Below are 228,933 nucleotides of genomic sequence, written 5' to 3' on the forward strand. Positions count from 1 at the left end.
TAAAGGCATACTCTCCAGGAATACCCTGATTTGTAATCTTGTTGCCCACCTGATTCTTTACTTTTTGTGCCACATCGCCCCAGCGTCGCAGGTCGTTCCAGCGCAGTGCCTCGAAGCACAGCTCATAGCGGCGCTCCTTTTTCAGGGCATCAAGACTGTAAGTCACATCATTCAATCCAGCACGCTGGCGAACGGCATTCAAACCACTCTTTCCATTGTAAACAGCCTTGCCATCAGTCAGCTCTGAGTGCATGAGCAGCACATCGGCAAAACGCAACCAAACGAGCGACTGTGTAAGACCCGACTGACGGTTGTTTTCCGAACCATAGAAATAGCCATAGCTCAACATGCGCTGCCCTGTCTCTGGGTCATACGCCTCGCAACCTATATACTTCTTAGCCAGCAGGTTAGTGTTCTCCACCTCCTTGGCAGGATCACCCTTATACTTAGGTATCTCAACAGCACGATCGCAGATAGAACCCTCGCGACGATAGTCGCCTGCATAGTCAGGATCTTCAGCCCAGTCGGTCCACAGTTTCAAGCACACAGGTCCATTAGAATAGCCCTGTACTGAGAATGGGAAGGCGTCAGCCGTGGTCTTGCGCAAGCTATAGAACTCCACGATACGGTTATGCCTCAACTGCGAGTCGGCACTCCATCCTGGTTTGTTACTCATCTTGACAGCAAACATATTCTCCATATTCTCGTCGGTAACCCAGTTCAAGCCATTGGTAGAGGCATACGGATAATCCTTAGCAGTATAAGGATTGGTGTAAGGCCAGAGGTTACGCTGGTCGGCCACCAGTCCAAAGCCACTGTTCTGTATGCAGTCTTCCAGCCATGCAACCACCTGTGCCTTCGACACGCTACCACCTTCTGCCAGAGGCAGTTCGCTCTTACCATAGAAGCCAGTATAGAACAGCCACACGCGTGCCATCATACCTTCAGCAGCCCACTTGCTCACGCGTCCGTCTCCAAAGCTAGGATACTTGGTCGAGGGACCGTTCTCGATAGCCGTTTTCAGGTCGCTAGCTATCTGTGCATACACCTCGTCGGGAGTAGCTCGAGGCAGGTTCTGAGGCTCAGTAGAGAGAACCAGCGGCACGCCGTTGAACACCTGCACCAGATTGAAATAGTACCATGCACGCAGGAAATAAATCTCGCAGAGCAACTGTTTCTTCTTGTCAGGCGAGCTCCATTCCGTCACGTTGTCGATGGTTTCAAGCGCATTGTTCGCACGGTTGATACCCGCATAGCGCTGCTGCCATAGTGGCTTCATCCAGTCCACATAGGCATTCATCAAGCGATCCACGCCCTGCGCACCGATATTACTCTGAGAGCCACCACCCAGTCGGTCATCGCTGGCGATATCAAACACGAAGAAGGGGTCTTCCTCCGGGTCAGCCAGGTTGCGGTTCATCACAGAGTAGATACCATTCACCATCTGTATGGCATCTGTCTCGTTGACAGGGAAGTTGGATGTATCCTTCATCTTGAGGTTCTTCGTATCCAGGAAGTCGTCGCAGCCTGCCACCATCAGCATGGCCGATACTGCAATGCAAAAATTAAATAATTTAAGCATGAAAGAATTATAGTGTTTCATAATCGAATCTTTAGAAGTTAATGTTCAGGCCCACCTGCCATGATCTGGCAGAAGGATAGTAACCACAGTCGATACCCGAAGCCCAGCTGGCGCCATTGCCGAAGCCTACCTCTGGGTCCATACCCGAGTAGCCGGTGAAGGTAAAGAAATTGCTGAGGGCCACATAGAGTCTGCACTTCTGCAGTGGCAACTTTTTATAGAGCCGTTTGAAGTCATAGCCAAATGCGATACGCGAGATTTTGAAGAAGTCGGCATCCTCTACCCACACCTTCGATATCTCACTCATGTTCACATTCTTACCATCCGAGAAGCGTGGATACTTGTTGGTGCTTCCCTCACCTGTCCAGTATTTGGTATATACATCCGTACAGTAGTTATCATCAGGATGGTCAGAGAACTGTCGATAGCTCTTAGCCACCTGCTGTCCGAACGAGCCATAGCCATTCAGTGCCAGGTCGAATCCCTTATAAGCCAGGTTGATGTTCAAGCCCACGGTATAGTCGGGGTTAGGATCACCAATCATGGTCTTGTCAGCATCCCCCGTATCCACCTTTCCATTGCCGTTCACATCCACAAACTTCACATCTCCAGGCTGCAACGACTCTCCCTGCAGCGAGTTTTTCTTGTCGCCGCCACAGTTGCGGTTGATATAATCCTGCAGGTCAGCCTCGTTCTGGATGATACCCTCCATGGCATAGCCCCAGAAGTAGCCGATAGGATAGCCCACCTGCAAGCGGTAGAGCTCAGCCGTGTTCTGAGCGATGGCATTCGATCCACCATGGATGATACCCTCAGAGTTGGCCAGACGTGTCACCTCGTTCTTGTTATGTGAGAAGTTGAAGGTGACGCCATACACGAAGTCCTTTCCTATCTTATCGTTCCAGGTGAGCTGCACCTCGTAACCCTTGTTCTGGATGTCACCACCATTCACATAGGGGGCACCTGTACCATACGACAGCAGCATAGGCGCACGCACCAGCCAGTCCTTCGTGGTCTTGTTATACCAGTCGAAAGCCACGCCCAGTCGGTTGTTCAGGAATCGGGCATCAAATCCCAGGTCAAGCTGTTCCGATGTCTCCCACTTCACATCCTTGTTTGGCAGGATGTTCGGATAGGCGCCAATGCCAGGATTATCCTTGCTGTCGAAGTAGTAAGGATCGTCGAAAGCGATGGTACCCACATACTGGAAGTTAGAGATATTACAGTTACCGTTCTGTCCCCAGCTGGCACGAATCTTCAGGAAGTCGAGCCACGACTTGGTCTTCTCCATAAACGTCTCGTTGGTGATCACCCAACCAGCACTCACTGATGGGAAGTAACCCCATCGCTTGCCACGTGCAAAGTTTGAAGAGCCATCAGCACGCAACACAAGCGATAGCAGATAGGTCTCATCATAGTTGTAGTTGACACGACCGAAGAACGACGACAGGGCACCCTGATCCTCAGGCTGACCATTGATAGAGGTGTAGGCAGGGTCCACCACGTTGGCATTCACAATATAGGCATGGTCGAACGAGCCTGGGAAGAGCGAGTTGGAGTTGGTCACGCTCACGCTGTTACCATAGCCCCATTTCTCGATACTCTGCCCCACCAGCATATCGAGATTGTGCAGCCCGAACGACTTCACGTAGTTGATGGTGTTCTCCAGCGACCAACGGATGTTATACGACTGATTCTGACTCACGTCGTCGTTAGGGTTCGACTTTTTCGAACTGAGCTCATACACAGGCTTGTAGCTTCGACCTTCGCGATGACGATACAACCATCCTGCACTGGCACGATAGGTGAGCTCCTTGATAGGTGCAAACTCCAGGAAGAAGTTGCTCTGCAGTCGCCAGCCCTTGGTATAGCCATAACCCTCGTCATACTTCATCTGTGCCAGGGGGTTAGCCATCTCAGCACTGAAGTCCCACTCATCTGCCTGAATATCCTTGTATTCATAGAAGCTACCATCCTCATTATAGGCAGGCAGCAGCGGACTCATAGCCAGCAGGTTGCGGATGCTGTTACCATAGATACCTCCGATGCTTACACCTTTCTTATTAGTAGAAGAGAAGGTGATGTTCTCGCCAAACTTCAGCACGTCGCGTCCTTTTTTGCGCAGGAGCGAATAGTCAGAGTTCAGTCTCACGGTATATCTGTCATACTTCGGGTCGGCAGGATAGCCGATGGTACCCGTCTGGTGATACTTACTGAATCCCAGTGAGAAGCGCGACACGTCGCTACCACCAGTGATGTTGAGCGAGGCGTTATGCATAGGCGCATCATGTATGGTGGTCTCCTCCAGCCAGTTGGTACCATTCCAGGTGCCATTCATGATCTGTGCATACTGTTTTGGTATCAGCTTCTGCCAGTCGTAGGTAGCCACACCCTGTATCTGATAAGCCTTATCGTTGATTTCCATATACTGTTTGGCGTTGAGCGGCTTCACACCATTGGTATTAGGATTCTGCCATCCCATATAGCCGTCGAAGGTCACCTGCACCTTACCACTCTTACCCTTCTTGGTAGTAACGAGAATCACACCGTTTGAAGCACGTGCACCATAGATGGCACTCGAGGCAGCATCCTTCAGCACGTCGATACTCTCGATATCATTAGGCGAAAGGTCGGTGATAGAACCACCAGGCACACCATCAATGACATATAGCGGTGTGTTAGAACCGGCAGTACCCATACCACGAATCACCACCTTGTAGCTCTCACCAGGCTGACCAGAGTTCATCACGATGTTCATACCAGCTGCCTGACTCTGCAGAGCACCAAAGGCATCCACCGCATTGATAGCCGCGATATTGTCAGATGTCACGTGAACGGTAGATCCTGTCACCAGCTTCTTGCGCTGCGTACCATACCCCACTACCACCACATCATTCAGCACCTCAGAATCCTCTTCGATGGTGACGTTCACATTCTTGCCTGCTTGAGGCTTCACAGTTACATTCTTGTAACCCACAAAAGAGATACGGATACTGGCCCCCTTTGTAATGGTGAAGCTGAACGAACCATCAGCTCCAGTAAGTGTTCCATTACTTGGTGTGCCCAACTCGATGACACTGGCTCCGATAACAGGTTCGCCACTTGTGTCGAGGACAACGCCTTTCACCTGCATGGTAGACTTAGTTTGGGAGATGCTTTGGCTGGCACGAGCCGTGGCCACAGGCATGGTAGCCCCCAACACCAACATTCCCGCACAGACTGCGGAAAGGACTTTTCGTAAGTTGTACATAATAGAAATAAATTAGTTAGAAAAAAATAACCTTATCAATAGGTTTTTAGCAAGTTCCTCAGGTTTTATAGTGGCGCAAATATACGATATATATATGATAATTGCAAGTGGCATGGTTGTTTTTTAACCTATATTAAACAATACAGCCCCGCTGCGAGGCGAGGCTGTATTTTGTTGGTATTTTTATTCCCACTCGATGGTTGCGGGTGGTTTCGACGAGATGTCGTAGCAAACGCGATTCACGCCACGCACCTTGTTGATAATCTCATTACTTACCTTGGCCATAAACTCGTAAGGCAGATGCGCCCAGTCGGCCGTCATGGCATCTGTACTGGTCACAGCGCGCAGTGCCACTGGATGCTCGTAGGTACGCTCATCCCCCATCACACCTACACTGCGAACAGTAGAGAGTAGGATGGCACCAGCCTGCCAGATCTGATCGTAAAGTGAAACCTCAATCTCACCATCCTTCATATCTGCAGGAATACCTGCTGCCAGCACCTTACGTGCATCTTCGCCAGAGAGTTTCACCTTGTAGTCACGCAATCCGCGGATATAGATATCATCTGCATCCTGCAGGATACGCACCTTCTCTGGGGTGATGTCACCCAGAATACGAACAGCCAGTCCAGGACCGGGGAAAGGATGACGGGTAATCAGGTGCTCGGGCATGCCCAACTGGCGCCCTACTCGACGCACCTCGTCCTTAAACAGCCACTGCAGAGGCTCACAAAGCTGCAGATGCATCTCCTTGGGCAGACCACCTACGTTATGATGACTTTTAATCACCTTACCTGTAATATTCAAGCTCTCGATACGGTCGGGATAGATAGTACCCTGAGCCAACCACTTGGCATCAGTGATCTTCTTAGCCTCGGCATTAAACACCTCCACAAAGTCGCGACCAATAATCTTACGCTTCTGCTCAGGATCGGTCACGCCAGCCAGGTCGGCAAAAAACTTCTCGCTGGCATCCACGCCAATCACGTTCAGTCCCAGCACCTTGTAGTCGTCCATCACCTGCTGGAACTCGTTCTTGCGCAGCATACCGTGATCCACAAAGATACAGGTGAGGCGGTTGCCGATAGCCTTGTTGAGCAGTACAGCAGCAACTGATGAGTCAACACCACCTGAGAGACCCAGGATGACGCGGTCGTTGCCCAACTGCTGCTTCAGTTCAGCCACTGTTGAATCCACAAACGAGGCTGCACTCCACTCCTGCTTTGAGCCGCAGATGTCAACCACGAAGTTCTTCAGCAGCTGTGTGCCCTGCAGACTGTGGAACACCTCTGGGTGGAACTGCACAGCCCATACATCCTTCTGATTCCAGAAGGCGGCGTTCGTTACATCCTTGGTCGAACCAATCACCTTGAAATTCTCAGGGATGGCGGTGATGGTGTCACCATGACTCATCCACACCTGCGAGTGCTGCTCAAAACCTTTGAACAGGGGGTTCGTGGTGTCAACAGTTTCAAGATTGGCACGTCCATACTCGCGAGAGTCGGCTTTTTCAACCTTTCCTCCCAGTGTGTGACTGATAAACTGAGCACCATAGCAGATACCCAGCACAGGCACACGTCCAACAAATTGCGACAGATCAACCTTGAAAGCCTCAGGATCGTGCACTGAGTAGGGTGACCCACTCAGAATAACACCAATCACCGATGGGTCGTCATTGGGGAATTTGTTGTAGGGCATAATCTCGCAGAAGGTGTCCAGCTCGCGCACACGACGGCCGATAAGCTGTGTGGTCTGCGAACCGAAATCTAGAATAATAATCTTCTGTGTCATACTTATATTTAAAATTGAATATTGATCATTAAAAATTGAAGATTAGAGGCTTTCTATGAAGGCTTCGGCATCGTGAAGGGTATTCAGTTTGCCTACGTCCATCAGTCTGAGGTTCTTAGCCTCGTAGCCACGAATCAGATGATCGCCACAGGCCTTCAAGTAGAAGTCCATGATAGGGAAGCGCTCTGGCCAGTCGGCCAATAGGGGTACCAATGATGGATGGAACACGTGAATGCCGGAAAAAGCGAGGTTTCGCAATTGACCATTAGAAATGGGGCCTTTTTGTTCGCCGGTTTCGATGTTGATCCAGCCTTGCAGACGCATGGTGTCGTCGAACTGCAGATAGCGCTTGGTCTTTCGCTCACTCACCACCAGCAGAGGTGCATCCATAGGCAGCGCCTCCAGGTCGAGATTGCTCAGGATATCCACATTATGAATCAGGATGGGCTCAGCAGGGTCGAACAGAGGCATGGCTTTCTTGATGCCGCCACCTGTCTCCAGGAGCTCACTCGTCTCATCGCTGATGCGTATGTCGATATCAAAATAATTGTTTGCTTTGAGATAATCCACTATCTGCTCTGCAAAATGGTGCACATTCACCACGATTCGCTCATATCCAGATAGTTTCAGTTTCTGTATCACGTGCCAAAGAAGCGGCTGCCCCCCTACCCTCACCAGTGCTTTTGGCATGGTGTCGGTCAGCGGCTTGAGCCTTGTGCCAAGCCCGGCGGCAAATATCATCGCTTGCTTCATTGGTGCACTATGCTTTATTTGGGTTGCAAAGGTAGCAAAATTTTCGGAGATAAAAGAAAGATTGCCCCAAAATATTTCATTTGGAGCAATCTTTCTCTTTTTTAATATTATTTTCAGATTAGAACATGCGTGGACCGCCGAAGCCACCGCCACGTGGGCGTCCGCCACCGAAGCCACCGCCAAAGCCTCCACGTCCGCGACCAGGACCACCAGGACCGCCAAAGCCACCTTGGCGTCCAGCCTTACCTCCAAACAGGTTCAGACGATAGATCACATGAACCATGCCATAGCTGGTGATGGCGTTATATTCTGTATCGCTACGCATCATGGCTGATACAGTGCTTGAGATGGTCGACTGGTTGTGCAGGATATCATAGAGCTGCAGTGAGATGGTGAGTGGTTTGCCGCGCAGGAAGCTCTGTGAGAGCTGGGCATTCCAGATCAGCTCGTTGGTGTTCATCGAGGCATCATAGTAACCACGACGACTCTGCATATTCATGTTGGTGGTGAGCGATGTGCCCCAAGGAGCCGTCACGCCAATCATACCGCCATAAGAGAACTGCCAGGTGTCCAGGTTGTTGTTGGTCTGCAGCTCACTGCGGTTGCGGTTGTAGTTCACCGATCCGTTGAGCTCAATCTCCAACCAGTCGTTACGATAGCTGGCAGCCAGTCGCTCCATCACTGTGGTAGTCTTGGTCACCGACTTCGCATCACTCTTACCATCGTTCACAAAACCTACGTTGTGCACATAACCGAAGTTGGTAAAGGTGTTCACGTTGAAGTAGCCAGCCGAGTCGATGGCAGTGTTAAACATAAAGCCCACGTTGGCATTCCAGTTACCGTTCACGTTCTCAGGGCGCGACATACGACCACCACCTTCCAGCAGGGTTATCTTGTTGGCAATAGAGTTTGAGGTCGTTGTGAAGTTTACAAACGTCATCACCGCACGCTGATGCTTCTGGAAATAGTCATTATAGAAGAGGTTGAAATTCTGACGGAACGAAGGCTTCAGTCCGGGGTTACCTCGTGTAATGTTCAGGGGGTCGGTGTTGTCTTCAATATCCAGCAGATCACTCATCGATGGCTGCGAGGTGTTGGCACGATAGGTGAAGCGCAACTGACCAGTCTGCGACTTCTTCCAGCGGAAGTCCATCGTAGGTGCAAAGTTGGTCACTGTGCGGGTGGTATCAGCATGGATACCCTTGAAATTCTGAATGAAGTGCGACTTCTGAGGCACCATCTGCACACCCACGTTGAAGGTGTATGAGTTGCGAACGATGCGCAGCATCAACTCAGCAGTATGGATATAGTTCTGGTATTCCGAATAGCGGCTCTGGCTATCATCGCGATAAGGATCGAGCGAAGTGATACGGCCGAACTGGTTCAGATACTCATCCCATGAGCGATAACCGCCATACCAGTCTGCCACTGGGTCGATCATGCTGAAATCATAAGTGCCGCGATCGCTCTTCTGGAAGCGATACTGATACTGGTAGCTGAACTGCAGATAGGTGCGAGGCAGAATAGGCTCGCTATAAGTGATGCGTGCGCTATAGTTCCAGTTCTTGGTAGGCGTGATAGAATAGCGACGGGTGGTAGAATCGTTTGAGAGAACACCCAGAGTATAATACTGGATCAAGCTGTTAGATATCTGCTTGCTGGTGCCATCACTCCAACCGGCATTCAACTGCACAGTGATGTTACGACCATTGTTACTGAGACGACGGTTGAACTGCAACATACCATTCAGATTCTTTGAGTCGCTATACGACACATTGGTCTGACTGCGGTCGTTCAACAGGATATTGGTGAGTTCGTCCAACTGATCCAGTGGGTTCACAATCGCTTTGTTATCATAAGGATTGGCATTGAACGAAGCCTCCGTGCTGCCGTTATCGCCATCGTTGCTATTGAAGCGCAGGTTCGGTCGGAACATGATGTTAGTCATCGAGTCGGGTGTCCACTCCAGTCGCATCTGTGCATTCCAGTTGTTAGAACGTGTGAAGTTCTGCGAGATGCTATTACCAAACTGCGAGTTTGTAGCACTGAACATGGTTTCACTGGTACGCTTTGAGAAGGCATCGCCATCGCTGTGGTTCCAGCGCACGCTTCCATCCAGCTTCAGCTTACCAGTATTTTCATAGTTCAGGTTCACACCTGTCATCTTATTGGCAGTCAGTCCCTGGCGTCCACCGCCCCAACGGCCACCACCGCCACCACCGGGGAATCCCATGTCGTTGGTGTTGTTGGCATTGGTCATCAGGAACACCTTGAAGTCGTTCTGCATCACACCACCGAAGATACGTCCGGCATAGCGGTTCTTAGTACCAGCAGCCAGGTCGGCATTCACCATGACGCCCTTGTTCATACCTGCCTTGATACCAAAGTCGAGCACAGTCTCCTCCTCACCATCGTCGATACCACTCACGCGAGCCAGATCACTCTTCTGGTCGTATGCCTTAATGCGGTCGATGATGTTGGTAGGCAGGTTCTTCATGGCAGTTTTGGTGTCGCCCACCATAAACTCCTTACCATCCACCAGGATCTTCTTCACCTCCTTACCATTGATTTTGATGGTACCATCGTCGCTCACCTCAGCACCGGGCAGTCGCTTCACCAGCTCCTCTACTACCGATCCCTCAGGTGTGCGAAAGGCAGTGGCATTATATACAAAGGTGTCGGCCTTCAGCGTCACCTTCGAGGCGCGTGCTGTCACTGTGGCCCCCTTCAGCATGATGGCATCCGGAGCCAGCGAGATGGTGCCGGCATTATAGCCCTTACCATCCTTCAGCGTAAACTTCTTGGTATAGGTTTTAAAACCCACGTATGTAATCTTCAGGGTGAAAGAGCCATCATTAGGCACAGAGATACGGAAAGCACCATCTGTATTGGTGACAGCGTTGGCCACTACTTTCTCTCCAGCGAGAATAGAGGCTGTAGCCTGAATCACGGCATCCTGCGTATCCTGCTCAATCACTTTACCTGAAACCACGCGCTGCGCGTGTACTGACAAAACCGTTAACATCACGGTGATTACGATTAGCAATAATCTTCTCATTGTTACTTTTTTCTATGTTTTTTTGAATGTTTGACGCGGTTTTAGAAAAAAAGTTTAACCTAGTGAGTTAATTTTTCACGATTATTGTAACGTTTTTAAAAAAAAGTGTTATCTTTGCATCCGAAATAAAAAAATTAAAGGTCAACTTTGGCACCAACAATGAATCTACAGAAAGTGATCATATCCGAACACTTGGACCGCGCACTCACCGAGTCCATCTCAGAGTGCGAGCCTGACAAGGTATTTGTCTTAGCCGACGATACCACCGCGCGTTGCTGTCTGCCAGTAGTAGAGCGTTTTGAGTGCTTGCGCGATGCTCATCGCATTGTGATAATGCCCACTGATAGCCACAAGGACCTTACATCACTGAGCCACGTATGGCAGTCGCTGAGCGAAGGCGGCGCCACCCGTCACACCTTACTTATTAATATAGGCGGTGGCATGGTCACCGATCTGGGTGGTTTTGCAGCCTCAACCTTCAAGCGTGGCATCAACTACATCAATATCCCCACCACCCTGCTGTCGATGGTCGATGCATCGGTAGGTGGCAAGACAGGCATCAATTTCTTAGGTCTGAAAAACGAGATTGGCGTGTTCAACAATGCCAAGAGCGTGATTCTCGACACAGAATTTCTAAAAACCCTCGACACTGAGAATTTGCTATCCGGCTATGCCGAAATGCTGAAGCATGGCCTTATCTCCGACGAGCACATGCTGGGCCAACTGCTGTCGTTCGACATCGAGCAGCCCAACCTGGAGCTGTTGAAGCAGATGGTAGCCGACTCAGTAGCTGTCAAGCAGCGCATCGTGACCGACGACCCTACCGAGAAGGGCATCCGCAAGGCACTTAACCTGGGGCACACCGCAGGTCACGCTTTCGAATCCTTTGCGCTGAAGCATCAACCTGTGCTGCATGGCTATGCAGTGGCATGGGGTCTGATTGTAGAGCTCTATCTGAGCGTCATCAAGACAGGCTTCCCCACCAGTAAGATGCGCCAAACCGTCAGATTCATTCTCGACCACTATGGTAAAATGAATATCACGTGCGATGACTATCCAATCCTATTGGAATTCATGACGCACGACAAAAAGAATATAGCCGGCATCATCAATTTCACGCTGCTGGAAAGTGTAGGAGGTATCCGCATCGACCAGACGGCTACAAGAGATGAGATCTATGAAGCATTCGACTTCTATAGAGAGAGCTAGCTGTAATATGTGTTATCCAAGAACCAATTCAACTTAATAGACCTAATCGTATTACTAACTAATCAGGGTGGGGCCGCTCGAGAGAGTAGCCCCATCTACTTTTATCTATACTATGTCTTTAATAATACTATGTCTTGAGCTTTTTGGCGGGCAGGCTTGCCGGTCTCTGTCAGTGGAATCTGTGCCACATGCACATAGTCCTTGGGTTGATGGTATTTCTGCAGATGGGCCTCGCAGATGGCTTTGGCCTCAGCTGTGCTGCCCTCAGTCAGCAGCACCACCACCTCGCCAAACTTCTCATCCCGTCGCTTCGTAATTATATAAGGTACGCGCATGTGAGGTTTCAACTGTCGCTCCACCTCCTCTATCTGTATTTTGATGCCCCCCGAACAAATCACGTTGTCCTTTCTGCCCACGATACGGAACTGTCCTGTAGGCGAGAAGGTCACGATATCATTGGTGATGAGCGTCTGCGCACATACCTCAGGAGCATCAATCACCAGACAGCCCTCGGCCGTCTGACTCAACTTCACTGTCGGGAAAGGCGTGTACCACTCCGAGGCCTCAGGTCCGCTGATGCGCCGTAGTGCGATATGCGATAAAGTCTCTGTCATGCCATAGGTGCTCCACACTGCATGGGGAAATGTGCGCAACTCTTTTTCCATAGCTTCGTCGATGGCGCCACCACCGATAATCAGATGACGTATCTGCTTCAGGCGCTCCTTCTCCTCAGGCACCTGCAGTGAGTTATACACCTGCATGGGCACCATGGCGGCGAAAGAGAGTGGAGAGTGGAGAGTGGAGAGTTGGGAGTTATTTAGTGGATGACCCGTGGGGGGTACTTCGATGAGTTTCAGTCCACGCTCTATGGCGCGCACCACCATCATCTTTCCAGCGATATAGTCTGTGCTCATGCAGAGCAAGGCCGTGTCGCCCGGCTTCAGTCCCAGGAAGTCACAGGTGATACGGGCAGAGTTCAGCATCCTGCGTTTCTCCACCAGCATCCGTTTCGGTTCCCCCGTACTCCCCGACGTCTTCACCTCCACATACGCCGACTCATTATTCCACTCGTCTAAAAAATTACTCATCTTCTTTTTATTTTGATAATAAGAACAAAAGAACATATTTTTCGCACCATATGCAGCGCAGCCTTATTATGTCCTTATGTTCTTTTTATCTAAGAATATCTTATGTTCTTTTTATCTAAGAAACATTTTATCTAAGAAACAACATGTCGCCTTGGATAGTGAGGGGCATGGGGATGTTATCCGTGAAGAGTTGTCCTGTGCCCAGGCCCTGCGGCATGGTGATGTTATCGCCATACACATCCGACGCAAACTGTGCGATAGCATTCAGTCCGATGTTACTCTCAAGCGCCGATGTGATCCACGAGCCGATGCCCATCTCACGCGCCGTGTCTATCCACTCCCTGCATCCGCTCATACCACCATGCAGCGATGGCTTCAGGATGATATAGCGTGGTTTGATCATAGACAGCATGTGCTGTTTCATCTCAGGGTTGTTCACCCCTATCAGCTCCTCGTCGAGGGCGATAGGCAGTGGCGACTCTCTGCAGAGGTCAGCCATATAGGCCCATTGTCCCTGTTTGATAGGTTGTTCGATAGAATGGATATTATATTGCGACAGCAGTTCAAGCTTATACAGCGCCTCGTCATACGTGAATCCGCCATTAGCATCCAGTCGCAGCTCCACCTCATGATGCGAGAAGCGATCGCGGATACGCTTCACCAAGTCGAGTTCCTTGTCAAAGTCGATAGCACCAATCTTCAGTTTCACACAACGGAAGCCCAGCTTCAGTTTCTCCTCCATGCGCTGCAGCATCTCCTCGTAGTTGCCCATCCACACCAGTCCGTTGATGGGGATACCCACCTCGCCACGTGCAAAAGCGGTATCAAAGAGTATATCACCCTTACCACCCTGTTTGGCAGCTTGTAGCGAAAGCGCAGCCGACTCCAATCCAAACAACATCGAAGGATAGTCGCGCATGGCATCGATATCTATCTCACCTTTGGTGCAGAATGCCTCGCAGAACGCATTCAGTTTAGCCTCATACTGCTCATCAGGCATGGCATCGCAACTCAAATCAGGCAGTGGAGCACACTCCCCCACGCCATGCCAATCACCATCCGAAAGATGAATGAGCCAAATCTTACGTGTTAAATACACCCCACGCGAAGTCCCCGCCGGCTGTTTAAAATGGAGCACTTTCGCAGACACATTAACTTTTATAGACATAATATCTTTAACATGTTAATTTGTTACTCTGTCTTTAAAATAATACTATGTCTTTTCCTATGGCAGTTTCGGGTACTTTTTAAAGTTGGGTTTACGCTTTTCCAGGAACGCTTTGCCACCCTCTTGTGCTTCGTCTAGGAAGTAATAGAGCATCGTGCAGTCGCCTGCCAACTCCTGGATACCAGCCTGACCATCCAACTCTGCGTTGAGACCAGCCTTGATCATGCGCAGTGCCAGTGGCGAGCGTTCCATCATGGTCTCAGCCCATTCCACACACTCATCCTCCAGTCGTTCGATAGGCACCACCTTGTTCACCATCCCCATATCCTCAGCCTCCTTGGCCGAATACTGGCGACACATGAACCATATCTCTCGCGCCTTTTTCTGTCCCACGATACGCGCCAGATACGACGATCCGAAGCCCGCATCAAACGAGCCCACCTTAGGCCCAGTCTGTCCGAAGATAGCATTCTCCGAAGCAATGGTCAGGTCGCACACCAGGTGCAACACATGTCCACCACCGATGGCATAACCATTCACCATGGCAATCACCGGTTTGGGCAGACGTCTTATCTGCATCTGCACGTCGAGCACGCTCAGTCGCGGCACACCTGCTTCATCCACATAGCCGCCACGCCCTTTCACGTGCATGTCGCCTCCCGAGCAGAAGGCATGCTTCACGTCGGCCAGCGTCTTTCCTTCGGGCACCTCACTCATGGCACCCGTCAGCAGCACCACGCTGATGTTCTGCATCTCGCGCGCCATAGCAAAAGCCTGACTCAGCTCCCAAGTGGTCTTGGGGGTGAAAGCGTTGCGATAACGCGGACGGTTGATGGTTATCTTAGCGATACCATTATACTCTTCGAATAAAATCTCCTCAAACTTTCTTATCGTTTGCCAATTTCTCATTTTTCAACAGATTATAATATGATTTGATAACACGCTCGTCCTCCTCAGAGTCGGTAAACACCTCCAGCAGCACTGGGCGTGTTGATTTCTTGTTCAGCAGAGAGTCGATACCCTTTTTCATCTCCTCCATATTCGTAGCCTTCATATAGCGGATATTGTTTTCCTTGCAGATACCCTGTGCCGTGGTCTGATGCTGAGCTGCCACAAACTTATCGCGCGCCGGACTCTTCTCCAGTCCCTTCAGCATGTTGAAGATAGCTCCCTTGCCATTATTCAGCAGCACGATATGCAGGTTACCATTCAGGTTCTGGTTCCACAGCGCGTTCTGGTCGTAGAAGAAACTCAGGTCGCCCAGCACGCACAGCACCTTCTCGTCGCCAGTCACCACCGAACATCCAGCCGCTGTAGAGAGCGAGCCGTCGATACCGTTCACACCACGGTTGCAGAACACATAGTGATGTGCAAAGATGTTAGCCATTCGGATAGGACTGCTGTTACCATAGTGGATATAGCGATAGATAGCCTTGCCCAGTTTCTCCTCCAGGTATTTCACGGTAGCCATCTGCGAGTATTCAGGTTGGAATTTCATGGCCCGATAGGCAGCCAGACGTGTGGCCTGATCCCAGCGCGCCTTGAAGGTAGCTGTAGAGCTGATGGCCTTATAGCGCACTGCGTCCACCAGGTCGTCGATCACATCCGCCGGACTACCCTCAATCACGCCATACAGCTGCATCGAGGTGTCGTGGATGCTACCATCCTCAGTAATCGCCCACACATGCACATCCTTCAATCCGCGCAACCATTGCTTGAAACGTTTGCTCACCAGCGTGTCGCCCACGTAGAGCACAAAGTCAGGCTGATAGGCAGGGTTATCCCCCAGCACATGTATCACCTCATCAAAGTTGGTACTGCCGTTACCCACGCTCAGTGCCTCGTGCACCACCACCGCACACTGCGATAGCATGAACAGTTCCTGCGGAATCAGCTCACCTGTTGACAGCTGTCCTATCACCACCATCGGCTTCTTGGCCACCGCAAACTGCCCGGCACACTCCAGTGCTATCAGCGACTGGTTGCTGCGTGGTGGCAGCAACTGTATCACGCGCTCCTTAGGCAACTCCTTGACATTATATTCAAACAATGGCTCAGAGATGGGCACATTGATATGCACAGGTCCGTTTCCATGATGACTTGTCTCGTTCAGCGCCTCGTTCACCAGTCGATTGCAATACCAGTGCATCTCGTCGTTGTTATCTACCTCAGGCAGCGACACGGCTTTTTTCACAAATCGTCCCAGTGCATCCCGCTGTGGCAGCGTCTGCCCATCCAACTGGTCGATCCACTGTTCAGGTCTGTCGCCAGATATCACCACCAGCGGCATGTGCTGATAGTAAGCCTCAGCCACCGCCGGTGCCAGATTCAGCAGCGCCGTACCACTGGTGACGCACACCACCACCGGGCGATGCACCACCTGCGCGATACCCAAGGCATAAAAGCCAGCACTACGCTCATCCGTCACGGGATAGCATGTGATGTCAGGGCACTCATTCAGGTTATGAACTATAGCCGAGTTACGACTACCGGGACATACCACGGCATATCTCACGCCATGCGCTACCAACAAGCTTGTCAGTATGTTTACGTTTTCTTTACTACTATACATATAAAAGTTTTTTCATTGTTTCCATTTTTGCTTCCGTTTCCTGCCACTCCTGCAGCTCCACACTGTCCTTCAACAGTCCTCCGCCCGCATAGAGATGACACGTGCCGCCCTCGATGTTCATGCATCTCAGCGACACATAGAGATGAGTTTCCTCCTGTCCCAGAGGTCCCATAAACCCGCTGTAATATCTGCGCGGCGTATGCTCGTTTTTCACGATAAAGCTAAACGTCTCGCGCTTAGGCAGTCCGCACACAGCAGGTGTGGGATGCAGCACCTGTAGCACGTCGCCCACCCGTGTATTCTGATTAAGTTTGAATGTGAAGTCGCTCCTCAGGTGCACCAGGTTGGCAGCCCTCACTGTGCGGGGCCCCTCCTCCTTAAAGTCACCTGTAAACTGCTCCAGGCATTCCGTGATATATGTAGCCACGATGCGCTGTTCCTGAATATTCTTGGTACTCCAAGTCAGCGTTTCTCCTTCCCCGTTCAGCTGTTCGCCCTCCAGTTTCATGGTACCAGCCAGTGCGATGGTTCTCCAGTCGTTGCCATGTCCATCCAGCAGAATCTCAGGCGTAGCTGTCAGCCAGCATCCACTCTGTGGTGTGTCCACCAGTGCGATAAACAAGCGTGGGTAGCGCTGGCAAGCCCTATAAAACAGGTCCATAGGCGTCACGCCGCCCGGCATCTTCTCGTCTGCGCATCGTGCCAGCACGATCTTGCGGAACTTATCAGCCTCCAGCTGGGAGTGATAGTTAGCAAAATCCACCCGATAATAATCAGCCCCCTTATTTTTGTTTCTTATGTTCTTATTATCAAAAAAAACGTTCTTATTATCTAAAGAAACCTTATCATCTAAAGAAACCTGCTCCGGCTCACCCTGTATCAAAACCACAGGCTGATCAGCCTTTATCTCGAACGGAGCCACCACAAATCCCTGCTTGCCGTTCAGCTCAGCCAGCGACTGCAGTTCTATGGGGTCTCCTTCCGATTGTTTAATCAGAGTAGCGTGATCTTCATGGGGTAATCGGTATATTGCGTATGCGCTCATTATTTCTTCTGCTTTATTACGTAGTTAGTCACTCGCACGCTCGATATCAGTTCACCTGCAGTGTCTTTGATATCCACATTCCACACGTGCAATGTTTTTCCTTTGTGCAACATTTTAGCGTAGGCAGTCACGGTATCCCCCTCTGCCACCGCTTTCACATGGCTTCCACTCACCTCAATACCCACACAGGCACATCCAGGGCAGAGTGCCGACGATGCCACCCCAGCCAGATTCTCAGCCAGAGCCAGCGACGCGCCCCCACTCAAAAAACCAAAAGGTTGGCGATTTCGCTCGTCAACTTTCATTTTTGCCAAACAAGTATCAGCCTCGGGAGTAGAAATAAATTCCATCCCGAGGGCCGTACTTAAATTTGGTTTCTCATTAATTATTTCCTTAATCTTATCTATATTCAATTTTTTATTCTTTTATTTTTTTATTTTTACTTAAACAGCGAGTACTCCGCCACGCTCCATGCCAAAGCACTTGCGCCCAGCACGTCTCTCTCTCTGTTATCAAGTTTCGAAATAAGAATCTTCACCTTACCTCTCAGATTGCCAAACACATGTTTCTCAAACGCTTCGCAGGTGGGGTCCAGCAGCCATTTGCCAGCTCGCGAGATACCCCCCGTCAGGATGATAGCCTCAGGGTCCACTATCGAGGCATAGTTAGCCAGCGCCAGTCCCAATATCTCACCCGTACGTTTATACACCTCTATAGCCATCTCGTCGCCCACATCGCAGCACTCTTTGATGGTGCGTGGCGACAACTTTTCCAGCGATCTCATCATCGAAGGCGCATCACTCTCAGCCATCAGCTCCTTAGCGGTATTAATGATACCTGCTGCACCAGCATACGCCTCCAGACATCCCTCTTGTCCACAGCCACATTTGCGTCCGTGACTCACCACACAGGTATGTCCAAACTCACCTGCATAGCCGTTATGCCCCTGGTGGTCGCTGCCAGCCGAGAAGAAGCAGCTACCCAGCCCCACGCCCATACTCAGGATGATAAAGTTCTTCATACCATGCGCACATCCGAAGGTAAATTCACCCAGGGCCGACACATGCGCATCGTTCGACAATCCCACAGCCAGTCCGATACGATCTCTCAGCATGGCCGACAGGGGGACGATGCCTTTCCAAGGCAGGTTAGCAGCATTCTCGATACAGCCCGACACCGGACTCGCACTTGGCGAGCTCACGCCGATAGAGCGGATGGTTTCGTATCCCCCGTTAGCCTCCACCAGCTTCACGATCTTATCGCTCAGGGCTGTCACATAGTTGTTCACATCTTGATAGTCCGAAGTCAGAAACGACTCCTCAGCAAGAATATTACCACGAATATCCACGATGGCATAAGTAGTCATCTCATTGCTGATGTCAACACCTACCACTTTTGTTTTAATCTGATACTCCTCCATATTTCAGTTCTTGATTGTTTCTTGTTCCATCCAAGTGTTCTCAGTTATCAGCCACAAATATATACTTTTTTCTGAGACTGAGCAAATCTTTCCCACTTTTTTTGCAAATATTTACCCTAATCTTGCATTTTTCGCGAGAAATTTGTAACTTTGCACCCATAAAATTGAAATATTCGAATATTAAAGATGAACATTTTAGAGTTAAGCGAACAAGAAATCGGAAGGCGTCAGAGCCTTCAGGAGTTGCGTGCTATGGGCATCAACCCATATCCCGCCGCCGAATATCCTGTCAATGCGTGGAGTACAGATATCATTGAAAACTTTGAAGACCTGCCCGAGGAAGTGGCAGCCACACCCGAGAACAGCCGCATGGTGAGCATCGCCGGTCGTATCATGAGCAAGAGCATCATGGGTAAGGCCGCATTTGCCAAGCTGCAGGATTCTAAAGGCCGCATTCAGGTTTACGTACAGCGCGATTCTATTTGCCCCGACGAGAATAAGGACTTATATAATATAGTATTTAAGAAGCTGTTGGACCTTGGCGACTTCATTGGCGTGAAGGGTTACGTGTTCCGCACCAAGACTGGTGAGATCAGTGTTCACGTGATGGAGCTTACTGTGCTCAGCAAGAGTCTGAAGCCCCTGCCAGTGGTTAAGACCGATGCCGACGGCAAGGTATATGATGCCTTCGACGACCCCGAGCTGCGCTATCGTCAGCGCTATGTCGACCTTATCGTCAACGCCGGCGTCAAGGACACCTTCCTCAAGCGTGCCACCATCATCCGCACCCTGCGCAGCATTCTCGACAATGCTGGCTATACTGAGGTTGACACCCCTATCCTGCAGAACATTGCCGGTGGTGCTTCGGCCCGTCCGTTCATTACCCACTTCAATGCCCTCAATCAGGACATGTACATGCGTATCGCCACCGAGCTTTACCTGAAGCGCCTTATCGTAGGTGGTTTCGAGGGTGTGTATGAGATGGGTAAGAACTTCCGCAACGAGGGTATGGACAAGACCCACAACCCCGAGTTCACCTGCATGGAGCTCTACGTGAGCTATAAGGACCTGCTGTGGGGTATGACCTTCACTGAGAACATGCTCGAGCAGATCTGTACCGCTGTGAATGGCAAGCCCGAGGTAGAGATTGATGGCAATGTCATCTCTTTCCGCGCCCCATTCCGCCGCCTGCCTATCCTTGATGCTATTAAGGAGAAGACCGGTTTCGACTGCGATGGCAAGAGCGAGGATGAGATTCGCGCCTTCTGCCTCTCTAAGGGTATGGATGTAGATGAGACCATGGGTAAGGGTAAGCTGATCGACGAGCTCTTCGGTGAGTTCTGCGAGGGCACCTTCATCCAGCCCACCTTCATCACCGACTATCCCGTTGAGATGAGCCCCCTCACCAAGATGCACCGTTCTAAGCCCGGCCTTACCGAGCGTTTCGAGCTGATGGTGAATGGTAAGGAGCTGGCCAACGCCTACTCAGAGCTCAACGATCCTATCGATCAGGAGGAGCGTTTCATCGAGCAGATGAAGCTTGCCGACAAGGGCGACGACGAGGCGATGATTATCGACCAGGACTTCCTGCGCGCTCTGCAATATGGTATGCCACCAACCTTTGGTATCGGTATCGGTATCGACCGTCTGGTGATGCTGCTCACTGGTAAGTTTGCCATTGGCGAGGTGATGCTGTTCCCTCAGATGAAGCCCGAGAAGAAGATGCCTCAGTCGTCAGTAGCCGAGTGGGCCGAGATTGGTGTTCCCGAGGATATTGTGCCAGTACTCCGCAAGGCCGGTTTCAATCTGGTTCAGAACATCAAGGACGAGAAGCCCCAGGGCCTGCAGCAGAAGATAGGCGAAATCTTCAAGAAGTACAAGCTCGAGTTCCAGAAGCCTTCGGTAGATGAAGTAGCCGCCTGGATCGAAAAAGCAAACGTATAGTATTTAGATAAAATGTACGACTGCGGTAAGATAGCGATTATCGGAGGAGGCAGCTGGGCAACAGCCATTGCCAAGATTGTGGTGAGCCACACTCATCACATAGGTTGGTATATGCGTCGCGACGACCGTATCGAAGATTTCCGTCGCATGGGTCACAACCCCGCCTACCTCACCAGTGTCCATTTCAACATCGATGAGATCTATTTCGATAGCGATCTCAACCGTATTGCGCAGCAGTACGACACACTGGTGTTCGTCACCCCCTCTCCTTACCTCAAGAGTCACCTTAAGAAACTCAAGACGCGCATTCGCGACAAGTTTATATTGACAGCTATCAAAGGTATCGTACCTGATGAGAATCTCGTATGTAGCGAGTATTTTCATCAGGTTTACGACGTACCTTACGAGAATCTCGCTTGCATTGGCGGTCCTTCTCATGCCGAGGAGGTAGCCCTCGAGCGCCTCAGCTACCTCACTGTGGGCTGTGCCGACCGTGAGAAAGCCCAGGCCTTCTGTGATGTTTTGTCCAGCGAGTATATCAAGACCAAGACCTCTACCGATGTTGTCGGCATCGAATATTCTTCCGTTCTGAAGAATGTCTATGCCATCGCCGCAGGTATCTGCAGCGGTTTGAAGTATGGTGATAACTTCCAGGCCGTGTTGATGGCCAACGCCGTGCAGGAGATGAACCGCTTCCTTACAGCCGTTTATCCCCTCGACCGCAACGCTTACGACAGTGTTTATCTAGGCGATTTGTTGGTTACGGGTTACAGTAATTTCTCCCGCAACCGCACGTTTGGTACGATGATTGGTAAGGGTTATAGTGTCAAGTCAGCTCAGATAGAGATGGAGATGATAGCCGAGGGCTATTTCGGCACCAAGTGCATGAAAGAGATCAATCGCCATTGCCACGTCAACATGCCCATCCTCGATGCCGTATATAACATCCTCTACGAGCGCATCGCCCCCCAGATCGAAATCAAGCTCCTCACCGACTCCTTCCGCTAGGAATGATCACTCAAACGGACCACCTAACGCTCATAACGCTTCTCAATAACGCCCCAATCCACTATCTGCCACAAGGCAGCGAGATGATCGGGCCGACGGTTCTGATAATCGAGATAGTAGGCATGCTCCCAGACATCAAAAGTTAGCAACGGTTTCAAGCCCTTCTGCACAGGGTTGGCCGCATTCGTTTCCTGCGTGACAACCAACTTACCGTCTTTGTCAGCAGAGAGCCACACCCATCCAGAACCAAACAACGTAGCCCCAGCTTTCTGGAATGTCTCCTTGAAAGCCTCAAACGAACCAAAGTCACGCACGATTGCCTCTGCCACCTTTCCGACAGGCTGATTGTCAGCCTTTGGCGCAGCAAACTGTCCGAAGTACAACTCATGATTCAGGATCTGCCCAGCATTGTTAAGGATACCCCCCGTTGCCTGACAAACGATTTCTTCTAATGCCAGGTCGGCCATCGGATTTCCTTCCAGCAAACCATTCAGGTTATTCACATAAGCCGCCAAGTGCTTCCCGTGATGAAAAGCAATCGTTTCGCGACTAATCACTGGCTCCAATGCATCTGGAGCATACGGCAATGCCATCAATTCAAACTTTCCCATATCGTTTCCATTTATTGGTTTCGGTTGCAAATATACGAATTAATTTCTATCCACCAAGAGATTTAAGAAAACTTATAAAAAAAAATGAGCCGTAAGCATTTCTGCCTGCAGCTCAATTCCTTTTTCCGCGAAACAGGAACCCGTCCCGGTGTTTCTGTCCCGGTGTTTCACTCATTTTCGCATTTCTATATTGCTTTCAGCGAGAAGGCCATTTCAAAACTGATAAGTCTGTCACTGTTTAGGTATTTCTTCCAAGCCTCCTCATGATGGCTTGTTTCCGAGATTTTCGCCGGTGTTTCCTTCTTGAATCTCTGGTAAACATATTCCAGCATCTCCTTTTCATCCTCACTGAAATAAGTCATGTCTGGAGACAGATTTGAAACCAACTTAGTACCAGCTCTTCCATCAGAATATTGCACTATCTCCTGGTTAATATCGTTATAGAAACTATATACACGATCCCAATGCAAGGGCACAGGGCCATGAGTAATGGCTTTGTAGCACAAGCCGGTCATTCCTTTGCCCGTCAAGCGGTATGCTAAGAAGTCCGTATAGAACAGGAGCTTGTTCATTTTAGTAAAGAAAACGCCATCACCCCTCTCTATGTAATATAATAGGATGTTCTTCAACTTATCTATCGACTGTGCAGCAAAACCATTATAGATAGTTCTACGACAGATGTTAAACACATGTTCTATCTCAAACTCCGAATGCTTCGCGCTCTTCCACGACCTGGTTTTCTCCATCAATTTGGAAAAATCGTCTTCAGAGAACTGTTCACGAGAATTAAGCACAAAAGCAAGGAAGAAGTCAGGATTCATGATCGACATCAGCACCTTTCCGTTTGCCTCACTGGGCATGTCACCATTCTCATACAAGCGATACTGGTTCTCGCCAAACCCAAGGATTGCCGACATTTTTGTAGCCGAAAGACCATAATGCTGGCGAATGCGCTTGATTTCCTCTGGGAACGGGATGCCATATTTTGCACGATATTTGTTATACACCTGAGCTAAATTTGCCTCGTCCAGTTCCGTTGTAGTAAATCGCTCATGAGTATTCTGGCACTCGTAAAACTGGTGAACATAACAGAATTGTTCCTTGCGGAAAGTCAACACAGAGGACTCATGGCATAGTTTCGCATCACCTCCAGCGAAAGGGCTCTTCATTGTCTGCTTAATCATAATCATCAGTTTTTAAATGGATATTTCATCGGATGTTCAGCTATATGGAAAGAAATGCAGATGGTGCTGTTGTTCGGTTGCCCAAACGTGATTTTGATATACACCTCATGACCTTTCATTTGCAATGCAAAGATAGTGCATTTTCAACGAAAAAGTTCTTTATTCACAGTTTTCAACCCAAATATCTAACTAAAAAGTTGCCATCATATCAGAAAAGAAGCAGAAAAAGAAAGAAATGCGAAAAAAGGGCGTTAGACCCTCATTTCCACTGATTCTTCCTCCTATATTGCTCCATCATCTCCATCAGCCTCTTAAAAGCCTCCACCCGCTCCAGCTTCAGCCTCCCTGCATTAAGCGCCTTTCTATTCGCTTTCAACCAATTCAGCATATCATGCTCCTCTATCCTATGCTTTGAAGGATTCCGCTTATTCTCGAGAATAAACATCCTCACCTCCTCGTATCTTAATTTCCAGCGAGACTCTTGATCCATCATTCTTTAGCCATCAACCATCTCACACCTTTCAAGCTATACGAACACTTTTGATGGGTTTCAGAAAAGAGGCAGAATCGATATACAATCCGTCGAGGATTGGCTTCAGGTCGATGTACTCTTCCTCTGGCTCAGCATTATGTCTGTATTTAGCCAACACCACCAGATAGCCATCATCCCACCTCACAACATCCACATACCGCTCCAAGCTATATGGCGCTTTGAAACGGATATGACGCCCACCAAAACTAAAAGTAGTAAAGCCATCCAAACTACTAAGTACTGCTTCATTACTACTATCGGTAGAGTTCTTTGACATATCTTGTATGTTTAGATAACGAATAATATCTATATTTCTTTCGATATTTAAGTAATATCTAGTTTTTTATATTCGGGAAATTCTTCCACCGAACCACCGGGACGGGTTCCTGTTTCATCACATGCGATAAATCATGCTTTTACTGATTCCTGTCAATCTCTCCATGTTCTGGTGATTTATACCACGCATCATCACATGATATATACCAGTTCCCGATGATTTTCTGGATTGCCTTGGCATAGCTTATTATTGATTATTGATGACACACATTATTCGTGAAACAGGAACCCGTCCCGGTGTTTCTTCACTCACCGACTCCTTCCGCTAGGAATGTCCCGGTGTTTCTCGCCTAACACGAGGGCTTCCAAAGGTGCCTCTGCATATCCACATGGCCGTTACTTTTGAAGACAACGCCCTCTGCTTCTAACAGCGCGCGTTGCTGACTCCACCCTGGAGCCGTACGACCGTCTTTGTTCACGACCCGATAACAAGGCAGTTTCTCCGCCCCAGGTGTATATCTCAGCGTTCTCCCCACCATCCTTGAATGACTCGGCCATCCAGCCAATGCGGCAATATTTCCGTACGTCGTCACCTGGCCATGAGGAATCTGCGCAACGATGTTCAGCACATTCTCACCAAACACCCTCGCCTCTTCCGCTGTCATCCTATCTGGGTAGTCCTTCATCACACTTAATTTCGTGAAACAGGAACCCGTCCCGGTGTTTCTCCATCCTTGAATGACTCGGCCATCCAGCCAATGCGGCAATATTTCCGTACGTCGTCACCTGGCCATGAGGAATCTGCGCAACGATGTTCAGCACATTCTCACCAAACACCCTCGCCTCTTCCGCTGTCATCCTATCTGGGTAGTCCTTCATCACACTTAATTTCGTGAAACAGGAACCCGTCCCGGTGTTTCTGGAACCTGTCCCGGTGTTTCTCGTTTCTTTGGATGAACATCACAGTTTCTCTATAAGCTGGGTAGCGTGGTTTTTGGTGTCTATTTGTCTGCCAGCGAAGATCTGTTCGATGATACCCTCCTCGTTGATTACAAAAGTCGTACGGATGGTCCCCATCGTTTTCTTCCCATACATCGTCTTCTCACCCCAAGCCCCCATCGCTTCCAGCAACGTATGATCCACATCAGCAATCAGCGGAAACGGCAATTGGTTCTTCTCCTTAAACTTAACGTGCGAGGCCGCAGAGTCCTTGCTCACGCCAACCACCTCATAGCCCATACCCTGCAGTTCGCTGTAGTGGTCACGCAGACTGCATGCCTCAGCCGTACAACCGCTGGTATGGTCTTTCGGATAGAAATACAACACCAACTTTCGGCCCTTAAAATCACTCAAACAGATTTCCCGTCCCAGTTCGTCCTTGCCCAATACCTCAGGCGCTCTATCTCCAATTTTCATATCATTCCATATTAAATTTCAACCACCTAGCGCTCATAACGCTTCTCAATAATACATAATTATCTACAATTATTTCAACAACATGCTTGCCCAGGCGGGAATATCATCCACATACTGTTTAAACAGCCGTCCATCATAATTTAGCACTCTTTTTCCATGCCTCGGCCTCGTTGGCTACAGCTTGTAAGCGACGCATTTTTTCTGCCTCAGCCTTGGCACTCGACTCCCTGGCAGCCTTCGCTACCCCCTCCATCAGTTCCTGCAGCATTTCGTCTGTAGGTTCCTCCATCGAAGTCAACCTGTATTTTTTGTTTACTTCAGTCATAACAGCATCATTTTATATTCTAGCGTTGCAAAGATAGTATTTTTTTAGTGATTAAACCCCAAAAGATGAAAATATCTTCATCTTCTATGAAAGATTTCCTCCAACAGCCCATATCAAGTACACCCAACTTAGTCCCAACTTGATCTTTCTTCGCTTCAAAGAACCACCGAAGAACCACCGGGACGGGTTCCTGTTTCATCACATGCGATAAATCATGCTTTTACTGATTCCTGTCAATCTCTCCAACTGACGCAATGATGCTCTTTTACCCTTCAATTCTATTAATACAGACTTCTTTATATCTGCAGGCAATTGTTGAAAAGCGCTGCTATTCGTTGCGCCAGTCTTTTCTTTTATCAGCATCATAACCTGATCATCCGAAGGACGTCCTTTCGAGGCATCCTCTATATCAAGACACGCAACTTCATCAGAAATAGGCTCATTTACAAGCTCACTCAACTCATTTAATGGTAATCTGTTCAAAACAGTGCGAGTATCACACAACGGGAACAAAGTACTATTCTTATCCATGTATTCACCCCAACTACTGAACTCATAATCCTTAACCTCACTAACCATCTCTGCCTTCACTGGGTTTTGGTGTATATACCTCAAAAGTGTCACGAAATAAGCCATATCGTTCACAGGCTCACTTTTAAAACGCTCACGGAACAGATGACCGTCTCTTGAATACTTGTGATTATAATAGTACACATATGAGGAAGCAATCCTTTTTATAGCCATTCCAATTGTGTTCTCGCGTTCACGAATGAGAAGATGAATATGATTAGACATCAGGCAATAAGCATATAGGATATAGTTTCTTCCAGAGGGGGTACCATCAGGCTCGTACGACTGAGCCATCATGTCCAAGGTATTGAGAAACTGGTAATAGTCCTCCTGCTCCTCAAAAATGTTCTGGTGATTTATACCACGCATCATCACGTGATATATACCAGTTCCCGATGATTTTCTGGATTGCCTTGGCATAGCTTATTATTGATTATTGATGACACACATTATTCGTGAAACAGGAACCCGTCCCGGTGTTTCACGGTGGTTCGTTAGTCCTTTGACATATAAAAGGATGCGTACCACTCTGCAAACTTCCTCAATCCTTCTCTCAACGTTATCTTTGGTGTAAACCCGAAGTCACGTTCAAGGGCTGTGGCATCGGCGTAGGTGGTGGGAACATCACCTGGCTGCATGGGGACGAGCTTCTTATGGGCCTCGAAGTCGAAGTCTGCGGGAAGGACACCGGCACGAACCAACTCCTCTTGCAGGATGTTCACGAAGTCGAGTAGGTTCTCTGGCTGACCACCACCGATGTTGTAAACAGCGTATGGAGGGATGGGCAGGCCATCTTCACCCTTCTTGCGCTCGGGAGCGCCTTGCATCACACGATACACGCCCTCTACGATATCATCGACGTAAGTAAAGTCACGACGGCAGTTGCCATAGTTGAATATCTGGATGGTCTCGCCTTTCAGCAGTTTGTTGGTAAAACCAAAGTATGCCATATCTGGACGACCAGCAGGACCATAAACGGTAAAGAAGCGCAAGCCTGTTGTAGGGATGTCATACAGTTTTGAATAACAGTGGGCAAACAACTCATTGCTCTTCTTGGTAGCTGCATACAGGCTCACAGGATTATCCACTCTGTCATCCGTCGAGAATGGCACCTTCTTATTACCACCATATACAGAGCTTGAAGAAGCATATACCAGATGCTCCACGGGGTTGTGACGACATGCTTCAAGGATGTTATAGAAACCTATCATGTTACTCATGATATAGGCATCAGGATTGGTGATGCTATAGCGCACACCTGCCTGTGCTGCAAGGTTTACCACCACCTGCGGCTTATACTCCTCAAAGATGCTGTCAATGGTCTGCTTGTCTGCGATATCACCCTTGACAAACTTCCATGTAGTGCCTTCAGTAACTGCAGTGTTCAGCTCGTTCAAGCGATACTCCTTCAGTGCCACATCATAGTAGTCGTTCATATTGTCGATACCAATGATGGTAGCACCCTTCACGTCCTTAAACAGTCGCTTCACCAGGTTCGATCCAATAAACCCAGCAGCCCCTGTTACAAATATCGTCTTATTATTCAGTTCAATTTTCTCCATATCAATTATATATTATAAAAAAATCTGCCAGGTTCTCATATTTTGCCTGTTCTAGCTAGCTCGACGGCTTCGTAATAGGTATCTAACGAACCTATATCGAATCGTCCGGCACTCATAGGCCAAGCATGCATAGTGGTATGCTCTACCATATAGTGCGCCAAATTACCTGGCGCATCCTTACCACACCCATTCTCAACTGAATGTCGTACCAAGTCCAGGTCTTTCTTCAGATAGATATAGAAAGGTGGTACAGCCCAATGGCTCTTCGGCACCTGTGGCTTCTCCTCCATGCCTAGCACACGATGGTTCTCATCCAGTTCCACGACACCCGTACGCTGCAGTTTCTCTATCGATGGCTGCTCATGGCACATGATACAACTCGTTCCCTTCTCACGAGCAAAGTCCACAAACTCCTGAAATGAGAAGAACAGCAGATTATCTGCTGCCACTACCAACAAATCATCATCTATGTGCAGCTTATCCATCGCAAACAGCAAGTCGCACACAGCACCAAGACGAGTCTCGTTTGTCTCTGTTCCATCATCCACAATGGTAACCGGCTTGCTATAGTGCAAATCCTTCTTCCATTCTTCGAAGATGCCTGCAAACTTATGGTTCGTGATGATAATGTGTTCATCCACATCATCTATCTTATCGATGTCATCTAACATACGACCAAGTATCGTACTATTCCCTATTTTAAGCAGGGGTTTGGGGAAATTCTTGGTCAGTTCCCCAAGTCTGGTAGCATACCCAGCAGCTATAACAATATTCTTCATACTTCAACGAATCTAGCTCCATCATCCGGTTTTACCCAGAACACTTGGAATGTCTTTTCATATTCAGGAAACTGCTCCAGATATTTCTCTGTGAGCACTTTCTGAATCTCTTCCTTATATGCAGGATCAACAAGCGCGATACAAGCACCCTTAAAGCCTGCTCCACTGAACCTACCACCATACACCCCTGGCAGACGCCGCATAATCTCATAGATAGCTATCAACTCTGGCGAGCCACACTCATAGTTGTGGATACTACTCTCGCAGGAGTCAAACGACAACTTGCCGAATAATTTCATATTGCCTGTTTCCCAAGCGGTCACACCCTGACGCACACGGCGATACTCACTATAGAAGTGTTCTGCACGCCTGGCAAACCTTGCAGGCATCGCAATGCGCGTCTTTTCAAACGTCGCCTTCGGAATATCACGCAGGAAAGTTTTATCAAACGTCTTCAGTGGCTGATCCATATAAGCCAACATATTCCACGCTGCTGTCTTACACTCATACACACGGAGGTTGTAATCTGAATTCACCAGCGAGCGAGTCAGGCCCGAAAAGAAAATACCAATCTCAAACTCTGGCATCTCAGGATTACGCTTGATGATGCGCCAATCATTACTGTCGCAGTCCAGAAACAGCAGTCCATCCTTCTTACCCAGAGCGATACATGCTTGGTCAAGCAGTCCGTTGTTCAGTCCTATGTACTCACGTTCTGCCTCCGATGCTATCTTCACCACCTCAAACGGTTGAAGTGTAATATCGTTCGCCTTAGCAAACGCCATCACATACGCTATCAGCACAGCAGCCGACGACGACAAGCCACCCACAGGCAACGAACCCTGTATCACACCAGTGATACCCCTCCGGAGTTCAAACCGCTTCTGCAAGGCATACTTCGCACCCCGGGCATAGTCTCCCCAGTGGTGCTCTCTCACCTGTGTAGGCGCATCAATATCAAAGTCCACCGTACCTTCAAACGTCCTCGACTCCAGATGCACATGATTCTCCGGCCACGACCTTTGACCTTCGACCTTTGACTTTTGACTGTCATTTACATCGAAGTAAAGGTCCACCCCCTTATCTATCGCAAACCCCGTCACCAGTCCATGCTGATGATCCACATGCGCCCCAAGAGGGCAAACCCTATACGGGCTAAAAATATGATATTGGTATTCCATAATATCTATTATTTATACATCGATTATGTTATTCTTTACGGCTTTTCACATAACATTATACACCTCGCTTCCATCCTCGCCGTATTTGCCATCCTTACCTTCGTAGATAACCGATGGCTCCAGCACTTCTACAGTATGCCACACACCTTTGGGCACTTGGCAGCCGTAAGCGCCCTCCTCTGGGCACAGATGTATGCGCTCAGCCTCTTTTAGTATTACCCCACCATCAGCAGAAGGCAACTCCTCATACAGCACCTCGTCCATACGTCCTTTTAACAGAATCACATTCTCAGTGCTCATAGGATGCCGATGGATAGCCACTTGCGTACCTGGGAGCATGGCGTTCAACATACGCTGCGAGCCATCCTCTGCAGATGTCCTCAAGTCCAAGTTTGTTCTCAGACGAGGATTCACCTTTGCATCTTCAAACAGTTTATCCAGTAATTCTTGATTAATTTTCATAACTTTAATGAGGCGGTATCTATACCTCCGTCCACAATAATTTTCCGCGCCTCAACCATAAATAATTAGGAATCAGCGCTTTACAAAACAATTAACTTTTATTATATCGAGTACTCGGGATAATTTAGTTCTTTATACACCCCTTTCCGTTGGCAAATATAGTAAAATAGTTTTATCCAGCCAAATTAAAAAGAAAAAACTTACAAAAAAACGCCAGTCGGCTCATCACCTCCCAGCGTTCTTTATCCCTTCATTCATATTGGTTTTTGCGTCTATATAGCTCCATCAAAGCTAATAGTTTCTTAAATGGCTCCACCCTTTCCGGCTTCATCTTCCCAGCATTCAGTGCTTTTCGATTCGCCTTCAGCCATCAACCATCTCACACCTTTCAAGCTATACGAACACTTTTGATGGGTTTCAGAAAAGAGGCAGAATCGATATACAATCCGTCGAGGATTGGCTTCAGGTCGATGTACTCTTCCTCTGGCTCAGCATTATGTCTGTATTTAGCCAACACCACCAGATAGCCATCATCCCACCTCACAACATCCACATACCGCTCCAAGCTATATGGTGCTTTGAAACGGATATGACGCCCACCAAAACTAAAAGTAGTAAAGCCATCCGAACTACTAAGTACCGCTTCATTACTACTATCGGTAGAGTTATTTGACATATCTTGTATGTTTAGATAACGAATAATATCTATATTTCTTTCAATATTTAAGTAATATCTAGTTTTTTAGGAACCACCGGGACAGAAGAACCACCGGGACGGGTTCCTGTTTCATCACATGCGATAAATCATGCTTTTACTGATTCCTGTCAATCTCTCTAACTGACGCAATGATGCTCTTTTACCCTTCAATTCTATTAATACAGACTTCTTTATATCTGCAGGCAATTGTTGTAAAGGGAACAACGTACTATTCTTATCAATGTACTCATCCCTTGGTGCCACTTGTATTATTTTTGCATCACCAACTGCGCCCCGTATGTCTGGTATGATATTCACATCGGCAATGCCCGTCGTCAAATAGTTTTCTATAACATATAACCAGTCATAGCCATCTATCTGGGGTAACACCACATTCTTTATTTTATATTTCCTGGAAAGCAGTTTCAACCCATTGACATGGTCGGCATGAAAGTGCGAAATGAACATGATGTCTATTGTGGAGCCATCTGGAAGAAAGTTCTTTATCTCCTCTTCCAGTCTGCTGCTATAAGGCAACACCCCACAATCATAAACTATATGCTTGTCATCGTTTATTCCTGGCCTATGAAGAGTTTCAGAATAAAACGCCCCTTGCCCAACTGGATGTATAGTCCTTACTACTTGTAATTCTTTTCGCAAATTCATACCTATCTATCCTCTAATCATCAGTTCCGATTGTATCTTCAACAGCACGCATACCAGCACTATCAGAAGGTAGTTATATGCTGCTTCGTGTGCCTCTTCTGCAACGTTGGGGGTGTCCCCATGCGCGTATGCATTTCTAATCGCTGGCCCATTGGTAAACTGCTTGTCGTTAAGCAAGAAGTTCAAGTATTCTTGCTCTGGCTTGCTAAAGAGTTTGTCCTCGGTATAGAGCAGACCTTGCCCCAACATTACATCAATCTCATCCTGAACCACTTTTGGATGAGTCCAGTATGAAATTGCTCTGTCATGGTGTATGTCGTAGAGTACAGCCACCCTTGCCTCGTTTACCAATTTCAATACGTCGTTTACATCTTTGCCTATCAGTCCTTGGTCAATCAAATAATCTAAGTTCTCCCGTTGCCACTCACGGTAGTCATCATATTTCACCCTACAATGGCGAATGGTATTAAACAGATTGCGTTCTCCGTCAAATCCGTCTGGAAGTCTGTCCATAACTGCACCAGGTTGGAACAATAATCTGATTGGCAAGAATACATCGCGGCTTCCATCTACACCATAGGCATACTTTTTTGCTAATACGCTCTTTGTCTCTGTGAAATGCACTCCCTTATAGTAGTCAAGCAGCCCCTCATCAACCCTACCTTTATTGGCATACAGGTCATATCGTTTAAGCACGGCTTCTATCTCCGGTATCAATGTTCTTATTTTCTCCACTACTGTCACCCCTTCAGCCGCCAGTCTCATCTTACCTGATGGATACCCATACTTGTTTTTCAGGCTTTCTTCATAAAACCATACCAGTAAATTCTCCAATCGCTTTCCCCGGCCTTTCAAGTACTGCCTGTGAAACGACATCTGCATCACTGCCATCTGTTGCTTGAAATTAAAAGCAGAAGTAATCGGATAATCTCTTTTACCATGATAACCAGACAAGAACTCTAGCAATACCATATCCGTGACATAGTTGAACGGCATAGTAAGTTGCATTGTCTTATCTATATACTCATAGTGGTCTGCAAACATAGTTATCAGCCGCTCGTCATCATATTCTTTCAATAGTCGCTCATTATAGCATAGCTTATAGTCATTGTTGACTCCAGTCATGAGCCTCACAGCCCAGTCTTTTGGCGAGTTCTGCAATTCTATGGATATAAAGTATGGAAATCTTATGGCCTTTTCCATCATCTGCCCATACTGGTTCTCAGCTTTCCGTTTTGCCTTAAGTCTGTTCTCTGCTGATATTTGCAGGTCATTGCTGTCCTTTGCCTGCTCTATGATTCTCAACAGGCTGATATTCGGCGTGCTACTATCCACAAATGCCGTTATCAGTTCATCTCGGTCTTTCAGCGTCAGACTTGATGGTACGTAGGGCTTTTTATCGGGGTTGTCAAGTTGCAACAAGAAGGCAGACAATAGAAGTTCTATACAGTCTCTGTTACCACGCATATAATCTCCAAGCACCTTGTCATAGGCTTTAACGATTACCTGATGTTCCAAGAGCATATCAATCACTCCGCTTTCCTTTTTCAATACATATTCTATCTGTTCTGGAGAAACTCTTTCATATGCTCTATACATTGCAAACACCTTCCAAAAAGATGACTTCAGTGCTTCCTCCACCTGTTCATATTCAGCAGTGAAGTTATCATCGTTCAGACCGTTTACATAAGCTACGATGAAAGGTTTAAACGTCTTAACAGTTTCCTTGAAGGTATTCTTATCATCATCCGTCCACGTCCTGAGTGCACATCCTACTTCAAAATATAGCTGGATATTGTACATCTCCAATACCTCATTAACCTCATCATGTGGCTTCCCTGTGTCAAATCCTCTCAGAATTGGCTCTGCATCCTGCAAATGGCCTGTAGTCGAAAGGTCACTGGCGGTATAGAACACCACGCGTCCCATGATTCTGTTCATTTTTTCTTTCCTTCCGTAATAATGGCTTTCAGTTTTTCTTGCATCATTTTGGCTGTTGCCTGCACACTCTCCAGTTTGCAGATTTCTCCTATTCCTTGCGTATCGCAATGTCTGTAAATCAGCGTCCACAGATAGATATAGGCGAATTCTAATAAATAATACGAGAAGGCGTAAGTGTCCAACGTAGCCCTGTCGCTCTTGAATGGCGAGAAATAGTCGCCATGAAATCGTTCACACCGGTTCGCATACAGCACACAACTCAAAACATATTCCATCCGGTTTTCAAATGCCATTTGATATCTGTGTCCGTTCACTTCTACCTCTTCTCCCCTCAGTATTTTTTGCAGTAGCAAGGATGATCTGCGCAGCACATCAGCTGTTGGCTTAACATTTTCCTCAAACACATACTTTTTCTTGATGTCATCATACAATGCCTTGGTTAGTGTCTTCTCCGCTCTTTCAGACACCCTCTCCAATTGCTCGTTGATGGCAAGGTCGTGCTCAATATAACTCCGCATAATGGCATAACGTAGTGTTGACAAGGGAATGTCAGCCAGGAAATCCTCCCACATATCCTTCACTCCTGCTTCAACATCGATAAGAGGCATCACCATATCATTGATGGTGCGTTTTATCAGGTGGGGTGTCTTATCACTATCATTTTTCCATGCAATGTTCCGTTGGTGGTTCATAAATATCTCCAACGAACGCCATGCTATATCAAAACCTTGGTCTGGCCTATAGGGCAACTCATCGTATATATCCACGACTCCTGATAACAGCTTATTAAGTTTTGGTTGACGGAATAAGATTTCTTGGGCTTCATCAGTCAGTTTGACGGTCTCAAACAGCTGTGACACGCCTTGGTTCTTCAACCAATCATCCAACACTTGCTGATTATCACTATTCCATTCCCCCTGAGTAGGCCACGAATTGTTGTAGTCAATACGTTTCTTCGTCCACGCAAGTTCCCTCTTATTAGCTTCTTCTATCAAGCGTTCTTCCTGCTCTTTAGTCATACTCAAAAGATATTTTCCACTGCCCAAATACTATTTACGATTTCTTCCAGTCTCCGCTGCCTCGTTGTCAAAAATTCAAAGGGAGAACCATTCCAATCTGTATCTTCCATTTCTGGCAAAGGAACCACCGGGGAACCACCGGGACGGGTTCCTGTTTCATCACAGGAACCACCGGTGTCCCGGTGTTTCCCGGTGTTTCCTCGAGGCTTAAAGCATTGACTGAAGAATATTATTCTCCGCCTGCTGTTCAACCTCTAAACTATCCTCTTTAAGATGTTTCATTATTTCATTAAGTTTATCCTTTTCAAAATCATCACCAGAATATACTCTCTCTGTTTCAACAAACGTCAGATTATTACGAGCCATCAATTCCCTCAGGCCAATCCCTGCATTTCTGAAGTTATTACGAATCTGCTGATCAGCGTAATTATCATATGTAAAAATAGTGATAGTCTTTCTTTTAAAACCTTCCATGGGCTGAGACTGCTTTATAAAGAAATCCTTAAAATACGGAAAATCCATACCATTAATAGAATGTCCGAAAAAGATAATCTCATCTGATTTTTCCATGCTCTCTATCAAATTATTGTATCTGTAATACCTACTATTAGTCTTAAACATAAACTGGCAAGACGGATGGATTGCTTTATCCGTCTCAATTCCTAACACAATGTTGTCATGTTCTTTTAAAGAACCATGCATATACGTAATAGGTATAGAACAATTGACACCTGCTTGCGCTAGCGTCCTATTAATATCGGTATAGTTAAAGGTAAATATCTCATCAAAGAAGCCATTTTCAACAACTGCCCTCATCACTCTCACGGCAACAGGGTCCTGATTCAACTTATAGTTTTCCTGTTCTTGTCTAAGATACCTCTTTAAATAATATAACAGAATATCAAAACCCATCCTATCATCTTCTTGCGGAGAACGATAGGTCCCTTCTGTTATCTCCAGAGCATAGTTAAGTAATTCAGATTCAAGATCAAACCATGCCTCTTTATTCTTTTTCTCTTCGAGATAATATATTAGATTACAGAAAGTAAATGCAGCACCGTCCTTAGCCTTTGTCCAAGTTTTGCTTGACATAAAGTCGCTATATTTTGTCTTCATGCCAAGATCCAAATCAAAGCCATTACCTAATATCAGTATTTTCTTTCCCATAAATAAACCTTTTCGACGATTATAATACTCCCTGATTGTTTTTATACACTTCAACGCATCCATTTACGGCATTATATACCATCTCAGGAAGTTTACTCATTAATGTACTGATAAGTTCACTACGATTCATCCGAGTATTAAATTTGTTTGTCTCGCAACGGCATATCGCCCCAGCACTTCTCCGAAATTGCACCTGCCTGTCCATAGCACTCTTCCACGCCATAATCTTCCGCAAACGGTTACTTCCTATATAATAGAGATTATGGATAACTAGCAGATGATTGTCTGCCAGCCTTTGCAGGAACCGTTCTAATTCAACTTCTTCAGGTAACCGTTCAGAAGCAATATCTGATAAACTATAAAATTTCAAACCACCTGCTTGATGCTTTTTCTTATAGCTTTCTGCATATTCTGCCTGATATTCTAGGAATTTTTCCACATCTTTTTTGGCATCTTCATATTGCTCTATGAAAAGATTTCCGAGTTGCTCATCATCATTCCAATAGATTTGATCTTCCCATTGTCCCACCAAATTATCTACTTTATCCATACATTCCTCCATGTAGTCATGTAGTATTCTTATGTCAAGACGTTTTGATTTTGTTTCTAGAGCATTGCCTTTCATATCTATAGGATAGCGCATTCTCATCGAACTTTCATCATAACGTTGAAACTCGCTAACATAATGCCCAAAAGCTTTAATATCAAACTTATTTTCCAATCTATTAGATAGTTCAAACAATATCGGATTCAACCTTTGCCATATTCTATGCAGATTATGACCAGTGTCCTTAATAAAGCGAACAATTTCCTCTTCGCTTAACCGCCGTCCATAAACATAAGGCCAAAATTTCATATAAAGAAACTTAGTCGTCAGCTCCATATAATGGCGATACATAAACACCAGTGTAATACCCATCGGGTCTTTTATGGCATAATCACCATTATGCCTTTTGAATTGTTCATAGAGAGCTTCGGCTGCTTGCCTGTAAGCAAAGCAATAATTCGAGAAATTGAACACAGAATCCTCTGACCACATAATATATGCTATATCGTCTAGGTTCTCAGGCGACTCACCTTGTTCATAGATTTTGAAAAGTTTATCTTTTGGTTTCATATTGAACGTTTATCATACTACAGACCTGCCCCGATGGCATCTTTGCAATGGGTATGCACCTGTCCGCTGTATGTTGTGTAGTAAAACATAACCAAGAACTTTCAAGCACTTCCTAATTTTGCGAAGCACTGCCCTTCTATAGCCTTATAGCAACTAATTGAAACACACGCCATTAATTATCAAGTTTCTCAAAATACAATCGTTTTACCCTCATCACGCACTTTGCATTTCAACTTTTCCAATCCAAGTTCGCATAAGTCGTTCTTGACAGGTTTAATAGGTTCAGCAATTAGCACATACTCGTTCCCATTTGCATCTTCTCGTCTTGCAAAGGATCGGAACCCTCTCCGCGCCTTTTCCACAAAAGTAGAGGCAAATAGTCTAATAGGAAGAGGATGTTCCTTAAGGTATTCCAAACCCGGATGATGCCTGTTTGCCTCCTCTATAGCATTACTTATCATTTGATCGGCAAGGTATTCGTATCCATTTTCCGTAATGCTATCAATTAGCTTCATATTCAGTTTAATCTCAGCAGACGGAAGCAAATGTGCCACTAAGTCTTGATGTCTCCTTAACTTCACCCTATCACGAAACTTGGCAGGAATCAATCCACCCATTGATGCGATATGGGTAGGTGCACCTTTAACAAGGCAATACCAGTCAATATCCATCTCCTTCACCTGTCGTTCAGATAATTCAGCCATAATCAGTCAAACATTGTACGACAATTAGCACACCACTCTCTATTCTTCCATGTTCTGGGTTGGAATGCTTTTGTAAATGCCATATCACTTAACACGTGATTATCTTGATTTTTCTCCTGTGGATCTATTCTTTTCAGAGCAATTGAAGCTGCATAGTTCTCTGCACAATGCCCCACGCAATTCGGACATGCAGGATTGGTATCACTTTGCTTGTTAAGATCCCCAAGCCGCTCTAACAGTTCATGTAAAATCAGAGGATGGAAATCCTTTTCGTTAGAGTAGTCATGATGATGTCCTACTCCTGTTGCGTCATCAATCTCGGCGCCCACAGAAACGGCAGGAAAATCTTTCCGTTTCCCTCTCCGTCCTTGATAGTCGTTCAGATGCTTCCTATAAGACACCTCATCATGCATCCGAGCAATCTGCATGAACAACTCGTCGTATAAATCTCTATTATGTGAAAGATTCATTGTTATCTCATTAAAACACGAACAGATAACTCTCTTCGTGCGTCATTTAACCTAACATATTTGTTACACTTAGAAAACTGTATCATAAACTCAGGTCGGATTGGGAAATGCCTGCTGTCTAAATTACTAATTTTGCAAGGAATTTAATTTAAACATACTTTACAGACGAAGGCTATCTTCTGAAGTGGAAGTTCAAAAACCTTTATGTACTTAACAATGAAGTTAATATTTAGATGAATACAGAGTATGACAAAGAAGCAATTCTTCGGGAAAGCTCTCAGGATACTGAGAATTCTCAATACGGTAATGGCTCTTATCAATTGGTTTTTCTAATTCTAAGAAAAGACCTTGGCTTAACCAAGATTAGTGTAAATTGAGTATTGCTCTTTGCGAGCCTTATAACGCTCCTTGATGGTCTTTCTATCAAGGAGCATTTTCTAAAGCCCAAAAGTGGCCACGTCACTATCGGATTCTTGGACGAATCAAAGCTTCAGTATATCCTCCTCCCTTGCAGGCACATATTTCCCATTCTTCATTTCCAGAATCACGGTGCCTGATTCTAATGCCTGCACTGTGTGCCATTGGCCGGCGGGGATATTGAGAGCCATAACAGGGCCGTTGGGTGACAGTTCTATGCGGTCGGTGCAAATTCGTTCTCGCTCATCATAATATTCTTCCACCAATCTGCCTCGCAGGCATACCACTGTTTCCGAAGTCGTCTGATGTCTGTGAATAGGCAATGGCGAACCTGGTTCTATGGCGTTCAGCATTCTCTGAGATGTATCCTCAGCAGAGTCACGCAAATCCAGATTCATGCGAAGCCTTGGCGATGCCTTTGCCTTAGCAGTAAGGTCATCCAATATTTCTTGATTAATTTTCATATTCTTAATGAGACGGTATCTATACCTCCGTCCACAATAAATTTCCGCGCCTCAACCATAAATAATTAGGAATCAGCGCTTTACACAACAATTAACTTTTATTATATCGAGTACTCGGGATAATTTAGTTCTTTATACACCCCTTTCCGTTGGCAAATATAGTAAAATAGTTTTTACCAACCAAATCAAAATGTAAAAACTTACAAAAAAAACATTTCAATCCTCCCCACTCCACCCCTATTTTCGGTTAATCCGCCCCGGATAAACCAAAGCAACTTACTCATTTCGTATTTGTCGAGTGCAGCCGAGGCAGTGCTTGTTGAAGGTCATTGACGAGATAAAGGAGAAAATTAACTCAAATGTATTCAGTGAGATGGTTGAGGTAACTGAAAGGGTGTTTGAGAGGAAAAAGAGAGAAAATCGAGAAAAATCAGGGTTCCAAACTGTTCTAAGAAAATCCGAGAGAAGTTGAAAAGACTCTTGTTTGACTAGAAGACAAAAATCCACAATAATAAACCTTCTTTAACAAAAGCAATGGTAAAATGACAGGAGCTTGGCTTCTGGCTAATGACTTGAAACAAATATCTGATTGCACAGGTGGTCGCATAGGTGATGCAGTTCGATACTGCCAGTCAGAACAAATAATCAGTTTTCACAGAGTCAACAGGCTTTTACGCGCAACCTGTAGCTCTTAACGAAGGCAGGAAGGTGAGGGTATCCGCACGACTGTACCACCTGATAGTTTGGCCGCAAGAACAGAATACAATATTGCTATCATAGCTTTTATGCGCTAAAAAGTTAGACAATAATTATAATGCAAGATAGTACTGTAAACCACAAAAGAATTGCAAAGAACACAGTTTTCCTTTACATAAGGATGATTGTCGTGATGGGTATCGGACTGTATACAGTTCGTGCCATTCTAGATTTGTTAGGAGTAGTTGACTATGGTATATATAATGTTGTGGGCGGTGTTGTTGCTATGTTCTCGTTTGTTAATGGAACGTTGGCAACCTCTTCTCAAAGGTATTTCTCTATAGAATTAGCAAAGGGGGATTTAAATAGGTTAAATAAATGGTTTTGCCTTAACATTACTGTCTTTTCTGTTTTTATCTTAATATTTGTCGTCATTGCTGAGTCTATTGGCCTGTGGTTCGTAAATACTCAGATGACAATACCACCAGAGAGGATGTCTGCTGCAAATTGTGTTTATCAATTTTCAATACTCTCTTTTTGTATAAGTTTTATCTCAATACCCTATAATGCTTTGATTATAGCTCATGAACGTATGAGCGCTTTTGCCTATATAAGCATAATTGAAGCGTTAATGAAATTAGGTATTGTTTTTGTCTTAATGTATATATCATGGGATAAGTTAATAACGTATAGCATTCTTATGCTCATTACATCGATAAGTATAACTCTTTCATATGTTGTTTACTGCCATAGGAAATTTATAGAGTCCAAATTTGCTCTTTATTGGGACAAAAGTGAAATAAGGGAGCTACTAAGTTTCTCTGGATGGCATTTGTTCGGTACTTTTTCTGTTGTGGTGAGAAGCCAGGGGATTAATATATTAATCAATATGTTTTTTAATCCGGCAATTAATGCAGCAAGAGCAATTGCATATCAAATCTATGGTGCTGTAACACAATTTTCTGAAAACTTTCTTGTAGCAGTCAAACCTCAAATTTACAAAGGATATGCTCAAAATGATTACATTGCCTTAAATAAACTTATTATTCGTAGCACTTATTTATGCACTTTTCTGATGGCCATATTGGTCTTTCCTATTCTTGCGAACAGTTCATTTGTTTTAGAATTATGGCTCAAAGAAGTACCAAATTATGCTATAGCTTTTACACAGTTGGTTTTAATTAATGGGATTATTGATTCTGCGAGTGGTCCACTTACTGTATCAATATTAGCAACAGGGAGGATCAGAAAATACGAGTTGACTGTAGCAACTCTATTTATATTGAACCTACCTCTTTCATATATATTTCTAAAATTAGGCGCTGAACCAACTACAACAATGTTGGTTTCCATTTTTATTTCGCTTGTGGTATTTTTTGCAAGAGCGTACATTTTAAGTAAAAAACTAAACCTTCCGCTTAGTAAGTATTTTATAATATTTTTAAGGATAACCTTTGGTTTAATAGTTATTTGGGTGAGTATTTATTATACCATATATGATACTGCTTATAGTTTTTTGACATTGGTTTATCAATCAATAATTGTAGTTATTTTAACGACATTAGTATATACAATGTTCGTTTTTGATAAAAACGATGTGAAGTACATTTTTTCTCTCATTAAAAGTAAGATAAAAAAATGAACATCTATACAGTTACATATCTTCACAGAAATTATGGTTCTGCTTTACAAGCATTTGCGTTACAAACCATTTTAAAAGAAATGGGTGTAACCCCTGTTGTAATACAGAAAATACCAACAAAGAAGCATTCGATCTTTTACCAGTGGTTACTCAAAATATGGTACATATTGCTTCCTCAGAAAGATTATAGTCTCGCAAAAAGGATACAATTAGCAATAGAAGATAGAAAATCAAGGATTAAGTATAAAAAAATAGATTCTTTTATTTTGGATAGAATACAAACTCTCAATATCATAGATGAAAAAGAGTTTTTAAGAACAGTTGATGGTAATGATATCTTTTTAGCAGGAAGCGACCAAATATGGGGGACGGCTGATAAAAAGTTGTCCTCATGGTATACGTTTCAATGGCTCGAGGATTCTCATATACGGTATAGTTATGCGGCCAGCATAGGACAGTCTGTTTTAACGGATAATCAAATAGAGAACTACGTAAAGGGGTTAGCCTTATTTAAAACAATTTCTTTAAGGGAAAAACAAGCAGTAGAATTATTGACCCCTCTCTTTAAAGACTCGATTCGTCAAGATTTGGATCCAACTCTATTATGTGATGGTGCCTTTTGGAAAAGTATAGCCTCACCTCGTTTAGTACGTGAACCGTATATATTTGTTTATAGACTAAGACCAAATGAAGATGTTATTGATATTTCGCGTAAGTTGGCAAAAGAGAAGGGGTTTAAAATTGTCTATGTCGGGTTGTACTCAAGCTCCGAAGAAGATGTAGAATGTGTTTATGATGCAGGAGTAGAGGATTTTCTTTCCTATATTTTGTATGCAGAAGCAGTTGTAACTAATTCTTTTCATGGTACAGTTTTTTCTATTTTGATGGAAAAACCTTTTTTGTCGGTTAAAATTGATACAACTGGTTCACGGGTTGAAAGTCTTTTAGAATTGTTGGGGTTAAAATCGCAGCACATTTCTACTATAGCGAGCAACTATAGTTTAAATATTGACTACTCAAAAGTGAATTCAATTTTGAGAACTGAAAGAGAAAAGTCTATTAATTATCTTAGAAGTGTTTGTTGTTGCGAGAAAGAACAATGACTGTAGAAATAATAGAATCTGAACAATGCTGTGGATGTGCAGCTTGTGTGGATAGATGTCCTGTACATGCTATTGACATGACAATTGATATAAATGGTACTCGAAGGCCATCCGTTAATCAAACAAAATGTGTTGACTGTGGGCTTTGTGTCAAAACGTGTCCTCAGTTATCGCCCATGAACGATGATACGGGTAAAGCATTTCTAAAGCAGGCCTTTGTTGGTTTTTATAACAATATAGTAGCCAATAACTCTTCATCTGGTGGTATTTTCATTGCAATTGCGGATTATTTCATCAAAGAACTAGGGGGGATCGTATATGGCGCAATGATGAGCTTTGAGGATAATGAATTAAAATGTAGACATGCAAGAGTAGACGATGTAAAGGATTTGCATTTACTTCAAGGCAGTAAATATGTACAAAGTAAAACCGATGGTATTTATTCCTTAGTTAAGTCGGATCTAAACAGAGGTAAATTGTGCCTGTTTTCTGGGACTTCTTGCCAAGTAGCAGCTCTAAAAAAAATAGTCGGGAATCATCAAAATCTTTTTACTATTGATTTGGTTTGTCATGGTGTTCCTAAGGATTCCATTTTTGACAGTTATATAAGATTTGTTGAAAATAGGAAAAAATGTAAGATCGTTGATGTTTCATTTAGGAAAAAGGGTATAAAGATAAACGGGAAAGAAGATACATATATATTGTCCTTTAAATGCAAAAAAGATAATGGCGAATTATTTAATTTGACAATACCTAAAAGGAAATCGCCATTTTTTAAATTGTTTATTACAAGAGCAGGATATAGGGAATCTTGCTATAATTGTGTATACGCAACAATTAATAAGCCAAGTGACATAACACTGGGTGATTTCTGTCCGAACGAAGAAGAGGTAGTTAACTATAATTTTTCACTTCAAAATCATTATTCAACAATAATTGCACATACTTCAAGAGGGGAGAAACTACTAACGGATGTTTCATGTAGTTGTGTGTTGGTTAAATTTCCACAGGAAACAATTCTAAGTCACCACCATAATCTGCAATATCCTAGTGAAATTACAGCTGAAGGTAAGATATTGTTGAAGGAATATGAAGAGAATGGTTATGTTGGGTTACAAAAAATAAATGATTGGGATTATATGAAAGAGCTAATTAAGTATAATTTAAAAAAACTCTCTCATTTATTCTTTTATTACAAATAATAAAAAAGTCAAGAATATGGTAATTCGTCATAATATACCAGTTTATGAAATCTGTTGGCTTAATTATGCTCAGGGGGGAGTAATTGGAACTCTTTATGAGCCAGAGAATAAGGAAGAATTGCATCGCCTTTGCTGTATGCTATATTCTGAGCATAAATCTTTCGAGATAATTGGCCATACAAGTAATGTATATTTTACCCCATCTTTTAATGCCAATATAATAGTTTCAACTAGAAAAGTTCGTTTCTGGCAAATATATGATGATTATATTTATGCAGAGTGTGGGGTTAGTGTTCGTCAGCTATCACGCGAAATGGTTGAAAAAGGAATACAAGGTTTCGAAGGGTTGGTAGATTTGCCAGGCACTGTTGCGGCTTCAGTGTACGGTAATGCTTCTTGTTTTGCTTGTAGCATTAATTCACTTCTGAAGACTGCGGAGATATTATTGCCAAGTGGGGATGTTGTTGAAATGAGTCCGGAAGAGTTGAAATTAGAGCAACGTTCGTCAGCAATAAAAAGGGGAGAAGTGGAGGGAGTTATCTTGTCTGTTAGGTTGAAAAAAGAAGTTGGAGATCCCCTTTCATTAAAAAGGCTTGCTGAAGTCAATCACATTAAACGAAAGACCACACAGCCATCACCTAAAGATAATTTGGGCAGTATATATAAGGGGGAACAAAAAAGGACTATTCTTGGCTATGTTATTTTTGCTGCTGCAAAAATATACAGGGGAATATTGAAAACTTTCGGAATAGATTTACCCAGTATAAGTATAGTTTTATTTATGCTTGGGAAGAAAAGTCTAATTCCTTATGTCAGTGACTGGAATAGATTTATATGGAAGGACAAGGAATCTCACGATGCTTTTTGGGAGTATCATAGGATTCATCAGTTACTATTTACGAATAATGAATTTGAAATAGAAATTAAATAATGCGAATATGAAAATAGGAACATTAACTTTTCATCGTGCACAGAATTATGGCGGGGTGTTACAATGTTATGCCCTTTTAAAATTTCTTCAAAATCAAGGATACGATGTTGAAGTAGTAGATTACCGTTGCCCTAAGATTGAAAGAGCATATAGGATTATTGATACATACTCGTTTAAATCCATTTTGGCATCTCTTCTTTATTTAGCTAAAAGGATAAAAGCCAAAAAGAATTTCGCTAGTTTTAGAAAAAAATATTTAAAGATTAGTGATAAGAAATTCAAAAGCCCTGGTGATTTTAGTGGCCAATACGACATATGTATTATGGGTAGTGATCAGGTTTGGACTTTGAGATTAGTAGGAGGATTTAATCCTATATTTTATGGAGATTTCTCCCCTTCTATAAGGAAAATAGGTTATGCTGTTAGCATAGCTGAGATCAATCATTTCAGTGTGGAAGAACGAAACGTAATGGCAAAACATATAGATAATTTCACCCGTTTTTCTACTCGAGAAGACTCTTTTAGAGATGAGATGATACGCTTATCAGGGAAAAAAGTATATTCGGTATTAGACCCCTCGCTACTTCTTTCTATGAACGAATATGATCCTATTCTTGAATTACCTCAAGAAGAGAATTATATTCTCTATTATCAGCAAGAGTACCACCCATTGACAAAGAATCTGATAGTTGATATTGCACATCAAGTGGGCGCAAAAATGGTTGTGGTCGTAACGGGAACTAAAGAGCATTATGATATCCCCTGTCATTATTATGACACAGATAGTCTTTCCGTTCCAAAATTTCTTGGATTATTCAAGAAAGCAAAAGTAGTCTTCACATCTTCTTTTCATGGAACGGCATACTCCATAGTCTTCAGAAAGGATTTTTATTTTGTGGCGAATTATGCTCCAGATCGAGCAAGAAATTTATTAGTGAAATGTGGTGCTGAAGATAGGTTGGTATATTCAACTGATAAAGTCGCATTCTCAAAAGTTGATTACTCTAAAGTTGAACCATGTCTTGAGAATCACAGAAAAGAATCGATGCAGTTCCTGATAAGTGCGATAGAGAATAAATAAGTATTTTTAAAATGAGAAATAAGGTTATTATTATTGGGATTAATCATTTCAACACATTAGGGCTGATTCGCTCTTTTGGAGTAAATAGTATTAAACCCCATGTTATTATTGTTAATCCCGATAACTACAAAAACTTTTGTGTCAAATCAAAATATGTAGGCGGGTATCATATTGTTCATTCTGACGAAGAAGCATTACGCATTTTAGTTGAAAATTTTCATGACGAACCCTGTAAACCAGTTTTAGTCCCCTCTTCCGATGGCGCAGTTTATATGATAGATAATAATCATGATATTTTAGAGAGTCGTTATTATTTGCCACATATTAATCATAAAAATGGCGAGATTGCAAGGTTAATGAATAAGTTCAATCAGGCATTATGGGCACAAGAGTTAGGCATACCTACGGCCAAAACTTTTCTCATTAACTTTGATAATGGTGAGGAATTATATAACAGGGATTTTCCCATGCCATGCATAGTAAAGCCGGTATTAAGTCATGAAGGTTGTAAGGCAGATATTAAACGCTGTGATTCAAGAGAAGAATTATTGTCTTACTGTGAAGAATTAAAGACAAAAGGCTACTTTAGAATTCTATTACAGGAGTTCCTTATAAAGGACTATGAGATGGAACTCTTTGGCGCAGTATTGGAACGGGAGGGCGTTGTCCCCTATATCTTAACGAAACACGTTCGTGAATGGCCAGTTGTAGGCGGGTCTGTTTGTTGTCACAAGTTTATTATTGACGAGTCATACCATAAGCAAGCAAGAATTATTCTCAAAAAGATTCAAGACTATGGTTTTGTAGGGAATTTTGATATTGAGATTATTAATGTTGCTGGAAAGATTTATCTAAATGAAATTAACTTCCGTAATAGTGGAGACATTTATGCTTGCTTTAACAATAAGTTGTTTTACTCATACTACAGTTATCTGGATATGATAGGAGATGACCTTCCCACTATGAATATGACATATACTGAAAACTATTATGCGATGTGTGAGGATAGAGATTTTTTATGGGTGAAAGAAGGTCTTATTCCTTTTAAGGAATGGTATGGTTATTTCCGACGGACTAAAGATTTTGCTTATCTCTCATGGAATGATATGAGGCCGTGTATTGCATTTTATTATATGATTCTATCAGGTTTTGTGATGAATAGAATTAAAAGATTGTTTAAGAAAAATAGCATTACTAACTAATTGCTACAATTCATGCATGGTTATGGACTATTTGGTCATGTTATAATATCGGATGGAATAAAGCGAAGTTTATAAATACTGTACTTGTTAGGATATTAAAACCGTAAACGCCAGTTGCTTATATATGCTTTTTAGTGACTGTGGCTTTTAAGATAATATGAGGGTTCTACATATAATTCCAGATATGCCTACTGGGGGCGCGGAGATGGTCATCTTAAGTTACCTTCGATTTTTTAAAGATGATAGAGATATTCAAATGCATTTAATATCATTATCATCTAATAAAAATAGATTATATGAGCGGATGGCTCAAAGTGAAGGATTGTCCATTTCTTACCTTAATCAAGATATTATGGACAATACGATTGTTTCGCGTATAAAACAGATTATTCAACTAAGGCATGCAATAAAAGCCTTTTCGCCAGACATAATTCATATCCATCTTTCAATTCTATGGATGGTCTGTTTTGCGGCAATAGGAACAGGGACAAAGAAAAAATTCCATACGCTTCATTCCAATCCTGAAAAGACTTCATATGGCAAACATGTGTATGTGGATAGGTTTTGCTATGTCTTTTTCAAAGTGAGAACAATAGCGCTGAATAAAGAAATGGCTGAAAAAACAAACCAATTGTTTCATATTAATAACACATTAGTTTTAAGAAATGGAATTAATTTGGATAGTTATCATAACCAACCGAGGAGTGAATTAAGACGTAAATATGGTATTCCAGATGATTGTTTTGTTTTGGGCCATGTTGGTCGATTTAATAAAGTGAAGAATCATAGGAGAATAATCGAAATATTCAAAATAGTAAAACTGCGACATCCTAATTCGAAGCTATTATTTGTGGGAGATGGTGAAGAGGAATCATTGATTCAACAACGTGTGGAAGAAATTCAGTTGAAAGAAGAAGTGATATTTATGGGCGCCAGAAATGATGTGCCTTCAATGATGGCGATGATGGATTGTTTCATATTTCCATCACTATATGAGGGGCTGGGAATAGTACTCATTGAAGCCCAAGCGGCTGGCCTTAAATGTGTTGTGTCTGATACTGTACCCAAAGAAACTACGGTTACTGACAAAGTGTATAGATTGCCACTTGCCAGTGATTCAGAGATATGGGCAAGCGTTGTTTTAGGTAATAATGATTTTAAGCCCGCTCCTATAACTCAGCCAATTGAGCAGTATGATATTAGTAATGTAATAGCAATCTTGAAAGAGTATTATGAATGTGAATAATTTAGTAAAGGTTAATAGCGGAGAAAGGCATAATAAAGATTTGGTTCTGAACCTTTTTGTGTTATATGTGACTCCTCTCTGTGTTTATTTACAAAGCATGTTTTTTGCAACTACCAATATATGGGCCGCTGCTTATATTTCTTTATTGTGCGGCTTGATGTTGACAAGTAGGAAATTTAATTTTAGTGTAAATAAATGGGATTCTCTTTTCTTTCTCTTTTTACTATATGCTTGTTATGCTTCTTTGAGGACAGAGGGCGGTTTGTTGTATTTTATGCAAACTTTCCTTATTATTTTTTTTGTATTCGGTTACACAAAATATCAGATAAGTGATTTATATCGTAGTCTTGATATATTATTTGTCTTTGGAAGTATATGTGCTGTTGGTTGTATTATTCAAGAATTGTGGAATGGTTTCTATACAGATATTGTAGCCCATTTGTTCAAATCAGAAGATGTTGATGTCATATTGAGGCTTGAGGAGGAGGAGATGGGTAATTGCGGGTTAATGCCGCAAACTGGCTCGGCGGCCGAGTGTATTCTAAATGCTTTATATATCTTGTTATTGAAACACAATCCCCGAAAGAAAAAGGTAATATGGGGGAGTATCTTGTTTCTTGGCCTTCTTTTAACAGGCAAACGAGCTCATCTATTTATGGGTATGTTCGCGTTGTTCTTGAGCTTCTTTGTTGGTTTCGAAGGGAAGAGGCGGACTAATAAAGCATTGGCGTCTGTGATCACTGCCGTTGTATTGGTAGGGGGCCTTTTACTTGTAGCTCCTTTCTTGCCTGAAGACAATACAATTGCAAAGGTTGTTAATACTTTCAGGCATTTTGATTTAGCGGATGAGGACATCATGCACGGACGCGCTCTTTTGTTCACAGAAGCAATATTAATGGGTAATTCAGCTCCTTTAATCGGTCATGGTTGGGGTAGTTATAAGAAAACTGTTGATTATCATGGCCTTAGTACAGATGCTCATAATATCTACCTACAATTATACGCTGAAGTAGGACTGATTGTACTTTCAATATTTGTTTTGGCCGCAGTTCTTGTAATTATTAATAATATAAAGACACTTAAGCAATTAAGACGCCTCTATCCCGAGAATTCACAGGAGGTAATTTTGGCAAAGTTAGCCTTCTGCTTCATTTTATTTTTCTACTTATATGGATTATCAGGTAATGGCTTATATAATATTGAATGTTTGATTACATTGGCATTAGGTGTTTCAATTAATAAGAGATTACAACAAGTTGTTGAAGCGAAAACAATATGAAATCATTTATAGTAACAATTGATACTGAAGGTGATAACCTTTGGACATGGAGAGCCGGTAGGTCAATAACTACTGAAAATGTAAAATACCTTCCACGTTTTCAAAATCTTTGCGACAAATATGGCTTTAAACCAGTATGGTTAACAAATTTTGAAATGGTCTCTGACCCTGAATTTGTTGCTTTTACGAAGGCAAAATTACACGAAGGCTGTTGTGAGATAGGTATGCATCTTCATGCTGTGAATAATCCTCCTCTATGTGATTTAGATGTTAAGTATCCTGCAAACTTCCCATATTTAATTGAGTATCCAGAAGAAACAATTTCTCAGAAGGTACAATGGCTCCATAATTTACTGGAGAATACTTATGAGGGACCTGTTGTGTCTCATCGTGCTGGGCGCTGGGCTATGAATAAGTATTATATGAATTGTTTGATTGAAAAGGGATTGAAAATTGATTGTTCTGTAACCCCTGGCATCAATTGGTATTCAACGATGGGAATTACAGAAGGCAGTCATGGTAGTGATTATAGTAAAGCTCCTGAAATCCCATTCTATGTAGATGAGAATAAAAGAATGCTTGAATTTCCGGTCTCAATAAGGACAATACACTATTCGGAACACAGTTTTGGAAGTGTTCATTCTCTTTTAAGTGGTATCAAGCATCATGTGTTAGGATACAAAGCCTGGTTGCGCCCCAATGGACATAACCTTCACGAGATGTTACATCTGGTAAATAAACTAAAAGAAGAGAATACGGATTATTTGATGTTTATGCTCCATTCATCAGAGCTAATGCCCGGAGGAAGCCCAACGTTCAGAACTAATGAAGATATAGAAAAATTATATAGTGATCTCGAAACACTATTTGCATATATCTCAGGTTTTTGTGAAGGAAAGACTTTAAAAGAGTATGCCAGCGAGACTTTGAACAACAAGGATAAGATAATGTACCAGCCTTTGTTTGAATACTAAATGAGAAGATGCGCTGATACCTTTTTAAAGGTTATTCTTATATTTGCCTGGACTAGTTTTGTCTCATGCTCTTCTGCCAAAAACGCTATGTCTGACAAAACATATGTTGTGTCCAAGATAACTGATTTAAATGGCGATACTTTGTTTTTACCCCGTAAAGTGACTTTGGTCTTTAGTGGGAATGGCTGTTTGAAGAATGGGACAATCGTAGGAAATGATACAAAGATCAAAAGTGCTTCAGCTCCTATTTTTGATCATGTTCAAATAAAAGGAGAATGGGTGGTTCCTGTGATAAAAAGCAATTACTTCAAGAATATTACTGATGATGACGTCTTGAAACAAGTATTTGCATTAACATCAGAAAACGTGCATAATGTTATTAAATTGGAGAGTAGGGATTATTGGGTGACGGCTAGTCCTTCTGACAAATTTGCCTTAATATTGAAGAGTAAAACTGTACTGCAGAATAATGGTGTAATCAGAATGCGCCCCAATAATTTGATAAGTTATGCTATAGTTGCAACAACGGGGCATAATATAACGATAAAAGGAGGTTCTTACATTGGGGAAAGGGAACAACATCAAGGCAGCATAGGACAATGGGGGCATGGTATTCGTGTGACGGATGGATCAAGGAATGTTTCTATCAGTAATGTGAATGTCAAAAAATGCTGGGGAGATGGAATTGCTGTTGATGGTAATGTAGTCAATACGAATGTTAGTATAACAGGTTTTACTATTGATAATTGTCGTCGTCAAGGTATAAGTGTTATATATGCGGACAATTGTTCCATCTCGAATGGGGTGATTACTAATATCCAAGGTACTGAACCTTATTTGGGGATAGATATTGAACCTAATTCAAATGGTTATTGTCATAATATCACAATAGATAATGTGACTATAGAATCAGAAAAGGGGATAGGTATTTTTACAGCAACTAAAGATTATCAAGTAAAAAATGTTACGATAAAAAACTGTGATATTGGTACAACTGGCTATTCGTCTTTGTATGTTGGAAGATGTGATGGTTTGCTAATAATCAATAACCATCTACGTAGTGCCGCCTCAGGTGTTGTTGTAATTAATAACGGAGTAAAGAATTGTCAAATATCATCTAATAAAGTTATCTATACAGGAAATGAAAGTTCTGGTTGTTGCGTCTTTAATTCTGCAGAGAAAACATCAATTAAAAGTAATTCAATAAAAGGTGCAGCAGGATTTGCTTTTTATACAAACGATGCTTTGATTTGTGAGAATATAATTGAAACACCAGAATTTATGACCTCTGCTCATAATGCAACAGGAAATACAATTGAAACAAATAGAATTTATGGTAATTTAAGTTGTACTGCAAGTAACAATACCTTCAGGAAAAATAATATTAAGGGCAATGTCAAACTAAATGGAAGTGATTGTACGTTCGACAACAATGAAATTCTTGGAAATACTTTAAGTGGCACGCCTTACAACGGACAGTTTAATAATAATAAGGTGATTGTTGAAAAACTATTCGAGCTCAATGGTAATGTAAGTATAAAATCAAATAATATTCAAACGCCTAAAGTGATGTTGAAAACGAAAACAAGAACGTCACACAATACATTTGTACAAACAAAAGAAAATGACACAGATTCCTTTATAGCGTTATATGGCGGTTCTTTTGAAGATAATATCGTTCGAATAAAGGTGTCAAAAGGAAGTCATACAGTAAAGTATATCTATTGCACCTCGGATGGTGCTTCAATCAAAAATAACAAGTTCGGATCAGCCCCTGGAATCAAATATTGGCTATATAGTTCAAAGAATCTGAAATTGAATAATAATCGCCCTGCTAAGAGGCAAATTTTTCAGGCAGGTGAGAAAACAATAATAGAATAGATGATGAAGGTATCTATCATTATTCCAGTATATAAAGTCGAAAAATATCTTTGTAGATGCGTTGATTCAGTACTGAGTCAGAACTACAATGATATTGAAGTAGTTCTTGTTGATGATGGGTCACCGGATAATTGTCCGGCCATTTGTGACGAGTATTCAAAAAAAGATTCTCGAGTTAAGGTTATACATAAACCAAATGGAGGTCTGTCAAGTGCCAGAAATGCGGCTCTGGATAGTGTGTTAGAAGGTGATTATATAACATTTCTTGATAGTGATGATTGGATTGAAAATGATACTATAGATTATTGTGTGAATACTCTATGCGAAAATAAAGCAGATGCAATAGAGTTTTGTTGTGAAGAAACAAAGGAGTTTAAAGAACATACGCGCCAACCAAAGGAAATTATCTCAATCTTGGAAGGTAAGACGATATTGGAAGAGTATTTGAGGAAAGAGGCGTATAGCGTATGCATGTGTCTGTTTAAGAAAGAACTCTTTGAGGGTCTAAGATTTAGGGAGGGGAAGATTAATGAAGACATCGACCTGAAATATAAAGTCCTCCAACGTTGCAAAAAAATGGTGTACTCTAATCAAATTAAGTATTTCTATTTCCAGGCTGGAGATAGTATCTCGATGGGGGGGCTTAAGAAAAAGGATTTTGACCTGTATGAGGCTGCTGAAGAATTAAATAAAATGACATCAGTGGAAGATTACGGACAAATTCGATTTTTGGGTGAGGTAAAAAAGAGACGCACTGCATTCTCTCTATTATGTAAGATTGCATATTATGGTATCGCAGATCCGAGTTTAAATAAAGATGAGTTGGTTAAATCATTGACTAAAGAACATATGGGTAATGTAAAAACATTATTAAACTCTCCTATGTCTTTGAGTCGCAAAGGACTTGCTGTCTTATTCGCAATTAATTATCAGATTGCTGAGGTTGCAGTAAAAGTTTTGAAAAGATTTTTGGTTTATTAATTATGAAGATTGTTACAGTAGGTTATCTGCATGGAGCGGGTGGAGCAGAGCGCCAAATCATACTTCTTTCTAATCAGCTGGCTTTGCGAGGGCATGAAGTGGTTCTTTGTGTACTGGCTGAAAATAAATCCCCATATCCCATCGATAATAAGGTGCGGATTGTGGATGTCTCAGATGTTGAAAATGGTACCAAAAGCTCTATAGGTAAAATCTATAAGAGATTGGTCGCTTTTCGTAAAGTCATTAAGCAGGAGAGACCTGATGTCATTATTCATTATAATCTTCAGTCGGCATATTTTTGCTTGACTCTTTCAAGCAAAAAACGAGGCAAAGTCATATATTCAGAGAGAGGTGATCCATATGATGCAGAGTATAGTGGTTTGTTAGGCAAGATAAGAGATTATACTATCAAAAGAATGGATGGATTGGTTTTTCAATCAGAAGGCGCCAGAGATTTCTTTTCCGATGATGTGATTAGAAAATCTATAGTAATTCATAATTCTGTGAATGTTCCTCAAGATAAGTACCCTATTCCTAAAATTCGCGAGAAACGTATAATAAACGTTGGGAGATTTCACCCTCAGAAAAACCAAAAATTGCTGATTAATGCATTCTCTAAGATATCGAAGTCGTTTCCGGACTATGTACTTGAAATGTATGGCGATGGAGATTTGTATGATGAACTTAAAAAGCAGGTAGGCGATCTCGGGTTGGATGAAAAGGTCTTTTTTCATCCAAGTAGGAAAGATTTGTGGGACTGTATATATAAAGCTTCATTGTTTGTACTTTCATCTGACTTTGAAGGTATGCCAAATGCTTTGATGGAGGCCATGGCGTTAGGACTCCCATGTATTTCTACAGATTGTCGTCCAGGTGGTGCACGTTCTCTAATACAAGATGGTGTTAACGGTATGATAGTACCTGTAGGAAATGTTGATGAACTTGCAAAGGCTATGACGCTATGTCTATCAAAAAAGGATATCAGCGAAAAAATAGCCAAGAACGCGCGGACTATTATGGAAACTCATTGTGAGAAGGCATTATTTGACAAATGGTCAGACTATTTGAAACTAGTACTTTTGCGATAACGGAAAGACTAATCAGATGTAAGGAGATTACACAGATGTAAGGAGATTACACAGATGTAAGGAGATTACATATAGTAACAAATGACATTAAATATATGATGAAAATAGCAGTAATAGGAGCTGGAGTATCCGGCTTAAGTGTAGCACATTTTTTAGGTGAAAACAATCGTGTGGTTGTTTTTGAAAAAGAAAGCCAACCTGGAGGCCTTATTAAATGTCGTAGAGTTAATGGCAGCCTTTTCCATACATGTGGGGGCCATGTGTTTAATTCAAAGCGCCAGGATGTACTTGACTGGTTCTGGTCAAAGTTCGTAAAGGAAGAGGAATTCTCAAAAACAGATCGAAACTCCTGTGTTTTTATGGACAAGAATGGAACTTCACTAGAACATGACAATATACCATACCCCATAGAAAACCATATGTACCTCTTTGATGAGGAGACACAGAAGGCTTTCTATGAAGATTTGGAGGAAATTGATAAGGTAAAAGGCCTTAATGCCAAATTCACAGACTATGATAGCTTTGGTAATTTCCTTCGCTGGCGTTTTGGTAAGACTCTATATAATCTTTATTTCCAGCCCTATAACGAAAAGGTATGGAGGCGAGACTTGACCACAGTGCCTATGTCATGGATGGAGGGCAAACTCCCGATGCCAACCACTCAGGAAATGCGTGATAATAATGCTAATAAGGTCGAGGAGAAGGCATTTGTCCATTCCACTTTCTGGTATGAAAAGAAAGATGGTTCACAGTATATTGCAGATAAACTTGCAGAAGGGTTAGATATAAAGTACAATTCAGATATTGATTGTATAGAATACAAAAATGGTCATTGGATTGTATGTGGTGAAGACTTTGACAAGGTTGTGTTCTGCGGCAATATCAAGGACATGGTGAAGATAATTAAAGGAGTTGATGTGGAGGCACACAAAGCGCCAGTCGATGCCTTGGAGTATCATGGAACCACTGCAGTGTTTTGTGAAATAGATAAGAATCCATATTCCTGGATTTATCAGCCTTCTCGTCGCCATGAGAGTCACCGTATCATTTGTACCGGTAATTTCTCACAAACGAATAATGATGCCTCCGTTCCAGAAGGGCGTATTACTGCTACCATTGAGTTTACGGATGAAATAAGCAAGAAAGATATTCTTGAGAACCTGAAACGCATTCCACTCAGTCCAAAGTATATTGATCATAAGTATAATAAATATACTTATCCTATTCAGGATGCAAATACGCGAACAATGATTCAGAATTTAAAAGCAACACTCTCTCCTTTTGGTTTTTACTTTACAGGACGCTTTGCAGACTGGGAGTATTATAATATGGATGTAGCGATGGGTGCAGCAATGGATTTGTGTAAAATAATTAGCCAAAAATGATTCATATGGAAACGAAGGTCGCTCTATTAGTTATTTATAATCATAGGTTTGACAAGAATATAAAGCGAGTTCAAGAATTATATTCAAAAAAGTTCAGTTACATATACCATGTCGTTCCTTTTTATGATGGCAAAATTGAAGGTGTAGATGTAATTCCTGTTTATGAATCATCATATAATTTTCAGGGTTATATAAGCCAGGCATATACGCATATAAAAGATAATGGGTTTACGCATTATCTTGTTATAGCAGATGACATGATTGTTAATCCCGAGGTGGATGAGCAGAATATCTGGGATTTGGTTGGCATAAATAAAGATGAATGCTTTATTCCAGCAAATTTGAAAGTGTTCCAAACGATGAAGATTTTTTGGAGTCCAATTTGGGATGCTCTTACATATAGAATAAATATTCCTGGAGTGGAAATAGAAAAGATTCTACCAAGTAAGGATTTTGCCATAGAAAGATTTCACTATTATAATTTGCCTACAGGCCCCATACCTTTTTCTGTATTGCTACCTCATTATCAGAATTATGTTTTGGCTATAAAAAAACTACCATGGTATAGAAAACTTAATTATCCTTTAGTAGGCTGTTATAGTGATTCTTTGTTTATAACATCAGATGCAATGAGCAGTTTCTGTACTTATTGTGGCGCTTTTGCGGCAACAAATTTATTTGTCGAAGTTGCAATTCCCACAGCGTTAATACTCTCCACGAAAAAACTTAAATTTGACAAGGATATTAAATTGCATAATGGGGCTTTATGGACTAAGTCGATTCACTTGTTGGATAAATATGGTTATAGTCTAGAAAAACTCATAAACGATTTCCCAAAGGATAAGTTTTTTTTACATCCAGTTAAATTGTCAAAATGGAAATAACAAGAGAGAACATTCAAAAACCGAAAACACTTGCTGTGATTATGTCACTTTACAAGAGTGATGTATTAGAATATGTAAAACTTGCCACAGAAAGCATCCTTAATCAAAGTTATTCTGACTTTGATTTCTATATTCAATATGATGGATACGTTCAAAAGGATGTAGATGATTATCTATCTGGGCTGAAGGATGAGCGCATCCATATTAATAGAAGAGACGAGAACAAGGGGTTAGCGTATTCCTTGAATGAATTGCTCAGAATAGTAATGCCAAAGAATTATGACTTTATAGCCCGAATGGATGCAGATGATATATCTATGCCGGAGAGGTTTGAGAAGCAGATTGCTTATATGGAGTCACATCCTGAAACGGAGTGCTTAGGTACCTGGGCTATAGAAATAAAGTCTGACGGTAGTGAGTACTACCGCAAGCAGATGCCTGAAAAACATGAGGGATGCTGGAAGCAGTTTATGATTAGGGACTGTATGATTCATCCCACAGTGATGTTCCGCAGAAGCTACATAGAGAAGGCTGGTTTGTATTCGTTGGATACCTACTTTGGCGAGGATACAATGATGTGGGCACAAGGCTTTGCAGCCGGTTGTAAGTTTGCCAATGTGCCAGAATATTTATTCAAATTCCGTTTGAATGACGACTTCTTCAATCGTCGCAGAGGATGGAAACATGCAAAAGGCATCTTGACCCTTCGCTGGAAAGTGAATAATATGTTGCACTATCCTTTGAAGGCATATCTGTATGCAATGGCGTATGCAGGGGCGAAGATGATGCCTACAACTATTCTAAATTTGATTTATAAGACTGCAAGGTAAGATCTCAACGAAAGCCTTAACGATAACGATTGATAATGCTTTCAGAAAATATACAGAAATTCTTCTTGATACTGCAGTTGGCAGTAGGCAAGCAAATAAAGCCCCCCCTTCATTTAAGTGAGAATGGTTGGCACTCAATATATGATATTGCTTCTAAGCAAAGTCTGGTTGGAGTAATGATAGAAGGGATTCAGAGACTATCAGAGATAGATACTAGCCAGAAGCCCCCATTAACGTTGTTATACGAATGGATAGGAATAGCAGAACACATAAAGCGTCAGAATAAACTGATGGATGAGAGATCTGAAATGCTAACAAGAATCCTGAAAAGTTGGGGATATGATAGCTGTATATTAAAAGGGCAGGGTGTTGCTAGACTATATCCTAAACCGGAACTGAGACAAAGTGGAGACATTGACATTTGGGTGAATGGTTTTAGGAATGATGTTGTAAAAGTACTAAAGAAGCAATATATAGGTCTTTCCGATATTGACTACGTTAACTGTCATGTGGGATTCTTTACTGATGCAGAAGTGGAGGCTCATTTCAAGCCAACCTGGATGTATAATCCGTTTACTGATAGGAAGCTCCAGAAATGGATAGAAGCAAACAAGGCTGCCCAGATGGCTAACTATGACAAAGAGGTAAAGTTCTGCTATCCTACTATAGAGTTCAACCTCGTGTTCTCTCTGATCCATATCTATCGTCATGTGTTTCAAGAGGGTATTGGTCTGAGGCAGTTAATGGATTACTATTATATTCTTATTCATAGCAGCAATGAAGAAAGAGTAAAAGCTTTTGCTACATTGTGCTCTTTTGGAATGAAAAAGTTCATCGGAGCTGTGATGTATGTGCTACGTATAGTATTTGATATTGATGAGACATTGCTCCTTTGCGAGCCAAACAACAGGGAAGGTAAGTTCCTGCTTGATGAAATATTGCGAGGAGGTAACTTTGGCAAGTATGATGATAGAAACGAAGCTATTCCTGTAGATAACAAGATACAGCATGGTTTGTTTAATATAAAGCGCAATCTTCGCTATCTCAAGCACTATCCTAGCGAAGTTCTTTGGATGCCACTATGGAGAGTCTGGCACTGGAGTTGGAGAATGAGTAAGGGGTATTTATAGATTTTAAGATGATTAATGATATAAGAATTATGAACATGAAATTAAGAAACATACCTTTCTCTCCGCCGGATATGACGGAGGGAGAGGCAAAAGAGGTACGTGAGGCTATTCTTTCGGGATGGATTACAACAGGCCCGCGTACAAAAAAACTGGAACAGCAGATTTCTGATTATGTACACACAGAGAATACTGTATGCCTGAACTCTGCTACAGCAGCACTGGAGATGGTGTTGCATCTGCTGGATATTCAGCCTGACGATGAGGTGATAGTACCGGCATATACCTATACGGCAACGGCCTCTGTAACACAGCATGTGGGCTGCAAACTGGTGCTGGTGGATAGCCAGAAGGACAATGTGGAGATGGACTACGACAAACTGGCTGATGCCATCACGGAAAAGACTAAGGTGATTGCACCTGTGGATCTGGGTGGTATCGTAGCTGACTATGATCGTGTGTTTGAGATTGTAGAAGCAAAGAAGGGACTGTTCAAGCCTAACAATGCTTTGCAGGCTAAGATAGGCAGAATAGTTATCTCTGCAGATTGTGCCCACTCCTTTGGTGCCCAGTGGCATGGGAAAATGGCTGGAGCAATTGCAGATTTTTCTTCGTTCAGCTTCCATGCGGTGAAGAACTTCACTACTGCTGAAGGAGGCGCACTGACTTGGAACCTGCCCTTTGGCAATGAGGTTGTTCCTACGGATGCTGATTATATGCCTACTGTACCTAAGAAAGAGGGTGAAACTTGGAATGAGATGTTGTATCGCATTTCGCAGTTGTTCTCTCTGCATGGCCAGAACAAGGATGCATTGGCAAAGACGAAGTTGGGAGCCTGGGAGTATGACATCATCGGTCCTTGGTATAAATGCAATATGACGGACATTATGGCCGCCATGGGATTGGTTCAGATGAAGCGTTATGATGGCATGTTGAAACGCCGCCAGGAGATTGTGGCAAAGTATGATGCTGCATTAAAGGACTTGAATGTGGCTGTGCTGAATCATAAGGGGGCTGACCATTGCAGTTCGCATCATCTGTATCTGGTACGCTTGCTAGGTAAGACGCGTGAGGATACCAATAAGGTGATTGAACAGATGGCTGAGCGTGGTATTGCCTGCAATGTGCACTACAAGCCGCTGCCTATGATGACGGCATACAAGGCACTGGGATTCGACATCAAGGATTATCCCAATGCTTATCATCTGTTTGAGAATGAGGTGACACTGCCGTTGCACACAAAACTGACGGATGAGGACGTAGAGTATGTCATCTCTAATTTTGTAGAAATCATAAAGAATCTTTAATGAAGAGGATTTTCGACGTAGTAGCTAGTGGGCTTGGCTTGATTGTGCTGAGTCCACTATTCATAATACTTGCTATATGGATAAAGTTGGATAGCAAAGGCCCGGTGTTCTATCGCCAGGTGCGTGTGGGTTTTAAGAACAAGGACTTCCGCATCTTTAAGTTCCGCTCGATGAGAGTTGGGGCTGATAAAGGTAGTCTGGTAACCATTGGTGGGCATGACCCTCGTGTCACTCGTTCTGGCTACTTTATCCGTAAGTTCAAGTTTGATGAACTGCCACAGCTCATTAACGTATTCTTGGGAGATATGTCGTTGGTTGGTCCTCGGCCGGAGGTACGTCATTATGTGGACTACTGGACACCTGAGCAGATGCATGTGCTGGATGTACGTCCTGGTATTACAGATCCAGCGTCTATTAAGTTCAGGAATGAGAATGAGCTGATGGAAAAAGCAGAAGACCCTGAGAAATATTATATCGAGGTCATTATGCAGGAGAAAATTAAGTTGTATCTTGAATATGTGGAGAAGCACAACTTCCTATACGACTTGGGATTGATATTCAAGACCTTCTGGGTGATTGTGAAGGAAAGGTAGTTGACTACTCCTTAATAAAAAATACAATAAAATCCCCTTTTCTCCGTTTGTTTAAAAGAAAGCCATGGAGAAAAGATTAACTATTTTAAGCAGATGCTTTCACGTTTTTAGCGAATTACCACTATGTAAGAAATCAGAAACCATGTATCAGCGACTGCTGCGATACATCAACGAGGCGCACCGCGATGGGGTGATGGGCGACGGACGTTATGCTGTGGCCTTGGGAAAGGCCGAGAAGCTGCACCGGTTCCTCATCATTAGTGGCAAACCGAAGATATCCGCCAGCAAGTTTACAACCGACATGGTGCTGCAATATCGGCAGTTTATCTACGACGAATACACCTACGTACCGCTACATCCCGATCTCTATCCTTGCTCGTCAGGTCATCGTCCACCCCGAAAACGCATGCGCGACACCACGGTGGTGCACGACCTGAAACTGCTTCAGGCATTCTTTGCCGAGCTTGAGAATACAAACGAAATACGCCGCTCTCCGTTTCGAAATATTTCGATGGAGAAGCGGCGTATTATGATGCATGTGATGTATGATGCACCAATATACTTGCGGGCCGAGGAGTTGAAACGGGTGATAGATACGAAGGTGCCTAAGGAATTGCAGTGGGCTAAGGATCTATTTGTACTAAACTGTGCTATAGGTTGTCGTATCAGCGACCTGCTTCGACTCACGCCTGAAAAGATAGCTGTTTCCGACGAGGGCATCCCTTACGTACATTATATCCCCCATAAGACGATGCGGTTTCAGACGTCGAATCGAGAGGTGACCACACCGCTGATAGAGCCTGCCTTAGAGATTATCCAGCGCACCCAACTGCGGTTTTTCGACAAGGATCTGAACTACGCCAAGCAGCGCTACAACAAGACGTTGCGACAGCTATTGGCGTTTTGCGGCATTACCCGTCGCGTAAGTATCTATTGCCCCGAGACAGGCGACAATGTGTATAAGCCCATCTGCGGGATTGCGACATCCAAACTGGCGCGAAAGACGCATATCGACATGCTCAACAAAGTGCAGATAAACTACTATGCGGCAGGCCTGCACCGAAATGGTTCCGAAGCCGTGTTTCGCTATACCAATCTGGAACTGTCAGACCGCTACCGCCTGATGCAAGCCGCGTTTAGGGGATGAGGGGATTAGGCTAGGATATTACCTTTTATGGTTTCAACGATGTACTTCACATCATCATCGCTGACGTATGGACCAGCGGGCAGGCACATGCCAACTTTAAAGACGGCCTCTGATACACCATTCACATAGGCGGGGGCATCCTTATATACAGGCTGCTTGTGCATGGGCTTCCACACTGGGCGAGCCTCGATGCCTGCAGCATCCAAAGCCACACGCATTGCCTCTACGTTTTCATTTGGCTGACAGTCTGTAGTAGCAGATTCTGCTGCATGGATAACACCAGCTGCACCACCTACAGCACCTGTTACGATGGTCTTGTATGCATTCTCCTGACCTTTCACCTTCACATTCTCATTGATAGTGATGGTGCAAAGCCAATAGTTAGAATCATAATCACCATTGTTTGGCTGTTTATGCACGGTTATACCAGGCACATCAGCAAGCAGCTCCTCATACATCTTCTGCACATGCTTATGATGTGCAATATGGTCATTCGCCACAGTCATCTGTCCGCGACCAATACCTGCACAGATATTACTCATACGGTAGTTGTAGCCTATCTTCTCATGCTGATAGTACGGATAGCTCTCACGATACTGTGTAGCATACATCATAATCTCGCGCCAGTGCTCTTCATCCTCTGTAATCAGCGCACCACCGCCTGAGGTCGTAATCATCTTGTTGCCGTTGAAGCTCAGTACACCATACTTACCGAAAGTGCCCAGCACCTGTCCTTTATATTTAGAGCCAAATCCCTCAGCAGCATCCTCCACTACTGGGATTCCGTATTTGTTCGCAATCTCCATGATGCGGTCAATCTTGTATGGCATACCATAAAGAGCAACAGGCACGATAGCCTTAGGAGTCTTTCCAGTCTTGGCAACACGGTCTTTGATTGCCTCCTCCATCAACTCAGGATCCATATTCCAGGTATCCTTCTCAGAATCCACAAACACAGGTGTAGCGCCCAGATATGTTATAGGATGACTTGAAGCACAGAATGTAAAGCTCTGCACAACCACCTCATCCCCAGGCTTCACGCCACAGTTCAGCAGTGCCAGATGCACCGCAGCCGTACCAGCACTCAGTGCCACCACACGCTTAGAAAGACTTCCATTCTTCAATCCTTCCCTTTTTTCATTTTGGTTCACGAATTCTTCCAGGTCTTTTTCAAACCCATTCACGTTGGGACCCAGGGGTACTACCCAGTTTGTATCAAATGCTTCTTTTACGTACTTCTGTTCTATTCCGTCCTCGCTCATATGAGCCAGACAGAGGTAAATTCTTTTTCTTTCAGACATATTGCATTCTTAAATTAGTTCTCCATTATATTCCATTTTCTTACCAAGTACAGTACATAATATCATTTGTATATCCTTCACAAACGAATAATGTCTGTAGTAATAGCAATTCAGTCGCACCTTATCTGGATAGATAACCGTATCATTGTACTCTACGGCTATCTCCTGCATAGGCCGATTATCACCAGCCTTCTGTTTCTGAGCCACATACTCAGAAATCATTTCATCTTCCAACCGGTATTTCAATGTCGCTGGCCCTGTGATACCTGGGCGAAGCTTCAGCACATCCCTATCCGAACCTTGGAGATTATCTGCATAACCTGGAACATCAGGGCGTGGCCCCACGAAGCTCATCTTGCCCCGCAGTACATCCCAAAGTCCAGGAAGTTCATCTATCTTGTAATGCCGTAAAGTTGAGCCAAAAGGAGTGATGCGACTATCCCCAGCTACGCTCACAGTCGAACCATTGTGTTTCACAGTCATCGTGCGGAATTTATGGCAGTTAAACAACTTGCCATTCTTTCCCACTCTCTTCTGCACAAAGAACGCAGGTCCTCCCGGCATTTTTACTTTCACCAATATCGCCACAACCAGCAGCACAGGCCATAGGAACAACAATCCTATCAATGCGACCAGACGGTCGAAAACAAATTTTAGTATCATAACAAGATCTCTTATCCTTTAACTGAAAGTATCCCTTCCAGCTCATGTGGGACAAATGGCCCTTCCTTACATTCAAAGAAGACACTTCCAGGCTCCAAGCATTCCACATTATGCCAGACATTCTTGGGGATATCTACCCCGTAGAGTCCTTCCTCCGGGCAGAGAACAACGCTCTCTAGCACTGTACCGTCGTCATTGTATGTATTTACTCGAACTCTACCACGAAGTAGCACAAACGACTCGTCTTTCGTTGGATGGCAATGTATCTCAACCACAGTTCCAGGCTCCACAGCATTCAAAAATCTATGGCACTTATCATCAAGACTCTGATGAAAATTACAGTTCATCCTCAAACGAGGTGACTCCTTCGCCAAAGAGGTAATCTTATCTAACAACGTGGTATCAATTATCTTCATACTCTTTTCTTAATATAATCCCAAACAAGTGCTACAGGCCTCCATAGTGGTTCTGATGGAAACTCTTTGATGAACCTCAATCTATATAACATTTGTTTTGAATATACATACAGAATATCTCCTTTATTGTGACCATAGTTTTTACCGAAATTGCCACCTGCCATCATTTCTTGCAAGACCATTTTTCCAGCCTTCTCATTAACAGGTGCAATATCAAGATTCATTCGTAATCCAAATATCTCCTTTTCAATCCACATCAATGCACAAAGGAATTTGTACATGCCGCACCTTTTCATGACACAAACCGTTTCTTTCTTTTCAGAAACAGTTATATTCTGAGAAAGCAAATAATAATAATCAATCGCATGTCTCAAACCTATTCCTTGAGTAAAGAAGTGCCGCATCATATGTGACAATTGGAATACCAGGTAAAATGATAAAGTTGGTACACAAATCATTTCTTCTGAATCATTCCACTTAACTTGATGTCCAAATTGTTCCACACTATGTTCCATGAAATACTGCTGAAGTCTTCTATTATGAATCTTATTATAACAAAACGAAGGAAAAAAATGAACTTCAACCTCTACATCCCTAAAGATTGGAAAGTCCATGTGATGATACTGGACATTAATATCAGGAAATAAGCTATAAACAAACTCAACAATCTTTTTTTTACCACCGTCTAACCATACATCAATATCACCTGCATTTCGACTACAAGGATCAACATACATCATCGCATTACCTTGTCCTTTTAGAAGACAGTACCGTTCATTTGATTCTGTCAATAACTTAATAAGTTCACGACAGCGCTTATTAACTAACTTGTTGTGCTGGCGTATCACTTCTCCAATTCCTATCCAATTCAACAATAACTCTTTTGGTGGTCTTTGATTATCTGGTAATCTTTCAAGCCCCAAAAGTATAACACCAAGTATAGCCTGCCTTTCAGATTCTTTATATAAGGCAGACCATTCCTGTGAAGATGGAGTTCGCGAGAGAAATTCTCGACGACCTAACGACATCTGTATTAGTTCATAGAACAAGTCCATCTCTATGTCACCGCTATTTACTTTTTTCTTGCAAAAGTTCTGAATACCCAACCTCGTACACTATTAGGCAGCATCAACTGAATGATGAAACGTTGAACATAGTTAACAATATACTCCTTACGGGTTATCATACCCTTCTCTAGCATCAATTTCTTAATGCCTATCTCACTATCGAAATACTTCTTGCCACCTCGTCTACCATATTGGTCAAGGCCAGAACGCATATTAACAAGGACATCCGGCAAATTAGCAAACACACAATCTCTCTCCATCATACGTATCCACATATAGTAGTCTTCGTTCCAGAACCAATCTTGATAATTACCTGCATCCAGGACAGCCTTCTTCTTGAACATTACCGTGGGATGATTCAGTGCACAGCGGCTACGCATATAATGGTATATTGCCTCATTATCACATGGTACCTCACGTTTCCCTACTATGTTATCAGGAGTATCAATAAATTCAGTAATCTGCCCGCCTACTATATCGCATTCCGGATGAGATTCTAGATAAGCAAGTTGTTTTTCAAACCTATCAGGCGCACAAATATCATCACTATCCATTCGAGCAACAATATCATACTTAGCATTCTCCACGCCAAGCATTAGAGCATTGCCAAGCCCCTTGTTCTGTGTAAGCTTGATAACATTCAGCTTCTCGCCATAATTGTCCTTGTATTCAAGTAACAGCCTTGATGTCTCGTGTGACACCGGCCCATCCTGTACTAATACAATTTCATCAGGCTTAACAGTCTGCTGTACAAGTAAACTGTCAAGAGCTACCCGGATATACTCTGGTTTATCGTTTTTATATACTGATGTAATAACTGAAAACTGCAAACTCATCGCTTTAGAGATTACTCTTCAAATAATCAATAGATTTTATATGCTCTTTCTTTAGCAAATCATTTACGGGATTATAATCGATGTCTCTATCAACAATCGCTCCAATTTGAGTTATATCATGACACGCTCTTTCACTTAATCCAAACTGGTCCAGCAGTGAGTTCATCTTTTGCAAATTACTTTCCCTAACAAGAGCTGCAAACTTCTTGTTAAACTTGATTGACATAACACAACCATGAAAGGTGTCCGTAATTATATAATCAGCATTCTTCATGTATCCTAATACTTCAAAAGGATGCGGAATAACAGTCTCATCACACCAGGGGAAATAAAAACATATAGATATAAGCTTCTTCCCTTTTATTTTTGCGAATGACCGAATAGCATTTATCTCGTCTTTTCCTTTAATTCTGTTAGGATATGAATACACTACAATATAATCTTTCTCTTTAGGATCTTTCGCATATTTATGATAATCAAACATCAACACAGGGTCAATGTTAAAGGAAGGATCTTTGTGCAACAAATCCTTTACCACAGACAACGAATTTGTGTCACGGACTGAGATTGCCGTCAACTTGCTCATTGCAGCAACAAGCCGGTCTCTTACCCCGAACTTGTCTATCACATCAATGGTCGTAGTGCCAAACGAGCCTGCGTATGATATCACTTTTTTGGCATTTCTCACATCTCCATACAACTGCGGGGTAAAACCATAACTAGTGTGTTGATTGAAGTTGAACACTTCGTCGCTACCTATAACCACCAGATCATACTTCTCAAAAGTGTGTTTATTAATACCTAGTTCTGGCAGAAATTCGTTATCAAAACGTTTCTGATAGATCTTTGTATATTTTCTTCTTGGGAGGAGTGTTTTGACCGTACTCCAATTAAAATAGCGTTTAAATGCCATCCCTACTAGATATCTCATATTCCTTTCCAGTCCTGGCAAAGGAACGCCCTGTTCAATATCAACGAACTCACACTGATGTCCAAATGACTCAAGTGTCGTTTTAAGTGCGTATGCTTGGAGGAATGATCCATAATTCCTCACATGTTGCATGGACAAAATACCTATTTTCATTTATTATCTAATCTTGTAAACTAATCGTTTGATACTATCTGATAAGGGCGATGGCAAATAAGAGAGAATTAATTTTATGGTTCTAATTATTGATTTTGTAACACCCTGGTTAGAACGCAGCACCTCTATCACATCATCAATAGTGGTACCTTCATTTTTTAGTGCATTAAAAACAACCTCTCTACCATCTTTGTAAATGGGGTACTGTTTGTTCCAGCCTTGATTTGGCAAAAAATCTATTAATTTGCACTCGCGATATTCAATCGAGTTATCAATCTCATCAAATATTGTCTTACCTATTGGCGAAGAAATAGTCACTGCAGAGACACCACGGCGATTCCCTATATATTTGCTACCCCAGAAATCTCCTAAACGAATGTCGCTATATTCAAATGAACTCCTAAAGTTACAATTATAACATGAATCGTTTAACACGTAATCGGAGAAAAAAAGTTCAAAGAACTTATCATTCTTCTTACTCAAATAAACAGATTCTCCGTTTACCATTGCCTCAATACAATATGTGCCCCAGCCTTTTTTCTTACTACGAAAAGTTAAACTATCAAATGTGGAATATCCACTGCTTTTTTTTATATCATCTAAATATTTATTCCAGACAAGACTGGATGGACAGCCGTGACAATATATATCCACAAAAAAGAAATTCTCTTTAAGGTGGCGCTTATCTGCCCATCTGCTTAGAGCATATATTTGACATGGTGTACCGAATACCGCATATTTTGCGTAGCGACAGTTTTTTATAACTTCTCTAAAAGCATCAATGGTATAGCTCTGAATATATTTTGAGCCCCTAAAAGGAATTAGTTGTTCCGGTTGTTCCGCGACATGATGCTCTGCTCTTTTTTTCTTATCGTTATATAATACACCAACAACTTTATATCCTTTCTGTAGCAAATGGTGTGCTAATATATCTGCGATACCACCAGATGTAGTAGACATCAACACTTTTTCGTCACGTGCCCAAGCAGAAAAGAGTTTATTATCCTTTAACGACTCTGCAGTTGATGTAAGGAAATCTTTATCATATTTGTAACAGATGGACATACATATTCCACAGTTAACGCACAATGAATCATCAATCAATGGTCTATAATACCCGTCAGGATTTAATTTAATGGTAATGGCATTATGGGGACATACGGCTGCACATACCTGGCAACTTGTGCAACTTCGAAGAGCAGAAGGATTGGAAATATTCATAATCTAATCCAATTATCACAAATAGGGTCATTTACAATAGGCTTTTTGCACCAAACCTTAGGTGCTATAACCATCTTTCCTTCTCGCTGTCCTAGCCAAGCTCCCCACCAAGAGAATGATGAATTAGCAATAATATTGTGTTTGCAATATGTCATTAGTTGCATATCGCGATATGATTCATACCCTTTATTCCAATCCACATATTCTATCTCTACATCTCCAGATATACTTTGCAGGTTCTCCTTGCACCATTGTATATCATCACTAAATACACAAAGGAAATTCACATTATCCTTAGATAAAACATATTTTATGCTTCTCTCATAATAATCCTGGTCACATACGCACCAGATAGGCTCCTTAAGATAGTCACCTCTTCTAATATGAATTGAAACCGAATTGCTTCTTATAAGTTTTCCAGCTAATTGTTCATTCTTTACATCTTTAAAGATAGGGAAAGAGTAAGTATTTAGAACCTGTTCCCGAATATGCTTGAAGAACCCTTCGTTTTGCCAATAACCATCATAAAATGCCGAATCATTTCGAGTGACTTCTCCAAAATCAAATGGGATTTGCGTTGTTCCTGATGTCATTGATTTTCTTTGTGGTAAATAATGAATCATTACCTGCCACATCTTATAGTTAAATATTGGATAAACAACCTTACATAATTCACTCAATGAAGCTTCATTAACTCTCACATTAAAAATACGATCTAATTCGAGACCATTATGAAGTCCATAACCATTAAAGCTACGAGTACAAACCTTTATAACTTCATCCGGGTGCGCATCTTTTAGGGCTAAGTACAAAGCATACTCAAACATTTGATTCCCTAAACCGCCTATAATATTGACTATTTTCATTTCCTTTAAATTTTACCAAGTAAATATCTTGCCGCATATTTATTCTTCATCAACACGTATACAAAGACAATTGATAACAAATAAACGAGTAATGCAGATATTACTATATATATCATACTTCCCATAGAAAAATCAAGAGATTGCAGAAACCCTGTGACAAATCCTAACAAAATTAAATGAACGACGTAAATACCCAGCGATACTTTTCCAGACCATGCGATAAGCCTATGGAAGCCGCAAGTTCTTATCAATATTTGCGGGCAGTAATACAAAAGCACTATTATTGCAAAAGTAGCAGTAATCCCTCTGTATGAATATTGCACCAATGAAGATGGAACATAAGGAAAGGAGGGGATCCACGAAGGCAGAGAATGCATATTCCAACCCCATGCAAGACATAACCATATTAAAAAGAACAACAATACTAACTTATCATTTAAACTAGCTAATAAGTCAAATCGATTTAACATGTAGCCTAATATGTAAAATATAAAATAATAAGCTATAAATTGGAAACCAAAGTATCTCAATTCATATAATGCCATCCCGCCCATTAATAATATAGACATGACTAAAAGGACTATAAGTTCATCGACACAAATTAATTTGGAGACATTTTGCCCCAAAGTAAATATTAGCCATATCCAAAACAAAACCCATAAAAACCAGAATGATGTATCAGGATATAAAACACTATCTAACATCCTATTAATAGTAAAACCACCTGCAAACAAAAATTTAATAATTGACCACAAGAAATAGGGTGTCATAAGTTGGAAGAATCGCCTCTTAACAAGTTTAAAGTACCCCCCCCCAGACAGGCTCACCATATACATTTTTCTTATACATCAGCCATCCACTTAATGCTACAAAAGCAGGCATATGGAAAGAATAAATAACGTTCCACACTTGATTGTCGTAACAGCCATCTTTTAGAACACTTTGAATAGCATGACCTATAACGACCAGAACCATAAGCCATCCTTTCGAAGAATCAATCCAAATCAATCTATGCTGATAATCCATTTATTTTCTATTTTTATATTTTTCAATTAGCTTTGAAATATATAATATTACCTTCATATAACAACTCGAATACTTGCCTCTTAAATACTCTATATCCTTTATGGAACTTTTATATACATCAATGGTTCCTGTTATTTGCCCGTTATGGCCATGGGTTGAGTAAACACAGACTTCTTTTAAGTATATCCTCTTATTTTTTCGAAATATTCTATAATACCATTCCGAATCAACCTTCCATACTAAATTTGTATCAAAAAATTGAGATATTTCCTTTTTAAATGCAACACATGCACATGGCCCAATAAGATTATTAATAAGAAGAAGTGAAGGAATTCTAATAAATATGCATTTCAACCAATTTGGTACACTTAGATAATTATATCCTTCACCTCTATCAACCTTAATGTTGGTAATTACAACATCATTAGAATTAAGGGCATTAATAACATTTTGCAAATAGCCTTCATCTTTCAAGTACTCATCATGATGATGCAATATGATATATTGTCCCCGCGCCAAAGAAATACCATAATTCCAATTTTTTACTGCACCCAATGATGGTTTATTATGAAAGTATCTCAAATCATGATTATTACTAACATAATTTGAAATCTCGTCATTTGGTGAATCGTCAACAACTATCACTTCATACTCTACACCCTGTTGAGATTTAATACCCTCGAGTGCTTGTTGCAATAAAGCCAAATTACAATAGGTAGGAATAATAATCGATACCATATTAAAACTTATTAAAAAGTATCATAGAAATGAATTTAAATTTTCGCTCAAGACTAAGCCCTTTATAATGTTTAGTGTTAATTAAAATTTTAAATCGGTTTTTGAGCAGTCTATTATTTGAAATAAGAGTCAATTCATTTAAAACATCTTTAGACATGTCATCGGCATATCCGCTTATTAATTCTTTTGCCAATTTACTTCGCAAATACTCCCCCTCAGTAAAGAGCTTTCTCAATCGGACTTTATTCTTCTTTACAAAAGAATCCTTAATACCACCAACAACATTATTTGAGTGTTGACGATAAAATATATGTGGCTTAGTATCAAAAACTACAATACCTCCAATAGAAATACAAACATTATATATCCAATCATCATGCATACTTATAAATTCAGGGTTATATGTATTTATGATGTCGCGTAATGCTTTATTTATAATCAATGTACACCCAGTCACTTCATTTGAAATAATTGAATGATAAATATCTGGATAAATTATGTCCTTCAATGGCGTTTCTATTTTATTTAAATTAGAGTCAACCATCTGGTAATTGGAAAAATACAAAGAGGGTTTTTCTTCCAACTGTATTTCAAGCTTTTGTATACCAGATATCAGTTTATCCTCTAACCAAACGTCATCTTGATCGCAAAATGCATAAAAATCAGAATCTCCAGAATTTTTCAAGAGATCCAAAAAACTTCTTGCACTTTTTAAATTACGACCTCTATACCAAGTCAGATAGTCTTTCTCGTGCCATTCTTCAAGTATTTTGCAAGTATTATCACTAGAGCCATCATCTCTAACAACAATTTGAATATTAACACCTTTCTGATTCCTGACGGATACCAACTGTTCCTCTATGTATTTTTCCCCATTAAAGGTGGATAATAGAACTGTAACTCTTTTCATAGTACGATAATTCTATTTTTCAAAACAGAATTTATATGGCATAACATTATCAACAAAATCAATATCCAAATTTTGAATATATAATGTGTACATATAAAACAAAACATAGAAAAAAATCACAAACGTTATAGCAACTTTAGATATTGTCAATCCTTTTGAAAGGCAATTTGCTACTATAAAGATTTGACTTACTGTAAAATAAGAGGCTATTCTATCACAATATACGTTGGACATCAGTAAATTTGTAATTATCGCGCCAACAAAAAGCATATTATAAAGCATATTATATAGATTACTTGCTTTTGACTTCCGATATCCGAATATGCATACAACTGTAACTGGAAACCAATGAGATAATACTTCAGCAGCACTCCATTTAGAATTTAACTCATGAATATTAACATAATTGCCCAGTGAAGCAACATTATATGCGGATTCGCTGCCATAACTACTAAGACCAACTAGAAATTCAGTTAAGAAATCTAATGTACCTATATATCCTAATATTACCGAAATAGTAATTAAGCATAAAATTACAGGAAAAGGTATTCTTCTACGCAAAAATGGCAGAACAAGAATAACAAAAAATGCAAATTTATGGGCCAAAAATGCCAAAATAAGGAAACAGCAGGCCCATAAATATTTTTTTTGAAAATAATAATAAATGAATAAATATACGAAAACTACAGACAAAAGCTGTCTGATAATATTAAAGCACTCCAAATAGTAATGACTTGATGCAACCATAAACACCAGCAAAGAAACCGCCGGTAAAGGTGATTTTTTTATGATAAGCCATAATAAGGGGACAAAAGTTAATAATGCAATGACAAAAATGAATACCTGTGGATTATCAAAAATACCACATAATAACCTTAATGAGAGATATAATATACCAAAACGTTCGCTAGACTCTTCACTCGTTGCGAAATCTGCAAACCTAAAATAACCATCAGTATCAGCACCGACTGTATTTGCTCTTAAACCACATAAGAGCATCATAATACCGCCCAATACAATTACGCCAACTCTTTGTTTTTTTTCAGATAAAAAACAAATTACAATAGTGGCGGCTAAAACTGCTAAAAAGATAAACATATTACGCAGATAATCTCTTTGCTAGTTCGTAAATAAAGCTCATATGATATAAAGCACAAAGAAAAAGTATTTTCCTACTAGTCGGGAAGGGGTATTTAAATAAATACTTGTTAGATTCCGGGTATTTCTCTCTCCAGCTTTTATATGATGAATTGTCGCCTGCAATTAAAGCCCACTTGGCGTAAAATTTCAAATAATTCATAGACAGAGAATACTCTCCATTACTTCTATTCTCAACAAAAGATGTTACATGATCTGTAACTCGAAGCATATCCTCAATTCTTTTGGGTGTTAATTTTCTACTTACAGAATTAATATTACCTACGTTATAATGATATAAAGCTTTATCTGTCGATGAAACCTTGTTCGCCATGAAACGCAATGGGATTACCTGACCGACATCAACCCAATTATTAGTTCCTTCGAGACAATAAATATTATTATCACGAATCAACGATAATTTAATCAATTTGTTCCAATGAGCTGAGTTTTCAAGAAGAATTTTAAAATTCATCAATCCCTCCTTCCCTACATTCTCCGAATAGACCTTGCAATATGTTTGGCTTTCGCCTTCCCAATAGAAACTACAGCAGGTAATATCAGAATTATTGGTTTCTGCTATCGGAACCAATACTTCCAAAAGGTCTTTTTCGACCCAATCATCTGCATCTATTTGAATGACATATTTACCAGATGCTTGTTTTAAAGCAACGTTTCTAGCATAGGCATGGCCTTTATTTGATTCAAAATTGATAATATTGACATTTTTTTCTCTCTCTGGATATGCTTTTATTGTCTCAACTAACGACTCTACACTATTATCAGGGGTACAGTCATTGACAAAAAAATATTCAATGTTATCGTAGGTTTGACCCAACAAAGATTTTGCACAACGAGCAATATAATTCTCTGCTTTATATACAGGAACTATTATTGTTACAAGAGGATTTATCATTTTTTAATTATTTTAAGTTTGTTCAAAAACTGCGCTATTAATTCTCGATTTATTATAATAGCAATCACCATAGCGACACTAGTTGTAAGTATTAGTTTAGAAAGATTCATCTTGCAATAGTGGCAGCAAACTGAAACCAATGCTATAATTAGTAACAATACAATAATACTATGATAATCAATTCGAAGAGTAATTCTTTTGTTCAATATAGGTATTCGAATTAAGAAGTTAAAAATATTACCTATCAGCATAGATATCGCCACACCAATTAAGCCTAAAGGATAAACAAGGAAAAGTGCTAACAATAGCGAAATTATGCCACCAGACAACGTTGTATAAAACATTATACCGCTTTCCTTTCTTGCTAGAAGGGCACTCCCTAAATGACACGACAAAGCATTAAATACAGCCGAAGTATATATGAATGAAACTAAATATACACCAATCACATAATCACCAAAAACGAAATATTTATATAAAATATAAGTGGCTGGAGTCAATACAAGCACTCCACCCAACAATGACTTAGTAAGCAATGAAAGTACTTTGTTAAAGTAAGAATCTTGTTCCTTTTCGCCATACGTTCTAAATGCTTCTTCTTGCCATGCTAATGTAACAATTGAAGTAAATATAGATAGAATTGATCCAAAACGTAATGCCATAGAATATATTCCATTATTTTCGACTCCAACCGTTGTTGTTATAATAATACTGTTACATGAGCTCATAAGCCACCATGATATGGTATTTATTGCCAAAGGTATTGAATATTTAATAATTTGTTTTAAAAGAGTCTTGTCAAAATCATATCGGGATATATCTTTTAAAAGTCTCAATTTACTCTCCATTACAGCAACCATTACTAATGTACCGGTTATGGTTGCAATAAAAAGCGCATCAATACCTAAATGGAAAACTAGTATTAGAACAAAGTTCAAAACTATCGATACGCTGGAACTTATAAGCGATGATGCAGCATACAATTTATTCTCTTTCAAAGCCCTTGCAGAGAACAGCCAATACGAGGAAGCGACTTGACCTATTCCGTAAAGCAATATATAAATAGCATATTGGGTATGAAAAAAGAACGCAATAATACAAAATATAAACGTATATCCTACGGTTAACGCAAGAAGATATTTTGAGCACGTTGACAATGTGGCCCTTTCCTGCCCCTTTGCCTCAATGACAAAACGGAAAGAACCTTCCCATATTGATTGAAATAATACAGGGAGAGCTACGGATACACAAGCCAATATATAATCATACGTTCCCATATCGCCCGTGGATATAAACTTCGTATATAAAGGAACGAATAGAAATTGAAGAAGCCTTGTTGCAAAGGTTCCCAAAGTATAATATCCAATATTTTTTGCAAATCGTTTAGTTGATGGCATATTTCCAGTCTTTTAATAAGTATAATCGTCTTTCACCCTTAACATTTGCATCATAGCATATTATAGATTTATCCACATTAAACCTTGGATGCATATCTGTTCTAAACACCTCGTTTTTTACAGGCACACTATAGGAATATACTAATTTATGTTTAACGCCCTTCTCCTTATCATACAAGAACAATAACTGATAAGAGTAAATATCAGGATACGTATCTGTCAAAAAAATAGTATCTTTAAAAAGCGTAGGATGACCATCTCGAAGTAAATCATTTTGTCCTACAACCCGTCTTTCTTTACCAGCCTCATACAAATAATATCGACATTCCATATCGTTTATAGAGCTACCAGAGATAGCAGTACACATAATCACATTATTATTTATCCATGTATAATGCGACACACGTAATTCATTTTCTAATATAATTATATCTTTGCTATCAAAGTTATATTGTAACATACTAGCTTTAGCCCAATTTTTTTCATTCTTGAGCCAGAAGAACAAGAATTTTTCACCATTTGGAGAAAACGATAGGTGGTTAATATAGTTTAAATCATAATCTCCATCATTCTCACCCATAACCTTAGCAATTTCCTTGTAAGTGATTATGGGGCTGATGTTATAGGTAGACATATCTACCAATGATATACTCTCATTGCTTAAATCATCCTCTGGTACATATGGTTTATTTGTATATCCATAACCTGGTCTTAGAACCCCAAGCCTTTCAAAATTCAATGTGATAGCATATTTGCCATCTGGGGATATATCATATAAAGGATATGGAATTAGCTCTTGTTCTTGTGTTCTAACATTCACTTTGCGGCTAACATATTTTCCATTTATATAATCATTAAAAATGACGATATCATTTGAACCAGGATACCATCTGAGCCTTGATCCTTGCTGAGTATTAAATGCATTCGTTGTAGTTATGACTTTTTTGTTGGAACCAGAAATATCATTCAATATTACCTTGGCACATTGCCCCCCCCTTGGTACTTCCAAATACAATATTTCATTCTTATCATTGAAAGGAGAAATATCATAATAACCGAAGAAAGTGTCTGTTCCTTTTTCTCCAATTTCTGATACATGATATGGAGTATTAATAAGTTTGAGACCATTCCGTTTTTTATATAAATAAAGTCTACCTCTTTTAAGTAGCGTAATAATCCACTTTGGTAATATCCTTCTAATAATCCTTTTATTCATAAAAATTTTACTTAATTAGACCTCTCTACTATATTAAGTTTGTTTTACTCTAGTCAGTTGAATAAAACAATTTGTTGAAAGAATTGTTATCTGTGATTATACTGCAAGTCATAATATTTTTGGTAATCGCCTGATGTAACATTATCGAGCCATTCCTGATTATCTAAATACCACTTTACTGTTTTCTCAATGCCTTCCTCAAACTGTAGACTTGGTTCCCAACCTAGTTCTTTCTGAAGCTTTGTGCTATCAATTGCATATCTCAAATCGTGTCCTGCACGATCTGTAACATAGGTTATCAAATCCATGTCAGCCCCTTCAGGACGTCCAAGGAGTCTATCTACGGTATTGATGAGCACTTTAATAATATCAATGTTTTTCCACTCATTAAAACCACCAATATTGTAAGTCTCAGCAATCTTGCCATTATGGAAAATAGTGTCAATAGCACGGGCATGGTCAACAACATACAGCCAATCGCGCACGTTTTCGCCCTTACCATATACCGGCAGCGGCTTGCGGTGGCGGATATTGTTGATGAACAATGGTATCAGCTTCTCTGGGAACTGGTAAGGACCATAGTTGTTAGAGCAGTTAGTCACAATGGTAGGCATACCAAAGGTATCATGGAATGCACGAACAAAATGGTCACTACTAGCCTTAGCGGCACTATACGGGCTATGAGGCTGGTACTTCAAATCCTCAGTAAAGAACTTCTCACCATAAGCCAAATGATGCTTGCCGCTTGATGCCTTGGTTGTAAACGGAGGCTCAATACCTTCAGGGTGTGTCATCTGCAAAGCTCCATATACCTCATCAGTACTGATGTGGTAGAAGCGTTTGCCTTCATACTTCTCAGGTAGGCTCTCCCAATATGCCTTTGTTGCTTGCAGCAAGCTCAGAGTACCCATCACATTAGTCTGAGCAAATGTGAAAGGGTCTTTGATAGAGCGATCAACATGACTCTCTGCTGCCAGGTGTATGATGCCATCAACCTTTTCATCCTGCATTAACTTCAACACTCCGTCAAAGTCGCAAATATCCATCTTGACAAACTTGTAATTAGGTTTGTCTTCAATGTCCTTCAAATTTGCCAAATTACCGGCATAGGTCAACTTATCCAGATTGATAATCTTATAATCCGGATATTTGTTCACGAACAGGCGCACAACATGACTTCCAATAAAGCCTGCGCCACCTGTTATAACAATATTTCGTTTCATTATGTTATACGTGTTGTAATGTGTTTGAATTAATTTCTTCTTTCATCTCGTCAATTACCTTCAGCAGGTACTGACCATACTGATTCTTTAGCATTGGCTTGGCAATCTCTCGCATGCGCTCTTCAGAAATCCAGCCATTACGATATGCAATACCCTCCAAACAAGCCACCTTCAGGCCCTGGCGTTTTTCGATCACTTCAACGAAAGTAGATGCTTCCGCCAAGCTATCATGAGTGCCAGTATCCAACCATGCAAAGCCACGGCCAAAGACTTGAACCTTTAGTTCTCCATCCTTAAGGAACTCTTGGTTGACCGTTGTGATTTCCAGTTCACCACGTGCAGAAGGCTTGATGTGCTTAGCCACATCCACCACTTTGTTGGGGTAAAAATACAAACCAACCACAGCATAATTGCTCTTAGGTTCTTTCGGTTTTTCCTCAATGCTTAAGCAGTTGCCCTGCTTGTCAAATTCTGCTACGCCATAGCGTTCAGGATCACTGACCCAATAGCCAAATACTGATGCTTTACAATTGACCTCTGCATCTTCTACTGCCTTACGAAGCAATGCTGTAAAACCTGCACCATAGAAGATGTTGTCACCCAGTACCAGACATGCACTGTCATTACCTATGAACCTCTCACCAATAATGAAAGCTTGAGCTAGACCATCTGGAGAAGGCTGCTCTGCATACTCAAAGTGTACACCATAATCAGAACCGTCTCCCAACAGACGTTTAAAGCCAGGGAGGTCATAAGGAGTAGAGATAATGAGTATATCTCTAATCCCCGCCAACATAAGTGCAGAGATAGGATAATAAACCATAGGTTTATCATAAATAGGGAGCAACTGTTTGCTTACACCCTTTGTGATAGGGTAAAGTCTGGTGCCAGATCCTCCGGCTAATACTATTCCTTTCATATTGGTTATTATTTTATTTGTATAAATCTACTGTAACATCAAATGGACTTTTAAAATCTTTCAACAAAAAGTGCTTAGTATCCTTATCACTTAGATTAGCTTTTTCTGTTGGGATTTTCCAGTCAATGCCAAGGCTTTCATCCAAAATACTGATGCCGCCATCAACTTCTGGGTGATAGAACTCATCACACTTATACTGAAACACAGCCGTTTCGCTAAGTACTGCAAAGCCGTGAGCAAAACCTCTTGGCACAAAGAATTGGCGGTGGTTTTCCTCGGTCAATTCTACTGCCACGTGTTGACCATAAGTGGGGCTTCCTTTACGAATATCTACAGCAACATCAAGCACTGCGCCTTTGACACAACGCACCAGTTTGCTCTGAGTGTATGGAGGGCGCTGGAAATGCAATCCTCGCATCACACCATAGGTGGACATACTTTCGTTGTCCTGCACAAAGTTAATGGTATGTCCCAGAATTGGAGATACTTTCTCATCAAATTCTCTCTGTGAGAAGCTTTCAAAAAAATAACCACGCTTATCACCAAATACTTTGGGCTCAATAATCAGTACATCCTCAATCGCTGTTTTTATAACCTCCATATATTATGCGTTCTTTATATTGTTAATACAGATTTTCAGTGAGTCTGTCCAATAAGGAATCTTGATTCCAAATGTCTCTTTAATCTTGGTTTTGTCTAAAACAGAATAACTCGGGCGTGTAACAGGAGAAGGGAATTCACTTGAGTGGCATGGTTGAATATCACACTCTTTTTGGCCAGCGTATTCCGCTATCATTTTCGTGAAGTCATACCATGAGCAAACTCCTTCGTTACTATAGTGATATATTCCTTCTACAGGTTTATTCAATGCAGCAACAATAGCAGATGCAAGATCCCATGCATAGGTAGGCGTTCCAGCTTGGTCAAAAACAACTTTTAATTGGGGTTTTGTTGCTGTGAGGTTAAGCATGGTTTTACAGAAGTTCTTACCATACTCAGAATACAACCAAGCTGTACGAAGAATCATATATTTGCATCCTGTGGCAATGATTTTCTGCTCTCCAAGGAGCTTAGTGGCTCCATATACACCAGTAGGAGTACCCTTTTGATCTTCTTTACACGGAGTGTTATAAGGCTCTTTACCAAATACGTAATCTGTTGAGATTTGAACAAGCCAGCCGTCAACCTCTTTCATTGCCTTTGCAAGATTCTCTGGAGCTGTAGCATTCAGCTTCTCAACTATAGCATATTTCTCAGGATCTTCAGCGCCATCTACATTTGTCCATGCCGCACAATTCACAATAGCCTGAACTTTATTCTCTGCGACTATCTTTCGTATAGCTTCAAGATCAGTTATATCCAAGAACCTAGTTTTCACTCCTTCAACCTGATTAACATCAGTGAAGATGTAATTGTCATTTGAATTCTTCGAGATTATTCGCATCTCGTTGCCAAGCTGACCGTTGGCACCTGTTACAAGTATATTCATATCTTCTCTATTTAGCTTCTAAAAAGTGGGGCAAGATTATCAGGTTATTAAACCTTTATGTCTTATGAGAGACCCTGATAAGAGCTAGCCCCTTCATTACGGGTTATATAGTTTCTCACGACATAATTTCAGATTATCTATCTATGTATAAAGGACAGCCATAATCACTCGTAGGATTAAAATGTATTCATTTACAATCCGGGGCGGATTAACCGATCAACGCAAGCAATCTCGCATTATTTTCATTTGAATTGATTCACTCTCCGATATTTTTCATCCAGAGCCATCAAAGCCTTAAATTTCTCCTTTCTCTCAATAGGAAGATCGCCTTTCGACATGAGTTTGATGTTTCTACGAAGCCAATTCCACAGCAATCGCTCCTCAGCATAGTATTTTGATGGACGTCGGTGATTGGTTGCAATGAATGCCATCACCTGCTCGTACTGCATCTGCCAGCGCTCGGATTGGGTCATTAGGCACACCTCAGCCATTTTTGACACAGGTACCTGGCCCTGTGTTTCTTCGCTGCGTATCAGAAAGAACAGCACCTTTTGCTCGGTCGCAAACAAGGCTGTCAATAAGCATAATATCGTTTTTTGCCATATTATAATCTGCCAAGTGACCTTATTAACTGAAGATCTCTAATATTATTTTTCAGTCATTTAGAATCCCATGAGCGAACTCAAGAACCGATAAACTTTTTGGTAAATACTAGTATTTCTGTAACAGTTCTTTCTGCGTCTTCTTTACTCATATCCATTTCGGTATGAACTAGCCTATTACGAAGGTTTGTCCATTCCCTTGTTTTAACAAGGTCTTCTTCCTTTATTATTTTGTGTTCAAACGCGATTCTCACCAGTTCAAAGAATCCTTTTGCAAATACGCTATCATTTGTCTTTTTCTTTATTGCATGTCGTAAAGCCACCTCAAGCTGTACAACTGCAGAAATAACCGCAGCCTTATATTCACTTTTCTTAAGTAGTCGCTCTGGTTCTGCAACAGCCGTCTTTGAGGTCAACTTTTCAGCCATTGTTGAAAACCATTTCTCTGCAACCTCTACAACAGGCAAAGGGTTGTCAATAAAATCTTCGGGCTTATAGCAAGTATAAAAAGAATTACTATTAGACAAACCAACATCGAGAGTTCTAAGAATGAACATGTTTGACTTAAGCTTTCCTTGTGACAATATTTGCCCCCAATCATAAGCAGCGTTTTTAGCTTCTAAATCGAGAAAGAAATACTCTGACTTGGATATAATGGATGAAATATTTGCCATAATATTATCACCGACAGACATTACAGAATCTGCCGTAATTGGAACAAAGCCATAACGGACTGCCAATGGGAAGAAATAGTCTTTGTAGATAGACAATTGTTGGAATGGAACAGAAAAATAGCACAATCGAGTCTGATAATCAGATGGCATTGCCAACTCAGACATAGCAGTATTATCACTATATGTCTTTACGTTATCATCCCAATATGCCTTTATCTCTTTAAACAATTTTGTCAATATCTGAGGATAATCTTTTGGATCACCTTCAATATTTACAACCTTTACACCCCTGCGTTCATATCGAGATTTTTCCGTATCAGAGCAATTTACTTTAATAACATAACCTTGACGCGTCATTTTTCCTAGACGACTCTTGATAACTTGCCATATTTGGCGAAAGTCATCATCATCTAGACTATAACCAATAAACAGAGGTGTTCTTGTAATAAGAAGATTTGATAAGTATGTTGCCAACATTGGATTTTGGTCTAGAAACTTATCGTAATCTTCTTCTGTAGCAACCATCCTATCTGGATGGTCTATATCTCCATGAAATTTTAATAATGTTAGTTCATCCTTCATCGGAGCCACAGACAACTGGCTTTCACTGATGATAGCACGGCATGGCTTTGATATCTTTCGGTAACCATCTTCAAGAAGGTGATCGAAATTAGTAGTACAGACAATATCAAACTGTAATCTACAGAATGCTTCATGAGTAGAAGCAGGTCTTATCTGCCCTGACAATAAGAAATCCTTCATCTTCTCGGCCATAACTGGACGAGAATAAGCGTGCTCATAGGCAGATATTGCATCTATCGTATTGCTATAAACATATCCTGGCATTTCATTGGCAAAAGCCCTGCCCAAAGCTTCCCAAGCAAGCATACGCTTTCCTTCTGGTATTTCTGCGTTCAAAGAAAAACCAGAACCAATAATCGGGAGGCATCTGTTTTGAATGATGCTCTCCTTTAATGGTTGTGGAAACTGATCCAAGAATTTATAGCTAGACATACCTTACTTAATTTTAAAGTATTTATTACCTTTAAACGACTTCTTTAGCATCGAGGCAAACTAAATTTCCAATTTACTTTGATAGGCATTATTGAACTGCATTTCTATGCGCTCTTACATGTAGTCATTGATCTACCCTAAATAAACTCCCCTCCCTTTACGGAGGAATCTCGATGTCGAGGGTTTTGCGGAGGGCGGTTAGGAGTTCGTGCTCCCATCGCTGGCGCTCCTGGGGGCGGGATTGGTAGTGCTGGCAGATGTCGCGGTGGATAGCCAGCAGCTGGGCCAGATCAAGAACATCACTTGCCGCAAGATTGTGGTCTTAGGCTCGTTTAAAGATACCATGGCGAAGATGGTACCTACTCTCCATTGAGCGATGGCTGTTGTCGAAGACTCTTTCGGCCTTTGCCAACACCAACTCTGATAAAAGCTGAGCTTCTGTCAGAGTTTCTAAGACTTTCTTCATCTTTTTTGAATTGTTTGAAATGTAAATAAATTATAATTACGTCCCCGTGGGGACAGATAGTTGCGTATCAACCGAAATGGCCGTATCTTTACAGCGTGTAAATCACAACCATTATATTAATCATATTATTTAAAAAAGTAATGACAAACCAAGATCCAATTGAAAAGGAGATTGCACAGGCAGATGCAGTTCCTTCGGTGGCACCAGAGGTGCTGCAGTTAGACAAGTGCAGAATCATGACCGACACCAATGTTCCGTCGGAAGACTTCCTGATGCGTATGTATGGTAAACCATGCTTTCCGCGGCGCGATATCTCTGCCATCACTGGTACTGAGAAATGTGGTAAAACTTTCTTTACATCTATGCTGATGGCCTGCTGCGCTACCAGGAACGTGCTGGAACTGGAACGCATCCAGGAGAGTCCGCTGAAGGTGATGTGGTATGATACGGAGCAGAGCCGACAATCTACCAAAAGTATTCTTACCGACAGGGTGTTCAAACTGGGTGATGCGGATGAATCAAACTTCTTTGTGTTTAACGTCAGGTCATGCAGTTGCCAGGAGCGCATCAACTACCTGGTGGCAGGTATTGAGACTTACAAGCCTGATATGGTGATCATCGACAACGTGAGCGACTTGCTGCCTAGCATCAACGATCCAGAGGCATCGGCGCAGGTTATCGACCAGCTGATGCAGCTATCTACTGAGAACGATTGTAACATCACGATTGTGATACATCTGAACCGTACTGGTGAGAAGCGTGGGCTGCGCGGTTGGCTGGGTACCGAGATTCTGCATAAAGCCTTCGACGTGTATTACTGTGAACAGATAGAGAAAACGGATGTGTTCTCGGTAGAACAGACATTTACCCGCAAATACCGTATCCCAGAACTGATGTACTACAAGATTGATGAGAAAGGTCTGCCTGAGATTACTACGAAACCTAACTTCCAGCCGCGCAACCAGAATGGCCAGTATATGACCAACAAGCCTGAGGCCTACCAGATTAAGAGCGACAAGGTGGCTACCTTCAATCAGAAGTATATCATCCACCACGACGGTAGTGCGTCATATCCTTGGGAATGGGCCCTGCGCCCGCTGTTTACCGATGCCTTTGGCAATATCCCATCGCTGCCGCTGGAAAACCTGCAGAACGCGGTGATGAAGCTGAGCGAGATAAAACAGCCGAAATACTACGAGAAGGTATTCAACATGGCCGTGGGGCAACGGGTGATCAGTACGACGATGGACAAGCGGGGCCGCGTGGTGGCTATTCTTATTCCCTCGTAACCCCCTCTCTATATAGTCCCCACCCTCTCTCATAGAGAGGTGGGGCTATAGTAAGAGGGGTGTAGAGGAATATGTTACGCCATAAACGAATTATTCAATGAAACTGAGCGAAATATTTAAAAATACATTCAGAGCGCAAGGGCTCTTTATGCCTGCACCGCCTTTATGGGCGCGACCGCTATCAGCGAAAAGCTGCTTCTGCAGGGCGGTGGTGGCCAATGGGATGCTGAGCAAACGGCAGATGGTGCATGCGGCACTGCGATACCGGCTAGGCCGCTCGAAGGATGATGCCGTGATATACTGGCAGATTGACCGGATGGGCCGTGTGCATGATGGCAAGCTGATGTGGTATGGCGCCGACTGCCACCGGCTGAAGAACCGCAACGCCACCTGGGCGATGTATCTGATGAAGCAGCACTTCAATCTGGCACCTGACAGCTTTCATGTGGATCATGTATTCTTCGGTTTGCACCTGGTGACGGATGCCTGCACGGTTTGTATCGTAGAAGCCGAGAAATCGGCGGTTATCTTATCGGAGCTGTATCCGCAGTATGTGTGGCTAGCAGCAGGCGGACTGGGTGAGTTGCAGCTTGAGAAATTCTGGCCGCTACGGCACTGCCGGATTATCTTACTGCCTGACACGGATGAGGAGCTAAGGGCTTACACGCTGTGGTATGAAGCGGCGCAACGGGTGATGCAATCATTTCTGTGGCCCAAGCAGAACCGTATCTACGTATCGGACCTCTTAGAGCGTCACGCCACAGCCAACCAGAAACGCCGGAAGATAGACCTTGTGGATTACATCCTGGAATCAAGTTAGTTTTGCTCCACCATCAACTTACTTTTTATCTCAAATCAAATTACTTTTCAACCACAATCAATATGGTAAATTACTACAATAAGCATCTATTTATCAGTAAAGCTCAGTTGGCCAAGTTGGCTGGTGTGTCAGAGCGAACCTTTAGCCGCTATCTCAGTAGTAGGCTGCATATCCTTGAAAGGATGGGGGTGAGCCGAAAAGCTCAATTGCTGCCGCCACAAGCGGTGAAATATGTTTGTGAGGATTACTGCATCGATCTGCCCGAAGCGCTGCAAGACCGGCGTGTACTGCAGAGTCATGAGCTGTACAGGAAGGTGGTGCGCGAGCTGCAACTGACTACGTTTTTTGATGGGAAATGGACGAAAATCACAGAAATTCCACCTGATTTCTAATTATTTTTTCCGAAGTCCGCCAAAGTCCGCCAACGCCCTTGCCAAAAGTAGTACCTTTGCCAACGCTAAGGAGCTGCAGCACTTCCCGATGCACCAATTTTTAAATTTTTAAATTTTTTAATTTTTCTATTATGGTACGTTACATTTTAAAGCAAATCAAAATCACTGGTAACAAGTGTTTTGGAAAGTGGTTCGCCAAGAACGTGGTGGAAGAGACTATCGACCTGGACGGTCTGGCTGAGCACATGAGTAATCACAATTCGCCTTATTCTAAGGGCGTCATCAAGGGCTTGCTCACTGATATGATCAGTTGTATCAAGGAGCTCCTGCTGGAGGGCAAGAACGTGAAGGTTGACGACCTGGCCATTTTCTCACTTGGCATCAAGAACAAGGAGATGGCGGAGAAGGAAGAGGACTTCACGGTGACTAAGAACATCAGCGGTGTGAAGCTGAAGGCTCGTGCCACTGGCGACCTGATGAGTAAGAGTCTTAATCTGGAGGCGACGCTGAAGAAAGCGAGCCTGCTCACCCCAGGAACCTCCCCTGACCCCGGCACCTCTCCTAGCCCCTCCCAGGGCGGTGGCCAGCAGCCTAGCGGCGGGCAGCAGCCAAGTGGCGGCGGTAATGTCGAGGGCAATGATCCCATCGATGAGCCGAATGGAGACTAAGGGTTGGAAACATTCTTGCGTCCCTTCGGTAGCAAGCCAGCAAAGCTGGAGCGAAACACTCAACATTAAACATTAAAAATTATGTTCAAAGTAAACTGGACCAAGGTTGCTAGGGTCCTTAAATTTATTGCAACAGTGATCACCTCGATTCTTGGAACCATAGCCGTACAGTCATGCGCCGGATAGACTTGATTGTCATTCACTGTAGCGCGACGCGATGCAACAGGCGATTCACTGTAGAGATGCTCAAGGCGTGTCACAATGCCCGGTTTGGCAACAAGGGTATTGGCTACCACTATTACATTGAGCGTGACGGGCATTTGTATCAAACGCGTGATGAAAGCGAGGTGGGCATGCATGCCCGGCACTACAATGCGCACTCTATTGGCATTTGCTACGAAGGAGGCTTGGATGAGAAGGGGCGTACTGCTGATACGCGAACGCCCGAACAGCGTGCAGCGCTTATTGCCTTGCTTCGGAGTCTGAAAGAGGATTATCCGAATGCCGAGATTCTAGGGCATCGAGAACTCGAAGGGGTTCACAAAGACTGTCCGTCGTTTGAATGCCGGGAGTATAGGGATTATTTTCTAAAAAATAATTCGGATTAAAAGTCCTCTTTTGGGGAAGGAATGACAGAGGTTTCTGTCGTTCCTTCTTATTTTATTATTACTTATTTTATTATTACTTATTTATAATATTCTCAACTGTTCGCTTCTTAACTGTCCTTTTTTCTCTGTCCTTTTCTTCGGCGCGAAGAAAAGAACTAAAAGAAGCATCCACCCTAACCAAGCCTTCCCCTATATGGGAAGGATGTAGTTGATTCCGAGGGAAAACCCTCTCCATCAAAATTTTGGTATGGCTCTCCAGCCTTTGCCCCTTCGGGGTTCGCCATGTTTCTTTCGGCGACTACGCGTAGCTGGTCGCTTTTTTCTGTGAGCGAATGCGAATCTTTTCTAATACCATGCTAAAACACCGAGGGGGGATGCCGCGCGGCTGGGGGGCGAGCAGCCACCCTAAGAGCGAGGGTGGGTGGAGCGAGCCTCAAGCGAGCGGGGGCCTAGAAGGTGATTTCTTCGTCGGGGAGCCAGGCGTCATTTAGAAGGAAGGTGAAGGATGAGGTACCTGGAGTGAAGAGAGCACCTGTGGCCTTGGTAATCTGATTGCGTTTGAAATGTACGTTTGGTAAACGCTTATTTATCAGAACATTCTCATCCTTGTCAAGCACATCTATCGTAACATCCATCACCTCTTCATCAGCCGCTAAGAACAACAAACTATAGATTATCATTACGCCGCTATCCTTCTGCGGTCTGCCTGAGTTCGTGAGCCAAAAGCCATTATCATCAGTAGCTAAACCTGTAGTAGGATTAAAACTCTTGCTACCAGCCGAATAGGTGGTTCGGATTTTATTCACGCCCTCCATCATCTTATCTGTAGTAGTTAACATGAATTGTGCCACCACACGATCCATAATAGGAGTAATATCTACAGGTTCTACTCCCTTAATGGATATTTCCTTTGTATAACAGAAGGTTTCGCGCGCACGTTCAGATGCATAGGTTGCCAATACCGGACTTTGAATGGTGAACTTATCACCATCTGACATATTACGAGCTACTGCCACTAATTTGTAATCGCCTGCAGACAAACTGCACTCAAACTCACCGAACTTTTCATAAGTAGTGGCATCATCCCTGAGTTGGGTTGCGCCAAATACTTTTTTGTCTCCCGAGAAAATCGCCAAATCAATAGCCTTAATCTGAGAAACTTTCTCGAGTGACTCTGCTGCACGCGTGTGGCCACCAGGGAATCCTTCGTAAGAAAACGAGAATTCGTTGACGTGGACGCTGACTTTGGTTTTGGGTGCTACAGCAGCGGTGTCGCTGGTGCAGCTGGTGTAAGCGAAGAGGACGGCGAGGGCCATGAGGATGGCGATGATGACAAGGGCGAGTTTGAGCACGCGCTCCAGCACCTTCTTGCGGCGGATAGCCGCGAAGCTGCGCTCCTTGAACAGACTGGCACCGTCCTTCTTATGATTCTTTTTCATTACTTCAAGATGTTGTAGAGCAATGAGGTGAGAGAGATAAGAATGCTGGTGGCGGAGAACCAGAGGGTGGTGGTTTGACCTACCTTAGAGTTCTGGGCCTTGATCTTATTGGGCTCTACATATACCACATCGTTCTGCTGCAGATAATAATATGGTGAGTTGACGATATTGGCATCGTTGAGGTTCAACGTGACAATAGACTTCTTACCTGTGGCATCCTCACGGATGAGCTTCACACGGTCGCGCACACCATAGATGGTGAGGTCGCCTGCCTGTGCCAATGCCTCGAGGATGGTAATCTTCTCGCGTGACACCTGGAAGCTGCCAGGACGGTTGACTTCGCCCAATACTGATACAGAATAGCTGGCCATGGTGACAGTGACCACAGGCTTCTCAGTCTCCGCCATATAAGGACGGATCCTCTCGGTGACAAGCTGCTCGGCCTCTGACTTGGTGAGACCACCCACCTTGAGACGACCGATGATGGGGAAGTTGATATAACCATCGTTATCTACCAGATAGGGCATGAGGGTGCCGCTAGCACCACTGCTAATGCTACGACCCTGCTGATAGGCATTCTGCAACAGCAGATTGAAGGGTAATGACACCTCGGGGGTAGTGGTGTTGACCGAGATGGTAATCTGATCTTTCGGCATGATGCGAGCATCATAGAGAAAACGCGATTTCTCGAAATTGATACTGTCGCTATTCTGCAGATAAGCTACATTCTGGGCAGAGCCGCAACTGGTGAGCAGCGCTGCTGCTGACAATGTAAACACTATACCATGTAAAAATGTAAAAAATGAGAACTTTTTCATTTTTGATTGAAGTTAAAGGGAAGTTAAAGGGAAGTTAAAGGGACATTACCGAGGGTAACACCTCATGACTAGAACTGCCACCAGTGTTTTTTCTTGGGGGGTGTGACCGGCTGCGACGGGGTCTCGTCGATGAGGTCTTCCCACTTCTGGTGATGCTTAATCATCTTATAGATGGTGCCCCAATCGGGCAGGCCGCCCAGGTTGCGATCGTCGATAAACAGATCGACCTTGAGCTTGCGCGAGAAATGGGGGTTGTTATCGGTGGTCTCCTCGGGGTAGTCGCGATTCACGGCATAGAACTCAAGTCCACGCTGGCGGCACCACTCCACGGCCTCGTCGAGCAGATGACCTTCGCGCACAGACCAGAGAATCAGACGATGACCATCCTGGCGCAACATCTTCAGAGTATCGACGGCAAAGGGTATCTCCTCGCCTATCTTTGGGTATTCATGGGTAACTATCGTCCCATCAAAATCTACTGCGATCAACATATAGAAAAGTTGAAGAGTTGAAGACTATTTTTTGATGCTGTTGTCATCTTTGCTTGAGTAGCGGGACTCGGCATAGCTGCCGTAGCTACCGTAGTTGCCATAGCCGTATTTGCCATAACCATACTTACCATAGCCATAACGACCGTACTTGCCATACTTGCCATAGCCATAGTAGTAGCCATACTTCTTCTTCGACATATCCACACCATTCAGGATCACGCAGGCGTTGGTGAGCTTCTTCTCGTTAACCAGTGTGTTGAGCAATCCGACATTAGCCTTTGGTGTGTAGTCGGCACGGCATACGTAACAGTTGACGCTGGCATAGCGGGCTATCTGAAGGGTATCGGTGACGAGACCTACTGGCGCGGTATCGAGAATGATATAATCGTACTGCTGCTTGAGCAGTTCGATGGCCTGATGCAGGTTCTCGCGTGCCAACAGCTCGGTGGGGTTAGGCGGTGTAGGACCAGCCAGCAGCAGGTCGAGATGATCGTTGACTCCTGATGGGCAGATGGCGGTGCGCAGGTCGGCATCGGTGACATGATCCTTCACCAGCAGCTGGGTGATACCAGCAGTACGGTCTTTCACACCAAACAGACGGCCCAGGGCAGGCTTACGGATATCAAGACCGCAGAGCACTACCTTCTTGCCCAGCAGCGCGAACGACACAGCCAGGTTGGCTGCCAGGAAGGTCTTACCCTCGCCAGAGGTGCTGGAGGTGAAGAGGATCACCTGGTCGGTCTCCTTCATCATAAACTGGATATTGGTACGCATAGCGCGGAATATCTCGTCAATCTGATTGTTCTTATTGGCCTGTACCACAATGCCCGCCACACTCTTGACAGAGTCGCTGGCCACTGGCACGTCGGCCACGATTGGCATGCGGGTGAGGTGCTCCAGGTCGTCGTGACCTTCGACACGATAGCTGAACAGCTGGATGATATAGAGCACAGCGAAAGGCAGACCTAAGCCGAGCATCAAGGCTACCAGCAGGATGATGGCTTTCTTAGGACTCACCTGACCCATGGCCAATGGCTCGTCGATCAGCTTTCCCTTATCGGCTGTAGCTGCCAGAGAGATAGAGTTCTCCTCACGCTTCTGCAACAGCAACAGGTAAAGACCTGACTTCACCTCCTGCTGACGACCAATCTGATTGAGCACACGCTCCTGTTCAGGGGTGTTGCCGATACGGCTCTGGTATTTGGCCAACTGGCGCTGCAAGCTCTGACGCTGGATGTCGGCAGTGCGGCGTGCCTGCAACAGGGCTGTGCGAATAGAGGCCTGCAGATCGTCGAGGGTTGAGGTGAGGGCTACTACCTGTGGGGCCTGCGAGCTGGCAGTCTTCAGATAGCGGTTGCGCTCCTGAACAGCCTGGTTATACGAAACAATCAGCGCGGTAGAAGCCTGGTCGGTCATACCGATATTAGAAGGGATAATCTTATACTGGTTGACAGGATTATCCACAAACTCACGCAGATAGTCCATCAGCTGTATCTGAGCTGACTGCTCAGAGAGTTTGGTCTCGTACTGAGAGGTCTGAGCCAACGACTGGGTGGCATCCATAGTCAGCTCGGTCACGGTGTTGCGCTTCTTATAGCTCTCGAGGGCGCTCTCGGTAGATCCGAGCTCGGCGTCAATCTTCTCCAAACGGGCATTGATAAACTCCTCGGTCTTCATGGCTATCTCGTTCTTATCGGTGTTGGCCTGGCGGTTGTAGCAGATGGCCAACTGGCGCAGATAGTCGAGACCACGACGGGTGTTACGGTCGGTGAGGGTGAGCTCAGCAATAGAGGTCTGCTTAGAAGTAGGCGCAATATTGATGGCCTTGGCATAGCTTGTGGCCACTGCCATTGGTGGCAGGATATTGATGATATATTTATCGCCATCTTCCATCACCTGCTTGGGGTCGCTCTCGGTCAGAGTGAGCACACCATAGTCGGTGCGCACCGGTGCAGGCAGTTTGGGGCACTGCTGAGAGAAGTTGCCAATAGTTTCTCCTTTGTACTGCAGTTCGCCCGTCACCTCATAGCCTTTGCCACGCTTGGTGATGGTGAGCTGGATAGACTTGGCGCCCTCCAGCAGATCGCGGTCCCAAGCCTCGAGTGACAGGGAGTCGAGATCGACACATACTGGCTGTGACTTATACACCAGCTGACGCCTCAAGCGGCCAGAGGTGTAGTATTGCACATAGAGTTTCAGATCTTTCACGGCATCACGGGCCAAGATGCGCGACTTCAGGATCTCCATCTCGTTCTCGATACCGGCCGAGTTACTCATAAATCCGAAATCTTGCATGTTGGCCAGCATCTGATTAGCAGAGCTGCGACGGCGGTTGTCATCATCCTTGATCAGCATCCTGGCCGACACCTGATAGGTGGGCGTGGCATAGCGCAGATAAAGGAGTGCACCGCACAAGCAGATGAACAACGACAACAGAAACCACTGCCAGTTGAGTATCAACATGGCATACAGATTCTGAAAACTAAAAATGGACTGTTCTTCCTGGAGCTCAGATGATTCCAAGCTTTCAGCCGTCAATTTTGATTCGTCTATCATATTTAATATTTTAAAAATATACTATTTGTTCGCCCTCCCACTCGGCATCGATACCGATGACGATGTTGACAGAGGTGTTGCCTGAGAAATAAGGACCGCTCAAGCGGGTGATCATGCGCTGCTTCATGGGCACCTGAAACGTACGCCCGTAGCGCTCATTGCCGTTTTCATCCTGTGCCGAAGCCATCAACTGGAGCGTGCCTTCGGTATCGCGGAGGATGGTGTAGAGGTCGAAAGTGCAGTCCTGCTGTCCTGGTTCAACGGCGAAAGTCATCTTTTGCGTGCTGTTGACCGAACCCAGACCGGTGGCTGCATCGAAAGCGCCCGAACCGCCTTTATACTCGAAGTGCATCTGGGTGACGCCTGCGGGAATAGCATCGGTGAAAACCACGCGACAGAGCGATGTGATACGCTTGAGATGGGCCTGAACGACGTTTTCTTCTTCCTCAGCGGATATCTGTACGGTAGCGCTGTGCAGGAAGGTGTCGGTAAAGCCATCGCTATTATCAAACTTGATCTTCGCAGGATCGGTCATCGTGGGGTTGCCACTGCTATGGCCTATGACTACTATCCGATAAGTGCCGGGATCGAGGGAGAAAGCTGCTGAACCGAAACTGGCATCGCCAACCGACTGATGGACTTGCTTGACAAGACTGCCCTTGGCATCGTAAACCGCCATACTTAAACGACTGCAATAATCGGTAAGCATTGCGCGGGTGAGTGGAACGGCAAACGACTGCTGCTCAATCTGGAAAACGCTCACAATGAGATTGCCATCGGCATCACCACCTGTGCTATTCTCATCAGGAAGGAGCGGTTGCTCGCAAGATGCAAAGACCATCAGGAGCAGGAAAAAAGAAAGAAATTGCCGTTTCATTTTAGCAAGTAATGCGTTCCCTATCTTCCGCACTGACTGTTCAAAATGTTTATAGTCAGTACGTTACGCTAATTTTAAGTTTTCTTCACACTAGGGTTATCAAATACTAAAGAAATCGATTTCCCCGGTTTTCGCCGACAAAGATAGGGGATTTTTCCGATACTACCAAATAAAAATGCAAAAAAAGACAATAATTGCATGTTTTCTTCGTCAATTCGATTTTTTTGCTTACTTTTGTAGCCGAAATAAGCAAAAGATGACAGAAGCTGATAATAACATAGAAAAATGGTATGTGCTGGGATGCCTGAGCGCGCGCCACGAAGAGAAAGTGAGAGACGCGCTGAGAAAAGCAGGCTTCAGAAGTCACGTACCTATGAAATACGAAGTAAAGACCGTGCGCCGACAGCAACAGCGCACCATGGTTCCTGCCATCTCAGGACTGATATTCGCGCGGGGTACGCGCGATGCCCTGATGGAGTTTATCAATCACCAGTGCCGAGAAAGCGTCTATTTACGCAAATCTACCTTTAGTAATAAAAAGGACTACCTGACGGTGGGCGACGGGGTGATGGAACGGTTTATCGAACTGACCAACCTCAGACAGGAGAACATCACCTACTTCAAACCGGAGGAGCTGAACCTGAAACCGGGTGAGGCGATACGTATCAAAGGTGGTATCTACGACGGCTACGAGGGTGTGGTGCTGCGCATCAAGGGTAAGAAGAAAAAGCATATCGTGGTACAGATACCTGGGGTGATCATTGCGGCTGTGGAGATAGAGCCCGACCTGATAGAACTGAAGGAGCCGGAGATCAGGGAGCTGCCTTCAAAGGATGTGGACGGCGACAAGAAATATCTGCTGGAGACAGCGGAATGGCTGTTGGACTTTCAGCACGACAAGGATGTGCCCAAGGTGGAGTACAACCTGAAGTTGCTAGAGCTGAAGCGCACGCGGGCACGACTACAGAAGTATAAGGGCGTCACGCCCCTGACTGAAGCAGAGCTGGCGCTACCGATGTATCTGGCAGCAGTGATTCTGCAGCAAGACGTGGAAGCATGCCGGGAACGCTTGGAGAAAGCAACGGAGAAGCTGAAGGACTGCTGCAAGTTTAAGGCAAAATGCCAGGAAAAATTGAAAAATGTAAAAATGTAAAAATTTAAAATATATCATATTTTAACTGATTTATGGAAATGATTAAGCTTGACATTACTAAGGCTGCTTGCTTCTTGAAAGAAGGGGCAGTGGAGAGTTTTGAACCAAAAGTAGCTGAGGCACAGAAGGCACTGGAGGCCGGTACATGCCCTGGCAATGACTTCCTGGGATGGTTGCACCTGCCCAGCAGCATCACACCTGCTTTCATCGACGAACTGCAGGCTTGTGCCGACACCCTGCGCGCTAACTGCGAGGCTATCGTAGTGGCTGGTATCGGTGGTTCGTACCTGGGCGCTCGTGCCGTGATCGAGGCGCTGAGCAACAGCTTCGCATGGCTGGTGAAGGACCAGAAGAATCCTACCATCCTCTTTGCTGGTAACAACATCGGTGAGGATTATCTCTTCGAGCTCACTGAGTATCTGAAGGATAAGAAATTCGGTGTGATCAACATCTCAAAGAGTGGTACTACTACTGAGACTGCCTTGACATTCCGCTTGCTGAAGAAGCAGTGCGAGGCTCAGCGTGGTAAGGAAGAGGCTAAGAAGGTGATCGTGGCTGTGACTGACGCTAAGAAGGGTGCTGCACGTACCTGCGCCGACAAGGAGGGATACAAGAGCTTTATCATTCCTGACAACGTGGGCGGACGTTTCTCTGTGCTCACTCCAGTAGGACTGCTGCCTATCGCCTGCGCTGGCTTCAGCATCAAGGAGCTGGTGGCTGGTGCTCAGGAGATGGAGAAGGCTTGCGCGCCTAGCGTACCTTTCGCTGAGAACCCTGCTGCACAGTATGCTGCCGTACGCAACGGACTCTATCAGAGTGGTAAGAAAATCGAGATCATGGTGAACTTCCAGCCTAAGCTGCACTTCTTCTCTGAGTGGTGGAAGCAGCTCTACGGCGAGAGCGAGGGTAAGGACCTGAAGGGTATTTTCCCTGCCAGCGTGGATTTCACTACCGACCTGCACTCTATGGGTCAGTGGATTCAGGAGGGTGAGCGCACTATCTTCGAGACTGTGATCAGCATCGAGGAGCCTGAGAAGAAACTGCTCTTCCCTGCCGACGAGGAGAACCTGGACGGTCTGAACTTCCTGGCTGGCAAGCGTGTGGATGAGGTGAACAAGATGGCTGAGCTGGGTACACAGCTGGCTCACGTGGATGGTGGTGTGCCCAACATGCGCATCAGCGTACCTCGCCTGAACGAGTACTACCTGGGACAGCTCATCTACTTCTTCGAGATTGCCTGTGGTATCAGTGGTAACGTACTGGGTGTGAACCCATTCAACCAGCCTGGTGTAGAGGCCTACAAGAAGAATATGTTTGCGCTGCTCGACAAGCCCGGCTACGAGGCAGAGAGCGCTGCGATCAAGGCTCGCCTGAAGTAATTTTTAGATAAAAAGAACAGAAGGACTATTATTCTTTAGATAAAAAGAACAGAAGGACATAATAAGGCTATGCAGAAAGGTGGCATAAAAAAATATGTTCTTATGTTCTTATTATCAAAATAATATGAAGAGAGCAGTGCTATTTGATATGGACGGGGTGCTGTATGATTCCATGGGGAATCATGCAGTAGCCTGGGTCCAGTCGATGAAGAAATTCGGTATCACTATGACGACTGATGATGCCTACGCCACTGAGGGTGCTCGTGGCGTAGACACCATTCGTTATATGGTAAAACAGCAACAGGGGCGTGAGATCACAGAGGAAGAGAGTCAGCTGATGTATGATGAGAAGACGCGCATTTTTCATTCTCTGCCAGAGGCGCCTATCATGCCGGGGATTCTATCGCTCATGGAACAGATAGATGCTGCAGGCATTGGTATCGGGGTTGTCACGGGTTCGGGACAACGACCGCTGATACAACGTATCCTGAGGGATTTTGGCAAATATGTGTCGCCGGAGCATATCGTCACAGCGTATGATGTGAAGCGGGGGAAGCCCCATCCGGATCCTTATCTGATGGGATTGCAAAAGGCTGGGCATCTTCAGCCTTCTGAAGCGATTGTTGTGGAGAATGCACCGCTCGGTGTGCGCGCTGGTGTGGCAGCTGGCATCTATACCATAGCGGTAAATACTGGTCCGTTAGCGGACAAGGTGCTCCTTGATGCAGGGGCAAACATTCTTTTTCCAACGATGATCGCTCTTAGTGATTCTTGGAAAGAGGTTCTTTCTAAATTATAATCCTTTTTTTTGGTCTTTCGACCAATGGGGGATGCTCCCCCACGGTGTTGAGCGTTCAACCCAAAAACGTCCTGAGCTCGGAGGCCGGAACACAAATTCTTTAAATCACTCAAAGAACTCGCTACGCTCAAACAGCTTTTCGTATTTCGTTGTTCAGATTGCGTACCGCAATCCGAAACTCAATGTTGATTCAAAGAATTTGCATTCCTCTAAAGACCTCCTCGTGCGGAATGTTTTTGTGTTCGAACTCTCAACACCGTCCCCTATTCGTCCTCACAACTACCGACTGCCATCAAAGGCATCTTAAGTGAGGCAAAGATAAAACAAATAAATTTTCAAGGGCTGTATCCCTAAGAAAACATTCCGCACGAGGAGGCATTTATAGGATGTACTATTATCGGAATCTTCTTCGATTCTTGTGTCGCGTAAGCGAGACAAGCAAATCGACATGAGAAGCTGTTTGAGCGGAGCGAGTTCTTCGAATGATTACGATAATATTACATCCGGCCTCTGAGCTCAGGACGTTTTATTAGGGATATAGCCCTTGCAGTTGATATAAGAGGACACTACTCGAAGTGGAGGGTGATGGTTTTGTAGCCCAATTGGGTGAAGAGGTTGGTGAGTTGAGACTCGGCGTTGGATTGGGCGGAGGTGAGGTTTTCTTTGGTGAGGCAGTGGTGAAGCATCTGGCGGTGGGCCTTTTGGTAGAGGGCCTGGTGGGCTTGGGGTGTCCATTTGCCGGATTCGTAGAACGACTTGGTCTTGGCTTCGTCGATGAAGTCGTTATCCAAGAGGGTGACTTTGGGGAACGTGGCCTGGACGCTGTCGCCTTGGATGGTGATGGCATCATCACGCAACTGCTGCATGTCGATGCCCAAACGTAAAGTGCCATAATAAATCCTTACCAACTCATCGTCGGTAAAGAAACCCTTACGAACAGTGTCAACCATCTCCTCGGCTGAGATAGACAGGAACTCCCATTCACCGATATCACGAATGGACTGTATCTGCGTGGGCGTGGGGTCGATGGCCTCGTCGGCGGCTAGTTGGATATAGTTGTCCTTGAAGGCACTCTTCACCCAAAAGAACAACGCTACAACAGCGATGACTGCAACGGCACCTATAACTATCTTATATTGCTTCATCCTTATTCCTCCATCCGAATTAATCCTTTGAATGCGTGCTGAAAATCCAGATCCTTACGGAACGCGATGGTGATATCCTGCTCCTCATAACCCAACTGGGTGAGCATGGGCACCAGCACCTTGGCGGCATTGGCACGCGCTGTCTCCTCAATACCCATCTCGGGGATGCTCTGCAGGATGGCCTCCCTACCCTGCTGCTGATAGCCAGCCAACTCCTCATCACTGAAATGAGCACGGGTGAGACCGACATACTGTTTGACGTTCTTCTGATCAATCTTTGAACTGGTCATCACCACCTGCGGGTCGGGCAGGATGATGGTGATATGACGGCCCTGGCGCTCGATGTTCTGTTCGGAGAAGGTACTGAAATCAATATACGCCTTGATCTTGGCATCCATGGGGATGGCAATCTTCCTGTCGGCCAAGGGCACCTTGAGGTTGAACGACTTGCTCATCACCTGCCCTTTGAGGCGCAAGGCATCATCATGGGTGATAATCTTATGCACACGATACTCGGCCGTGTAGAGCTTGGAGCACTGTTGCACCTGCATGATGAGCATGGGCACCGTGTCGATGCCCTGTGCGATGCCGGCGGGCACACTGGCGGGCTTCTCCTGACGATGACAGCCAAACACCAGGCTTATCAGGATGAACAGTGCCAACAGACCTGCACCAATGCCGATGAGCAAACGCTTATTCTTCATTGTCGCGCGAGATGCCTACCTCACCAAAATTGCTGAGGGTGACCTTAAGAGGGATATATTCATCGGTTTGAGGATGACACACACTGGCTGCAAAAAACAGTTGGTTGCCCTCGACCTTATCAAACACAAAGCCTTCGAGGATGCCCGTCTTGCGGTAGTCGTCGTCCAAGCAGGCATCAAAGGCCGACTTGGTGAACGTCTTGCTGCAGAACACACTACCATCGGCACGGATGACCTTCAGCGTGATGCGGTTATCAACAAACTTCTGACCAGTCTCGTCTTTCACCATCCCCAAGGAATCATCGGACTGGCGTGACACTTCAACCTGATACTGCTTACCCAACCACTGCACATCCTTCACATCCTTATAATCCTGCATCTTGATGGGTGCCAGGGGTTTAGGGGCTTCGGTGTGCTGCACGATGATGTCGTCGTGCTGTTTCTTCTTACCGCAACTGACAGTGAGAAGCCCTACTAAAGAGAGGGCGATTATTGCTTTGTGACTCATATTCTGTTAAATTTTGGTGCAAAGATAATAATTTTTATCGATTTTATTTGTTAATTATGAAAATATTACTATTTTTGTACCATGAAAATAGCTAGAATCCTATTGGCCTTTGCACTATTGTTAACTACTACCGCCACACAAGCACAAGTAGATTACAAAAAAGACGCTAAGTATCTTGAACTTCGCGACTCGATGACGCATGCCTTTAATGATGGCGACAGCGCACGTTTCTATACACATCTGAACAACCTGCAGAACTACCTGCTGGAGCAGAACGACCTGCATGCCTACTACACGCAGCGCTGCAACGACATTGTGTTTGAAATGAACCGGCAGAAGATTTTTGAGGCTTACAGCAAAGCCATGCAACTGTCGAAGGAGCTGCGCGAGAAGAAGCTCTATAAAGAGATGTATATGGCCGTGAACATGATGGGTCATATCAACCGCTACTGCGGTAATAAAGAGGCTGCCAAGAAATGCTTCTACGAGGTGATAGAGCTGATGAAGAAGAACGGCTATTACGAGAGCATCCCGCCCATCTACATGAATATCATCAATGTAGCCATAGACGATGACGCTCAGGAGGCATTAGACCTGATGGACAAGGCCAAGGAGATAGCCGAGAAATACTCGCCCGACCGCGTGTTTGACATCGAGACACGTAAGATTCTGACCTACTATAACAGTGGCGACATAGATAAGTTTATGGAGGGCTACAAATGGTATAAGGCCGGTGAGGCGAAAGGTAAATCGTCGGTTCACGGGCGCAGCATGGAGGCCTACTATCTGGCATGTCTCGGTAAGGTGGATGAAGCTGTGGCCTATGCCAAGCGGGAGCTGGGCGACGAGGGTGCCGAAGCCATACCACTGATATACGAAAGGGCAGGCAGATGGAAGGAGGCCTACGAATCGTTTAAGAAGGAATCGCTGCTGAGCGACTCGATAGACAACGTGGTGCTGACCAACAGTATGCGAGGCATACAAGACCAGTTGGCACTGTATGAAACAGAGAAGCAGGCTGCCAAAGACCGCACCTACACCATGCTGGGCGCCATCTTCATGCTGACACTGCTCATCGTGGCACTGACCTATATCATGATCAGTAGGAGAAAGCACATGAAGCAGTTGCGCGTGGCCTACAACAAGGCTATGGAGTCGGAGAAGATGAAGACGGCCTTTATCCAGAACGTGAGTCATGAGGTGCGCACGCCACTGAACATCATCACGGGATTTGCACAGGTGATATCAGACCCCGACCTGGCCTGCAGTGCTGATGAGCGCAAGCATATCTCGACGATGATGCAGCGCAGCACCCGACAGGTGACGATACTGATAGACGAGATACTGGGACTGTCGCTGATAGAATCGACAGAGAAAATACATAAGGACGACACGGTGCACGTGAACCAGACGCTGCACACCCTGCGCGACGAATATCAGGAATACGTGAACAACGACACGCGCATAGAGGTGGCCTCGGAACTGTCGGACAACTATGCAGTGAAGACCAACGAGAGTATGCTGCGACGCATCCTGATCTGTCTGCTTGACAATGCCGTGAAATACACGGAAAAAGGTACGATCACCCTGAGAGTAAAACAAGCCGCTGAGGAGCTGCAGTTGGTAGTGGAAGATACGGGTAGCGGTGTGCCTGAGGCAGAGGCTGAACGCATCTTCGACCGGTTTGTGAAACTGGATAAGTTTAAGGAAGGTATCGGTCTGGGACTGTCACTCAGCAGGAAACTGGCCGAACAGCTAGGTGGAAAAATAAAACTGGACACCACCTATACAGATGGTGCCCGGTTTATTGTTACACTGCCTGCTAGAGGCGAATGATTTAACCTAAGTATTTCATCAGGATACGAGCATAACCGCTGTCGTGCAGCTTGGTGATGCTCTTCTCACGGATCTGGCGCACACGCTCACGGGTGAGACCCATCTCAGCACCAATCTCCTCGAGACCACGCTCCTGGCAACCAATGCCGAAGCACTCCTTGACAATCTTCAGCTCACGATCCTTCAACACGTTGCGCAGCACGTTGTCGAGGTCGGAAGTGAGCGACTCATAATCCACCAGCTTATCAGTACGGGTATCCTCGCCACTGCTCAGCATGTCGGCCATAGAGTTGTCATCGTCCTCACCGAAGGGGGCATCGATACTCATGTGGTGACTATCAGCCTTGGCTGTCTGCTCAATCTTCGACTCCTCAATCTGGGTGAGCTCGGCCAGCTCGGTAACTGATGGGCGGCGCTGGTGCTGCTGCTCAAACTTATTGATTTCCTGATTAATCTTGCTCAGAGCGCCACTCTGGTTCAGTGGCAGGCGCACAATACGGCTCTGCTCTGCAATAGCCTGCAGAATGCTCTGACGAATCCACCATACGGCATAAGAGATAAACTTAAAACCACGTGTCTCGTCGAACTTCTCGGCGGCTTTCACCAAACCAATATTACCCTCATCGATCAGGTCGGTAAGCGTCAAGCCCTGGTGCTGATACTGCTTGGCTACTGACACCACGAAGCGCAGATTGGCAGTGACAAGACGCTCCTTGGCCTTCTCACCCTCAGGACCGCCACGACGGATGGCCTGAGCCAGCTCTATCTCTTCATCAATAGTGACAAGGGGTTGACGACCGATTTCTACAAGATACTTGTCGAGTGCCTCACTTGATCGGTTGGTAATGCTTTTTTGAATCTTTAATTGCCTCATATTTTTATCGTTACTCTGAAAAAGTGTGCAAAGGTACTAAAAAAAGCGATACGTTGCAACCAACATATCGCTTTTTTAATCTATTTTAACTAGAAATCAGGTGTCTTCCTTACAGTTTGACAACGGTTTGTTTGCCATCATACTGAACCAGCTTTCCAGCGGGGTTGTCGAGGTTGAGCGGCTGGGGCGCCTCGTTTGTAATAAGTACTACATTGAAGCGACGGCTCTTGAGCATGCCAGGGAACTGACCCTTGCGGGCACCAAAGGTGACAGTGCGGGTGGCATCGTCGTAGGTGATGTCGATGGTGGCATACTTGCCTTTCTCATAGTTGTAGTTGGTGCCTTCGTCTTCGTAGAGCTGGAAACTACCGTTCTGTCCGGCATAGACATAGAGGTGGATGAGCTCGGCGGGTTTCTCGTCGCTCCACTCCATCTCAGGACCGAAGGGGATGATAGCACCCTCGCGCACAAAGACTGGAATCTGCTCGTAAGGAGCATCGACGACAAGCCTGCGGCCCCCCTCCAGTTTTTCTCCGGTGTAGAGGTTGTACCAACCACACTGAGCGGGGAAATAGACACTGCGGTTGCGGGCCTTGTAATAGCCTACAGGACAGGCCATGAGGGCTGGACCAAGCATCCACTGATTGCCCACATTCTCTACTTCCTTATCGCCATTGAAGTCCATCACCAAGGGGCGCATCAGGGTGTAGTCCTTGAAGTGGGCCCAACCAGCCAGTGAATAGAGGTATGGCATGAGGCGATAACGCAGTTTGTCGTAATATACAAACGACTTATAAGCGGGATGATCCTCGGGGGCGATATTCCAGATTTCACGCAGTGGCCACTGCCCATGCGAACGGAACAATGGAATAAACGTGCCGAACTGGTTCCAACGGGTCTGCAGCTCGCGCCACTCCTTCAGGTCTTCATTCTCAACCTTGGTGCGGTCGTAGAGTTGCTGGGCTGCCACATAACGGTTTTCTACACAGAAGCCACCCTGGTCCATACCCCAGAAGGGAACACCAGAGATAGAATAGTTCAAGCCGGCTGTCATCTGGGCGCGCATGTCCTCCCAACGGGTGCCGATATCACCACTCCAGGTGGCAGTGGAATAACGCTGCTCACCGGCAAAGCCGCTACGGGTGAGCAGGAACACACGGGGCTCGTTCTGCTTGCCCTTCCATACACCACGCTGACCATTGTAGATGGCGTCGGCATTGACGGTGCTATAGGCATTGAAATACTCGGTTGAGGTGCCTAATGCGGTAGGACCGCTGAGGGCCTTGCGATACCACATCGGGGTGCAGTCGCGCACGTTGGGCTCTGAGGCATCCATCCACCAAGCGTCGACTCCCCGTCCTAGGCCACTATAGAGAGCCTTGTCCATTTGGTGCCAGAAGAGTTTGCGGGCATCGGGGTCGTAGGCATCGTAGAAACCATTCTTATAGCCAGGACCAACCCAGTCGTGGATATCATCGGTAGGCGACTGGACGTACATCCACCCCTTGGCATCGAGCTCCTTGTAGTTATCGGTATTGCAATAGAACTTAGGCCATACAGAGATCATGAAACGACCATGCATCTTGTGCACGTTCTCGAGCATCTGCTGGGGATTGGGATAGCGGGAAGCCTCGAACTGATGTGAGCCCCACTGATCCTCGGGCCAGTAGTTCCAGTCTTGTACAATATTGTCGATAGGGATATGGCGCTTGCGGAACTCGGCGAGGGTGCCCTCAATCTCATCCTGGGTCTTATAGCGCTCACGACTCTGCCAGAAGCCGAGCACCCACTTGGGATAGAGTGATGCCTTGCCGGTGAGGGTGCGATAGCCTGACACCACCTGGTCGAGGTTCTCGCCAGCAATGAAGTAATAGTCCATATCCTTGGCCATCTCGCTCCAGATAGAGAGCTGTTCGCGCTCCTGTTTGCTGCGGGGCTCAGCCACACGCAGACCGCAGTAGGCCTCGCCACCATCGGGGCGCCACTCTACACGCAACTGTACGCGGCGACCGGGCTGCAAATCAACCTGGAACTTATAGGCATTGGGGTTCCAGGCGGTGCGCCAGCGCTCAGTCACTACTTCCTGACCATCGATATATACCTTGATGTAGCCGGAGTAATACAGAATGAACTCATATAGTTGAGAGCGGAGCGTTGAAAATGGCTCGAGGTAGCCTTCGTAGGTGACGGTGGCGCCCATGAGGTTGATATCCTTGGGAAAATTGCGAATGCCACCATTGTCGGTCTTACGGGCTATCTCTGACTTCTCGGGCGTACCATATTCATAATAGAGACTGTCCTCAGGGTGCACCAGCGTCTTGCCATGGGCATCGACATAGGTGCCGGTGAGATGGCCTGCACGACCCTGTTTGTCGTAGAGCTTGAACGCACGATTGAGCTGCAGATAGTCGTGGGGATTGCCAAAACGGCAGTAGCTGTAGGAATCCCACAGCAGACCATAGTTCTTATTAGAAAGCACAAATGGAATAGACACCTTGGTGTTATACTGGAACAGGTCTTCGTTCTTACCTTTCATATTAAACTCCTCGCTCTGATGCTGACCCAGACCATAGAAAGCCTCATCATCGGGCGAGTTGAACTTCATCTGCCATGACAGACCGTGCTTCTGTTCCTCGGGCACGGTATAGCCGGTTTTCATACCCAACTCACGCTCGGGCACAGTGAAATCGCTGAACTGCTTACCATCCTGCGCCTCCTGCAGCAGTTGGTTGCCAGCGGCATCGAAGAAGGTGATCTGACCGGTAGATTTCTGTACCACAGCCTTTACCTTCTGGGTTTTCACGACCACGGTGGCACCCTCGTCGGTGATGGCATAGCTGCCTTTGGCAGGGGCTGCCTGTGGCACAATCATGAGCGAGGCTAGTTTGACAGGCAACTCGGCTTTTGAGGTGGCGCGCACGCGGATAATCTGATTGTTCATCACCTCCAGGCGGATGACCTGTGCCTGACCTCCGTCAGGACGAATTGTTACTTTGTTTCCGTTAGTTTGTACGGTGGCTGCCAGCGATGCTGTGGAGAACAGCAAGGCCGACAGCAAGGTTTTAATCTGTTTCATCTTCTATTGTTATTGAATTTACGGGCAGGGTAATGGTAAAGATAGAACCGCCACTGGGGTTGTTCTCGGCGGTGATGGTGCCACCATGCATCTCGACAATGGCCTTGACAAAGAACAGGCTGATGCCAGAGTCGTCGTCGCTCACCATCGGGTCGAAGACAGACTCCTCGCCACCTTCGGGCAGGCCCACACCATTATCAGAGATACGGATGGTGCCGGTAGTGGAGGTCTTATCAACAAACACCTTGATCTTACACTCGGTGGGCGAGAACAGGGCACAGCTGTTGAGCAGCATCTGAATGGCCTGTGCCATCTGATCCTGATCGAAATCGACAACGAGGTCTTCGGCCAAGGGGAAGAACGAGAACTTGACATGCTTGCCAAGAGGGGCCTTGAACTTGGCGCACTGATCCTTCATGAAGCGCTGCAGATCGTGCGGTTTCTTCACGGTCTCCTCGATGCTCCAAGCAGCATTGTAGAGCTCTTCGGCCTGTGCTTTCTGGTCGCTCTCCTGCTGGCGCTGCAGTTCGGCGCGCATCTCGCTCATCCACTGTTTCTTCATCACCTCCAGGCGCAGGTAGTTGCGCTCGTCTTTCTCAGCCTGGCGCTTCAGGAACAGGCGGCGCCAGAGCAGCACTGCTAGGAACACCACAGACAGGAAGGTGACCAGGAGCCAACGGTTGCGCAGCAACGGTGGGGTGACGGTAATCTTCAGTGTGGCCTCGTGCTCGCCCATGGTGCCATCCTCATTGAGCATGCGCACATGGAGGATATAGTCGCCATGATGGAGTGACATATAGGTGATGTTAGGATCGTTCTCCTCGGTCTTGATCCACTTATCGCTGAAGCCTTCCAACTGGTAGATGAAGCGCGAGTCGTTGTTGATCTCGCCCTTATCGGTGGCCAACTGGATGGTGAACTGACTCTCGTAATGGCGCAGCACCAGCTCGCCACTGACATTGAGGTCTTCCTCGAGGATGACACGACCATCGTAGGCCTCGCCAATGCGCAGCTCATGACCGAAGAGTTTGAGACCGCTGAAAAGGGGTGTCTCACTGTTGTCGATACGGGTGACGAGACTGGGGTTGATGACATCCACGCCATTGACACCACCTATCAGGATCAGACCATCGGGGGTGACGCTGATGGAACGCTGGTTGTAAGGACCTTGCTGCAGACCATCCTTGGTACTGAAACTACGCACGTTGAAGGTCCACTGCCCCTGCTCATCCTTCTTAGGCACCACATTGGAGACGCCATACTCGGTGACCACCCACATGGTATGCTGCTTATCCTCGGCCAGACCAACCACGCTGGAGCCTATCAGACCGCTGTTCATATCGAGCAAGGTCTGACGGTTGGTCTTCCAATCCACCACACAACAGCCGGAGGTGGAGCCATGCCATACCAAACCACGACTATCCTCCATGACACACGTGGTGGTGGCCATAGCGGCATTCTGACCGGGCACAGCCGGAATCTTCATACTCATCACCTTCTTGCTGACGGGGTTGACGAGCGAATAGAACTGCGAGTGACCCACCATGAGCCAGCCTTTGGCTGTCCAGCAGGCAGAGGAGATGAAATCTTCGGGCAAAGCTGAGTTATGTGAGTTGACGCTACTGAACTGGCCCGACTTGGGTGACAGGCGCTGCACGCCACTGCCCAAGGTGCCCATCCAAATGTCGCCTTTCTTATCTTCGGTGATAGACCAGATATTATTGTTGAGCAACTGTCCGTTGGTGTTGACCATGGTGTAGTTGTGGGTATGACCATTGGCAATATGTATCAAACCACCATTATAGGTACCAAACCACACGGAACCATCCTTGGCGCCATAGCTGGACACCATCACATCGGAAGTGAAACCACAACGAGCCTTGTCATAGACCTCGGTCTCGCCAGTGGCAGGCATATACTTGATGATACCACGGTTGTCGGTACCAAACCACCAGTTGCCTGCAGTATCGAAGGTGGTGGTGTTGACATCGCCCAGTTCGAGGGTGTTGAAACCTAAGAGTTTCTCGATATACTGATTCAAACCATTGCGGTAGCAACCTATCCACATATTGCCCGAGCGGTCGAGCATGAGTTTCTTCACGGTGTTCTCGCTGATAGAGGTGGCGTCGTACTTATTGGTGACGAAATTCTTCACTTCGCCCGTCTTGAGGTCGATGACATACAGACCATAGTGGTCGGTGCCCAGCCACATCCATCCGCGCTGGTCCATACAGGCATCCCACACCTGCAGGTCGGCAGGCAGCGGCGCGATACCATAGTGGGCGAGATAGTCGTTGATAGACTTATACCATATCTTATCCTTCTGGTCGAACACAAACTGCTTGCCGGCTGTGAGCACCCAGAAATTGCTGTGCTTATCCACATAGCAGTAGTAGCCCTGACTGTTGGGACTGCCATTGACGCGCATGAAATCATCTTTCCACAGCACCTGACCCTTATCGCCATCGATACACATCAGGTCGCCATCGCTCGAGGTGACGAGCAGATAACCATTCCACTCGGCAAAGTTGGAGAAGTTGAACTCCTTGGGGAACTGATCCTTCTCATAGCCGTATTTAATGAGGGTGTAAGACTGTTTGCGGGGATTATAGCAGTAGAGACCCTCGTCGTAGGTCTTCACCCAGAAGCGCTTCTGCGAGTCGATATAGAAACGGTCGATATTGCCCTTGATGCCCCATTTAGACAGGATGGTGATGGGGTTGCGGTTGACTTGCTCGGTGAAGGGATTGAGCAGACTGTAGTTCATACCCTGCTTGAGCCAGAGCATGCCCTGACCATCCTCCCAGATCTGATCTACGTAATTGTTACGTAACGTGGTGCTATCAGTAGGATCGGAATAATAGATACGGAAGCGATAGCCATCATAGCGGTTGAGACCATAGGCGGTGGCAATCCAGATGAAGCCGCGCGAGTCCTGATACAGATAGTTGATCTGCGAGTTGGACAAGCCATTGCGGGCATCCATGCGACGGAACTTCATGTCGGGGATGACAGCGGTGGCAGCACCGGCCGTGAGACAGCATAAGCAGAGGATATAGATAAGTAGTCGTTTCATATACTCAAAATCGGGGGGTTATCTTTTAGCTGAGGTTTCGCGAATGACCAGTTTCTGAGGCACAATCTTCTTGCAGATCTTATCATCGCCATTGATGTTACTGAGCAACAGCTTGCAGGCCTCGATGCCCATCTCGTGACTCTGATCGACGATGGCCGAGAGCTGCGGGGTGACATAGCTGGCATGCACATCATCAGTGAAGCCGATGAGCGCCACATCGTCGGGGATGCGCAGACCTAACTGCTTGATGGCAGTGAAGGCGGCAAAGGTGATGATATCATTGAAGGCCAGAATGGCATCGGGGCGATTGTCCATCGTGAGCAGACGGGTGGCAGCAGCCAGCGCCCAGTCGTAATCAATCTTATCGCACACCACCAGCTCGCGCTCGATGGGGATGCGGTTCTCGCGCAAAGCCTCTAAATAGCCATGCTTGCGACGGATGACCATGTCGAGATGGTTAGGACCACCAATGAAGGCGATACGGCGACTGCCAGTATCGATGAGGTGCTGGGTGGCCTCCTGGGCTGCCACATCACCATTGGCGGTGACACATGAGAACTTATCGGGCAGACAGGTGCGACCGAAGAATACCATGGGTATCTGCATGTTGTAGATCTCTTCGAAATGACTGTAGTCGCGGGTGTTCTGCGACAGGCAGGCGATGATACCCTCTACATGCAGGTTGATAAAGTTGTCGATGGCCTGCACCTCTATCTCACTGTCTTCATGGGTGTTGGCACTGACCACGGAATAGCCGGCCTTACGGGCCTCATCCTCAATACCATCCAAAACGGCTGCATAGTAGTGGGTGACAAGATTGGGAACCACCACACCTATCACACGGGGAGCCTCCTTACGTAAACTCTGCGCAAAAGGATTGGGACGGTAGTTCATCTTACGTGCCAATTCCTTTACTTTTTCCTGCATGGCCTGCCCTATCTCGGGCGAGCTACGCAAAGCACGGCTGACAGTAGCAATACTGACACCCAACTCCTGAGCAATATCCTTTAACGAGGTGCGATGTTTATTTGTTATCATATCGTTAATAGTACATGTGACGATGCAAAGGTACATATTTTTTTGAAAATCGCAAACGTTTACGTGTGTTTTTTTGTGTTAAATACTTGATTTTAAGCATTTTTCTTCGTACCTTTGCACCAGCAAAATCAGAAATGAGTAATGAATAGTTGATAATAAGTTAGTTAGAAAATCGAAAAAAGCAAGACTGTCGTGATGACACTCTTGCTTTTGTTTTTTTTCATTAGAATGTGGCTCGCACCATGAACCTCACTCCATGCTTATGCGCCGTGGGCAGTTCGTTATAGTTCAAACGACGTATATACTCCACATGAATAATCTTGAAGATATTATGCAGACCTAAGCTCAACTCCATGTAGGGGCGCTTGGGGTCGATGACGTAGCAACCCTCGGGGAAATACATCAGGATGGGGTTGCCCTCATTATGCGCCAGATAAGGATTGTTCTTATCACTGAGCTCGCCCCAGAGCACACGGAAACCTATCCACTCACGCCATTTGAGTTTACGCAGCAGTGGGATGCGGTTGAGGATCTTACCATTCAAATCCCAGTTGACCTGTCCTGACAGGAAGCGGTCGGTGGGGAACTCCATGTTGTTGATGGCTTCGAAGGTGTAGTCCTGTACGATGTAAGAGAGGTTGGTCTCAGGCATGATGAGCAAGGGGAAGGGCACCTTCTCCCACTGCACGCCACCCTTGACAAGCCAGTCCATCTTTCCCCACGACTTGAGCCAGAAACGCTTATAGATAGAGGCCTCGGTGTAGTTATAGCTATAATCGCCACCCAGCACATTCTTCAAACCCAGGGTATGACTGACGGTGAGCACAGGTGCATCGAGGTTGATGGGCAGGCGGCGCTGCTTGGTGTTGATAAAGGTCTCGCCAGGTGCAAAGCGCAACTCGGCACGCAGCTCGGTGGTACGGATCTTCTGACTAGGACCATCAGCCGGACTTGACAAGGGGACGAAATGCAGGTTGCCGCAGGCTTCGTTCTCCTCGAGCTTCATCTGCAGCGTGGTGCGGAAGCCCCAGTCTTCCTCGCGCTCGAAGGTGAGCGACTGGCGGTTGTAGAACATCATCTTATCAACCTTGCTCCACTTGAAGGCGGTGAACACATTATCCTTATCGGTATGCATGAACTTATCGGATGGCGACATGACATCGTAGGTGGACGAGAAGGTGAGCGTGCGCTGAGGGAACTCGCGCGGCAGATACTCCTTCTTATTGAACGACCAGATGACATCGCCCTTATAATACCACTTCTTGGAATCCCAACCACGGGCCACATAGCCACGCAGGAAGAAATTGGAATCGAGATTGGCAGTGGTCTGTGCCGACAAGCGGGTACGGATACCATCCACAAAGTTGCTGGTGATCATGGTGTTGACAGGACCGATATCCACCTTGCTGGGGTGCTTCTTAGAACCTGTCTCCACGAAGTTCTCAACCAAGGCCTTCAGACCGAAGATGATATACTTGAAGCCCTTGACATTCTGCAGATTCGTGATAAAGTCGCCCATGCCGCTCTCACCCTTGGTGAGCTCTACCTGGCGATACTGGTTCCAGAAATCGTCGCCACGCATCATGGCGTTGACATCCTTCACCTCCTTCTTCGTACCCTTGAAGAGCTGCTTGGGCAACTCGTCGAAGGCATAGTCGGTGAGACGGGTGTTACGGATGACGGCAAACTCATTGAGGAAGCTGGCCAAACGGAGTTCGGTGAACATATCATCGACACTGAGCACCCACTCGCCATCAGGCAACTGTGTGAACTCCTGCACCACCTGCATATTCTCTACGAAGTTGACATCACTCTTCTTGGGGATGGTCATCTCGCAGCGCTTCACCTGCCAACTGGAGTCGGCCAGGATATACAGGTCGCCACGGAAACCAAAGTCCTGCTGGTTGTTGGGCAGGAAGTGGAGGTGGTAGCACAGGTCTTTGTCCACCATCAGCGTGTCTTCGATATAATAGCGGTAGAACCCGATGGCATCCTTACCGATAGGTGAGGTGAACGGATACTGCAACATACGAATCTGATCATCGTAGATGTTGACATCGGTAAACACATCCTTCATCACAGTATTGAGGATATCACCCGTCTGGAACAGGTCGTTGATACCCTGGGTGTTGATACCCTTGATGATGGTCTTCTCATCATGCGGTTTCTTACGATAGATCTTCTGTGAGACCGTCTCATCGACACTGACCGGCAGGATGAGTTTATTGTTATAAGGGCAGGCCTCAATCTGATCGATGAGCCACTGCTTCTTCTTATATTTCGGAGAGTCGAGTACCTCGGGCTTGAAGTTGTTGAGTGCCAACGTGAGCTTCTGGTACTTGTTGTACTGGTAATAGTCGCGATTGTCCAGATCGGTACGTTTCTTAGCGGCTATCACCTTGCGCATCATCTCGACGGCAGGGTTGTTCTTACGACTGTAGCGGCCACGCTTGGTCTTGATGGTGACCTCCTTCAGCATCTTGTTGTCGGTCTTCAGACCAATCTTCAGCACACTCTTGATGGCAGAGTTGATCTGCACCGTGTGGGACACATAGCCCACAGAGGTGAACGTGAGTTGCCAGCCATTATGGCGGGCGATGGTGAAGTTACCATCCACATCAGACGCCACACCCACACCATGACCCAGATACTGGGCACTGGCAAACGGGATAGGCTCACCGGTCTTGGCATCTACTATCTGACCGCTGATGACATGCTGCGCCCACACACCCAGTGCCAGCAACAGCATACTGAATAATACTGTTATCCTTTTATTCACTATTTATAATATTTCGTTTAAATGTGTAATCACCTTATCTGCCTGTGACTCATCCACAGGATCGTTAGTCCAGCCTTCGCCTTTGAACCATATCGTGTGGCAGCCTGCTTTCCCGGCTGGCACGATATCCTTATCCATACTGTCGCCTACTACCATCACCTCGTCGGGCTGCAAGCCCAGGGCCTCAACACCCAGTGTAAAAATCTGTGGGTCGGGCTTGCGAACGCCTACCACAGCACTCTCGATGATGGTATCAAAAATACCATCCAACTTGAACTCCTGGAGAACGGTAGCGATGTTGCCATAGAAATTGCTGACCAGCACCATGGGATAACGGCCCTTGAGCTGCAGCAACACCTCGCGGCTGCGCGCTGTCTCCTCGCAAGTGCGGGCGTAGAGATCATCCGTGAGTTTTTTTAGATAATAAGAGACAGAAGAAACATAGTTCTGTTCTTTTAAGAACTCCAGCTGGATGCGGATTTTGGTTTCTATCGTCTTATAGAACGTAAAATCGGGCTTGATGATGGGATTCTTTCCCAGGGTGCGCTCGGCATGCACATAGGCATCGCGAAACTGCGGTTCACTGACGGGCACCTGCTGGCGCTCGTAGGCATGCCAGATGACTTTGCCCCAGTGCTGACCGCCCGTATCGAGCGTACCACCATAATCAAAAATATAACCCTTGAGCATTTTAAAATGTAAAAATTATAAAATTATAAAATGTAAAAATTATAATTTAGCACAGAGCGCCTCGTGCTTGGCATGCATATACATATACATGGCCTGGAAGACGGTGATTTCGACCAGTGGATAAACCCATGGACAACCCAACAGACAGGTGACATAGATGGTGATGGCACGGGCATTGAATGTCAACAGGTTGGTGTACTTCATGAGCGGACGACTACCCTCGAGCAGGCGCTGACGGATGGCTTCAGAGGGATTCTGCTTCCATGCCGCAAAGAACTGCTGGAACTGTGGGGTGCGCTGCTCCTGACTCTTGCAGTAGTTGGCATAATTATAATAGAACACGCGCGAGAGGAGTTCGCTCTTAGGCAGCGCCTCATAGGTGGCACGCTGCTGCTTGTAGTTATCCAGTTCGCTACCCTCCTTACCCAACAGGAAGAACAGGTGGATCTGACGATAGTAGTCGGCCAGAGAACTCTGACGAGAGTGCATGCCAAAACCGGCGATGGCACAGAGCACAAAGCCCCAGATGCCCCACTCGATGTCGGTGCCAGGGATGGTCTGATACCACAGACGGGCTACGATACCCAGATAGATGCTGAGGAACCACAGATCGCCTGAGAAACCATCAAGCATACGACCAATGAGGGTTTTCTTACCAGTGATACGTGCCATCTGACCATCGGTAGAGTCGCAGAAATTGGCAAACATCAGCAACAACACACCATAGACATTGTGCAACAGGTCGGTGTAATGGAACATCCAACCGGCGCCAACACCTAAAAATATCGACAGGATGGTGATGACATTGGGATGCACATCAAACTTATTCCAAAACAATGCAAACACCAAACCAATAGGACGGGTGAAATGCACGTCCAACCACTCTTCAGTATCCTCCGACTTAAATGATAATCTTAGTAATTCCTTAAATGTTGCCATTGTATAATTACAATTTTTAATTTTTAAATTTTTAAATTTTAAATTTTTAAATTGTTCCCGCCAGGGAACCAATCGCTCTTGCGGCCTCGTCGCGACAGCGCGAAAAGCTGGGCCAATCGTTGAAATCGATGACACAATAGGTGCCATCCTCACGGATGATGGCATCACCACCATAGACGCTGATGCCTACGGTCTGGGCCAGTGTCTCTACATCCTGCTGCAGCGCCTCAACGCTGAAAGCATAATGGTGGGCAGTGCCATTGCGCTGCTCATCACCAAACTTAGACTGTCCGTCGTCGGTGGGATAATAATAGCGGAAGAATCCGGTACCTGCTACCCCATAGAACTTCACCAGGTCGCCAGGCACATGCGCACTGACTGTATAGCTGGTGATGCCACGCTGCTGGAACGCAGCTATCTTGGCATCCAGTTCCTGACGGTCGGCAGCAAACTGCACATCACTCTTGCTCTGTGCAGCAGCATCGCCACGCTTGAGCCAGTAGCCATGCGCACCCTCACGAGGGGGCACGGGTGTGCCAACCTGTTGCATGATGCTTTCCAACTGGCAGCGCGCGCAGTTGCGGATGCCAGTGGCGCTGTTGACAACCTTCAGATGCTGCAAGGCATCGAGCGTTTCAGGCAGGCGACCCATAGAGAAGATGAGGTCGTAAGAAGCCAGCGACTGTGCCTCACGACCCAGTTGCTGCTCGCTCACCAGCTGCACCTCATGACCAGCCATACGGAGCTGAGCGCCTACTGCCTGCAGTATCGCCAAGTCCTTCTCCACCGAATTAGGCGAGAACACCTCCGCCCGCTGTATTAATAGTATCTTCACCCCTTCAAAAACTCTTCTGCCTTTTCGATGTCGCTGGCGTGATCGATATCGAGCACCTTGGTGAAAGGATAAGCCTTCAGTTTCAAGCCCTCGGCCACCAGTGCACGCTGGAAATTGCGCATACGACTCTCGCCGCGCTCAATGCAACGCTGCAATACGGGGATGGCCTTTGGTGTGAGACCATAGATACCACCACTGATAAACTTTGGATGCTCGTCGGTATCGAAGAAACCCGTAATCTGCAGCGCATCATCGGTGCCCACATACAATGGTTTCTCATCATCGATATAGTCGGTGACGCCCATCAATCCATCAATCTCACCACTCTCAGCCATCAGCTCGAACGACTTGGCATAGGTAGCAAACTCCTTCTCACGGAAGATAGTATCTACCGTGGTGAGCACGAAAGGCTCGTCTTTCAGCCACTGACTCAGGGCCCAAGCACTGTGCATGGAACTGGGCGTGCTCTTCACTAAAAACTTCAGGGGCACTTGCTGCGCCTCTGCAATCGACTGCAGATGGCTGGCAACAGCCGTCATCTGCTCATTACAAATCACACATATCTCGCTGGCGCCATTGGCCATAAACACACGTATCAATCGGTCAATCAGCTGCTCGCCTCCCACTTCAACCAGTGGTTTTGGGGCTTGTACGCCCTCTTGTGCTAATCGCGATCCCTCGCCAGCTGCAATTATTGCATATTTCATCCCGAACGTCTATATTATTAGTTTCAGGTTGCAAAGATACGCAATTTTACTGAATACACGAAAACTATCGCTATATATTTAGGTTTTATTTACGAAAAAAGGCAGGAAAATCAATTTCCTACCTTTAATCTATCGGTATCGATATCACCCGAACCATGCTTCTGTATGGTGGAGGTACGGACGCGACCACTGAGACTGATATCGCCAGAACCATGCAACTCGGCATCGACAGAGCCACAGCCAGTACCAAAGTTGACATCCACATCACCAGAGCCACGAAGGCTGATACGGGTGGCAACGGCATTGATCTGACTGACATCCACATCGCCTGAGCCCGTGAGCGCAATATCCGTCTGACGGGTATCGAGATGATGGATAGTGGCATCGCCTGAGCCTACCAACTCAAGATTGCAGCGGTCGCAAAGCAGTTGGGCGAACTCGACATCGCCTGAGCCCTTCAGACTGATGTCCATCACATCGGTATCGACAGGATGTTGACTGATGAATTCGCCGGAACCACCGACACGTACCGACACCAGGTCGGGTGAGGTGACATAGACTGCCAGATGGGTATCGTCGCCCCAGTGGATATTGAACACGCCCACCTTACCACGATTACGGATGGAGAGGGTGCCTGAAGACACGTCGGTGATGATGCAATCAACCAACTCCTGAGGCCCTTTCACCTTGACAGAGAAGGAGTCGGCCTGCTGGTAATAAACGGTGGGCGAACCTGCGATCTCGATGGCCTCGAAACCTTTCAGGGCACGCTGCTCGGTGACCACCTGACGGTTGTCGCTGAGCGAGAACTTCATATTTTCACGACTGCAAGTGCACGAGGCAAACAGCAGGACGGAAGCTAACAATAACATATTTTTCATTGTCTCCAGAATTTTAAAAATTACACCATGTGATTCTATTTTCTGGCTATTTGACGTAACCAGAGGAAGAAAAGTTGCACAAGCGAGAAAAAAAATCAACTTAACGGCAGTTCCACCCAGAAACGAGAACCCTCGCCCAGGACTGACTCGACACCAATCTTACCGCCTAAGCTCTCAGCATGACTCTTGGCTACTGACAATCCAAGACCTGTGCCTGGCACATACTCATCCACTTTGAAGAAACGTTCAAAGATGCGTTGCTGATCGGCTGTGGCGATACCCTTACCGGTATCAAGCACCCAGACCAGCAGATGCTCGCCCTGCAACAGATCGAAGCCCAGCGTGATAGAGCCTTGGGCGGTGAACTTGACGGCATTCTGCATGAGGTTGTTGACAATCTCCTTGACCTTGCCGATATCGGTATTCATCAGAATCTCGGGATATGGGAACTGGGTGGCGAGCATCACCGTGGTGCCATCCACCATGGTTGAGAAATGATTGGCTATCTCCTGCAGCACTGGCACCACATTGACCTGCTGCTTGACCAGGCTCTTGGCCTCGGCCTCGACCTTAGACATGCTCACCAGACCATCAATGATATTCAGCAACTTATAGTTGTTCTTCTGAATCTCAGAGATGAGTTGGTTACGGTCTTCCTCACTCTCAACCACAGGCAGCAAGTCGGCAAAACCCACAATGGCATTGAGCGGCGTACGGATCTCATGACCCATATTGGCCAGGAAGGCGGTCTTCAGACGGTCGCTCTCCTCAGCCTTGTTACGTGCAGCAATCAGGTCGGCCTCCATCTGCTTCTGGGCATCGATACGCATCGAGGTACCAACGATACGCGTGGGGTTTCCATCGCCATCACGGGCAGCCACAGTGCCATAGCTCTCCTCCCAATAATAAAGCGTGCCCTTACCCAGCGACACACGATAGGTTTCGTGATACGACGGACTCTTGCCCTGGCAGATAGCGTCGATGGCCATGCGCACACGCTGACAGTCCGACTTATCAATGATCTCATAGAAAGCCTCGACGGGGAACTCGGGCGGACCCACCAGACCACCTTTGGTGTCGCGATAATCAGCATCTACATAGAGCTTCATGGTGGGCACATCAATATGCCAGGTGCTGAGCTTCATCGCCCTGAGCACAAACTCAGACTCCACATTGTTCTGGCGCACCTTCTCAAGCTCAACCAACTCGTCACTGAGCCGGCGACCTGTGCGTCGCTGAAGGAAGATCATGATGATCATCCATACGACCAACAATGCGCCGCCTATCCAAAGCGACGGAACAAGTAACGAATTTTCCGTTTGGGTGTATAGCAGTAAATTATACATCTTGGGTCTGAATTACGTCGCAAAAGTATATAAATATTTTGGAAAACAATGATTTTTTTGCCGTTTTTTGTAAAAAACGAAGATTTTTTGTTAGATTAACAGTAAAAAAGTGCATTTTTGAGCGAACTTTCATTAACTTTGCAAGCTGTAAACTAAAAGAAATGGAGCAAAAGTTTGAATTGATCGCCAAAACGTTTATGGGACTGGAACCTGTACTGGCGAAAGAGCTGACCCAATTGGGAGCTAACGATGTTGAAATCGGTAGACGAATGGTTTCGTTTACGGGTGATAAGGAAATGATGTATCGTGCCAACTTTCAGTTGCACACGGCTATCAGAATTCTGAAGCCAATACGTCATTTTAAAGCAAAGAGCGCAGACGATGTATATGATGAGATCAAGAAAATCGACTGGACTGAATATCTGGGTACAGACAAGACTTTCACTGTAGATTCAGTGGTCTTCTCTGAGGAATTCCGACACTCTAAATTTGTTTCGTATAAGGTTAAGGATGCCATCGTGGACCAGTTCCGCGAGAAGACAGGTAAGCGACCCAACATCTCGGTGGCTAACCCTGACGTCCGACTGAACATGCACATTGCTGAAGATAAATGTACACTGAGCTTGGACTCAAGCGGTGAGTCACTGCACCGTCGTGGCTATCGCCAGGAGAGCGTAGAGGCACCACTGAACGAGGTGCTGGCAGCAGGTATGATTCTGCTGTCGGGCTGGCAGGCTGATACCGACTTCATCGATCCGATGTGCGGTAGCGGTACACTGCTGATCGAGGCTGCCCTCATCGCCAAGAACATGGCACCAGGACTGTTCCGCAAGGAGTTTGCCTTTGAGAAATGGCCCGACTTTGATGCCGACTTGTTTGACGAGATCTATAACGACGAGAGTCAGGAGCGTGAGTTCAATCACAAGATCTATGGCTACGATATCGACATGAAGGCTGTGAACACTGCCCGCATGAACGTGAAGGCAGCCGGACTGAGTGATATCATCACGATAGAGCAGCAGGACTTCAAGAACTTCACACAGCCTGCTAACAAGAGTATCCTGATTTCTAACCCTCCTTATGGTGAGCGCATCTCGACACCCGACCTGCTGGGCACTTACAGAATGATTGGTGAGCGCCTGAAGCATCAGTTCAAGGGTAACGACGCCTGGATTCTGAGCTACCGCGAGGAGTGCTTCGAGCAGATTGGTCTGAAGCCCAGCATCAAGATTCCACTCTACAACGGTAGTCTGGAGTGCGAGTTCCGCAAGTACCAGATGTTTGATGGTAAGTTGAAGGACTTCCGCTCGGAAGGTGGTATCGTGAAGACCGAAGAGGAGAAGCGCCAGATGGCTGAGAAGCACCGCTTCAAGAAGGAGCGCGAATTCAAGAAGCGTCTGGAAGAGAAAGAGGAGAACGAAGAGGCCGACATCCTATCGTTTACCTTCCACAAGCATGATATCAGCAAGAACCGTGGTGGTCATGAGAGTTTCGACCGCAGTGGCAAAGGTCGCAAGGACCGTAAGGACTTTGACGGCAAGGGCAGAGACGGTAAGAACAGAGACCGCAAGGACTTCAAGCGCGGTGGCAAGAGAGACTTCGGCAAAGGCAAGGACTTCGGAAAGAAAAGGAGATTCGATGATGACGAAGATTAAACTGATGCTGGCCGCTATGACCATGATGATGACAGCCACCACCTTAAACGCTCAGGATAAGAAACTCTTTTCACTCGAAGACTTGAACTTCGGTGGAAAGAACTATGCCAACCTGCGACCACAGAACATGTGGCTGACCTGGTGGGGCGAGCAGTTGATACAGACAGAAGTAGAGGCATGCTACACCATTGATACCAAGACGGGTAAGAAAACCCAGTTGTTCACCCTCGACGAGGTGAACCAATGGGCTGGTAGCGACGACACCAAATTCGTGCGCCACCTGATGAATGCCTCGTTCCCCTACCCTAACAAATCGATTGTGAAGTTAGGCAACAGAAAAGCAGTGATCCTGCTCGACTTCAAGAAGAAACAGATCGTATGGCAGGACAGTCTCTCAGGACAGTTGGCCAACGACTGGCATGCCACCTCGCGTGCAACAGCTTATGTAGAGGACGATCAACTCTACGTGGTGGATGGCGCAGGCAAGAAGCACCAGCTATCTGTAGATGGTAGTCGTGAGATTGTATATGGTCAGAGCGTACACCGCAATGAGTTCGGTATCAGCAAAGGCACCTTCTGGAGTCCTGACGGTGAGAAGTTGGCCTTCTACCGCATGGACCAGCGCATGGTGACCGACTATCCACAGGTGGACATATTCCCACGCAATGCCCAGAATGAGCCTGACAAATATCCAATGGCTGGCATGACCAGTCATGTGGTGACTGTGGGTGTGTACGACCTGAAGACGGATAACATCGTGTATCTGCAGGCTGGTGATCCTACCAACCGCTATTTCACCAACATCAGTTGGGCACCCGACGCCAAGACGGTGTATATGTTTGAACTGAACCGCAAGCAGAACGACTGTCGCCTGGTGGCATACGACGCTACCACTGGCGCCAAGATAGCAGAGCTGTACAGAGAGACATCCGACAAATATGTGGAGCCACAGAACCCTATCGTGTTCCTGCCTTGGGACAACACGAAGTTTGTGATGCAGAGTCAGAAGGATGGCTATAACCACCTGTACCTGTTTGACAAGAATGGTAAGGAGCTGAAGCAGATTACCAGTGGCAAATGGGTAGTGATGGAGGTGCTTGGCTTCAACCAGAAAGACAAATCGGTTGTCATCGCCTCTAACGAACTGAACCCACTGCAGTGCAACCTCTGGGCTGTGAACATCAACACGGGTAAGCGCACCCTGCTGGACAATGGTAAGGGCGTGCATCACGGTGTACTGTCGGCATCTGGTGCTTATCTCTACGACAAGCGTCAGGAGCCCACTATCTCCAACGCCATCGAAGTAACCAACACCCATCACCCTACACCCATCACCCTACTGAAAGCTGCCGACCCCTGGGAGGCATTCCAGCAGCCTATCTTTGAGAACGGAAGCATCAAAGCTGCTGACGGCACCACCGATTTATATTATAGAATGGTGAAGCCACACGACTTTGACCCCAATAAGAAATATCCGACCGTGGTTTATGTGTATGGCGGGCCTCACGCCCACAACGTGGATGCCTCATGGCACTGGGCCAGCAGATCATGGGAGACCTATATGGCACAGAAAGGCTATATCGTGTTTATCCTGGATAACCGTGGATCAGAGAATCGTGGTAGAGACTTCGAACAGGCTACCTTCCATCAGCTGGGACAGATTGAGATGCAAGACCAAATGATGGGTGTGGCATTCCTGAAGACACAACCCTATGTAGATATGAACCGACTGGGTGTGCATGGCTGGAGCTTCGGTGGTTTTATGACCATCTCGCTGATTACCAACTACCCAGATGTATTTAAGGTAGGTGTGGCAGGCGGTCCGGTGATCGACTGGAAATGGTATGAGGTGATGTATGGTGAGCGCTATATGGGCACCCCACAGGACAACCCTGAGGGCTACGCCAAGAGCAGTCTGATCAGCAAAGCCAAGGACCTGAAAGGCAAACTGCAGATTATCACGGGTTATAACGACAACACCGTGGTGCCACAGCACTGTCTGAGTTTCCTGGATGCCTGCATCAAAGCTGGCACACAGCCCGACTTCTTTGCTTACCCTGGCGAGGAGCACAACATGCGCGGACATGCCTCGGTACATCTGCATGAGAGAATCACGCAGTACTTTGAGGACTACCTGAAGTGAAGGCGAGAATTGAAGAATTAAAGAATTGAAGACATGAAGATATTACTATTAGGAAGTGGCGGACGTGAGCACGCCCTGGCTTGGAAAATTGCTCAGAGTGACAAATGCGAAAAGCTCTATATCGCCCCAGGTAATGCCGGTACAGGCAACTGTGGTGAGAACGTGGCCATGAAGGCTGATGACTTTGAGGCCATCAAGAACTTTGTGGTAGAGAAAGGTATCCAGATGGTAGTGGTTGGTCCTGAGGACCCACTGGTGAAGGGTATCTACGATGAGTTGAAAGCTGACGAACGCACCAAGAACGTTCCTGTGATTGGTCCTTCAAAGGCTGGTGCCGTGCTCGAAGGCTCAAAGGACTTTGCCAAGGGTTTCATGCAGCGCCATAACATCCCTACTGCCCGCTATGCCACTTTCGATGGTGAGCATCTGCAGGAGGGTCTGAAATATCTGGAGACACTGGAGGCACCTTATGTGCTGAAGGCTGACGGTCTGTGCGCTGGTAAGGGTGTGCTGATACTGCCTACCCTCGAAGAGGCTCAGAAAGAGTTGAAGGAGATGCTGGGCGGCATGTTCGGCAATGCCTCATCACAGGTGGTCATCGAGGAGTTCCTGAGTGGTATCGAGTGCTCGGTATTCGTACTGACTGATGGTGAGCACTATAAGATCCTGCCTGAAGCAAAAGACTACAAGCGCATTGGTGAGCACGACACAGGTCTGAACACCGGTGGTATGGGTAGTGTGACACCTGTGCCTTTCGCTACCAAGGAGTGGATGCAGAAGGTGGAAGACCGCATCATCCGTCCTACCGTAGAAGGACTGGCTGCAGAGGGTATCGACTACAAAGGCTTTATCTTCTTCGGACTGATCAACGTGAAGGGTGAGCCTATGGTGATTGAATATAACTGTCGTATGGGCGACCCAGAGACAGAGAGCGTGATGCTGCGCCTGAAGAGCGACATCGTGGATCTGTTTGAGGGTGTGGCCGAGGGTAATCTGGACCAGCGCGCCATTGAGTTTGATGAGCGTGCAGCTGTCTGCGTGATGCTGGTATCAGGAGGTTATCCTCAGGAATACAAGAAGGGTTATCCCATCAAGGGTATCGAAAACGTGGAAGGCTCTATCGTGTTCCACAGTGGTACTGCCATGAAAGACGGTGAGGTGGTGACTGCCGGCGGACGCGTGATTGCTGTATCATCATATGGCAAGGACAAGGCAGAAGCCCTGCAGAAATCATTTGAAGAAGCGCAGAAGATACAGTTTACCGATAAATACTTCCGTAGAGATATCGGAGCCGACCTGTAACAGTGCATGGATAAGAAACGTACACAGAATATCATCGCTGAAAGCCGACGCACGTTGCCGGTTGCCATCACCTATGGCACCGGCATCTGGCTTTTGGCGGGAGCACTACAGCATGGCTGGTGGTTGCAGTTCATTTGTTTCTTCGCATCGGTTTACACCATCATACATCTGAACAACATCAACCTGCTGATACGTATCTACAGTCGTTCTGTGTCGGTATTCTTCATTCTCCTGGGATGTGCAGCCACATGGCTGTTTCCTTCCATACAGACAGGGATGACATCGCTCTTTTCGGCCTTATCACTGTTGCTACTGTTTTCATGCTATCAGGATAAGACGAGTACAGGGCGCACCTTCTACATGTTCCTGCTGCTGAGCAGTATGAGCTTGTATGACCCCTATCTCCTGCTGTTTATTCCGATGTATCTGATCCTGATGGCTATCACCATCTACTCGCTGACCTTCCGCACCTTTTTTGCGGCACTCATCGGACTGATCACCCCTTATTGGCTCTTTACGGGGTGGCAACTGTACTTCTACAGGCATCAACCAGAGAAATCCATCGAATATCTGGCGCAACTGACCCACATGCAATGGATAGCTGACTACACGGCAGTTAGTACCGCACAATGGTGCTATCTCGGACTGTTGACCGTGCTCTTCGTTGTGGGAGCCATACACTTCTGGCTGACCAGCTATATGGATAAGATACGTGTGCGACAGATATACAGCAGTCTGATTATCTTAACCATCTATGCCATCGTATGGGTGGCCATCCTACCCCAGAAATGCGATACGTTTATCTGTATGCTAACGATAACGGTGAGTCCGATTGCTGCGCATTTCTTCACTTTGACACGCACCCGACTCAGCAATATCTTCTATCTGGTGACGATGACGGCTATCGTCGCCTTAACAGCGATGAACCTATGGATTTTGTAATCAGTTTCTTAACACAATACGGCTATTGGGGTATGATGCTGGCTGCCTTTCTGGCTGGTAGCTTCTTCCCTTTCTCGAGCGAGGCTGTCATGGTGGCACTGATGGCTACTGGCTTGAATCCATGGACGCTCATGATTTATGGCACCATCGGCAATGTGCTGGGATCGGTGTTCAACTATGGCGTGGGAAGGATGGGAAGGATAGAATGGATAGAGAAATACCTGCACGTGAAGAAACAAGACCTGGACAAGGCACACCGGTTTCTGGCCGGGCGTGGTGCCTGGATGGGATTCTTTGCCTTCCTGCCAGTATTAGGCAGTGCCATCACCATCGCCTTAGGACTGATGCGCTCGAACGTGGTCATCACGTTTATTGCCATCACAATAGGCAAACTATTCCGTTATATTATCTTAATTTACGGAGCAGGTTTGTTTATATAAAAAGTTTTGTGTAACTTTGCACCACCAAAAGCGAATTTTAACGTTAAAGATATAAATAATAATTTGTAATGAAACAATTCTTTGCAGAGCAAAGCGGTAAAGCCGGTTACAGATTAGTGGACAACACATTAGGATGGCTCACTTTTTTGATTGCCGCCTTTGTCTATTGCTCTACCATCGAACCGACAGCCAGCTTCTGGGACTGTCCCGAATTTATCACCACTGGTTATAAACTGGAGATCGGTCACCCACCTGGGGCACCTTTCTTTATGCTGACAGCCAACCTCTTCTCGCACTTTGCCAGTGATGCCACACAGGTGGCACGCATGGTGAACACGATGAGTGCACTGCTGTCGGCAACCTGTATTCTGTTCTTGTTCTGGACCATCACACACCTGACACGACGCTTGCTTATCAGCAACTGGAATGAGTTGACCACAACCAAGCTGGTAGCTATCGAAGCATCTGGTTTGGTGGGCGCCCTCATCTACACCTTCAGCGACACCTTCTGGTTCTCGGCTGTTGAGGGTGAGGTATATGCTTACTCTTCGGCTTTTACTGCCGTGGTATTCTGGCTGATACTGAAATGGGAAGACCAGGCCGACGAGCCACATAGTGACCGTTGGCTCATCCTGATTATGTATATGACCGGTCTTTCGATTGGCGTACACCTGCTGAACCTGTTGTGTGTGCCTGCCATCGTGCTGGTTTACTACTACCGCCGTTTCCCTGAGGCCAACCTGAAAGGTTCGCTGATTGCACTGGGTGTATCAGTGGTTATCCTGGCAGCTGTGCTCTATGGCGTGGTGCCTGGTATCATCACTGTAGGCGGCTGGTTCGAGCTGTTCTTCGTGAACACCCTGGGCATGCCATTCAATACGGGTGAGATTATCTATATCATCCTGCTGGTATCATGTGTGATCTGGGCTGTGTATGAGACACAGACACAGAAGCACTCGCTCACCATACAGAACCTGGCGTTCCTGCTGTCGGTAGGTATGCTGGGTGTACCCTTCTACGGTTGGGGATGGTCGGCATTCTTCATTGGTATCGTGGTACTGGCTGTGCTGTGGTTCCTGCTTAAGTACACCATCGACAAGCAGTTGCTGATCACTGCACGCATGAAGAACACCATGCTGCTGTGCATGCTGATGCTGATGATTGGTTATTCAAGCTATGCACTGATAGTAATCCGTTCTTCGGCCAACCCACCAATGGACCAGAACTCACCTGAGGACATTTTTACACTGGGCGACTATCTGGGACGTGAGCAGTATGGTCAGCGCCCGCTGTTCTATGGTCCTGCCTACACCTCACAGGTGGCTCTGACACAGGAAGGCAACTACTGCAAGCCTGTGATGACAAAGGGTAAGCCTGTATATCAGCGCAAGGAGAAGGCTTCGGCCGACGAGAAGGACTCTTACTTCGTAGTACGCACCAAAGACGAATATAAGTATGCACAGAACATGCTGTTCCCACGCATGTATGACGCTGGTCATGCTGCTGCTTATGAGTCGTGGATGGGTGGCGTAGATGGTACACAGGTGCCCTACGACCGCTGCGGCGAACAGATGATGGTGAAAGTGCCATCGCAACTGGAGAATATCCGCTTCTTCCTGAGCTATCAGTGCAACTTTATGTACTGGCGCTACTTCATGTGGAACTTTGCCGGACGACAGAACGACATTCAGGGTAATGGCGAACTGGAGCATGGTAACTGGATCACTGGATTCTCGTTTATCGACAACGCACGCCTGGGCGATCAGGATATGCTGCCAACTGACCTGAAGGAGAACAAGGGTCATAACGTGTTCTACTGCATGCCACTGATACTGGGTCTGCTGGGATTATTCTGGCAAGCCTGGTACACCCGCAAGCGCAAAGCACTGGTGAACGGCATTGAGAAGACGGTTGAGGAGCCTATCGGCATACAGCAGTTCTGGATAGTGTTCTTCCTATTCTTCATGACCGGATTGGCCATCGTGATCTATCTGAACCAGACACCTATGCAGCCTCGTGAGCGCGACTATGCCTACGCTGGTTCATTCTATGCCTTTGCCATCTGGTGTGGTATGGGTGTGGCTGCCATCATCGACTGGGTAAACAAGAAGTTGAAGAAAGAAAACCTGGTACTGGCCAGTGTGATTGGTCTGGTATGCTTGGCTGTTCCTGTACAGATGGCCAGTCAGACTTGGGACGATCACGATCGCTCAGGACGCTACTGCTGTCGCGACTTCGGTCAGAACTACCTGATGACCTTGCAGGAGCAGGGCAATCCTATCATCTTCACCAATGGTGATAACGACACCTTCCCACTGTGGTACAACCAGGATACGGAAGGATTCCGTACTGATGCACGCGTATGTAACCTCTCATATCTGCAGACTGACTGGTATATCGACCAGATGCGCCGTCAGGCTTACGACTCACCTTCTGTGCCCATCACCTGGAGCCGACTGGAGTATTGTGCCGGCACCAACGAGTATGTGCAGGTGGATCCATCACTGAAGGCTGAGGTAGAGAAGTTGTATCGCGAAAACCCAGAGGAGGCCAAGAAGAACTTTGGCGACGAGCCTTTCGAGCTGAAGAATATCCTGAAAAACTGGGTACGCACCACCAACAAGGATCTGCATGTGATTCCTACCGACACTGTATATGTGACCATCGACAAGGAAGCTGTTCGTAAGAGCGGCATGATGATGGCTGCTGATACCATCCCCGACAGAATGGTTATCTCGCTGAAGGGTAAGAGCGCACTCTATAAGGGCGACCTGATGATGCTGGAGATGATAGCACAGTGCAACTGGACACGTCCTATCTATGTGGCTACCACTGTTGGCGCAGAAAACTATATGAACCTGGGCGACAACTTTGTTCAGGAGGGTCTGGCTAATCGTATCACCCCATTCACCACCAACGCTCCTGGTGCCAAGAACTTCGACACCGAGAAGACGTATAACAACGTGATGAACAAGTTTAAGTTTGGTGGTGTGGACAAACCAGGCATCTATCTCGATGAGACGGTGATGCGCATGTGCTATACCCATCGCCGACTGCTGTCGCTGTTGGCCATGAACCTGGTTCAGGAAGGCAAGGGCAAGCAGGCTAAGGCTGTGCTTGACAAGGCAGCGAAGGCACTGCCCGACTATAACATCCCACACGACTATCAGAGTGGTTCACTGGATCTGGCCAAAGCTTACGCGCTGACAGGACAGACACAGAAAGCCCAGCAGATTATCGAGAAACTGTGGAAGAAGTCGGCTGAATATATGCTGTGGTACTGCTCACTGAGCAGCGATCGCTTTGGCATGTCGCAGCAGGAGTGCATGGTTCACATGTATATCCTGAACCAGATTCTCAACCTGCAGTCGGCTGTAGATGAGAAGAAGGCCAAGGAGAAGGAACAGCAGTTCAGTGCAATCAGCAAACTCTACGAAACTAAAGGTGGAACCTACGGAGAATAATTTATGTTCATAGAGCAACCAGCCATTTATCTACGCTGGCTCTACCCAAGAGCATACTGGCGAATGGACCGTCGAGAGAAGGCAGTGTACCTGACCTTCGACGACGGTCCTATCCCAGAGGCTACACCATTTATACTCGACACGCTGAAACAGTTTGGCGTGCGCGCCACCTTCTTCATGGTGGGCGACAACGTGAGAAAATACCCCGACCTCTACAAACGTATTCTGGCAGAGGGGCATCAAGTAGGCAACCATACCCATAACCATATCGGCGGACTACGCCATACCATCAAGGAATACAGCTATAATGTAGAAAAGGCCAATGCCTATATCCACAGTCACTACGTGCGCCCACCACACGGATGGATGCGCATGGCTCAGTATGCATGGCTGAGCAGAAAATACAAGATTGTGATGTGGGACCTGGTGACACGCGACTACTCTAAGTGGATGACAGCAGAGGATGTGGTTAATAATATAAAAAGGTACGCGCGTAACGGCTCTATCATCACCTTCCACGACTCGCTGAAGAGTATCGACAAACTGAAAACCGCCTTACCAGAGTCGATACAATGGCTCAAAGACCAGGGGTACGACTTCAGAATATTTCCCTAAAATTTATAATAATGAAAAGATTACTAACAATTTGCTTATTAGCAACATCATTCACAATGACAACAAATGCGCAAAACAGCCAACAGAATGCTTCGCCTATCCTCACGGAGAACAACATCGACGAAGTGCTGAAGGCCATGACACTGGAAGAGAAAGCCAAGCTACTGGTTGGCGGTGCAAACAATTTCTTTGCTGCCGACGCCGTGGTTGGCGGTGAAGCTGACCTGGTGGCAGGTGCAGCAGGTACATCACCCGCTATCCCACGCCTGGGTATTCCGGCCACTGTGCTGACAGACGGACCTGCCGGCGTGCGTATCGACCCAACACGCAAAGGTACTACCAAGACCTACTATGCCACTGCCTTCCCTATCGGCTCATGCTTAGCTTCAACATGGAACACCGAACTGGTGAACCGCGTAGGACAGGCTATCGGTAACGAAACAAAAGAATATCGCTGCGACGTGATTCTGGGACCAGGTATGAACCTGCATCGCAACCCACTGTGCGGACGCAACTTCGAATACTACTCGGAAGACCCACTGCTGACAGGAAAGATTGCCACAGCCTATATCAAGGGTGTACAGAGTCAGGGGGCTGGCGTGAGCGCCAAGCACTTTGCCATCAACTCACAGGAGACAGACCGTACAGCTGTAGATGAACGCGTGAGTCAGCGCGCTGCACGCGAACTGTATCTGCGCGGATTTGAGATTGCCGTTCGTGAGAGTGATCCCTGGACTATCATGTCGTCGTATAACCAGATCAACGGCCAGTACTCGATGGGTAACCACGACCTGCTGACCAAGATTCTGCGTAATGACTGGGGGTATAAAGGTATCGTGATGACCGACTGGATTGGTATTCGCGAAGGACTGCCCACCATCACTGAGGTACAGGCAGGCAACGACCTGATGGAACCCGGACAGCCAGCACAGGTGAACGAGATTATCGAGGGTGTGAAGAACGGAAAACTCAGCATCGCCGATGTGGATCGCAACGTGCGCCGCATGCTGGAATATATCGTTAAGACACCAAGCTTCCACAAATATCCAGCATCCAACAATCCTGACTTCAAAGCACATGCTGCCATCACCCGACAGACTGCTGCTGAGGGCATCGTACTGCTGAAGAACAACGGAACACTGCCTTGGAAGAAGGATGCCATCAAGACCGTGTCACTGTTTGGCGAGAACTCTTACGACTTCCTCTCTGGTGGTACCGGATCTGGTTGTGTGCACCCACCTTACGTGGTTGACATGCTGGAAGGTCTGAAGAACGCAGGTATCAGTTCATCAGCCACACTCACTGACATCTATAGAAAGTATATTGAATTTGCACGTGCGAAATTCCAGGCTGAGCGCCATCCTGCAAAATGGTATCAGAATGAGTATTTCGGACAGCAGAAATATCCAGAGATTGGAATCGACCCCATCTGTATCAATAAGGAGGTACAGGGAAGCGATGCTGCTATCATCACTATCGGCAGACAGGCCGGTGAGGGTGTGGACCGCGATATCCAGACAGAATTCAACCTCATCCCTGAGGAGCGTGCACTTATCATCGATGTGTGCAATGCCTTCCACGCTGCTGGCAAGCCTGTGATTGTGATTATCAACTCGGGAAGTGTGATTGAGACTGCCTCATGGAACGGCTATCCCGACGCTATCCTGTGCGCCTGGCAGCCTGGTATGGAAGGTGGTAACTCGATTGCCGACCTGTTGACAGGTAAGGTGAATCCTTCAGGTAAGCTCACCATGACATGGCCTATCGCTGCCACAGATCATGCCTCGACCAAGAACTTCCCTGGTCAGATTGACGACTACTCGCTGCAACAGATGATTGGTAGCAAGACCCCTATCCCTGGTCATGCCTATACCAACCACGAGGAGGATATCTACGTGGGCTATCGCTATTTCGACACCTTCGGACGCGACGTGGCTTACCCATTCGGATTCGGTCTGAGCTACACCACCTTCAGTTTCTCTAAGCCTGTGGTTAAGGCCAAGGGCAAGGACGCTGTTGAAGTGAGCATCACTGTGAAGAATACTGGTAGCGTAAGCGGTAAGGAAGTGGCACAGGTGTATGTGCAGGCTCCTAACGGTAAGCTTGAGAAGCCTGCTCAGGAGTTGAAGGCCTTTGCCAAGACACGTGAGCTGCAGCCTGGCGAGAGCGAGGTGCTCACCATGACCATACCTGTACGCATGCTGGCCAGCTTTGATGAAGCAGACAGTCAGTGGCTGACAGAGGCTGGCACCTACACATTCCGTATAGGTAACAGCAGTCGCAACATCGCTGCAACAGCAACATTGAAACTGGCAGAATACACAGAAAAGACCAGTAACGCACTTGCTCCTCAGCATAAACTGAAGCTGCTCAAGAAGTAAGTTGCCAAGACGGATATCAGTATAACAATTGAGGGGCGCGCATTCGCTGCGGGCCCCTCAATTCTTTACTATTCGTTTAACATCTACTAACAAAGTTGTTTAAAAACCAACTACTAACTAAATTCGGGTGCAAATATACAATATTGTATGACACTTTGCAAGTTTTTTAACAATAATTACTGCCAATCATCAAAAAAGTATGCATCTTTGCTAACAGATGATATAAATACGCTAATTATTCATATCACATGAAAACGAGAAATGAAATATTATAAATTATGTTAATTATTCGACAAGAAAAACAACTAATCGAAAAATATCGTATATTTGCAGCAGAAAGTCCAGAACAAGAATAAAAAAGAACTGGGAGGAGCAATTAAACGAATGAAAGAAAACAAAAGGGGGAGGCACTGTCATCGCGACGGGGTCTCCCCCAAACTTATATAATAATACACGTATGATCGCCTCCACACTCTTACATCGAGAGTGCATCGGCAAACAAATCTACGAAGGCAGGTCTTCAGACTTTCCTCCACTGTACGACGGCCTTCTCGCCCAAACGGACAATGGCTTTCTAATGGTCGGACAGCCATAATGGAGTTCACTGCTGCGGGACAGTCGGAGATTCACACTCACATTCCCATTTAAGCGCAGCTAAGCGCACCTTCGCGGGCAATATTAGTTATATTGCCTATTAACCCTCGACCGACGCTTCGGTCTCGGTATTCTCTGACAACAAGTCGGCAATGGGCAGCTGACGGTCGATACCTGTATGGAAAGATATCAGCGTCTGACTGCTCGACAGACCGAGCGGTTGCAACTTGTCATGAATGATGGTCAGCAAGTGGTGGTTGTTGCGGGCATAGATCTTGATAAACATATCAAAGTTACCCGTGGTGTAGTGACACTCCACCACCTCTGGGATTTGTCTCAGTTGCTCGAGTACTTCATCAAACTTAGCGGGGTCTTTCAGGTTCAGACCGATAAAAGCACAGGTCTCATAACCCACGCTCTCAGGATCAATCAGGTACTGTGTGCCCTTGAGGACACCTAAATTGTTCATTTTTTGAATGTGCTGATGAATGGCAGCACCACTTACATTACACGCACGTGCCACTTCAAGAAATGGAATACGGGCATCGGCGGCTATCAGACTCAGAATCTGCTTGTCGAGTTCATCAATTTTCACCATAGCAGTTATTAATTTTTGATTTCTGTTGCACTATAATTTATCTTCAGGGCATAAGCTTGTTGCAGGTGCTTCTTCACCTCACTAACCAAACCCATAGGCGCCTGTTTATCAACACGCAGACTAACGGTGAGTCGCTGCTGATTTTCTTGAGAGAGTCCGCCACGTATATCCTCTATACGAGCGGGGATGTCGGCAGGTTGCACAAGGTCGCCATTCAACTGGACTGCCCAGCGGTCGGTCTGTGACTGCTGCTTCATACCTGCACGACCAATATATATATTCACTAAGGCTTGCTTATTAGCCAGTTTCTGCACCTCACGTCCTTGCGGTACCTGCAAGCGCACTTTTACTTCGTCGCTACGCATATGGGTGACAATCATAAAGAAGAACAGCACCGTGAAGATCAGGTCGGGCATGGAAGCCACATTGAGTTGCGGCACACCACGATGCTGCTGACTGAACATGCTGCGCATAGGTCTCATCGGGCACCTCCTTCCTCTGTAATCTCACCTTCACTGATGCGCTGCGGATAGTACTCGTTCATCAGCGTACGCTGCTCGGCAGTACATAACTCATAGGCATGACCATAGTGCTTACGGGCATACGCCTCGCGCAAGGCATGATAGGCACCCACAATGGCATCCTGCATATGGAAATAGGCATCGTAGGTGGACTTGGCATCGGCTTGTATCTGTACCACATGACCAGTGCGGTTGACAGATGCCAGTGAGCGTACCTCATCAGTGAGTTGTGCCAGTGTCACCACTTTGCCATCACACGTCAACTGGTTATTAGCATCCAGTCGCACCTGCATCACACTCTCACGATTGATATCTTTCGGTGTCTCATGCTCCAGAGGTGGCGGCGCCATCTGACGCATCAACCCCTTCTCCGTGTCCATCGACGAGGTCACGAGGAAGAAGATCAGCAACATAAAGGATATGTCGGCTGTCGAGGTGGTGTTCAGCTCCGGAATCTGCTGACGATAGCGCTTACGAAACATCCGATAATCAATATGATAGAAGTGTAGATAAACATGTCGGCCAAACGCAACCAGAATGTGTCGATAAGGAGCGTGCCATTGGTGAGGATAGGTTGAGTGGAACCTAAGGCATAGGTAACCACCATGAGGAGTACGAAACCTATGGCCACCATCCAACCGATACGTCCGGCAGGCACCCCATTGACCACATCGCTACCCTTACGCCTATTACGCAACCCATGCCACACAGAATAGGCTGTCACGCCCATGGCAACGGCTAATGTGATGTACATCAGCCAGAGCATGAAATCGGCAATGGCGGGTGAGATGAAACTATTCATGATGCGCGTGTTTGTATTCGGCAATCAGGTCGAGCAGAGTGATAGCAGCTTCTTCCATCTGCGCTGTGAGACGTTCAATCTTTGAGAGAATATAGCTGTAGAACAGCTGTAATACCAATGCTACTACAATACCAAAGATAGTGGTGATAAGGGCCACCTTCATACCTTGCGCTACGATGGTTGGACCGATGTCGCCCACCTGCTGTATCTGGTCGAAAGCCATCACCATACCAATCACAGTGCCTAAGAAGCCAAGCGATGGTGCCATGGCAATGAACAGTTTGATCCACGAACAACCCTTCTCAAGGTTGGCGGTTTGCAAACCACCGAAATTAGTGATGCTACGCTCAATGGCATCCATGGGCTGCTTGATATGCAACAAACCCTGATAGCACACAGAAGCAACAGGACCACGGGTGTTACGACAAAGCGTTTTGGCGCCCTCTACATCATCTGCCTTCAGGCGCTGTTCGATATCGGTCATCAGTTGATGACTCTTGATCTCACTCAGGGTCAGATAGATAATGCGCTCAATGCAGAAGGCCAAACCAAGCACCAGTGCCAAAGCAACAAGTGACATGAAGGCCACATTACCATCTACAAACTTTGTCTTGAGCTGCTTATGCAGACTGCCACCCTCTTCAGCCTCATCGTCATCAAGGGCCTCAAGTTCACCATCAAGCACCGTCAACGAATCGGTAGCTGCAGCAGCAACAGTATCAGTCACTGCCACTGTATCAGGCTTTACCTGGGGCTCAGCAAAACTGGTTTGCGTAAAACTGAGCAAACCTATCAGTGTAAATAGAAATAACAGTCGTTTCATATTTCAAGGAAAATGCGGAGAGAACAGGATACCTCGGCACTTTGCCTCGGAGCTTTGAATCCTGAATCTGCCTAGCGGAGAGAACAGGATTCGAACCTGCGAACCGGTTTTGCCGGTTACACGCTTTCCAGGCGTGCCTCTTCAACCACTCGAGCACCTCTCCTATTATTTCGCGGATGCAAAGGTAAGATTTTTACCGCACAATCCACTGGTTAAACATTTATATTTAATACTTTTTTACAGTTATCATTGGTGATTCTCTCAACGGTTTCCTCACTCACCCCATAGGCCTCGGCCAACTTCTTCTGCACATAGGCCACAAAGGCTGGTTCGTTTCGTTCACCTCGTTTGGGAACAGGAGCCATATAAGGGGCATCGGTCTCAAGCACGATACGCTCCAAAGGAACCACTGCGGGTAATACTTCGGGGAGATGCGACTTCTTGAAAGTGGACACACCACCGATACCCAGCACAAAGCCATCAAACAGCAACAACTCCTTAGCCTCGAGCTCATTGCCAGTGAAACAGTGGAACACACCACCGGGCAACTGACTCTTGTAGCGCTTGAGGATGGCAATCATCTCATTCTGCGCCTTACGACAGTGAATCATCAGAGGCAACTGCAACTCAACCGACCAGCGGACTTGCTCCTCGAATGCCAACAGCTGCTCTTGCTCGAACTCTCTACTCCAGTAGAAATCAAGACCAACCTCACCAATCGCGATAGCCTGCGACAACCGAGGCTTGATAGCCACCAGGACATCCTGCCAATCAGACTTCACATCCTCGGGATGCAAACCTAACATGGGATAGCAGAAGCCCGGATAGCGCTGACACACGCTGACTACAGTATCGAGCGACTGAAGATTGATGCCTGGAACACCGATGGCCTGCACCCCAGCCTCACGTGCTCGGGTTATAACCGCATCGATATCCTCGACGAACTCCTCTCCATCAATATGGCAGTGTGTATCTATCATCAGCTCTGACGCTTCATCATCTCAGCAGCATAAGCCTTCAGATAAGTCTTACGCTCCTCGCTCACATGTACCTTGTCCAGGAAAACCAAACTCTCCTGATAATACTGCTCTATCTTCTGCTCGCACAACTGACGAATGCCAATAACATTATACAATTCAGTGACTGCTGCCACCTTCTCGTTGCGATCGAAATCAGTAGCCTCAACCCACTTGGTAAGAGTAGCACGCTGAGCATCGTCGGCACGATTAAAGGCATTGATAAGCATATAGGTCTTCTTGTTAGAAGTGATGTCGCCACCAATATTCTTACCAAACACAGCTGGGTCGCCATATACATCAAGCAGGTCGTCCTGCAACTGGAAGGCCAAGCCCAACTTCTCGCCAAACTTATACATATTCTCAATGTCATCGGCGGGCGCATCGGCCATGATAGCACCAACCTTACAAGCACAAGCCAAGAGCACACTGGTCTTCAGACGAATCATCTCAATATACTCATCCTCGGTAACATCGTTGCGCTGCTCAAACTCTACATCTAACTGCTGACCTTCACCAATCTCAAGGGTGGTCTGAATGAACACCTGGAACACGGCTGGCAACTTAGAAGGATCACAATCCTCTACACGCTCGAAGGCCTGCAGCAACATGGTATCACCCGACAGGATGGCACGGTTGGCATCCCACTTCTTGTGAACAGTAGCATGGCCACGACGCATATCAGCATGGTCCATCAGGTCGTCGTGCAACAAGGTAAAATTATGATAGGTCTCCAGACCAATAGCCTGAGGCATAATACGCAGGGGGTCCTCTTTATAGAGATTATATGACAACAAGGTGAGTACTGGGCGTACACGCTTGCCACCAATAGACAGTACATACTTGATAGGCTCGTACAATGAAGCTGGCTGGCGATCGTAAACCAGATTATCGAGCGCCTCATTCACTTTCTTCAGTAATTCTTCTGATGTAAACATATCTTCTTATAAATTAAATACAATTGGGATACACACCATGGTGCGACAGGGTTTGGCATTCATCATACCAGCCTTCCACTGTGGCATGGTCTTGAGCACACGCATCACTTCAGCATCGCATGCAGGCTCTAACGGCTGCACCACCTGCAGATCGCTCAGAGAGCCATCCTTGTTGACAATGAACTGAGCTACAACCTTACCTCTTATCTTGCGCTGCTGGGCAGAGGGGGGATATTTCAAGTTCTGCGTAAGCCATTTCATGAATTCTACAGCACCACCAGGAAACTGCGGCAAGTCTTCAACCACACGGAAATCGATGGGTTCGTCATACATATCTACCACCTGAGGCTTCTCTTCTTCAGCCTTCTCAGTGGGCTCTTCCTGTTCGGTCTCCTCTTGCAAGATGGGTTCGGGAGGAAGCTCCACATCATGATCAACCAAATGAAGCTGCTCCGACTCTTGCTTCTCAACCTTCTTCTCTTGAGGGATCATCATTGGCACCTCATCCTTATCACGCTTCAGTGGCGATAATTCCACCTCTGCTTCCAAAGAGTCGTCATCATCGAAGAGCGCCCACCCGGTATCACCACTGTTCCACTCAAGCAGGACAAACAGTGCGGCCAACACCACAATAAGTCCTAGCAGGAACCCTTGTGTGCGTTTCTGTTCTAAATCAGCCTCACTACTCTTCTTGACTTCCATCTACAGTTTTCATTAAACCGAGTGCAAAGATAGTTATTTTTTCTATATTAATAGGTATATATTAAGTTTTTTTGCTAACTTTGCGACCAAATTAGGAGAAATGAACATTCGGAACGGCGTTATCACAAGCATACTCACGCTTTGGACCTGTGCCATCGGCGCACAGGAGAGCGAGACAACCTACAACTTCCTGAGGTTGCCTGTCAGTGCACATGTAGCTGCCTTAGGTGGCGAGAACATCACACTGACCGATGACGATGCCACCCAGATTTTCCACAACCCTGCACTCATCAGTGGCGTCAGTGACAAAACGCTGAACCTGAATTACATGACTTACATGGAGGGCGCCAAGACCGTGAGCGCCTCATTTGTACGCTTGGCAGGAGAACGCGCCTCATGGGGTGTATCGGCACTGATGATGGACTATGGACATATCAAGCAGACCTCATTTGCCAACGAAGACCTTGGGGATTTTACGGCACGCGATATTGCCATCGGCGGGTCGTTTGCCTATGAACTCAGCGAACGTGTCAGTGGTGGTATCACAGCCAAGTTCATCACCTCCAGCATTGCAGGCTACAACTCATTAGGTGTTGGCGTTGACTTAGGATTGAACTATCTCGACGTGGAACGTGGTTGGAGTCTGTCGGCAGTAGCACGCAATCTGGGTGGACAGATAAAGGCTTATGACGACGAGTTTGAGGATATCCCGTTTGACCTGCAGATTGGTGCCAGCAAACGATTATTAAACGCTCCCCTGAGATTTCATGCTACCATGAGCCGACTGACAGATTGGAGTGAGGGTATCGGGCGCCATCTGGCTATCGGTACCGACATCCTGTTGGGCGAGAATATCTACTTGGCAGCAGGCTACAATTTCCGGAAAGCCAATCAGATGAAGATTACCGACAGTGAAGGCTCATCTGCTCACGGGGCAGGACTAACACTTGGTGCCGGCATTTCGCTACAACGATTCAAGCTCCATCTGGGTTGGGGGAAATATCATGTCAGCACATCATCACTACTGATTAATATATCATACACATTATGAAGAAAATAACAATTGCAATCGATGGTCATAGCTCGTGCGGTAAAAGCACGATGGCTAAGGACTTGGCCCGCGAGGTGGGCTATGTATATGTTGACACAGGTGCTATGTATCGCAGCGTAACGCTCTATGCCCTGCGTCATAATCTGTTTAATGCCGACGGCAGCGTGAAAATAGCCGAACTGGAGCAGCAGATGCCACAAATACAGATTTCATTCAAGTTTAATGCCGAGACAGGTCGCCCTGACACATACCTGAATGGCGAATGCGTGGAAAAGGAGATACGCTCACTTGAAGTAAGTAGTCATGTGAGTCCCATTGCAGCAGTAGGTTTTGTACGCACCGCCATGGTAGCACAACAGCAGCAGATGGGTAAGGACAAAGGCGTGGTTATGGATGGTCGCGACATTGGCACTACGGTGTTTCCTGATGCAGAACTGAAGATTTTCGTGACTGCATCGGCAGAGGTACGTGCCCAGCGCCGCTTCGACGAGCTCAAAGCCAAAGGAATGCCAGCCGATTTCGATGATATCCTGAAGAACGTACAGGAGCGCGATTATATCGATTCGCACCGCGAGGTGAGTCCGTTGCGCAAGGCTGATGACGCCCTTGAACTCGACAACAGCAACCTGACAATCGCGGAACAAAAGCAATGGTTGATGGATCGTTTTAATGAAAGAATAAAATAATATTGTTCTTTTTCTGCATTTTTCTCGTCATTTTTTCGCTTCTTTCTGATTTTTTGGCTACCTTTGCAGCCGAAATTCATTAGAATCTAAAAAAAATGACGAGAAAATTAATTGTTTCAGGCTTACTGGCAATAGCCACGACAGCCACCGTCCACGCTGGTGGACTGATGACCAACACAAACTATCACATAGCATTCGACCGTATGTTTGCGCGCGGTGCTTCTACCGAAATCGACGCAGCCTACAGTAACCCCGCAGGACTGGCTTGGGGTCACGAGGGATTCCAGTTTTCATTGAACTTCCAGAAGCCATGGCAGAATCGTGACATCGAGACAACAGTACCTGGTTTCCTGGGTACAGGATTCCAGCAGAAGTACAATGGTAAGGCTTCGGCCCCTATCGTACCTGCTCTGTTTGCTTCGTATAAAAAGGATCGCGTAGCCCTGTCGGCCATGATTGGCATTGTAGGCAGCGGCGGTTTCGTAAAATATGCTGACGGCATTCCCATGTTTGAGGTGCCCCTCAAGGCCATGCTGGCACAGGCAGGTATGATGCCCGACGTATACCGCTTCGACTCGGAGATGAAAGGTAAGCAGTACATCTATGGCGGACAGGTGAATCTGACCTACAAGGTAACCGACAATTTTGCAGCAGCCATCGGTGTGCGTGCCAACTATTACGATGGTTACAACCGCGGTCATGTAGTAGCCGACCTACCCAATTACGCTTCATCATCTATCCCTGCAGCACCCATCGATCTGATTAATCTGCAGCTCGACTGTATTCAGCGTGGTTGGGGATTTGCACCTATCGTGAGCTTTGACTACCACGAGGGCCCACTCACCATTGCCGCCCGATACGAGTTCCGCACCAAGATCTCAACCGAGAATGATACCAAAACACTTTCGGCTCGTATCAAGAACACCGACCCTGCCACAGCTGGCATCATGCCTTATATCGAGGGTAACATGGCATTGGCACAGTTCGGCGATAAGGTAGCTGCCTATCAGGATGGTGCCGAGACCCGTTACGACATGCCATCGCTGTTTGTGGCAGCCGTAGGCTATGAGTTCACCGACAAGTTGCGCGCCACCTTGGAGTATCACTTCTTCGACGACAAGCACGCCAAGATGGCAGGCGACCGCCAGAAGGAGCTCACCCACGGCACACACGAAATCCTGGCCGGTGTAGAGTACGACATCAACAAAAAATTCACTGTTAGCTGCGGTGGACAGCGCACCGACTATGGTTTGGCCGACGGATATCAGCAGAACACCTCGTTTGCCTGCGACAGCTATTCAGTTGGTTTGGGTGGTGCCTGGAACATCAACGACAAGATGCGCCTCAACGTCAGCTACTTCTGCTCGCTCTACAGCGACTTCACCAAGAATCAGCAGCAGTATCAGGGTCTGCCATACGCTGGTAGTGACACATACAGCCGCACCAACCACGTGATTGGTGTAGGTTTGGATTATAAATTCTAAATATCAAATTCAATCTCTAATTTCACCGAGCGGGATCATCACAAAATCGCGCTCAAACATCAGAGGGTGGGGAATCTGCAAGTCGGGTTCATCCACCCTCAGATCGTCATATAGCAGAATGTCTATATCTATCAGGCGGTCGGCATAATGACCACCTACCGACTTATGTTTACGTCCCAGCTCGCGCTCAATCTTCTGAGTGGCGCTGAGTACCTGACGTGGTGTAAGTGTGGTTTCGCAAAGCACAGCAGCATTCACAAAACGATGGTCAGACTCGAACCCCCAAGGTTCGGTCGAAATAAGAGAGGACTGGCGTACTACCAGTCCTACTCTTTCGCCGATAAGCGATATAGCGTTGCGGATATTTGCCTCCTTATCGCCAAGATTACTACCTAGCCCAAGGAATACCCGATGTAACTTTTCACTATTCACTTTTCACTGTTCACTTTTCACTCATTAATCGTCGAGCATCAGCAGGGCATCGCCGTAGCATCCAAACTTGTAACCCTCCTTCAGCGCACGCTGATAACCCTCATACAGCAGGTCGTAACCCACAAACGAAGCCTCGGTCATCATCATAGGCGACTCAGGATGATAGAAATTACCAATCAGGGCATTACACAGTCCGAACTCGTATGGAGGGAAGATAAACTTATTGGTCCATCCCTCAAACTCCTTCAGCATACCATCGGTACCTACAGCACTCTCGGTGGCACGGGCGGTGCTCACACCTACGCAGCACACACGATGACCATTCTCTTTAGCAGTATTAACAGTCTCGCAAGCCTCAGCAGTTACAAACATCTGCTCACTCGACATTTTGTGCTTGGTAAGGTCTTCAACCTCAATAGCATCAAAGTTGCCCAAACCACAGTGCAGGGTGATGAATGCGAAGTTAATACCTTTGATCTCCATACGCTTCATGAGCTCACGACTGAAATGGAGACCAGTGGCAGGAGCGGTGACAGCACCCTCATTCTTGGCATAGATAGTCTGGAAGTTTGTCATATCCTCCTCGTTAGCAGGACGACGATCGATGATGTAACGTGGCAGAGGAGCCTCACCTAAATCGAACAGCATCTGCTTGAACTCGTCGTGAGGACAATCGTAGAGGAAACGAAGCGTACGGCCACGGCTGGTAGTGTTATCAATCACCTCAGCCACCATAGGACCGTCTTCTTCGAAAAAGAGTTTGTTGCCGATACGAATCTTTCGGGCTGGCTCAACAAGCACATCCCACAAACGCTGGTCGGCATTCAACTCACGCAGCAAGAACACCTCAATCTTTGCATCGGTCTTTTCCTTGGTACCATACAAACGAGCAGGGAAAACCTTTGTATCGTTAAAGATAAAGACATCATCCTCATCAAAGTAGTTGAGGATAGCACGGAAGTCGAGTCCCGACTCAATGCGCTTACTCTTACGATGCAACACCATCAGCTTGCACTCATCACGATGGAAAGGAGGTTCGAGTGCAACCTGCTCTTCAGGTAACTTAAATTTAAACTGTGATAACTTCATATATAAAAAACTTCAACTCTTCAATTTTTCAATTCTTCCGTCCTTCAACTTTTCCTCCAACCATTCGGGGAAACTATCGAACGTCAGACAGTCCTCAATACGAACATCCCCCACACGGGTGCGGCATAAGGCTGTGAGGTGTGCACCACTACCCAGCGCCTCGCCAATGTCGCGAGCCAACGAGCGGATGTATGTACCTTTACCACAGGCCACACGAATCTGCAACTGCATCTTCTCGGGATCGAAATCCATGATTTCTATCTCATCGATACGCACAGGTTTCTCGGCCAACTGATGGTCGCTACCCTTACGAGCCAGTTCATAAGCACGGTCGCCACCAACCTTACAGGCTGAAAACAGTGGCGGGCGCTGCATAATATCACCTACGAAACGAGGCAGTGTCTGCTCTATCAACTCGCGGGTGATATGACTGGTAGGATAGGTCTGATCTACCTCATGCTCCAGATCATAGCTGGGGGTGGTAGCACCCAACTGCAGGGTAGCAGTATATTCCTTAGAGTGCTGCTGCAGGGCCTCAATCTGCTTGGTGGCCTTACCGGTGCAGAGCACCAGCACACCTGTTGCCAAGGGGTCGAGGGTACCAGCATGACCCATCTTCACACGCTTCACATGGAGGCGTTTGCTGAGCACATAGCGGATATGTGCCAATGCCCCAAAGCTACTCATGCGATAGGGCTTATTGATATAGATATATGCGCCTTCCTGGAAATTCATCGAGTCAGCTGATAAATGAGCACTGTTACACCGATGATGGCGCAATAAATTCCAAAGTAAACAAGCTTACCTTTCTTAACCAGGTTAATCATCAGCTTGCAAGCAAAGCAACCCGACAGGAATGCAGCTACAAAACCGATGATCATGGGGAAGATACCAATGCTCTCGTTCACCACCTCGTCGCCCTTCATGGCTTTCAGCACATCGAGCAACGCCTCGCCCAAGATGGGAGGGATAACCATCAGGAATGAGAACTGAGCCAGCTTTTCTTTCTTATCACCCAGCATCAAACCGGTAGCGATAGTAGAGCCCGAACGAGACAGTCCTGGCAGTACGGCACAAGCCTGAGCCACACCAATCACAAAGGCATCCCACAGTGAGATATGCTCTTTCACACGTGGCTTGGCATAGTATGAGAAGATGAGCAGGATAGAAGTTACAATCAGCATCACGCCCACTATCAGCAGACCAGCACCGAAAGCTTCTTCTACCTTATCCTTAAAGAATACACCTACAATGCCAACAGGAATCATCGACACCAAGATGTTCAAGGCATATTTCGTCTCGTCGTTCATCTTAAACTTAAACAATCCCATCAGTATCCAGTCAATCTCCTTCCACAGCACCACCAGTGTACTGAGCACAGTAGCCACGTGTACAGCAACGGTAAACTGCAGGTTGTCGGCACCATCAATGCCAAAGAAGTTTGAAAGGATAGTCAGATGTCCACTCGAACTAACAGGCAGATACTCTGTGAGTCCCTGCACCAAACCAAGAATCAATGCTTGTATCCAATCCATATCTTATTTCTCCAAATCTTTTGGTTTACGAACTACGGCATAAATCATCGACACAAAACCGAAAAGACATACCACAGGAGCCACCTTGGTGCGGCGCACACTGAAGATGTCGGGTTCGAACGCTGTATCGGTAGAGTTAGGACCTACCATCAGCAAAAAGCCAATCACCACAATGGCCATGCTGATTGCCAACAATATAAAGTTGGTCTTATCGAATGCAAAATTCTTCTTATCCATTATAATTGTCAATTTTCAATTCTCAATTATCAATTCAAAATCATCAGATTTTATACAGCTCTCCTGCCGACATGCGGAGGAATTTGTTTACGGAGATATATGAGCAAGCAGCTGTGATGATAATGCCAAACAGTAGCACTGCCACTGCAGTGATCACCAACTCGCGCCAGGTGATAATGCTCACAATATTGGGCTCATAATAGTAAAGACCATACACACAACCGCCCAGCACCGCAATGGCTATCAACGCCGCAAGCACACCCACTAGCAATGCCTGCTTCATGAACGGACGACGGATGAAACCCCACGAGGCTCCCACCAGTTTCATGGTATGGATGAGGAATCGGCGTGAATAAACACTCAAGCGAACAGTGTTGTTGATAAGCGAGAACGACACAAACGTAAGCAGAACAGCCAGTGCCAACAGCACCAGGTTGACTTTCGTCAGGTTGCGGTTCACACTGTCCATCAGATCCACCTGATAAGCCACATCGGTAATCTTAGGATTCTTCTGCAGTTCACGAGCTATCCATCTAAGCGAATCGCTGTTGGCATAGTCGGAATGCAACTGCAGTTCGAGCGTGGCTGGGAAGGGGTTTACACCCAGGAACTCCGATGGATCGGAACCCATAGCATCACTCTGCTCCTTAAGCGCCTGTTCCTTACTGATGTAATCAATGTTTCGCGAATAAGGACGATGATAGAGGTCACGGCATAACAATTTGGCGCCGTTTACGGTAACGTCGTCACTCAACATCACTGTCACTGTAAGGTTTTCCTTTACCCACTGCGACAAATTACGAGAGATTTGGACTGAAAATACCAACAGTCCAAGCAAAACCAGCACCATCGCCGTACTGATGCAAAGGGTCACCAACTGCACACCACGACGGTTGCCAGCATATTTCTTGCGTCTTTTCATTTATTTACGTACGTAAAAATTCGAATTCGGCTGCAAAGTTACACAAAAAATTAGACATAAGCACATAAGAACATATATTTTTTGCTTCTTTTGTTCTTTTTTATCTCATAAAAAGCGTAACTTTGCACCCGTTATGAGTACAATTATTTATCCTTCGCCCATTTTCGGGCCCGTACACAGTCGCAGACTAGGCATTTCGCTTGGCATCAATCTTATGCCTGCAGACGGTAAAGTGTGCAGTTTCGACTGCATCTACTGTGAATGTGGTTTCAACGAAGATCATCGCCCCACCCTACCTCTACCTACACGTGAGGAGGTAGCCAGAAAGTTGGAGGCAACACTTCAGCAGATGAAAGAAGATGGACAGTTGCCTGATGTACTCACCTTTGCCGGCAATGGCGAGCCTACCTGTCACCCACACTTTGCCGAAATTATCGATGATGTCATCAGCCTCCGCAATCAGTATTGCCCCCAAGCCAAAGTGTCGGTACTCAGCAATTCTACCATGATTCATCGACCAGCAGTGCACGATGCCCTGATGAAGGTTGATAATAACATCCTGAAACTGGACACGATCGACCCCGTATATATTAACAAGGTAGATCGTCCTAATGGCACCTACGATGTAAATCAGATCATCGAACGCCTCAAAGCCTTCAACGGTCATGTCATTATCCAAACCATGTTTATGCGCGGACAGTGCCAAGGCGAGAGCGTAGATAACACCGGCGAGGAATATGTTGCCACGTGGTTAGAAGCCGTAAAGGACATCAAGCCACAGCAGGTAATGATATACACCATCGACCGCGAGACACCCGCTCAAGGCCTAGAGAAAGCCACCCACGAGCAACTCGATCAGATACGCGATCGCGTCATCGCTGCAGGCATCCCATGCACGGCATCATATTAATGATAGCACATGCATAAACCATAAACAATTTATCGACCATACCATCGTTTTTATACACAAAACATAATATGTTGCGCAATGGTTAACTTTTATTAACTACCATTTTCTAGCAACATATCTACTTTTTTCATATATTTGCAGCAAATATATCCTATGTTTCAACAAATTACTAATCTAACCTTTTACAATTATGAATAAAGACTATCATTTCGGAATTATAGCTATCGTAGCCATCATAATGGGTACGGTGGTACTCTCGTCATGTAGTCATAATGAATATTACTACAACGAGGAGAAAGTTGAGAAGAATGCAGGCGAAACGTATGCTGCAGCTTTTGAGAGAACGTTTGGTAAGGTTGCGCCCAATGTTGATTGGGGCTTCAGCAGCAAGAAAGCCAATACGCGTGCCGTTACACGTGCTCTGGGCACTTATGCTTCGTATAAAGGCAACCTACAGCCTACGATTTCTTTCCCGACAGACTGTGATGCGAACAAGTTGCAGGATGCCGTACCTGAAGGTGTCAACAGACTGCCAACAGGGGGAGGTGGCGCAGGCACTTATTTCATTGATGCAGAAACACAAGCTGTTTCTACATGGTCGGGTGCTAGTACAATTTACGTAACAGGTTCTGTTGATCTATCTAATGGAGACACCAACGCCGCGACACCCAAATTTGCCCCAGACTACCGTTCGGAGATCTATCTGACTCAAGGAGCGACCTTAAGACTAGGCGAAGCCAGCGCCACCACACTCAACGTTGCTGCCATTTACATTGCAGAAGGTGCAACTCTGGAAACCACAGGCGTATTAACAGCCAACAACAATACCGGTATTTTTAATCACGGAACCATCAGAGCGGGCTCTTTTGCAACAAACATGTCTGGATCGCTCTATAATGCGGGCACGCTGCAAGCTGCAAACGTGAATGCCGAAAGCAACAATTCCAGAATCGTCAACGATGGCACCATCAACGTGATAACGGTTTCTGTGAATGCAGGTGCTGTACTGAATAACGCCGAGTGGACCGTCGCTGGTACTACTAAGGTCAACTCCAACAACTCGGGATGGGTGAACAACGGTCATTGGACAACATATGATTTCGCCTATATCGGCGGAAGCGAGAACGTAATCAACAACTGTTTCCTTGAGGTGACCCACGACTTTGAGATGAACATCTCATCTGCCGAAGGTGCCTTCAAGATTGATGCTGGTTGCGGTGTAGTAACAGAGAATTTCTATGGAGGTAGAGACTCAAGCTCTGACGCCGTTTCTGGTCCATTTAAGATCGTGATGGGAGAGAACGCCGTATTCCTAGTTGAGGAGACAGCTCAGTTTGAGTGCGGAAGAAGCGGTGATACAGGATATGGCATCTATGGTATATCTCCAAATGGATATGCAGTATTCCAGGCTAAGGATATTGTCAGAGACCCATCTCTTGCTAGTACCAACAGTCATGGTGCCATCATCTACGGCGGCAACCTATATGTTTCGGCAGAGACACACTTTGCACAAGGCGACAGCGGTGCCGGCAGAACGGTTATCTACGCAGTAGATGGTTTCAGTATTGATGATAACATCTTTGCAGCAGGTTTCAAATCGGGCAAGCCAGACATCAACATTCCTGAAACGGTATGTAACCCAGGCTTTGCAGGTGGTAGTCCGCTCTATCGTGTGATTGCTGAAGACCTGTCGGCTTCGGAAGCTGGCGACTTCGACTTTAACGATGTTGTATTCGACGTAGTGAAGGCAGAAGGCGGAAGGACCACCCTGAGACTGATCTGTGCAGGCGGTGTACTTCCACTGAGAGTGATGGGTATAGAGGTACACGGCATATTCGGCGAAACAACTCCCAACGAAAAAGGCGAATATAGGATGTATAACACTGGTGCAGGTCCGAATGTAGATCCTGTGGAATTCCAGATTAACGGTGAGTTCATCACTCCCGAACAGATCAAGAATATCAGGATCGAGGTTTCAAAGAACGGTGCATGGATGGAGCTCTACGCCACAAGAGGTGAAGCAGCATGCAAGATACTGGTTGACGACACATTCGTACCAGTGCCCGAAAGAAGAAATATCGCTAATGAGAACAAAAAATTCACGAGCTATGTACAAGGTACATTCGTGGATGACTTCTGGTGGAAATAATCCCATCAGGTACCAGAAAAACGCATAGGGCTCGCTTTTCAGCGGGCCCTTACTTATTAAAAAGTAAGGTTTTTCCATCTCTGTTTAGTAAGAAATGTGTATCTTTGCAAGCAAAAATAGAAAGAACATGGATGCAAAAAGAATTTTAGACTATCTGAAGCAGTTAATGGCGAACAACAATCGCGATTGGTATTGGGAACACAAGGCTGAGTATGATGCTGTGAGGGCAGAATTCGAAGCGGGCATTGCACAGGCCATCAACAGGATTGCGACTTTCGACCCATCGATAGCACATCTCACAGTCAAGGATTGCACTTACCGCTTTAATCGCGACACGCGTTTCTCACCCGACAAGTCGCCCTACAAGAACCACTTCGGTGCTTATATCGCAGCGCATGGCAAGAAAGCATTGCACGGCGGCTACTACCTACATCTGGAGCCCGGACATTGTATGGTGGCATGCGGCAACTACTGGTTGCCCACAAACATTCTGACTTCATGCCGCAATGAGATAATGGGCAACACGGAAGAATGGTTGAAGTGTGTAGAAAACAAAGAGTTCAAGAAATATTATGGCAGTCAGGTAGCCAGCAGTTTCTCGGCACCAACGGATGTATCGAGTTGGGACCAGCCACAAGGCTTTGGATTAGAGAAACTGAAGAAATGTCCTGTAGGATTCCCCAAGGACTGGCCTCACGTGGAGTACCTGCGCATGAAAGACTATTGCTGCTGGCATCAGGTGGCAGATGACTTTTATGAAGGCGAAAAATGGCTCGACGAGATTGAACGTATGTTCAAAGCCGCCAAGCCAATGATGGATTTCACCAACTCTGTAATTGATGATTATGAGTAACGCCTACTCGTAATGACGTATTCTCACATCGATACCTGTTCCTTCAAGCTGAGCAGGTATCGAACTCAGATCAGTCTGTCCGTAGTGATAAGGGAACAGCACTTTTGGCTTGATCACCTTAGCTGCACGCACCAGTTGCTCAGGCGTCATCGTATAAGGCTGGTTGCACGGCAGGAAAGCTATGTCGATATCCTTGATTTGCGACATCTCGGGAATATCCTCGGTATCGCCAGCAATATAGATACGCAAGCCATCGATGGTTAGGATATAACCATTATCGCGCCCCTTGGGATGAAACTGCTCGCGACCTGCCGTAGCATTATAAGCAGGCACAGCCTCAACACTTACATCAGTCAACTGCAACTTATCACCATTCACCATCACTTTTCCTGCACCATACATATCGCCACAGCGCTTATTCAGCACCAACTGCGTTTTATCAGTTGCAAGTGACTGAAGTGCAGCAGCATCATAATGATCGGCATGTTCATGGGTGACAAAGATGTAGTCAGCCTTAGGCATAGCAGCATAGCTGACTGTACGATTACCCAACTTCGACACAGGATCAATCTGTATCTCCTTGCCATCATACTGAATACGGATACAAGCATGCATCAGCGCATGAAACTTAATGGTTTTGCCACTAGCAGTGGTAAACTCATCTACCTCAAAAGTCTGCTGACCACAGGCTGTGTTAAGACCTAAAACGGTCATTAGTAACAAGAATAGTTTTTTCATACCTTATTATATATATATAGAACTGGGACAAAAATACAATAAATATACGAAAGTGCCAAACCATTTAAATAAAATACACATTTTTGATACCACTTTTTTGGTTGGTTCAAAAAAATGCGCTATCTTTGTGGCCGTAAAGTACATATAATCAACGACAAGAAACAGACATGATTTGGAATGAAACAATGGAGTGTATGGACCGCGAACAGCTTCGCGAGATCCAGAGTCAACGCCTAGTAAAGATGGCAGAGTATGTATATTACAACACCCCCTTCTACCGAAAGAAGTTTCAGGAGATGGGGTTGGAACCTGGCGATATCAAAAGTATCGACGACATCACCAAACTGCCTTTTACCAATAAGCTCGACCTCCGCGACAACTATCCCTTTGGACTGGCCGCCGTGCCCATGAGTCAGATTGTTAGAATCCACGCCTCATCGGGAACCACCGGCAAACCAGTTGTAGTACTTTACACCCGCAAAGACCTTGCCATGTGGAGCGAAGCCATCAGTCGCGCCTTTACCGCCTATGGTGCAGGAAAAGACGACATCTTCCAGGTGGCTTACGGCTACGGCCTGTTTACCGGAGGTCTTGGCGCTCACGACGGAGCTACCAACATCGGCGCATCGGTGATTCCTATCTCATCAGGAAACACCCAGAAACAGATGACCCTGATGCACGATTTTGGCACCACCATTCTTTGTTGCACCCCCAGCTACGCCATGTTCCTGGGCGAAGCTATGAAAGAGTGCGAATGGAGCCGCGACGAATTTAAGTTGAAGGTTGGCGTTTTCGGCGCTGAGCCTTGGACTGAGAAAATGCGTAAGAAACTGGAGGAGAGTCTGGGCATTAAGGCTTATGACATCTACGGACTGAGCGAGATAGCCGGTCCTGGTGTAGGCTATGAGTGCGAGCACCAGTGTGGCACCCACCTGAACGAGGACCTGTTCTATCCAGAAATCCTGGATCCAAAGACAGGAGAGCCAATGCCCGAAGGACAACTGGGCGAGCTGACCTTTACGCACCTGACAAAGGAGGGTATGCCCCTACTCCGCTATCGCACCCACGACCTGACAGCCCTGCACTACGACAAGTGTAAGTGCGGACGCACGCTGGTACGCATGGACCGTATCCTGGGACGTTGCGACGACATGCTCATTATCCGCGGTGTAAACGTATTCCCATCACAGATAGAAGACGTTATCCTAAAGTTGCCAGAATACGAGCCTCACTTCCTACTGACCGTTGACCGCGTGAACAACACCGACACCTCGGAACTGAAGGTAGAGGTGAAGGAAGAGTACTTTACCGACGATATGGCTACCATGGTTGGCCTGCAGAAGAAATTGGAGGGTGAACTGCGCAGTGTCATCGGTCTGGGCTTCAAGGTAAAACTGGTAGAGCCAAAGGGTATTGAGCGCTCTGAAGGCAAAGCCAAACGTGTGATTGACAAACGTAGTATTTAAAACAATAATCTTATGAAGACAAAGCAACTTTCCATTTTCCTTGAGAACAAGTCAGGCCGACTGACCGAAGTGACTGAAGTGCTTGGTAAGGCAGGCATCAACCTCACAGCAATGAGTATTGCCGACAATAGCGATTTCGGTATTCTACGCTGCATCGTTTCTGACCCCGACAAAGCCTACCAGGTTCTGAAAGAGGCTCACTTTGCAGTAAAGATCACAGATGTTATCGGATTCACATGCCCCAACATCAGTGGCTCGCTAGCCATCGTACTCCAGCACCTCTCGAAAAACGGTATCTTTATTGAATATATGTATTCGTTTGCCAATGGCGATGCTGCTACAGTCGTCATCCGCCCCACTGATCTGGACACCTGCGAGAAGATCTTAGCAGAGAAAAAAGTAGAGTTGATGGGCGCAAACGACCTCTATCAACTATAAAAATGCAAGAAACTGCAAAATTTTCGCTCAGAAATTTTGCAGTTTCAATTTTTCTTTGTACCTTTGCACCCGCAAATGAGACAAAAACGACATCAAGTCGCTTTACATGTTGAAAAGGGCGTTTAGCTCAGCTGGTTTAGAGCATCTGCCTTACAAGCAGAGGGTCGGCGGTTCGAATCCGTCAACGCCCACGACACAAATTCCGCTTTCCGCAGCCGATGAGGTTGCGGTTTTGGGTTAAAAAGGATATTGTAGAAATAGAAAATTATCGATAATTTACAGGAATTAATTTAAAACATGGATTTAAGTTTATTGACAGCCATCTCGCCTATTGATGGCCGTTACAGAAGTAAGACCGAACCATTGGCAGAATACTTTTCAGAGTATGCTCTGATACGTTACAGAGTGCGCGTTGAAATAGAGTATTTCATTGCCTTGTGTGAATTGCCATTACCTCAACTTCAGGGTATCAACCACTCATTATTCGATCAACTTCGTGACATCTATCGCCAGTTCACTCTCGCTGATGCTCAGCGAGTGAAGGACATTGAGTCAATTACTAACCACGACGTAAAAGCCGTTGAGTATTTTATCAAAGAGAAACTTGACGCTATGGGCGGTTTTGAAAGCTACAAGGAGTTTATCCACTTCGGCCTCACCTCGCAGGACATTAACAACACCAGCGTACCTCTTTCTATTAAGGAGGCTCTGGAGCAGGTTTACTATCCTATGGTTGAGGAGCTGATTGAGCAACTGCATGACTATGCTGAGCAGTGGAAGAACATCCCCATGCTGGCCAAGACCCACGGACAGCCTGCATCACCTACCCGTCTGGGCAAGGAGGTCATGGTGTACGTATATCGTCTGGAAGAGCAGTTGCGCGGTCTGAAGGCTACTCCTATCACTGCCAAGTTCGGTGGTGCTACAGGTAACTACAATGCGCACCACGTGGCTTATCCACAGTACGACTGGCGTGAGTTTGGTAATCAGTTTGTAAGCGAAAAACTGGGACTGGAACGCGAACAGTACACCACTCAGATTTCAAACTACGACTGGTTGGGCGCTATCTTCGATGCGATGCGCCGTATCAACACCATCGTCATCGATCTGGATCGTGACTTCTGGATGTATATCTCTATGGACTACTTCAAACAGAAGATCAAGAAGGGTGAAGTTGGATCAAGTGCTATGCCACATAAGGTGAACCCCATCGACTACGAGAACTCTGAGGGCAACCTGGGTGTCGCCAATGCTATTCTGCAGTTCCTGGCAGCTAAGTTGCCAGTGAGCCGTTTGCAGCGCGACCTGACCGACTCTACCGTTCTGCGCAACGTGGGTGTCCCCATGGGTCATGCCGTTATTGCTTTCCAAAGCACACTGAAGGGACTTCGCAAGCTCATTCTGAATGAGGAGAAGTTGCAGGAGGATCTTGACAACACATGGGCAGTGGTGGCCGAGGCCATCCAGACCATTCTGCGTCGTGAGGCCTACCCTAACCCCTATGAGACGCTAAAAGCGCTCACACGTACCAATGAGAAGCTTACTGGCGAGAAGATCAAGAACTTTATAGAAACACTCGAGGTGAGTGAAGAAGTAAAAGAAGAGCTTCGCGCTATTACACCAGCAACCTATACAGGTATTTAATTACACATTTATTTATTTTATTTCATCTTAAAAGAAAACAACTCATGGATTTCGAAAACAACGAGAAGAAACAGGAAGAAACTGCACAGGATGGCGCTCAGAGAGAGTATCGTCCAGGTCGTTCACCACGTCCACGCATTCACGCCACTGCTGTGCGTCCAGGCAACTACGAGCGCAACAGCTATCGCAATAACAATGATGAAGGCGAGTTCCGTCCAGAGGGATTCGGTGCTGGTTTGCAGAGCAACGCACCTCAGCGCCCTCAGGGAGGCTATCGCCCACGTAATAACTACAACAACGAGGGTGGCTACGACCAGCAGCGCCAGGGTGGCTACGGTCAGCGTCAGGGTGGCTACGGTCAGCGCCAGGGTGGTTATGGCCAGCGTCCTCAGCAGGGTGGCTATGGTCGTCCTCAGCAGGGTGGCTATGGTCAGCGTCCTCAGCAGGGTGGCTACGGTCGTCCTCAGCAGGGTGGCTACGGTCGTCCTCAGCAGGGTGGTTACGGTCGTCCTCAGCAGGGTGGTTACGGTCGTCCTCAGCAGGGTGGCTACGGTCGTCCTCAGCAGGGTGGCTATGGCAAACCATATGGTGCCGCTCCTTACAAGAAGGGTCCACGTCAGCGTACAGCCGACTATGATCCAAATGCAAAGTATTCAATGAAGAAGCGCATCGAGTACAAGGAGATCAACTACGATCCAAACGAGCCACTGCGCTTGAACAAGTTCCTGGCTAATGCAGGTGTCTGCAGCCGTCGCGAGGCCGATGAGTTCATCCAGGCAGGTGTAGTATCAGTTAACGGCGAGATTGTAACCGAGCTGGGAACAAAGATTCTGCGTACCGACTTGGTGAAGTTCCACGATCAGCCTGTAAACATCGAAAAGAAGGTTTACGTACTGCTCAATAAGCCAAAGGATTATGTAACAACCAGCGACGATCCACAGCAGCGTAAGACTGTTATGGACCTCGTGAAGAATGCCTGCCCAGAGCGCATCTATCCTGTAGGTCGTCTGGACCGCAACACCACAGGTGTACTGCTGCTCACCAACGATGGTGACCTGGCTTCTAAACTTACTCATCCAAAGTATCTGAAGAAGAAGATCTATCACGTTTACCTCGATAAGAACGTAACCGCTCACGATCTGGCTCAGATTGCCGAGGGTATCCAGCTGGAGGACGGTGAGATCAAGGCAGACGACGTACAGTATGCTCACCCAACCGACAAGAAGCAGGTAGGTATCGAGATTCACTCTGGTAAGAACCGTATCGTTCGCCGAATCTTCGAGAGCCTGGGCTATCGCGTTCAGAAGCTCGACCGCGTACAGTTTGCCGGTCTGACCAAGAAGAACCTGAAGCGTGGTGACTGGCGCTACCTCACCGAGGAGGAGGTTGACCGTCTGCGTATGGGCGCTTATGAGTAATTGACAATTCTTGCTTAAGCAAGCGTACTAAAGAAACGATCAGACAATTGATAATGAAAAGAACAAAGATTATTGATGTGCTGAAAAGCACAGAATATGGCAAGGAAGTATGCGTAAAGGGTTGGGTGCGTACGCACCGCAGCTCTAAGGCCGTTGACTTCATTGCTCTCAACGACGGTTCTACTATTAAGAATATACAGATTGTCGTTGACCCTACTAAGTTCGACGAGCAAGTACTGAAGGATATCACCACTGGTGCATGTATCAGTGCTGAGGGTACTTTAGTAGAGAGTCAGGGTGCCGGTCAGTCATCAGAGATCCAGGCCACAAAACTTGAGGTGTATGGTCTCTGCGGCAACGACTACCCCATGCAGAAGAAGGGACAGAGCTTCGAGGTGATGCGCAAGAATGCTCACATGCGCTTGCGTACCAACACCTTTGGTGCCGTGATGCGCATTCGCCACAACATGGCAATGGCCATCCACACCTACTTCCATGAGCATGGATTCTTCTACTTCCATACACCACTGATCACTGCATCTGACTGTGAGGGAGCAGGTAACATGTTCCAGGTTACTACCAAGAACCTGTACGACCTGAAGAAGGATGAGAATGGTAAGATCATATACGATGACGACTTCTTCGGCGAGCAGACATCTCTCACAGTATCTGGTCAGCTGGAGGGTGAGCTAGGTGCTACCGCACTGGGTTCTATCTACACCTTCGGTCCTACCTTCCGTGCAGAGAACAGTAATACACCTCGCCACCTGGCTGAGTTCTGGATGGTTGAGCCTGAGGTTGCTTTCCTGGATCAGGAAGAGCTGATGGATCTTGAGGAAGACTTCATCAAGTATTGCGTGCGTTGGGCTCTCGACAACTGTAAGGACGATCTGGAGTTCCTGAACAAGATGATCGACAAGACACTGATCGAGCGCTTGGAGGGTGTACTCAAGGAAACCTTCGTTCGTCTGCCTTACACTGAGGGTATCAACATCCTGCAGGAGGCTATCAAGAACGGCAAGAAGTTTGAGTTCCCCTGCAACTGGGGCGACGACCTGGCCAGCGAGCACGAGCGCTATCTGGTTGAGGAGCACTTCAAGAAGCCAGTTATCATGACCGACTACCCACGTGCGTTCAAGTCGTTCTACATGAAGCAGAACCAGGATACTGCCGATGGCGGTTCAGTAGGTTACAAGGGTGCTGTTGCCCCTGGTCCTACCATGCAGGGTACCGATGTACTCTTCCCACAGATTGGTGAGATCATCGGTGGTAGTGTTCGTGAAGAGAGCTACGACAAACTGATGGGCGAGATTAATCGCCGCGAAATGGACCAGACCCACCTCTGGTGGTATATCGACACCCGCAAATGGGGTTCATGCCCACACGCAGGTTTCGGTCTTGGTTTCGAGCGTCTCATCCTGTTCGTAACAGGTATGCAGAACATCCGCGACGTGATTCCTTTCCCACGTACTCCGAAATCAGCAGAGTTCTAAATACAAAAAAGCCTCGCCAACCGGCGAGGTTTTTTATTGTCTTTATTTTACTAAACGAATGCCATCAGGCTCAATCGTGATAAGCCGACGTTTATAGAGATCACCCACGGCTTTCTTATAAGCTTTCTTAGAAACCTGGAAACGGTCGTAGATAAGCTCGGCGGCCGACTTATCGCCCAAGTTGCAATAACCATCATTCTCATAGAGATAGCGAAGCAAGGTCTCTGCAAAGTCGAGTGTCTGCTGGCGACCTGTGGGCTGCAGCACAATATCTATCTTTCCATCCTGTCGTACATGGTCAACATACGCCTTGAGTTTCAAGCCACTGTGCAAGGGCTGGAAGATCTGATTTTCGAATATCAACCCCTGGAACTTATTATTAATAATCACCTTAAAACCCAGGTCGGTCTTCTGCCAAACCAAGATATCCACCTCTGCACCATGCTGCAGTGAGGGCAGATCCTTAACGGTGGGAGTGCTGAGATATTTCTCCACTTTAGCAGTAGCCATCAAGCGGTAGCTATCCTCATCTACCTTAATATAAACGATGTGACGCTGACCTTGCTCCATACGCTTCTTCTGCTCACGGAATGGGCAGAAGATGTCCTTCATCAAACCCCAGTTGAGGAAGGCACCGAACTGATTAACCCAGGCAACCTCAAGACTGGCAAACTCGCCAACCTTGGCATAGGGATGCTCGGTTGTTGCCACAGGACGCTCCTCCTGATCCAGATAGATAAACACAGAGATTTCGTCACCAATGTGCATATCTTTAGTTACATAACGCTGGGGAAGCAGGATTTCGCCTTCTTCGCCACCATCCAAGTAAAGTCCGAAATCTACCGACTTTACAATCTTTAAAGTGTTGTAGTCTCCGAGGGTAAGCATATTTGTCCGTCTTTAAGGTGAATAGTACGATCGGTGATAGAGGCCAATTGCTCATCATGCGTCACGATGACAAAGGTCTGTCCGAACTGATTACGAAGGTCGAAGAACAACTGATGTAACTCTTCCTTGTTCTTCGTGTCGAGAGAGCCAGAGGGCTCGTCGGCCAGGATCACTGCTGGGTTGTTGACTAACGCACGGGCCACAGCCACACGCTGTTTCTCACCACCCGAAAGCTCGTTAGGCTTATGAGTGGCACGATCAGTCAGCCCCATAAACTCGAGCAACTCCTTGGCTCGCTGACGCGCCTGACGCTGCGAGGTGCCTGCAATGTAAGCAGGAATCATGATATTCTCAATAGCGGTAAACTCTGGCAACAGCTGATGGAACTGGAACACAAAGCCCAGATGTCTGTTGCGGAAATCTGACAGATGTTTCTGAGACAGGGATGTCGTGTCGATGCCATCAACAACCACACTCCCCGTGTCGGGTCTGTCAAGGGTTCCAATAATTTGCAGCAGAGTGGTCTTACCAGCACCGCTGGGACCAACAATGCTCACCACTTCACCCTTGTCGATGTGAAGGTCGATACCTTTCAACACCTGTAATGAGCCGAAACTCTTGGTTATATTCTTTATATCAATCATTATCAATCTTCAATTTTCAATTTTCAATCTTCAATTACTCTTATGTATCCACCTCAGAATGGTATCATAGATACTCTTCTCCTCATGGTGTTGTGCCTCAGTGAAGCTCATGCGCTCATCCTTGGTATCACCATGCTGATCGGGGAAGATGATCACAAGATTCTTGCCCGAGAAGTGCGCCTGCAGTTCATCAGGCAAACGCTCTAAGGCTGTCTTATAAGAGATGGTACCCTTACGGGCGGTTACTACCACAAACAGATGGTCGTCGGCGATGTCGGCAGCCAACTGGGGCAGTTCGTTCCAATGGGCCATATAGGTATATTCGGCACGCACACTGGCATGACGATTATTGATGTACTGCTTGATGAGATCAAGACTCTCATGACGCCCGTGGAACTGGATGCGGCAATCCAACTGACCGGCCAGACGACTCAGACGTTCCAGCCAACGGTGGAAACCTGGTTCAAACTCTGCACGTGATGGCACTGCCACACGGATGCGCCGCAAGGTGGTCATAGGCTGCACAAATCGCACCAGGAAAATCTGACGGTTCAAACCGTTATACAGACTCTGGATAAAATCACCCCAGAATCGTGGACTGATATCGGTATGCACGTGCATACCCATCACAATCTCGCTACAACCAAACTCACGGAAAGCATGCTTGATACCATTAGCAATGTTGGTGGCCAGGCGCACCTGCGTCTGCACCGTCACCTCACTGGCACTGGCCATCTGCTGCAGTTTTTCCAAGAGTCGGATACCCTCCTCGCGCGCTACATTGCTCTTCTGGTCATCATACACCACATTAAGTGCCACGAGATCGCGATTCAACCGCTGGTTGCGCATGAACATAGAGAGATAAAGCAGATGAGGAGCTATCTCAGGATATTTTACGCAAAGCAGAATCTTCTCGTCATCATCTTTTGGCAGGTCGCTCCGCAGATGAGCCTTCTCGTGGATGATAATCTTCTTGGCTGCATGCTCGGTCATCACCGAACTGATGATACATGTGAACAGAATCATCATCACCACAGCATTCAACATGTCGTTGCTCACCAGATATTCACCCGGAGCTACTTCCAGTCGGATGCCCACCATCACCATAGCAATGGCACCTGCTGCATGAGCCGAGGTAAGACCAAACATCATATGACCATCTGATTTCGACAATTTGAATAGCAGACTGCATACATAGGCTGCCACTGCTTTTCCTAAGGTACCGAAGAATACGATAAGCAATACTATCCATACCACCTGCACACTCGAGAAGAGCGCACTCAGATTGATAAGCATACCTACACCTATCAGGAAATAGGGGATGAACAGGGCGTTACCGATAAACTCAATACGGTTCATCAGAGGCGACACACGGGGGATATATCTGTTTAATATCAGACCAGAAAAGAATGCGCCAAACACACCCTCGATGCCAATGAGCGATGAGAGCGCTGCACTAAGGAACATCACCGCCATAACGAATGTGTACTGCATCACGGCATCACTGTATCGGCGCAAGAAATAACGCGTGAGCTTAGGAATAAGGATGATGCTACCCACACAGAAAGCAGCAAACTTAACCACGAACAACACCCAGAACAACCAGTTGCTATCCTTGCTGAACGAACCTGAGATGGCAGCCAACATAACGAGTGCAAAAAATAGCGCTATCATCGAGGAGCCTACACTGAGCGCTACACTGGGATGTTTCTGCAAACCGTATCTGCCTACTATAGGATAGGCAATAAGCGTATTCGACGCCATGATACACCCTAACAGAAACGAGGCTGCAGTAGAATACCCCAGGATGGTGACCGACATGACATAGGTGAGGAGAAGCGGCACAAGACACGTGAGGAGACCGAACAACAGGAACTGGCGCGAATGTTTCTTCACGCCCTCCACATCCATCTCAAGACCAGCCAGAAACATAATGTAGTACAACCCCACCTTACCAAAGAGTTCAAACGAGTTGTCGCGCACCAGAATATTAAAACCATATTGACCGATAGCGATACCTGCCAGCACCATTCCGATGATATGCGGAATACGCAGTTTACTCATCACGATAGGAGCAAACAGAATAATCATCAGCACCACAAAAAAGATAAAAGTTGGGTCTGTAATCGGCAAATATGATAATAATAATGTCATTTTGGGTACAAAGGTAGGCATTTTTTTGGTAAAATGAAAAAAAAAACATAATTTTGCGGCCAAATTGTAACCATTTAAAGGATAAACAAGATGAAAGTAGCAATTGTAGGTGCGAGTGGAGCCGTAGGACAAGAGTTTCTGCGCATCCTCGCTGAGAGAAATTTCCCAATGGACGAACTGGTACTGTTTGGCTCAGAGCGCAGTGCCGGAACGAAGTACAATTTTAAAGGTAAGGAGATTGAGGTAAAACTGCTTCAGCACAACGACGACTTTAAGGATGTCGATATCGCCTTCACCTCGGCAGGTGCAGGCACATCGAAGGAGTTTGCCGAGACTATCACTAAGTATGGTGCTGTGATGATTGATAACTCGAGTGCTTTCCGTATGGACGACGATGTACCCTTGGTAGTGCCCGAGTGTAATGCCGAGGACGCCCTGAACCGCCCACGCGGCATTATCGCCAATCCTAACTGTACCACTATCATGATGGTAGTAGTGCTCCAGCCTCTGGAAAAGATTTCTCACATAAAACGCATCCACGTTGCATCATACCAGAGTGCCTCTGGTGCTGGTGCCGCCGCCATGGCCGAACTGCAGCAGCAGTACAAGGAGATGGTAGAGGATGGTGAGGTAAAGACCATCAAGAAGTTTGCCCACCAACTGGCTTACAACGTCATCCCACAGATCGACGTGTTCCAGCCTAACGGCTACACCAAAGAGGAGATGAAGATGTTTAACGAGACACGCAAGATTATGCACACCGATGCTAAATGCTCTGCTATGTGCGTACGCGTAAGCTCGCTCCGCTCACACTCTGAGAGTGTTTGGATTGAGACCGAGAAGCCCATCAGCGTAGAGGAGGCTCAGAAAGCCATCGCTGCTGCGCCTGGATGCACACTGAAGGATGATCCTGCCACACTGACCTACCCCATGCCACTGGAGACAGCCGGTAAGGATGATGTTTACGTAGGACGTGTACGCAAGGACCTGAGCGATGACTGCGGACTGACCTTCTGGCTCAGTGGCGACCAGATACGTAAGGGTGCCGCCCTGAACGCTGTTCAGATTGCAGAATACCTGGTTAAGGTAGGAAACGTAAAATAAGTCATTGTGAAAAAACTGCTGATATTATTGTTACCGCTAATGCTGATGGCTTGCGGAACAGGTGACGATGATGGCCGCCGACTGGGCGAGATCATCGTGGGCACCTGGCAACGCGGCTGGGGCGAAGGCGATGTGGTGATTGATGGCGATACCGATCTGGAGCCCGACAATTTCACCTATGATCAGTTTGTGTTCCGTGGCGATGGCAGCTACAACGGTATGGTGCGTAAAGGCACCTTCACTGCCTATGACACTGAAGGCAAAGTGATCTACGAAGGCGACTATCAGTGTGACAATAATAATCTGAAGCTGACATATCTTGACGAAAGCAGTGTTAAGCGCTCACTGCTGGCACAGGTGGTTTCATTCACCGAAAACACCATCCGTATCAGATATGATTATGACCAAAAAGGCATAACCGTTACTTTCATTATTCGCAAAAAAGAATAGTGAAAGTGACGGTTATTCGTCCTTATCATCTTCTACAACATCGTTGTAGCTGAACTCCTGATAATATTCTATCTCACTATTGGCTGAGAAATAGCCCAAGCAGCCACCAGTAAAGTTATCAATAGGATTGGTAGCTGTACTCGACATCTGTTGCATGGAGTAGAGATAGTCGTAGGCACGCTGGTCGATAGCTCGAATCACAATACGCAGTTCGTCGCCATCATGCAGCACGTCGTTATCGTGCGCACCATCACGGAAAAAGGTAAAGAGTTGCTGCAACTCCTTATTAGGATTCTTATCATCCTTCATCACAGCCCAACGATAACCCAGCCCATTGCGATAGATATGCAAGAAGTACCAGTTGCTTTCGTTGGGAATATCTTGCAGTCGGAGATCACCAAAGAGATAACGCTCCGTCAGCATCTTCTTCCATACCAGTTTAAACTCCTTCATCACAGGTGTACGTTGCATGATTGATGTTGAGGTGAAATGATGCCCATCAACCTCTACATCCAACTGATATTGTGTGCCCGGTATGCCATGAAGTTTGGAACGGTAATAGCCATTACGAGCCAAAGGAATGGTAACATCGGTACCATCATCACCAGTAATCCTGACTACTGCATTGTTCACATCACTAACTGTGGTGTTATCTTCCACATTGTTGGTGGTACTCACGCGCACCTCTGTACCATCACCATTGATATGGCCCTCAACCACATAGCGCTTGGCAGCCTGGTGATAGTCCATCGTTATCTCCTTTTCACAGGCTGTCAACCCTAAAGCCATCAGTAGATATATCAATCGACGCATAATCTTCAGAATTTGATATTAAAACTTACACTGGGCACAATGCCGAACAATGAGAACTGCTTTGCCTTAGTGCCTGCACCATAATCACCATCCTCAAAATTGATAAGGAAGGGATTATAGCGATTATACAGATTATAGATACCAAACACCAGTTGGTGGGTACGATTGCGATAACGCTTTGTCCACGTGGCACTCACATCCAGATGGTGCATATCAGGCGCACGATAGCCATTACGCTCTGTATAGTAGTAAACCCAGTTGTCTTCAACCATATACTTACCACTAGGAGCAGTAAAGGCCTGACCACTATTGAATACCCACGAGGCACTCAGGTTCCAGCGCTTATTCAGATGATACATGGCCACAATATTAATATCGTGACGACGGTCGTTATTGGCATCATACCAGCGTCCCTGGTTGATGCCATCTATCTGGGTCTTGCTCCACGACAGCGTGTATCCTATCCAACCCGTCAACTTACCGTTGTTCTTGCGTGCACTCATCTCGATACCATAGCCCTTTCCCTTACCGGCCAGCATCAGACGCTCAATTTCAATCTCACTGGCAAATGATTTGCCATCACGATAATCAAGCACGTTGTCTATCTGACGATAATATGCCTCTGCCGAGAAATCATAGTCTTGGTTGGGCGTCATCACAAAGACACCACCGCTCACCTGATCAGCCACCTCGGGCTCAACGATATTACTACTCATCGTATAACGGTCGAAAGGAGTCGAGGTGCTCTGGTTGCGCAAGGCATGCACATTCTGTGAGGTACGAGTATAGCCTAGTTTGATAGAGACGATGGGTGATAGTTGATAGTTGATAGACAAACGGGGCTCCAGCTTTGTATGAGTCTTCACAATCTGATTCTTACCATAGTTGTAATACCAGGCTATGTCACCATTGTCTTCTATATCATAGTAGAGCGAACCTCCTAAAGGTGAGAAACTACTTAAGCGCAAACCGGCCGACACATCAAGATGCTTACCTATAGGTGCAGTCAAATTAACCCACGCTGCATTATCCCAAGCGCGCCGCTGCTCCTTCTCATGCAGCGACACCTGTTTCCACTCGGCCGATGTCACATTGTACAAGGCTGTCTGAAAACCTGCGTCCAGCAGACAAGGTCCCAGTCCGACACGAAAATCCTGACGGAAGCCCGTCTGACGGATATGACCAGAGAACCAGATGTTCATACCTAAGAAGTCGATACCATTGTCGGTCTGATAGCCGCTGTAGTAAGCTGTGGATTGTGCGTATGCATGATCGCTAAAGTGATGCAACCATTTTAAACTGGTAGAGAGGTTGTTCCATCGGATATCCACCATATCCTCAAGTGCCGTACGGTCATGACCTGTAAAGAAACTTAGAAAGAGTTGGTTGCGCTCATTGATGATCCAGTCGGCCTTGGCATTGATATCATAGAAATACAAAGTATTACCTCTGAAATCGGGCGAGAGCTTCAAAAACATATCCATATACGAGCGTCGTGCCGTAATCAGGAAGCCTGCTTTATTCTTCACGATAGGTCCTTCGAGTGTACCTTTCGCAGCCAGCAATCCGATGCTGGCACCACCATGCAGTTCGTTTTTATTACCTGTCTTACCAACAATATCGAGTACTGCCGAAGAGGCACCACCATATTGCGCCGGCAACAATCCCTTATAGAGAGTGGCTGAAACAAGCGCATCGCTGTTGAATGCCGAGAAGAGTCCTGCCAGATGCCCCACATTATACACCGGTGCCACATCTACCAGAATCTGGTTCTGGGCCGACGTTCCGCCACGAACCTGAAAAGAACTAGAGGCGTCACTCTCACTCTTCACGCCCGTCAGCAGTTGCATAGAGCGCATAATATCCTGTTCACCAAATAGTTGTGGCGATGTGGTCAGATCCTTCAACTGCACCTGTTCGACACCAGTCTGTATATGACGCAAACGCTGGCGAGCCGAATTCGACTTCACCACCACCTCGTCAAGTTGTTCCTGTCGCAGGGTGTCAGGTGTTGTAGGCATAGAAATGATTGCCGAAAGTAGTAATGTTGATAAAAACATGTTGCAAAGTTAATAGATTTTTTGGAAACTCCAAAAAAATTATCTATCTTTGCCACCGATTATTACAAAAAACTAATTGTTATGAAAAAATTATTTGTTGCCGTAGTGGCTATTGCAGCACTCTGTGCTTGTGGAAATGGTGAAAAAAAGTTTCTCTCTTATCGTGGTTTGTCAATGGGCATGCCTTTCAAGACTTTCTGCGATTCGCTTAGCGCGCGTGGATTTGCCATCGATTCGGCTAAGAGCGACTCCGACTTTGCCAAGGTATCAATGTACAATCCTGCGCTGAACTATCGCCTCATGCTTGCTCAGAAGAACGATTCGCTGGTAGCACTGCAGGAGAACTACTCTATTTCAACCAACGACAGCACCCGCAAGATGTGGCAACAGATGCACGACGATTTCGAGAAGCAGTTGGGTGCATGGCCAAACATGCTCAAGGACGGAAAAGACCACCGCATAGCAAAATTCGAGGATGAAGGTGGTTTCATCACCCTCACCCTCGAAAACACATATAAACCTACACTAAGTGTACTCTATCAATCAAAATAACATAATGGTATAGAGATAAACAACTGCTGCGGGAATGGCAAGCAGCGAAGAATCGAAACGATCCAGCATGCCACCATGACCAGGCAGGATGTTACCACTATCCTTAATGCCTAGCGTACGCTTCAGCAAACTCTCTACCAGATCACCCCAGGTGCCAAACACCACCACGGTGAGACCAAGACCTACCCACTCTATGGCAGTAAGTCCCAGCATGTTGAGTTGATACTGGTCAGTGAGATACCATACCAGCATGGCCACAGCCATCACCAAGATGCCACCGCCAATGCTGCCTTCCCAACTCTTTCCTGGCGAAATGCGAGGAAAGAGTTTATGTTTACCCAGCAACGAACCACACAGGTAGGCACCAGTATCATTCATCCACAGGAACACGAATACCGACAATGGTAGCGCCGCATCGTAAACCACAAATCCCTGAGGGGCCGTGTGGAAGGCCAATGTATTGAGCAGCGATAAAGGCAGAGCTACATATAGCTGCGCCATCATCGTATAAGCCCAATCATGAATAGGATCTTCATTCTTCAGATACAACTCGGCCACCATCAAATAGATAATCGACACGAGATAAGGCACAAACACTGCCGATGGAGTGAGCTCGCTGCAGAAACCTGCCATGGCAAGAAACAGATATACACCTGCCACAGTAGATATCAGACGGTTCACCATCACACCAGCACGCTCGTTTACCAAACCAGTAAACTCCCATACACTCAGTCCTGTGATGAGTGCAAACAGCAGTACCATGGCTTGCGGGCGCAAGAAACTGCACACCAGTACAGCCACAAACAGTACGCCGGTGATAGCTCTGACGATAAAATTATGCATCCTTATCCTCCTTTTCTTCTGTTGGTTTGCTCTCCAATGCTTTCTGAGCCTCAGCTTCCGCCTCCAACTCCTTGGCACGCTCTTCGGCCATGCGCTCAGCATCGGCCTTCATCTGTGCCTCAAGCAACTCCTCTGCACGACTGGTCCATGGACGCTTGCCAAAGATCTTTTCTACATCCTCGGCAAAGATTACCTCTCTATCTATCAGCAACTGTGCCAGTTTAGCATGCCCTTCCTTATGCTCGGTCAGAATCTGCTTGGCACGCTCATACTGCTCGGCAATCATCGCACGCACCTCCTCATCAATGAGCTTAGCAGTAGTCTCTGAGTAAGGACGCTGGAATTGATATTCCATATTGCTATAGTAGCAGAGGTTAGGCAACTTATCACTCATACCTGCATAGGCTATCATACCATAAGCCTGCTTGGTAGTACGCTCCAAATCATTCATCGCCCCTGTAGAGATATGGCCTACAAACAGCTCCTCGGCTGCACGTCCACCTAATAGTGAACACATCTCATCAAGCATAGCCTCCTTGGTTTGCAACACGCGCTCCTCGGGCAGATACCAAGCTGCGCCTAAGGCCTGTCCACGAGGCACAATGCTCACTTTCACCAATGGGTTGGCAAACTCTGTAAACCATGAGATAGTGGCATGGCCAGCCTCATGAATGGCGATAGAACGCTTCTCAGCCTGTGTCATCACCTTGGTTTTCTTCTCCAATCCACCAATGATACGGTCCACAGCATCCAGGAAATTCTGCTTGCTAACCGTCTGGTTATTATGACGGGCTGCTATCAAAGCGGCCTCATTACATACGTTGGCAATATCTGCACCCGAGAAACCTGGGGTTTGACGAGCCAGGAAGTCTATATCCACGCTATCATCAATCTTCACTGGTTTCAGATGCACTTTGAACACTTCTTTACGCTCGTTCAGGTCAGGAAGATCCACATGGATCTGACGGTCGAAACGACCTGCTCGCAACAAGGCAGAGTCAAGCATATCTGCACGGTTTGTTGCCGCCAAGATAATCACACCACTATTAGTACCAAATCCATCCATCTCTGTCAGCAGCGCATTCAGGGTGTTCTCACGCTCATCATTACCACCCATAGCAGGATTCTTACTGCGAGCACGGCCCACAGCATCAATCTCGTCGATAAAGATGATACAAGGACTCTTCTGCTTGGCCTGCTGGAACAAGTCACGCACACGACTGGCACCTACACCCACAAACATCTCAACGAAATCTGATCCACTCATTGAGAAGAAGGGCACACCAGCTTCGCCTGCCACAGCCTTTGCCAACAGGGTCTTACCTGTTCCTGGAGGACCAACCAACAGGGCTCCCTTGGGTATCTTACCACCCAAATCGGTATATTTCTGGGGATTCTTCAAGAAATCCACAATCTCCTGTATCTCCTGTTTGGCACCAGCCTGACCGGCCACATCCTTAAACGTGATACCTAATTCACCTCCCTTTTCATACATCTTGGCTTTGCTCTTGCCGACATTGAACACGCCGCCACCAACACCGCCGCCTCCGCCGCCCATGCGACGCATAAAAAATATCCAGAGACCTACGATAAACAGGATAGGCAACAGATTCGTAATGATCAGCGAGAAGAACTCGTTATCGCGACGGTTATCAAAAGCAAGATCGCCAGTAAAAACCTTATTGTCCTTGGCCTTAGCCACAAACTGCTCTACCTGGTCCACACTGCCGAACTCCACCTCCAGATAAGGTTCTGCGCCTGTCTGCTGGGCACTCTGATGGAACACATCGCGAATATGCTCTGGTTTCACATACATACGCAGCGTACTCTGGGGCTTGTTCACCACAATCTTCTTGGCGTAGCCGCGCTCCACCATCTGTCGGAATTCGCTATAAGAGGCCGTTTTAGCCACACTACTGTTAGAGGGGCCACCTCCAGTAAAATACAATAGTCCTAATGCAAGTATTGAGATGAAGTATATCCAGTTCATATTAAACCTGGGCATATTCATCTTCGGACCGTTTGTACCATTATTCTTGTTTGGTTTTTGATTATTCTCCATATACCTTATTATATATATAATTAATCCAAATCGGGTATTCTGGTCAGCGGAGCGTCCTCCCACAGATGCTCCAAATCGTAATAGTCACGCACATCGGGCAGGAAAACGTGAACCAACACGTCGGTATAGTCCATTGCCACCCACTGGGCATTCTCCAATCCTACCACATGAGTAGGCTTCTCACCCAAATGCTCACGCACCATATCACCTACCGACTCGGCAATAGCTTCAACCTGAGTAGGCGAATTGCCGGTACAGATAATGAAATACTGACAGATTGTTCCTTCTATTTTTGTCAGGTCGGCTACAACAATGTTACAGCCCTTTTTCTCCTGAATTGCTTCTTTAATCGTTTCTACAAGTTGTATCATTCAAAAATTATCTATTATTTGTGCACAAAGGTACGCTAAATTGCCAAAAAAACAAAGAAAAAGTGGAAAATTTGCGGTTTTTTATAATTTTTCCCCAAAAAATTTTGGTAGTTCAAGAAAAAGTAGTACCTTTGCACCCGCAAAACAGAAACAAGCGCGTTTCTAAGCAAAAACATTTTGGGGTATGGTGTAATGGTAACACTGCAGATTCTGGTCCTGCCTTTCCTGGTTCGAGTCCGGGTACCCCAACTAAAAAGAGTCGCTAAGCACAATGCTTAGCGACTCTTTTTCTATAAGCTCATTTTTGACAATGAGTTAATTCAGAAAGTGAATTGAGTTAAATGAGTGTTTTGAGTTAACTCAAGGTTTTTGAGAGGTATGATTACTATATCTTCAAATTTCTTGATAATCAACCGATGGTCTGCTTATAGGTGGTAGGTGTCATGCCGTACTTAGCACGGAAGTTACGGGTGAAGGTGTCGGCACTGGTGAAACCACTGGCCTGACTCACCTGCTCCACTGTTATGTCGGGCTGACTGTTCATCATACGTACAGCATAATCCAAACGCAACTCACGGATATAGGCTGGCAGTGAAAGACTGTCGCTGCCCTGCGAAAAAGCCGCACCAATGCGCTCCTTAGAAAGACCGGTACGATCGATAAGGGTTTGACGACCGAAGTCGGCCTGCAGGAACAGTTGCTCGTTCTCAATCAAATCGCGAAGCGAATTAAAGAGCTCCACCTCGCCTGCTTCGGAAAGGAGATGGGGATTACCTGCCGAAGGCAGACTCTCCTCCTTAGCGGGAGCTGCCTTCAGTTCTCGAATCTGATCCTTATACCCTACTGCCTCGGTAATCTGACGGGCCAGAATACGATTGCGATGCTGGGTGATACGCCATTGACGATACACATAGAAAGCAAAAACCAATGCCAACAGCGCCATAAAGCTGATGGCTATGCTGACTGCAGATACAAAGCGATTCTGTGCACGCTGTTCAGCTATCTGGCGCTCTTTGCCCTGAGTATCGTAGATAGCAGCCAACTGCGCACTCTCACTACGCTTCTGGCGCACAAGCGCTGTATCGTAAACCTCGGCTATCTGCAAAGCCACCTGCAAAGCAGAATCCTTACGCCCCGCATAGAAGTTGGAGCGCAACTTAGGCAGCAGATTATTACCAATCGTTTCAAGATCATAATCATAGCCCCACTCACTGATAAAGCGGTCTAGCTCTGTATAGTTATCAGCAGCCTCAGCATAACGATGGGCTGCCACTAGATACTCGCAACCATTGATGCGCCCCTCAATGCTCTTACCATAGTCGCTAGCCGCAAAGTGGGCGTAATAACGGGCAGCATCGGCCGTTTGTCCACGCATCTGGCACACCTGCGAACGATGCAGAGCAACCAAAGCACGGAATATCTTCACCTCCTTGGGATCGGCCTTGGGCTGCTTCTCATAGACTGCACGCAGCGAGTCCATACGGTCAACCCATACGCCGGCACCATCCATCTGATGATTGAGGTGGGTGACAGCAATATTCTCCAAGGTCTCAAAACTGGCTGCCAGCGGTCTGCTGGTAGGATCGTTTGGGGTGTTGAGCACCCACTGATAGGCCTCATTGTAACTTTTCACAGCATCAGCATGACGTTCAAGCATCATCTGAGTATCACCCAAGCACAGATAAAGGGTTTGCATCTCGCGGGCGCGCAAGGGATTATCCACCTGCTTGAGCATGTCAATCAAGCGAAGGGCAGTACGCATGGCCGTATCATAGTTGCGCTGACTATTCAAGATGATAACCAGATTGGTTCCGGCATGTATATACTCCCAGAAATCACGGGCAGGCGGATTTTCGATGGCGAGAACACGACGTAAACAGGCCACGCTGTTCTCAATATCACCCAACTGGAAAAAAGCCACACCTCGGTAACCTTCGGCACGTATCATCGAAAGCTCACCTGCAGCAGCCAGACTGTCGGTAACAGAAAGGAAGTGCTTAAAGTCGCCAGTAAACCTGGCATCAAGGGCCAGACTGTCACCATGAGTGCGTATCATCGCCTCAGGGATATCATCACTATTCGTACGATCCTTTCCGCCACAACCTGTGAACACCGAAAGGACAACCATTACACCTATTATATATATATAACTAACAACTCTCATGACAAATAGTTTGCGGATGCAAAGATACACAATATATTAAAAACCCGAAAATAAAAACAGGTTTTATTGTTATCTACACCCCCATTTTCTTGATGTTACCACCGAAAAGGAGGACGATTTGTCCGACATCGTGTCGGATTGTACGACCGATTGTCATTATCATCCGACTATTTGTCTGAAACCATCCGACCATTTGTCTAACCCCTTGTGGGAATGGATTTTTTGCTTTATCTTTGCACTCAGAAAATTCAAACACGAGTTGAACCTAATAATCGATTACCTTTTGACAATACCTGTAGCAGACGCGTATTGGAACGAAGCGCAACTGCCGAACTGGTCCCCAGGCTACTGCCTTGCAAAAGACAGAAAGCTGGGGACCAATCGTTTTTTTTGCATAGTTAACACCATTTCTAAATTTTAATGTGTACCTTTGCACACAAAACAAATAAAGAGAGGATATGGCAAAGGAACAATCGGCAATAAAAGAACGGCAGCGCACCGACCTGCGAGAGCCAAGACGTTATAAGGTGACCATCTATAACGACGACTTTACAACGATGGAGTTTGTGGTGAAGATTCTCACAGAGATATTCTTCAAGAGCGAGGCCGAAGCAGAGACACTGATGCTAAAAGTACACCATGCCGACAAAGCTGTGGTAGGCATATATAGTTACGACGTGGCAACATCAAAGGTTCGAAAGGCCACTGCTATGGCAAGAGAAGAAGGATTTCCACTAAGATTAACGGTTGAGCCCGAGGAAGATTAATTTTTATGGCAGAGATAAAACAAACTAAACGCGCAGCCAAGATACTGAGCGAGACAATGAAATACTGCAAGGAATGGCGCCACGAATTTGTGATGCCAGAACACCTGCTGCAGGTTATAACAGACGAGTTTAACTTCAGACGTATATACTGCGAATATGGGGATCTGCAGATACTGATAGACCAGTTGGATGAGAAACTGGAGGAGACAGAACAGATTCCTGACGACACAGAGTATGAACCTGAGGCCTCGGTACAGATGCAACAGGTGATACAGGTGGCTTGTGCACAGGTTCTTAACAGTAGCGCCACGGCACTCGACCTTCCACACCTGATAGTGGGCATACTACAGCTGGAGGAGTCATGGGCATGCTATCTGCTCAAGGAGACACTGGGCAACATGGAGAGCGAGTTTATCAGCGACTTGATTAGCGCTTGCGAGTTTGAAGACCATTTAGAAGAAGACACTAACGAGCACAAACCAGAACAGGCTTGGCGCCGACTGGTATCTTGCATGAACGACCACTATCAGGAGCACAACCCATTGATAGGACGCGAACAGGAACTGACACGCACCATACAAGTGCTATGCCGACGCGACAAGAACAATCCGCTACACGTGGGTGAACCTGGTGTTGGTAAAACGGCACTGGTATGGGGACTAGCACGACTGATAGACGAAGGCAACGTGCCCAAACGCCTGATAGGCAGCAAAATCTATCAACTGGACTTAGGCACTCTGTTGGCTGGCACACAATATAGAGGCGACTTTGAGAACCGCATCAAACAAATTATGGAGGGTATCAAAGAGGAGAGCGACAAAAACATTGTATATATCGACGAGATACATACCCTGGTAGGCGCTGGCGCAACTGGCGAAGGGGCCATGGACGCATCAAACATGCTGAAACCCTACCTGGAGGCAGGCAGCATCAGATTCATCGGATCAACAACCTACGAGGAGTACAACCGCCACTTCGCACGCTCGAAAGGACTGGTACGACGATTCCAACAGATAGACATCCCAGAGCCTACACCTGACGAAACAAAACATATCGTACGACAACTGCGACAGCAGTACGAACAGTTTCACCACGTGACCTACGACGAGACGGCTCTGGACTTTGCCGTAGAGGCCAGCTACAAATTCGTCAACGAGCGCTTTCTGCCCGACAAAGCCATCGACCTGATAGACGAGGCTGGCGCCAACTGCCAACTTGCATCCAACAGCATAAGCATCGTAACCAAGGCGATGATAGCCGAGGTGCTTGCTAAGACATGCAAGGTAGATACCATGGCCATGAATGATGACGACGACAACGAGAAACTCTCAACACTCAATACGAATCTCTCATCAAAGATTTATGGACAAGACGAGGCTATACGACAGGTTGTAGAGGCTGTCCTGATGGCTAAGGCCGGTCTGATGGACGACAACAAGCCACTGGCATCATTGCTGTTCGTGGGTCCTACTGGCGTGGGTAAGACTGAGGTAGCACGCGTACTTGCCAAGGAACTGAGCATACCCCTTCTGCGTTTCGACATGAGTGAATATACCGAGAAACATACCGTGGCCAAGTTGATTGGTTCGCCTGCAGGATATGTGGGCTATGAAGACGGCGGCCTACTCACCGATGCTATACGTAAGAGTCCCAACTGCGTGCTACTGCTCGACGAGATAGAAAAAGCACATCAGGATATCTATAATATACTGCTACAGGTGATGGATTACGCCCGACTGACAGACAACAAGGGTCATAAGGCTGATTTCCGCAATGTCATCCTGATTATGACATCTAACGCCGGTGCACAGTTTGCCTCACAAGCCAACATAGGCTTTACGGGTAATACCACACGCGGCGAGGCGATGTTGCAACAGGTGAAAAAGACATTTAAACCAGAATTTATCAACCGCCTGTCGGGTACGGTAGTATTCAACGATATGAACAAGTCAATGGCAACGCTCATACTGAAGAAGAAACTGAATGAGCTGCAGGAGAAACTGAAGGCTAAGCAGGTGGAGATGACATTGAGCGACACGGCCTTCAACTTATTGCTGAAGGAAGGCTACACCCGCGAATATGGAGCACGAGAGATGGACCGCGTTATAGGACAACGACTGAAACCGCTCCTGACACGCGAGATTCTATTTGGGAAACTGAAACATGGCGGCAACATTTTAATAGATACGCACGATGGCTGTTTATCAATTGGATGACGAACTGTGGTTTCCCGACCCTCACCTGGGCGAGGAGGATGGACTGGTGGCTGTTGGCGGCGATCTGTCAATAGACCGTCTGCTATTGGCCTACAGCAACGGCTTTTTCCCCTGGTTTGCCTACCGCCACCAGCAGGAACCGCTATGGTACTGTCCGCTACAGCGCTTCGTCATCTTTCCTGACGAGATACACATCAGTCACTCGATGAAACAGCTCATGAAAAGACATGAGTTCGAACTGACTATCAACCAAGATTTTGAAGGTGTGATAAGAGGCTGCGCCACCGCTCAGAACCGTAATCGCGACGAGGGAGCATGGCTGGGCCCTGAGATGATAGAGGCTTATACCGAAATGCATAAACAGGGATTTGCTGCGAGCGTTGAGGTATGGGATGCCGACAAACTGGTGGGCGGACTATACGGTATATGCTTCGGACCGGTATTTTTTGGCGAAAGCATGTTCTCACTCGTTCCAAATGCATCCAAACTGGCTCTAATACATCTGGCTCAGACATTCCAGAACCTGGGAGGCAGAATGATTGACTGTCAATTTGAAACGCCTCATCTCAAGACGATGGGAGGAAGATATATACCCTACAAGGACTATATCAACCTCATCAAGAAGTGAAAATCAGTATGACGATGTAAAAAAGTGTAAAAATACACTGTCTTCGCACACAATTCGGCTGTGTTCGCACACAACGGGTTGATGTATATCAAAAGAAATGCACTTTTTTGAGGAAAGTATAGGGTTATTCTTGCAAGATAACCAAAATCGTCGTACCTTTGCAACGTCAAAAGACAAAAGTTCTTCAATAGAAAGCATAGAAATGCAATACAGAGGTATTAGTTAAGGTAATATAAAGATTGATTGATTTAGGTTTTAGTTAGAGTTAATAGTTAGTTAGAATTTGGTTTTAGGTTTATTAGTTAATTTGGAGATAGGTATTTCTAAGGTGTTAGAAAAAAGATTAGTTAGTAAGGATAACAAAGACGCAGTGGTGACACTCCGTTTTTTCTCAGAAAAAGGTTTTTAGTTATTCATAGATTGTTGGTGCCGCCCTCGAGTCGTTGATGACCCTTGAGCGGCTTTTTTTATGTTCACTCTTTAATCTGTAATGTTTAATGCTTAATGTTTAATCTTCAGCTTTTCAGCCCATCCTCCTTTAAACAAGCGTACAAGGAAGATAAAGCCACGGAATGACAGTTCTATAGCCATAGCCGTCCACACGCCACGTAATCCCCACTTGGGCGCCAACGTGGCTGCCAACGACAGGCGTACTGCCCACATAGAACCCAGACTCATCACAGCAGGAATAATGGTGTCGCCAGCACCAACGAAAATACCATTGGTGACAATAGCTGCAGCAAACATAGGCTCAGCCCATGCCTCAATACGCAGCACCTGAGCACCCAGCGCTATCACCTCATCAACAGGCGACATGATAGACATCAGCTGTGGTGCAAAAATCCACATGAGCACACCCATCAGTGTCATGACAACAATACCAAGCCCTACCGACATGCGGGCAAACGAACGGGTAAGCGACTTCTGACCAGCTCCTATACCCTGCCCCACCAGTGTGGTAGCAGCCTCAGCTATACCAAAACCTGGCATATAACAGAGACTCTCGACAGTGATGGCCAACGAATGCGCAGCAATGGCGATGGTTCCCAATGGCGCCACAATAAGCGTACTCACCATCTGTGCTGAGCCCATCAGCAGATGCTGCAACCCCATAGGAGCACCTATCTTGAAAGCAGTACCAACGGTATCCGACTTAGGCCGGAAAGACCCCGGACGCCCCACCAAGGAAAGCATCTTCGACTTGACAAGCAGGAAATAAAGCATCAGACTGGCTGTTACCAGCATAGCCATACCCGTGCCAAGAGCGGCACCCATCACACCTAAACCCAGGATATAGATAAAAAGGTAGTTGAACACAACATCCATCACACACATGCCAATATTGAGCATGGAGGGGATCTTCATGTTGCCCGAACATTTGAGCATGGAACCAGCTAAACCTTCCATCTGGAAGAATACACCGCAGGCACCAAATATGCCAAAGTAGAGCGATGCATCACGGGCTATCTCTGCCGTACCTCCCATCCAAAATGGTAAGAAGGGACTAATAAGTACAGAGATCAAAGATATAAGTAACGACCATACAAGACAGCACACCAACGACTGGCGCAACACCCTACGTGCCGCCTCAAAATCGTTGGCACCAATAAAATGGGCCACCTGTACAGAAAATCCCATATTAGCCGCCGAAGCCAAACCACCTAGCAGCCAACCAGTAGTCTCCACCAAACCGATAGAAGCTGATGCCTTGGCACCAAGATGGCCTACCATGGAGGCATCAATAAAGAACATAATGGTGGCTGAGATTTGCGCTAAAATAGAAGGAATACTCAAACTGACAATAAGCCATAGTTTCTCTCTCTGACTCATCATACGCCCTTCACGAATATATGATAGGAGCTGTTCGCTATTCTTCACCTTCTTCATGCGCTAGTTTTATTGAAAAGAAAAAGGATGTGACTTAAAAAATCACATCCTCATTTTGTTTTAGTGGGCGTTGACGGATTCGAACCGCCGACCCTCTGCTTGTAAGGCAGATGCTCTAAACCAGCTGAGCTAAACGCCCTCATTTCTTGTAAGCGGGTGCAAAGGTAAGAAGATTTTTTGAGAACGCTGCAAGTTTCTTCAAAAAACTATCAAAATTTAACTCTTATTCACACTTCAGCCTAACAAACGCTCAATATCGCCCTGTGGAAGGATACAAAGTATGGCTTTTCCATCAGGTGTGTAGTTGACATTCGAGCACGAGAAAAGATCGTTGATAATACTCTCTATCTCGTCATTAGTGAGCAACTGTCCATAGGGAATGGCTGCACGCTGGGCCAACCTTAAAGCCAATGAGGACTGAATGGATACCAACGTGTCGGCTGCATTGGCAGATGAAATCATATCGTGCAACAAGTTTTGTGGATTAACCCCTTCCAAACCTGCCGGGATACCATTCACGGCATAAGTATTACCACCCAGATCGCTGAGATCGAAACCATAAGCCATCAGTTCTGGCAACAGTTGCTGCATGTTCACAGCCTCTGATGGGGAGAGCGTAATGGTTTCTGGGAACAACAGTTTCTGAGTACTGATAACATGACCATCATGCTCCTTCAGATAACGGTCGTAGAGCACACGCACACTGGCACGATGCTGGTCGATAATCATCAAGCCCGACTTAACGGCCGTCATGAGATATTTTCCTTTATACTGATAGTGGGCAGGCGATTTCTCCGACAGAATCTCACTAGCCGTCTGAGGCTCTACAATGTTATCATCGTCGAACAGTGAAGGCTGCTGGGGGAAAGAATCTTGGGGAAAAGAATCTTGTTTCAAACCCTCATACAGACTCTCCCACTGGTTGGGCGTATTACTACTATGCCCACCACTACTCTGCTTGAAGGGATTGTAATCGGGGTTATAGTTAACCTTTGGCGCAGTGTAGCTGCTCTCCTGTAGCATGTCTTGATTGAATACAGGAATATCAGGCTGCCCTTGGGTATCAAAATCTATCGATGGCACCTCACAATACTTGCCGATACCATCACGCACAGCGGCAGACAGAATCTGCCAGATGGCCTGTTCATTCTCAAACTTTATCTCTGTCTTGGTAGGATGGATATTCACATCAATCTCGCCAGGCGCCACTTCCAGATACAAGAAATAAGGTATAGCCATACCTTCTGGCACCAAACGGTCATAGGCTTTCATCACAGCCTTATGAAAATAAGGATGCTTCATAAATCTACCATTGACAAAGAAATAGTCGCAACCACTCTTCTTACGGGCAGCCTCTGGCTTACCCACAAATCCCGTTACAGTACACATGGCTGTGTGAACCTCGACAGGCACCAGATCCTGGTTATACTGCTTACCAAACACATCGGCAATACGCTGACGTACTGACCCGGCACGCAGATTGAGCATCTCTACGCCGTTATGATGCAGTGTAAAGTGGATGGCAGGATAGACAAGCACAATACGTTCAAAAGCAGTCAGGATGTTATTCAGCTCAGTAGCATTGGTCTTCAGGAACTTACGACGGGCAGGCACGTTGAAAAACAAGTTGTCAACCTTAAAGTTACTACCTACCGGACATGACACGGGTTCCTGTCCAACTACCTTCGAACCAGCAATAGATATTTTGGTACCAATCTCATCTTCTTGACGACGCGTCTGCAACTCTACCTGTGCTACAGCAGCTATCGAAGCCAATGCCTCACCACGGAAACCCATCGTATTCAAGGCAAACAGATCATCTGCCTGGAGAATCTTTGAGGTGGCATGACGCTCAAACGACAAACGAGCATCTGTCTCGCTCATGCCTTTACCATCATCGATAACTTGAATGGATGTACGACCTGCATCCACCACAATAACGTGAATGGTAGCAGCACCAGCATCAACAGAATTCTCTACCAGCTCCTTGATGACAGAAGCCGGACGCTGTATCACCTCACCAGCTGCTATCTGGTTGGCAACACTATCTGGAAGAAGATGTATTAAGTCACTCATTGTTTTTTAGAACGCCAAATAAAAATATCGTAGCGATCGCGTGGGCGCACATAATCGTACCAGGCAAAACCTGGCAGATGTTTCCTTTCAAGGGGTATCTGGTTGAGCGGATACATCGTACCGCTACTTTTAGGAGTCCACACTTTCTGCAGTTTGCGATCTTTCAGGAACATGCGCAATTCGGCTGTTTCCTGATAATTATAGATGATGGCCACACTGTCGCCTTCCTCAAAATAATAGCCTATGAGCACATTGCCCTTAGCCTGAGTCTCACGGATAGCACCATCCAGGAAATAGGCAAACATCTCTTTCGACGAAACCTGATTAAACAAGGTGGAGTCACTGCGCAACTGCTGAATAGAGAAACAATTGTTGATGACATGGGCATGATCGATAAGTGAGTCTTTCATAAACACCTCGATACGATCACCCACCAACTGTTGGTTATTGTTCCACACAATAGGATCGTGATAGAGCGTCATGCATGAGTCGAGCGAGTTATAGATAAGTGAGTCGCAAACAGCCTGCACATCGGTGCGATAAGCACGTACATGATGGAAAGCAAAGATTTTACGATACACTGAGTCGGTCTCTATATTATATGTCACAACCTTAAAGGTGTCGGCATGCATATAGAGCGAGTCGCCTTGCGAATAATCGATAGCCACTGCACTGTCAGTACACAGCGCAAATCCTGTGTGCTCATAATACTCGCCGTAATTGCCTGTGAGCTTATTCTTGTTGACAGAATCAACATACACCACATTTCTGAAGGCCTGACTGAAACCTTCTTTTGAATCATAGTACACGCTGTCGCCCACCAGCATCTTACCCTGATTTGAGAGCACAGATCGGTTCATCAGGCGCGCACGGTCGTTCTTTGTATCGTAGTAACCTTGTTCTGAATAGATATGACTATCGCCCGAGGTAATGTTCGAAGGGCCCACGATATGCGCCATAGAGAGGCGCGTGTCGTAATAAAGGGTGTCGGTAGTAAGGAAGAACTTTGGACTCTTCATCTTCACATCATAGTTGAATACCGACATTTTACTTTTCGTATTATATTCACCCCAGTCTGAGGTCAAGGTAGTCTTACCATCAACCATCTTTCCGCCCTCAAAGAAATAAGCATTATCATAAAGACGGTCGAAATCAAGACTATCGGTATAGAGTGTGGTCTTCTTATGCTTGAGCACTACATTATAACGGGCACGGGCCATTTGCTCGTTACCATCGTAAAAGGCATAGTCGCTAAACAGTGAGAGGGTATCACCTTGATACATCTTCACGTGTCCAAAAGCCTCAAACGAATTGCTGCCCTCATAGAAATAAGCACTGTCGCAATAGAGGCGGGCTCCCTGATGAGTAAAGTGAACCTTACCATTCAGGATAGAGGCATCGGCATTCTTCGCCTGGTCGTAGTGCAGCACATCGGCATGCACCAGATACACACGCGAATCCTTCACCTGTGCTTTACGAGCAGCCACAGGACGACGACGTTGCTGCTTTTTCTGTGCAAAAGCAGACATCAGACCCACTAAGAGAGTCAGCGATAATGCAATGACAAACGATTTTCTCACTTAATCCAACCTTCGTATTCAAATGTACAATCCTTATAATCGTCGTTCAAACGGGTATAGGTACTCTTAATTTTATCTACTACCCACTGATGGATACGCTCTTCGCGACGCTTGTTAAGCACCACATCTTTCATGATCTGGAAATCCTCTGTTACAGAAGCTCTGTGACCATCAGTACGACTCTTCAACTTTGCAATCACGCATACGGTCTTACCACGCTGGTTAATCATCTGGAAGGCATGCGAGATCTCACCTACCTTCAGTGTGTCAACAGCCTTGGCTATCTCTGCTGGCAGGTCTTGCATACGGAACTTCGACGATGTCTTACCAGTACGCATCTGGTCGGTACTCAACAAGCCTTTGGCATTACGGGTGTCCTTATCATCAGAGATGAGTGAGGCAGCATCCTCAAAGCTGAACTTCTCGGCACGGATATCAGCCGCAATAGAGTCCAGACGACCGATAGCACGATCCACCGCATCCTGAGATACAACAGGCTTACGCAGGATATGGCGCACGTTAACCTTGTCGCCACGCTTCTCGATCAACTGAATAATATGGAAACCAAACTCCGACTCTACAATCTTCGACACCTTTTTGGGGTCAGTCAGATTGAATGCCACAGCCGCAAAGGCAGGATCAAGCGTTCCACGACCCATCAGACCGAGCTCACCACCACGACGGGCCGAACCGGGGTCTTCTGAGTACAACTGGGCCAGAGTCTGGAAACGTGTCTCACCTTTATTCACGCGCTCTGTATAGTTACGCAACTCTTCTTTTACACGGTTCAACTCTTCCTGCTCGATTTTTGGAGTCAACTGCACAATCTGCACCTCTACTTCTGTAGGTACAAAAGGCAGACTATCCTGCGGAAGAGCACTGAAATAACGACGCACCTCGGCAGGTGTTACAGAAATATCCTCAACAAGACTCTGCTTCATCTTCTGCACCATCTGACGATCTTTCATCTCCTCGCGCAGATCAGCACGAATCTGGGTCAGATTCTGATGTTTGTATTCCTCCAGGCGCTCACGCGAACCATCTACCATCTCGAGCCAGTAGGCAATCTGCTGCTCTACCTCCTGTGCCACGTCGGCATCGGTAACTTCGATACTGTCTATTTGCGCTTGATGCTTGAACAATTTCTGAACGGCAATCTGCTCTGGTATGGTGCAGTCGGGATTACCACTCCATTTCACACCTTCCATGGCCGACTGCATGCGCAGCGCTTCAACATCCGAACGCAGGATGGCTTCATCACCAACCACCCATACCACCTCATCAACGATGGTACCAATAGAATCCTTCTTCTGGGCAGTTGCTATCAAAGGCAAAGCCAGAAGGGCCAGTGTCATAACTTTCTTTATACTACTCATAGATGCTTATTTACTGATTTTAATACTTCTTGATTCACCTCTACCTGATAACGGTTTCGCAATGATTCCACCCATTCCGACTCCAGATAGTCCTGCAGATCTTCTATCACCTGTTGGCGCACATCCAGATAACTGTCCGGACGCTTCAGTTTTTTTCCAAGCACCGCCTCGAAAGGATAACTAGCTTCCTTAACCGAAGTAGAATTACCAGTCTTAAAAACCAGTCTATCCACGGTCTCATTATCCCCAAGCTTAAACAGTCCCATCTCTGCTTTCACACGGATCACAGAGTCTGAATTGAAGGTGGTGCGCAGAGCCTCTGTCCATTCTTCAAAGGGCAGCTTCTTCACACATTTTTTTACTGCCTTCAGGTCTTTTTTGTCTTTTACATGATAGGCCATACCTCTATAACGAGGTTCCTTCCATGTATAATTCTTCTTATGGGTATCGAACCAGGCCTTCTGTGCAATCTCGTCATTCTGGGCCTTATTCCATACCTCACGACTGCTGATTTCATAGAGCAACAGTCCATCGTGGTATTCTTTGAACAGATACTTCAGCGAGCTATTCACAGCTGCTACTGAGTCGGCTTGCTGCTGCATCACCTGTGCAGCATTCATCTTACCTGCCGAGGCTTCTACCTTGCCATGTAACTTCATCTCAGCTATCTCATGGCGGATACCACTACGCTCCAACTGGGATACTAGGGTTTGCCGCAACGCATCGAAAGACTCCAGCGGTTTACGTTCCTTCATCAAGATGATGTGATAGCCTAATGGACTCAGAAATGGTTCACTCAACTGACCGGGTGCCAGCGAATAGGCCACATCTTCAAACTCTTTCATGGCCTGACCAGGCGCTATCCATGGCAACTCGCCACCTCTGATAGCCGAACCTTTATCGTCAGACACTTGCTTGGCTAACTCGGCGAAGTCGGCACCAGCCTTCAAGGCACGATACACAGAGTCTATACGCTGATGTATTTTCTCCTGTTGCTGTCTGGTGGCTTGTGTTGACAATCTCAACAAAATATGTGCTGGACGCACCAAACCTTTCTGACCGATCATCGTTTTGGTGCGCTCATACATCCTACGTGCCTCTGCCAATACCTCAGCATCTGTAACCATCGTCGGACGCACCTGCTGGTCGCGATACATCTTATATTCCTGCTGGAACGACGATAGCGTGTCAAGTCTCGCATCGAGCGCAGCAGCCACCTTCAGCTTATAATTTATAAATAAGGTGAGATACTCATCCACCGACAACTTGTCGATAACGCCCTCACCATTATTCTTATTGTACGAATATTCGAACTCAGAACGAGGTACAGCCACCCCGTTGATAATCATCACAACAGGGTCGGCTGCCTGTGCCAATGTTTGCTGCGAAAAAATCGCAGCAAACAAGGAAAGGGCTATGGTGAGCTTTCTCATCATTAATCGTTTGGACGACTGTAGTTAGGAGCCTCACTGGTGATAGTGATATCATGTGGGTGAGACTCGTTCACACCGGCATTAGTGATACGAGTGAACTTGGCATCGTGGAGTTTCTCGATAGTCTGAGCACCACAGTATCCCATACCAGAACGCAAACCACCTACCATCTGGTAGATCACCTCCTGAACAGTTCCCTTATAAGGTACACGACCAGCGATTCCCTCTGGCACGAGCTTCTTCACATCCTTGGTATCAGCCTGGAAATAACGATCCTTAGAACCGTGCTCCATGGCCTCGAGCGAACCCATACCACGGTAACTCTTGAACTTACGACCGTTATAGATAATGGTGTCGCCAGGACTCTCCTCTGTACCAGCTACAAGTGAGCCGATCATCACACAGCTTCCACCAGCAGCCAAGGCCTTCACGATATCACCTGAGTAGCGCAGACCACCATCAGCGATGAGGGGCACGCCTGTTCCTTTCAGAGCGCTGAACACATCATAGACAGCACTCAACTGGGGTACACCAACACCAGCAACCACACGAGTGGTACAGATACTACCAGGACCGATACCAACCTTTACTGCGTCGGCACCATTCTCAACCAGCATCTTTGCTGCTGCTCCTGTAGCAATATTTCCAACCACGATATCGATATTGGGGAACGAAGCCTTGGCCTCGCGCAGTTTCTCGATAACACTCTTAGAGTGACCGTGGGCTGTATCAATTACAATGGCATCAACACCTGCATTTACCAAAGCCTGCATACGGTCGAGGGTATCAACTGTTACACCTACACCGGCAGCAACACGCAGACGTCCCTTCTCGTCCTTACATGCCATGGGCTTATCCTTAGCCTTGGTGATATCCTTATAGGTAATCAATCCAATCAGATGGTTATCCTTATCCACAACAGGCAGCTTCTCAATCTTGTTCTCCTGCAGGATCTGTGCAGCAGCTGTCAGATCGGTCTGCTGATGGGTAGTTACCAGATTCTCCTTCGACATGATTTCCTCAACGGGACGGTCTAAGCGACGCTCAAAGCGCAGGTCGCGATTAGTGACAATACCCACCAGGCGACGGTCGTCATCAACCACGGGGATACCACCGATATGGTACTCCGACATGATGGCGAGAGCCTGAGCCACAGTGCTTCCCAATGGAATTGTGATGGGGTCGTAGATCATACCATTCTCAGCACGCTTTACAATCGCCACCTCGCGTGCCTGGTTGTCTATCGACATGTTCTTGTGAATTACTCCGATACCTCCCTCACGGGCGATGGCAATGGCCATCTGACTCTCAGTCACCGTATCCATAGCTGCTGTTACAAAAGGAACATTCAGCTCAATGTGCTTAGAAAAACGGGTTTTCAGCTCCACCGTTTTTGGCAGCACCTCGGAATAAGCGGGAATCAACAGGACGTCGTCAAATGTCAAGCCGTCCATCACAATCTTGTCTTCAATAAATGATGCCATAATCTTTCTTATCTATTAATTCTTCAAATATTCAATCTCTCTAGTTAGCCATTTCCGAAATGAACTTAATACGTACCAGGCGGATCTCATCCTCCGAGTAGTCTTCGCCGAGCTCTTTCTCTGCCTCACTCAACTTATCGGTCTCACTTTCGGAAAAGTAATCATAGATATCGTCAATATGATCTTCATCCATTACCTCTTCAAGGAAATAGTCGATATCCAGTTTGGTGCCACTGTAAACAATAGCCTCAACCTCATCGAGCAGTTCCTCAAACTCAATACCCTGAGCTTCAGCAATATCATCGAGGGCTATCTGACGGTCGATACTCTGGATAATCTTCACCTTCAGCATCGACTTCTTAGCCACTGTGCGCACACGCATGTCAACCTGGCGCTCAATCTCGTTCTCTTCACAGTACTTGGCAATGAGGTCAACAAACTGCTTAGCATAGGGTTGCTTTACTTTTCCTTCGCCTACACCCTGGATATTCTTCAGCTCCTCGAGGGTGATAGGATAGTCGGTAGCCATCTGGTCGATAGACACATCCTGGAAAATGACGTAAGGTGGACGACCAAGCTGCTTTGACACCTTCTTACGCAAGTCGTGCAGCATGGCTGTGAGCACAGGGTCGAGCGAACCGATGTTACCATCATGCTCACCGGCATCGTAGTCATCAAACTCTACATCTTTCACAATCATAAAGGTATGGGGGGCTTTCAGGAATTTCTTTCCTGCAGCAGTCAACTTCAGCAGTCCGTAGTTCTCTACCTCTTTGCGCAGATAGCCGGCTAACAACGCCTGACGGATTACTGGGTTCCATATCTTCTCATCGTCATCGGCACCAGCCCCAAAAAGTTCCTGCTCCTCGTGGTGATGAGCCAGAATCTCTTCAGTAGGCTTACCAGTAATAAAATCAATCACATAGTCCGAACGGAAGTTCTCTTTTATAACCTGTATAGACTTCAGCACAGTCACCAACTGGTCTTTGGCTTCAATCTTGGTCTTTGGATGCAGACAGTTATCGCAGTTTCCACAGTTATCCTTCTCGTAGGTCTCACCGAAATAGTGCAACAGCATCTTTCGGCGACATACGCTGGTCTCGGCATAAGCTGCAGTCTCTGTCAACAACTGTCGACCGATATCCTGCTCGGCAACAGGTTTGCCTTCCATAAACTTATCAAGTTTCTGCAAGTCCTTATATGAATAGAAGGCCAGACAGATACCTTCGCCACCGTCACGACCAGCGCGACCTGTCTCTTGATAGTAACCTTCCAACGACTTAGGGATGTCATAGTGGATAACAAAACGCACATCGGGTTTGTCAATACCCATACCAAAGGCAATGGTGGCCACAATCACATCTATATTCTCCATCAAGAACTCATCCTGGGTATTAGAACGGGTGTTACTGTCTAATCCGGCATGATAGGCTGCAGCCTTGATGTCATTAGCACGCAAGATAGCAGCCAACTCTTCCACCTTCTTTCTCGACAGGCAATAGATGATACCGCTCTTACCAGAATGCTGCTTGATAAACTTGATGATATCCTTATCTACATTGACAGTCTTTGGACGTACCTCGTAGTACAGGTTAGGACGGTTGAACGAGCTTTTGAACTCAGCTGCATCTACTATCCCAAGATTTTTCTTGATGTCTGTACGTACCTTGTCGGTAGCAGTAGCTGTCAGTGCAATGATAGGAGCCTTACCTATTTCATTAACGATAGGACGTATCTTACGATACTCAGGACGGAAGTCATGTCCCCACTCAGATATACAGTGAGCCTCGTCGATGGCATAGAATGATATCTTAACAGAACGGAGGAACTCCACATTCTCTTCCTTTGTAAGCGATTCTGGTGCCACATACAGCAACTTAGTTCTTCCTGCCAGCACATCACTCTTCACCTGGTCTATAGCAGCCTTATTCAACGATGAGTTCAGGTAGTGGGCAGTACCCTCTGTTTCACTCATACTGGAAATCACATCCACCTGGTTCTTCATCAGCGCAATCAGCGGCGATATCACGATGGCCGTACCCTCCATGAGTAGCGAGGGCAACTGGTAACACAACGACTTGCCACCACCGGTAGGCATCAGCACGAAGGTATCGTTACCATCCATCAGGTTTTGTATAATACGTTCCTGATCACCTTTGAATGTATCAAATCCAAAGTATTTCTTCAGGGCTGCTGTAAGATTCATCTTTTCGCTCATAAAATATTAGTTAGTTTAGGCTTCTACACTAGGGAAATGCGACTTATCCAACTGTTTCGTCACATAGTCGGCGGTCACATTAAATTTCTTCGTTCTTTTCGATGGCATGTCATACATCGCATCCATCATGACATTCTCTACAATTGAACGCAAACCACGGGCGCCCAACTTATACTCCACGGCTTTGTCAACCAGTGTTTCAAGTGCCTCCTTATCAAAAGTCAGCTCAACGCCATCCATTTCAAACAGTTTCTTATACTGACGGATGATAGAGTTCTTGGGCTCAATCAGTATTTTCTCCAACGCCTCACGATCCAGTGGATTGAGATGCGTAAGCACTGGCAGACGTCCAATAATCTCAGGAATCAAGCCAAACGACTTCAAATCCTGAGGAACGATGTATTTCATCAGGTCGTTCTTATCAATCTTTCTGACGTTGGTTACCGAGTTATAACCTACCACGTGGGTATTCATACGCTGCGCGATCTTACGCTCAATGCCATCGAAAGCACCACCACAAATGAATAGGATATTACGGGTGTCAACATGGATATAATCCTGATCGGGATGCTTACGTCCACCCTTGGGAGGAACATTCACCATCGTGCCTTCTAATAATTTCAACAATCCTTGCTGAACACCTTCACCACTAACATCGCGCGTGATAGATGGGTTGTCACTCTTTCGGGCGATCTTATCAATCTCATCGATGAACACGATACCACGCTGAGCAGCCTCCACATTATAATCGGCCACCTGCAACAGACGTGACAAGATGCTCTCCACATCCTCACCTACATAACCTGCCTCAGTAAACACGGTGGCATCCACAATGGTGAAAGGCACATCAAGCAACTTGGCGATAGTACGTGCCAACAGGGTTTTTCCTGTGCCGGTGCTACCTACCATGATGATATTACTCTTCTCGATCTCTACATCATCATCTGTGGGTTGCTGCAGACGCTTGTAATGGTTATAGACAGCCACTGCCAAATAGCGCTTGGCATCGTCCTGACCAATAACATACTGATCCAGATAAGCTTTTATCTCTTTAGGCTTAGGCACCTTCAATGGTGCATCAGATGCTGCGCCCTTCTTATCCTTCGCAGTTGCCTTGGCATTTTCTTTCAGATTATCCTGCACGATCTGATAAGCCTGAACAGCACACTCATTACAGATATGACCATTCAAACCACTAATCAGCAGTGTTACCTCTTGATCACTTCTTCCACAAAAACTACAAACATTCTTCATGCCACTCATCACTTCTTTCTAATGAGTACCTCGTCAATCATACCGTAAGCCTTAGCTTCCTCAGCCGTCATCCAGTAGTTACGATCTGAATCAGCATAAACCTTATCATATGGTGTATGCGAATGTTCCGAGATAATGGTATATAACTCCTTCTTGAATTTCAGGATCTCCTTAGCTTCAATCTCAATATCCGAAGCCTGACCCTGTACACCACCTAATGGCTGATGGATCATGACACGACTATGAGGCAGAGCCGAACGCTTTCCTTCAGCACCAGCCACAAGCAGCACTGCGCCCATAGATGCAGCCATACCAGTGCAGATGGTAGCCACATCGCTGGTGATAAACTGCATGGTATCATAGATTCCCAGACCAGCGGTTACACTACCACCAGGCGAATTGATATAGATAGAGATGTCCTTACCAGGATCTGTTGAGTCCAGGAACAGCAGCTGTGCCTGCAGTGTGTTGGCGGTATAATCGTCTATCTGTGTACCAAGGAAAATGATACGATCCATCATCAAACGAGAGAAAACGTCCATCTGAGTTACATTCAACTGGCGCTCCTCCAAGATATAGGGATTCAAATACTGATTCTGAGCCTTCATCACGTCATCAACGACCAGACCGTTCATCCCTAAATGCTGTACAGCGTACTTTCTGAATTCATTATTCATACTATCAAATCCTTTCTTTTAAATATAGAGAAAAGGTTATCGACCTTCCTCATCTTGCGTTTGGGACACAAAGATAATACAAAAAGTCGATAACCCTTCTATTTTAGGGGTTATTTTTTCCTAAAAAAGCTTATTTTTCTGTCATAAGCTTATTAAACTCCTCAAATGTGACCTCTTTTGTATTCAGCTTAACCACATTTTTGAGGGCTTCAGTAAGCTTAACATCAACAGCACGATCTACGAAGTTGTCGATATTCTCACGCTTCTTCAACTGCTCGTTAGCATAGTTCTCCAGAACATCCTCGGGAACGTTGCTCATACCATACTGAGCAAACTGAGCACGCATAGCCTCCTTGGCTACGTTCTTAATGTCAGCCTCCTCAACCTTGATGTTCTGAGCAGCAACCAACTGCTCCTTGATCAGGTGCCAAGCCAGCTCCTTGATGCTGCCCTCGAAGTTCTTCTCAACGAAGTCGGCACCCTTATCCTGGTTGTTCTGCAGCATCACACGCTTCAGCAGAGCCTCTGGGAACTCCAGCTTACCAACCTTCTTCTCCATGTGCTTGCGTACATCGAGCAGGAACTTATAGTCGCTGTTCTGCTGCAACTGTGGAGCGATGCTCTCAGCAATCTTCTCACGGAAGGCCTTCTCGTCCTTCACCTCACCCTCGCCGAACACACGGTCAAAGAGCTTCTGATCAACCTCTGCAGGCTGGAAGTGACGAATCTCAGTAATCTGATAGCTGAAGTCAGCATTCAGATCCTTCACGTCTTCCTTCTTAACCTTCAGCAGGGCAGCAACCTCTGCATCGTTATCGGGATAAGCCTTCTTAGGATTGAAGGTGATGATATCTCCAGCCTTAGCACCATCGAAGAGCTTCTTCTGATCGTCGGCCTTGATATATGCAGGCATTACCATAGCGCCCTCGGTAGTGATACCACCTTCCTTGGTGTTACCATTCTCATCGAGCTCACGCATGTCACCTGTCAGAGTATCGTTACCGCTGAACACCTCAGCCTTTACGAACTCACCAGCCTGAGAAGCATACATCTGTACCTGCTCGTCAAGCATCTTATCGTCAACCTTGATGGTGTAATAATCAACCTTATCTCTACCAGTCAGCTCAGCCTTGAACTCGGGAGCGACAGCAATGTCGAACACAAATGTCAGATCATCTGCATTCTCAAAGTCCTGAGGAACCTGCTTCTCCTGATTTGGAAGGGGCTCACCCAGCATCTGGATCTTGTTCTCACGAACATACTCATACAACTTCTCACCCAGCAGCTTGTTAACCTCGTCAACCTTCACTGCTGTGCCATACTGCTTCTTAATCATTCCCATGGGAACCATACCTGGACGGAATCCGGGAACCTGTGCTTTCTTACGATAATTTTTCAGCTGCTTCTCTACTGCATCCTGATAATCTGCCTTCTCAACGGTCATAGTAAGCAGACCATTGATCTTGTCGGCGCACTCAAACGAAATTTTCATCTTTTTATGTACTTATTTATAATATATATTCAAATATTGGGGTGCAAAAGTACAAATAATCAGCGTAATATTTGCAGTTTTTCCATTTTTTAACTTTTGCTAGCCCACTATTTTAGCTTGTCGTTCTTCCTCAATTTGTTGGAAGTTTTTCTTTCTCAACTCAAACGATTCTGTGAGGTATTTTTCACGAACTATCTGATTAGTAGCCAACTCCTCAGGCGTGCCCTGGAAGAGGATTCTGCCTTCAAACAGCAAATAAGCACGGTCTGTAATGGCCAATGTCTCATCCACATTATGGTCTGTAATTAGGATGCCAATGTTCAGGTATTTCAACTTATAAACAATCTGCTGAATATCTTCTACAGCGATAGGATCGACACCTGCGAAAGGTTCGTCAAGCATAATAAACTTGGGTTCAATAGCCAGACAACGGGCAATCTCTGTACGACGACGCTCACCGCCCGACAGACGGTCACCAAGGTTCTTACGGACTTTCTCCAGACGAAACTCACGAATCAGCTCTTCCAACTTATTCAACTGGTAGTCGCGCGGCTTACCAGTCATCTCGAGCACTGAGAGGATATTATCCTCTACCGTCATCTTACGGAACACACTGGCTTCCTGAGCCAGATAGCCGATACCGGCACGAGCACGCTTGTAAACAGGGAATTTCGTTACATCTTCGTCGCCCAGATAGATATGACCGCCATTAGGAACAATCAGTCCTGTTGTCATATAGAACGAGGTGGTCTTACCAGCACCGTTAGGTCCTAATAGTCCCACAATCTCTCCCTGCTTCACATCGAAGCTCACATCGTTAACCACCGTACGCTTACCATAGCGCTTCACGAGGCCTTCAGTTCGTAATACAATACGTTCTTCTTCCATAATCGGCTGCAAAGTTAATTATTTTTTGGCACGAATTACGCGAATTTCACAAAAAATAATCTCAAATAGAAATAATTCGTGTTAATTCACGCAATTCGTGCCTTATTTTTAGTATCTTTGCACCCAAATAAAAATAGTTAGCTGGCGATGTTATTATATAAATGGCTGACCACCTTCGGTCGATATTTGATGCTGATGGGCCGTGTATTCTCACGCCCCGAGCGCATGAGAATGTTTCTGAAACAGTATGTCACCGAGATGACACAGTTGGGTATCAACTCTATCGGTATCGTACTCATCATCTCATTCTTCATCGGAGCCGTCATCTGTATTCAGATGAAACTCAACATCCAGAGTCCATGGATGCCACGATGGGTTGCAGGCTACACCACCCGAGAAATCCTACTTCTGGAGTTCTCGAGTTCTATCATGTGTCTGATCTTAGCAGGAAAGGTAGGCTCAAACATTGCCTCCGAACTGGGCACCATGCGCGTCACCCAACAGATTGATGCACTCGAGATCATGGGTATCAACTCTGCCTGCTATCTCATTCTGCCCAAAATCATCGGCCTTCTCACCATCATGCCGTTCCTGGTCATCTTTTCATCGGCCACAGGTATCATCGGTGCATACGGAACGGCCTACATCGGACATATCATCGCCCCAGATGATCTCACACAAGGTCTGCAACACGCTTTCATACCCTGGTTCGTATGGATGAGCATCATCAAAAGTCAGTTTTTTGCTTTCATCATCTCCAGTGTTCCTGCCTTCTGCGGCTATACCGTCGAGGGTGGTAGCGTAAACGTAGGAAAGGCATCTACCGACGCCGTTGTCACATCAAGTGTGCTTATTCTTTTTTCAGATGTATTCCTAACACAGTTACTGTCATGATCGAAGTTAAACAATTATATAAGAGTTTTGAGGACAAAGAGGTCCTGATAGATATCAACACTGTCTTTGAAGATGGGAAAACAAATCTCATCATCGGACAGAGTGGCTCCGGCAAGACGGTTCTAATGAAAAATCTTGTCGGTCTCATCGAACCTACCAGCGGTGAGATCCTTTACGACGGTCGCAACTTCGTGAGCTTGAGCAAACAGGAGAAAGTGATGATGCGCCGCGAGATGGGTATGATATTCCAGAGCGCAGCTCTCTTCGACTCAATGACAGTACTAGAGAACGTCATGTTTCCACTCGACATGTTCTCTTCAATGACACTTCGCGAACGCATCCATCGCGCCCAAGAGTGCCTGGACCGTGTAAACCTGAAGGGTGCCGACGAGAAATTCCCTGGCGAGATATCTGGCGGTATGCAGAAACGCGTAGCTATTGCGCGCGCCATCGCCCTCAACCCCAAATACCTATTCTGCGACGAGCCCAACTCCGGCCTCGACCCAAAAACATCGCTTGTCATCGACGAGTTGTTGCACTCCATCACTCAGGAGTATAATATGACTACAATCATCAATACCCACGACATGAACTCTGTGATGGGAATTGGAGAAAATATTATTTTTATTTACGAAGGTCACAAGGAGTGGCAGGGTGTCAGCAGTCAGGTTATGAGCGCAAACAATGCGCGCCTTACTGACTTCATCTTTGCCAGCGATTTGCTCAAAAACATGCGACGAATTGTCATCGACAACGGACTGTCACTCTAATCGCGCGCATATAAAATACCTTATTATTAAATAAAATTTTCTTAAAAGTTTGTACGATTCAGTTTTTTTACTTACTTTTGCACCAATAATGCGAATTATAACTTCCAATTTTAGCAATTTTATATGAAAAAAGAAATTAAGATTAAGAATCAGGTAGGCGAGTTAGAGAAAGTCAATGCCTTCATTGAGGAGATTGGTGAAGAGTTGCAGCTTGACATGGAGCTACTGATGAATTTGAATCTGGTAATGGAGGAGATGGTGTCTAACGTTATCTTCTACGCTTATCCAGAAGGAAAGACTGCCGACATTGAGCTTTCTGCCGAATTGGTTGGCCATCAGCTCACTTTCGTTCTTAGCGACAAGGGTCGCGAGTTTGATCCTACCATGAAGGAGGACATCGACACAGAAACTGACCCAGCCGACCGCGATCTTGGTGGTCTGGGAATCTACATCGTCAAGAACATCATGAACGAAGTTACCTACCAGCGACTGGAGGGTAAGAACTTGCTTACAATGAGAAAAGATTTAGAGGATTAATTACAAAACACAGCATTATGACACAGATTATCAAAGAAGGTGGAAAAACGATTATCAAGACTGGTTCACGCATCGACACTATGAACGCCAACCAGTTTGAGCAGGACATCCAGCCCGCACTGAAAGAAGGTGGTGTTGACTTGGAGATGGACTGCACAGAGCTTACTTATATGGCCAGCTCTGGTCTGCGTATTATCCAGAAGACCATGCGCACTGTTACCCAGTTGAAGGGACAGTTCAAGATTACCAACGTGTCGCCTGAGATCTACAAGATCTTGGCCATGACGGGATTCACCAAGTTTATGAAGGTTGAACAGAAAAATTAATATATTATGATCTGGTTGGTTGTCATACTTGCCATTACGCTCTTTGCCGTCTGCATTGTTCTGCAGATGAAGATTAAACACAGTCGCGAACAGGAGGCTGAAGGCCAGCAGCTGCTCGAAGATTACCAGAAGCGTGTCAACGAGATGGAGAAACTGCTCAAGGACTATCGTTCTCTCGAGCAGAATTTCGACAATGTTGGTCAGGGCTATGAAGAGGCCCTGATGGCTTTCGACAAGATGGAAGAGGAGAAACAGAAAGTACTGAAAGTAAAAGATGCTATCGAGAAGCAGTCTAATGAGATCATGGCCGCCAAGCAAAAGCTTGAGGAGACCATGCTCAAGAAGACAAGCATCATCGAGAAATATGCCGAGAGTATCCGACAGAAGCTCGATTATACGCATCCTAACGCAGGCCTCATCGCACTGACAACCCACCAGATTTTAAATGTGATTGAAGTCGAGAATGAACACCCCATTCAGAGCGAGGATAATGTGATGGCTCAGGACATAGCCGCTATGGCTATCCAGGAGTCGGGCATACAGTTCTTCCAAAAGGCAGAATTCAAGTGCCAGATGGTAGAGGAAGCTCAAGCCACAATGGTGTTCACCAACAGCAAATATGCTGTACGCGCACTGGTAGCACTGCTCGACAACGCTATGAAGTTCACTGCTCAGGGCGAGATTCTCCTGCTTATCAACATCGCAGGTTCAAATCTCGAGTTCTGCGTTGAGGACACCGGAACAGGCGTGTTGTCTGATTATGCCGAGAAGATTTTCGAGCCCTATACCAAACTGAACGATTTCTTCGAAGGAGATGGTATCGGTCTTACCGTAGCACGAAGCATTGCCCGCCGTCTGGGTGGCGACATCCAGCTTGACACCAACTACCGTGGAGGCGCTCGCTTTGTATTCTCGCTGCCAATCTAATTAATTAAACAACAAAACAGTAAGCCCCTCGCACTTCTGGTGTGAGGGGCTTTTCTATATATAATAAGGTGTCAACGTCGTTTAAAAGTTGTCTCCTGATAGACACCCGCTTGCACTTGCTGCCGCAGCAGCATCTGCCGTCGGGTCAGTGTCACCACCTCACACGCCTTGCGACCGTCAATATTCAAGCGCCGACCATCAAAGCTATAACCAACTGGCTGACCAGCGGCATCATCCATCCTGTTATACTCTGTGATAGTACGAGCCGTTATCACCCAATAAGCACCTCCTGCACCCGGTCGACTATAGCCAACCTCTTCGGTATAATACTGACTACTAACAGCATCCCATGTACCAATCAACTCGGCATCACCGCTGCTATCATTACCATCAGAATCTACGCTACAGGCACTTATACTAAAACCAAATAATAGAGCCATCATAGTGGCCATACCATACTTCATTCGTTCTGTCATAGGCTAACTTGTTTTAGGTTCTGTAGTATTTTCCTATGGCAAAAATAAAAAAAAGATGGCAAACTTGCAAGTATTTTGCCATCTTTTTTTCCACTCGGGTGATTTCATCGAGTCACCCGGGTGCCCTTAGAAGTTCCATTTAACGGCCAATGTGGGGTTAATAAAGAACTTCTTATCGCTTGTTGGATCAGTATTAAATACGAAGTTATTGCTAACCTCAACCTCTGTACCCAAACTGAAGTGATCGGTCACATTATACCAAAGCTGTGGCTCTGTCAGAATCACCAACTGTCCATGACCATTGGCCTTCTCGCCACGCCAGAAATCAATGAAGCCAGAGAAGCGGCACTTTTTATCCGCGAAGTCAAGGCCCCATACACCAGTCAACTGGAAAGAGTGATAGGCATTGGTATAGTCGTAACTCTTAAAATAACGCTTATACATGAGCTGTACCGAATAGGTCTTTGAGAAGTCGGCACTGTGACCATTCCAAGCACCACCCAACAAAGCTGCCTGCTGAAAACTCATACTACGATTCAAACCACCATTATACTCCACATGAGCAGCAAAACCCTTGTTGCCGATATTGAACTCACGCGAAATCTCGGCATAGGCACTCTCAGTAAACTTACGGCTGAAGTCGATATCCACGAAATAGAACCACGAACCCCATTTGTCGGCCTTAAACTGCTCAAGGGTCATCGTCACCTTCTGTCGACCATCTTCTTCATTCGAATAGATATTGCGACCGAAATCATAATGCAACTGCACATTCTGCGCATTTACACTCACGGCTGCTACAGCCATCAATACCAAACAAAATAACTTTTTCATATAACGCTTAATTAAATAATGTATTTCAGAATAAAGAATATAGCAAGGACATACATCACTGGCGACACTTCCTTATAACGGAAGGTGCATATCTTAATGGCCACAAACGATAGTAATCCGAGTACAATACCATCAGAGATACTGGCCGTAAACGGCATCGTGATAATCAGGATAAAGCAAGGGGCCACCTCCGAGAAATCACTGAAGTCAATCTTTGTGATGGTCTTCATCATCAGTGCTCCCACCAGCACCAGCGCTGAAGTGGTTGCTGCGGATGGGATAACCAGGAATACAGGTGAGAAGAACAAAGCCACAAGGAACAGGATAGCCACCGAGAAAGAGGTAAGACCTGTGCGCCCACCCTCGGCAACACCTGCCGAACTCTCCACGTAAGTGGTAACGGTTGAGGTACCGCACAAAGCACCTGCGGTAGTACCGATAGCATCGGCCATAAGGGCCTTACTCAAACCATGAATATGTCCGGTCTTAGGATCTGCCATACCTGCGCTGGTAGAAGTACCGATCAGTGTACCTAACGTATCAAGCAGATCCATAAACAACAGGGCGAACACAACAACGTAGTAGTTGAAGTCAAGCGAGATAAAACGCGAGAAGTCAAGTTGCAGCGCGATAGGAGCTATCGACGATGGCAAACTGACTATAGAGAAATTCTCAGGCAACTGCGTCACACCAAGAGGCACACCAACAGCTGTAATAATCAGAATCGTGTAGAACAGGGCACCACGCACATTCTGCGACATCAGGATGGCACCAAGCACGATACCTGCAAAAGCCAGCACCGATGCATTCGTCCAAGCGCCCAAGGTGGTCACCGTGGCAGCACTCGACACAATAAGACCACCATTCTTCATGCCGATATAGGCGATAAAAAGACCGATACCCACACTGATACTATAACGCAGATTCAGAGGAATAGCATTGACAATAGCCTCACGCACACGGAAAAAAGTCAGAAGGATAAATACAACACCTTCGAAGAACACCGCAGCCAGCGCCTCTTGCCAGGTGTAGCCCATCGTGAGCACTAAGGTGTAGGCAAAAAAGGCATTGATACCCATACCTGGTGCCAAAGCAAATGGCATCTTGGCATAGAAAGCCATCACAAGCGTAGCTACAGCGGCAGAGAGTACAGTGGCAGAGAATAGCGCACCCTTATCCATACCCGTCTCACCCATAATCTGTGGGTTGACAGCCAGGATATACGACATCGTGAGGAAGGTCGTCAGACCTGCCAGCACCTCGATCTTGACGGAATGCTTAGACGCATCAAATCCAAGCAATAACAATAGTTTATTCATAACTTTTATTTTAAGTAAGTTTTCAATCTATCAATCATTAACCTAGCCGCATTATCTGGTGCCTTTTCATCGCCTAAGGCACGTTTCACATCCTGATAACCTGACAGCATGCGTTCGCGGGCCTCACCTGCCAGAATCTTATCAAGCTCGCAGCGGATATTGGCAACGGTGAAAGAACGACCGAGCAGTTCGGTCACCACCTCTCGTCCTGCCACGAGGTTCACCAACGAAACATATTTTACCTTTAGGAAATGCTTTCTCACAAAGTCTGCTACCGGAGGGATGGGCAGCTTATAGCAAACCACCTGTGGCACACCAAACAGACAGGTCTCAAGAGTAGCCGTACCACTGGTCACCAGCGCGGCATGGGCGCGAGAGAGCAACTGATAGGTTTGTCCAAACACCAGTTTTACTTCCGAGCCTTGCACAAACTGCTGGTAATAGGCTGCTTCTATACCAGGAGCGCCTGCCACCACGATTTGGTAATCATTTTCATATTTTTTAGCCGCCTCAAGCATCGCAGGCAGATTGTCCTTGATTTCCTGCTTTCTAGAACCAGCCAACAAGGCAATAATCTTCAAAGAAGAGTCCTCCTTCGTCGAAGAATCCTTCAAGAACTCACGCACCTCATCAGCCGTGGGATTACCTACGTAGTGTATAGGATAATGGTGTTTCTTCTCAAAGAAATCCACCTCAAACGGCAGGATCGAGAACAGTTCATCCACATCGCGCTTGATATTCTTAATACGATATTCCTTCCAAGCCCATATCTTCGGCGAAATGTAATAATAAACAGGAATGCTTGTATTACTTTTTACATACTTCGCAATCTGAAGATTAAAACCTGGATAATCCACCAATATCAAGCAGTCAGGCTGCCAATCTACAATATCCTGCTTACACATCTTCATGTTACGAAGAATTGTAGGCAGGTGCAACAGCACTGGAATAAAGCCCATATAGGCCAACTCTTTATAATGCCGCACGCGTTCACCACCTACGGCAGTCATCAGGTCACCACCAAAGAAACGAAATTTAGCCTCAGTGTCAATATCTTTCAATGCACGCATCAAATGAGATGCATGCAGATCACCTGAAGCCTCGCCAACTATCAAATAATATTTCATAACTGCCAGTCAGCTATCTGTTTTATGGCTTGATAAGCCGTCACATCTATCTGCGTAGGAGTGATAGCAATATAGCCATGCTCCAATGCCCATCTATCGGTATCTTCGGCATCGGGCTCATCATTACGATAATGCCCCACCATCCACCAATAATCGTAGCCTCGGGGATGATGGCATTTGGTGCACTCATTATACCAAGTTCCAAAAGCCATTCGGCAAACTTTTATCCCATTATAACTAGCCAAACTAGGAAAATTCACATTCAAGCACACGCCTTTGGGCAAACCCTCGGCCAGCACACGCTGGGTAATCTTCCTCACATAAGGGCGCAGCGGTTCAAAATCGGCATCAGCATGCTGGTCGCACAGAGAAAATGCCAACGAGGGGATATACTTCAGACAGCCCTCAATGGTCACACCCATCGTACCACTGTAATGGGTATTAACCGAAGCGTTATCACCATGGTTAATACCTCCTATCACCATATCTGGCTGGCGCGGACAGATATTTGCCAACGCCATTTTCACACAATCCACCGGTGTACCATTACAGCTCCATATCTCTACACCTTCCTCTTTCCGCTGCAGATTCAGACGCAATGGGATGCCTGCAGAAAATGCACACGAAAAACCACTGCGAGCATCATCAGGCGCACAGACTATAATATCAGCTACATCTCTCAACATCTCAACCAAACAATTAATACCTTTTGCCTGGAAGCCGTCATCGTTCGAAATGAGCAACAATGGTCGTTTAATTTCCATAAAATATCAACGATTTGGCTGCAAAGTTACAAAAATCTCTTAATTCTTAACGATTAATTCTCTTTTTTTTAGTAACTTTGTGCCCAAATTTCTTATTTTTATCAAGATTAAGTCAAATCAAATGGGAAAGATTATTGCTTTAGCAAACCAAAAAGGCGGTGTAGGCAAAACCACTACAACCATCAACTTGGCAGCATCACTGGCCACGTTGGAGAAGACCGTATTGGTAGTCGATGCCGACCCTCAGGCCAACGCATCGAGCGGCTTAGGCGTTGACATAAAGGATGTAGAGTGCTCACTTTACGAATGCATCATCAACAAAGCCGATGTGCGCGATGCCATCTACACCACCGACATTGATGGACTGGACATTATCCCCAGCCATATCGACCTGGTAGGTGCCGAGATTGAGATGCTGAACCTGAACGACCGCGAAAAAGTCATTAAGAACATGCTCGCACCCATCCGCAACGAGTACGACTTTATCCTTATCGACTGTTCGCCTTCATTAGGACTCATCACCGTCAACTCACTGACAGCAGCCGATTCTGTGATCATTCCCGTACAGTGCGAGTATTTTGCCTTGGAGGGTATCAGCAAACTGCTCAACACCATCAAGATTATTAAGAACAAATTAAACCCAATGCTTGAAATAGAGGGATTCCTGCTGACGATGTACGACAGCCGTCTGCGCTTGGCCAACCAGATTTATGACGAAGTGAAACGCCACTTCCAGGAGCTGGTCTTCAAGACCGTTATCCAGCGCAATGTCAAACTGAGTGAGGCCCCAAGCCACGGATTACCCGTTATCCTCTATGATGCCGACTCAACAGGTGCGAAGAACCATCTGGCACTGGCACAGGAAATCATCTATAAGAACAAAAAGTAATTATGGCAGTAAGAAAGAAATACGACCACAATGTACTTGGTCGCGGACTTGATAACATCGGCACAGGCAGAGGCATGGGGCTCGATGCACTTATTAACACTAATGACATCAACACCAAAGGTACATCCAACCTCAACGAGATAGCTATAGAACTCATCGAGCCCAACCCCGACCAGCCTCGACACGAGTTTGATGAGAATGCACTCAACGAACTGGCTGCTAGCATCCGCGAGATTGGCATCATCACCCCTATCACAGTTCGCGAGATGCCTACAGGGCACTATCAGATCATTGCCGGTGAACGCCGTTGGCGCGCATCTCAGATTGCTGGACTGACCACCATGCCTGCTTACATCAAGACTACGGATGACAAGCTGACAATGGAGATGGCACTGGTTGAGAACATCCAGCGCGAAGACTTGAATGCCATAGAGATAGCTCTGGCCTATCAGCGACTGGCCGAATCTACTGGCATGACTCAGGAGCGCATGTCAGAACGTCTGGGTAAGAGCCGCGCCTCCATCACCAACTACATGCGACTGCTCAAGCTACCCGCACAGATACAAATGGCACTGAAAAACCGCGATATCGACATGGGCCACGCTCGTGCATTGCTTTCACTCGAAAGCCCATCAGCACAGCTCAAACTGTTTAAGGATGTGCACCGCAATGGCTATTCGGTACGTAAGGTAGAAGAAATGGTGCAAATGGTGAAGAACGGAAACTCTCTGCAGAATGCCCGTAAGACGATAGCTCCCAACCAGCTGCCACTGGAATACAGCATCCTGAGGGATCGCCTGTCAGAGCTGTTCCAAGTAAAGGTACAGATGACCTGCACTCCACAATCAAAAGGGCGCATTAGTATTCCCTTTACCAACGAGGATGAACTGGAGAATATCCTGAACATCTTCGACAAACTGAAGAAGAAATGAGAAAAAGATGTAAGCTATTGATAACGGGCTGGTTGCTGTTTACCGGCTTCGCCACCACCCACGCACAAGATGAGGTGGTGACCGAACACGACTCGTTATCACGAGCCATCAACAACGAGGTTTCGGTACTGGTAGATTCTGCCAGAATACCACAAAAGCCAATCAAGGATATGAGCACCTGGCGCCCCGACCCTAAACGGGCATTATGGCTGGCCCTGGTCATTCCTGGCGGCGGTCAGATCTATAACCGCAAATACTGGAAACTGCCACTGGTATATGGTGGATTCATCGGCTGTCTGTATGCTATGAACTGGAACAACACCATGTACAAGGACTATTCACAGGCCTATATCGACCTGATGGACAACGATCCAGGCACACAGAGCTACAACCAGTTTCTGCATAATGGCGCTAAAATCGACAGCGGAAATGAGGAACGTTATAAGAAACTCTTCAAACAGCGTAAAGACCGCTACCGCCGCTGGCGCGACATGAGCTTCTTTGTACTGGTAGGCGTCTATGCCCTCTCGGTAGTGGATGCCTATGTGGATGCCGAACTGTCGGTATTCGACATCTCTAAGGACCTGAGTCTGCGCATCGAGCCGACCATCCTTGACACCCACACATCCAAGAACCCGATCAACGCATCGGCTGTGGGATTACAATGTAGTATCAATTTTTAATGGAATATGATAAAGAATTATATAAAGGTTTTTAGTTTAACAACTCTACTATGCTGCTGTACACCATTGTACGCACAGTCTATTCTGGACGATCCCGAAGATGAGACGGAAGACGTCGATACCCTATTCGTCCCCATCGAGGACGAGATCTCTGTAGTCGATTATCAAGGAAACGAAGAACTCATCGAGTTCCCTGAGGCCATGACATTCAATCTCGATAGTCTGCTGGGCCTCTATATGACCAAGACTTATCTGAGTCCTGGTGATTGTCAGATGAAAGATGAGAACCCGACATTCACACCTGAGGAGTATATGGAGCGACTTCGCCGTATGCCAACCGTCATGGAGATGGCCTACAACGATATTGTTCAGCGCTTCATCGACCGTTATATGGGACGCCTGCGCCACTCTGTCAGTCTGATGCTGGGCGCATCCAACTTCTATATCCCCATCTTCGAAGAGGCGCTCGAGGCTTACCAGGTACCACTGGAGCTCAAATATCTGCCGGTCATTGAGAGTGCACTCAACCCCAAGGCGGTATCGCGCGTTGGAGCCACTGGTCTGTGGCAGTTCATGCTGACCACCGGTAAACAATATGGACTGGAGGTCAACTCATTGGTTGACGAGCGCCGCGACCCGGTGAAAGCATCTTATGCGGCAGCACGCTACCTGCGCGACCTCTACCGGGTGTTTGGCGATTGGAACTTGGTGATTGCAGCATACAACTGCGGACCAGGCAACATCAACAAGGCTATTCATCGTGCCGGTGGCGAGAAAGACTACTGGCGCCTGTACCCCTATCTGCCAGCAGAGACTCGTGGTTATGTGCCGGCTTTCATCGCCGCCAACTATGCCATGACTTATTACTGCGAGCATAACATCTGCCCCATGACCACACGTCTGCCACTGCAGACCGACACCGTTGTGGTGGACCGCGATGTACACCTGCAACAGGTGGCCGCCGTGCTCGACCTCGACATCGAGATGCTACGCTCGCTGAACCCTGAATACCGTCGCGACATCGTACCTGGTACCAATAAGAAACACGCCATCCGACTGCCTATGGCAGATGCCGTTCGTTTCATCGATATGCAGGATTCTATCTATAGCTATCGTGCCGACGAACTACTCACCAAACGTACTGTGGTTGATGCCAACGACGATCAGCCCACGTATCGCAGCAGTAAGAGCAGTCGTCGTGGTCGCAGCGCCCGCGGCAGTCGCAAATCGCGCCGTGGCGGCTCTAGCGTAACCATCCGCTCTGGTCAGACCCTGGGCGAGATTGCCCGTCGTAATGGCACCACCGTGGCTAAGCTGAAGAAGCTGAACGGCCTTCGTGGTAACAACATCCGAGCAGGCAAGAAACTGCGCGTAAGATAAAGAAGATTGACGTTTTAATGAAAGTGAAAGAGGTATGACAGAAGAGAAGCAGTTAACCCAAGAGGAGAAAGACGACCAGATGATCAACGCAGCGTTCGAGAAGCTGCTCAACGACTATATTTCATCGCGTCATCGCAAGAAAGTCGACCTTATCACCAAGGCCTTCAATTTTGCACGTCAGGCACACAAAGGCGTACGCCGCCTCTCTGGCGAGCCATATATCATGCACCCCATCGCCGTGGCACAGATAGCCTGCGGCGAGGTTGGACTGGGCTCTACCAGCATCTGCGCCGCCCTCTTGCACGATGTAGTGGAAGACACCGATTACACCGTCGAGGATATAGAGAACATCTTTGGTGCCAAGATTGCACAGATTGTAGATGGACTGACCAAGATCAGCGGCGGCATCTTCGGCGAACAGGCTTCGGCACAAGCCGAGAACTTCAAGAAACTGCTTCTCACCATGAGCGATGACATCCGTGTCATCATCATCAAAATCTGCGACCGTCTGCATAACATGCGTACACTCGACAGTCAACCTGCCAACAAGCAGTACAAAATTGCGGGCGAGACGCTATATATTTATGCACCACTGGCCAACCGTCTGGGATTGAATAAGATCAAGACAGAACTGGAGAACCTCAGTTTCAAGTTCGAACATCCCGACGCTTACGCCAAGATTGAAGCGAAACTGAAACAAACGCGTGAGGATCGCGACGAACTGTTCTCGCAGTTCACCTCACCCATCGAGTCGGCATTGCAACAGATGGGTATCAAATATGAGATTAAGGAGCGCGTCAAGACACCTTATTCTATATGGAACAAGATGCAGCACAAGCACGTTAGCTTCGAGGAGATCTATGACATCCTGGCTGTACGCATCATCTTTACACCCAACAACCGCGAAGATGAGGTTAACGAGTGCTTCAAGATCTACGTGGCCATCTCCAAAATCTATAAGTCACACCCCGACCGCTTGCGCGACTGGCTCTCGCAGCCAAAGGCCAACGGCTATCAGGCTCTGCACGTGACACTGATGTCGAAGACAGGTCAGTGGATAGAGGTACAGATACGTTCCGACCGCATGAACGAGATAGCCGAACAGGGCTTTGCCGCTCATTGGAAATACAAGGATGGTGTAGGCGAGGAATATACTGAGGATGAGAACGAGCTGAACGAGTGGTTACGCACCATCAAAGAGATTCTGGACGACCCTCAGCCCGACGCCATGGACTTCCTCGACACCATCAAGCTGAACCTCTTCGCCAGCGAGATTTTCGTGTTCACGCCCAAGGGCGAGATCCGCACCCTTCCCGCAGGTTGTACGGCACTCGACTTTGCCTTCTCTATCCACACGTTCTTAGGTAGCCATTGCATCGGTGCCAAGGTGAACCACAAACTGGTGCCACTGAGCTATAAGTTGCAGAGTGGCGACCAGGTAGAGATCCTTACTTCCAAGTCACAGCATGTCAACCCTGCGTGGATATCTTTTGTATCCACAGCCAAGGCCAAAGCTAAGATTCAGGCCATCCTGCGCCGCGACAACCGTGAGATGCAACGCGAAGGCGAGGATATCCTGACGAAATTCTTGAATAAGAATGGCTTTGAACCCACCGTGGCTATCATCAACAAACTGGCCGAATATCATGAATATAGTAAGCGTACGGAGTTTCTCCAGGCTTTAGGTGAGAAGATTGTATTGCTGGGCGAGAAGGATATCGACGAACTGAATGGTAAGAACAAGGAGAACGATGGCAACTCGGGCTGGCGTAAGTTTGTACCTTTCGTAGGCAAGAAGAAGAAAGAGGAGACTACCAAACAAGAGCTGTTTGTGATACCTGACAAGTTCAACCGCAAAAAGCCCATCTATATCTCCGAAGAGAATATCAACAAGTTCAAGTTCATGGGTTGTTGTCATCCTATCCCTGGCGACGACGCATTGGGCTACATCAACAACAAGAACCAGATAGAGATACACAAACGTGCCTGCCCGGTGGCCGACAAGCTGAAGACCAGTTATGGCAACCGTATCATCGACATCAAATGGGACATGCACAAGCGTCTCTATTTCGATGCCACCATCCGCATCAGCGGTATCGACCGTCTGGGTATGCTCAATGAGATAACACAGGTCATCTCATCGCAGATGAGTGTCAACATCCACAAGGTTCTCATCACCTGCGAGGAGGGTATCTTCGAGGGCACTATCGAGATGCGTGTTCACGACCGTGAGGACGTGCGCGCCATCATGGAAAACCTCAAGAAGATACAGGACATCAAGGAAATAAGTGAAATAATGTAATAACAAACAATGAAAAAACTACTACTATCATTAGCCCTACTGGCTAGTTACACTAGCCTGGCAAAAAATCTTAGTCCGGCTAGCTACGACTCCCCCGACACCATCGTGGTTTCCCGCGATGGCACCGGACAGTTCCGCACCATCGACGAGGCCATCGAGGTATGCCGCGCGTTCATGGATTACCACAAGGTTATCTTCGTTAAGAACGGCACCTACAAAGAGAAACTCATCATCCCCTCATGGCTGCAGAATATCGAGATATGCGGCGAGGATGCCGAGAAGACCATCATCACCTATGATGATCATGCCAACATCCCCCGCCCCAACGTTTCTCCAAACAAACCTATGGGTACCTTCCGTACCTACACCCTGAAGATAGAAGGCAACGATATCACACTCAAGAACATCACCATCGAGAACAATGCCGCCCGATTAGGACAGGCCGTAGCGCTACATACTGAGGGCGACCGCCTGGTGTTCATCGGCTGCCGTTTTCTCGGTCATCAGGACACGGTCTATACAGGAGTAGCAGGCACACGTCTCTTCTTCAAGGACTGTTTCATCTGTGGCACTACCGACTTTATCTTCGGACCTTCTACAGCTTGGTTCGAGGGATGCACCATCGAGAGTCGTATCAACTCCTATGTCACCGCAGCCTCAACACCTGCCGACCAGCCTTATGGCTACATCTTCAATAATTGTCGCCTCACCGCTACCCCCGAGGCCACAAAGGTTTATCTGGGTCGCCCTTGGCGCGACTATGGCTACACACTCTTCATGAACTGTGAACTGGGTGGTCATATCCGTCCCGAGGGATGGCATCATTGGGAGAAGCATCGCGAGCAGACAGCCCGCTATCTGGAATATAACAACCGGGGAGCCGGTGCCAATACAAAAGAACGCGTAAGTTGGAGCCGCCAACTTACCAAAAAAGAGGCTGCTAAGATAACACTCTCCAACGTCTTTGCACGCAACGATGGTTGGATTCCTAATAATAAATAATAAGGTATAAATATATGAAGAAACTACTCTTAACACTTATCACTGCAACCCTGTCCCTCGCCGCTATGGCTCAGGAGCGCCCACTCTGGATGCGCTTCTGCACCATTTCACCCGACGGACAGATGATTGCTTTTTCGTATAAGGGTGACCTGTTCACAGTGCCTGTCACTGGCGGCACTGCTAAACAGCTCACTACCAACCCTTCCTACGATTATTGTCCCGTTTGGAGCCCCGACGGTAGTAAGATAGCTTTCGCTTCTGACCGTGAGAATGGCATCAACGTGTGGATTATACCCAGTCAGGGCGGAACGCCACGACAGATCACTACCAGCAGCCATCATAAGAACCTCATGACGTTCACCGATAATGAGCACCTGCTGTTCAGTATGGCCGACATGCCCACGCGCCAGTCTATCATCCCCAGCCTGGGAAAATTCCCACAGGTCTATGAGGTCAGCATCAAGGGCGGACGCCCACAGCTGTACTCTGGATTGATGATGGCGGATGTCAACATCAATCGCGCCACAGGTGATGTATTGTATCACGACATCAAGGGCAGCGAGGATATGTACCGCAAGCACCACCAGTCGGCCATCTGTCGCGACATCTGGTTGCTGTCAAAAGGTAAATATACCAAGCTCACTGATTTTGCCGGCGAAGATCGCACACCCGTATGGACTGCCGACGGCAAGGGCTATTACTACCTGAGCGAGCAGGATGGCAACTTCAATGTGTGGTATCGCAGTCTGGATGGCAAACAGAACCAGCAGATCACACGTCACAAGACCAATCCCGTTCGTTTCCTCTCTGCTGCTGCCAACGGCACACTGTGCTATGGCTACGACGGCGAGATATACACCGTACGCCCGGGCAGTCAGCCTCAGCGTGTGAACATCAACATCATCAGCGATAACAGCGATCGCATGCTTACTCGCCAGATTCTCACAAAGGGGGCTACCGAGGTGGTGGCTTCACCCAGTGGCAAAGAGGTAGCCTTCATCATCCACGGTGAGGTTTATGTCACCTCTACCGAGTATAAGACCACGCGTCGCATCACCGACACACCTGAGCTGGAGCGCAACCTGTGCTTCTCGCCTGATGGTCGTTCATTGGCTTATGCCTCTGAGCGCAACGGTTGCTGGAACATCTACCAGACCACCATCGTAAACAAGGGAGAAAAGCAGTTTGCTTATGCTACAGAACTGAAAGAGGAACAGCTCACCAAACAGAACCACACCTCGTTCTATCCCCGCTACAGCCCTGATGGAAAAGAACTGGCATTCTTCCAGGATCGTGGTGCCATCCGCATCATCAACCTGGCGTCGAAACAGATTCGTACCGTGATGGACGGCAAGGACCTCTTCTCGTATGCCGATGGCGACATCGACTTTGAGTGGAGCCCCGACAGTCGTTGGCTACTGTCCACATACTATGGCGACGGCGGCTACCACCACGACGACATCGCCCTCATCGATGCCTCAGGCAAGCAGAAGCCTTACAATCTCACCAACAGCTCATACTACGATATGAACCCGCATTGGGTAATGGGGGGTAAGGCCATGCTGTTCACAAGCAATCGTCGCGGCTTCAAGAATCACGGCGGCCATGGCTGGCAGAACGACTTCTTCCTGATGTTCTTCGACATCGATGCCTACGAGCGTTTCCTGATGTCGAAGGAGGAGAAGGCTATCTACGACGAGGCGCATAAGCCTGCAAAGAAAGAGGATACTAATGATAAGAATAAAAAGCCAGCCATCGAACCGCTGAAGTTTGATCTGGAGAATGCGCACGACCGCATCGTTCGCCTCACCACCCACTCTACCCGTCTGGGCGATGCTTATCTCACACCGAAGGGCGATACACTGTTCTACCAGGCAGCCTACGAGGATGCTCACGACCTGTGGAAGTACAACCTGCTGGAGGATAAAAATGAGCTGGTGGTTCGTGGCGTGGGCAGTAACCGTCTTACCACTGATAAGAAGGGTAAATACCTGTTCTTCATGAACAAGGGTTCACTGCGCCGTATCGATATGGCAAAAGGTAGTCGCAACGCTATTGATTTCGAAGCCGACTTCAACAACCGTTCTTTTGCTGAGCGTGAGTATCTGTTCAACCATATCTGGCGACAGGTGGCAGACAAGTTCTACCGCGCCGACCTGCATGGTGTGGACTGGGCTGGCTATAAGAAGATTTATGAGAAGTTCCTGCCCTACATCAACAATGAGTACGACTTCCGTGATATGTTGGCTGAGATGTTAGGCGAGCTCAATGCTTCGCATACCGGTGCCCGCTATCAGACACCTGTAGAGTTCCGCACCGCTTCACTCGGTCTGTTCTTCGACGACAGCTATAAAGGTGATGGTTTGAAGATTGCCGAGATTCCAAAGGGTTCGCCATTGGCCATCCGTAACACAGGCGTCAAAGCTGGCGACATCATCGAGGCCATCGACGGCACCTTTATCAAGAAGGGCGACGACTACTACCCACTGCTGGCTGGCAAGACCGACAAGGTGGTTCGTCTCACCATCAGCGGTCGTACCATCAACATCAAGGCCATCTCTCTCTCTGCTTACAACAATCTGTTGTACAACCGCTGGGTGGAGCGCAACCGCAAGCTGGTAGATAGTCTGTCTCACGGACGTCTGGCTTATGTACATATCTCATCCATGAACGGCGATAAGTTCCGTAAGCTGTATGAAGAGATTCTGAATGAGACCAATCGCGAGCGCGAGGCAGTCATCGTGGATGAGCGCCATAATGGTGGTGGTTATCTGCACGACGACCTGTGCCATCTGCTCAACGGCAAACAGCACTCTCACTTCATGGCTCACGGCAAGTATCTGGGCATCGAGCCATCAGCACAGTGGAACAAACCATCATGTGTGGTACTCTGCGAGGACGACTACAGCAATGCCTGCGGATTCCCCCGCCAGTATCAGGATATGAAAATAGGAAAACTCATCGGTACCCCTGTGGCAGGTACTTCCACCAGCGTGTGGTGGGAGACACTCATCAATGGTGTGATATTCGGCATCCCACAGGTAGGCCGTATCGATATCCGTGGCGACTATGGTGAGAACACCCCACTCCGTCCTGATATCGAGGTTTACAACACCCCTGAGGATTACCTCACTGGTCACGACCGCCAATTGGAGCGTGCCATTCAGGAAATGCTCAAGGAAGGTGCAGCCTTCAAGGAAAAGACAAAGAATGACTTCGGAGGTCACAAAAAATAACGAAAAAAGCTCTCGTTTCGTACGAGAGCTTTTTTTATAACATATCAAGATTACCTTTCAGCGCCTGCAGGTCTTCCCGCAACTCAAGCAGCGACTGTAAGGCATCTGCTTTTTTCTGTACGCCTTGCCGGTTTTTGGTCAGCATCTCACGTGCCGCAGCAATCTTAAAGCCACGCACTTTCACCAGATTATGTATCAGTCTGACCTGCTCCAAATCCTTCTCCTGATACTGACGTATTTTAGCTGTACCAGAGGTTTTTGGCTTCAGAAAAGGGAACTCCTGTTCCCAGTAGCGCAATGTACTCTCAGGCAGGTCGAACATCTCGCCCACTTCCTTGATAGAATAGTACATCTTCAGTCTTTTATTCAAATTCAATGCCATAAACATTACTATTTTGCCGCAAAGATAAACTTTTTCACTGAATTCACAAAACATTTACGAAAAAATGTGTAACTTTGCAGCCAAATTTATAAAAGGTAAATTGTAAATTGTCAAATAGAAAATTAAGATGATGACAGCAAATGAGATTCGCGACTCATTCAAGAAGTTTTTCGAGTCGAAGCAACACGCTATCGTGCCATCAGCTCCTATGGTTATCAAAGATGACCCAACACTGATGTTCACGAACGCAGGTATGAACCAATGGAAAGATATCATTCTGGGCACTCGCGACCCAGAGCCACGCCGTCGAGCGGATACACAGAAATGCCTGCGTGTATCAGGAAAACACAACGACCTCGAGGAGGTTGGCCACGATACTTATCACCACACCATGTTCGAGATGCTGGGCAACTGGAGTTTTGGCGACTATTTTAAGGAGGGCGCCATCGATATGGCTTGGGAGTATCTGGTAGATGTACTGAAGTTGAATCCTGAGGATCTCTATGTAACGGTGTTCGAGGGTTCTCCTGAGGAGAACATCCCACGTGATGACGAAGCCGCCAAGTACTGGGCTAAGCACGTGCCCGAAGACCACATCATCAATGGTAACAAGCACGATAACTTTTGGGAGATGGGCGATACAGGTCCTTGCGGTCCTTGCTCTGAGATCCATGTAGATAGTCGTACCCCTGAGCAGAAGGCTGCCAGCGGTAAGAGCGGTCGTGAACTGGTGAACCAGGACGACCCACAGGTGATTGAGATTTGGAACCTTGTGTTCATGCAGTTCAACCGTAAGGCCGATGGCTCTCTGGAGAAACTGAGCATGAACGTGATTGATACAGGTATGGGCTTTGAGCGCTTGGTACGCATGATGCAGGGCAAGCACTCTAACTACGACACCGATGTGTTCCAGCCCATCATCAAGGCCGAGCAGCAGCTCACCGGTCTGAAATACCTCACCTTCGAGGAAGAAACTAGCCAAGCTAGTAAGCCCAGTGATACTAGTTCGACTAGCCAAGCTAACCAATCTAGCATCAATGTAGCCATGCGCGTTTGCGCCGACCACCTGCGTGCTGTCGCATTCTCTATCGCCGATGGTCAGCTGCCTTCAAATGCCAAGGCAGGTTATGTCATTCGTCGTATCTTGCGCCGTGCAGTGCGCTATGCTTACACCTTCCTGGGACAGAAAGAAGGTTTCCTCTATAAACTCGTGCCTACACTAGTGGCCGAAATGGGCGATGCCTTCCCTGAGTTGAAGGCTCAGCAGCAACTCATCACCAAGGTTATCAAGGAAGAGGAAGAATCATTCCTCCGCACCCTGGAGAAGGGTATCGGCATGCTGAATGATGCCATGAGCGCCCTGAAGGCTGAGGGCAAGACCGAATTGGATGGTGTACAGGCATTCCGTCTGTTTGACACCTACGGTTTCCCACTCGACCTCACAGAGCTTATCTGCCGTGAGAATGGCTTCACCGTCAACGAGGAGCAGTTCAACGTAGAGATGCAGAAACAGAAAGACCGCGCCCGCAATGCCGCTGCTGTTGAGAACAGCGACTGGGTAGAGCTGGCCGCCGGTGAAAGGCTACGGGTAGGCGACGATGAGTCGGGAATGCAGCAGTTCGTCGGCTACGACTACACCGAATACGAGTGCCACATCATCCGCTACCGCAAGGTAACTCAGAAGAAGAACGAGTTCTATGAGCTGGTACTCGACTACACCCCATTCTATGGTGAGATGGGTGGTCAGGTAGGTGATCAGGGTGTGCTTGTCAATGAGACGGAAACCATCAACATCATCGATACCAAGCGTGAGAACGGACAGAGTGTCCATATCGTAAAGCAGTTGCCTAAGGATCCAACAGCCCAGTTCATGGCTTGCGTGGATACCGACAAACGTAACGCCTCTGCCGCCAACCATACAGCTACTCACCTGCTCGATTATGCTCTGAAGCAGATTCTGGGCGACCATGTAGAGCAGAAGGGTTCATTTGTTTCTCCCGACACACTGCGTTTCGACTTCTCACATTTCGAGAAGGTTACTGATGAGCAGTTACGTGAGGTAGAGCGTATGGTGAACGATATGATCCGTCAGGATATTCAGCTTGATGAGCACCGTGACGTACCATTCGACGAAGCAAAGAAGCTTGGCGCCATCGCCCTCTTCGGCGAGAAATATGGCGATAAGGTACGTGTGGTTCGCTTCGGTCCTTCTTGTGAGTTCTGTGGTGGTATCCACGCTTCAAGCACCGGTCGCATCGGTTTCTTCAAGATTATCTCTGAGAGCAGTGTTGCTGCCGGCATCCGTCGTATCGAGGCCAAGACCGGTCAGGAGTGCGAGGAGTTGCTGTATCAGACCGAGGATATCCTGAAGGCTGTGAAGGCATTCTTCAACAATGCCAAGGATTTGCAGGGTGTCATCAAGAAGTATATCGAGGAGCACGACTCCATGAAGAAAGAGATCGAGGCTTTCCAGGCTCAGGCTGTAGAGCGTGCCGCCAAGCAGTTGGTTGAGAAAGCCCGCGAGGTGAATGGCGTGAAGGTTGTTACCGCTGTATTGCCAATGAACCCAGCAGCAGCCAAGGATCTGGCCTTTAAGATTCGTGCCGCCGTAGAAGGTTCATTGCTGTGTGTACTCGGAACCCACGAGAATAACAAGCCTCAGCTCTCTATCATGATGAGCGACGACATGGTAAGCGACCATGGTCTTAACGCTGGTCAGATGGTGCGCGAGGCAGCCAAGCTCATCCAGGGCGGTGGTGGCGGTCAGCCACATTTCGCTCAGGCTGGAGGTAAGAACGCCGATGGTCTCAGCGCTGCTGTTGACAAAGTGCTCGAGCTGGCAAAGTTGTAACAAACGGCATTTGCAAGTACACATAAAAAGAAAAGGACAAAAAAACTTTGTTCTTTTCTTTTTTTTTTGTAACTTTGCAGGCAAACTGGAAACCCCATAAAAGATAATGGACGACGAGATAAAAGAAGTACAAGAATCGGCACAACACTCCGATTATAAACCAAGCAACCGCTTCGATGCCGCAGCGGTTCATCATCTTAGCGGTATGTATCAGAACTGGTTTCTGGATTACGCCAGCTATGTAATCCTGGAGCGCGCCGTGCCCCATCTGGGCGACGGTCTGAAACCCGTGCAGCGCCGCATCCTGCACTCTATGAAGCGCATGGACGACGGTCGCTACAACAAAGTGGCCAACATCGTTGGTCATACCATGCAGTTCCACCCCCATGGCGATGCCTCTATCGGCGACGCCCTGGTACAGCTGGGACAGAAAGACCTGCTCATCGATACACAGGGTAACTGGGGAAACATTCTCACCGGTTCTTCTGCAGCCGCCCCACGTTATATCGAGGCCCGACTCTCTAAGTTCGCCCTCGACACCGTCTTCAACCCCAAGACCACGGAGTGGAAGATGTCATACGACGGTCGTAACAAGGAACCAATCACACTACCTGTCAAATTCCCTTTGTTGTTGGCACAGGGTGCTGAGGGTATCGCCGTAGGACTGAGTTCAAAAATCCTGCCACATAACTTCTGTGAGATCTGCGATGCAGCCATCAGCTATCTGCACCAGCAGCCATTCACCCTCTACCCCGACTTCCCTACCAGCGGTAGTATCGACGTATCGAAATACAACGACGGTCAGCGAGGTGGCGTAGTAAAGGTGCGCGCTAAGATCGAGAAGATCGACCAGAAGACATTGGTCATCCGCGAGATTCCATTCTCCAAGACTTCCGAGACCCTGCAGGACTCTATCGTCAAAGCTATCGAGAAAGGCAAGATCAAGGCCCGCAAGGTGGAAGACCTGACAGCTGCCGAGGTAGAGATACAGGTACACCTGGCACCAGGCGTATCGAGCGATAAGACCATCGATGCCCTTTATGCCTTTACCGACTGTGAAGTGAGCATCTCGCCCAACTGCTGTGTCATCGAAGACAACAAACCGCAGTTCCTCACCGTAAGTGATGTGCTGCGCCACTCTGTCGATCGCACCAAGGACCTCATCCGTCAGGAACTGGAGATTCGTAAGGGCGAACTGCTTGAACAGTTGCATTTCCAGAGCTTAGAGCGCATCTTCATCGAGGAGCGCATCTATAAAGATAAGAAATTTGAACAGGCCCCCAACGTTGATGCCGTTTGCGAACATATCGACGAGCGTCTGACACCATATTATCCACAGTTTATCCGCGAGGTCACCAAGGAAGATATCCTGAAACTGCTTGAAATCAAGATGCAGCGCATCCTGAAGTTCAATAAGGACAAGGCAGACGAGCTGATGGCACGCCTGAAGGCTGAGATCGAGGAGATAGACCACGACCTGGCCAACCTCGTAGAGGTGACAGCCAACTGGTTCCAGTTCCTCAAGGATAAGTATGGCAAGGAACATCCCCGTCTCACCGAGATACGCAACTTCGACACCATCGAAGCCTCAAAGGTGGCCGAGGCCAACCAGAAGCTGTATATCAACCGCAGCGACGGCTTCATCGGCACGGGTTTGAAAAAAGACGAGTTTGTGTGCAACTGCTCCGACCTCGACGATATTATTATTTTTTACAAAGATGGTAAGTATAAGGTTGTACGCGTGGCCGAGAAGTTGTTCGTAGGTAAGAACATCCTCTATGTCAACGTGTTCAAGAAGAACGACCAGCGCACCATCTATAATGCCGTCTATCGTGATGGCCGTAAGGGTGCTTGCTATATCAAGCGCTTCAACGTGACGAGTATGACACGTGAGAAAGAGTACGACCTGACACAAGGCACCGAGGGCAGTCGCGTGATGTACTTCACCGCCAATCCTAATGGCGAGGCAGAAGTCATCAAGGTAACCCTCGACCCCTCACAGAACATCAAACGTGTGTTCCTCATCAAGGACTTCTCAGACATTATGATTAAGGGCCGCGCCTCGAAGGGTAACCTGCTCACCAAATATCAGGTGACACGCATCGGCTTGAAGAGCCATGGCCACTCTACACTGGGTGGACGAAAAGTCTGGTTCGACCCCGATGTGAACCGTCTTAACTACGACGACCACGGCAAGATGCTGGGTGAGTTCTACGACGACGACCAGATACTGGTAGTGCTGGACAACGGCGACTACTATCTCACCAACTTCGACCTGAACAACCACTATGAGTCGAACATCCTGTGCATCGAGAAATACGATGCCGACAAGGTGTGGACAGCCGTGCTCTATGATGCCGACAACCAGGGCTATCCCTATCTGAAGCGCTTCCAGATGGACGCTAGCAAGAAGAAACAGAACTGGCTGTCGGAGAACCCCTCATCACAGCTCATCCTGCTCACCGACACCCCCTACCCCCGCCTGCAGGTAACCTATGGCGGTGCAGATGCCTTCCGCGGCACAGAGGAGATTGATGCCGAGCAGTTTATTGCCATCAAGGGCTTCAAGGCCAAAGGTAAGCGCCTCACCACCTATCAGATAGAGTCACTCACCGAGCTGGATCCCCAGCTAGACCCTAGAAACACTAGCCCAGCTAGTGATACTAGTGAGCCTAACCTCTCGGCCGAATCGGCCGAGGACCTAGACCAAGAAGACCCCCGCCAGCTAAACCTCTTCGATGATGAGAATTTTAAATAGTATTATCTGTTTGTGCTTTGCAGCCACTGCTGCAAATGCACAAACAACTACTACTCATATGCTCGGCGTTGGTCCGAGCAAAATCCTCGACACCTATCTCACGCCCGAACATTTCAGCGGCATCGGCTTCACCTATCTTTATTTAAGAGAGCAGCAGCCCGATTCCATCCGTCGCTTCACCAACACCATCGAGCATGAGGTAGATTTCGCCAACACCCACGACCGCAGCCACAACGCCAACGATCTGGAACTCACCTATAATCTTTATTGGGGGCGCTACTATAATTTCCGCCCCATTGCAGACGGTCTGCGCCTGCAAGTCGGACTGGCAGCCAATCTATGCGCTGGCGCCATCTACAATATGACCAGTAGTAACAACCCCGCACAGGCACGCGCCGCGCTCAACATCATGCCCAGTGCCACCGCAGCCTACGATCTCTGCATCGGCAATCAGCGCTTCAGCCTGCGCTATGAACTCAACCTGCCTTTGGTAGGGGTGATGTTCAGTCCTAACTACGGACAGAGCTATTATGAGATCTTCTCGCTCGGCAACTACGACCATAACGTAGTGCCCACCACCTTTATCTCAGCCCCCACCTTCCGCCAGATGGCCACTATCCAGTGGCATTACAGCAGTAAGTGGTCGCTCCGCCTGGGCTATCTAGGCAACTACCAGCAGGCCGCAGTAAATAACCTCAAGCAGCACACCTACACCCACCGTGTGCTCCTTGGCATAACCCGCAGCCTATGAAAAAGCCAGAAAGCCTAGTATCCCTAGTTTTCCTAGCCGGGCCAGGCCGGCTAGAAAGCCTAGCCCCACTAGTTCGGCTAGCCAGGCAAGTCAGCCTGGCACTGCTAGCACTACTAGTGCTCCTAGCACCCACAGCCTGCGTTGATGAGCAAGCGCACGATGACACCCCTCAGGGCAACTTCGAAGCCCTCTGGCAGATTATCGACGAACACTACTGCTTCTTCGACTACAAAGATATCGATTGGAACGCCCTCTATAATATATATAAGGTACGCGTGAACGACAACATGACCCGCGAGCAACTGTTCGAAGTGCTCACCGACATGCTCGCAGAGCTACGCGACGGACATGTAAACCTCTACACCGCCTTCGACAGCGGACGCTACTGGAGTTGGCACGAAGACTATCCCACCAACTTCAGCGATACCCTGCAGCGCCGCTACCTGGGCACCGACTACCGCATTGCCGGCGGTCTGCGCTATAAAATTCTCGACGATAATATCGGATATGTCTATTATGGCAGCTTCGCCAGTCCTGTGGGCGAAGGCAACCTCGATGAGGTGATACAACACCTGCTGTTCTGCCGCGGCATGATTCTCGACATCCGTAGTAATGGCGGTGGCGACCTGACCAATGCCGAAAAACTCGCCGCCCGTTTCTGCAACGAAAAGACCCTTGTGGGCTACATACAGCACAAAACTGGTCACGGACATAACAACTTCTCCAGCCCCAAAGCCCTCTACCTGGAGCCTAGCAGCAACCTGCGCTGGCAGAAACCCGTGGTGCTACTCACCAACCGGGGCGTATATAGCGCTGCCAACGAGTTTACTGCCTATATGAAATGCCTTCCCCAGGTAACCGTGGTGGGCGATCACACCGGCGGAGGCGGCGGACTGCCTTTTACCGCCACCCTACCCAACGGCTGGACAGTACGTTTCTCGGCCTGCCCCACCTACGACCGTAATCACAACCAGATAGAGTTTGGCATTGCGCCCGACTATAACGTGGCGCTAAAAAACGAAGATTTTTTACTCGGACGTGACACCATGATTGAATTTTCAAGAAAAATCTTGGTGGAATAAAATAAAAGTGTTACCTTTGCACCCGAAATACGCATAAAAAAGCGCCTGTGGCGGAATTGGTAGACGCGCTAGACTTAGGATCTAGTGTTTACGACGTGCAGGTTCGAGTCCTGTCAGGCGCACCTAAGATATAATAGCATTACAACAACTATAAATGAAGAAAACTACCACAATGCAGGTATTTAAGCAGAAATTTGCGGTTTTTTGAAAAAAAAACCAAATATTTCTTGGAAGTATGGAATTAATTTCCTACTTTTGTCACCGATTTATATAAATTAACGTACGATATTTGTTTTATTTATTTGTTTAATTATAATTTTTAAGTTCAATGAAAAAGAAATTTATCAATGGTATTCTGATGGTAGCCCTCGTAGGTGCTACATCAACATCATTCGTTTCTTGTAAGGACACAAGCGAGGATGTAAAGACAGACTTGATGGCACAGGTAAATGCCGTTAAGGCTAACCTCGAGCCACGCGTACAGCAGGCAGAGAATGACATCAACAATCTGCAGGGCCGTATGTCTACCGCTGAGGGTGACATCGCTACTCTGAAGACCGACGTTACAAGCCTGAAGACCGACGTTACAAGCCTGAAGAATCGTGTTGCTACTCTCGAGACCGAGAAGGACAGCCTGGCTCAGGTAACAAAGACTATCGAGGGTCAGCTCACAAAGGTTGAGTCTAAGATCAGCACTATCGTTGAGTCACTCAAGAACATGGTTACAAGTGTAACTGTTAATGCTACATCTACAAGCATCCTCGACAATAGCAAGGTATTCCCTGGTCTGAACGTCCAGTTCCTGGGTGCTGCTATGGGTAAGGCTACCACAACTGGTAAGTTCCCATCAACAACAACTCTGACTGGTCACGGCACAAAGCTTGAGGCTGCTGACTTCGCAGGTGTTGAGCAGTACAGCTGGAGCAATGGCGACATTCTGCCAAAGGCTGACGAGGACACCGAGCTGGCTGATGCTGGTACAGTTTGGTTCACTCTGAACCCATCTAACGTTGACGTTAAGAACCTGAAGGCTCTTCGTCTGGTTGATAGCCAGGGTAACGAGAGCTTCGTAACTATCGATAAGAACGCTGCCGTTCAGGATGATGAGACAGTTCTTTCTTGGGGTATTACACGTGCTGAGGAGTTCAAGCCCGTTCTGTGGAAGGCTCAGGCTGGTATCAATCTCGAGGCTGAAGACCTCGCTACTATCGCTCCTGCCGAGATCATCGACTACAAGGCTATTGCTTCTGATGTTCGCGCTATGATGGACGACCTTAAGGCTGCTGCTCAGGCTGCTAATCGTAACAACTACGAAGAAGTAACAAAGGCTACTGCTAAGGGTGCTCTTCAGAGCTCAGCTCAGATTGTAGCTTCTCTGCTGCAGGCTAAGGTTCCTTCTCTGCCCGCTCTGGCTCTCGAGGCTCAGTGGGAGGATACAGTAGGTGTTCGTAGCGTACTGTCTGACTACTCTATCGCTGCTACAGCTTACAAGCCACTGTCATTCGACTTCGGTAAGGACCTCGTTGAGGGCCGTCAGGTTAACCTCGACAAGATCGATCGCCTCGTTGCTCGCATTCTGAACAAGATCGCTAACAAGGTTAACAGCATTGGTATCAACAATATCACTATTGCTGACATTGACTTCTCTGGTATCGACTTCACAGCATTCAATCAGGCTAAGACTCTGTATGTCTTCCAGAATGGCACTACAGGCGAGGTTGTACTTAACACAACAGGTATTGCCCCTGCTCCTACAGGATGGACTCAGAAAGCTGCGGAGGGTGTAGGTGCTAACTTGGCAACTGACATCACTAATCTGATCAATACTCTCGAGAACCGTGTTAACACTTCACTGGGCGGTGCTAACGCTGACATCCAGTCAATCATCAACGAGATCAAGAGCCTGCAGGCTAACGTTACAAGCTACGCTGATCGCACAAAGACCTTCGAGGTTCGCGTAAGCAACTTCTTGGAGCGTGAGATCAACCGTGTTATCACAAAGGTTGCTAACGATGGTCTGACACGTATTCTCGAGCCAATCATCCTGTTCCAGGCTGGTGACAACTTCAACGTAACTCGCTTCTATGAGGGTCAGGTTATTCCTGCTGGTAAGATCACTCTCGTTCCTACCACAATGACCAACGAGCTCCTCGCTCCTGCATTCAAGAAGTACGTTGCTATTAAGAACAAAGACACTAAGAGCTTCGAGTTCCAGGAAGTCCTGACAAAGGGTGTTAAGAGCGAGAACGAGGCTGTCAAGAACTTCAAGAACATTGAGTTGAACCTGAAGCCAGGTGAGTACACTGTAATCTACAGCGCTCTCGACTACTATGGCAACCAGGTATCTAAGAAGTACGACGTAACTGTGAAGTAATTAACATTCGCGAATTAAATAATTAGTAAACAGAATATGAAAATGAAGAAAACAATATTGTCTTGCCTGATGCTGTTGGCTGGTATTTCAGCAAATGCACAGGAGCAGAAGGGCACGACTGAATACGTCTTCGAGCCACACTGGTATGTACAGATTCAGCCTCTGGGCGCACAGTACACACTTGGTGAGGTTGGCTTCGGCGATCTGCTGTCATACAATGTTCAGGCTACTGTAGGCCGTCAGTTCTCAAAGCTGTGGGGTGCTCGTTTGTCTGTTAACGCATGGCAGAGCAAGGCCGGTAGCAAGTTCGACATTTCTAACAAGGAATTCAAGTGGAAGTGGAACTACGTAGCTCCTACAATCGACGCTACATTCAATGTTTCTAACGCATTGTTCGGTTTCAATCCTAACCGTGTATTCAACCTGGGCGCATTCGCTGGTCTCGGTCTGAACATCGGCTTCTCTAACGACGAGGCTGCTAACGCTGACAAGGGCATCCGCGATATGGGTACTATCGGTACCTACAGCACCAACCAGGGTCTGGATTACCTCTGGGATGGTACAAAGGTTCGCCTCGTTGGTCAGTTCGGTTTGACCGGTGACTTCAAGGTTAGCGATAAGGTTAGCATCGGTCTCGAGCTGAGCGCTAACACTCTGAACGACAAGTACAACTCAAAGAAGGCAAAGAACTGGGATTGGTACTTCAACGCACTGGCTGGTGTGAAGATCGCCCTCGGTAACACTTATTCTACACGCTTCATCCCTGCTCCAGAGCCAGAGATCCGCTACGTAGAGAAGATCGTCGAGAAGATCGTTGAGGTTCCTGCCAAGGTTGAGGAGCCTGCAGCACCTGTTGCTGAGCCACTCCGCCGCGATATCTTCTTCCAGATTGGTCGCACTGCTATCCGCAAGACCGAGCAGCAGAAGGTTAACGAGGTTGTTGAGTACCTGAAGGCTAATCCTGAGGCTAAGGTTAACGTAACTGGTTACGCTGACGCTGGTACAGGTAACGATCGCATCAACGATCGCCTGGCTGCTGGTCGTGCCGACGTTGTTGTTAAGGCTCTGAAGAAGGCTGGCATCGCTGCAAGCCGCATCAGCTACGACAGCAAGGGTGCTCGTGTTCAGCCATTCGCTGATAACGACAGCAACCGTGTATCTATCGTAATCGCAGAGTAATCTAAAGATTAAGATAAAACGATGAGCCCAGTCCCATTTGGGGCTGGGCTTTTATTTTGAAACTAATAACGGATAAGCCGATGAAAAGAATAGTTCTAATCACCCTCGTAAGCATCCTTACAGCGATTGAAGCTATCGCACAGATAGCTAATGGTTATTATCGTGTACAAAACAATGCCAGTTCTCGCTACATCACCATTAGAGATAATCAAGTTGGCACAGTAGATTACTCAAGCACCAATGTAGATTTGAGTAACATCGTTACTTGGCGCGGGTTTGACTACGTGAAGAGCGCCCCAAGTTCTATCGTGTATGTGGAGCAGCATGGTTCACAATACGACCTAAAAACACAGGGCACCAGCCTTTACGATATTACTAGTAAAAGAACTTATATCGATTTGTTACCACGCGATGGCGGTACATATGTGATATCAGTATCCTATGGCGGCGTAACAGGACGTCTTTATGATAGCGAAGAGGATGAAGACGAAGGCTATGTAAAGCGTACCGGTAATGCGGCTTATCAGAACTGGAAATTTGTGAAAGTTGATACTGATAATAACTATATCGGCTTGCAGCCCACCGTACAGATTGGCGACAGCTATTATGGCACACTATATGCTAGCTACCCTTTTAAAGCATCATCAAAGGGACTCAAGTTCTATTATATTGATGCCGTAGCCGAAGGTCAGTGCCGCCTGCAAGAGATTACCAGCGAGGTGATTCCTGCTGCCACGCCAGTGATATTTATGTGCAGCAGCAATAATCCTGCCAACAACAAGGTGACTCCTGTAACCGACAAAACAACTGCTCTTGAAAACAATCTACTGAGCGGCACTTATTTCGCCCGTACTTCTGGACATAAGGTAAACGTTCGCTACGACGAGGCTACAATGCGCGTGTTAGGCAAGAATGAAGCTGGCGAGCTGGCATTCGTAAAAGGCACTAAAGCAAACCTCACTAGTAGCCACTATATACCTGCAAACACCTGTTGGCTGAACATCCCCAGCGAGTACACAGGCAATTTCAAAGTCCTGAGCAGCGGTGATTATACTGGCATCCGCAACATCAATGCTGATACCAAAACAACCAAAGCCGACGGCACCATCTACACCCTTACCGGCACTAAGGCCAATGCCAAGGCACTCCGTCCCGGGCTCTACATCAAAGATGGCAAGAAAGTTGTGATTAAGTAATCCCCTAGAAATAGATATTTATCCCCAACAAACGCCGCCAAAAATAGTATATTTGGCGGCGTTTAATATTAATTAACCAATAAAAGCACACAAGCAAACAGATTTTTACTTAAATTTGCGAAAACAAAAAATCTAAAAGCATTATTATTAACCCTTTAACACAATAGGCTTATGAAAAAACTATTTTTATTTGCAGCCATGCTGATGACAGGCTTTGCATTTTACTCATGCGACGACGTAGTTGACAACCCAGCACAGGATCCCGCTCAGTCGTGGAACTACTCAGTAAGCGTTAAACTCGCAGATTTTGATTTTTCGGCACAACCAACTGACCCAGTAACAGGCGAGCCCAATGCCTATGTTGCGCCCACAACCCTCTATGTACTTAACGAGCAGAATACCCTCATGGGTACGATTACAACCGATGCAGCCCCTGCTGCTGGTGATTATGCTACATACGCAGGCACACTGACTGGTTCTATTGGTAATAACCTGATTATTACCACTAAGATTGGCAACGATCTGGCCAAGCAGGATGGTACATTAGCATCAGCCATCAAGAATGGTATCGTTCAGACAGCCGAAGTTCCCATCAAGATTTATAATGCCAACTCAGGTACTCTAACCACCGCCGCTGCCAAGTTGGAAAACAATACAGCTATTGCCCATACAGCATCTGGGCAAATTGAAGGTGGTGACAAGATTGCAGTTGTAGCTGATGATCAAGCATTCGAATGGACAGTTTATAAAGAGTTTGATCCAAGCAAATCTGCAGATTTGTATATTGCTATCCCAACAAATACAAATCCAGAAGCAGAATATACAATTTCTTCAGATAGCGAGGATGGATATAGCCGTGGTGCCTCTTTCAAATTAGCAGATTGGCCCGCATTAGTAACAGGTAAAGTATCAACATGGTTAGGATGGCTTCCTTTGAATGATATAGGTATTGATTTGACTAAATGGGATGCATATCAACGAGAAACGAATAAAGCTACAGGAACTTTATACTTTAATCAGTGGATTAATGACGACCAAACATTTATTATCAAACAGTCTGGTGAAAAAGCAATAAATGTAAATGTAAGTATTGGGGGAAACGCTACAAAAGATGTAGCTGCTACGCTTAACAATATTAGACTGGAGAAGAATAATTACTTTGAAATTTCAAATGGTGCTAATTTCGCCATCACACTCATTGGAGAGAATAAATTTGAGATGCTGAATTTAAATAGCCCATTCACCAAGAAAGGTGATGGAACTTGGAAATTCAATCAGCTGAATATTGGTGGTGGTCAATACTGGGATGGCACAAAAGATATTCCTTATGCAGCAGAGTACACCATTAATGAAGATATCGACCTGAAGCATCTCTCTTCATCAAATGGGGCAAAACTGACCATTGCCGATGGCAAGAAAGTGAATGTTATCAACGAAGAAGGCCTAGCTGTTTCTATCTATGAAGCAACGCTCAACATCGGAAAAGGTGCTATTCTCAAAGCAGAGAGTAAGGAGAAGGAATCATCAGTAATCAATTTAAATGGAGCCGAATTAAATGTTGGAGAGAACGCAGAAGTTAGTGCTCAGGGTGCAAAAGCAGGTATAGCGTTAACTATCTTTAATTACAATTACGGTGAAAACAAAATTAAGAGTGCCTTGAATATTGGCAAGAATGCAAAAGTAAATCTTGTAGGTGGCCCAGAGGGTATATTAGGAACAGGAATGGACATTCAAAATAGTTACAATGCAACTACTGATATCACACTTGCCGAAGGTGCCATACTCACCACAATAGGAATAGATAGGGCTGGTATCAATTGCTACAGCTACAATGACAACAATTATTCTGGAACAATCAATTTCAATATTGCTAAAAATGCTAAGATAACAGCAAAAGATATTGAAGGAGGCATTGGTCTCCAGGCTCAAGGAGGCGATATCGAACTTAACATTGATGGTGAAGGCACATTCGAAGCCATATCTGATAGTGGCTTCGGTATGAGTCTTGACGGTTGGAGCAACTACAACTCTCCATCCATCAATTTCAAGGGAGGCAAAATCTCTGCAACCAGCGGAGCTGACAAGCCTGCCATTAATAGTTATATGACACTCACCATTGATTCAAAGATTAAGAGCTTCAAGGCTACTAAGGGCGCGAATGCTACACTCTACATCTCACAGTACGGCAACGAGGCAAATCTCGAGAATCTCGTAGCCGAAAAAGACAAGTTCAACGACGCTATAGCTGATGGTACACGTACCATCACTCCAAAGCCCGCAAAAAAGTAGTAGTAACAGATTCAGAACAATAAGAATCTATAATAAACGCAATCAGGGCAGCCTATTGGCTGCCCTGATTATTTCGTTCTTTTAAAAAGTAAAAAGACTTAGAAAATAGACTTGGTGAAACGAACCTGAAGGACAGGATAAACCTTGATGCCTCCGAGGAAATCTGCCCAATCACCAACCTTACCAGTGATATTCTCAACATCATGAGTCAGGTCGGTACCATCGTGGGTATAGAGATGTGGTGTGCCGCCCCAGAACATCATACCGGCATCAAAAGACACCTTCCAGTCGTCGCGGCTCTTCATCAACTTGCCACCATAACCAAAACCTAAGTAAGGCTTAAAGCTGTTGCTCTTGGCACGCACCTTCACCATACCGCTCTCGGCATCAGGCTCCATGATATAAGGTTCGCCAGAATCTTTATTATCGCCTACATGGAAGCCCATGCGACCATAGTTGACAATCTTCTGGCGATAGGCCTCGGTGAGGAACACATTCATACCAGGATTCTGAGCTGTGCCATCGCCTTCGATAGAGATAATTGGCTCATCAGCTACACACTTCTCATAAATCTGATTATACATGCTCACAGCCAGCAATGAGGTCATGGCCTGTGTAGAATTCTCGGCATAAGCAAACTGCGAGGCCCCCCAATAGAAACCACCAGTAATATGCCAGTGCTTATTCTTAAAGGGGAACACATCCACCAAAAACTTGAAGTTGTTGACAGTTGGTTTGCCCACCATCTTCACCTCGTCTTCAACCTTGAAACCGGTCAGTTCAGTGAGCATCTTCGACAAGCGGTCGAATCTGGTCTCTACACGATTGCCCTGCTCATCATAAGCCACAGCTGGCTCGCCACCTACCTCTACAGGGAAATAGATGCCTGCTTTGAAACGGGGCATATACTCATAACCCATACGAAGCTGTACGTTCTCGTGAACACGTGAAGCTACATCGATACCGATACCAGTAGTACCAACAGTGAGAGACACGTCGAGATTTTGAAACACGCCATTATCCTTCCTCCACTGAGAACCACGCTGAGCAGCACTCTGCGCATAAGTCAGATTCACTGTCACGGCTGCTATTACTGCTAAAACTATCTTTTTCATTTTTATGGTCATTTGTTATTTCATAATCATTTCATTCTCCATCGGCCGTTATGTTCCACCATCGGCACCACCACCTCTTCGGTGGTAGAGTCACCATAGCAGAGCATCAACAGCACGTTGGTATAGTGAGCCAGGCTATCGGTGTAAGCGCGCGATACGCGCACCTCACAGATGCCCTGGCGGTCTTGCTGCTGAGCCATATACTGCTTGTAGCCCTCTATCAGCTGCGAGCGATAATCAGCAGGCAGCGAATCGGCCATAAAACGGCCCTCAACAAACTGCTCGTACTCGCCCTGAACTAAATGGGTATAGTAGCCTTTAGCAGCCAAAGCCGCTTGTTCTTCGCGACTTACACCGGTGCTACAGGCTACTACTATAACTATCAATATAAGATAGACGAGCTTACGCATTACTTCTGGCGGATAAACACGTTGATAGGGCTACCGGTGAGTTCCCAGTTCTCACGAATCTTATTCTCCAGGAAGCGCTTATAAGGCTCCTTGACGTACTGTGGCAGGTTAGCATAGAACACGAAAGTTGGAATCTGCGTGTCGGGCACCTGAGCCACATACTTAATCTTGATATATTTACCCTTAACCGATGGTGGTGGGAAAGCCTCGATAAGCGGCAGCATCACCTCGTTGAGCTTAGAGGTACCAATCTTGGCCTTGCGGTTCAGATAAACCTGCTTAGCTGTCTCGAGTACCTTGAAGATACGCTGCTTGGTGAGAGCCGAACCGAAGATGATGGGGAAGTCAACAAACGGAGCCATACGCTTGCGGATGGCATTCTCGAAGGTCTTGATAACCTCCTGCGACTTATCCTCTACCAAATCCCACTTATTGACAACCACAACCAGTGATTTATTGTTCTTCTGAATAAGCTGGAAGATATTCATATCCTGTGCCTCGATACCACGGGTAGCATCGAGCATGAGGATACACACATCGCTATTCTCGATGGCGCGGATAGAACGCATCACCGAGTAGAACTCCAGATCTTCAGTCACCTTGTTCTTACGACGGATACCTGCGGTATCTACCAGATAGAAGTCGAAACCAAACTTATCGTAACGTGTGTAGATAGAGTCGCGGGTGGTACCGGCGATATCTGTCACAATGTTACGGTCTTCGCCAATGAAGGCGTTGATGATGCTCGACTTACCTGCATTTGGACGTCCCACCACAGCAAAGCGGGGGATGCCATCCTCCAGGTCGTCCTTAGGCTTATTGGGCAACATCTCGAGCACTTTGTCGAGCAGGTCGCCAGTTCCGCTACCAGTGGCTGCAGAGATGCACCAAGGATCACCAAGTCCCAGCTTATAGAACTCATACTGGTCGTAGAGGTTCTTGCCGTCGTCGGCCTTATTAGCCACCAGCAGTACAGGCAGTTTGGCGCGGCGCAGAATCTGCGCTACATCCATATCCCAACCAGTGACACCATTATTAATATCGCAGAGGAAGAGAACGAGATCGGCTTCTTCGGTGGCGATAATCACCTGCTTGCGGATCTCCTCTTCGAAAACATCGTCGCTGTTGACGACCCAGCCGCCGGTATCGACAACTGAGAACTCACGACCATTCCACTCACACTTGCCATATTGGCGGTCACGGGTGGTACCAGCCTCGTCGCTCACGATGGCATGACGAGTTTTGGTGAGTCGGTTGAACAGTGTAGACTTTCCCACATTGGGGCGTCCTACGATTGCTACTAAATTTCCCATAATTATTCTGGATTATAACCAAAATGTTCTAATTCTCTATCAGAGCTGCGCCAGTCCTTATCTACCTTTACGAATATCTCCAGGAAGATAGGCTTAGCAAAAAATTTCTCAAGCGACTTGCGGGCCTCGGTGCTCACCTTTTTGAGGGCTACGCCCTGGTGACCGATGATGATACCCTTCTGTGAGTCGCGCTCCACATAAATAATGGCATTAATGTGAATATGCTTATCATCCTCCTTAAAACGCTCCACAGCCACCTCTACACTGTAAGGAATCTCCTTATCGTAGTAGAGCAGTATCTTTTCGCGGATAATCTCCGACACGAAGAATCGTGCAGGCTTATCTGTCAGCTGGTCTTTATCGAAATAAGCCGGACTCTCGGGCAGAAGCTCCTGGATACGCTTCAGCAGGATATCCACGCCAAACTTATTTTTAGCTGAGATGGGCAGAATCTCTGCCTTAGGCAGCAAAGCGTGCCAGCGCTCTACAATGGTGGCTAGTCTAGCCTGGCTAGTGGTGCTAGCATTTCTAGTAGGGCTAGGTTGGGCAGCCAGCTCATCAATTTTGTTGATGAGCAGGATTACTGGCAAGTCCAGCTTCTGAACCTTCTCAAGAAAGTCCATATTCTTTTCGGGATTCTCTACCACGTCGGTCACGTAGAGCAGCACATCCGCATCCTGGAGGGCCGACTCAGAGAACGCTAACATAGACTCCTGTAACTTATAATTGGGCTTAAGCACACCTGGAGTATCGGAAAACACAATCTGCATCTCAGGGGTATTCACAATACCCATGATGCGATGACGGGTGGTCTGAGCCTTGAAAGTGGCAATAGAAATACGCTCACCAACCAGCTGGTTCATGAGCGTACTTTTGCCTACGTTGGGATTTCCAACAATATTTACGAATCCTGCTTTATGCATTAATTCAATTGTCAATTGTCCATTGTCAATTACTTTGCTGCGCCATCATAAGCCCACTTGTAATAAGAAGCTCCATGAACGAAACCAGCACCAAAGGCGGTGAGGATCATGTTGTCGCCCTTCTTCAACTTCTTCTCGTATTCCCAGATGGCCAACGGTATCGTAGCGGCACTCGTATTTCCGTAGTGTTCAATGTTCACCATCACCTGCTCCATAGGCAGCTCCAAGCGCTTGGCCACGGCTTCTATGATACGCATGTTAGCCTGATGAGGAACCACCCACTGGATGTTGTCCTTGTTCAGACCGTTGCGCTCGGCAATCAGAGCACAGTCGTTACTCATATTTGTAACCGCATAGCGGAACACGGTACGACCTTCCTGATAGAGGTAGTGCAGACGATGATCGACAGTGAAATGAGACGGTGGGCAGACGGAACCTCCGGCCTTCAGATGCAGGAACGGCAGTCCCTTACCATCAGTACGGAAATATGAATCCATCACTCCGATATTCTGTTCTTCAGTAGCCTCGAGGAGAACGGCAGCTGCACCATCTCCGAAGAGAGGACAAGTCTGACGGTCCTTATAGTCAACCACCGACGACATCTTATCGGCACCAATGACGATGATTTTCTTGTAGCGTCCGCTCTGAATCATCGTAGCTGCCACATCGAGTGTGTAGAGGAATCCACAGCATGCGCCCCAGAAATCAAATGCGAAAGCATTCTTCAGTCCAAGTTTTCCCAGCACGATAGAAGCTGTGGAAGGGAACTTATAATCAGCTGTAGAAGTGGTAACGATGAGTGCGTCGATAGAGTCGGGATCGGCTCCGGTCTTCTGCATCAGCTGCTTGGCAGCCTTACGGGCCATGTAGCTGGTGCCGAGACCTTCCTCCGTAAGAATGTGACGCTCCTTGATACCAACGCGCGTCATGATCCACTCATCATTGGTGTCCACCATACGAGACAACTCATCGTTGTTCAGGATATAGTCGGGCACATAGCCACCCACACCAGTGATTATCGCATTAATTCTATCCATTACTCAGCTACGCTTTCCTCAATCTTGACAGCTACCTTACCACGATAGTAACCACAGGTGGGGCATACAGTGTGATAAACATAATATGCACCACAGTTAGGACATACTGCCAATGTGGGAGCTACTGCCTTGTCATGAGTACGACGCTTGAGTGTACGAGTCTTTGACTGTCTTCTTTTAGGATGTGCCATAATTCTATAAATTTTTTAATTGTTACATTTTTAATTTTTTCAGTTTCTCCCAGCGGGGGTCGATGGGCTGGGCGGACTCCTCATCGCTGCTTCGGTCAGCTGACAGCTCTTCCAGAGCTTTCGTCATGGCAGAGTTGCACTTGCCAGGTGCATGCACATGCCTGATGGGTATAACCAACACCACTAACTCATAGATGATCCACGACATGTCGAGTATTCCTTCGTCCTCAGGCACTACGATAACATCATCTTCCTCTGAGTATTCGCTTCCGAACTTGACAATCAAACGATTCTCGGTTTCAACCGGCTGTTCCATATCGTCAAGACAACGGTCGCAAGGTACAACAACGGTGCCATCAGCATGAAACAGGAGTTCGAAAAAGCCGGTAACCTTGCGTATAGACACCGACACGTGCAAAGAGCCCCTCTTCACTTCAGCACCATCCAAAGCCTCGAAGTATGTATCATCCAAGTCGTAAGCCAAGGTTGTTTCCTCGCTCACCAGACCTTTCAGATCAATCTTCAATGACTCCAGACTATTCATTATTATACACTTTTAAGCGCAATAATGCGCTATACGGGCTGCAAAGTTACAACTTTTTTTTCAATGAAAGCACGGTTATTTCGTTTTTTTATCATTTTAATGCAAAATCGTTGACCTACAGACGCTTATATTACACAAAACAAGGGTTATTTGTGCAATTCAATGCGAAAAGTTGTACCTTTTCCCTGCTCAGACGACTTAACATAAATTCTCCCTTTGTGATACTCTTCAACAATACGTCGAGCCAGTGAGAGACCGAGCCCCCATCCACGCTGCTTGGTTGTAAAACCAGGCGTGAAGACATGATAAAGATCTTTCTTACGAATACCTTTACCTGTATCCGTTACCTCTATAAAGGTCTGGTCGTATGCTTCTTCGAGCAGCAGCGTAATCGTACCACTACCTTCCATGGCATCAACAGCATTCTTACACAGGTTCTCTATCACCCACTCAAACAACGATGCATTCATATTTACAATGACATCATGATCAGGCAGAATCGTCTTTATCTCAATTTTATTAGATGTTCTGCGCCGCATATAGTCAACCACATGAATGATAACCTCATTCATCGAGGCAGGCACAGGTTCGGGTAATGAACCTATCTTCGAGAAACGTTCAGCAATACGCTCCAGGCGTTTCACGTCTTTATCCATCTCAGGTATCAGATCGTCGTCAGGATGATTCTCCTTCAGTATCTCCACCCATGCCATCAGACTAGAAATAGGCGTGCCCAATTGGTGAGCTGTCTCTTTCGACAGTCCAACCCATACTTTGTTCTGTTCAGCTTTCTTTGATGATAGCAAAGCAAATATTGCAACCACCACAAAAATCATGACAATACCTAATTGCCAATACGGATACTGTGACAGACGTTTCAGGAGTATCGACTCGTCGTAACACACTATCTGCGACCCCACAACAATCGTATCGCCAGACCTAAACATACGTTGGGCGTAGCTTTGCAAATTTAAAGTATCATCGATATTCCTATAATCATCAATACCACCCTTCTCATTCATTACGATGACAGGTATAGTGGTGTTACCCTGCATCACATCAAGCACCAAAGAGAGATCGGTACTCTCATCGGCATGGTTCAGGGCGTGTAAAGCCTGAGCCCATATCTCCATTTTCTTCCGCTCTTCGTTAGAGAGATCTTTAACTAAGAGATGAGATACGAATAGTGAGGTGATAGCGATGATGATGGCCGCTATCACCAGGATAATCTTGGTTTGTCTGATTCTGTCTGTCCACTGCATACATATATAAAACGAAAAAGCCCCGAAGATATTGTATCCTCGAGGCTTTTCTTTAAAAAAAGACGGCGGCTTCCTACTCTCCCGCATTGCATTGCAGTACCATCGGCGCAGGTGGGCTTAACTTCTCTGTTCGGAATGGGAAGAGGTGGGACCCCACTGCAATAACCACCTAATATAGGTTATTGACATTGTCGACACAAGAAAACTGGGTAGAAGTTCGTTCTTGAAACAACTACATCTGATAATATCAGCATGAAGCGAAAGAGTTCGGGCAATTAGTAGTGCTCGGCTTTGACGTCACCGTCTTTACACCTGCACCCTATCAACGTCATCGTCTATGACGACCCTCAATGGAGTCCTCATCTTGCGGCTGGCTTCGCACTTA

202 protein-coding genes, 5 tRNA genes, 2 rRNA genes and 1 riboswitch (1 of these 210 running past the window's edge) are annotated in these 228,933 nt (G+C 46.3%); of the genes, 80 read left to right on the forward strand and 129 right to left on the reverse strand.

The genetic code is table 11. From position 1 onward, the window contains the following. The 5 genes from T360_RS14690 to T360_RS0105035 form a co-directional block, all read right to left on the reverse strand. Nucleotides 1-1,603, reverse strand: the 5' portion of a protein-coding gene (locus T360_RS14690; RefSeq protein ID WP_081772693.1) for a RagB/SusD family nutrient uptake outer membrane protein. Its footprint begins 158 nt before the window's first position; only the first 1,603 of its 1,761 coding nucleotides appear in the window; the start codon lies at nucleotides 1,601-1,603; its stop codon lies beyond the left edge, outside the window. 10 nt (nucleotides 1,604-1,613) lie between these two features. Further along, the gene (locus T360_RS0105020) at nucleotides 1,614-4,790 is read right to left on the reverse strand and encodes a TonB-dependent receptor (RefSeq protein ID WP_231488093.1); all 3,177 of its coding nucleotides are present in this window, start codon (nucleotides 4,788-4,790) and stop codon (nucleotides 1,614-1,616) included. Nucleotides 4,791-5,015: 225 nt separating this feature from the next. Further along, nucleotides 5,016-6,623, reverse strand: coding sequence for a glutamine-hydrolyzing GMP synthase (guaA, locus tag T360_RS0105025; protein WP_028911804.1), 1,608 nt, complete (start codon nucleotides 6,621-6,623; stop codon nucleotides 5,016-5,018). A gap of 42 nt (nucleotides 6,624-6,665) precedes the next feature. Then, nucleotides 6,666-7,376, reverse strand: coding sequence for a nucleotidyltransferase family protein (locus T360_RS0105030; protein WP_028911805.1), 711 nt, complete (start codon nucleotides 7,374-7,376; stop codon nucleotides 6,666-6,668). Nucleotides 7,377-7,494: 118 nt separating this feature from the next. Then, nucleotides 7,495-10,434 (reverse strand): TonB-dependent receptor, encoded by a 2,940-nt coding sequence (locus T360_RS0105035; protein WP_028911806.1) that lies wholly within the window; start codon nucleotides 10,432-10,434, stop codon nucleotides 7,495-7,497. Nucleotides 10,435-10,593: 159 nt separating this feature from the next. On the opposite strand from T360_RS0105035, the gene aroB reads away from it, so the two are divergent. Next, nucleotides 10,594-11,643, forward strand: a complete 1,050-nt coding sequence (gene aroB / locus T360_RS0105040) for a 3-dehydroquinate synthase (protein WP_028911807.1) — start codon at nucleotides 10,594-10,596, stop codon at nucleotides 11,641-11,643. A 110-nt stretch (nucleotides 11,644-11,753) separates the two neighbouring features. Here aroB and T360_RS0105045 read toward each other — a convergent pair whose 3' ends face one another. From T360_RS0105045 to T360_RS0105075, 7 genes are all read right to left on the reverse strand, one after another. After that, on the reverse strand, nucleotides 11,754-12,731 hold the full coding sequence (locus T360_RS0105045; RefSeq protein WP_028911808.1) for an AMP-binding protein: 978 nt from the start codon (nucleotides 12,729-12,731) through the stop codon (nucleotides 11,754-11,756). A gap of 127 nt (nucleotides 12,732-12,858) precedes the next feature. Then, nucleotides 12,859-13,899 (reverse strand): o-succinylbenzoate synthase, encoded by a 1,041-nt coding sequence (menC, locus tag T360_RS0105050; RefSeq protein WP_036928897.1) that lies wholly within the window; start codon nucleotides 13,897-13,899, stop codon nucleotides 12,859-12,861. A gap of 57 nt (nucleotides 13,900-13,956) precedes the next feature. Continuing rightward, entirely contained in the window at nucleotides 13,957-14,808 is an 852-nt protein-coding gene (gene menB / locus T360_RS0105055) for a 1,4-dihydroxy-2-naphthoyl-CoA synthase (RefSeq protein ID WP_028911810.1), read from the reverse strand. Beyond that, the gene (gene menD / locus T360_RS0105060; protein ID WP_028911811.1) at nucleotides 14,777-16,471 is read right to left on the reverse strand and encodes a 2-succinyl-5-enolpyruvyl-6-hydroxy-3-cyclohexene-1-carboxylic-acid synthase; all 1,695 of its coding nucleotides are present in this window, start codon (nucleotides 16,469-16,471) and stop codon (nucleotides 14,777-14,779) included. Before menD ends, menB begins: the two co-directional genes overlap by 32 nt. Next, entirely contained in the window at nucleotides 16,464-17,516 is a 1,053-nt protein-coding gene (locus T360_RS0105065) for an isochorismate synthase (RefSeq protein WP_028911812.1), read from the reverse strand. Before T360_RS0105065 ends, menD begins: the two co-directional genes overlap by 8 nt. Then, nucleotides 17,516-17,929 carry a PaaI family thioesterase gene (locus tag T360_RS0105070; protein WP_028911813.1) on the reverse strand — a complete coding sequence of 138 codons (414 nt, stop codon included), beginning with the start codon at nucleotides 17,927-17,929 and terminating at the stop codon, nucleotides 17,516-17,518. The genes T360_RS0105065 and T360_RS0105070 overlap by 1 nt, the downstream gene beginning before the upstream one ends. 26 nt (nucleotides 17,930-17,955) lie before the next feature. Further along, nucleotides 17,956-18,936, reverse strand: coding sequence for an ROK family protein (locus T360_RS0105075; protein ID WP_028911814.1), 981 nt, complete (start codon nucleotides 18,934-18,936; stop codon nucleotides 17,956-17,958). Nucleotides 18,937-19,122: 186 nt separating this feature from the next. On the opposite strand from T360_RS0105075, the gene lysS reads away from it, so the two are divergent. Together lysS and T360_RS0105085 are read left to right on the forward strand one after the other, a co-directional pair. Then, nucleotides 19,123-20,880 carry a lysine--tRNA ligase gene (gene lysS, locus T360_RS0105080; protein ID WP_028911815.1) on the forward strand — a complete coding sequence of 586 codons (1,758 nt, stop codon included), beginning with the start codon at nucleotides 19,123-19,125 and terminating at the stop codon, nucleotides 20,878-20,880. Between the two features lie 12 nt (nucleotides 20,881-20,892). Then, on the forward strand, nucleotides 20,893-21,888 hold the full coding sequence (locus tag T360_RS0105085) for an NAD(P)H-dependent glycerol-3-phosphate dehydrogenase (protein WP_028911816.1): 996 nt from the start codon (nucleotides 20,893-20,895) through the stop codon (nucleotides 21,886-21,888). Between the two features lie 23 nt (nucleotides 21,889-21,911). Here T360_RS0105085 and T360_RS0105090 read toward each other — a convergent pair whose 3' ends face one another. From T360_RS0105090 to T360_RS0105205, 22 genes are all read right to left on the reverse strand, one after another. Further along, nucleotides 21,912-22,499 carry a superoxide dismutase gene (locus tag T360_RS0105090; RefSeq protein ID WP_028911817.1) on the reverse strand — a complete coding sequence of 196 codons (588 nt, stop codon included), beginning with the start codon at nucleotides 22,497-22,499 and terminating at the stop codon, nucleotides 21,912-21,914. A gap of 185 nt (nucleotides 22,500-22,684) precedes the next feature. Beyond that, a complete protein-coding gene (locus T360_RS0105095; RefSeq protein WP_197019269.1) occupies nucleotides 22,685-23,683 on the reverse strand; it encodes a type II toxin-antitoxin system antitoxin SocA domain-containing protein in 999 nt (332 codons plus the stop codon). Between the two features lie 259 nt (nucleotides 23,684-23,942). Then, nucleotides 23,943-24,176: a hypothetical protein gene (locus T360_RS0105105; protein WP_028911819.1), complete on the reverse strand. Its 234-nt coding sequence runs from the start codon at nucleotides 24,174-24,176 to the stop codon at nucleotides 23,943-23,945. 28 nt (nucleotides 24,177-24,204) lie between these two features. After that, on the reverse strand, nucleotides 24,205-24,492 hold the full coding sequence (locus T360_RS0105110) for a hypothetical protein (RefSeq protein ID WP_028911820.1): 288 nt from the start codon (nucleotides 24,490-24,492) through the stop codon (nucleotides 24,205-24,207). A gap of 349 nt (nucleotides 24,493-24,841) precedes the next feature. Next, complete coding sequence (locus T360_RS0105115; protein WP_028911821.1) at nucleotides 24,842-25,177, reverse strand: MGMT family protein; 336 nt, start codon at nucleotides 25,175-25,177, stop codon at nucleotides 24,842-24,844. Next, the gene (locus T360_RS0105120) at nucleotides 25,158-25,370 is read right to left on the reverse strand and encodes an MGMT family protein (protein WP_028911822.1); all 213 of its coding nucleotides are present in this window, start codon (nucleotides 25,368-25,370) and stop codon (nucleotides 25,158-25,160) included. Before T360_RS0105120 ends, T360_RS0105115 begins: the two co-directional genes overlap by 20 nt. 81 nt (nucleotides 25,371-25,451) lie before the next feature. Next, entirely contained in the window at nucleotides 25,452-25,907 is a 456-nt protein-coding gene (gene bcp, locus T360_RS0105125; protein ID WP_028911823.1) for a thioredoxin-dependent thiol peroxidase, read from the reverse strand. A gap of 133 nt (nucleotides 25,908-26,040) precedes the next feature. Beyond that, nucleotides 26,041-26,232: a hypothetical protein gene (locus T360_RS0105130; protein WP_028911824.1), complete on the reverse strand. Its 192-nt coding sequence runs from the start codon at nucleotides 26,230-26,232 to the stop codon at nucleotides 26,041-26,043. A gap of 198 nt (nucleotides 26,233-26,430) precedes the next feature. Then, nucleotides 26,431-27,174, reverse strand: a complete 744-nt coding sequence (locus T360_RS0105140; protein ID WP_197019270.1) for a transposase — start codon at nucleotides 27,172-27,174, stop codon at nucleotides 26,431-26,433. Nucleotides 27,175-27,296: 122 nt separating this feature from the next. Continuing rightward, nucleotides 27,297-28,364: an NAD-dependent epimerase/dehydratase family protein gene (locus T360_RS0105145; protein ID WP_028911827.1), complete on the reverse strand. Its 1,068-nt coding sequence runs from the start codon at nucleotides 28,362-28,364 to the stop codon at nucleotides 27,297-27,299. Nucleotides 28,365-28,399: 35 nt separating this feature from the next. Beyond that, a complete protein-coding gene (locus T360_RS0105150) occupies nucleotides 28,400-29,143 on the reverse strand; it encodes a nucleotidyltransferase family protein (RefSeq protein ID WP_028911828.1) in 744 nt (247 codons plus the stop codon). Next, nucleotides 29,140-30,324, reverse strand: coding sequence for a galactokinase family protein (locus tag T360_RS0105155; RefSeq protein WP_051523382.1), 1,185 nt, complete (start codon nucleotides 30,322-30,324; stop codon nucleotides 29,140-29,142). Before T360_RS0105155 ends, T360_RS0105150 begins: the two co-directional genes overlap by 4 nt. Nucleotides 30,325-30,369: 45 nt before the next feature. Then, nucleotides 30,370-30,786, reverse strand: coding sequence for a WbuC family cupin fold metalloprotein (locus T360_RS14700; RefSeq protein WP_036928904.1), 417 nt, complete (start codon nucleotides 30,784-30,786; stop codon nucleotides 30,370-30,372). Nucleotides 30,787-31,174: 388 nt separating this feature from the next. Next, nucleotides 31,175-31,462 carry a hypothetical protein gene (locus T360_RS0105165; RefSeq protein WP_028911830.1) on the reverse strand — a complete coding sequence of 96 codons (288 nt, stop codon included), beginning with the start codon at nucleotides 31,460-31,462 and terminating at the stop codon, nucleotides 31,175-31,177. Nucleotides 31,463-31,576: 114 nt separating this feature from the next. Then, nucleotides 31,577-32,149: an MBL fold metallo-hydrolase gene (locus tag T360_RS0105170; protein WP_028911831.1), complete on the reverse strand. Its 573-nt coding sequence runs from the start codon at nucleotides 32,147-32,149 to the stop codon at nucleotides 31,577-31,579. A gap of 6 nt (nucleotides 32,150-32,155) precedes the next feature. After that, on the reverse strand, nucleotides 32,156-34,090 hold the full coding sequence (locus tag T360_RS0105175; protein ID WP_028911832.1) for a hypothetical protein: 1,935 nt from the start codon (nucleotides 34,088-34,090) through the stop codon (nucleotides 32,156-32,158). Beyond that, nucleotides 34,087-35,109, reverse strand: a complete 1,023-nt coding sequence (locus T360_RS0105180; RefSeq protein WP_028911833.1) for a hypothetical protein — start codon at nucleotides 35,107-35,109, stop codon at nucleotides 34,087-34,089. Before T360_RS0105180 ends, T360_RS0105175 begins: the two co-directional genes overlap by 4 nt. A gap of 207 nt (nucleotides 35,110-35,316) precedes the next feature. Beyond that, entirely contained in the window at nucleotides 35,317-36,276 is a 960-nt protein-coding gene (locus T360_RS0105185) for an AbiH family protein (RefSeq protein ID WP_028911834.1), read from the reverse strand. 19 nt (nucleotides 36,277-36,295) lie between these two features. Beyond that, the gene (locus T360_RS0105190) at nucleotides 36,296-37,393 is read right to left on the reverse strand and encodes a hypothetical protein (protein WP_028911835.1); all 1,098 of its coding nucleotides are present in this window, start codon (nucleotides 37,391-37,393) and stop codon (nucleotides 36,296-36,298) included. 188 nt (nucleotides 37,394-37,581) lie between these two features. Beyond that, nucleotides 37,582-38,097, reverse strand: a complete 516-nt coding sequence (locus tag T360_RS0105195) for a hypothetical protein (protein ID WP_028911836.1) — start codon at nucleotides 38,095-38,097, stop codon at nucleotides 37,582-37,584. A gap of 2 nt (nucleotides 38,098-38,099) precedes the next feature. After that, complete coding sequence (locus T360_RS0105200; protein ID WP_028911837.1) at nucleotides 38,100-38,567, reverse strand: hypothetical protein; 468 nt, start codon at nucleotides 38,565-38,567, stop codon at nucleotides 38,100-38,102. A 482-nt stretch (nucleotides 38,568-39,049) separates the two neighbouring features. Then, nucleotides 39,050-39,448, reverse strand: a complete 399-nt coding sequence (locus T360_RS0105205; protein ID WP_028911838.1) for a WbuC family cupin fold metalloprotein — start codon at nucleotides 39,446-39,448, stop codon at nucleotides 39,050-39,052. Nucleotides 39,449-40,337: 889 nt separating this feature from the next. Here T360_RS0105205 and T360_RS0105215 point away from each other — a divergent pair. The 19 genes from T360_RS0105215 (at nucleotide 40,338) to T360_RS14715 (ending at nucleotide 62,027) form a co-directional block, all read left to right on the forward strand. Next, on the forward strand, nucleotides 40,338-41,786 hold the full coding sequence (locus tag T360_RS0105215; protein WP_155949387.1) for a lipopolysaccharide biosynthesis protein: 1,449 nt from the start codon (nucleotides 40,338-40,340) through the stop codon (nucleotides 41,784-41,786). Continuing rightward, on the forward strand, nucleotides 41,783-42,889 hold the full coding sequence (locus T360_RS0105220; RefSeq protein ID WP_028911840.1) for a polysaccharide pyruvyl transferase family protein: 1,107 nt from the start codon (nucleotides 41,783-41,785) through the stop codon (nucleotides 42,887-42,889). The genes T360_RS0105215 and T360_RS0105220 overlap by 4 nt, the downstream gene beginning before the upstream one ends. Then, the gene (locus T360_RS0105225) at nucleotides 42,886-44,091 is read left to right on the forward strand and encodes a Coenzyme F420 hydrogenase/dehydrogenase, beta subunit C-terminal domain (protein ID WP_081772694.1); all 1,206 of its coding nucleotides are present in this window, start codon (nucleotides 42,886-42,888) and stop codon (nucleotides 44,089-44,091) included. Before T360_RS0105220 ends, T360_RS0105225 begins: the two co-directional genes overlap by 4 nt. Nucleotides 44,092-44,107: 16 nt before the next feature. Beyond that, nucleotides 44,108-45,022: an FAD-binding protein gene (locus tag T360_RS0105230; protein WP_081772695.1), complete on the forward strand. Its 915-nt coding sequence runs from the start codon at nucleotides 44,108-44,110 to the stop codon at nucleotides 45,020-45,022. Between the two features lie 7 nt (nucleotides 45,023-45,029). Beyond that, nucleotides 45,030-46,103, forward strand: coding sequence for a polysaccharide pyruvyl transferase family protein (locus T360_RS0105235; protein ID WP_028911843.1), 1,074 nt, complete (start codon nucleotides 45,030-45,032; stop codon nucleotides 46,101-46,103). 11 nt (nucleotides 46,104-46,114) lie between these two features. Next, nucleotides 46,115-47,305 carry an ATP-grasp domain-containing protein gene (locus T360_RS0105240; protein ID WP_028911844.1) on the forward strand — a complete coding sequence of 397 codons (1,191 nt, stop codon included), beginning with the start codon at nucleotides 46,115-46,117 and terminating at the stop codon, nucleotides 47,303-47,305. Between the two features lie 157 nt (nucleotides 47,306-47,462). Further along, nucleotides 47,463-48,551, forward strand: coding sequence for a glycosyltransferase (locus T360_RS15705; RefSeq protein ID WP_051523385.1), 1,089 nt, complete (start codon nucleotides 47,463-47,465; stop codon nucleotides 48,549-48,551). Then, a complete protein-coding gene (locus tag T360_RS0105250) occupies nucleotides 48,544-49,830 on the forward strand; it encodes an O-antigen ligase (protein WP_197019271.1) in 1,287 nt (428 codons plus the stop codon). Before T360_RS15705 ends, T360_RS0105250 begins: the two co-directional genes overlap by 8 nt. Next, nucleotides 49,827-50,804, forward strand: a complete 978-nt coding sequence (locus tag T360_RS0105255; protein WP_028911846.1) for a hypothetical protein — start codon at nucleotides 49,827-49,829, stop codon at nucleotides 50,802-50,804. The genes T360_RS0105250 and T360_RS0105255 overlap by 4 nt, the downstream gene beginning before the upstream one ends. A gap of 87 nt (nucleotides 50,805-50,891) precedes the next feature. Next, the gene (locus T360_RS0105260) at nucleotides 50,892-52,685 is read left to right on the forward strand and encodes a right-handed parallel beta-helix repeat-containing protein (RefSeq protein ID WP_197019272.1); all 1,794 of its coding nucleotides are present in this window, start codon (nucleotides 50,892-50,894) and stop codon (nucleotides 52,683-52,685) included. Then, nucleotides 52,686-53,666 carry a glycosyltransferase family 2 protein gene (locus tag T360_RS15710; protein WP_051523387.1) on the forward strand — a complete coding sequence of 327 codons (981 nt, stop codon included), beginning with the start codon at nucleotides 52,686-52,688 and terminating at the stop codon, nucleotides 53,664-53,666. A gap of 2 nt (nucleotides 53,667-53,668) precedes the next feature. Continuing rightward, the gene (locus T360_RS0105270; RefSeq protein ID WP_028911848.1) at nucleotides 53,669-54,754 is read left to right on the forward strand and encodes a glycosyltransferase; all 1,086 of its coding nucleotides are present in this window, start codon (nucleotides 53,669-53,671) and stop codon (nucleotides 54,752-54,754) included. A gap of 95 nt (nucleotides 54,755-54,849) precedes the next feature. Continuing rightward, complete coding sequence (locus T360_RS0105275; protein WP_028911849.1) at nucleotides 54,850-56,139, forward strand: NAD(P)/FAD-dependent oxidoreductase; 1,290 nt, start codon at nucleotides 54,850-54,852, stop codon at nucleotides 56,137-56,139. A gap of 5 nt (nucleotides 56,140-56,144) precedes the next feature. Continuing rightward, nucleotides 56,145-57,023 carry a hypothetical protein gene (locus tag T360_RS0105280; protein ID WP_197019273.1) on the forward strand — a complete coding sequence of 293 codons (879 nt, stop codon included), beginning with the start codon at nucleotides 56,145-56,147 and terminating at the stop codon, nucleotides 57,021-57,023. Continuing rightward, nucleotides 57,014-57,853: a glycosyltransferase gene (locus T360_RS0105285; RefSeq protein WP_231488098.1), complete on the forward strand. Its 840-nt coding sequence runs from the start codon at nucleotides 57,014-57,016 to the stop codon at nucleotides 57,851-57,853. The genes T360_RS0105280 and T360_RS0105285 overlap by 10 nt, the downstream gene beginning before the upstream one ends. 35 nt (nucleotides 57,854-57,888) lie before the next feature. Next, the gene (locus T360_RS0105290; protein ID WP_028911852.1) at nucleotides 57,889-58,983 is read left to right on the forward strand and encodes a nucleotidyltransferase family protein; all 1,095 of its coding nucleotides are present in this window, start codon (nucleotides 57,889-57,891) and stop codon (nucleotides 58,981-58,983) included. A 29-nt stretch (nucleotides 58,984-59,012) separates the two neighbouring features. Beyond that, a complete protein-coding gene (locus T360_RS0105295; RefSeq protein ID WP_028911853.1) occupies nucleotides 59,013-60,287 on the forward strand; it encodes a DegT/DnrJ/EryC1/StrS aminotransferase family protein in 1,275 nt (424 codons plus the stop codon). Next, nucleotides 60,287-60,880, forward strand: coding sequence for a sugar transferase (locus tag T360_RS0105300; protein ID WP_028911854.1), 594 nt, complete (start codon nucleotides 60,287-60,289; stop codon nucleotides 60,878-60,880). Before T360_RS0105295 ends, T360_RS0105300 begins: the two co-directional genes overlap by 1 nt. A gap of 142 nt (nucleotides 60,881-61,022) precedes the next feature. Then, nucleotides 61,023-62,027, forward strand: coding sequence for a hypothetical protein (locus T360_RS14715; protein ID WP_051523389.1), 1,005 nt, complete (start codon nucleotides 61,023-61,025; stop codon nucleotides 62,025-62,027). Nucleotides 62,028-62,032: 5 nt separating this feature from the next. Here the strand turns inward: T360_RS14715 and T360_RS0105310 are convergent, their stop codons facing one another. From T360_RS0105310 to T360_RS16145, 23 genes are all read right to left on the reverse strand, one after another. Next, the gene (locus T360_RS0105310) at nucleotides 62,033-63,328 is read right to left on the reverse strand and encodes a DegT/DnrJ/EryC1/StrS aminotransferase family protein (RefSeq protein ID WP_028911855.1); all 1,296 of its coding nucleotides are present in this window, start codon (nucleotides 63,326-63,328) and stop codon (nucleotides 62,033-62,035) included. A 9-nt stretch (nucleotides 63,329-63,337) separates the two neighbouring features. Continuing rightward, a complete protein-coding gene (locus tag T360_RS0105315; protein ID WP_028911856.1) occupies nucleotides 63,338-63,991 on the reverse strand; it encodes a sugar transferase in 654 nt (217 codons plus the stop codon). An 11-nt stretch (nucleotides 63,992-64,002) separates the two neighbouring features. Further along, nucleotides 64,003-64,407, reverse strand: coding sequence for a WbuC family cupin fold metalloprotein (locus tag T360_RS0105320; RefSeq protein ID WP_028911857.1), 405 nt, complete (start codon nucleotides 64,405-64,407; stop codon nucleotides 64,003-64,005). Next, a complete protein-coding gene (locus tag T360_RS14720; protein ID WP_197019274.1) occupies nucleotides 64,404-65,435 on the reverse strand; it encodes a nucleotidyltransferase family protein in 1,032 nt (343 codons plus the stop codon). The genes T360_RS0105320 and T360_RS14720 overlap by 4 nt, the downstream gene beginning before the upstream one ends. Nucleotides 65,436-65,479: 44 nt before the next feature. Then, the gene (locus tag T360_RS0105330; RefSeq protein WP_036928912.1) at nucleotides 65,480-66,310 is read right to left on the reverse strand and encodes a glycosyltransferase; all 831 of its coding nucleotides are present in this window, start codon (nucleotides 66,308-66,310) and stop codon (nucleotides 65,480-65,482) included. 4 nt (nucleotides 66,311-66,314) lie between these two features. Continuing rightward, nucleotides 66,315-67,394, reverse strand: coding sequence for a polysaccharide pyruvyl transferase family protein (locus tag T360_RS0105335; protein ID WP_028911859.1), 1,080 nt, complete (start codon nucleotides 67,392-67,394; stop codon nucleotides 66,315-66,317). A gap of 3 nt (nucleotides 67,395-67,397) precedes the next feature. Continuing rightward, nucleotides 67,398-68,615, reverse strand: coding sequence for a Coenzyme F420 hydrogenase/dehydrogenase, beta subunit C-terminal domain (locus T360_RS0105340; RefSeq protein WP_081772696.1), 1,218 nt, complete (start codon nucleotides 68,613-68,615; stop codon nucleotides 67,398-67,400). Beyond that, nucleotides 68,612-69,481: an alpha-1,2-fucosyltransferase gene (locus T360_RS0105345; RefSeq protein ID WP_028911861.1), complete on the reverse strand. Its 870-nt coding sequence runs from the start codon at nucleotides 69,479-69,481 to the stop codon at nucleotides 68,612-68,614. Before T360_RS0105345 ends, T360_RS0105340 begins: the two co-directional genes overlap by 4 nt. Before the next feature lie 5 nt (nucleotides 69,482-69,486). After that, complete coding sequence (locus T360_RS0105350; RefSeq protein WP_255326909.1) at nucleotides 69,487-70,251, reverse strand: acyltransferase family protein; 765 nt, start codon at nucleotides 70,249-70,251, stop codon at nucleotides 69,487-69,489. A gap of 28 nt (nucleotides 70,252-70,279) precedes the next feature. Further along, nucleotides 70,280-70,507, reverse strand: coding sequence for an acyltransferase family protein (locus T360_RS16630; RefSeq protein WP_028911863.1), 228 nt, complete (start codon nucleotides 70,505-70,507; stop codon nucleotides 70,280-70,282). Then, nucleotides 70,508-71,245 carry a glycosyltransferase family 2 protein gene (locus tag T360_RS0105360; RefSeq protein ID WP_036928916.1) on the reverse strand — a complete coding sequence of 246 codons (738 nt, stop codon included), beginning with the start codon at nucleotides 71,243-71,245 and terminating at the stop codon, nucleotides 70,508-70,510. Nucleotide 71,246: 1 nt separating this feature from the next. Next, the gene (locus T360_RS14725) at nucleotides 71,247-72,155 is read right to left on the reverse strand and encodes a glycosyltransferase family 2 protein (RefSeq protein ID WP_051523393.1); all 909 of its coding nucleotides are present in this window, start codon (nucleotides 72,153-72,155) and stop codon (nucleotides 71,247-71,249) included. A 12-nt stretch (nucleotides 72,156-72,167) separates the two neighbouring features. Then, nucleotides 72,168-73,253 carry an EpsG family protein gene (locus T360_RS0105370; RefSeq protein ID WP_028911865.1) on the reverse strand — a complete coding sequence of 362 codons (1,086 nt, stop codon included), beginning with the start codon at nucleotides 73,251-73,253 and terminating at the stop codon, nucleotides 72,168-72,170. Nucleotide 73,254: 1 nt separating this feature from the next. After that, on the reverse strand, nucleotides 73,255-74,208 hold the full coding sequence (locus tag T360_RS0105375; protein WP_028911866.1) for a glycosyltransferase family 2 protein: 954 nt from the start codon (nucleotides 74,206-74,208) through the stop codon (nucleotides 73,255-73,257). Beyond that, complete coding sequence (locus tag T360_RS0105380) at nucleotides 74,205-75,605, reverse strand: lipopolysaccharide biosynthesis protein (RefSeq protein ID WP_081772698.1); 1,401 nt, start codon at nucleotides 75,603-75,605, stop codon at nucleotides 74,205-74,207. The genes T360_RS0105375 and T360_RS0105380 overlap by 4 nt, the downstream gene beginning before the upstream one ends. Further along, on the reverse strand, nucleotides 75,592-76,821 hold the full coding sequence (locus tag T360_RS0105385; RefSeq protein WP_028911868.1) for a hypothetical protein: 1,230 nt from the start codon (nucleotides 76,819-76,821) through the stop codon (nucleotides 75,592-75,594). The genes T360_RS0105380 and T360_RS0105385 overlap by 14 nt, the downstream gene beginning before the upstream one ends. Nucleotides 76,822-76,907: 86 nt before the next feature. Further along, nucleotides 76,908-78,044: a dTDP-glucose 4,6-dehydratase gene (gene rfbB / locus T360_RS0105390; protein ID WP_028911869.1), complete on the reverse strand. Its 1,137-nt coding sequence runs from the start codon at nucleotides 78,042-78,044 to the stop codon at nucleotides 76,908-76,910. Nucleotides 78,045-78,048: 4 nt separating this feature from the next. Beyond that, a complete protein-coding gene (rfbA, locus tag T360_RS0105395) occupies nucleotides 78,049-78,963 on the reverse strand; it encodes a glucose-1-phosphate thymidylyltransferase RfbA (RefSeq protein ID WP_028911870.1) in 915 nt (304 codons plus the stop codon). 13 nt (nucleotides 78,964-78,976) lie between these two features. Continuing rightward, on the reverse strand, nucleotides 78,977-79,564 hold the full coding sequence (gene rfbC, locus T360_RS0105400) for a dTDP-4-dehydrorhamnose 3,5-epimerase (protein WP_028911871.1): 588 nt from the start codon (nucleotides 79,562-79,564) through the stop codon (nucleotides 78,977-78,979). Nucleotides 79,565-79,567: 3 nt separating this feature from the next. Next, nucleotides 79,568-80,452, reverse strand: coding sequence for a dTDP-4-dehydrorhamnose reductase (gene rfbD / locus T360_RS0105405; protein ID WP_028911872.1), 885 nt, complete (start codon nucleotides 80,450-80,452; stop codon nucleotides 79,568-79,570). Between the two features lie 242 nt (nucleotides 80,453-80,694). Further along, a complete protein-coding gene (locus T360_RS0105410; RefSeq protein ID WP_028911873.1) occupies nucleotides 80,695-81,030 on the reverse strand; it encodes a hypothetical protein in 336 nt (111 codons plus the stop codon). Nucleotides 81,031-81,134: 104 nt separating this feature from the next. Beyond that, a complete protein-coding gene (locus T360_RS0105415; RefSeq protein ID WP_036928918.1) occupies nucleotides 81,135-82,742 on the reverse strand; it encodes an SIR2 family protein in 1,608 nt (535 codons plus the stop codon). 322 nt (nucleotides 82,743-83,064) lie between these two features. Further along, nucleotides 83,065-83,208, reverse strand: a complete 144-nt coding sequence (locus T360_RS16145) for a hypothetical protein (RefSeq protein WP_155949388.1) — start codon at nucleotides 83,206-83,208, stop codon at nucleotides 83,065-83,067. 140 nt (nucleotides 83,209-83,348) lie between these two features. Between T360_RS16145 and T360_RS0105425 the strand changes: the two genes are divergently transcribed. From T360_RS0105425 to T360_RS0105445, 6 genes are all read left to right on the forward strand, one after another. After that, complete coding sequence (locus T360_RS0105425; protein ID WP_028911875.1) at nucleotides 83,349-84,497, forward strand: AAA family ATPase; 1,149 nt, start codon at nucleotides 83,349-83,351, stop codon at nucleotides 84,495-84,497. 241 nt (nucleotides 84,498-84,738) lie between these two features. Beyond that, nucleotides 84,739-85,317 (forward strand): DUF6371 domain-containing protein, encoded by a 579-nt coding sequence (locus tag T360_RS14730; protein WP_255326912.1) that lies wholly within the window; start codon nucleotides 84,739-84,741, stop codon nucleotides 85,315-85,317. 62 nt (nucleotides 85,318-85,379) lie between these two features. After that, nucleotides 85,380-85,709: a hypothetical protein gene (locus tag T360_RS0105435; RefSeq protein ID WP_028911876.1), complete on the forward strand. Its 330-nt coding sequence runs from the start codon at nucleotides 85,380-85,382 to the stop codon at nucleotides 85,707-85,709. 131 nt (nucleotides 85,710-85,840) lie between these two features. After that, nucleotides 85,841-86,377, forward strand: a complete 537-nt coding sequence (locus T360_RS0105440; RefSeq protein ID WP_028911877.1) for a DNA-binding protein — start codon at nucleotides 85,841-85,843, stop codon at nucleotides 86,375-86,377. 81 nt (nucleotides 86,378-86,458) lie between these two features. After that, complete coding sequence (locus T360_RS16710) at nucleotides 86,459-86,563, forward strand: DUF6486 family protein (protein ID WP_369793493.1); 105 nt, start codon at nucleotides 86,459-86,461, stop codon at nucleotides 86,561-86,563. After that, nucleotides 86,551-86,985 carry an N-acetylmuramoyl-L-alanine amidase gene (locus tag T360_RS0105445; RefSeq protein ID WP_028911878.1) on the forward strand — a complete coding sequence of 145 codons (435 nt, stop codon included), beginning with the start codon at nucleotides 86,551-86,553 and terminating at the stop codon, nucleotides 86,983-86,985. Before T360_RS16710 ends, T360_RS0105445 begins: the two co-directional genes overlap by 13 nt. Before the next feature lie 449 nt (nucleotides 86,986-87,434). On the opposite strand, the gene T360_RS0105450 is transcribed toward T360_RS0105445, so the two are convergent. The 5 genes from T360_RS0105450 to T360_RS0105470 form a co-directional block, all read right to left on the reverse strand. Next, complete coding sequence (locus T360_RS0105450; protein WP_028911879.1) at nucleotides 87,435-88,424, reverse strand: hypothetical protein; 990 nt, start codon at nucleotides 88,422-88,424, stop codon at nucleotides 87,435-87,437. Then, nucleotides 88,424-89,242: a polysaccharide biosynthesis/export family protein gene (locus tag T360_RS0105455; RefSeq protein WP_051523397.1), complete on the reverse strand. Its 819-nt coding sequence runs from the start codon at nucleotides 89,240-89,242 to the stop codon at nucleotides 88,424-88,426. The genes T360_RS0105450 and T360_RS0105455 overlap by 1 nt, the downstream gene beginning before the upstream one ends. 68 nt (nucleotides 89,243-89,310) lie before the next feature. Beyond that, on the reverse strand, nucleotides 89,311-89,733 hold the full coding sequence (locus T360_RS0105460; RefSeq protein ID WP_028911881.1) for a BT0820 family HAD-type phosphatase: 423 nt from the start codon (nucleotides 89,731-89,733) through the stop codon (nucleotides 89,311-89,313). A 24-nt stretch (nucleotides 89,734-89,757) separates the two neighbouring features. Next, entirely contained in the window at nucleotides 89,758-92,289 is a 2,532-nt protein-coding gene (locus T360_RS0105465) for a tyrosine-protein kinase (protein WP_051523402.1), read from the reverse strand. Between the two features lie 10 nt (nucleotides 92,290-92,299). After that, a complete protein-coding gene (locus tag T360_RS0105470) occupies nucleotides 92,300-93,166 on the reverse strand; it encodes a FimB/Mfa2 family fimbrial subunit (protein WP_036928921.1) in 867 nt (288 codons plus the stop codon). A 256-nt stretch (nucleotides 93,167-93,422) separates the two neighbouring features. Here T360_RS0105470 and T360_RS0105475 point away from each other — a divergent pair, with 256 nt between their 5' ends. The 3 genes from T360_RS0105475 to T360_RS0105485 all read left to right on the forward strand — a co-directional run bounded on the left by T360_RS0105475 (nucleotide 93,423) and on the right by T360_RS0105485 (nucleotide 96,497). Then, on the forward strand, nucleotides 93,423-94,319 hold the full coding sequence (locus tag T360_RS0105475) for a UpxY family transcription antiterminator (RefSeq protein WP_028911884.1): 897 nt from the start codon (nucleotides 93,423-93,425) through the stop codon (nucleotides 94,317-94,319). 32 nt (nucleotides 94,320-94,351) lie between these two features. Then, nucleotides 94,352-95,698, forward strand: coding sequence for a glucose-6-phosphate isomerase (locus T360_RS0105480; RefSeq protein ID WP_028911885.1), 1,347 nt, complete (start codon nucleotides 94,352-94,354; stop codon nucleotides 95,696-95,698). Between the two features lie 124 nt (nucleotides 95,699-95,822). Further along, nucleotides 95,823-96,497 carry an HAD family phosphatase gene (locus T360_RS0105485; RefSeq protein WP_197019275.1) on the forward strand — a complete coding sequence of 225 codons (675 nt, stop codon included), beginning with the start codon at nucleotides 95,823-95,825 and terminating at the stop codon, nucleotides 96,495-96,497. Nucleotides 96,498-97,063: 566 nt separating this feature from the next. On the opposite strand, the gene T360_RS0105490 is transcribed toward T360_RS0105485, so the two are convergent. From T360_RS0105490 to T360_RS14735, 3 genes are read right to left on the reverse strand one after another with little or no spacing between them, the layout of a single operon-like run. Further along, on the reverse strand, nucleotides 97,064-97,642 hold the full coding sequence (locus T360_RS0105490; protein ID WP_036928923.1) for a DUF4230 domain-containing protein: 579 nt from the start codon (nucleotides 97,640-97,642) through the stop codon (nucleotides 97,064-97,066). Between the two features lie 2 nt (nucleotides 97,643-97,644). After that, entirely contained in the window at nucleotides 97,645-98,346 is a 702-nt protein-coding gene (locus tag T360_RS0105495) for a DUF4230 domain-containing protein (RefSeq protein WP_028911888.1), read from the reverse strand. Next, nucleotides 98,336-98,854 carry a DUF4738 domain-containing protein gene (locus T360_RS14735; RefSeq protein WP_051523404.1) on the reverse strand — a complete coding sequence of 173 codons (519 nt, stop codon included), beginning with the start codon at nucleotides 98,852-98,854 and terminating at the stop codon, nucleotides 98,336-98,338. Before T360_RS14735 ends, T360_RS0105495 begins: the two co-directional genes overlap by 11 nt. Before the next feature lie 81 nt (nucleotides 98,855-98,935). Here T360_RS14735 and T360_RS0105505 point away from each other — a divergent pair, with 81 nt between their 5' ends. Next, nucleotides 98,936-100,690 carry a sensor histidine kinase KdpD gene (locus T360_RS0105505; RefSeq protein ID WP_081772700.1) on the forward strand — a complete coding sequence of 585 codons (1,755 nt, stop codon included), beginning with the start codon at nucleotides 98,936-98,938 and terminating at the stop codon, nucleotides 100,688-100,690. Nucleotide 100,691: 1 nt separating this feature from the next. Here the strand turns inward: T360_RS0105505 and T360_RS0105510 are convergent, their stop codons facing one another. From T360_RS0105510 to T360_RS14740, 11 genes are all read right to left on the reverse strand, one after another. Further along, nucleotides 100,692-101,564, reverse strand: a complete 873-nt coding sequence (locus tag T360_RS0105510; RefSeq protein WP_013064420.1) for an RNA polymerase sigma factor RpoD/SigA — start codon at nucleotides 101,562-101,564, stop codon at nucleotides 100,692-100,694. A gap of 109 nt (nucleotides 101,565-101,673) precedes the next feature. Next, nucleotides 101,674-104,640 carry a TIM-barrel domain-containing protein gene (locus T360_RS0105515; protein ID WP_028911890.1) on the reverse strand — a complete coding sequence of 989 codons (2,967 nt, stop codon included), beginning with the start codon at nucleotides 104,638-104,640 and terminating at the stop codon, nucleotides 101,674-101,676. Further along, entirely contained in the window at nucleotides 104,627-107,716 is a 3,090-nt protein-coding gene (locus tag T360_RS0105520; protein WP_028911891.1) for a two-component regulator propeller domain-containing protein, read from the reverse strand. The genes T360_RS0105515 and T360_RS0105520 overlap by 14 nt, the downstream gene beginning before the upstream one ends. A gap of 18 nt (nucleotides 107,717-107,734) precedes the next feature. Next, entirely contained in the window at nucleotides 107,735-108,754 is a 1,020-nt protein-coding gene (locus T360_RS0105525; protein WP_028911892.1) for a LacI family DNA-binding transcriptional regulator, read from the reverse strand. 223 nt (nucleotides 108,755-108,977) lie between these two features. Further along, nucleotides 108,978-111,503, reverse strand: coding sequence for a DUF5686 and carboxypeptidase-like regulatory domain-containing protein (locus T360_RS0105530; RefSeq protein ID WP_051523406.1), 2,526 nt, complete (start codon nucleotides 111,501-111,503; stop codon nucleotides 108,978-108,980). A 33-nt stretch (nucleotides 111,504-111,536) separates the two neighbouring features. After that, nucleotides 111,537-112,223 carry an HAD family hydrolase gene (locus tag T360_RS0105535; protein ID WP_028911894.1) on the reverse strand — a complete coding sequence of 229 codons (687 nt, stop codon included), beginning with the start codon at nucleotides 112,221-112,223 and terminating at the stop codon, nucleotides 111,537-111,539. 39 nt (nucleotides 112,224-112,262) lie between these two features. Beyond that, on the reverse strand, nucleotides 112,263-113,162 hold the full coding sequence (locus T360_RS0105540; protein WP_028911895.1) for a CDP-alcohol phosphatidyltransferase family protein: 900 nt from the start codon (nucleotides 113,160-113,162) through the stop codon (nucleotides 112,263-112,265). A 46-nt stretch (nucleotides 113,163-113,208) separates the two neighbouring features. Next, complete coding sequence (locus tag T360_RS0105545) at nucleotides 113,209-113,997, reverse strand: hypothetical protein (protein WP_028911896.1); 789 nt, start codon at nucleotides 113,995-113,997, stop codon at nucleotides 113,209-113,211. Then, nucleotides 113,994-114,704 carry a sugar phosphate nucleotidyltransferase gene (locus tag T360_RS0105550; protein ID WP_028911897.1) on the reverse strand — a complete coding sequence of 237 codons (711 nt, stop codon included), beginning with the start codon at nucleotides 114,702-114,704 and terminating at the stop codon, nucleotides 113,994-113,996. The genes T360_RS0105545 and T360_RS0105550 overlap by 4 nt, the downstream gene beginning before the upstream one ends. 110 nt (nucleotides 114,705-114,814) lie before the next feature. Then, nucleotides 114,815-115,585 carry a head GIN domain-containing protein gene (locus T360_RS0105555; RefSeq protein ID WP_028911898.1) on the reverse strand — a complete coding sequence of 257 codons (771 nt, stop codon included), beginning with the start codon at nucleotides 115,583-115,585 and terminating at the stop codon, nucleotides 114,815-114,817. 95 nt (nucleotides 115,586-115,680) lie between these two features. Continuing rightward, complete coding sequence (locus tag T360_RS14740) at nucleotides 115,681-116,931, reverse strand: PAS domain-containing sensor histidine kinase (RefSeq protein WP_081772701.1); 1,251 nt, start codon at nucleotides 116,929-116,931, stop codon at nucleotides 115,681-115,683. 161 nt (nucleotides 116,932-117,092) lie between these two features. Between T360_RS14740 and T360_RS0105565 the strand changes: the two genes are divergently transcribed. The 8 genes from T360_RS0105565 to T360_RS0105600 all read left to right on the forward strand — a co-directional run bounded on the left by T360_RS0105565 (nucleotide 117,093) and on the right by T360_RS0105600 (nucleotide 129,873). Beyond that, complete coding sequence (locus tag T360_RS0105565) at nucleotides 117,093-118,586, forward strand: class I SAM-dependent RNA methyltransferase (protein WP_028911899.1); 1,494 nt, start codon at nucleotides 117,093-117,095, stop codon at nucleotides 118,584-118,586. Then, nucleotides 118,570-120,729: a S9 family peptidase gene (locus T360_RS0105570; protein WP_051523412.1), complete on the forward strand. Its 2,160-nt coding sequence runs from the start codon at nucleotides 118,570-118,572 to the stop codon at nucleotides 120,727-120,729. Before T360_RS0105565 ends, T360_RS0105570 begins: the two co-directional genes overlap by 17 nt. 33 nt (nucleotides 120,730-120,762) lie before the next feature. Further along, nucleotides 120,763-122,031 (forward strand): phosphoribosylamine--glycine ligase, encoded by a 1,269-nt coding sequence (gene purD, locus T360_RS0105575; protein WP_028911901.1) that lies wholly within the window; start codon nucleotides 120,763-120,765, stop codon nucleotides 122,029-122,031. 6 nt (nucleotides 122,032-122,037) lie between these two features. Then, the gene (locus T360_RS0105580; RefSeq protein ID WP_028911902.1) at nucleotides 122,038-122,973 is read left to right on the forward strand and encodes a hypothetical protein; all 936 of its coding nucleotides are present in this window, start codon (nucleotides 122,038-122,040) and stop codon (nucleotides 122,971-122,973) included. Then, nucleotides 122,961-123,413, forward strand: coding sequence for a YqaA family protein (locus T360_RS0105585; protein WP_028911903.1), 453 nt, complete (start codon nucleotides 122,961-122,963; stop codon nucleotides 123,411-123,413). The genes T360_RS0105580 and T360_RS0105585 overlap by 13 nt, the downstream gene beginning before the upstream one ends. A 68-nt stretch (nucleotides 123,414-123,481) precedes the next feature. Further along, on the forward strand, nucleotides 123,482-126,877 hold the full coding sequence (locus T360_RS0105590) for a protein O-mannosyl-transferase family (RefSeq protein ID WP_051523414.1): 3,396 nt from the start codon (nucleotides 123,482-123,484) through the stop codon (nucleotides 126,875-126,877). 3 nt (nucleotides 126,878-126,880) lie between these two features. After that, the gene (locus tag T360_RS0105595; protein WP_028911905.1) at nucleotides 126,881-127,492 is read left to right on the forward strand and encodes a polysaccharide deacetylase family protein; all 612 of its coding nucleotides are present in this window, start codon (nucleotides 126,881-126,883) and stop codon (nucleotides 127,490-127,492) included. 56 nt (nucleotides 127,493-127,548) lie between these two features. Continuing rightward, the gene (locus T360_RS0105600) at nucleotides 127,549-129,873 is read left to right on the forward strand and encodes a glycoside hydrolase family 3 protein (protein WP_036928925.1); all 2,325 of its coding nucleotides are present in this window, start codon (nucleotides 127,549-127,551) and stop codon (nucleotides 129,871-129,873) included. A 493-nt stretch (nucleotides 129,874-130,366) separates the two neighbouring features. Further along, nucleotides 130,367-130,556: riboswitch (cobalamin riboswitch) on the reverse strand. An 11-nt stretch (nucleotides 130,557-130,567) separates the two neighbouring features. On the opposite strand, the gene T360_RS0105605 is transcribed toward T360_RS0105600, so the two are convergent. The 9 genes from T360_RS0105605 to T360_RS0105645 all read right to left on the reverse strand — a co-directional run bounded on the left by T360_RS0105605 (nucleotide 130,568) and on the right by T360_RS0105645 (nucleotide 135,867). Next, nucleotides 130,568-131,065 (reverse strand): Lrp/AsnC family transcriptional regulator, encoded by a 498-nt coding sequence (locus T360_RS0105605; RefSeq protein ID WP_028911907.1) that lies wholly within the window; start codon nucleotides 131,063-131,065, stop codon nucleotides 130,568-130,570. Between the two features lie 8 nt (nucleotides 131,066-131,073). Further along, nucleotides 131,074-131,547 (reverse strand): biopolymer transporter ExbD, encoded by a 474-nt coding sequence (locus T360_RS0105610; RefSeq protein ID WP_051523415.1) that lies wholly within the window; start codon nucleotides 131,545-131,547, stop codon nucleotides 131,074-131,076. Continuing rightward, nucleotides 131,544-132,068: a biopolymer transporter ExbD gene (locus T360_RS0105615; RefSeq protein WP_028911909.1), complete on the reverse strand. Its 525-nt coding sequence runs from the start codon at nucleotides 132,066-132,068 to the stop codon at nucleotides 131,544-131,546. The genes T360_RS0105610 and T360_RS0105615 overlap by 4 nt, the downstream gene beginning before the upstream one ends. Then, nucleotides 132,029-132,388 (reverse strand): hypothetical protein, encoded by a 360-nt coding sequence (locus T360_RS14745; RefSeq protein WP_051523416.1) that lies wholly within the window; start codon nucleotides 132,386-132,388, stop codon nucleotides 132,029-132,031. The genes T360_RS0105615 and T360_RS14745 overlap by 40 nt, the downstream gene beginning before the upstream one ends. Continuing rightward, a complete protein-coding gene (locus T360_RS0105625; RefSeq protein ID WP_028911910.1) occupies nucleotides 132,381-133,211 on the reverse strand; it encodes a MotA/TolQ/ExbB proton channel family protein in 831 nt (276 codons plus the stop codon). The genes T360_RS14745 and T360_RS0105625 overlap by 8 nt, the downstream gene beginning before the upstream one ends. A gap of 75 nt (nucleotides 133,212-133,286) precedes the next feature. Next, nucleotides 133,287-133,374: transfer RNA gene (locus tag T360_RS0105630), tRNA-Ser, on the reverse strand. Between the two features lie 49 nt (nucleotides 133,375-133,423). Beyond that, entirely contained in the window at nucleotides 133,424-134,191 is a 768-nt protein-coding gene (locus T360_RS0105635; RefSeq protein ID WP_197019276.1) for a TatD family hydrolase, read from the reverse strand. After that, nucleotides 134,191-135,165 (reverse strand): polyprenyl synthetase family protein, encoded by a 975-nt coding sequence (locus T360_RS0105640; protein WP_028911912.1) that lies wholly within the window; start codon nucleotides 135,163-135,165, stop codon nucleotides 134,191-134,193. The genes T360_RS0105635 and T360_RS0105640 overlap by 1 nt, the downstream gene beginning before the upstream one ends. A 6-nt stretch (nucleotides 135,166-135,171) precedes the next feature. After that, nucleotides 135,172-135,867: an energy transducer TonB gene (locus T360_RS0105645; RefSeq protein WP_028911913.1), complete on the reverse strand. Its 696-nt coding sequence runs from the start codon at nucleotides 135,865-135,867 to the stop codon at nucleotides 135,172-135,174. A 100-nt stretch (nucleotides 135,868-135,967) separates the two neighbouring features. On the opposite strand from T360_RS0105645, the gene porQ reads away from it, so the two are divergent. The 3 genes from porQ (at nucleotide 135,968) to T360_RS0105660 (ending at nucleotide 139,088) form a co-directional block, all read left to right on the forward strand. Next, nucleotides 135,968-136,918 (forward strand): type IX secretion system protein PorQ, encoded by a 951-nt coding sequence (gene porQ, locus T360_RS0105650; protein ID WP_155949390.1) that lies wholly within the window; start codon nucleotides 135,968-135,970, stop codon nucleotides 136,916-136,918. After that, on the forward strand, nucleotides 136,915-137,604 hold the full coding sequence (gene cmk / locus T360_RS0105655; RefSeq protein ID WP_028911915.1) for a (d)CMP kinase: 690 nt from the start codon (nucleotides 136,915-136,917) through the stop codon (nucleotides 137,602-137,604). The genes porQ and cmk overlap by 4 nt, the downstream gene beginning before the upstream one ends. Before the next feature lie 95 nt (nucleotides 137,605-137,699). Then, complete coding sequence (locus tag T360_RS0105660) at nucleotides 137,700-139,088, forward strand: OmpP1/FadL family transporter (RefSeq protein WP_036928929.1); 1,389 nt, start codon at nucleotides 137,700-137,702, stop codon at nucleotides 139,086-139,088. Between the two features lie 9 nt (nucleotides 139,089-139,097). Here the strand turns inward: T360_RS0105660 and folK are convergent, their stop codons facing one another. From folK to T360_RS0105690, 6 genes are read right to left on the reverse strand one after another with little or no spacing between them, the layout of a single operon-like run. Then, nucleotides 139,098-139,520, reverse strand: a complete 423-nt coding sequence (gene folK / locus T360_RS0105665) for a 2-amino-4-hydroxy-6-hydroxymethyldihydropteridine diphosphokinase (RefSeq protein ID WP_028911917.1) — start codon at nucleotides 139,518-139,520, stop codon at nucleotides 139,098-139,100. Between the two features lie 24 nt (nucleotides 139,521-139,544). Continuing rightward, nucleotides 139,545-140,609 (reverse strand): tRNA preQ1(34) S-adenosylmethionine ribosyltransferase-isomerase QueA, encoded by a 1,065-nt coding sequence (gene queA / locus T360_RS0105670; RefSeq protein ID WP_028911918.1) that lies wholly within the window; start codon nucleotides 140,607-140,609, stop codon nucleotides 139,545-139,547. A gap of 12 nt (nucleotides 140,610-140,621) precedes the next feature. Further along, the gene (gene truB, locus T360_RS0105675; RefSeq protein ID WP_028911919.1) at nucleotides 140,622-141,344 is read right to left on the reverse strand and encodes a tRNA pseudouridine(55) synthase TruB; all 723 of its coding nucleotides are present in this window, start codon (nucleotides 141,342-141,344) and stop codon (nucleotides 140,622-140,624) included. Next, entirely contained in the window at nucleotides 141,341-142,144 is an 804-nt protein-coding gene (locus tag T360_RS0105680) for an undecaprenyl-diphosphate phosphatase (protein ID WP_028911920.1), read from the reverse strand. Before T360_RS0105680 ends, truB begins: the two co-directional genes overlap by 4 nt. A 3-nt stretch (nucleotides 142,145-142,147) precedes the next feature. Further along, nucleotides 142,148-142,384 (reverse strand): DUF3098 domain-containing protein, encoded by a 237-nt coding sequence (locus T360_RS0105685; protein ID WP_028911921.1) that lies wholly within the window; start codon nucleotides 142,382-142,384, stop codon nucleotides 142,148-142,150. Nucleotides 142,385-142,424: 40 nt separating this feature from the next. Then, entirely contained in the window at nucleotides 142,425-143,303 is an 879-nt protein-coding gene (locus T360_RS0105690) for an ABC transporter permease (protein WP_028911922.1), read from the reverse strand. A 133-nt stretch (nucleotides 143,304-143,436) separates the two neighbouring features. Here T360_RS0105690 and T360_RS0105695 point away from each other — a divergent pair, with 133 nt between their 5' ends. The 3 genes from T360_RS0105695 to T360_RS0105705 all read left to right on the forward strand — a co-directional run bounded on the left by T360_RS0105695 (nucleotide 143,437) and on the right by T360_RS0105705 (nucleotide 147,215). Next, nucleotides 143,437-144,213: a radical SAM protein gene (locus T360_RS0105695; protein ID WP_028911923.1), complete on the forward strand. Its 777-nt coding sequence runs from the start codon at nucleotides 143,437-143,439 to the stop codon at nucleotides 144,211-144,213. Nucleotides 144,214-144,403: 190 nt separating this feature from the next. Next, on the forward strand, nucleotides 144,404-146,362 hold the full coding sequence (locus T360_RS15715) for a hypothetical protein (RefSeq protein WP_028911924.1): 1,959 nt from the start codon (nucleotides 144,404-144,406) through the stop codon (nucleotides 146,360-146,362). A 127-nt stretch (nucleotides 146,363-146,489) separates the two neighbouring features. Next, a complete protein-coding gene (locus T360_RS0105705) occupies nucleotides 146,490-147,215 on the forward strand; it encodes a DUF2461 domain-containing protein (protein ID WP_028911925.1) in 726 nt (241 codons plus the stop codon). A 3-nt stretch (nucleotides 147,216-147,218) separates the two neighbouring features. Here T360_RS0105705 and T360_RS0105710 read toward each other — a convergent pair whose 3' ends face one another. Further along, nucleotides 147,219-147,953, reverse strand: a complete 735-nt coding sequence (locus T360_RS0105710; protein ID WP_028911926.1) for an MBL fold metallo-hydrolase — start codon at nucleotides 147,951-147,953, stop codon at nucleotides 147,219-147,221. Between the two features lie 167 nt (nucleotides 147,954-148,120). Between T360_RS0105710 and T360_RS0105715 the strand changes: the two genes are divergently transcribed. The 6 genes from T360_RS0105715 to asnS all read left to right on the forward strand — a co-directional run bounded on the left by T360_RS0105715 (nucleotide 148,121) and on the right by asnS (nucleotide 154,412). After that, nucleotides 148,121-149,419, forward strand: a complete 1,299-nt coding sequence (locus tag T360_RS0105715; RefSeq protein WP_028911927.1) for a phenylacetate--CoA ligase family protein — start codon at nucleotides 148,121-148,123, stop codon at nucleotides 149,417-149,419. Nucleotides 149,420-149,431: 12 nt separating this feature from the next. Then, nucleotides 149,432-149,857 (forward strand): ACT domain-containing protein, encoded by a 426-nt coding sequence (locus T360_RS0105720; RefSeq protein WP_028911928.1) that lies wholly within the window; start codon nucleotides 149,432-149,434, stop codon nucleotides 149,855-149,857. 116 nt (nucleotides 149,858-149,973) lie between these two features. Further along, a tRNA-Val gene (locus T360_RS0105725) sits at nucleotides 149,974-150,048 on the forward strand. A gap of 106 nt (nucleotides 150,049-150,154) precedes the next feature. Beyond that, nucleotides 150,155-151,501, forward strand: coding sequence for an adenylosuccinate lyase (gene purB / locus T360_RS0105730; protein ID WP_028911929.1), 1,347 nt, complete (start codon nucleotides 150,155-150,157; stop codon nucleotides 151,499-151,501). A gap of 44 nt (nucleotides 151,502-151,545) precedes the next feature. Further along, nucleotides 151,546-152,919 (forward strand): pseudouridine synthase, encoded by a 1,374-nt coding sequence (locus T360_RS0105735; protein WP_028911930.1) that lies wholly within the window; start codon nucleotides 151,546-151,548, stop codon nucleotides 152,917-152,919. Nucleotides 152,920-152,972: 53 nt separating this feature from the next. Next, the gene (gene asnS, locus T360_RS0105740) at nucleotides 152,973-154,412 is read left to right on the forward strand and encodes an asparagine--tRNA ligase (protein ID WP_028911931.1); all 1,440 of its coding nucleotides are present in this window, start codon (nucleotides 152,973-152,975) and stop codon (nucleotides 154,410-154,412) included. A gap of 42 nt (nucleotides 154,413-154,454) precedes the next feature. Here the strand turns inward: asnS and T360_RS0105745 are convergent, their stop codons facing one another. Genes T360_RS0105745 through T360_RS0105755 form a run of 3 tightly spaced genes read right to left on the reverse strand, consistent with a single transcriptional unit; the run spans nucleotide 154,455 to nucleotide 158,098 of the window. Continuing rightward, on the reverse strand, nucleotides 154,455-155,300 hold the full coding sequence (locus T360_RS0105745; RefSeq protein ID WP_028911932.1) for a S1 RNA-binding domain-containing protein: 846 nt from the start codon (nucleotides 155,298-155,300) through the stop codon (nucleotides 154,455-154,457). Next, nucleotides 155,270-155,944, reverse strand: a complete 675-nt coding sequence (locus T360_RS0105750; RefSeq protein WP_028911933.1) for an ABC transporter ATP-binding protein — start codon at nucleotides 155,942-155,944, stop codon at nucleotides 155,270-155,272. Before T360_RS0105750 ends, T360_RS0105745 begins: the two co-directional genes overlap by 31 nt. 30 nt (nucleotides 155,945-155,974) lie before the next feature. Further along, entirely contained in the window at nucleotides 155,975-158,098 is a 2,124-nt protein-coding gene (locus tag T360_RS0105755; RefSeq protein WP_028911934.1) for a cation:proton antiporter, read from the reverse strand. Nucleotides 158,099-158,188: 90 nt separating this feature from the next. On the opposite strand from T360_RS0105755, the gene T360_RS0105760 reads away from it, so the two are divergent. After that, nucleotides 158,189-159,202, forward strand: coding sequence for an aspartate-semialdehyde dehydrogenase (locus T360_RS0105760; protein WP_028911935.1), 1,014 nt, complete (start codon nucleotides 158,189-158,191; stop codon nucleotides 159,200-159,202). A 6-nt stretch (nucleotides 159,203-159,208) separates the two neighbouring features. Continuing rightward, a complete protein-coding gene (locus tag T360_RS0105765; protein WP_155949391.1) occupies nucleotides 159,209-159,652 on the forward strand; it encodes a lipocalin family protein in 444 nt (147 codons plus the stop codon). Between the two features lie 12 nt (nucleotides 159,653-159,664). On the opposite strand, the gene T360_RS0105770 is transcribed toward T360_RS0105765, so the two are convergent. Together T360_RS0105770 and T360_RS0105775 are read right to left on the reverse strand one after the other, a co-directional pair. Continuing rightward, entirely contained in the window at nucleotides 159,665-160,465 is an 801-nt protein-coding gene (locus T360_RS0105770; RefSeq protein ID WP_081772702.1) for a DUF4249 family protein, read from the reverse strand. 5 nt (nucleotides 160,466-160,470) lie between these two features. Further along, the gene (locus tag T360_RS0105775) at nucleotides 160,471-162,486 is read right to left on the reverse strand and encodes a TonB-dependent siderophore receptor (protein ID WP_231488099.1); all 2,016 of its coding nucleotides are present in this window, start codon (nucleotides 162,484-162,486) and stop codon (nucleotides 160,471-160,473) included. Nucleotides 162,487-162,606: 120 nt separating this feature from the next. On the opposite strand from T360_RS0105775, the gene T360_RS0105780 reads away from it, so the two are divergent. Further along, on the forward strand, nucleotides 162,607-163,077 hold the full coding sequence (locus T360_RS0105780; protein WP_028911939.1) for a hypothetical protein: 471 nt from the start codon (nucleotides 162,607-162,609) through the stop codon (nucleotides 163,075-163,077). Here T360_RS0105780 and T360_RS0105785 read toward each other — a convergent pair. From T360_RS0105785 to rsfS, 3 genes are read right to left on the reverse strand one after another with little or no spacing between them, the layout of a single operon-like run. Further along, on the reverse strand, nucleotides 163,069-163,920 hold the full coding sequence (locus tag T360_RS0105785; RefSeq protein WP_028911940.1) for a phosphatidate cytidylyltransferase: 852 nt from the start codon (nucleotides 163,918-163,920) through the stop codon (nucleotides 163,069-163,071). The two genes, T360_RS0105780 and T360_RS0105785, sit on opposite strands and share 9 nt — an antisense overlap. Next, on the reverse strand, nucleotides 163,913-165,982 hold the full coding sequence (gene ftsH / locus T360_RS0105790) for an ATP-dependent zinc metalloprotease FtsH (RefSeq protein WP_028911941.1): 2,070 nt from the start codon (nucleotides 165,980-165,982) through the stop codon (nucleotides 163,913-163,915). The genes T360_RS0105785 and ftsH overlap by 8 nt, the downstream gene beginning before the upstream one ends. Before the next feature lie 20 nt (nucleotides 165,983-166,002). Then, nucleotides 166,003-166,353: a ribosome silencing factor gene (rsfS, locus tag T360_RS0105795; protein ID WP_028911942.1), complete on the reverse strand. Its 351-nt coding sequence runs from the start codon at nucleotides 166,351-166,353 to the stop codon at nucleotides 166,003-166,005. A gap of 178 nt (nucleotides 166,354-166,531) precedes the next feature. Here rsfS and T360_RS0105800 point away from each other — a divergent pair. After that, nucleotides 166,532-166,602: transfer RNA gene (locus tag T360_RS0105800), tRNA-Gln, on the forward strand. Between the two features lie 160 nt (nucleotides 166,603-166,762). Here the strand turns inward: T360_RS0105800 and T360_RS0105805 are convergent. Continuing rightward, nucleotides 166,763-168,517 carry a helix-turn-helix domain-containing protein gene (locus tag T360_RS0105805; RefSeq protein ID WP_028911943.1) on the reverse strand — a complete coding sequence of 585 codons (1,755 nt, stop codon included), beginning with the start codon at nucleotides 168,515-168,517 and terminating at the stop codon, nucleotides 166,763-166,765. Nucleotides 168,518-168,975: 458 nt separating this feature from the next. Here T360_RS0105805 and T360_RS0105815 point away from each other — a divergent pair, with 458 nt between their 5' ends. Genes T360_RS0105815 through aat form a run of 3 tightly spaced genes read left to right on the forward strand, consistent with a single transcriptional unit; the run spans nucleotide 168,976 to nucleotide 172,128 of the window. Further along, nucleotides 168,976-169,284 (forward strand): ATP-dependent Clp protease adaptor ClpS, encoded by a 309-nt coding sequence (locus tag T360_RS0105815; RefSeq protein ID WP_028911945.1) that lies wholly within the window; start codon nucleotides 168,976-168,978, stop codon nucleotides 169,282-169,284. 5 nt (nucleotides 169,285-169,289) lie between these two features. Continuing rightward, on the forward strand, nucleotides 169,290-171,500 hold the full coding sequence (gene clpA / locus T360_RS0105820) for an ATP-dependent Clp protease ATP-binding subunit ClpA (RefSeq protein WP_081772703.1): 2,211 nt from the start codon (nucleotides 169,290-169,292) through the stop codon (nucleotides 171,498-171,500). After that, nucleotides 171,478-172,128, forward strand: a complete 651-nt coding sequence (aat, locus tag T360_RS0105825) for a leucyl/phenylalanyl-tRNA--protein transferase (RefSeq protein ID WP_028911947.1) — start codon at nucleotides 171,478-171,480, stop codon at nucleotides 172,126-172,128. Before clpA ends, aat begins: the two co-directional genes overlap by 23 nt. Nucleotides 172,129-172,629: 501 nt before the next feature. Here aat and T360_RS0105830 read toward each other — a convergent pair. From T360_RS0105830 to lptB, 12 genes are all read right to left on the reverse strand, one after another. Continuing rightward, nucleotides 172,630-174,015: an MATE family efflux transporter gene (locus T360_RS0105830; protein WP_028911948.1), complete on the reverse strand. Its 1,386-nt coding sequence runs from the start codon at nucleotides 174,013-174,015 to the stop codon at nucleotides 172,630-172,632. Nucleotides 174,016-174,079: 64 nt separating this feature from the next. Further along, nucleotides 174,080-174,154, reverse strand: a tRNA-Val gene (locus T360_RS0105835). A gap of 95 nt (nucleotides 174,155-174,249) precedes the next feature. Then, complete coding sequence (mutL, locus tag T360_RS0105840; protein ID WP_028911949.1) at nucleotides 174,250-176,091, reverse strand: DNA mismatch repair endonuclease MutL; 1,842 nt, start codon at nucleotides 176,089-176,091, stop codon at nucleotides 174,250-174,252. Then, nucleotides 176,088-177,671, reverse strand: coding sequence for an OstA-like protein (locus T360_RS0105845; RefSeq protein WP_231488105.1), 1,584 nt, complete (start codon nucleotides 177,669-177,671; stop codon nucleotides 176,088-176,090). The genes mutL and T360_RS0105845 overlap by 4 nt, the downstream gene beginning before the upstream one ends. Then, on the reverse strand, nucleotides 177,668-179,047 hold the full coding sequence (locus T360_RS0105850) for a peptidylprolyl isomerase (RefSeq protein ID WP_028911951.1): 1,380 nt from the start codon (nucleotides 179,045-179,047) through the stop codon (nucleotides 177,668-177,670). The genes T360_RS0105845 and T360_RS0105850 overlap by 4 nt, the downstream gene beginning before the upstream one ends. Next, nucleotides 179,044-180,480 (reverse strand): peptidylprolyl isomerase, encoded by a 1,437-nt coding sequence (locus T360_RS0105855; RefSeq protein WP_051523429.1) that lies wholly within the window; start codon nucleotides 180,478-180,480, stop codon nucleotides 179,044-179,046. Before T360_RS0105855 ends, T360_RS0105850 begins: the two co-directional genes overlap by 4 nt. Nucleotides 180,481-180,482: 2 nt before the next feature. Continuing rightward, complete coding sequence (guaB, locus tag T360_RS0105860; RefSeq protein ID WP_028911953.1) at nucleotides 180,483-181,964, reverse strand: IMP dehydrogenase; 1,482 nt, start codon at nucleotides 181,962-181,964, stop codon at nucleotides 180,483-180,485. Nucleotides 181,965-182,004: 40 nt separating this feature from the next. Beyond that, nucleotides 182,005-184,182 (reverse strand): DNA helicase RecQ, encoded by a 2,178-nt coding sequence (recQ, locus tag T360_RS0105865; protein ID WP_028911954.1) that lies wholly within the window; start codon nucleotides 184,180-184,182, stop codon nucleotides 182,005-182,007. A 15-nt stretch (nucleotides 184,183-184,197) separates the two neighbouring features. Next, nucleotides 184,198-185,436 carry an ATP-dependent Clp protease ATP-binding subunit ClpX gene (clpX, locus tag T360_RS0105870; RefSeq protein WP_369793494.1) on the reverse strand — a complete coding sequence of 413 codons (1,239 nt, stop codon included), beginning with the start codon at nucleotides 185,434-185,436 and terminating at the stop codon, nucleotides 184,198-184,200. Nucleotides 185,437-185,444: 8 nt separating this feature from the next. Beyond that, a complete protein-coding gene (clpP, locus tag T360_RS0105875; protein ID WP_028911956.1) occupies nucleotides 185,445-186,113 on the reverse strand; it encodes an ATP-dependent Clp endopeptidase proteolytic subunit ClpP in 669 nt (222 codons plus the stop codon). Between the two features lie 130 nt (nucleotides 186,114-186,243). Then, nucleotides 186,244-187,605, reverse strand: a complete 1,362-nt coding sequence (gene tig, locus T360_RS0105880) for a trigger factor (protein WP_028911957.1) — start codon at nucleotides 187,603-187,605, stop codon at nucleotides 186,244-186,246. A 99-nt stretch (nucleotides 187,606-187,704) separates the two neighbouring features. Further along, nucleotides 187,705-188,493, reverse strand: coding sequence for an LPS export ABC transporter ATP-binding protein (gene lptB, locus T360_RS0105885; RefSeq protein WP_036928940.1), 789 nt, complete (start codon nucleotides 188,491-188,493; stop codon nucleotides 187,705-187,707). A gap of 147 nt (nucleotides 188,494-188,640) precedes the next feature. Between lptB and T360_RS0105890 the strand changes: the two genes are divergently transcribed. The 5 genes from T360_RS0105890 to T360_RS0105910 all read left to right on the forward strand — a co-directional run bounded on the left by T360_RS0105890 (nucleotide 188,641) and on the right by T360_RS0105910 (nucleotide 191,947). Then, nucleotides 188,641-189,387: an ABC transporter permease gene (locus tag T360_RS0105890; RefSeq protein WP_028911959.1), complete on the forward strand. Its 747-nt coding sequence runs from the start codon at nucleotides 188,641-188,643 to the stop codon at nucleotides 189,385-189,387. Continuing rightward, nucleotides 189,384-190,157, forward strand: a complete 774-nt coding sequence (locus T360_RS0105895) for an ABC transporter ATP-binding protein (RefSeq protein ID WP_028911960.1) — start codon at nucleotides 189,384-189,386, stop codon at nucleotides 190,155-190,157. Before T360_RS0105890 ends, T360_RS0105895 begins: the two co-directional genes overlap by 4 nt. 123 nt (nucleotides 190,158-190,280) lie before the next feature. After that, on the forward strand, nucleotides 190,281-190,694 hold the full coding sequence (locus T360_RS0105900; RefSeq protein ID WP_028911961.1) for an ATP-binding protein: 414 nt from the start codon (nucleotides 190,281-190,283) through the stop codon (nucleotides 190,692-190,694). Between the two features lie 17 nt (nucleotides 190,695-190,711). After that, nucleotides 190,712-191,020: an STAS domain-containing protein gene (locus tag T360_RS0105905; RefSeq protein ID WP_028911962.1), complete on the forward strand. Its 309-nt coding sequence runs from the start codon at nucleotides 190,712-190,714 to the stop codon at nucleotides 191,018-191,020. Nucleotides 191,021-191,026: 6 nt separating this feature from the next. Beyond that, the gene (locus T360_RS0105910) at nucleotides 191,027-191,947 is read left to right on the forward strand and encodes an ATP-binding protein (RefSeq protein ID WP_028911963.1); all 921 of its coding nucleotides are present in this window, start codon (nucleotides 191,027-191,029) and stop codon (nucleotides 191,945-191,947) included. A gap of 71 nt (nucleotides 191,948-192,018) precedes the next feature. On the opposite strand, the gene T360_RS0105915 is transcribed toward T360_RS0105910, so the two are convergent. The 5 genes from T360_RS0105915 to surE form a co-directional block, all read right to left on the reverse strand. Further along, entirely contained in the window at nucleotides 192,019-192,423 is a 405-nt protein-coding gene (locus tag T360_RS0105915) for a hypothetical protein (protein WP_155949392.1), read from the reverse strand. 126 nt (nucleotides 192,424-192,549) lie between these two features. Beyond that, the gene (locus T360_RS0105920) at nucleotides 192,550-193,257 is read right to left on the reverse strand and encodes a DUF5020 family protein (protein WP_028911965.1); all 708 of its coding nucleotides are present in this window, start codon (nucleotides 193,255-193,257) and stop codon (nucleotides 192,550-192,552) included. 11 nt (nucleotides 193,258-193,268) lie between these two features. Beyond that, entirely contained in the window at nucleotides 193,269-194,576 is a 1,308-nt protein-coding gene (locus tag T360_RS0105925) for an NCS2 family permease (RefSeq protein ID WP_028911966.1), read from the reverse strand. A 5-nt stretch (nucleotides 194,577-194,581) separates the two neighbouring features. After that, entirely contained in the window at nucleotides 194,582-195,703 is a 1,122-nt protein-coding gene (gene lpxB / locus T360_RS0105930; protein ID WP_028911967.1) for a lipid-A-disaccharide synthase, read from the reverse strand. Continuing rightward, nucleotides 195,700-196,467, reverse strand: coding sequence for a 5'/3'-nucleotidase SurE (gene surE / locus T360_RS0105935; protein WP_028911968.1), 768 nt, complete (start codon nucleotides 196,465-196,467; stop codon nucleotides 195,700-195,702). Before surE ends, lpxB begins: the two co-directional genes overlap by 4 nt. A gap of 121 nt (nucleotides 196,468-196,588) precedes the next feature. On the opposite strand from surE, the gene T360_RS0105940 reads away from it, so the two are divergent. From T360_RS0105940 to T360_RS0105970, 7 genes are read left to right on the forward strand one after another with little or no spacing between them, the layout of a single operon-like run. Further along, nucleotides 196,589-197,356 carry a ParA family protein gene (locus tag T360_RS0105940; protein WP_028911969.1) on the forward strand — a complete coding sequence of 256 codons (768 nt, stop codon included), beginning with the start codon at nucleotides 196,589-196,591 and terminating at the stop codon, nucleotides 197,354-197,356. 2 nt (nucleotides 197,357-197,358) lie between these two features. Next, nucleotides 197,359-198,288 carry a ParB/RepB/Spo0J family partition protein gene (locus T360_RS0105945; RefSeq protein ID WP_028911970.1) on the forward strand — a complete coding sequence of 310 codons (930 nt, stop codon included), beginning with the start codon at nucleotides 197,359-197,361 and terminating at the stop codon, nucleotides 198,286-198,288. Next, a complete protein-coding gene (locus tag T360_RS0105950) occupies nucleotides 198,285-198,971 on the forward strand; it encodes a DUF5683 domain-containing protein (RefSeq protein ID WP_036928942.1) in 687 nt (228 codons plus the stop codon). Before T360_RS0105945 ends, T360_RS0105950 begins: the two co-directional genes overlap by 4 nt. Before the next feature lie 6 nt (nucleotides 198,972-198,977). Further along, the gene (locus T360_RS0105955; protein WP_028911972.1) at nucleotides 198,978-200,351 is read left to right on the forward strand and encodes a lytic transglycosylase domain-containing protein; all 1,374 of its coding nucleotides are present in this window, start codon (nucleotides 198,978-198,980) and stop codon (nucleotides 200,349-200,351) included. A 34-nt stretch (nucleotides 200,352-200,385) separates the two neighbouring features. Then, nucleotides 200,386-202,653: a bifunctional (p)ppGpp synthetase/guanosine-3',5'-bis(diphosphate) 3'-pyrophosphohydrolase gene (locus T360_RS0105960; RefSeq protein WP_028911973.1), complete on the forward strand. Its 2,268-nt coding sequence runs from the start codon at nucleotides 200,386-200,388 to the stop codon at nucleotides 202,651-202,653. Nucleotides 202,654-202,662: 9 nt separating this feature from the next. Next, the gene (locus T360_RS0105965) at nucleotides 202,663-203,655 is read left to right on the forward strand and encodes a pectinesterase family protein (RefSeq protein WP_028911974.1); all 993 of its coding nucleotides are present in this window, start codon (nucleotides 202,663-202,665) and stop codon (nucleotides 203,653-203,655) included. A gap of 14 nt (nucleotides 203,656-203,669) precedes the next feature. Beyond that, nucleotides 203,670-206,891 carry a S41 family peptidase gene (locus tag T360_RS0105970; RefSeq protein WP_028911975.1) on the forward strand — a complete coding sequence of 1,074 codons (3,222 nt, stop codon included), beginning with the start codon at nucleotides 203,670-203,672 and terminating at the stop codon, nucleotides 206,889-206,891. A gap of 34 nt (nucleotides 206,892-206,925) precedes the next feature. On the opposite strand, the gene T360_RS0105975 is transcribed toward T360_RS0105970, so the two are convergent. Further along, the gene (locus T360_RS0105975; RefSeq protein WP_028911976.1) at nucleotides 206,926-207,273 is read right to left on the reverse strand and encodes a MerR family transcriptional regulator; all 348 of its coding nucleotides are present in this window, start codon (nucleotides 207,271-207,273) and stop codon (nucleotides 206,926-206,928) included. A gap of 127 nt (nucleotides 207,274-207,400) precedes the next feature. Here T360_RS0105975 and alaS point away from each other — a divergent pair, with 127 nt between their 5' ends. The 9 genes from alaS (at nucleotide 207,401) to T360_RS0106020 (ending at nucleotide 221,753) form a co-directional block, all read left to right on the forward strand. Next, the gene (gene alaS, locus T360_RS0105980) at nucleotides 207,401-210,124 is read left to right on the forward strand and encodes an alanine--tRNA ligase (RefSeq protein ID WP_028911977.1); all 2,724 of its coding nucleotides are present in this window, start codon (nucleotides 207,401-207,403) and stop codon (nucleotides 210,122-210,124) included. Between the two features lie 106 nt (nucleotides 210,125-210,230). After that, on the forward strand, nucleotides 210,231-212,882 hold the full coding sequence (locus tag T360_RS14755) for a DNA gyrase/topoisomerase IV subunit A (RefSeq protein ID WP_036928944.1): 2,652 nt from the start codon (nucleotides 210,231-210,233) through the stop codon (nucleotides 212,880-212,882). Beyond that, a complete protein-coding gene (locus T360_RS0105990; RefSeq protein WP_081772705.1) occupies nucleotides 212,863-213,633 on the forward strand; it encodes a DUF3316 domain-containing protein in 771 nt (256 codons plus the stop codon). The genes T360_RS14755 and T360_RS0105990 overlap by 20 nt, the downstream gene beginning before the upstream one ends. A gap of 116 nt (nucleotides 213,634-213,749) precedes the next feature. Beyond that, complete coding sequence (locus tag T360_RS0105995; protein WP_231488107.1) at nucleotides 213,750-214,715, forward strand: S41 family peptidase; 966 nt, start codon at nucleotides 213,750-213,752, stop codon at nucleotides 214,713-214,715. A gap of 41 nt (nucleotides 214,716-214,756) precedes the next feature. Continuing rightward, nucleotides 214,757-214,837: transfer RNA gene (locus T360_RS0106000), tRNA-Leu, on the forward strand. Between the two features lie 206 nt (nucleotides 214,838-215,043). Further along, nucleotides 215,044-217,089: a hypothetical protein gene (locus T360_RS0106005; protein WP_028911980.1), complete on the forward strand. Its 2,046-nt coding sequence runs from the start codon at nucleotides 215,044-215,046 to the stop codon at nucleotides 217,087-217,089. Between the two features lie 42 nt (nucleotides 217,090-217,131). Continuing rightward, nucleotides 217,132-218,268: an OmpA family protein gene (locus tag T360_RS0106010; RefSeq protein ID WP_369793495.1), complete on the forward strand. Its 1,137-nt coding sequence runs from the start codon at nucleotides 217,132-217,134 to the stop codon at nucleotides 218,266-218,268. Between the two features lie 80 nt (nucleotides 218,269-218,348). After that, complete coding sequence (locus tag T360_RS0106015; protein WP_028911982.1) at nucleotides 218,349-219,464, forward strand: hypothetical protein; 1,116 nt, start codon at nucleotides 218,349-218,351, stop codon at nucleotides 219,462-219,464. Nucleotides 219,465-219,635: 171 nt separating this feature from the next. Beyond that, a complete protein-coding gene (locus T360_RS0106020; RefSeq protein WP_155949393.1) occupies nucleotides 219,636-221,753 on the forward strand; it encodes a hypothetical protein in 2,118 nt (705 codons plus the stop codon). Nucleotides 221,754-221,851: 98 nt separating this feature from the next. Here T360_RS0106020 and T360_RS14760 read toward each other — a convergent pair whose 3' ends face one another. The 10 genes from T360_RS14760 to T360_RS0106070 form a co-directional block, all read right to left on the reverse strand. Next, entirely contained in the window at nucleotides 221,852-222,868 is a 1,017-nt protein-coding gene (locus T360_RS14760; protein ID WP_155949394.1) for a hypothetical protein, read from the reverse strand. Between the two features lie 26 nt (nucleotides 222,869-222,894). Next, complete coding sequence (locus T360_RS0106030; RefSeq protein ID WP_028911984.1) at nucleotides 222,895-223,278, reverse strand: hypothetical protein; 384 nt, start codon at nucleotides 223,276-223,278, stop codon at nucleotides 222,895-222,897. Beyond that, on the reverse strand, nucleotides 223,278-224,591 hold the full coding sequence (gene der, locus T360_RS0106035; protein ID WP_028911985.1) for a ribosome biogenesis GTPase Der: 1,314 nt from the start codon (nucleotides 224,589-224,591) through the stop codon (nucleotides 223,278-223,280). Before der ends, T360_RS0106030 begins: the two co-directional genes overlap by 1 nt. A 2-nt stretch (nucleotides 224,592-224,593) precedes the next feature. After that, entirely contained in the window at nucleotides 224,594-225,514 is a 921-nt protein-coding gene (gene era / locus T360_RS0106040; protein ID WP_028911986.1) for a GTPase Era, read from the reverse strand. Nucleotides 225,515-225,543: 29 nt separating this feature from the next. Then, the gene (locus T360_RS0106045; protein WP_028911987.1) at nucleotides 225,544-226,551 is read right to left on the reverse strand and encodes a beta-ketoacyl-ACP synthase III; all 1,008 of its coding nucleotides are present in this window, start codon (nucleotides 226,549-226,551) and stop codon (nucleotides 225,544-225,546) included. Then, on the reverse strand, nucleotides 226,551-226,742 hold the full coding sequence (rpmF, locus tag T360_RS0106050) for a 50S ribosomal protein L32 (RefSeq protein WP_028911988.1): 192 nt from the start codon (nucleotides 226,740-226,742) through the stop codon (nucleotides 226,551-226,553). Before rpmF ends, T360_RS0106045 begins: the two co-directional genes overlap by 1 nt. Nucleotides 226,743-226,764: 22 nt before the next feature. Next, nucleotides 226,765-227,286, reverse strand: coding sequence for a DUF177 domain-containing protein (locus T360_RS0106055; RefSeq protein ID WP_028911989.1), 522 nt, complete (start codon nucleotides 227,284-227,286; stop codon nucleotides 226,765-226,767). Between the two features lie 146 nt (nucleotides 227,287-227,432). Further along, nucleotides 227,433-228,548, reverse strand: a complete 1,116-nt coding sequence (locus T360_RS0106060; RefSeq protein ID WP_028911990.1) for a HAMP domain-containing sensor histidine kinase — start codon at nucleotides 228,546-228,548, stop codon at nucleotides 227,433-227,435. Nucleotides 228,549-228,608: 60 nt separating this feature from the next. After that, nucleotides 228,609-228,721: ribosomal RNA gene (gene rrf / locus T360_RS0106065) — 5S ribosomal RNA — on the reverse strand. 81 nt (nucleotides 228,722-228,802) lie between these two features. Then, a 23S ribosomal RNA gene (locus tag T360_RS0106070) occupies nucleotides 228,803-228,933 on the reverse strand; the annotation flags it as partial.

The sequence above is a fragment of the Prevotella sp. MA2016 genome (assembly GCF_000619825.1).
In the GTDB taxonomy this organism is placed as follows: Bacteria; Bacteroidota; Bacteroidia; order Bacteroidales; family Bacteroidaceae; genus Prevotella.

Excerpts from the sequence above, each read along its gene's own strand:
- T360_RS0105020 (WP_231488093.1), bottom strand. The coding sequence starts at position 4,790 with ATGTTGGTGTTGGGGGCTACCATGCCTGTGGCCACGGCTCGTGCCAGC.
- guaA (WP_028911804.1), bottom strand. The coding sequence starts at position 6,623 with ATGACACAGAAGATTATTATTCTAGATTTCGGTTCGCAGACCACACAG.
- T360_RS0105030 (WP_028911805.1), bottom strand. The coding sequence starts at position 7,376 with ATGAAGCAAGCGATGATATTTGCCGCCGGGCTTGGCACAAGGCTCAAG.
- T360_RS0105035 (WP_028911806.1), bottom strand. The coding sequence starts at position 10,434 with ATGAGAAGATTATTGCTAATCGTAATCACCGTGATGTTAACGGTTTTG.
- aroB (WP_028911807.1), top strand. The coding sequence starts at position 10,594 with ATGAATCTACAGAAAGTGATCATATCCGAACACTTGGACCGCGCACTC.
- T360_RS0105045 (WP_028911808.1), bottom strand. The coding sequence starts at position 12,731 with ATGAGTAATTTTTTAGACGAGTGGAATAATGAGTCGGCGTATGTGGAG.
- menC (WP_036928897.1), bottom strand. The coding sequence starts at position 13,899 with ATGTCTATAAAAGTTAATGTGTCTGCGAAAGTGCTCCATTTTAAACAG.
- menB (WP_028911810.1), bottom strand. The coding sequence starts at position 14,808 with ATGAGAAATTGGCAAACGATAAGAAAGTTTGAGGAGATTTTATTCGAA.
- menD (WP_028911811.1), bottom strand. The coding sequence starts at position 16,471 with ATGTATAGTAGTAAAGAAAACGTAAACATACTGACAAGCTTGTTGGTA.
- T360_RS0105065 (WP_028911812.1), bottom strand. The coding sequence starts at position 17,516 with ATGAGCGCATACGCAATATACCGATTACCCCATGAAGATCACGCTACT.
- T360_RS0105075 (WP_028911814.1), bottom strand. The coding sequence starts at position 18,936 with ATGGAGGAGTATCAGATTAAAACAAAAGTGGTAGGTGTTGACATCAGC.
- lysS (WP_028911815.1), top strand. The coding sequence starts at position 19,123 with ATGAACATTTTAGAGTTAAGCGAACAAGAAATCGGAAGGCGTCAGAGC.
- T360_RS0105085 (WP_028911816.1), top strand. The coding sequence starts at position 20,893 with ATGTACGACTGCGGTAAGATAGCGATTATCGGAGGAGGCAGCTGGGCA.
- T360_RS0105090 (WP_028911817.1), bottom strand. The coding sequence starts at position 22,499 with ATGGGAAAGTTTGAATTGATGGCATTGCCGTATGCTCCAGATGCATTG.
- T360_RS0105095 (WP_197019269.1), bottom strand. The coding sequence starts at position 23,683 with ATGATTAAGCAGACAATGAAGAGCCCTTTCGCTGGAGGTGATGCGAAA.
- T360_RS0105105 (WP_028911819.1), bottom strand. The coding sequence starts at position 24,176 with ATGATGGATCAAGAGTCTCGCTGGAAATTAAGATACGAGGAGGTGAGG.
- T360_RS0105110 (WP_028911820.1), bottom strand. The coding sequence starts at position 24,492 with ATGTCAAAGAACTCTACCGATAGTAGTAATGAAGCAGTACTTAGTAGT.
- T360_RS0105115 (WP_028911821.1), bottom strand. The coding sequence starts at position 25,177 with ATGAAGGACTACCCAGATAGGATGACAGCGGAAGAGGCGAGGGTGTTT.
- T360_RS0105120 (WP_028911822.1), bottom strand. The coding sequence starts at position 25,370 with ATGAAGGACTACCCAGATAGGATGACAGCGGAAGAGGCGAGGGTGTTT.
- bcp (WP_028911823.1), bottom strand. The coding sequence starts at position 25,907 with ATGAAAATTGGAGATAGAGCGCCTGAGGTATTGGGCAAGGACGAACTG.
- T360_RS0105130 (WP_028911824.1), bottom strand. The coding sequence starts at position 26,232 with ATGACTGAAGTAAACAAAAAATACAGGTTGACTTCGATGGAGGAACCT.
- T360_RS0105140 (WP_197019270.1), bottom strand. The coding sequence starts at position 27,174 with ATGATGCGTGGTATAAATCACCAGAACATTTTTGAGGAGCAGGAGGAC.
- T360_RS0105145 (WP_028911827.1), bottom strand. The coding sequence starts at position 28,364 with ATGGAGAAAATTGAACTGAATAATAAGACGATATTTGTAACAGGGGCT.
- T360_RS0105150 (WP_028911828.1), bottom strand. The coding sequence starts at position 29,143 with ATGAAGAATATTGTTATAGCTGCTGGGTATGCTACCAGACTTGGGGAA.
- T360_RS0105155 (WP_051523382.1), bottom strand. The coding sequence starts at position 30,324 with ATGGAATACCAATATCATATTTTTAGCCCGTATAGGGTTTGCCCTCTT.
- T360_RS14700 (WP_036928904.1), bottom strand. The coding sequence starts at position 30,786 with ATGAAAATTAATCAAGAATTACTGGATAAACTGTTTGAAGATGCAAAG.
- T360_RS0105165 (WP_028911830.1), bottom strand. The coding sequence starts at position 31,462 with ATGTCAAATAACTCTACCGATAGTAGTAATGAAGCGGTACTTAGTAGT.
- T360_RS0105170 (WP_028911831.1), bottom strand. The coding sequence starts at position 32,149 with ATGAATTTGCGAAAAGAATTACAAGTAGTAAGGACTATACATCCAGTT.
- T360_RS0105175 (WP_028911832.1), bottom strand. The coding sequence starts at position 34,090 with ATGAACAGAATCATGGGACGCGTGGTGTTCTATACCGCCAGTGACCTT.
- T360_RS0105180 (WP_028911833.1), bottom strand. The coding sequence starts at position 35,109 with ATGACTAAAGAGCAGGAAGAACGCTTGATAGAAGAAGCTAATAAGAGG.
- T360_RS0105185 (WP_028911834.1), bottom strand. The coding sequence starts at position 36,276 with ATGGGAAAGAAAATACTGATATTAGGTAATGGCTTTGATTTGGATCTT.
- T360_RS0105190 (WP_028911835.1), bottom strand. The coding sequence starts at position 37,393 with ATGAAACCAAAAGATAAACTTTTCAAAATCTATGAACAAGGTGAGTCG.
- T360_RS0105195 (WP_028911836.1), bottom strand. The coding sequence starts at position 38,097 with ATGGCTGAATTATCTGAACGACAGGTGAAGGAGATGGATATTGACTGG.
- T360_RS0105200 (WP_028911837.1), bottom strand. The coding sequence starts at position 38,567 with ATGAATCTTTCACATAATAGAGATTTATACGACGAGTTGTTCATGCAG.
- T360_RS0105205 (WP_028911838.1), bottom strand. The coding sequence starts at position 39,448 with ATGAAAATTAATCAAGAAATATTGGATGACCTTACTGCTAAGGCAAAG.
- T360_RS0105215 (WP_155949387.1), top strand. The coding sequence starts at position 40,338 with ATGGGTATCGGACTGTATACAGTTCGTGCCATTCTAGATTTGTTAGGA.
- T360_RS0105220 (WP_028911840.1), top strand. The coding sequence starts at position 41,783 with ATGAACATCTATACAGTTACATATCTTCACAGAAATTATGGTTCTGCT.
- T360_RS0105225 (WP_081772694.1), top strand. The coding sequence starts at position 42,886 with ATGACTGTAGAAATAATAGAATCTGAACAATGCTGTGGATGTGCAGCT.
- T360_RS0105230 (WP_081772695.1), top strand. The coding sequence starts at position 44,108 with ATGGTAATTCGTCATAATATACCAGTTTATGAAATCTGTTGGCTTAAT.
- T360_RS0105235 (WP_028911843.1), top strand. The coding sequence starts at position 45,030 with ATGAAAATAGGAACATTAACTTTTCATCGTGCACAGAATTATGGCGGG.
- T360_RS0105240 (WP_028911844.1), top strand. The coding sequence starts at position 46,115 with ATGAGAAATAAGGTTATTATTATTGGGATTAATCATTTCAACACATTA.
- T360_RS15705 (WP_051523385.1), top strand. The coding sequence starts at position 47,463 with ATGAGGGTTCTACATATAATTCCAGATATGCCTACTGGGGGCGCGGAG.
- T360_RS0105255 (WP_028911846.1), top strand. The coding sequence starts at position 49,827 with ATGAAATCATTTATAGTAACAATTGATACTGAAGGTGATAACCTTTGG.
- T360_RS0105260 (WP_197019272.1), top strand. The coding sequence starts at position 50,892 with ATGTCTGACAAAACATATGTTGTGTCCAAGATAACTGATTTAAATGGC.
- T360_RS15710 (WP_051523387.1), top strand. The coding sequence starts at position 52,686 with ATGATGAAGGTATCTATCATTATTCCAGTATATAAAGTCGAAAAATAT.
- T360_RS0105270 (WP_028911848.1), top strand. The coding sequence starts at position 53,669 with ATGAAGATTGTTACAGTAGGTTATCTGCATGGAGCGGGTGGAGCAGAG.
- T360_RS0105275 (WP_028911849.1), top strand. The coding sequence starts at position 54,850 with ATGATGAAAATAGCAGTAATAGGAGCTGGAGTATCCGGCTTAAGTGTA.
- T360_RS0105280 (WP_197019273.1), top strand. The coding sequence starts at position 56,145 with ATGGAAACGAAGGTCGCTCTATTAGTTATTTATAATCATAGGTTTGAC.
- T360_RS0105285 (WP_231488098.1), top strand. The coding sequence starts at position 57,014 with ATGGAAATAACAAGAGAGAACATTCAAAAACCGAAAACACTTGCTGTG.
- T360_RS0105290 (WP_028911852.1), top strand. The coding sequence starts at position 57,889 with ATGCTTTCAGAAAATATACAGAAATTCTTCTTGATACTGCAGTTGGCA.
- T360_RS0105295 (WP_028911853.1), top strand. The coding sequence starts at position 59,013 with ATGAACATGAAATTAAGAAACATACCTTTCTCTCCGCCGGATATGACG.
- T360_RS0105300 (WP_028911854.1), top strand. The coding sequence starts at position 60,287 with ATGAAGAGGATTTTCGACGTAGTAGCTAGTGGGCTTGGCTTGATTGTG.
- T360_RS14715 (WP_051523389.1), top strand. The coding sequence starts at position 61,023 with ATGTATCAGCGACTGCTGCGATACATCAACGAGGCGCACCGCGATGGG.
- T360_RS0105310 (WP_028911855.1), bottom strand. The coding sequence starts at position 63,328 with ATGTCTGAAAGAAAAAGAATTTACCTCTGTCTGGCTCATATGAGCGAG.
- T360_RS0105315 (WP_028911856.1), bottom strand. The coding sequence starts at position 63,991 with ATGATACTAAAATTTGTTTTCGACCGTCTGGTCGCATTGATAGGATTG.
- T360_RS0105320 (WP_028911857.1), bottom strand. The coding sequence starts at position 64,407 with ATGAAGATAATTGATACCACGTTGTTAGATAAGATTACCTCTTTGGCG.
- T360_RS14720 (WP_197019274.1), bottom strand. The coding sequence starts at position 65,435 with ATGTCGTTAGGTCGTCGAGAATTTCTCTCGCGAACTCCATCTTCACAG.
- T360_RS0105330 (WP_036928912.1), bottom strand. The coding sequence starts at position 66,310 with ATGAGTTTGCAGTTTTCAGTTATTACATCAGTATATAAAAACGATAAA.
- T360_RS0105335 (WP_028911859.1), bottom strand. The coding sequence starts at position 67,394 with ATGAAAATAGGTATTTTGTCCATGCAACATGTGAGGAATTATGGATCA.
- T360_RS0105340 (WP_081772696.1), bottom strand. The coding sequence starts at position 68,615 with ATGAATATTTCCAATCCTTCTGCTCTTCGAAGTTGCACAAGTTGCCAG.
- T360_RS0105345 (WP_028911861.1), bottom strand. The coding sequence starts at position 69,481 with ATGAAAATAGTCAATATTATAGGCGGTTTAGGGAATCAAATGTTTGAG.
- T360_RS0105350 (WP_255326909.1), bottom strand. The coding sequence starts at position 70,251 with ATGACACCCTATTTCTTGTGGTCAATTATTAAATTTTTGTTTGCAGGT.
- T360_RS16630 (WP_028911863.1), bottom strand. The coding sequence starts at position 70,507 with ATGGATTATCAGCATAGATTGATTTGGATTGATTCTTCGAAAGGATGG.
- T360_RS0105360 (WP_036928916.1), bottom strand. The coding sequence starts at position 71,245 with ATGGTATCGATTATTATTCCTACCTATTGTAATTTGGCTTTATTGCAA.
- T360_RS14725 (WP_051523393.1), bottom strand. The coding sequence starts at position 72,155 with ATGAAAAGAGTTACAGTTCTATTATCCACCTTTAATGGGGAAAAATAC.
- T360_RS0105370 (WP_028911865.1), bottom strand. The coding sequence starts at position 73,253 with ATGTTTATCTTTTTAGCAGTTTTAGCCGCCACTATTGTAATTTGTTTT.
- T360_RS0105375 (WP_028911866.1), bottom strand. The coding sequence starts at position 74,208 with ATGATAAATCCTCTTGTAACAATAATAGTTCCTGTATATAAAGCAGAG.
- T360_RS0105380 (WP_081772698.1), bottom strand. The coding sequence starts at position 75,605 with ATGCCATCAACTAAACGATTTGCAAAAAATATTGGATATTATACTTTG.
- T360_RS0105385 (WP_028911868.1), bottom strand. The coding sequence starts at position 76,821 with ATGAATAAAAGGATTATTAGAAGGATATTACCAAAGTGGATTATTACG.
- rfbB (WP_028911869.1), bottom strand. The coding sequence starts at position 78,044 with ATGAAACGAAATATTGTTATAACAGGTGGCGCAGGCTTTATTGGAAGT.
- rfbA (WP_028911870.1), bottom strand. The coding sequence starts at position 78,963 with ATGAAAGGAATAGTATTAGCCGGAGGATCTGGCACCAGACTTTACCCT.
- rfbC (WP_028911871.1), bottom strand. The coding sequence starts at position 79,564 with ATGGAGGTTATAAAAACAGCGATTGAGGATGTACTGATTATTGAGCCC.
- rfbD (WP_028911872.1), bottom strand. The coding sequence starts at position 80,452 with ATGAATATACTTGTAACAGGTGCCAACGGTCAGCTTGGCAACGAGATG.
- T360_RS0105415 (WP_036928918.1), bottom strand. The coding sequence starts at position 82,742 with ATGTCTAGCTATAAATTCTTGGATCAGTTTCCACAACCATTAAAGGAG.
- T360_RS16145 (WP_155949388.1), bottom strand. The coding sequence starts at position 83,208 with ATGAAGAAAGTCTTAGAAACTCTGACAGAAGCTCAGCTTTTATCAGAG.
- T360_RS0105425 (WP_028911875.1), top strand. The coding sequence starts at position 83,349 with ATGACAAACCAAGATCCAATTGAAAAGGAGATTGCACAGGCAGATGCA.
- T360_RS14730 (WP_255326912.1), top strand. The coding sequence starts at position 84,739 with ATGGTGCATGCGGCACTGCGATACCGGCTAGGCCGCTCGAAGGATGAT.
- T360_RS0105435 (WP_028911876.1), top strand. The coding sequence starts at position 85,380 with ATGGTAAATTACTACAATAAGCATCTATTTATCAGTAAAGCTCAGTTG.
- T360_RS0105440 (WP_028911877.1), top strand. The coding sequence starts at position 85,841 with ATGGTACGTTACATTTTAAAGCAAATCAAAATCACTGGTAACAAGTGT.
- T360_RS16710 (WP_369793493.1), top strand. The coding sequence starts at position 86,459 with ATGTTCAAAGTAAACTGGACCAAGGTTGCTAGGGTCCTTAAATTTATT.
- T360_RS0105445 (WP_028911878.1), top strand. The coding sequence starts at position 86,551 with ATGCGCCGGATAGACTTGATTGTCATTCACTGTAGCGCGACGCGATGC.
- T360_RS0105450 (WP_028911879.1), bottom strand. The coding sequence starts at position 88,424 with ATGAAAAAGAATCATAAGAAGGACGGTGCCAGTCTGTTCAAGGAGCGC.
- T360_RS0105455 (WP_051523397.1), bottom strand. The coding sequence starts at position 89,242 with ATGAAAAAGTTCTCATTTTTTACATTTTTACATGGTATAGTGTTTACA.
- T360_RS0105460 (WP_028911881.1), bottom strand. The coding sequence starts at position 89,733 with ATGTTGATCGCAGTAGATTTTGATGGGACGATAGTTACCCATGAATAC.
- T360_RS0105465 (WP_051523402.1), bottom strand. The coding sequence starts at position 92,289 with ATGATAGACGAATCAAAATTGACGGCTGAAAGCTTGGAATCATCTGAG.
- T360_RS0105470 (WP_036928921.1), bottom strand. The coding sequence starts at position 93,166 with ATGAAACGGCAATTTCTTTCTTTTTTCCTGCTCCTGATGGTCTTTGCA.
- T360_RS0105475 (WP_028911884.1), top strand. The coding sequence starts at position 93,423 with ATGACAGAAGCTGATAATAACATAGAAAAATGGTATGTGCTGGGATGC.
- T360_RS0105480 (WP_028911885.1), top strand. The coding sequence starts at position 94,352 with ATGGAAATGATTAAGCTTGACATTACTAAGGCTGCTTGCTTCTTGAAA.
- T360_RS0105485 (WP_197019275.1), top strand. The coding sequence starts at position 95,823 with ATGAAGAGAGCAGTGCTATTTGATATGGACGGGGTGCTGTATGATTCC.
- T360_RS0105490 (WP_036928923.1), bottom strand. The coding sequence starts at position 97,642 with ATGAAGCAATATAAGATAGTTATAGGTGCCGTTGCAGTCATCGCTGTT.
- T360_RS0105495 (WP_028911888.1), bottom strand. The coding sequence starts at position 98,346 with ATGAAGAATAAGCGTTTGCTCATCGGCATTGGTGCAGGTCTGTTGGCA.
- T360_RS14735 (WP_051523404.1), bottom strand. The coding sequence starts at position 98,854 with ATGAGTCACAAAGCAATAATCGCCCTCTCTTTAGTAGGGCTTCTCACT.
- T360_RS0105505 (WP_081772700.1), top strand. The coding sequence starts at position 98,936 with ATGAAAATAGCTAGAATCCTATTGGCCTTTGCACTATTGTTAACTACT.
- T360_RS0105510 (WP_013064420.1), bottom strand. The coding sequence starts at position 101,564 with ATGAGGCAATTAAAGATTCAAAAAAGCATTACCAACCGATCAAGTGAG.
- T360_RS0105515 (WP_028911890.1), bottom strand. The coding sequence starts at position 104,640 with ATGAAACAGATTAAAACCTTGCTGTCGGCCTTGCTGTTCTCCACAGCA.
- T360_RS0105520 (WP_028911891.1), bottom strand. The coding sequence starts at position 107,716 with ATGAAACGACTACTTATCTATATCCTCTGCTTATGCTGTCTCACGGCC.
- T360_RS0105525 (WP_028911892.1), bottom strand. The coding sequence starts at position 108,754 with ATGATAACAAATAAACATCGCACCTCGTTAAAGGATATTGCTCAGGAG.
- T360_RS0105530 (WP_051523406.1), bottom strand. The coding sequence starts at position 111,503 with ATGCTGTTGCTGGCACTGGGTGTGTGGGCGCAGCATGTCATCAGCGGT.
- T360_RS0105535 (WP_028911894.1), bottom strand. The coding sequence starts at position 112,223 with ATGCTCAAGGGTTATATTTTTGATTATGGTGGTACGCTCGATACGGGC.
- T360_RS0105540 (WP_028911895.1), bottom strand. The coding sequence starts at position 113,162 with ATGGCAACATTTAAGGAATTACTAAGATTATCATTTAAGTCGGAGGAT.
- T360_RS0105550 (WP_028911897.1), bottom strand. The coding sequence starts at position 114,704 with ATGAAATATGCAATAATTGCAGCTGGCGAGGGATCGCGATTAGCACAA.
- T360_RS0105555 (WP_028911898.1), bottom strand. The coding sequence starts at position 115,585 with ATGAAAAATATGTTATTGTTAGCTTCCGTCCTGCTGTTTGCCTCGTGC.
- T360_RS14740 (WP_081772701.1), bottom strand. The coding sequence starts at position 116,931 with ATGTATAATTTACTGCTATACACCCAAACGGAAAATTCGTTACTTGTT.
- T360_RS0105565 (WP_028911899.1), top strand. The coding sequence starts at position 117,093 with ATGGAGCAAAAGTTTGAATTGATCGCCAAAACGTTTATGGGACTGGAA.
- T360_RS0105570 (WP_051523412.1), top strand. The coding sequence starts at position 118,570 with ATGATGACGAAGATTAAACTGATGCTGGCCGCTATGACCATGATGATG.
- purD (WP_028911901.1), top strand. The coding sequence starts at position 120,763 with ATGAAGATATTACTATTAGGAAGTGGCGGACGTGAGCACGCCCTGGCT.
- T360_RS0105580 (WP_028911902.1), top strand. The coding sequence starts at position 122,038 with ATGGATAAGAAACGTACACAGAATATCATCGCTGAAAGCCGACGCACG.
- T360_RS0105585 (WP_028911903.1), top strand. The coding sequence starts at position 122,961 with ATGGATTTTGTAATCAGTTTCTTAACACAATACGGCTATTGGGGTATG.
- T360_RS0105590 (WP_051523414.1), top strand. The coding sequence starts at position 123,482 with ATGAAACAATTCTTTGCAGAGCAAAGCGGTAAAGCCGGTTACAGATTA.
- T360_RS0105595 (WP_028911905.1), top strand. The coding sequence starts at position 126,881 with ATGTTCATAGAGCAACCAGCCATTTATCTACGCTGGCTCTACCCAAGA.
- T360_RS0105600 (WP_036928925.1), top strand. The coding sequence starts at position 127,549 with ATGACAACAAATGCGCAAAACAGCCAACAGAATGCTTCGCCTATCCTC.
- T360_RS0105605 (WP_028911907.1), bottom strand. The coding sequence starts at position 131,065 with ATGGTGAAAATTGATGAACTCGACAAGCAGATTCTGAGTCTGATAGCC.
- T360_RS0105610 (WP_051523415.1), bottom strand. The coding sequence starts at position 131,547 with ATGAGACCTATGCGCAGCATGTTCAGTCAGCAGCATCGTGGTGTGCCG.
- T360_RS0105615 (WP_028911909.1), bottom strand. The coding sequence starts at position 132,068 with ATGTTTCGTAAGCGCTATCGTCAGCAGATTCCGGAGCTGAACACCACC.
- T360_RS14745 (WP_051523416.1), bottom strand. The coding sequence starts at position 132,388 with ATGAATAGTTTCATCTCACCCGCCATTGCCGATTTCATGCTCTGGCTG.
- T360_RS0105625 (WP_028911910.1), bottom strand. The coding sequence starts at position 133,211 with ATGAAACGACTGTTATTTCTATTTACACTGATAGGTTTGCTCAGTTTT.
- T360_RS0105635 (WP_197019276.1), bottom strand. The coding sequence starts at position 134,191 with ATGATAGATACACACTGCCATATTGATGGAGAGGAGTTCGTCGAGGAT.
- T360_RS0105640 (WP_028911912.1), bottom strand. The coding sequence starts at position 135,165 with ATGTTTACATCAGAAGAATTACTGAAGAAAGTGAATGAGGCGCTCGAT.
- T360_RS0105645 (WP_028911913.1), bottom strand. The coding sequence starts at position 135,867 with ATGGAAGTCAAGAAGAGTAGTGAGGCTGATTTAGAACAGAAACGCACA.
- porQ (WP_155949390.1), top strand. The coding sequence starts at position 135,968 with ATGAACATTCGGAACGGCGTTATCACAAGCATACTCACGCTTTGGACC.
- cmk (WP_028911915.1), top strand. The coding sequence starts at position 136,915 with ATGAAGAAAATAACAATTGCAATCGATGGTCATAGCTCGTGCGGTAAA.
- T360_RS0105660 (WP_036928929.1), top strand. The coding sequence starts at position 137,700 with ATGACGAGAAAATTAATTGTTTCAGGCTTACTGGCAATAGCCACGACA.
- queA (WP_028911918.1), bottom strand. The coding sequence starts at position 140,609 with ATGAAGTTATCACAGTTTAAATTTAAGTTACCTGAAGAGCAGGTTGCA.
- truB (WP_028911919.1), bottom strand. The coding sequence starts at position 141,344 with ATGAATTTCCAGGAAGGCGCATATATCTATATCAATAAGCCCTATCGC.
- T360_RS0105680 (WP_028911920.1), bottom strand. The coding sequence starts at position 142,144 with ATGGATTGGATACAAGCATTGATTCTTGGTTTGGTGCAGGGACTCACA.
- T360_RS0105690 (WP_028911922.1), bottom strand. The coding sequence starts at position 143,303 with ATGAAAAGACGCAAGAAATATGCTGGCAACCGTCGTGGTGTGCAGTTG.
- T360_RS0105695 (WP_028911923.1), top strand. The coding sequence starts at position 143,437 with ATGAGTACAATTATTTATCCTTCGCCCATTTTCGGGCCCGTACACAGT.
- T360_RS15715 (WP_028911924.1), top strand. The coding sequence starts at position 144,404 with ATGAATAAAGACTATCATTTCGGAATTATAGCTATCGTAGCCATCATA.
- T360_RS0105705 (WP_028911925.1), top strand. The coding sequence starts at position 146,490 with ATGGATGCAAAAAGAATTTTAGACTATCTGAAGCAGTTAATGGCGAAC.
- T360_RS0105710 (WP_028911926.1), bottom strand. The coding sequence starts at position 147,953 with ATGAAAAAACTATTCTTGTTACTAATGACCGTTTTAGGTCTTAACACA.
- T360_RS0105715 (WP_028911927.1), top strand. The coding sequence starts at position 148,121 with ATGATTTGGAATGAAACAATGGAGTGTATGGACCGCGAACAGCTTCGC.
- T360_RS0105720 (WP_028911928.1), top strand. The coding sequence starts at position 149,432 with ATGAAGACAAAGCAACTTTCCATTTTCCTTGAGAACAAGTCAGGCCGA.
- purB (WP_028911929.1), top strand. The coding sequence starts at position 150,155 with ATGGATTTAAGTTTATTGACAGCCATCTCGCCTATTGATGGCCGTTAC.
- T360_RS0105735 (WP_028911930.1), top strand. The coding sequence starts at position 151,546 with ATGGATTTCGAAAACAACGAGAAGAAACAGGAAGAAACTGCACAGGAT.
- asnS (WP_028911931.1), top strand. The coding sequence starts at position 152,973 with ATGAAAAGAACAAAGATTATTGATGTGCTGAAAAGCACAGAATATGGC.
- T360_RS0105745 (WP_028911932.1), bottom strand. The coding sequence starts at position 155,300 with ATGCTTACCCTCGGAGACTACAACACTTTAAAGATTGTAAAGTCGGTA.
- T360_RS0105750 (WP_028911933.1), bottom strand. The coding sequence starts at position 155,944 with ATGATTGATATAAAGAATATAACCAAGAGTTTCGGCTCATTACAGGTG.
- T360_RS0105755 (WP_028911934.1), bottom strand. The coding sequence starts at position 158,098 with ATGACATTATTATTATCATATTTGCCGATTACAGACCCAACTTTTATC.
- T360_RS0105760 (WP_028911935.1), top strand. The coding sequence starts at position 158,189 with ATGAAAGTAGCAATTGTAGGTGCGAGTGGAGCCGTAGGACAAGAGTTT.
- T360_RS0105770 (WP_081772702.1), bottom strand. The coding sequence starts at position 160,465 with ATGCGTCGATTGATATATCTACTGATGGCTTTAGGGTTGACAGCCTGT.
- T360_RS0105775 (WP_231488099.1), bottom strand. The coding sequence starts at position 162,486 with ATGCCTACAACACCTGACACCCTGCGACAGGAACAACTTGACGAGGTG.
- T360_RS0105780 (WP_028911939.1), top strand. The coding sequence starts at position 162,607 with ATGAAAAAATTATTTGTTGCCGTAGTGGCTATTGCAGCACTCTGTGCT.
- T360_RS0105785 (WP_028911940.1), bottom strand. The coding sequence starts at position 163,920 with ATGCATAATTTTATCGTCAGAGCTATCACCGGCGTACTGTTTGTGGCT.
- ftsH (WP_028911941.1), bottom strand. The coding sequence starts at position 165,982 with ATGGAGAATAATCAAAAACCAAACAAGAATAATGGTACAAACGGTCCG.
- rsfS (WP_028911942.1), bottom strand. The coding sequence starts at position 166,353 with ATGATACAACTTGTAGAAACGATTAAAGAAGCAATTCAGGAGAAAAAG.
- T360_RS0105805 (WP_028911943.1), bottom strand. The coding sequence starts at position 168,517 with ATGAGAGTTGTTAGTTATATATATATAATAGGTGTAATGGTTGTCCTT.
- T360_RS0105815 (WP_028911945.1), top strand. The coding sequence starts at position 168,976 with ATGGCAAAGGAACAATCGGCAATAAAAGAACGGCAGCGCACCGACCTG.
- clpA (WP_081772703.1), top strand. The coding sequence starts at position 169,290 with ATGGCAGAGATAAAACAAACTAAACGCGCAGCCAAGATACTGAGCGAG.
- aat (WP_028911947.1), top strand. The coding sequence starts at position 171,478 with ATGGCTGTTTATCAATTGGATGACGAACTGTGGTTTCCCGACCCTCAC.
- T360_RS0105830 (WP_028911948.1), bottom strand. The coding sequence starts at position 174,015 with ATGAAGAAGGTGAAGAATAGCGAACAGCTCCTATCATATATTCGTGAA.
- mutL (WP_028911949.1), bottom strand. The coding sequence starts at position 176,091 with ATGAGTGACTTAATACATCTTCTTCCAGATAGTGTTGCCAACCAGATA.
- T360_RS0105850 (WP_028911951.1), bottom strand. The coding sequence starts at position 179,047 with ATGAGTAGTATAAAGAAAGTTATGACACTGGCCCTTCTGGCTTTGCCT.
- T360_RS0105855 (WP_051523429.1), bottom strand. The coding sequence starts at position 180,480 with ATGAGAAAGCTCACCATAGCCCTTTCCTTGTTTGCTGCGATTTTTTCG.
- guaB (WP_028911953.1), bottom strand. The coding sequence starts at position 181,964 with ATGGCATCATTTATTGAAGACAAGATTGTGATGGACGGCTTGACATTT.
- recQ (WP_028911954.1), bottom strand. The coding sequence starts at position 184,182 with ATGAGCGAAAAGATGAATCTTACAGCAGCCCTGAAGAAATACTTTGGA.
- clpX (WP_369793494.1), bottom strand. The coding sequence starts at position 185,436 with ATGAAGAATGTTTGTAGTTTTTGTGGAAGAAGTGATCAAGAGGTAACA.
- clpP (WP_028911956.1), bottom strand. The coding sequence starts at position 186,113 with ATGAATAATGAATTCAGAAAGTACGCTGTACAGCATTTAGGGATGAAC.
- tig (WP_028911957.1), bottom strand. The coding sequence starts at position 187,605 with ATGAAAATTTCGTTTGAGTGCGCCGACAAGATCAATGGTCTGCTTACT.
- lptB (WP_036928940.1), bottom strand. The coding sequence starts at position 188,493 with ATGGAAGAAGAACGTATTGTATTACGAACTGAAGGCCTCGTGAAGCGC.
- T360_RS0105890 (WP_028911959.1), top strand. The coding sequence starts at position 188,641 with ATGTTATTATATAAATGGCTGACCACCTTCGGTCGATATTTGATGCTG.
- T360_RS0105895 (WP_028911960.1), top strand. The coding sequence starts at position 189,384 with ATGATCGAAGTTAAACAATTATATAAGAGTTTTGAGGACAAAGAGGTC.
- T360_RS0105900 (WP_028911961.1), top strand. The coding sequence starts at position 190,281 with ATGAAAAAAGAAATTAAGATTAAGAATCAGGTAGGCGAGTTAGAGAAA.
- T360_RS0105905 (WP_028911962.1), top strand. The coding sequence starts at position 190,712 with ATGACACAGATTATCAAAGAAGGTGGAAAAACGATTATCAAGACTGGT.
- T360_RS0105910 (WP_028911963.1), top strand. The coding sequence starts at position 191,027 with ATGATCTGGTTGGTTGTCATACTTGCCATTACGCTCTTTGCCGTCTGC.
- T360_RS0105915 (WP_155949392.1), bottom strand. The coding sequence starts at position 192,423 with ATGACAGAACGAATGAAGTATGGTATGGCCACTATGATGGCTCTATTA.
- T360_RS0105920 (WP_028911965.1), bottom strand. The coding sequence starts at position 193,257 with ATGAAAAAGTTATTTTGTTTGGTATTGATGGCTGTAGCAGCCGTGAGT.
- T360_RS0105925 (WP_028911966.1), bottom strand. The coding sequence starts at position 194,576 with ATGAATAAACTATTGTTATTGCTTGGATTTGATGCGTCTAAGCATTCC.
- lpxB (WP_028911967.1), bottom strand. The coding sequence starts at position 195,703 with ATGAAATATTATTTGATAGTTGGCGAGGCTTCAGGTGATCTGCATGCA.
- surE (WP_028911968.1), bottom strand. The coding sequence starts at position 196,467 with ATGGAAATTAAACGACCATTGTTGCTCATTTCGAACGATGACGGCTTC.
- T360_RS0105940 (WP_028911969.1), top strand. The coding sequence starts at position 196,589 with ATGGGAAAGATTATTGCTTTAGCAAACCAAAAAGGCGGTGTAGGCAAA.
- T360_RS0105945 (WP_028911970.1), top strand. The coding sequence starts at position 197,359 with ATGGCAGTAAGAAAGAAATACGACCACAATGTACTTGGTCGCGGACTT.
- T360_RS0105950 (WP_036928942.1), top strand. The coding sequence starts at position 198,285 with ATGAGAAAAAGATGTAAGCTATTGATAACGGGCTGGTTGCTGTTTACC.
- T360_RS0105955 (WP_028911972.1), top strand. The coding sequence starts at position 198,978 with ATGATAAAGAATTATATAAAGGTTTTTAGTTTAACAACTCTACTATGC.
- T360_RS0105960 (WP_028911973.1), top strand. The coding sequence starts at position 200,386 with ATGACAGAAGAGAAGCAGTTAACCCAAGAGGAGAAAGACGACCAGATG.
- T360_RS0105965 (WP_028911974.1), top strand. The coding sequence starts at position 202,663 with ATGAAAAAACTACTACTATCATTAGCCCTACTGGCTAGTTACACTAGC.
- T360_RS0105970 (WP_028911975.1), top strand. The coding sequence starts at position 203,670 with ATGAAGAAACTACTCTTAACACTTATCACTGCAACCCTGTCCCTCGCC.
- T360_RS0105975 (WP_028911976.1), bottom strand. The coding sequence starts at position 207,273 with ATGGCATTGAATTTGAATAAAAGACTGAAGATGTACTATTCTATCAAG.
- alaS (WP_028911977.1), top strand. The coding sequence starts at position 207,401 with ATGATGACAGCAAATGAGATTCGCGACTCATTCAAGAAGTTTTTCGAG.
- T360_RS14755 (WP_036928944.1), top strand. The coding sequence starts at position 210,231 with ATGGACGACGAGATAAAAGAAGTACAAGAATCGGCACAACACTCCGAT.
- T360_RS0105990 (WP_081772705.1), top strand. The coding sequence starts at position 212,863 with ATGATGAGAATTTTAAATAGTATTATCTGTTTGTGCTTTGCAGCCACT.
- T360_RS0106005 (WP_028911980.1), top strand. The coding sequence starts at position 215,044 with ATGAAAAAGAAATTTATCAATGGTATTCTGATGGTAGCCCTCGTAGGT.
- T360_RS0106010 (WP_369793495.1), top strand. The coding sequence starts at position 217,132 with ATGAAGAAAACAATATTGTCTTGCCTGATGCTGTTGGCTGGTATTTCA.
- T360_RS0106015 (WP_028911982.1), top strand. The coding sequence starts at position 218,349 with ATGAAAAGAATAGTTCTAATCACCCTCGTAAGCATCCTTACAGCGATT.
- T360_RS0106020 (WP_155949393.1), top strand. The coding sequence starts at position 219,636 with ATGAAAAAACTATTTTTATTTGCAGCCATGCTGATGACAGGCTTTGCA.
- T360_RS14760 (WP_155949394.1), bottom strand. The coding sequence starts at position 222,868 with ATGAAAAAGATAGTTTTAGCAGTAATAGCAGCCGTGACAGTGAATCTG.
- T360_RS0106030 (WP_028911984.1), bottom strand. The coding sequence starts at position 223,278 with ATGCGTAAGCTCGTCTATCTTATATTGATAGTTATAGTAGTAGCCTGT.
- der (WP_028911985.1), bottom strand. The coding sequence starts at position 224,591 with ATGGGAAATTTAGTAGCAATCGTAGGACGCCCCAATGTGGGAAAGTCT.
- era (WP_028911986.1), bottom strand. The coding sequence starts at position 225,514 with ATGCATAAAGCAGGATTCGTAAATATTGTTGGAAATCCCAACGTAGGC.
- T360_RS0106045 (WP_028911987.1), bottom strand. The coding sequence starts at position 226,551 with ATGGATAGAATTAATGCGATAATCACTGGTGTGGGTGGCTATGTGCCC.
- rpmF (WP_028911988.1), bottom strand. The coding sequence starts at position 226,742 with ATGGCACATCCTAAAAGAAGACAGTCAAAGACTCGTACACTCAAGCGT.
- T360_RS0106055 (WP_028911989.1), bottom strand. The coding sequence starts at position 227,286 with ATGAATAGTCTGGAGTCATTGAAGATTGATCTGAAAGGTCTGGTGAGC.
- T360_RS0106060 (WP_028911990.1), bottom strand. The coding sequence starts at position 228,548 with ATGCAGTGGACAGACAGAATCAGACAAACCAAGATTATCCTGGTGATA.